Annotated in this window: 206 protein-coding genes, 6 tRNA genes and 1 riboswitch (2 of these 213 only partly in view); of the genes, 87 read left to right on the top strand and 125 right to left on the bottom strand. The window is 54.6% G+C overall.

Annotation, left to right across the window (positions count from 1 at the left end):
• Together UF64_RS12615 and UF64_RS12610 are read left to right on the top strand one after the other, a co-directional pair.
• On the top strand, positions 1-275 hold the 3' end of the coding sequence (locus tag UF64_RS12615) for an amino acid ABC transporter ATP-binding protein (protein WP_200892681.1). It extends 436 nt beyond the left edge of the window; 275 of the gene's 711 nt are visible here — the last part of the coding sequence; the start codon falls outside the window, past its left edge; its stop codon occupies positions 273-275.
• Positions 276-411: 136 nt separating this feature from the next.
• The gene (locus UF64_RS12610) at positions 412-1,230 is read left to right on the top strand and encodes an ABC transporter ATP-binding protein (RefSeq protein ID WP_044828859.1); all 819 of its coding nucleotides are present in this window, start codon (positions 412-414) and stop codon (positions 1,228-1,230) included.
• A gap of 42 nt (positions 1,231-1,272) precedes the next feature.
• Here UF64_RS12610 and UF64_RS12605 read toward each other — a convergent pair whose 3' ends face one another.
• The 8 genes from UF64_RS12605 to UF64_RS12570 form a co-directional block, all read right to left on the bottom strand.
• Positions 1,273-2,037, bottom strand: a complete 765-nt coding sequence (locus UF64_RS12605) for a DeoR/GlpR family DNA-binding transcription regulator (RefSeq protein WP_044828858.1) — start codon at positions 2,035-2,037, stop codon at positions 1,273-1,275.
• Positions 2,038-2,278: 241 nt separating this feature from the next.
• Entirely contained in the window at positions 2,279-3,619 is a 1,341-nt protein-coding gene (deoA, locus tag UF64_RS12600; protein WP_044828857.1) for a thymidine phosphorylase, read from the bottom strand.
• Positions 3,620-3,678: 59 nt separating this feature from the next.
• Positions 3,679-4,485, bottom strand: coding sequence for a purine-nucleoside phosphorylase (locus UF64_RS12595; RefSeq protein ID WP_044828856.1), 807 nt, complete (start codon positions 4,483-4,485; stop codon positions 3,679-3,681).
• Entirely contained in the window at positions 4,482-4,895 is a 414-nt protein-coding gene (locus tag UF64_RS12590; protein ID WP_044828855.1) for a cytidine deaminase, read from the bottom strand. Before UF64_RS12590 ends, UF64_RS12595 begins: the two co-directional genes overlap by 4 nt.
• Before the next feature lie 111 nt (positions 4,896-5,006).
• Positions 5,007-5,978 carry an ABC transporter permease gene (locus UF64_RS12585; protein ID WP_044828854.1) on the bottom strand — a complete coding sequence of 324 codons (972 nt, stop codon included), beginning with the start codon at positions 5,976-5,978 and terminating at the stop codon, positions 5,007-5,009.
• On the bottom strand, positions 5,978-7,096 hold the full coding sequence (locus tag UF64_RS12580) for an ABC transporter permease (RefSeq protein ID WP_044828853.1): 1,119 nt from the start codon (positions 7,094-7,096) through the stop codon (positions 5,978-5,980). The genes UF64_RS12585 and UF64_RS12580 overlap by 1 nt, the downstream gene beginning before the upstream one ends.
• Complete coding sequence (locus tag UF64_RS12575; RefSeq protein ID WP_044828852.1) at positions 7,093-8,667, bottom strand: ABC transporter ATP-binding protein; 1,575 nt, start codon at positions 8,665-8,667, stop codon at positions 7,093-7,095. Before UF64_RS12575 ends, UF64_RS12580 begins: the two co-directional genes overlap by 4 nt.
• A 52-nt stretch (positions 8,668-8,719) precedes the next feature.
• Positions 8,720-9,715: a BMP family protein gene (locus UF64_RS12570; RefSeq protein ID WP_044829026.1), complete on the bottom strand. Its 996-nt coding sequence runs from the start codon at positions 9,713-9,715 to the stop codon at positions 8,720-8,722.
• Between the two features lie 624 nt (positions 9,716-10,339).
• Between UF64_RS12570 and UF64_RS12565 the strand changes: the two genes are divergently transcribed.
• The 3 genes from UF64_RS12565 (at position 10,340) to UF64_RS12555 (ending at position 13,378) form a co-directional block, all read left to right on the top strand.
• The gene (locus UF64_RS12565; protein WP_044828851.1) at positions 10,340-11,932 is read left to right on the top strand and encodes a bifunctional UDP-sugar hydrolase/5'-nucleotidase; all 1,593 of its coding nucleotides are present in this window, start codon (positions 10,340-10,342) and stop codon (positions 11,930-11,932) included.
• Between the two features lie 159 nt (positions 11,933-12,091).
• The gene (locus UF64_RS12560) at positions 12,092-13,039 is read left to right on the top strand and encodes a carbohydrate kinase family protein (protein ID WP_044828850.1); all 948 of its coding nucleotides are present in this window, start codon (positions 12,092-12,094) and stop codon (positions 13,037-13,039) included.
• Positions 13,040-13,135: 96 nt separating this feature from the next.
• Entirely contained in the window at positions 13,136-13,378 is a 243-nt protein-coding gene (locus UF64_RS12555) for an Lrp/AsnC ligand binding domain-containing protein (RefSeq protein ID WP_044828849.1), read from the top strand.
• Between the two features lie 84 nt (positions 13,379-13,462).
• On the opposite strand, the gene UF64_RS12550 is transcribed toward UF64_RS12555, so the two are convergent.
• On the bottom strand, positions 13,463-13,960 hold the full coding sequence (locus UF64_RS12550) for a hypothetical protein (protein ID WP_044828848.1): 498 nt from the start codon (positions 13,958-13,960) through the stop codon (positions 13,463-13,465).
• 249 nt (positions 13,961-14,209) lie between these two features.
• Here UF64_RS12550 and UF64_RS12545 point away from each other — a divergent pair, with 249 nt between their 5' ends.
• Positions 14,210-14,989, top strand: a complete 780-nt coding sequence (locus tag UF64_RS12545; RefSeq protein WP_044828847.1) for a GNAT family N-acetyltransferase — start codon at positions 14,210-14,212, stop codon at positions 14,987-14,989.
• Positions 14,990-15,075: 86 nt separating this feature from the next.
• The gene (locus UF64_RS12540) at positions 15,076-15,903 is read left to right on the top strand and encodes a 1-acyl-sn-glycerol-3-phosphate acyltransferase (RefSeq protein ID WP_044828846.1); all 828 of its coding nucleotides are present in this window, start codon (positions 15,076-15,078) and stop codon (positions 15,901-15,903) included.
• A gap of 6 nt (positions 15,904-15,909) precedes the next feature.
• Here UF64_RS12540 and UF64_RS12535 read toward each other — a convergent pair whose 3' ends face one another.
• Both UF64_RS12535 and UF64_RS12530 read right to left on the bottom strand, forming a co-directional pair.
• Entirely contained in the window at positions 15,910-16,770 is an 861-nt protein-coding gene (locus UF64_RS12535; RefSeq protein ID WP_044828845.1) for a cupin-like domain-containing protein, read from the bottom strand.
• Positions 16,771-17,031: 261 nt separating this feature from the next.
• Positions 17,032-17,124, bottom strand: a tRNA-Ser gene (locus UF64_RS12530).
• Positions 17,125-17,406: 282 nt separating this feature from the next.
• Here UF64_RS12530 and UF64_RS12525 point away from each other — a divergent pair.
• Positions 17,407-17,628 carry a hypothetical protein gene (locus UF64_RS12525; RefSeq protein ID WP_044828844.1) on the top strand — a complete coding sequence of 74 codons (222 nt, stop codon included), beginning with the start codon at positions 17,407-17,409 and terminating at the stop codon, positions 17,626-17,628.
• 156 nt (positions 17,629-17,784) lie between these two features.
• Here the strand turns inward: UF64_RS12525 and UF64_RS12520 are convergent, their stop codons facing one another.
• From UF64_RS12520 to UF64_RS12490, 7 genes are all read right to left on the bottom strand, one after another.
• A complete protein-coding gene (locus UF64_RS12520) occupies positions 17,785-18,963 on the bottom strand; it encodes an MFS transporter (RefSeq protein ID WP_044828843.1) in 1,179 nt (392 codons plus the stop codon).
• 56 nt (positions 18,964-19,019) lie between these two features.
• The gene (locus tag UF64_RS12515; protein WP_044828842.1) at positions 19,020-20,051 is read right to left on the bottom strand and encodes a GlxA family transcriptional regulator; all 1,032 of its coding nucleotides are present in this window, start codon (positions 20,049-20,051) and stop codon (positions 19,020-19,022) included.
• Positions 20,052-20,183: 132 nt separating this feature from the next.
• Positions 20,184-21,872: a hypothetical protein gene (locus tag UF64_RS12510; RefSeq protein ID WP_044828841.1), complete on the bottom strand. Its 1,689-nt coding sequence runs from the start codon at positions 21,870-21,872 to the stop codon at positions 20,184-20,186.
• A 256-nt stretch (positions 21,873-22,128) separates the two neighbouring features.
• Entirely contained in the window at positions 22,129-22,722 is a 594-nt protein-coding gene (locus UF64_RS12505) for a membrane integrity-associated transporter subunit PqiC (RefSeq protein ID WP_082049738.1), read from the bottom strand.
• Complete coding sequence (locus tag UF64_RS12500) at positions 22,719-24,398, bottom strand: intermembrane transport protein PqiB (RefSeq protein WP_044828839.1); 1,680 nt, start codon at positions 24,396-24,398, stop codon at positions 22,719-22,721. Before UF64_RS12500 ends, UF64_RS12505 begins: the two co-directional genes overlap by 4 nt.
• Positions 24,395-25,711 (bottom strand): paraquat-inducible protein A, encoded by a 1,317-nt coding sequence (locus UF64_RS12495; RefSeq protein WP_044828838.1) that lies wholly within the window; start codon positions 25,709-25,711, stop codon positions 24,395-24,397. The genes UF64_RS12500 and UF64_RS12495 overlap by 4 nt, the downstream gene beginning before the upstream one ends.
• A 146-nt stretch (positions 25,712-25,857) precedes the next feature.
• Positions 25,858-26,757 (bottom strand): LysR family transcriptional regulator ArgP, encoded by a 900-nt coding sequence (locus tag UF64_RS12490; protein WP_044828837.1) that lies wholly within the window; start codon positions 26,755-26,757, stop codon positions 25,858-25,860.
• A 102-nt stretch (positions 26,758-26,859) separates the two neighbouring features.
• Between UF64_RS12490 and UF64_RS12485 the strand changes: the two genes are divergently transcribed.
• Complete coding sequence (locus UF64_RS12485) at positions 26,860-27,486, top strand: LysE/ArgO family amino acid transporter (protein ID WP_044828836.1); 627 nt, start codon at positions 26,860-26,862, stop codon at positions 27,484-27,486.
• Between the two features lie 23 nt (positions 27,487-27,509).
• On the opposite strand, the gene UF64_RS12480 is transcribed toward UF64_RS12485, so the two are convergent.
• Together UF64_RS12480 and UF64_RS12475 are read right to left on the bottom strand one after the other, a co-directional pair.
• Positions 27,510-28,088, bottom strand: coding sequence for a thymidine kinase (locus UF64_RS12480; protein WP_044828835.1), 579 nt, complete (start codon positions 28,086-28,088; stop codon positions 27,510-27,512).
• Positions 28,089-28,157: 69 nt separating this feature from the next.
• Positions 28,158-29,069, bottom strand: coding sequence for a LysR family transcriptional regulator (locus tag UF64_RS12475; protein ID WP_044828834.1), 912 nt, complete (start codon positions 29,067-29,069; stop codon positions 28,158-28,160).
• 106 nt (positions 29,070-29,175) lie between these two features.
• Here UF64_RS12475 and UF64_RS12470 point away from each other — a divergent pair, with 106 nt between their 5' ends.
• Both UF64_RS12470 and UF64_RS12465 read left to right on the top strand, forming a co-directional pair.
• Positions 29,176-29,856: a type 1 glutamine amidotransferase domain-containing protein gene (locus UF64_RS12470; protein ID WP_044828833.1), complete on the top strand. Its 681-nt coding sequence runs from the start codon at positions 29,176-29,178 to the stop codon at positions 29,854-29,856.
• A gap of 69 nt (positions 29,857-29,925) precedes the next feature.
• Entirely contained in the window at positions 29,926-30,126 is a 201-nt protein-coding gene (locus UF64_RS12465) for a heavy-metal-associated domain-containing protein (protein WP_044828832.1), read from the top strand.
• A gap of 67 nt (positions 30,127-30,193) precedes the next feature.
• Here UF64_RS12465 and gatB read toward each other — a convergent pair whose 3' ends face one another.
• From gatB to UF64_RS12430, 7 genes are all read right to left on the bottom strand, one after another.
• Positions 30,194-31,648: an Asp-tRNA(Asn)/Glu-tRNA(Gln) amidotransferase subunit GatB gene (gatB, locus tag UF64_RS12460; RefSeq protein WP_044828831.1), complete on the bottom strand. Its 1,455-nt coding sequence runs from the start codon at positions 31,646-31,648 to the stop codon at positions 30,194-30,196.
• A 3-nt stretch (positions 31,649-31,651) separates the two neighbouring features.
• Positions 31,652-33,130: an Asp-tRNA(Asn)/Glu-tRNA(Gln) amidotransferase subunit GatA gene (gene gatA / locus UF64_RS12455; protein ID WP_044828830.1), complete on the bottom strand. Its 1,479-nt coding sequence runs from the start codon at positions 33,128-33,130 to the stop codon at positions 31,652-31,654.
• Positions 33,130-33,420, bottom strand: a complete 291-nt coding sequence (gene gatC, locus UF64_RS12450; protein ID WP_008890773.1) for an Asp-tRNA(Asn)/Glu-tRNA(Gln) amidotransferase subunit GatC — start codon at positions 33,418-33,420, stop codon at positions 33,130-33,132. The genes gatA and gatC overlap by 1 nt, the downstream gene beginning before the upstream one ends.
• Positions 33,421-33,709: 289 nt before the next feature.
• A complete protein-coding gene (locus UF64_RS12445; protein WP_044828829.1) occupies positions 33,710-34,930 on the bottom strand; it encodes an ABC transporter permease in 1,221 nt (406 codons plus the stop codon).
• Positions 34,931-34,934: 4 nt separating this feature from the next.
• On the bottom strand, positions 34,935-36,524 hold the full coding sequence (locus tag UF64_RS12440) for an ABC transporter permease (RefSeq protein ID WP_200892675.1): 1,590 nt from the start codon (positions 36,522-36,524) through the stop codon (positions 34,935-34,937).
• Between the two features lie 188 nt (positions 36,525-36,712).
• Positions 36,713-37,831, bottom strand: a complete 1,119-nt coding sequence (locus UF64_RS12435) for an extracellular solute-binding protein (protein ID WP_044828827.1) — start codon at positions 37,829-37,831, stop codon at positions 36,713-36,715.
• Between the two features lie 88 nt (positions 37,832-37,919).
• Positions 37,920-39,020, bottom strand: a complete 1,101-nt coding sequence (locus UF64_RS12430) for an ABC transporter ATP-binding protein (protein WP_044828826.1) — start codon at positions 39,018-39,020, stop codon at positions 37,920-37,922.
• A 468-nt stretch (positions 39,021-39,488) separates the two neighbouring features.
• Here UF64_RS12430 and ruvX point away from each other — a divergent pair, with 468 nt between their 5' ends.
• Positions 39,489-40,013, top strand: a complete 525-nt coding sequence (ruvX, locus tag UF64_RS12425) for a Holliday junction resolvase RuvX (RefSeq protein WP_044828825.1) — start codon at positions 39,489-39,491, stop codon at positions 40,011-40,013.
• 61 nt (positions 40,014-40,074) lie between these two features.
• On the opposite strand, the gene UF64_RS12420 is transcribed toward ruvX, so the two are convergent.
• Positions 40,075-40,890, bottom strand: coding sequence for a VOC family protein (locus UF64_RS12420; protein ID WP_044828824.1), 816 nt, complete (start codon positions 40,888-40,890; stop codon positions 40,075-40,077).
• A 250-nt stretch (positions 40,891-41,140) separates the two neighbouring features.
• Between UF64_RS12420 and UF64_RS12415 the strand changes: the two genes are divergently transcribed.
• From UF64_RS12415 to rnr, 7 genes are all read left to right on the top strand, one after another.
• Entirely contained in the window at positions 41,141-42,064 is a 924-nt protein-coding gene (locus tag UF64_RS12415; RefSeq protein ID WP_044829025.1) for an AEC family transporter, read from the top strand.
• 175 nt (positions 42,065-42,239) lie between these two features.
• Positions 42,240-43,199 (top strand): aspartate carbamoyltransferase catalytic subunit, encoded by a 960-nt coding sequence (locus UF64_RS12410; protein ID WP_152630690.1) that lies wholly within the window; start codon positions 42,240-42,242, stop codon positions 43,197-43,199.
• Positions 43,196-44,518, top strand: coding sequence for a dihydroorotase family protein (locus tag UF64_RS12405; RefSeq protein ID WP_044828823.1), 1,323 nt, complete (start codon positions 43,196-43,198; stop codon positions 44,516-44,518). The genes UF64_RS12410 and UF64_RS12405 overlap by 4 nt, the downstream gene beginning before the upstream one ends.
• 1 nt (position 44,519) lies before the next feature.
• Positions 44,520-45,170, top strand: a complete 651-nt coding sequence (gene plsY, locus UF64_RS12400) for a glycerol-3-phosphate 1-O-acyltransferase PlsY (RefSeq protein WP_044828822.1) — start codon at positions 44,520-44,522, stop codon at positions 45,168-45,170.
• Positions 45,171-45,290: 120 nt separating this feature from the next.
• Positions 45,291-46,511 carry a DNA-processing protein DprA gene (gene dprA, locus UF64_RS12395; protein ID WP_044828821.1) on the top strand — a complete coding sequence of 407 codons (1,221 nt, stop codon included), beginning with the start codon at positions 45,291-45,293 and terminating at the stop codon, positions 46,509-46,511.
• A 170-nt stretch (positions 46,512-46,681) separates the two neighbouring features.
• Positions 46,682-49,312, top strand: a complete 2,631-nt coding sequence (topA, locus tag UF64_RS12390; protein WP_044828820.1) for a type I DNA topoisomerase — start codon at positions 46,682-46,684, stop codon at positions 49,310-49,312.
• A 48-nt stretch (positions 49,313-49,360) separates the two neighbouring features.
• Positions 49,361-51,793, top strand: coding sequence for a ribonuclease R (gene rnr, locus UF64_RS12385; protein ID WP_044828819.1), 2,433 nt, complete (start codon positions 49,361-49,363; stop codon positions 51,791-51,793).
• 79 nt (positions 51,794-51,872) lie between these two features.
• Here rnr and UF64_RS12380 read toward each other — a convergent pair whose 3' ends face one another.
• The gene (locus UF64_RS12380; RefSeq protein ID WP_044828818.1) at positions 51,873-52,655 is read right to left on the bottom strand and encodes an Hpt domain-containing protein; all 783 of its coding nucleotides are present in this window, start codon (positions 52,653-52,655) and stop codon (positions 51,873-51,875) included.
• Positions 52,656-52,842: 187 nt separating this feature from the next.
• Here UF64_RS12380 and UF64_RS12375 point away from each other — a divergent pair, with 187 nt between their 5' ends.
• The 3 genes from UF64_RS12375 to rpmG all read left to right on the top strand — a co-directional run bounded on the left by UF64_RS12375 (position 52,843) and on the right by rpmG (position 55,212).
• The gene (locus UF64_RS12375) at positions 52,843-53,247 is read left to right on the top strand and encodes a DUF983 domain-containing protein (RefSeq protein ID WP_044828817.1); all 405 of its coding nucleotides are present in this window, start codon (positions 52,843-52,845) and stop codon (positions 53,245-53,247) included.
• A 122-nt stretch (positions 53,248-53,369) separates the two neighbouring features.
• On the top strand, positions 53,370-54,950 hold the full coding sequence (locus UF64_RS12370; RefSeq protein ID WP_235285050.1) for a S41 family peptidase: 1,581 nt from the start codon (positions 53,370-53,372) through the stop codon (positions 54,948-54,950).
• A 94-nt stretch (positions 54,951-55,044) separates the two neighbouring features.
• The gene (rpmG, locus tag UF64_RS12365; RefSeq protein WP_008890790.1) at positions 55,045-55,212 is read left to right on the top strand and encodes a 50S ribosomal protein L33; all 168 of its coding nucleotides are present in this window, start codon (positions 55,045-55,047) and stop codon (positions 55,210-55,212) included.
• A 120-nt stretch (positions 55,213-55,332) separates the two neighbouring features.
• Here rpmG and UF64_RS12360 read toward each other — a convergent pair whose 3' ends face one another.
• A complete protein-coding gene (locus UF64_RS12360; RefSeq protein WP_044828815.1) occupies positions 55,333-55,707 on the bottom strand; it encodes a DUF423 domain-containing protein in 375 nt (124 codons plus the stop codon).
• 236 nt (positions 55,708-55,943) lie between these two features.
• Entirely contained in the window at positions 55,944-56,624 is a 681-nt protein-coding gene (locus UF64_RS12355) for a Crp/Fnr family transcriptional regulator (RefSeq protein ID WP_044829023.1), read from the bottom strand.
• A 245-nt stretch (positions 56,625-56,869) separates the two neighbouring features.
• On the opposite strand from UF64_RS12355, the gene UF64_RS12350 reads away from it, so the two are divergent.
• The gene (locus UF64_RS12350) at positions 56,870-57,706 is read left to right on the top strand and encodes an alpha/beta hydrolase (protein WP_044828814.1); all 837 of its coding nucleotides are present in this window, start codon (positions 56,870-56,872) and stop codon (positions 57,704-57,706) included.
• A 90-nt stretch (positions 57,707-57,796) separates the two neighbouring features.
• Positions 57,797-59,584, top strand: a complete 1,788-nt coding sequence (gene ggt, locus UF64_RS12345; RefSeq protein WP_235285049.1) for a gamma-glutamyltransferase — start codon at positions 57,797-57,799, stop codon at positions 59,582-59,584.
• A 79-nt stretch (positions 59,585-59,663) separates the two neighbouring features.
• Here ggt and UF64_RS12340 read toward each other — a convergent pair whose 3' ends face one another.
• Together UF64_RS12340 and UF64_RS12335 are read right to left on the bottom strand one after the other, a co-directional pair.
• Complete coding sequence (locus UF64_RS12340; RefSeq protein WP_044828812.1) at positions 59,664-60,338, bottom strand: HAD family phosphatase; 675 nt, start codon at positions 60,336-60,338, stop codon at positions 59,664-59,666.
• 14 nt (positions 60,339-60,352) lie between these two features.
• On the bottom strand, positions 60,353-60,703 hold the full coding sequence (locus UF64_RS12335; protein ID WP_044828811.1) for an ArsC/Spx/MgsR family protein: 351 nt from the start codon (positions 60,701-60,703) through the stop codon (positions 60,353-60,355).
• 144 nt (positions 60,704-60,847) lie between these two features.
• Between UF64_RS12335 and dusA the strand changes: the two genes are divergently transcribed.
• The 4 genes from dusA to UF64_RS12315 are packed head-to-tail and all read left to right on the top strand — an operon-like array spanning position 60,848 to position 66,012.
• Complete coding sequence (gene dusA, locus UF64_RS12330) at positions 60,848-61,843, top strand: tRNA dihydrouridine(20/20a) synthase DusA (RefSeq protein ID WP_044828810.1); 996 nt, start codon at positions 60,848-60,850, stop codon at positions 61,841-61,843.
• Entirely contained in the window at positions 61,840-63,885 is a 2,046-nt protein-coding gene (gene mnmC, locus UF64_RS12325; protein ID WP_044828809.1) for a bifunctional tRNA (5-methylaminomethyl-2-thiouridine)(34)-methyltransferase MnmD/FAD-dependent 5-carboxymethylaminomethyl-2-thiouridine(34) oxidoreductase MnmC, read from the top strand. Before dusA ends, mnmC begins: the two co-directional genes overlap by 4 nt.
• Positions 63,882-65,096, top strand: coding sequence for a 3-phenylpropionate MFS transporter (locus UF64_RS12320; protein WP_044828808.1), 1,215 nt, complete (start codon positions 63,882-63,884; stop codon positions 65,094-65,096). The genes mnmC and UF64_RS12320 overlap by 4 nt, the downstream gene beginning before the upstream one ends.
• 58 nt (positions 65,097-65,154) lie before the next feature.
• On the top strand, positions 65,155-66,012 hold the full coding sequence (locus tag UF64_RS12315) for a class I SAM-dependent methyltransferase (protein ID WP_044828807.1): 858 nt from the start codon (positions 65,155-65,157) through the stop codon (positions 66,010-66,012).
• Positions 66,013-66,015: 3 nt separating this feature from the next.
• Here UF64_RS12315 and UF64_RS12310 read toward each other — a convergent pair whose 3' ends face one another.
• The 18 genes from UF64_RS12310 to UF64_RS12225 all read right to left on the bottom strand — a co-directional run bounded on the left by UF64_RS12310 (position 66,016) and on the right by UF64_RS12225 (position 87,715).
• Positions 66,016-66,525 (bottom strand): GNAT family N-acetyltransferase, encoded by a 510-nt coding sequence (locus tag UF64_RS12310; protein WP_044828806.1) that lies wholly within the window; start codon positions 66,523-66,525, stop codon positions 66,016-66,018.
• 7 nt (positions 66,526-66,532) lie between these two features.
• Complete coding sequence (locus tag UF64_RS12305) at positions 66,533-67,702, bottom strand: ABC transporter permease (RefSeq protein ID WP_044828805.1); 1,170 nt, start codon at positions 67,700-67,702, stop codon at positions 66,533-66,535.
• Complete coding sequence (locus tag UF64_RS12300; RefSeq protein WP_044828804.1) at positions 67,699-68,697, bottom strand: ABC transporter permease; 999 nt, start codon at positions 68,695-68,697, stop codon at positions 67,699-67,701. The genes UF64_RS12305 and UF64_RS12300 overlap by 4 nt, the downstream gene beginning before the upstream one ends.
• A gap of 78 nt (positions 68,698-68,775) precedes the next feature.
• A complete protein-coding gene (locus UF64_RS12295; protein WP_082049736.1) occupies positions 68,776-70,707 on the bottom strand; it encodes an ABC transporter substrate-binding protein in 1,932 nt (643 codons plus the stop codon).
• Positions 70,704-72,632 carry an ABC transporter ATP-binding protein gene (locus UF64_RS12290; RefSeq protein ID WP_044828803.1) on the bottom strand — a complete coding sequence of 643 codons (1,929 nt, stop codon included), beginning with the start codon at positions 72,630-72,632 and terminating at the stop codon, positions 70,704-70,706. Before UF64_RS12290 ends, UF64_RS12295 begins: the two co-directional genes overlap by 4 nt.
• Positions 72,633-72,634: 2 nt before the next feature.
• Positions 72,635-73,306: a hypothetical protein gene (locus UF64_RS12285; protein WP_044828802.1), complete on the bottom strand. Its 672-nt coding sequence runs from the start codon at positions 73,304-73,306 to the stop codon at positions 72,635-72,637.
• Positions 73,297-74,055 (bottom strand): polysaccharide deacetylase family protein, encoded by a 759-nt coding sequence (locus UF64_RS12280; RefSeq protein ID WP_044828801.1) that lies wholly within the window; start codon positions 74,053-74,055, stop codon positions 73,297-73,299. Before UF64_RS12280 ends, UF64_RS12285 begins: the two co-directional genes overlap by 10 nt.
• Positions 74,052-75,194, bottom strand: a complete 1,143-nt coding sequence (locus UF64_RS12275; protein WP_044828800.1) for a glycosyltransferase family protein — start codon at positions 75,192-75,194, stop codon at positions 74,052-74,054. Before UF64_RS12275 ends, UF64_RS12280 begins: the two co-directional genes overlap by 4 nt.
• On the bottom strand, positions 75,191-75,796 hold the full coding sequence (locus UF64_RS12270; protein WP_044828799.1) for a histidine phosphatase family protein: 606 nt from the start codon (positions 75,794-75,796) through the stop codon (positions 75,191-75,193). Before UF64_RS12270 ends, UF64_RS12275 begins: the two co-directional genes overlap by 4 nt.
• A complete protein-coding gene (locus UF64_RS12265) occupies positions 75,793-76,935 on the bottom strand; it encodes a glycosyltransferase family 4 protein (protein ID WP_044828798.1) in 1,143 nt (380 codons plus the stop codon). Before UF64_RS12265 ends, UF64_RS12270 begins: the two co-directional genes overlap by 4 nt.
• Positions 76,936-76,946: 11 nt before the next feature.
• Positions 76,947-78,224, bottom strand: a complete 1,278-nt coding sequence (locus tag UF64_RS12260) for a glycosyltransferase family 4 protein (RefSeq protein ID WP_044828797.1) — start codon at positions 78,222-78,224, stop codon at positions 76,947-76,949.
• Between the two features lie 19 nt (positions 78,225-78,243).
• Positions 78,244-79,446, bottom strand: a complete 1,203-nt coding sequence (locus UF64_RS12255; RefSeq protein ID WP_044828796.1) for a glycosyltransferase family protein — start codon at positions 79,444-79,446, stop codon at positions 78,244-78,246.
• Between the two features lie 133 nt (positions 79,447-79,579).
• Positions 79,580-81,154, bottom strand: a complete 1,575-nt coding sequence (locus UF64_RS12250) for an MBL fold metallo-hydrolase (RefSeq protein ID WP_044828795.1) — start codon at positions 81,152-81,154, stop codon at positions 79,580-79,582.
• Between the two features lie 87 nt (positions 81,155-81,241).
• Positions 81,242-82,495 (bottom strand): gephyrin-like molybdotransferase Glp, encoded by a 1,254-nt coding sequence (gene glp, locus UF64_RS12245; protein WP_044828794.1) that lies wholly within the window; start codon positions 82,493-82,495, stop codon positions 81,242-81,244.
• 82 nt (positions 82,496-82,577) lie between these two features.
• Positions 82,578-84,287 (bottom strand): iron ABC transporter permease, encoded by a 1,710-nt coding sequence (locus UF64_RS12240; protein ID WP_044828793.1) that lies wholly within the window; start codon positions 84,285-84,287, stop codon positions 82,578-82,580.
• A gap of 133 nt (positions 84,288-84,420) precedes the next feature.
• The gene (locus UF64_RS12235) at positions 84,421-85,446 is read right to left on the bottom strand and encodes a Fe(3+) ABC transporter substrate-binding protein (RefSeq protein WP_082049734.1); all 1,026 of its coding nucleotides are present in this window, start codon (positions 85,444-85,446) and stop codon (positions 84,421-84,423) included.
• A gap of 236 nt (positions 85,447-85,682) precedes the next feature.
• Complete coding sequence (locus tag UF64_RS12230; RefSeq protein ID WP_044828792.1) at positions 85,683-86,699, bottom strand: Fe(3+) ABC transporter substrate-binding protein; 1,017 nt, start codon at positions 86,697-86,699, stop codon at positions 85,683-85,685.
• A gap of 182 nt (positions 86,700-86,881) precedes the next feature.
• Positions 86,882-87,715, bottom strand: a complete 834-nt coding sequence (locus tag UF64_RS12225; RefSeq protein WP_200892674.1) for a 3'-5' exonuclease — start codon at positions 87,713-87,715, stop codon at positions 86,882-86,884.
• Between the two features lie 366 nt (positions 87,716-88,081).
• On the opposite strand from UF64_RS12225, the gene UF64_RS12220 reads away from it, so the two are divergent.
• From UF64_RS12220 to UF64_RS12200, 5 genes are all read left to right on the top strand, one after another.
• Positions 88,082-89,113, top strand: coding sequence for an ABC transporter substrate-binding protein (locus tag UF64_RS12220; protein ID WP_082049732.1), 1,032 nt, complete (start codon positions 88,082-88,084; stop codon positions 89,111-89,113).
• Between the two features lie 158 nt (positions 89,114-89,271).
• The gene (locus UF64_RS12215) at positions 89,272-90,897 is read left to right on the top strand and encodes a hypothetical protein (RefSeq protein ID WP_152630682.1); all 1,626 of its coding nucleotides are present in this window, start codon (positions 89,272-89,274) and stop codon (positions 90,895-90,897) included.
• 104 nt (positions 90,898-91,001) lie between these two features.
• On the top strand, positions 91,002-91,865 hold the full coding sequence (locus tag UF64_RS12210; RefSeq protein ID WP_044828790.1) for a proline/glycine betaine ABC transporter permease: 864 nt from the start codon (positions 91,002-91,004) through the stop codon (positions 91,863-91,865).
• The gene (locus UF64_RS12205; protein WP_044828789.1) at positions 91,865-92,893 is read left to right on the top strand and encodes a glycine betaine/L-proline ABC transporter ATP-binding protein; all 1,029 of its coding nucleotides are present in this window, start codon (positions 91,865-91,867) and stop codon (positions 92,891-92,893) included. Before UF64_RS12210 ends, UF64_RS12205 begins: the two co-directional genes overlap by 1 nt.
• Positions 92,894-92,920: 27 nt before the next feature.
• Entirely contained in the window at positions 92,921-94,090 is a 1,170-nt protein-coding gene (locus UF64_RS12200) for an HD-GYP domain-containing protein (RefSeq protein ID WP_052657622.1), read from the top strand.
• Here the strand turns inward: UF64_RS12200 and UF64_RS12195 are convergent.
• Both UF64_RS12195 and UF64_RS12190 read right to left on the bottom strand, forming a co-directional pair.
• On the bottom strand, positions 94,087-94,593 hold the full coding sequence (locus tag UF64_RS12195) for a Mov34/MPN/PAD-1 family protein (protein WP_052657621.1): 507 nt from the start codon (positions 94,591-94,593) through the stop codon (positions 94,087-94,089). The two genes, UF64_RS12200 and UF64_RS12195, sit on opposite strands and share 4 nt — an antisense overlap.
• 44 nt (positions 94,594-94,637) lie before the next feature.
• Positions 94,638-95,009 carry a hypothetical protein gene (locus UF64_RS12190; protein ID WP_044828788.1) on the bottom strand — a complete coding sequence of 124 codons (372 nt, stop codon included), beginning with the start codon at positions 95,007-95,009 and terminating at the stop codon, positions 94,638-94,640.
• 219 nt (positions 95,010-95,228) lie between these two features.
• Between UF64_RS12190 and UF64_RS12180 the strand changes: the two genes are divergently transcribed.
• Both UF64_RS12180 and rpoH read left to right on the top strand, forming a co-directional pair.
• A complete protein-coding gene (locus tag UF64_RS12180) occupies positions 95,229-96,200 on the top strand; it encodes an RluA family pseudouridine synthase (RefSeq protein ID WP_044828786.1) in 972 nt (323 codons plus the stop codon).
• Between the two features lie 119 nt (positions 96,201-96,319).
• Entirely contained in the window at positions 96,320-97,186 is an 867-nt protein-coding gene (gene rpoH, locus UF64_RS12175) for an RNA polymerase sigma factor RpoH (protein ID WP_044828785.1), read from the top strand.
• Positions 97,187-97,295: 109 nt separating this feature from the next.
• Here the strand turns inward: rpoH and UF64_RS12170 are convergent, their stop codons facing one another.
• The 10 genes from UF64_RS12170 to UF64_RS12125 form a co-directional block, all read right to left on the bottom strand.
• Positions 97,296-97,790 (bottom strand): hypothetical protein, encoded by a 495-nt coding sequence (locus UF64_RS12170; protein WP_044828784.1) that lies wholly within the window; start codon positions 97,788-97,790, stop codon positions 97,296-97,298.
• 9 nt (positions 97,791-97,799) lie between these two features.
• On the bottom strand, positions 97,800-99,935 hold the full coding sequence (locus UF64_RS12165) for a serine/threonine-protein kinase (protein WP_044828783.1): 2,136 nt from the start codon (positions 99,933-99,935) through the stop codon (positions 97,800-97,802).
• A 249-nt stretch (positions 99,936-100,184) separates the two neighbouring features.
• Positions 100,185-101,480, bottom strand: coding sequence for an adenylosuccinate synthase (locus tag UF64_RS12160; RefSeq protein WP_044828782.1), 1,296 nt, complete (start codon positions 101,478-101,480; stop codon positions 100,185-100,187).
• Between the two features lie 35 nt (positions 101,481-101,515).
• Positions 101,516-102,682: an ATP phosphoribosyltransferase regulatory subunit gene (locus UF64_RS12155; protein ID WP_044828781.1), complete on the bottom strand. Its 1,167-nt coding sequence runs from the start codon at positions 102,680-102,682 to the stop codon at positions 101,516-101,518.
• A 156-nt stretch (positions 102,683-102,838) separates the two neighbouring features.
• Positions 102,839-104,020, bottom strand: coding sequence for a phosphoserine transaminase (locus UF64_RS12150; protein WP_044828780.1), 1,182 nt, complete (start codon positions 104,018-104,020; stop codon positions 102,839-102,841).
• 175 nt (positions 104,021-104,195) lie between these two features.
• Positions 104,196-106,067, bottom strand: coding sequence for an SLC13 family permease (locus tag UF64_RS12145; protein ID WP_052657620.1), 1,872 nt, complete (start codon positions 106,065-106,067; stop codon positions 104,196-104,198).
• Between the two features lie 268 nt (positions 106,068-106,335).
• Positions 106,336-107,160, bottom strand: a complete 825-nt coding sequence (locus UF64_RS12140; RefSeq protein ID WP_044829015.1) for a PhzF family phenazine biosynthesis protein — start codon at positions 107,158-107,160, stop codon at positions 106,336-106,338.
• A 48-nt stretch (positions 107,161-107,208) separates the two neighbouring features.
• Positions 107,209-108,669 carry a pyridoxal-dependent decarboxylase gene (locus UF64_RS12135; protein WP_044828779.1) on the bottom strand — a complete coding sequence of 487 codons (1,461 nt, stop codon included), beginning with the start codon at positions 108,667-108,669 and terminating at the stop codon, positions 107,209-107,211.
• Entirely contained in the window at positions 108,666-109,628 is a 963-nt protein-coding gene (locus UF64_RS12130) for a threonine dehydratase (RefSeq protein WP_044829014.1), read from the bottom strand. Before UF64_RS12130 ends, UF64_RS12135 begins: the two co-directional genes overlap by 4 nt.
• A 109-nt stretch (positions 109,629-109,737) precedes the next feature.
• Positions 109,738-110,022 (bottom strand): DUF1127 domain-containing protein, encoded by a 285-nt coding sequence (locus tag UF64_RS12125; protein WP_044829013.1) that lies wholly within the window; start codon positions 110,020-110,022, stop codon positions 109,738-109,740.
• Between the two features lie 79 nt (positions 110,023-110,101).
• Between UF64_RS12125 and UF64_RS12120 the strand changes: the two genes are divergently transcribed.
• The 3 genes from UF64_RS12120 to UF64_RS12105 all read left to right on the top strand — a co-directional run bounded on the left by UF64_RS12120 (position 110,102) and on the right by UF64_RS12105 (position 115,179).
• Entirely contained in the window at positions 110,102-111,568 is a 1,467-nt protein-coding gene (locus UF64_RS12120) for a PLP-dependent aminotransferase family protein (RefSeq protein WP_044828778.1), read from the top strand.
• A 585-nt stretch (positions 111,569-112,153) separates the two neighbouring features.
• Positions 112,154-114,397, top strand: a complete 2,244-nt coding sequence (locus UF64_RS12110; protein ID WP_235285046.1) for an ATP-binding protein — start codon at positions 112,154-112,156, stop codon at positions 114,395-114,397.
• A gap of 2 nt (positions 114,398-114,399) precedes the next feature.
• A complete protein-coding gene (locus tag UF64_RS12105) occupies positions 114,400-115,179 on the top strand; it encodes an SPOR domain-containing protein (protein WP_082049730.1) in 780 nt (259 codons plus the stop codon).
• An 8-nt stretch (positions 115,180-115,187) separates the two neighbouring features.
• Here UF64_RS12105 and UF64_RS12100 read toward each other — a convergent pair whose 3' ends face one another.
• A complete protein-coding gene (locus tag UF64_RS12100; protein ID WP_044828774.1) occupies positions 115,188-115,496 on the bottom strand; it encodes a DUF5818 domain-containing protein in 309 nt (102 codons plus the stop codon).
• Positions 115,497-115,642: 146 nt separating this feature from the next.
• Here UF64_RS12100 and UF64_RS12095 point away from each other — a divergent pair, with 146 nt between their 5' ends.
• Entirely contained in the window at positions 115,643-116,347 is a 705-nt protein-coding gene (locus UF64_RS12095) for a GGDEF domain-containing protein (protein ID WP_044828773.1), read from the top strand.
• 34 nt (positions 116,348-116,381) lie between these two features.
• Here the strand turns inward: UF64_RS12095 and UF64_RS12090 are convergent, their stop codons facing one another.
• The gene (locus tag UF64_RS12090; protein ID WP_044828772.1) at positions 116,382-117,713 is read right to left on the bottom strand and encodes an FAD-dependent oxidoreductase; all 1,332 of its coding nucleotides are present in this window, start codon (positions 117,711-117,713) and stop codon (positions 116,382-116,384) included.
• A gap of 391 nt (positions 117,714-118,104) precedes the next feature.
• Here UF64_RS12090 and UF64_RS12085 point away from each other — a divergent pair, with 391 nt between their 5' ends.
• From UF64_RS12085 to UF64_RS12075, 3 genes are read left to right on the top strand one after another with little or no spacing between them, the layout of a single operon-like run.
• Positions 118,105-119,973 carry an EAL domain-containing protein gene (locus UF64_RS12085; protein WP_044828771.1) on the top strand — a complete coding sequence of 623 codons (1,869 nt, stop codon included), beginning with the start codon at positions 118,105-118,107 and terminating at the stop codon, positions 119,971-119,973.
• The gene (locus UF64_RS12080) at positions 119,970-121,706 is read left to right on the top strand and encodes a diguanylate cyclase domain-containing protein (RefSeq protein ID WP_044828770.1); all 1,737 of its coding nucleotides are present in this window, start codon (positions 119,970-119,972) and stop codon (positions 121,704-121,706) included. The genes UF64_RS12085 and UF64_RS12080 overlap by 4 nt, the downstream gene beginning before the upstream one ends.
• Positions 121,707-121,718: 12 nt before the next feature.
• On the top strand, positions 121,719-123,110 hold the full coding sequence (locus tag UF64_RS12075) for a DUF2336 domain-containing protein (RefSeq protein ID WP_044828769.1): 1,392 nt from the start codon (positions 121,719-121,721) through the stop codon (positions 123,108-123,110).
• Between the two features lie 31 nt (positions 123,111-123,141).
• Here the strand turns inward: UF64_RS12075 and UF64_RS12070 are convergent, their stop codons facing one another.
• Both UF64_RS12070 and UF64_RS12065 read right to left on the bottom strand, forming a co-directional pair.
• Positions 123,142-123,627 (bottom strand): GNAT family N-acetyltransferase, encoded by a 486-nt coding sequence (locus UF64_RS12070; protein ID WP_044828768.1) that lies wholly within the window; start codon positions 123,625-123,627, stop codon positions 123,142-123,144.
• A 39-nt stretch (positions 123,628-123,666) separates the two neighbouring features.
• Positions 123,667-123,918, bottom strand: coding sequence for a sulfurtransferase TusA family protein (locus UF64_RS12065; protein WP_044828767.1), 252 nt, complete (start codon positions 123,916-123,918; stop codon positions 123,667-123,669).
• Positions 123,919-124,038: 120 nt separating this feature from the next.
• On the opposite strand from UF64_RS12065, the gene UF64_RS12060 reads away from it, so the two are divergent.
• The 3 genes from UF64_RS12060 to UF64_RS12050 all read left to right on the top strand — a co-directional run bounded on the left by UF64_RS12060 (position 124,039) and on the right by UF64_RS12050 (position 126,462).
• Entirely contained in the window at positions 124,039-124,962 is a 924-nt protein-coding gene (locus UF64_RS12060; protein ID WP_044828766.1) for a sulfite exporter TauE/SafE family protein, read from the top strand.
• Positions 124,962-125,729 (top strand): TIGR02186 family protein, encoded by a 768-nt coding sequence (locus UF64_RS12055; protein WP_044828765.1) that lies wholly within the window; start codon positions 124,962-124,964, stop codon positions 125,727-125,729. Before UF64_RS12060 ends, UF64_RS12055 begins: the two co-directional genes overlap by 1 nt.
• Before the next feature lie 229 nt (positions 125,730-125,958).
• Positions 125,959-126,462, top strand: coding sequence for a universal stress protein (locus UF64_RS12050; protein WP_044828764.1), 504 nt, complete (start codon positions 125,959-125,961; stop codon positions 126,460-126,462).
• Positions 126,463-126,487: 25 nt separating this feature from the next.
• Here the strand turns inward: UF64_RS12050 and UF64_RS12045 are convergent, their stop codons facing one another.
• From UF64_RS12045 to UF64_RS12025, 6 genes are all read right to left on the bottom strand, one after another.
• Positions 126,488-128,263, bottom strand: a complete 1,776-nt coding sequence (locus UF64_RS12045; RefSeq protein ID WP_152630681.1) for a glycosyltransferase — start codon at positions 128,261-128,263, stop codon at positions 126,488-126,490.
• A gap of 33 nt (positions 128,264-128,296) precedes the next feature.
• Complete coding sequence (locus tag UF64_RS19740) at positions 128,297-128,482, bottom strand: hypothetical protein (RefSeq protein WP_152630680.1); 186 nt, start codon at positions 128,480-128,482, stop codon at positions 128,297-128,299.
• A gap of 5 nt (positions 128,483-128,487) precedes the next feature.
• Positions 128,488-129,714, bottom strand: coding sequence for an HlyD family secretion protein (locus UF64_RS12040; protein ID WP_044828763.1), 1,227 nt, complete (start codon positions 129,712-129,714; stop codon positions 128,488-128,490).
• A 97-nt stretch (positions 129,715-129,811) separates the two neighbouring features.
• Positions 129,812-132,217: a tetratricopeptide repeat protein gene (locus UF64_RS12035; protein ID WP_235285057.1), complete on the bottom strand. Its 2,406-nt coding sequence runs from the start codon at positions 132,215-132,217 to the stop codon at positions 129,812-129,814.
• A gap of 88 nt (positions 132,218-132,305) precedes the next feature.
• On the bottom strand, positions 132,306-132,521 hold the full coding sequence (locus UF64_RS20915) for a hypothetical protein (RefSeq protein WP_044828762.1): 216 nt from the start codon (positions 132,519-132,521) through the stop codon (positions 132,306-132,308).
• On the bottom strand, positions 132,511-133,593 hold the full coding sequence (locus tag UF64_RS12025; protein WP_044828761.1) for a saccharopine dehydrogenase family protein: 1,083 nt from the start codon (positions 133,591-133,593) through the stop codon (positions 132,511-132,513). Before UF64_RS12025 ends, UF64_RS20915 begins: the two co-directional genes overlap by 11 nt.
• Before the next feature lie 175 nt (positions 133,594-133,768).
• Between UF64_RS12025 and UF64_RS12020 the strand changes: the two genes are divergently transcribed.
• Positions 133,769-134,206 (top strand): Lrp/AsnC family transcriptional regulator, encoded by a 438-nt coding sequence (locus tag UF64_RS12020; RefSeq protein ID WP_044828760.1) that lies wholly within the window; start codon positions 133,769-133,771, stop codon positions 134,204-134,206.
• Positions 134,207-134,252: 46 nt separating this feature from the next.
• Entirely contained in the window at positions 134,253-136,097 is a 1,845-nt protein-coding gene (locus UF64_RS12015; protein WP_235285045.1) for an adenylate/guanylate cyclase domain-containing protein, read from the top strand.
• A gap of 110 nt (positions 136,098-136,207) precedes the next feature.
• Here the strand turns inward: UF64_RS12015 and ykgO are convergent, their stop codons facing one another.
• Together ykgO and UF64_RS12005 are read right to left on the bottom strand one after the other, a co-directional pair.
• Complete coding sequence (ykgO, locus tag UF64_RS12010) at positions 136,208-136,333, bottom strand: type B 50S ribosomal protein L36 (RefSeq protein ID WP_007090004.1); 126 nt, start codon at positions 136,331-136,333, stop codon at positions 136,208-136,210.
• A gap of 147 nt (positions 136,334-136,480) precedes the next feature.
• The gene (locus UF64_RS12005) at positions 136,481-137,539 is read right to left on the bottom strand and encodes a methyltransferase domain-containing protein (protein ID WP_044828758.1); all 1,059 of its coding nucleotides are present in this window, start codon (positions 137,537-137,539) and stop codon (positions 136,481-136,483) included.
• A gap of 183 nt (positions 137,540-137,722) precedes the next feature.
• On the opposite strand from UF64_RS12005, the gene UF64_RS12000 reads away from it, so the two are divergent.
• Entirely contained in the window at positions 137,723-139,084 is a 1,362-nt protein-coding gene (locus UF64_RS12000) for a DnaJ domain-containing protein (RefSeq protein WP_044828757.1), read from the top strand.
• Positions 139,085-139,141: 57 nt separating this feature from the next.
• Here UF64_RS12000 and UF64_RS11995 read toward each other — a convergent pair whose 3' ends face one another.
• The 3 genes from UF64_RS11995 to UF64_RS11985 form a co-directional block, all read right to left on the bottom strand.
• Entirely contained in the window at positions 139,142-140,602 is a 1,461-nt protein-coding gene (locus UF64_RS11995) for an aminoacyl-histidine dipeptidase (RefSeq protein WP_044828756.1), read from the bottom strand.
• Positions 140,603-140,790: 188 nt separating this feature from the next.
• Positions 140,791-141,285: a GNAT family N-acetyltransferase gene (locus UF64_RS11990; RefSeq protein ID WP_235285044.1), complete on the bottom strand. Its 495-nt coding sequence runs from the start codon at positions 141,283-141,285 to the stop codon at positions 140,791-140,793.
• A gap of 97 nt (positions 141,286-141,382) precedes the next feature.
• A complete protein-coding gene (locus UF64_RS11985; protein ID WP_044828755.1) occupies positions 141,383-143,014 on the bottom strand; it encodes a diguanylate cyclase in 1,632 nt (543 codons plus the stop codon).
• 290 nt (positions 143,015-143,304) lie between these two features.
• On the opposite strand from UF64_RS11985, the gene UF64_RS11980 reads away from it, so the two are divergent.
• Together UF64_RS11980 and UF64_RS11975 are read left to right on the top strand one after the other, a co-directional pair.
• Positions 143,305-143,916 (top strand): NUDIX domain-containing protein, encoded by a 612-nt coding sequence (locus UF64_RS11980; protein WP_044828754.1) that lies wholly within the window; start codon positions 143,305-143,307, stop codon positions 143,914-143,916.
• A gap of 138 nt (positions 143,917-144,054) precedes the next feature.
• Entirely contained in the window at positions 144,055-145,053 is a 999-nt protein-coding gene (locus tag UF64_RS11975) for a cysteine synthase A (protein ID WP_044828753.1), read from the top strand.
• 64 nt (positions 145,054-145,117) lie between these two features.
• Here UF64_RS11975 and UF64_RS11970 read toward each other — a convergent pair whose 3' ends face one another.
• Positions 145,118-146,485, bottom strand: coding sequence for an MFS transporter (locus UF64_RS11970; RefSeq protein ID WP_152630679.1), 1,368 nt, complete (start codon positions 146,483-146,485; stop codon positions 145,118-145,120).
• A 111-nt stretch (positions 146,486-146,596) separates the two neighbouring features.
• Between UF64_RS11970 and UF64_RS11965 the strand changes: the two genes are divergently transcribed.
• The 4 genes from UF64_RS11965 to UF64_RS20550 all read left to right on the top strand — a co-directional run bounded on the left by UF64_RS11965 (position 146,597) and on the right by UF64_RS20550 (position 150,552).
• Positions 146,597-147,487: a LysR family transcriptional regulator gene (locus UF64_RS11965; protein ID WP_044828752.1), complete on the top strand. Its 891-nt coding sequence runs from the start codon at positions 146,597-146,599 to the stop codon at positions 147,485-147,487.
• A 128-nt stretch (positions 147,488-147,615) separates the two neighbouring features.
• On the top strand, positions 147,616-148,635 hold the full coding sequence (locus UF64_RS11960; protein WP_044828751.1) for an LLM class flavin-dependent oxidoreductase: 1,020 nt from the start codon (positions 147,616-147,618) through the stop codon (positions 148,633-148,635).
• Between the two features lie 182 nt (positions 148,636-148,817).
• Positions 148,818-150,392 carry an L-lactate permease gene (locus UF64_RS11955; RefSeq protein ID WP_044828750.1) on the top strand — a complete coding sequence of 525 codons (1,575 nt, stop codon included), beginning with the start codon at positions 148,818-148,820 and terminating at the stop codon, positions 150,390-150,392.
• A 1-nt stretch (position 150,393) separates the two neighbouring features.
• A complete protein-coding gene (locus tag UF64_RS20550) occupies positions 150,394-150,552 on the top strand; it encodes a hypothetical protein (RefSeq protein WP_161794619.1) in 159 nt (52 codons plus the stop codon).
• Between the two features lie 54 nt (positions 150,553-150,606).
• On the opposite strand, the gene UF64_RS11950 is transcribed toward UF64_RS20550, so the two are convergent.
• Entirely contained in the window at positions 150,607-151,239 is a 633-nt protein-coding gene (locus UF64_RS11950; protein WP_044828749.1) for a LysE family translocator, read from the bottom strand.
• A 355-nt stretch (positions 151,240-151,594) separates the two neighbouring features.
• Here UF64_RS11950 and UF64_RS11945 point away from each other — a divergent pair, with 355 nt between their 5' ends.
• Positions 151,595-153,256, top strand: a complete 1,662-nt coding sequence (locus UF64_RS11945) for an inverse autotransporter beta-barrel domain-containing protein (protein WP_044828748.1) — start codon at positions 151,595-151,597, stop codon at positions 153,254-153,256.
• A gap of 72 nt (positions 153,257-153,328) precedes the next feature.
• The gene (locus UF64_RS11940; protein WP_052657615.1) at positions 153,329-154,492 is read left to right on the top strand and encodes a PA0069 family radical SAM protein; all 1,164 of its coding nucleotides are present in this window, start codon (positions 153,329-153,331) and stop codon (positions 154,490-154,492) included.
• A 48-nt stretch (positions 154,493-154,540) separates the two neighbouring features.
• Here UF64_RS11940 and UF64_RS11935 read toward each other — a convergent pair whose 3' ends face one another.
• The 3 genes from UF64_RS11935 to UF64_RS11925 form a co-directional block, all read right to left on the bottom strand.
• Complete coding sequence (locus UF64_RS11935; protein ID WP_044828747.1) at positions 154,541-154,819, bottom strand: tyrosyl-tRNA synthetase; 279 nt, start codon at positions 154,817-154,819, stop codon at positions 154,541-154,543.
• 299 nt (positions 154,820-155,118) lie between these two features.
• Positions 155,119-155,646 carry a hypothetical protein gene (locus UF64_RS11930; RefSeq protein ID WP_235285043.1) on the bottom strand — a complete coding sequence of 176 codons (528 nt, stop codon included), beginning with the start codon at positions 155,644-155,646 and terminating at the stop codon, positions 155,119-155,121.
• An 87-nt stretch (positions 155,647-155,733) separates the two neighbouring features.
• Entirely contained in the window at positions 155,734-156,417 is a 684-nt protein-coding gene (locus UF64_RS11925; RefSeq protein ID WP_044828745.1) for a hypothetical protein, read from the bottom strand.
• 255 nt (positions 156,418-156,672) lie between these two features.
• Between UF64_RS11925 and UF64_RS11920 the strand changes: the two genes are divergently transcribed.
• The 5 genes from UF64_RS11920 to rpmF all read left to right on the top strand — a co-directional run bounded on the left by UF64_RS11920 (position 156,673) and on the right by rpmF (position 159,876).
• Positions 156,673-157,383 carry an alanyl-tRNA editing protein gene (locus UF64_RS11920; RefSeq protein WP_044828744.1) on the top strand — a complete coding sequence of 237 codons (711 nt, stop codon included), beginning with the start codon at positions 156,673-156,675 and terminating at the stop codon, positions 157,381-157,383.
• Between the two features lie 171 nt (positions 157,384-157,554).
• Positions 157,555-158,412, top strand: a complete 858-nt coding sequence (gene sseA / locus UF64_RS11915; protein ID WP_044828743.1) for a 3-mercaptopyruvate sulfurtransferase — start codon at positions 157,555-157,557, stop codon at positions 158,410-158,412.
• Between the two features lie 41 nt (positions 158,413-158,453).
• Positions 158,454-158,972 (top strand): GNAT family N-acetyltransferase, encoded by a 519-nt coding sequence (locus tag UF64_RS19735; RefSeq protein WP_052657614.1) that lies wholly within the window; start codon positions 158,454-158,456, stop codon positions 158,970-158,972.
• On the top strand, positions 158,969-159,655 hold the full coding sequence (locus UF64_RS11905) for a GNAT family N-acetyltransferase (RefSeq protein ID WP_044828742.1): 687 nt from the start codon (positions 158,969-158,971) through the stop codon (positions 159,653-159,655). Before UF64_RS19735 ends, UF64_RS11905 begins: the two co-directional genes overlap by 4 nt.
• Before the next feature lie 41 nt (positions 159,656-159,696).
• Positions 159,697-159,876, top strand: a complete 180-nt coding sequence (gene rpmF / locus UF64_RS11900) for a 50S ribosomal protein L32 (protein ID WP_007090029.1) — start codon at positions 159,697-159,699, stop codon at positions 159,874-159,876.
• A gap of 129 nt (positions 159,877-160,005) precedes the next feature.
• On the opposite strand, the gene UF64_RS11895 is transcribed toward rpmF, so the two are convergent.
• Positions 160,006-160,962, bottom strand: a complete 957-nt coding sequence (locus UF64_RS11895) for a threonine/serine dehydratase (protein ID WP_044828741.1) — start codon at positions 160,960-160,962, stop codon at positions 160,006-160,008.
• A gap of 168 nt (positions 160,963-161,130) precedes the next feature.
• On the opposite strand from UF64_RS11895, the gene metC reads away from it, so the two are divergent.
• The gene (metC, locus tag UF64_RS11890) at positions 161,131-162,315 is read left to right on the top strand and encodes a cystathionine beta-lyase (protein WP_044828740.1); all 1,185 of its coding nucleotides are present in this window, start codon (positions 161,131-161,133) and stop codon (positions 162,313-162,315) included.
• Positions 162,316-162,392: 77 nt separating this feature from the next.
• On the opposite strand, the gene UF64_RS11885 is transcribed toward metC, so the two are convergent.
• From UF64_RS11885 to UF64_RS11875, 3 genes are read right to left on the bottom strand one after another with little or no spacing between them, the layout of a single operon-like run.
• Entirely contained in the window at positions 162,393-163,196 is an 804-nt protein-coding gene (locus UF64_RS11885) for a metal ABC transporter permease (protein ID WP_200892673.1), read from the bottom strand.
• Positions 163,193-164,029: a zinc ABC transporter ATP-binding protein ZnuC gene (gene znuC / locus UF64_RS11880; protein ID WP_044828739.1), complete on the bottom strand. Its 837-nt coding sequence runs from the start codon at positions 164,027-164,029 to the stop codon at positions 163,193-163,195. The genes UF64_RS11885 and znuC overlap by 4 nt, the downstream gene beginning before the upstream one ends.
• Positions 164,010-164,486 (bottom strand): Fur family transcriptional regulator, encoded by a 477-nt coding sequence (locus UF64_RS11875; RefSeq protein WP_008890884.1) that lies wholly within the window; start codon positions 164,484-164,486, stop codon positions 164,010-164,012. Before UF64_RS11875 ends, znuC begins: the two co-directional genes overlap by 20 nt.
• 151 nt (positions 164,487-164,637) lie before the next feature.
• On the opposite strand from UF64_RS11875, the gene hisI reads away from it, so the two are divergent.
• The 6 genes from hisI (at position 164,638) to UF64_RS11845 (ending at position 169,985) form a co-directional block, all read left to right on the top strand.
• Positions 164,638-165,036, top strand: a complete 399-nt coding sequence (gene hisI, locus UF64_RS11870) for a phosphoribosyl-AMP cyclohydrolase (RefSeq protein ID WP_044828738.1) — start codon at positions 164,638-164,640, stop codon at positions 165,034-165,036.
• Between the two features lie 53 nt (positions 165,037-165,089).
• Positions 165,090-166,220, top strand: coding sequence for a GTP-binding protein (locus tag UF64_RS11865; protein ID WP_044829006.1), 1,131 nt, complete (start codon positions 165,090-165,092; stop codon positions 166,218-166,220).
• Positions 166,221-166,560: 340 nt separating this feature from the next.
• Complete coding sequence (locus UF64_RS11860; protein ID WP_044828737.1) at positions 166,561-167,391, top strand: aldo/keto reductase; 831 nt, start codon at positions 166,561-166,563, stop codon at positions 167,389-167,391.
• 460 nt (positions 167,392-167,851) lie between these two features.
• A complete protein-coding gene (locus tag UF64_RS11855) occupies positions 167,852-168,505 on the top strand; it encodes a YitT family protein (protein ID WP_044828736.1) in 654 nt (217 codons plus the stop codon).
• A 107-nt stretch (positions 168,506-168,612) separates the two neighbouring features.
• Positions 168,613-169,407, top strand: coding sequence for a DUF3800 domain-containing protein (locus tag UF64_RS11850; RefSeq protein ID WP_044828735.1), 795 nt, complete (start codon positions 168,613-168,615; stop codon positions 169,405-169,407).
• A 56-nt stretch (positions 169,408-169,463) separates the two neighbouring features.
• Positions 169,464-169,985, top strand: coding sequence for a Gfo/Idh/MocA family oxidoreductase (locus UF64_RS11845; protein ID WP_200892672.1), 522 nt, complete (start codon positions 169,464-169,466; stop codon positions 169,983-169,985).
• A gap of 117 nt (positions 169,986-170,102) precedes the next feature.
• Here the strand turns inward: UF64_RS11845 and UF64_RS11840 are convergent.
• From UF64_RS11840 to UF64_RS11820, 5 genes are all read right to left on the bottom strand, one after another.
• Positions 170,103-170,179: transfer RNA gene (locus UF64_RS11840), tRNA-Arg, on the bottom strand.
• A 146-nt stretch (positions 170,180-170,325) separates the two neighbouring features.
• The gene (locus UF64_RS11835; RefSeq protein WP_044828734.1) at positions 170,326-170,619 is read right to left on the bottom strand and encodes an ETC complex I subunit; all 294 of its coding nucleotides are present in this window, start codon (positions 170,617-170,619) and stop codon (positions 170,326-170,328) included.
• Between the two features lie 145 nt (positions 170,620-170,764).
• Positions 170,765-170,841: transfer RNA gene (locus UF64_RS11830), tRNA-Pro, on the bottom strand.
• Between the two features lie 171 nt (positions 170,842-171,012).
• Positions 171,013-171,459, bottom strand: coding sequence for a DUF192 domain-containing protein (locus UF64_RS11825; RefSeq protein ID WP_044828733.1), 447 nt, complete (start codon positions 171,457-171,459; stop codon positions 171,013-171,015).
• Positions 171,456-172,595, bottom strand: a complete 1,140-nt coding sequence (locus UF64_RS11820; RefSeq protein WP_044828732.1) for an acetoin utilization protein AcuC — start codon at positions 172,593-172,595, stop codon at positions 171,456-171,458. The genes UF64_RS11825 and UF64_RS11820 overlap by 4 nt, the downstream gene beginning before the upstream one ends.
• A gap of 264 nt (positions 172,596-172,859) precedes the next feature.
• Between UF64_RS11820 and UF64_RS11815 the strand changes: the two genes are divergently transcribed.
• The 7 genes from UF64_RS11815 (at position 172,860) to UF64_RS11785 (ending at position 182,021) form a co-directional block, all read left to right on the top strand.
• The gene (locus UF64_RS11815; protein ID WP_052657612.1) at positions 172,860-174,029 is read left to right on the top strand and encodes an EAL domain-containing protein; all 1,170 of its coding nucleotides are present in this window, start codon (positions 172,860-172,862) and stop codon (positions 174,027-174,029) included.
• Between the two features lie 33 nt (positions 174,030-174,062).
• The gene (locus tag UF64_RS19730; RefSeq protein ID WP_052657611.1) at positions 174,063-177,029 is read left to right on the top strand and encodes a PAS domain S-box protein; all 2,967 of its coding nucleotides are present in this window, start codon (positions 174,063-174,065) and stop codon (positions 177,027-177,029) included.
• A gap of 83 nt (positions 177,030-177,112) precedes the next feature.
• A riboswitch (TPP riboswitch) is annotated at positions 177,113-177,224 on the top strand.
• Positions 177,215-177,997 carry an ABC transporter ATP-binding protein gene (locus tag UF64_RS11805; RefSeq protein ID WP_044828731.1) on the top strand — a complete coding sequence of 261 codons (783 nt, stop codon included), beginning with the start codon at positions 177,215-177,217 and terminating at the stop codon, positions 177,995-177,997. (Overlaps the previous riboswitch by 10 nt.)
• Positions 177,994-178,806 carry an ABC transporter permease gene (locus UF64_RS11800; RefSeq protein WP_044828730.1) on the top strand — a complete coding sequence of 271 codons (813 nt, stop codon included), beginning with the start codon at positions 177,994-177,996 and terminating at the stop codon, positions 178,804-178,806. Before UF64_RS11805 ends, UF64_RS11800 begins: the two co-directional genes overlap by 4 nt.
• Positions 178,807-178,886: 80 nt before the next feature.
• Complete coding sequence (locus tag UF64_RS11795; RefSeq protein ID WP_044828729.1) at positions 178,887-179,840, top strand: ABC transporter substrate-binding protein; 954 nt, start codon at positions 178,887-178,889, stop codon at positions 179,838-179,840.
• A gap of 185 nt (positions 179,841-180,025) precedes the next feature.
• The gene (locus UF64_RS11790; RefSeq protein WP_235285042.1) at positions 180,026-181,078 is read left to right on the top strand and encodes an MBL fold metallo-hydrolase; all 1,053 of its coding nucleotides are present in this window, start codon (positions 180,026-180,028) and stop codon (positions 181,076-181,078) included.
• A 91-nt stretch (positions 181,079-181,169) separates the two neighbouring features.
• Positions 181,170-182,021 carry a membrane protein gene (locus UF64_RS11785; RefSeq protein WP_044829002.1) on the top strand — a complete coding sequence of 284 codons (852 nt, stop codon included), beginning with the start codon at positions 181,170-181,172 and terminating at the stop codon, positions 182,019-182,021.
• Between the two features lie 34 nt (positions 182,022-182,055).
• Here the strand turns inward: UF64_RS11785 and UF64_RS11780 are convergent, their stop codons facing one another.
• The gene (locus tag UF64_RS11780; RefSeq protein WP_044828727.1) at positions 182,056-183,369 is read right to left on the bottom strand and encodes an FAD-binding oxidoreductase; all 1,314 of its coding nucleotides are present in this window, start codon (positions 183,367-183,369) and stop codon (positions 182,056-182,058) included.
• A 367-nt stretch (positions 183,370-183,736) separates the two neighbouring features.
• On the opposite strand from UF64_RS11780, the gene UF64_RS11775 reads away from it, so the two are divergent.
• On the top strand, positions 183,737-184,891 hold the full coding sequence (locus UF64_RS11775) for a PLP-dependent aspartate aminotransferase family protein (protein ID WP_044829001.1): 1,155 nt from the start codon (positions 183,737-183,739) through the stop codon (positions 184,889-184,891).
• 42 nt (positions 184,892-184,933) lie between these two features.
• The gene (locus UF64_RS11770) at positions 184,934-185,986 is read left to right on the top strand and encodes a ChaN family lipoprotein (protein ID WP_044828726.1); all 1,053 of its coding nucleotides are present in this window, start codon (positions 184,934-184,936) and stop codon (positions 185,984-185,986) included.
• Between the two features lie 39 nt (positions 185,987-186,025).
• On the opposite strand, the gene UF64_RS11765 is transcribed toward UF64_RS11770, so the two are convergent.
• From UF64_RS11765 to UF64_RS11745, 5 genes are all read right to left on the bottom strand, one after another.
• Positions 186,026-186,568: a Panacea domain-containing protein gene (locus UF64_RS11765; protein ID WP_044828725.1), complete on the bottom strand. Its 543-nt coding sequence runs from the start codon at positions 186,566-186,568 to the stop codon at positions 186,026-186,028.
• 145 nt (positions 186,569-186,713) lie between these two features.
• Positions 186,714-187,160, bottom strand: a complete 447-nt coding sequence (locus tag UF64_RS11760; protein ID WP_044828724.1) for a hypothetical protein — start codon at positions 187,158-187,160, stop codon at positions 186,714-186,716.
• Between the two features lie 126 nt (positions 187,161-187,286).
• A complete protein-coding gene (locus UF64_RS11755) occupies positions 187,287-187,814 on the bottom strand; it encodes an adenine phosphoribosyltransferase (RefSeq protein ID WP_044828723.1) in 528 nt (175 codons plus the stop codon).
• A 159-nt stretch (positions 187,815-187,973) separates the two neighbouring features.
• Entirely contained in the window at positions 187,974-188,207 is a 234-nt protein-coding gene (locus tag UF64_RS11750; RefSeq protein WP_044828722.1) for a hypothetical protein, read from the bottom strand.
• A gap of 330 nt (positions 188,208-188,537) precedes the next feature.
• Positions 188,538-188,804 carry a hypothetical protein gene (locus UF64_RS11745; RefSeq protein ID WP_044828721.1) on the bottom strand — a complete coding sequence of 89 codons (267 nt, stop codon included), beginning with the start codon at positions 188,802-188,804 and terminating at the stop codon, positions 188,538-188,540.
• Positions 188,805-189,041: 237 nt separating this feature from the next.
• On the opposite strand from UF64_RS11745, the gene UF64_RS11740 reads away from it, so the two are divergent.
• The 3 genes from UF64_RS11740 to UF64_RS11730 all read left to right on the top strand — a co-directional run bounded on the left by UF64_RS11740 (position 189,042) and on the right by UF64_RS11730 (position 192,548).
• Complete coding sequence (locus UF64_RS11740; protein ID WP_044828720.1) at positions 189,042-190,754, top strand: methyl-accepting chemotaxis protein; 1,713 nt, start codon at positions 189,042-189,044, stop codon at positions 190,752-190,754.
• Between the two features lie 295 nt (positions 190,755-191,049).
• On the top strand, positions 191,050-191,844 hold the full coding sequence (locus tag UF64_RS11735; protein ID WP_044828719.1) for a motility protein A: 795 nt from the start codon (positions 191,050-191,052) through the stop codon (positions 191,842-191,844).
• 11 nt (positions 191,845-191,855) lie between these two features.
• A complete protein-coding gene (locus UF64_RS11730; protein WP_044828718.1) occupies positions 191,856-192,548 on the top strand; it encodes a flagellar motor protein MotB in 693 nt (230 codons plus the stop codon).
• 79 nt (positions 192,549-192,627) lie between these two features.
• Here the strand turns inward: UF64_RS11730 and UF64_RS11725 are convergent, their stop codons facing one another.
• The 3 genes from UF64_RS11725 to UF64_RS11715 all read right to left on the bottom strand — a co-directional run bounded on the left by UF64_RS11725 (position 192,628) and on the right by UF64_RS11715 (position 195,819).
• Positions 192,628-193,452, bottom strand: a complete 825-nt coding sequence (locus tag UF64_RS11725) for an MBL fold metallo-hydrolase (RefSeq protein ID WP_044828717.1) — start codon at positions 193,450-193,452, stop codon at positions 192,628-192,630.
• Between the two features lie 110 nt (positions 193,453-193,562).
• Positions 193,563-194,288, bottom strand: a complete 726-nt coding sequence (locus UF64_RS11720) for an S-adenosyl-l-methionine hydroxide adenosyltransferase family protein (protein WP_044828716.1) — start codon at positions 194,286-194,288, stop codon at positions 193,563-193,565.
• Between the two features lie 121 nt (positions 194,289-194,409).
• On the bottom strand, positions 194,410-195,819 hold the full coding sequence (locus UF64_RS11715; protein ID WP_044828715.1) for an SPOR domain-containing protein: 1,410 nt from the start codon (positions 195,817-195,819) through the stop codon (positions 194,410-194,412).
• A 331-nt stretch (positions 195,820-196,150) separates the two neighbouring features.
• Here UF64_RS11715 and UF64_RS11710 point away from each other — a divergent pair, with 331 nt between their 5' ends.
• The 3 genes from UF64_RS11710 (at position 196,151) to UF64_RS11700 (ending at position 200,453) form a co-directional block, all read left to right on the top strand.
• A complete protein-coding gene (locus UF64_RS11710) occupies positions 196,151-197,449 on the top strand; it encodes an EAL domain-containing protein (protein WP_044828714.1) in 1,299 nt (432 codons plus the stop codon).
• A gap of 109 nt (positions 197,450-197,558) precedes the next feature.
• Positions 197,559-198,926, top strand: a complete 1,368-nt coding sequence (locus tag UF64_RS11705) for a DNA polymerase IV (protein ID WP_044828713.1) — start codon at positions 197,559-197,561, stop codon at positions 198,924-198,926.
• Positions 198,927-199,094: 168 nt separating this feature from the next.
• Entirely contained in the window at positions 199,095-200,453 is a 1,359-nt protein-coding gene (locus UF64_RS11700; protein WP_044828712.1) for a sensor histidine kinase KdpD, read from the top strand.
• A gap of 76 nt (positions 200,454-200,529) precedes the next feature.
• Here the strand turns inward: UF64_RS11700 and UF64_RS11695 are convergent.
• The 6 genes from UF64_RS11695 to UF64_RS11670 form a co-directional block, all read right to left on the bottom strand.
• Positions 200,530-200,605 (bottom strand) — tRNA-Glu (locus UF64_RS11695).
• Between the two features lie 44 nt (positions 200,606-200,649).
• Positions 200,650-200,725: transfer RNA gene (locus UF64_RS11690), tRNA-Glu, on the bottom strand.
• 37 nt (positions 200,726-200,762) lie between these two features.
• Positions 200,763-200,838 (bottom strand) — tRNA-Glu (locus tag UF64_RS11685).
• 230 nt (positions 200,839-201,068) lie between these two features.
• On the bottom strand, positions 201,069-202,331 hold the full coding sequence (locus tag UF64_RS11680) for an MFS transporter (RefSeq protein ID WP_044828711.1): 1,263 nt from the start codon (positions 202,329-202,331) through the stop codon (positions 201,069-201,071).
• Between the two features lie 80 nt (positions 202,332-202,411).
• Complete coding sequence (gene recJ / locus UF64_RS11675; protein WP_044828710.1) at positions 202,412-204,202, bottom strand: single-stranded-DNA-specific exonuclease RecJ; 1,791 nt, start codon at positions 204,200-204,202, stop codon at positions 202,412-202,414.
• 83 nt (positions 204,203-204,285) lie between these two features.
• On the bottom strand, positions 204,286-204,822 hold the full coding sequence (locus UF64_RS11670; protein ID WP_044828709.1) for a peroxiredoxin: 537 nt from the start codon (positions 204,820-204,822) through the stop codon (positions 204,286-204,288).
• A 180-nt stretch (positions 204,823-205,002) separates the two neighbouring features.
• On the opposite strand from UF64_RS11670, the gene UF64_RS11665 reads away from it, so the two are divergent.
• On the top strand, positions 205,003-205,320 hold the full coding sequence (locus UF64_RS11665; protein WP_235285041.1) for a hypothetical protein: 318 nt from the start codon (positions 205,003-205,005) through the stop codon (positions 205,318-205,320).
• Here the strand turns inward: UF64_RS11665 and UF64_RS11660 are convergent, their stop codons facing one another.
• From UF64_RS11660 to UF64_RS11640, 5 genes are all read right to left on the bottom strand, one after another.
• On the bottom strand, positions 205,321-206,613 hold the full coding sequence (locus UF64_RS11660) for an Hsp70 family protein (protein WP_044828708.1): 1,293 nt from the start codon (positions 206,611-206,613) through the stop codon (positions 205,321-205,323).
• 134 nt (positions 206,614-206,747) lie between these two features.
• Positions 206,748-207,707 (bottom strand): class II fructose-bisphosphatase, encoded by a 960-nt coding sequence (gene glpX / locus UF64_RS11655; protein ID WP_044828707.1) that lies wholly within the window; start codon positions 207,705-207,707, stop codon positions 206,748-206,750.
• A gap of 146 nt (positions 207,708-207,853) precedes the next feature.
• On the bottom strand, positions 207,854-209,158 hold the full coding sequence (locus UF64_RS11650) for a homoserine dehydrogenase (protein WP_044828706.1): 1,305 nt from the start codon (positions 209,156-209,158) through the stop codon (positions 207,854-207,856).
• 122 nt (positions 209,159-209,280) lie between these two features.
• Entirely contained in the window at positions 209,281-210,522 is a 1,242-nt protein-coding gene (locus tag UF64_RS11645) for an LL-diaminopimelate aminotransferase (RefSeq protein WP_044828705.1), read from the bottom strand.
• A 330-nt stretch (positions 210,523-210,852) separates the two neighbouring features.
• Positions 210,853-212,166, bottom strand: coding sequence for an OmpA family protein (locus UF64_RS11640; protein ID WP_044828704.1), 1,314 nt, complete (start codon positions 212,164-212,166; stop codon positions 210,853-210,855).
• A gap of 262 nt (positions 212,167-212,428) precedes the next feature.
• Here UF64_RS11640 and UF64_RS11635 point away from each other — a divergent pair, with 262 nt between their 5' ends.
• On the top strand, positions 212,429-214,231 hold the full coding sequence (locus tag UF64_RS11635) for an alpha/beta hydrolase (protein WP_044828703.1): 1,803 nt from the start codon (positions 212,429-212,431) through the stop codon (positions 214,229-214,231).
• Between the two features lie 84 nt (positions 214,232-214,315).
• Here UF64_RS11635 and UF64_RS19725 read toward each other — a convergent pair whose 3' ends face one another.
• Positions 214,316-215,158, bottom strand: coding sequence for a hypothetical protein (locus tag UF64_RS19725; protein ID WP_052657609.1), 843 nt, complete (start codon positions 215,156-215,158; stop codon positions 214,316-214,318).
• Between the two features lie 126 nt (positions 215,159-215,284).
• Here UF64_RS19725 and UF64_RS11625 point away from each other — a divergent pair, with 126 nt between their 5' ends.
• Complete coding sequence (locus UF64_RS11625; protein ID WP_044828702.1) at positions 215,285-216,157, top strand: NAD(P)-dependent oxidoreductase; 873 nt, start codon at positions 215,285-215,287, stop codon at positions 216,155-216,157.
• Positions 216,158-216,160: 3 nt separating this feature from the next.
• On the opposite strand, the gene UF64_RS11620 is transcribed toward UF64_RS11625, so the two are convergent.
• From UF64_RS11620 to UF64_RS11560, 12 genes are all read right to left on the bottom strand, one after another.
• Positions 216,161-217,441, bottom strand: a complete 1,281-nt coding sequence (locus tag UF64_RS11620) for a cytochrome-c peroxidase (RefSeq protein WP_082049719.1) — start codon at positions 217,439-217,441, stop codon at positions 216,161-216,163.
• Between the two features lie 264 nt (positions 217,442-217,705).
• The gene (locus UF64_RS11615) at positions 217,706-218,398 is read right to left on the bottom strand and encodes an ABC transporter substrate-binding protein (RefSeq protein ID WP_082049717.1); all 693 of its coding nucleotides are present in this window, start codon (positions 218,396-218,398) and stop codon (positions 217,706-217,708) included.
• Positions 218,399-218,612: 214 nt separating this feature from the next.
• Positions 218,613-219,140: a gamma carbonic anhydrase family protein gene (locus UF64_RS11610; RefSeq protein ID WP_044828700.1), complete on the bottom strand. Its 528-nt coding sequence runs from the start codon at positions 219,138-219,140 to the stop codon at positions 218,613-218,615.
• A 175-nt stretch (positions 219,141-219,315) separates the two neighbouring features.
• Positions 219,316-220,362, bottom strand: a complete 1,047-nt coding sequence (gene argC / locus UF64_RS11605) for an N-acetyl-gamma-glutamyl-phosphate reductase (RefSeq protein WP_044828699.1) — start codon at positions 220,360-220,362, stop codon at positions 219,316-219,318.
• 162 nt (positions 220,363-220,524) lie between these two features.
• Positions 220,525-221,820 (bottom strand): hypothetical protein, encoded by a 1,296-nt coding sequence (locus UF64_RS11600; protein WP_235285040.1) that lies wholly within the window; start codon positions 221,818-221,820, stop codon positions 220,525-220,527.
• A 62-nt stretch (positions 221,821-221,882) separates the two neighbouring features.
• On the bottom strand, positions 221,883-222,734 hold the full coding sequence (locus tag UF64_RS11595; protein WP_044828697.1) for a hypothetical protein: 852 nt from the start codon (positions 222,732-222,734) through the stop codon (positions 221,883-221,885).
• 51 nt (positions 222,735-222,785) lie between these two features.
• On the bottom strand, positions 222,786-223,439 hold the full coding sequence (locus UF64_RS11590; protein WP_044828696.1) for a sulfotransferase family 2 domain-containing protein: 654 nt from the start codon (positions 223,437-223,439) through the stop codon (positions 222,786-222,788).
• 109 nt (positions 223,440-223,548) lie between these two features.
• Complete coding sequence (locus UF64_RS11585; protein WP_235285039.1) at positions 223,549-224,862, bottom strand: hypothetical protein; 1,314 nt, start codon at positions 224,860-224,862, stop codon at positions 223,549-223,551.
• An 84-nt stretch (positions 224,863-224,946) separates the two neighbouring features.
• Entirely contained in the window at positions 224,947-225,678 is a 732-nt protein-coding gene (locus UF64_RS11580; protein WP_044828694.1) for a WbqC family protein, read from the bottom strand.
• Positions 225,675-226,898 carry a DegT/DnrJ/EryC1/StrS aminotransferase family protein gene (locus tag UF64_RS11575; RefSeq protein ID WP_052657607.1) on the bottom strand — a complete coding sequence of 408 codons (1,224 nt, stop codon included), beginning with the start codon at positions 226,896-226,898 and terminating at the stop codon, positions 225,675-225,677. Before UF64_RS11575 ends, UF64_RS11580 begins: the two co-directional genes overlap by 4 nt.
• On the bottom strand, positions 226,898-229,096 hold the full coding sequence (locus UF64_RS19720; RefSeq protein ID WP_052657605.1) for an aminotransferase class I/II-fold pyridoxal phosphate-dependent enzyme: 2,199 nt from the start codon (positions 229,094-229,096) through the stop codon (positions 226,898-226,900). The genes UF64_RS11575 and UF64_RS19720 overlap by 1 nt, the downstream gene beginning before the upstream one ends.
• On the bottom strand, positions 229,096-229,794 hold the full coding sequence (locus UF64_RS11560) for a trans-aconitate 2-methyltransferase (protein ID WP_044828692.1): 699 nt from the start codon (positions 229,792-229,794) through the stop codon (positions 229,096-229,098). The genes UF64_RS19720 and UF64_RS11560 overlap by 1 nt, the downstream gene beginning before the upstream one ends.
• A gap of 128 nt (positions 229,795-229,922) precedes the next feature.
• On the opposite strand from UF64_RS11560, the gene UF64_RS11555 reads away from it, so the two are divergent.
• Positions 229,923-230,686 carry the 5' portion of a hypothetical protein gene (locus UF64_RS11555; RefSeq protein ID WP_044828691.1) on the top strand. 235 nt of this gene lie beyond the right edge of the window, so only the first 764 of its 999 coding nucleotides appear in the window; the start codon lies at positions 229,923-229,925; its stop codon lies beyond the right edge, outside the window.

Raw genomic sequence — 230,686 nt, 5'->3', positions numbered from 1 at the left:
GCATGCAGCCGAAAATCATGCTGTTTGATGAGCCGACCTCGGCTCTTGACCCGGAAATGGTCAAGGAAGTTCTCGACGTTATGGTCGAGCTCGCCAAGGAAGGTATGACCATGCTTTGCGTGACCCACGAGATGGGCTTCGCCAAAGAGGTCGCTGACCGCGTGATCTTCATGGATGCCGGCCAGATCGTCGAAATGGCAGGTCCGCAGGAGTTCTTTGATAACCCGAAAAGCGATCGTACCAAGCTGTTCCTCAGCCAGATCCTGTCGCACTAACCGGTTATCAAACCATCCGATCTTTGCAAAACGGCCCCAGATACGGGGCCGTTTTCGTTTTTGTGAAAATGATCCTTGCCCCGGCCCGCGCAATTGCCGAAACTCGGCCCCATCATGTTTATCATCCGGAATGCCAATGACCACGCCTGAAACCAGTTCCGCGACCCATTCGGCCTTTATTTCTGTCGATCACCTTAGCAAGCGGTTCGGTAACAAGCTTGCCCTTGATGATGTCAGTCTGCATCTGCCCAAGGGCGAAACGCTGGCAATCATTGGCCCATCGGCGGCAGGAAAAAGTGTCCTGATGAAGTGCCTGGTCGGCATATATGGCGCGGACGGAGGCAAAATCATTCTTGATGGCGATGACGTCAGTCAGACCAACGCACCCAAACGCGCTGAATGGGCTGAACGCATCGGCATGCTGTTTCAGCAAAACGCCCTGTTTGACAGCCTCAAGGTCTGGGAAAATATCTGCTTTCGCCAGATTGAGCTTGGCACGCTAAGCCGCAAGGACGCCAAGGCGCATGCCATTCACCTGCTTGGTCTTGTCGGCCTGGCATCGGAAAGTGCGGACCTGACGCCAAGTGACCTTTCCGGTGGCATGCAAAAGCGCGTTGGTGTGGCACGCGCCATTTCAACCGACCCTTCGATTTTGTTGCTGGATAACCCGACGGCTGGCCTCGACCCGGTTCTATCGAACCATATCGAACGCATGATCGGCAAAATCGCCGAACAACGTGGCACAACCGTGATATCGATCACCAACGACATGCAGATCGCACGCACGCGCTATCAGAACCTGATGATGATGCATGATGGCAAGGTCTATTGGTCCGGGAAAACTGCGGACATCGATGACGCCCACAATGCGCATCTGACCCAGATGCTCAATGGCTCGTCACAGGGCCCGATCACGATGCGAACCGGCAAACGCGAAGACCACGTTTACAGCTAAAGACTGATACACTCAGGCCCCAGAAATCGGGCCTGACCGCACCTAGTTGGCGGTATAAACCGATACGTCTGCTTCGCGGATAACATCCGACCAGATCGGTCCCGGATGACGATCGGTAAACAGGGCATCAATTTCAGAAAGATGCCCAAGACGTACCATCGCACGACGGCCGAATTTTGATGCGTCCGTGCACAGGAAGGTCTGTCGCGCGTTTGAGATAATCGCACGGGCAACGCGCACCTCGCGATAATCAAAATCCATCAGACTGCCGTCTTCATCGACACCCGATATCCCGACGATCGCGTAATCCACCTTGAATTGGTTAATGAAATCAATGGTGGCTTCCCCGATCACCCCAAAATCACGCTGTCGGACAACGCCACCGGCAATGATGACTTCAAAGCCCTGGTTGGCGGCACAGATTTCGGCGACATGCAGGTTGTTTGTGATGATCTTCAGGCTCTTATGGCCTAGAAGCGCGTGGGCTACTTCTTCGTTGGTCGTGCCTATATTGATGAAAAGAGATGCGCCTTCCGGGATGTGTTGCGCGACCAGTTTTGCGATCTCACGCTTGCTGCCGAGGTTCAGAACCTGACGGTCGGTATAGGCGGTGTTTTCCGTGGTTGAAACGCTGGCCGCACCGCCGTGATAACGCGCAATCAGGCCCTCTTCGGCCATTTCATTAATATCGCGGCGGATGGTTTGCGGCGTGACAGAAAAGTGCTCGGCAAGAGTATCAATGGTCATAAAGCTGTTGGAAGCGACCAGTTCCAAAATCTCTCTACGACGACGATCCAGTTTCCCCATGCCTCTCTCCTGCTGTTTCTGTTTTCAATTTTCATCTTTAGCGGAAAATTTTCATTCCTGATCAAAATGCTTTCTCTTGAGCCATTTGGCAAGCCTTGTCCGCCCTGTTCACCAATAGCTGTCGATATCCAAGTCCGCATAACCACCATAAAAATGACTTAAGCGGCAATAACAAGCTAAACGCCCAACGAAAAAAGCCGGGCATCAACCCGGCTTTCATTCGTCTTCTTGGACGTGGATATCAGGCCTTCTTGCGCGCAACGATCCGCTCACGCACCGCCGGTTCATTGCCCGTCGGGGCGACATCACCCTCACCAATCACGATCGCCTCGCGCAGCAAAGCGGTTGCTTCTTCAAGCTGTGCCGCGTCACGCGTATGGGCCATGCAAATCGGTGTTTCAGCCGAAACGGGCTGGCCAACCTTGATGAAATCGGTAAAGCCGACGGCAAAATCGATCTTCTGATCTGCGCGCGTCCGTCCGCCCTTAAGCGATACCAGCGCCAGACCAACCTTGCGGGCATCCATCGACAGCACGCGACCGGTTTTGGCCGCAGTGACTGTATTAATCATCGGGGCGGCTTCAAGGTACTTGCTGGTGTTTTCAACAAAGTCCGCCGGACCACCAAGACTTGATACCATCTTGCCAAACGTTTCGGCGGCCTTACCGCTTTCTAGCGCCTCTGTCGCCATGCGCAGACCATCAGAAACATCAGCAGCCACACCACTCACGGCCAGCATTTCTGCCGCCAGTGCCATCGTTACGTCATAGACGCGCTGCTCCTGATGTTTACCGGTCAGGAAGTAGATAGCTTCCTGCATTTCAAGCGCATTACCAACCGTGTCGCCCAGCACCTGCTCCATATCAGTCAGAAGGGCGACGGTTGGCACACCATTGCGGGTGGCGACTTCGGTAATGCTTTCGGCCAGTTCGCGGGCGCGTTCATATTCGGCCATGAAGGCACCGGAGCCAAACTTCACATCCATCACAAGGCTATCAAGCCCAGCTGCCAGCTTCTTTGACAGGATGGATGCCGTAATCAGCGGAATACTTTCAACCGTCGCCGTAACATCACGAATGCCATAGAACCGCTTGTCGGCGGGAGCCAGATCGGAAGTCTGACCGATAATCGCACAGCCCACTTCGCGGGTGACCTTGGCGAATTCCTCAAGTGTCGGCGTGGTACGATATCCCGGAATGGAATCAAACTTGTCCAGCGTCCCACCAGTATGGCCCAGACCACGACCGGAAATCATCGGCACAAAGGCCCCGCAGGCGCCAACAATCGGCCCCAGCATTAAGCTGACCTTGTCACCGACCCCGCCGGTCGAATGTTTGTCCACCACGGGTCCATCAAGGCCAAGCGCCTTCCAGTCCAGAACCGTTCCGCTGTCGCGCATATTGCGCGTGAGTGCGGCGCGTTCATCCATGGTCATTCCGTTAAAGAAGACTGCCATCGCAAGGGCGGCAACCTGCCCTTCGCTGATGCTGTTATCCGTGATGCCTTTAACGAAAAAGGCAATCTCGGCATCTGTCAGAACTTCGCCTTCGCGTTTGCGGCGAATGATTTCCTGGGGCAGCATATGCTGTCTCCTGCACACGTGTCGTTAAATCAAATCAGCAGCTTTGAAGTCAGCCGACTTCAGGAAGCGCTTGAAAAATACTGCAGCAATATCTTGATAAGATTGGCAGAGCCGGTTTTTGACATTTCCAATGTCTGCTCGTGGCTAAGTGGCGTGGCACTCATGCCCGCGGCCAGATTGGTGATGTTTGAAACCGCTGCAACCTTGAAGCCGAGCCGACGCGCAAGGATGTTTTCGGGCACGGTCGACATGCCAACCGCATCGGCACCAAGCACCTTAAGCGCGCGGATTTCAGCCGGTGTTTCAAAACTTGGACCGGTGCACCAGCAATAGGTCCCCTCAAACAGCTTGATACCAAGCTTTGCCGCAGCATCATGCAGGCCCGATCCGATTTCCGGATCATAGGGCACATCCATGCCGACAAACCGGTCATTGCCGTGATAGCCAATCAACGGGTTCGGGCCAAACAGGCTGATATGATCGGTAATCAGCATCAGGCTGCCCGGTACTGCATCGGGGATCAGGGACCCGGCGGCATTGGTCAGAAGCAACCGCTCTGCGCCCAATTCACGCAGTGTTTCAAGTGGTTCTGCCATCAGATCGGAACGGCCATGCTCGTAGTAATGCGCGCGTCCCTGCATCACCGCAACAGACACCCCGCCGATGCGGCCAAGCACAAGCGTTCCACCATGACCAACCACAGTTGGACGCGGGAAACCCGGCAAGTCTTCATAGGCAATCCTGATCGCGTCACTGACGGCGTCCACAACACCGCCCAATCCGCTACCAAGAACCAATGCGACTTCTGCCTTAAAGCCGGGTGCCTTGCTGGCAATGACGTCAAGAGCTGCTTTTACATTGCTCATTTGAGGTTCTCCGGCCCGAAGGAATGGGGAATAAGTTCTTCACGGCTCAGCGTCAAAAGCGTCTCACCTGCATCATTGATGATGAAGATCGTCGCATCGGGCCCGGTGAATTCGCGGATTTTCTGACGGCAACCGCCACACGGTGTGCAGGCGATATCGCCAAGCCCGACAACGACGATCTCGTCAAACCGGGTTTCACCCGATAGCACCATTGCCGAAATCGCCCCGCCCTCTGCACAGACACCTTCCGGATAAGCTGCATTTTCAACGTTGCAGCCCGAAATGACCTTGCCGTCTACCGTGCGCAAAGCTGCACCGACAAAGAAGTTCGAATAAGGCGCATAGGCCTTGTCACGGGCCGCAAGGGCCGCGTCAATGAGATCGCGCGGAGCCTGTTTCTGAGCAACCATTTGTTTGATCCTGTTTTGATTACCTATCGCGCCTGACCAAAGCGCAAGACGTCGTAAAAATGTGGTTCGGGCCTGCCTGCATCATATGCCCTGCCCCGAACCACGAAAAGCTTAGCGTTCCTTGACATAGGCGCGACCAAGCGCCTTTGGCGGAATGGCCCGGCCAATAAAGCCCGCCAGAAGAATGACCGTCAGGATGTATGGCAATGCCTGTACCAACTGGACAGGCACTTCGCCAATACCTGGCAGGACAACACCTTGAAGGCGAGTTGCCGCAGCATCAAGGAAACCGAACAGAAGGCACGCTGCCAAGGCCGGGAACGGACGCCATTTACCAAACACCATTGCGGCCAGTGCGATATAGCCCTTACCCGCGGTCATGTCCTGAAGGAAGGATGCACCTTGCGCTGTTGAGAGATACGCACCGGACATACCAACAAGCACACCACTACAAATCACCGCCCGATAGCGCATGGCGACAACACCGATACCGGCGGTATCAACCGCCCCCGGATTTTCACCAACCGCACGCAGACGCAAACCAAAGCGCGTGCGATACATTACCCACCAAGCAGCCGGAACCGCTATGAAGGCGACATAGACCAGAATGTTGTGGCCACTCAGCAATTCGGAATAGATCGGCCCTAGAACCGGTACATCCTTAACCGCCTCTGCGCCCGGGAAAGTAATCGGCTGGAAACGGGATCCTTTATCAAGGGCTGGCGTTTTACCACCTTGAGCAAACAGGGCAATCCCGACAAGCGCGGTCAGCCCCGACATCAGGATATTGATCGCCATGCCGGAAACAACCTGATTGCCCTTATGCGTAATGCAGGCAAAACCATGCAAAAGCGAGAGCGCAATCGTCGTTGCAATCGCGGCCAGAAGGCCGACCCACGGGCTACCAACGTAAAAGGCAACAGCAGCAGCCGAAAACGCACCGCCCAGCATCATGCCTTCAAGGGCGAGGTTAATCGTCCCGGATCGTTCAGAAAACATCCCGGCAAGGGCTGCAAGGATAAGCGGGGTCGAGGTCCGAAGTGTTGCGTCCAGCAACAGGATAATCAGCTGAAATGTATCCATTACGCGGCCTCCCCGGCATCCTGGCGCAGGCGCCAGGCCGTATAGATCTTTGTCACGCGCGGACGGAACATATGTTCCATCGCGCCGGTAAACAGGATGACAAGACCCTGAATAACAACAACCATGTCATTGGAGATGGTAGGAATTTCAAACGACAGCTCTGCGCCGCCCTGATACAGCATCCCGAACAGCAGTGCCGCAAGGAAGATACCAAACGGATGGTTGCGCCCCATCAGTGCGACAGCAATACCGACAAAGCCATATCCCGCTGTGAAATCGATCAGCAAGCGATGCTGAACGCCCATGACTTCATTGAGCGCCATAAAGGATGACAGCGCGCCAGAGATCATCATCGCAATAATGATGAACCGGCCGGGCTCAAGCCCGGCATAGGTCGCGGCCACCGCGTTGGCCCCCACTGTGCGGATCGCATAGCCCCAACGGGTGTGCCAGATGAACAGCCAAACCATCACACTGATGACGATGGCATACACAAATGAAAGGTTAAGCGGACTTGATGCCATCTCAATACCGAGTGCACCCGCAATATCATGGATGAACGGCAAACGCAGATGTTCAGCGATTTGTTCGCTTTCCGGCGTCATGGAGCCTTCCGGGCGAAGCACATTCACCAAAAGATACACCATCAACGAAGACGCAATGAAGTTGAACATGATGGTCGTGATCACGACGTGTGATCCGCGACGGGCCTGCAGATAGGCCGGAATATAGGCCCAGGCTGCACCGAAAATCATCGCAGCCAACATCGCCACGACCAGCATAATCGGGAATGGCAGGAAATCGAGATAAAGCGCGGCCAGCGTGACGCCAAGGCCACCAACATAAGCCTGCCCCTCGGCACCGATGTTAAACAGCCCGCAATGGAACGCCACTGCAAAGGCCAGACCGGTAAAGATGAAGTTGGTGGTGTAATACAGCGTATAACCCCAAGCTTCTTCATATCCGAATGCGCCGTAGAGCAGGATTTCAACCACTTCGACCGGGTTTTCACCGATCGCCAGAACCACAAGCCCGGAAACGACAAGAGCGAGCAGCAAATTGAGGAGCGGTAACGCGCCGACATCAATCCAGCGCGGCAGTTCGACAGTTTTGCTCATGCCTGCCCCTCCGCTGCCTTGGCTTCGTTGGGATCAACCCCGGCCATCATCAGGCCAAGCACGCGTTCATTTGCCTCGGATGCGGCGACTTCGCCAACGATGGCACCATCGCACATCACCACAATGCGGTCGGCAAGCGACATGATTTCGTCAAGCTCCACAGACACCAGAAGGACGGCTTTGCCCGCATCCCTCATGGCGACAATACGTTTGTGAATGAATTCAATGGCGCCGATATCAACACCACGGGTCGGCTGGCCAACCAGAAGCAGCTCCGGGTCGCGCATGATTTCACGCGCCAGCACCAGCTTTTGCTGGTTACCGCCCGAGAAATTGGCAGCTTTCAAATCCGGATTATCCGGACGCACATCGAATTCCGACATCATATTGGCTGTGGCTGCCGAAATAGCGTTCCAGTCAAGCAACACGCCCTTCTGATAGGCCGGGTCATCCTCGTAGCCAAGTATGGCGGCCTCTTTGGCGCTAAAGGCCGTAACCATCGCCATGCGATGACGGTCTTCCGGCACATGGGCAACGCCACGACGACGCAGCTCGGCGGCATCCACCCCCTTCCCCGGCGTGACATCCTGACCATTCAGTTCCACTTTACCTTCGCTGGCAGAGCGGATCCCACCAAGCGCTTCAAGCAGTTCGCTTTGTCCATTGCCGGAAACCCCGGCAATACCGACAATCTCACCTGCACGCACATTGAAAGTCGCGTTTTTGACCTTGCGCACACCCTGCGCATTATCAACACACAGGTTCTCGACATTCAGCACGGTCGCCGCTGGATTAGCCTCGTCTTTTTCAAGTCGTAACAACACCTTACGACCAACCATTAATTCAGAAAGTTCTTCCGGGCTGGTTTCAGCTGTCTTGCGATGCGCCACCATTGCGCCCTGGCGCATCACGGAAACATTGTCCGTTGCAGCCATGATTTCGCGCAATTTGTGGGTAATCAGGACGACCGTTTTGCCCTGCTCTTTGAGCGTATCAAGAATTCTGAAAAGGTGATCGGCTTCCTGCGGTGTCAAAACACCGGTCGGCTCATCAAGAATAAGAATTTCTGCCCCACGATAAAGGGCCTTGAGGATCTCTACGCGTTGCTGAAGACCAACCGAAAGGTCCCCAACTTTCGCATCCGGGTCGATATTGAGCGAATATTCGCGCTCAAGACGTTTGAGTTCTTCGCGGGCCTTATCTACACCCTCGCGCAGGACAGCACCGCCTTCGACACCCAGTATAACGTTTTCAAGCACCGAGAACGTCTCTACCAACATGAAATGCTGGTGAACCATCCCGATCCCCACGGCAATCGCGTCTTCTGATCCCTTGATGTCACAAAGCTTGCCATCGACATGGATGGTCCCTGCGTCGGCCTGATAAAAGCCGTACAGGATACTCATCAGGGTCGATTTACCAGCCCCATTCTCCCCCACGATCCCGTGGATTGTTCCCTTGTCGACCTTAAGGTCGATTTCTTTATTGGCATGTACCGCACCGAACCGCTTGTCTATACCGCGCAGTTCAATAGCGGGTTGCACGGCACCGGTTTCCCCGGCGCCGTGCATTTGATGCATCGTATCCGACACGACAAATCCCCAATTTGCTTTGACGACTGCCTTACATCGGGCAGGCGCTATCGCTCATGTAATCGTGTACTTCAAGGCTACCGGAAATGATTGCTTCCTTGGCCTTGGCAACGGCTGCTTTCATATCGTCGGTGATCAGACTTTCGTTGTTTTCATCAAGCGCCCAATCAACACCACCTTCGGCAAGACCAAGAACGGTCAGGCCCGGTGCCCAAGTATCATTGGCAGCGCCATCGAAAGCTTCGTAAACAGCAACGTCAACGCGTTTCAGCATCGAGGTCAGGACTGATCCCGGATGCAGGCCGTTCTGGTTGGAGTCAACACCAATGCCAAGTTTTCCAGCATCTGCTGCAGCCTGCAGCACACCAACGCCAGTACCGCCAGCGGCATGGTAAACAACGTCTGCACCACGGTCGAACTGGGATTTCGCCAGTTCACCACCCTTAACCGGGTCGTTCCACGCAGCACCAGTGGTACCGGTCATGTTCTGGAAGATTTCGGCATCGCCATTGGAATACTTAACGCCCTGTGCGTAACCGCAGGCGAATTTGCGGATCAACGGAATGTCCATACCGCCAACAAAGCCGACCTTACCGGTTTCCGACGCCATTGCAGCCAGAACACCAACAAGGAACGAACCTTCGTGTTCCTTGAAGACAACCGACTGAACGTTCGGCAGGTCTACGACCATGTCAACAATGGTGAACTTGGTTTCAGGGAATTCCTTTGCCACTTTTTCAAGTGCGGATGCCTGAGAAAAACCGATCGCAACAATCGGATCCATACCGCGGCGCGCAAAGTTGCGCATGGCCTGCTCACGCTGGGAATCGTTCTGGATTTCGAAGTCACGATATTCGGTGCCGGTGTCTTCCTTGTATTTCTCCGCACCCGTATATGCCGCTTGGTTGAACGAGCGGTCAAAACGGCCACCAAGGTCGTAAACGACAGCCGGTTTAATTTCTGCAGCCGAAGCAACACCTGCATAGCAAGCGACAGCCGCGACCACCGAGGTCAGAAGCTTTTTCATTCCGATGCCCTTCATTGTTTGAATTCTGATTATGCCTTCCGCCAATTCCCTTGATCGGCGGAACTCCCTCATCGAAAAAACGTGGCTCACAGCACGATGAAACGCGGGCTTCGGTCCCTCAACCAATGTAGCGCGGGTGATCATGCTGCGAACGCTAATGGTAACTACAAAATATAGTGCCCTGTAAATAGCCGAGCACGCAAGACTTCGACAAAACCTGTCCGTTTGGTCAAAATCTGCCTAACGCAGTTATAGCTGAATATCGCCCATCTGCGGGGTTTCCCTTAGTTTTATGCCTATCAGCGCGAAGATAGTGCTTCAATCCTGAGTGCTGAATTTTCTTGAGCGTAATGAACGCAACGGGCACCAAATCGGATCAAACACACCAGCGAAAGTTGAAATTGGTCCACCACCGATTCTGACGAACTCCGTCGGATCGGACAGCCCAGCACCTTCAAGGCAAAGTGTAATTTTCACCACACCTTCAACAACCGGACATACCGTTGTTCGAAAATTGGTGCTAGCATCTCGCGGGGCAAAAATTTTCCGACCCACAGATTAGATTTTTCAAAACATCCCTTCCCGATCGGGTCAGGACGGGCTGATTATTGTTGGAGAACAGGAATGAAAAGAACAATTGCGGGGCTGCTATCGGCTTGCACCATGCTGAGCCTTGGTGCCGGAAGCGCATTGGCCGATTATGATTTGCGTCTGATCCATACCAATGATGTGCATGATCGCGTTGAATCCGTCACGAAATATAACAATACTTGCAGTGCAAAGGACGACGCCGAAGGCAAATGCTTTGGCGGCTATGGTCGTCTTGCCACGGCCATTCGCGATGCCCGTGCTGCGGGTGGTAATGTTCTTGTTGTTGACGCCGGCGATCAGTTCCAGGGATCCCTTTTCTATTCGACCTACAAGGGTTCCTTGACGGCTGAATTGATGAACCTTGTTGATTATGATGCGATGGCAGTCGGCAACCACGAATTTGATGATGGCCCCGACGTTCTGGCAAGTTTCATCAAATCGAGCCTGACACCGATCCTGTCGGCCAATATCGAAGCAACCACCGATGGTCTCAATGAACTGATCAAACCGGAAACCATCATCACGGTGGGTGGTGAACGCATTGGCATCGTTGGCCTGACCACTCCGGAAACCGCTGATATCTCGAGTGCCGGTCCGAACGTCAAGTTCAACGACCTTGCACAATCGCTACAGGCGTCTGTAGACCGCCTGACGGCACAAGGTATCAACAAGATCGTCGTGTTGAGCCATTCGGGTTCCTATGCCGATTTTGACTATGTCAGCGACGTCACTGGTGTTGATGTGATTGTTGGCGGCCATGACCATCTTCTGTTCTCCAACAGCAATGACAAGGCGTCTCATCCCTACCCGGTCGTCAAGAATGGCGCGGATGGCAAGCCGGTGCTGATCGTTCAGGCATATGCCTATAGCCGCTATCTTGGTGATTTGAACGTCACCTTTGATGATGCTGGTGTTGCAACTGCTTGGTCGGGTGACCCGATTGCCCTGGATGCAAGCATCCCCCCGGCTGAAGACGTTCTTGCAGTCATCGAAAAGGCCAGTGGTCAGGTTGATGCGGTTCGAACCCTTGAAGTTGGTAGCTTCACCGCGCCGGCCGACGGCTCACGTGAAACCTGCCGCGCAATGGAATGCTCCATGGGATCACTTGTTGCCGATGCGATGCTGTGGAAAGCCGGTGAAGGTTATCAGATCGCCATCCAGAATGGCGGCGGTGTACGTGCAAGCATTGATGAAGGCACCGTCACGATGGGTGAAGTCCTGACCGTTCTGCCGTTCCAGAATGCGCTGGCAACCTTCAAGCTTTCAGGTGCGGATATCGTTGCATCGCTTGAACATGGTGTCTCGCTTGTTGAAGAAGGCAAAGGCCAGTTCCCGCAGGTTGCTGGTCTGAAGTTTGACCTCGATCTATCAAAGCCTGCCGGATCGCGCGTTTCCAATGTCATGGTCGCCGAGGGCGATGGCTTTGCCCCGATTGATGCAGGCAAAATGTATGGCGTTGTTTCCAACGACTTCATGCGCAATGGCGGTGATGGTTATGCCCTGTTCCGTGACAATGCCACGGATGTCTATGATTTCGGCCCGAACCTTGAACAGGCAGTTGCCGACTATATCGGGCTTAACTCCCCGGTGACGCCAACAACCAAAGGCCGTATCAATCTTCAGTAAGCAAGTTGCGGATTGAACCCGACCAACAGAAGGCAGCCCTTATCCGGGCTGCCTTTTTGTTTTTCTTGCCTTGATACGCGCTTGAGGCTTATGAACGTCGCTTGTCGTAACTGACCCGTCACGCGTGTGACGTCCCACTATAATGAGCACCCGTTCTCTATGACGCCTACTCCCAACATCTTTTGTTTTGGTGCCGCCCATTTCGACCGCACCTTGCAATGTACCGAGACTTTTGTTCCCGCGGCCTCCAATCCGGTTCGGACCTTGCATCGCAAACCCGGCGGTGTCAGTCGCAACATTGCCGTGCATCTGAGACTTCTGGGCAACAATGTCGCCATGTTAGGGGCAGTCGGCGATGATGGTGATGGTGATCAGGTCATGGAGGCCCTGTCGGAAATCGGAATTGATACCCGCCATCTGATGAAAATCGATGGTATGGCCACAGCCGGTTACACAGCGCTCCTAGATGAAACCGGTGAACTTGCGCTTGGCATGATGAATGCCGAGGTCTATGACCTGCTGACCATTGACCGGCTGGAACCAAGCCTTGCGAACCTTCAGGCGCGTCCCTGGTGGTTGATTGATGCCAACCTGCCGACCGAGAGCATTCAGTGGCTGGCAGCGAACAAGGCAAGCAGCAAGTTCTGCGCAGCCACCGTATCGCCGAGCAAAGCCGCACGGTTCAAACCGGTGCTTGATAAACTCGACCTTCTGATTGCCAACCGCGCCGAGACACGGGTTTTGACGGGTATCGAGATCAATGACCTGACGCAAGCCAAAGTGGCGATCGAACTTCTGCGCGGTAAAGGCATCCCGGATGTTGTTATTACCCTGGGTGCGCAAGGCGTTGTATCGTCGACATCGACCGGAACGGCGTTCTGGCACCCCCTGCCGACGAAGGTGAAGGATGTTAATGGCGCTGGCGATGCTTTCTATTCCGGTTTCCTGTCTGCCTACTCAAAGCCACAGACAAGTTTTGAAGACGCCATGGCGTCGGGCCTTGCGATGGCCAGCCTGACGGCAGAAACCGAGGGCACAACTGTCTGGGATCTGTCGCAGGATGCCGTCACAGCACGCGCGGCAAACGCCGAAAGCAAACCTCTTTAAGCCACTGATGGCTTGCAACAGCCTGCTTGATGATTGCATGCATCATTTAACGAAGGTAGCTTGTGATGAATTCAAACTCAAACCGGAGCCGATCCGATGCATCCATTTTTCATCTTTGTGAAATGTGAACTTGGCAAAGCCTATGACGTCGCGGCAGAACTTGTCGAAGAAGTAGAAGGCGTGTCTGAAGTTTATTCGATCTCCGGCCCGTTTGAACTGCTGGTCAAGGTCTATGTCGAAGACGAACAGGATATCGGGCGCTATGTGAACGAACAGATCCACAAGCTGCCCTTTATCAAGGATACCCAGACCATCATTACCTTCAACGCCTTCACCTAATTCAAGAAAGCGTTCAAGAACGGAACACGAAAAAAGCGGTGCCCGTTGGACGCCGCTTTTTCTATTGGCCAGAGGTTGCCGGGCTTAATTCCCTGCGACATCCCGGATCACATCCAGAATGATCTCGGTCCCCTTCTCGATCAGGACAACATCATCGCCAACAATCTGGCGCAATGCACCATCGGCACGTGCTGGAAGCCGGGAGATCAGGTCGTCGGGCAAATCACGCTTTGCAATGCCTGGCGGCAAGGTGCCACCACGTTCAAGCTTCATGGCAATCCCGGGTGGCAAACCTTTATTCCCTTTGCCCTTATTGTCCTTGCCGTTGTTCGCCTTGCTCTTTTTGTTGCCGTCACGGTCTGACTTGTCGTCCGTCTGTCCGGTCGCGACATCAAGCACATCGCGAATGATCCGACGTTCTTCGTCACTGAAAATGCCGCCGCTTCGCGCTACTTCGACCACATTGTGATCGTGGGTCGATTGCGCTGGATGTGACTGCACAGGTGTCGTCAGTACAACAGTGGCACCAGCGAAAACAAAGCCGGTCGTTATGGCTTTGACCCAGTTGGTTATGAACGGCATGGCGACCTCTTCTTCGTGAAAACATCGAATTTAATGTGGGCATGGCGTATGAAATTGCGACACGCCCATTTAAGACAACGTTTTCTGAATCCCATTCATGCCATTCATCTCAAAATATTGCGGGAAACGACATAGAACGGCCACTATCTTATTGTTTTCATAGACTGTTCGTTATGTGGTATAGGCTATCACTTGGTCGTTTAACCCGCGCAATCCACGCTTTATCAGAACAACAGAATATAGTTTTCTATGGCCTCTGGTAGATATTCCGTTCATCTCGCCAATACTGAAAACGATCTGAAGGCAGCACAAAAACTGCGCTTTGAGGTCTTCTTTGGCGAGTTTCATGCCAAAGCCTTGACCGAACAACACACGGCCGGTCTCGACAGCGACAAGTTCGACCCGTTCTGCAAACACCTGCTTGTTGTCGACAACGACAATGACCAGAAAGTCATTGCGACGACGCGCCTGTTACTTTCGGCGCAAAAGCCTGCAGACCTGAACTATATTGCGCAGGAGGAGTTTTCCATTCCCCTGCTTGATGCTGTGCAGGACAACTGCATGGAGGTCGGACGGTCCTGTGTTCACAAGTACTACCGTGACGGCAAGGCGATTCAACTTCTGTGGCGAGGAATTACCAAACTGATCTTCACGCACGACATTCGATATCTGTTCGGCTGTGCAAGCTTCCACGGGACAGATATCGACAAGATTGCCACTGAACTGTCGTACCTGCATCACTATCAGCTGGACGACACGCCGCATGTGGCGCGTGCACTCGATTATCAGTCGATGAATCGCATACCAAAAGCCGAAATCAACCCCGAAGACGCCCTTGGGCAACTACCACCATTAATCAAGGCTTACCTCTCGCTTGGTGGGGTTGTCGGCGATGGGATCGCTCGTGATCCCGATTTCAAGACACTTGACATCCTGATCACCGTCGACGTCGACAAGGTCCCAGACCAATATTATCGGTTCTATAAGAAGCAAGCCGATCGACTTGATCTTGAACCTCTAGATGCATGATTCTCTTTTCATGTTGCACCTAGACCTGCTTTGCAACATGAAAAGAAAAACCTCACCCTGGCATTCATCAAGGACTTCTGAGCGTTTTGGACCAGACTGTTACATCGAACGACATCGCACCGATTACCCCTGCCCAACATGTAAAGGCCGGCATCAAGTTCACGGTGCTTATGATCTGGTTGTTTGTGTTGTTGATACCTTTCCTGATCCTTGAGGGCCTTAAAATCCGCGCCAGCGCGGAGATTGTACGCCTGTGGCATATCGGTGCGCGCAAGATCACTGGCATTCGGGTCGAGCAAAGCGGGTCTCCTTGCGGAACCTTGCCGCTGCTTCTTCTGGGGAACCACACGTCCTATCTTGATATTCCAGTGATCAATTCGTTGTTCACCGTCAATTTCATTGCGAAGTCCGAAGTTCGCAGTTGGCCTGGTATCGGTTTTCTCGCGCGCTGTTGCCAGACGATTTTCGTTGAACGCCGTGCAATCAAATCCCACGAACAGATCAAGATCCTGCGAGAAAAGATTTTGCCGGATCGTCGACTGGTTCTGTTTGCCGAGGGAACCAGCACCGATGGCAGCGTCGTCCTGCCATTCAAATCGTCACTGATGGAATTTGTCTTTGACGAAAAGATCGCCGAAGTCTGCCACGTTCAGCCGATCACGGTGCTTTGTCTGAAAGACGAATCACAGGACGATGAAGCATCCCCGGAACCCGAACGTGTGCTTTACCCATGGTTTGATGACACGTCGCTTGCGTTTCACTTCTGGCGGTTCATGGCAACAAAGGGCTGTACTGTCAAAGTGCATTTCAGTCCAAGCCGCCCGGTTTCCGAATTCGCAAACCGCAAGGAACTAACCCAGTGGGCCCATGCGGGCGTTCAGAAAGGCTATGACATCATCCTGAAAAAGGACTGACGTCTCCTACGCCTTGCGGGCGCGGGCCTGCGCCCAGTCTTCCTTCATCTGATACCACTTCTTCTCGCCAATCATCCTGCCGAGATACTGGTCGATCACCTTGAGCTTGATAATGCTGGCAAGTCCGGCCACACGTGCAGGCCAGGTTTCTGGCAAAGCGCGCAAGGTCAGGCTGATACCCGCCGTGCTGTATTCGATGAAGTGCCACCAGCGGCTCGGGATAAAAATGGTATCACCTGGCTCGAGGATGCATTCGTACCCGGTAATGTCTTTCAGCTTCGGGTAGCGTTCCAGATCCGGGTTGCGGAAATCAACATTGCACGACACTGTTAGCGGATGCCGATAAAGCTGCCGCTCATTTTCACTGCCATACAGAATAACCCGCTTGGTGCCGGTCATTTGCGTCAGGAAAACGTGGCTGTGATCAAGGTCATAATGAATATCGACATAGGCGTCCTGCCCACCGACAAACAGGAACGGATGGTTCTTAAGGAAAGTCACACCGAGATCGGGGTATGAAAAATCTTCGCGCAATTGCGGCATGTATTTGAACACATTGAACAAAAACATTCGAAGCGGCGTCGGGCCGGCCTGAATCAGATCAAGATACTCGCCAAACGGCATGTTCTGGGTCACATCCAGATAATCATTGTCCGAATTGGCAAATGCTTCGCTGTAAAGCGGCACTACCACATCGCCACAGCCCTGCTTGAGATAGTCATAGGTCCATTTTTGCGATGCCGGCCAATTGGCTGCGAAGCTGCGCATGATGACGGGGCGTTTTGGCTTAAGATACCGCTCGATAAAATCTTCACGGCTCAGATCATCTTGTCGGTCAATAGTCAGATAACTTAAGTCATGCTTCATTTTGGGCCCGTCGGTTTTCTTATCTTCCGCCTTATATTCGGATCAATGAACGTGTTTCAGATACATCATAGCCATCAGATGAAATCAAGCTTGTGACACCAACCAGGAAACACGCTAACCGTTTGTAACTTCAAACGTCATGGTACGCGAGAAGGTCTTAACAAGACGTCTTTCGCAACCGCCCTAGCTCAGCCGGCCGATGTTGGTAAAATGTCATGGCCCGAAACGAAAAAAGCACCCCGTCTTGGGGTGCTTTTTCACTGGCGGGCAAGGAGGGATTCGAACCCTCGATAGGGCTTGTCACCCTATACTCCCTTAGCAGGGGAGCGCCTTCAGCCACTCGGCCACTTGCCCTCTATCTCCTTGGTGTTCCCTGCGGAACGACGCCTTTCTTAAACATCGCCATGGCGCATGTCAATGCCCGAAACCGGCGATAAGGACGTTTTCTTTTTAACAGTCCTGACAAATAAAACCAGCAGCTTTTTGCCGGCTTTGTTCAGTGCATTTCCCGGTTGAAGGACAAAAGAGTCTTCAAACCATCACACGGCTGTCATCGGTTGGCAAAAAACAGATGTCATAAAGCGATGGTCGATTGGTTTTTCACCGTCTTATGACGTAAATGCTGGTTGGAGAAAGATGCGTACGATCTATCAAAGCACCGACGATTTCGGTCACACCCTCCGCGCCCTGAAAATGACCAAGGAAGGTCACAACGATCCGGTTTACATGGGTCTTGTCATTCAGGATCGCGAAGTTCTGTTCCGTACCCGTGAAAACAGCTCACGCGATTTCGTTTTGCAGAAGATCAAGGAATTTGTTGCTGGCAACGCGGCAACACTGGCACCCCAACCGGCCTGATGGCCGGTTTTTTATTGCCATAAACATGCGGCCTTTCCCGTTTGGCCCGTCATGCGCAGAAAGGCATTGCGGCCATTTCAGTCGCGCCGGGGCGACACTCCCCGTTCGCCCTGTAACTTCACCGCCGGTCAGAACGACCGGCGGTTTCTTTTATCTTCATACCTGCGCGGTTTCCTGCCGCGCTACATAGGCCCGCCACATCAAAAGCAATGCAACGGCCAGCACCGGTAAAACTCCATAGTTTACCGGAACCCAGCCTGCCCCAGCGATCAATGCGCCACTCGCAATTGATGCCAGTGTGGCGGTAATGCTGTTGCCAAGCTCCATCAAACTCTGCGCATGCCCGCGTTCGGAAATATCATGCCCCTCGCCCAGCAATGTTGTACCGGCCAGCAGCATCATGTTCCAACCAAACCCAAGCAGGAATGAACTGATAAGAAACGCGGCAACCGAAATTCCCGAAACTGCAACCGCTACATTTGCCGCCAGAATAAGCGCCCCCGCCGATGCCACCCGGCGCGGGCCGATCCAGTCAATCAATGGTCCCGCGATAAAAGCCGGCAAGAACATACCGATCATGTGCCAACGAATGACATTGGCGGAGACATCGACATCATAGCCGCAATACTTCATCGCGAGCGGTGTCGCGGTCATGACCAAAACCATAATCCCCTGCCCGGCGGCACTGATGGCGATCGCCCCGCGAATGACCGGACGACGCAGTAGTTTCGCCATCACTGTTCTGCTTGGCCCGCTACGCTCCGGAATACCTCCATCAGGCAACATGGTCATCAGGATGGCACCAATCGCTGCCAAACCGGCCAAGGCGACATAAGCCCCGGAAAATGGTACCGGCAGCATATCGCGGCTGGCCGCTGCAACTTCAGGCGCGATCAGTGCGGCCAACACGCCCCCACCAACGACGAGTGCTGCAGCACGGCCCTTTTGAGCCGGCTCGACGGTTTCCAGTGCAGCGTAGCGGTAATACATGGCGGAAGCCTGATAGGTGCCAATCAGCGCTGGCGCCAATGCGACAATCCAGAACGCCCCGATATAGATCCCGTAGGCCACCAGAAACCCGCCAACAACGCCAAACACCGCCCCGATGGAAAGCCCGACACGCCGACCATGGCGCTGCATCAACATCGCCAGCGGGTGGACAGAAACCAGATTACCAAGCATGAGAACGCCAAGCGGCAAAGTCGCCAGTGCCGGTAGCGGCGCAAGCGAGACACCAACAATCGATGTCAGCGTAATCCCGATCAATGAACAGGACCAATAAAGCGCCTGGGCGATAAAAAGCAGACGCAATGGTCCATTGGCCAGCAACAACATGTTCCCAACTCCCAATTCGTAAACCGTGATGAAGAATGAAGGTCTTTAGGCCTCTGTCAGGTTGTCGCCATCAATGATTTGCGGGCAAAGCGCTCTGCATATTCCTGTGGGCTGACAGACAGATGACGCTGAAACGCGCGCCGCAACGTTTCGGGATGGCGAAACCCGCAGAGTTCCGCCACCTGACCAACTGCCAGCGCCTCGTCCTGCAACAGAGCCCTAGCGGCTTCAACGCGAACACGTTCGACATAGCGCGCCGGGCTCATGCCGAGATCGCGGGTAAAGACACGCGAAAAGGTGCGTGGTGTCATGCCGGCACGCTCGGCAAGCTTTTCAAGCGAGAGATCACTGGCGATATTGCCCGGCAACCATTCAAGCAAGCTGGTCAGACGCGCTGTGGTTCCGGTTTCCGGGATCAGATAGGCACTGAACTGCGCCTGCCCGCCGGGTCGCTTAAGGAACATCACCAGCCTGCGCGCCACAGACAGGGCGAGGCTCCGGCCAAAATCCGCCTCGACGATTGCCAGAGCCAGATCAATTCCCGCCGTTACACCGGCCGATGTAAAAACATGCGGATCGCCATCCAGCCCAGCCGGGTCATAGCTGTGCAGCCGATCACCCATCATCTGAATGGCCGGGTATTCCCGCGCCATCTGATCACAGCGCGACCAATGGGTGGTCGCCATTTTGCCATCAAGTACCCCGGCCTCGGCCAGAATAAGGGCACCTGAACAAATCGAACCCAATCGCGGCACATTGGTGTTTGCCTTGCGCACCCAATCGACAATCTCGGGATTGTCGCGGACCGCCCAGACACCCGTGCCGCCCGGAATGAACAATGTGTCGACCGTGCCAAGATCAAGGTCACGCCACCCAATATCGGCATAGAACCGCACGCCACATGACGTACTTACAGCTCCGATCCCCTCGGCGACGACGATCCCTTCGTAACCCTGCGGTCGCCCCAATGCAGCCAATTCGTCATTTGCCGAGCCAAACACCTGCAGCGGACCAATGACGTCAAGGCTCATGACATCTTCAAAGGCATAGCAGGCGATTTTTCTTGGGGTTTGGGTTGGTTTCGACATCACGGCATCTCCTTGTCACAGATACAGGATGCCGGAGATTGATTTTGGCAACAATGACAAACACCCCACGCCTTTTGCCAGTTGGCTTTCGCGGGGTGTTCAAATCAATCGGTATTACGAAAGGTTTTCGGGTCAGAACCCGCTTCGTTGCAGCAACGCATAGAAGTCACGTATTGTGCCTTCCTTGGTTGTCATATCCTTGATGTCATCGACCAGCTTGTCGGTGAAATTGGGCTGTTTGAGATACCCCACCACCCTTTTTCGGGCCATGGCTGCTGATTTACCTTCGATCAGCACGCCGCTTGAACAGAACTGAACAAGCATATAGGCGCGCTTGCGCAAATGCAGTGACGGATTATCGATCCGTTCGATAACCTTTTCACGGACCAGATACTCCGCCAGCCCATCATCAAGCTTGCTGGCAATTTCCGTTTTCTGCTCGTCCGGTACATTCGATGCGGCAAGCACATCATTCATATGCTTGACGGTTGCCATCTTGTCGCGTGGCTTGGCTTCCGGATCACAGAATGCGCGCAGTGCACGCATATCTTTTACCGAATCCAGCATCATGGTGTAGAGCTCATCGGAAAAGTCTTCGACAATGCCGCTATTCGCAACCGCGATCAGCCAAGTCAGTTTACGGAAGTTCGGGAGCAGACGGCTGTTGATTTCCGCCACACCTTCAATCAGTGCACGCGGACCGCCAACATTGCGCAAACGCGCACCGCGTTCGGCAATCGCGCTTACCATTGGCGTACCATAAACCACGCCCTGCTCGGTAATCAGTCGCTCAAGGATACCATCAAGTGGATCCGGGTCGCTTTCATGACGCTGCAAGCTGTTTGCGCTTTTGAGTTCACGTACGATGTAATCAAACATCGCTTCCTGACTGTTCGCCAGAAGGCCCGACCCAAACAGCGGGTTCAGAAGCTCGAGGATATCATCGGCAGCACCGCGATTGCCCTTGGCGCGACCAAGCGCAAGGTCGATATGCAGGGTCACTGCTTCGCCAAAGCTGCGCGAACTGCCAAGCAGTTCCTTAAGTGCGACGGGAGAGCCAAGAATATCGGCAATCACGTCATCAATCATCTTGCGCGCGGCTTCGTCTTTCTCATCGCCCTTGACCTTGAGCGCCAGGTCAAGCTTGCCAACCCAGTTGCGGGTAGAAGAAAGAACGCGCGTCAGCGCAACCATAGTCAGGAAGTCGGTATCTTCGGCAAGATTCAGGCGACGGATTTCATCGCGCACTTCGGTGATGGTGGCATCTTCGAATGCCGGGAGATCGACTTTTTCCACTTCGCGGGCGCGCGCAGAAAGCTGCTCAATCGCGCCGTGAAGATTGTTCATCGCCTCGATATGATCACCTTCGGTCGCCTTGGCATGAAGCCCGGCAACCTTGTCGACCGCAGTCGGCATCAAGGTGTCATGGAACATCAGCTTGCGCAGGTTCTGGTAATTATACATTACCTCGCAAGGTGTCAGAATTTCCTGTTCGAAATACTTGCGCAGCAACCGGTTGATGGTCGCGCGGCTTTCTTTCTGCAAAAGGTCGTTATCGGTTTCGCATAGTGGCGCTTCTTCGATGGATGAAACGCGAACGTCATCATCCTGATCCTCGCCAGCTCCTTCTTTTTCGAGAAGTACCTTTTCGATATGACGACCGTCGCCGCGTTCCCAGTTACGAATAACGCGCACGGCAGAGATCTTCGTTTTCACAAGCTTTTCAGCTTCTGTAACCGCTTCCTTTTCGACATCAAATGTCGAATGGATTATCCAGCGATCCCCACGCTGGACCATAACTTCAAATGTCGTATCCGACATAACGCGCTCTGGCTCCCTAACTTCCTGTTTGGGCGGCATGTGATTGCCGTATAACTAGTCAGGCGCGTGTCCCAAATTTTTATATTTATTCTTCTTTATAAAGCCAATCGGCATATTAAAACAATAGTTGGATGCAGTAGCTTTATATACTTTCGGTTATTTCTTTAGATTTTTCTGAATTTTTATCCCTTTTGCGGTTGAATCGCAAAAGCCAATCAACTGTGCATAGATGTGACGGACCGCCTTTCCGGCACAATCACGGAATCCGCATCGCAATTTCGCTGGTCAAATCAGCAAGCAGACTGCTCATGCCAATCACTGTGCCCTCAATGCTCGAATCACCGGGCGCACTCACCTTGTTGTATTTTGCTGCTGCGACGATCTCACCAGTTGAGAAATGAACAAGTTTCCAGCGTGCTGTCAGATTGACATTGCCATCCGCCTGACGCTCGAACGCATCAATATCAACAACGACCTGCCATTCGACCATATCCCGGGAATTCCACGGAAACACTTCCAATCGCGATGCGACACCTGCCCTGTCCAGGTTATCCATCAAAACACGATTGATGTTCTCAGCAAGCGGCTCGGCCCAGCGGTAGCCGGACTTGACCTCTGGCCGGTTGGCAGCACTTCGCGTAACAATGGTTGATCGATCCAGATAGCTCGGAATGCTCACTGGCCCGACTCCGATAACCCGCGTTGCACCGCTTGAAGATGCCGGTTGCGCCATCGGCGACAGCAAATAGTACTGATCCGGAACCGAAGGCGATGCACAGGCGACCAACACGGGTGCAATCAGCAGAACCAGGTATCGCGAGATCATTTTTCGAACTGTCTGTCGCATCATTCATCCTCCTCCGGCCCGCTTTTGCCAAGGATCAGGGCACTCGGGTTCTGTTCAAGAAAATCAGTTAGTTCGCGCAAGGAACGCGCCGTTGCGCCAAGCTCTTTCAGCGCCTGCTCCAGATTATAGCGCACGGGTGATGTCGGTGCGGTTACATCACGCACCCCGCCCAATGCCTCACGCGCGGCATCAAGTGCAGTCTGGGTCGCAGGCAGGACACTGGCATCAAGATTGGTGACAAGGGTACTGATCCCCGCAGCGGCCTGTTGCAGGCTGACCATTCCGTTATTGAGTGCGGGGGATGTAACGATATTTTCCATGCCCTCAACAGTGCCCAGCAGCCGAATGCCGATCTCTTCAATCGGGAATGTTTCGACCTTCTCAAGCAGGCTGGTCAGCGAATTGGCAATCTCGTCCAGTTTTTGCGGCAATGTCGGCAATTCCGGCAAATCGCCCTGCCCGTCGCCAAGATAGCGCGCCGGTGACACCGGATGCATCGACAGATCAACAAACAACTGACCTGTGATGAAGCTTCCTGTTTTCAGACGCGCACGCAGGCCATTATCAATCAGGGTTTCGATGGTTTCCTGCGGATCGACATCGCCCAACCGGCCACCAACGATACTGACCCGTTCGGGTTCGAGTTTGACTTCCACCGGCACACGGAAGGCATGTTGTGTCACGACATATTCAAGATCGACACTTTCAACGGTGCCGACACGGATGCCGTTGAATTCCACTGGCGCACCGCGCGACAGACCGCGCACGGAAGAATCGAAATACAGCATGTAACGCTGGCTATAGCCTTCGGCGAGCAGCTCGGCCTTTTCCAGGCTTTCATGCAGACGGAACACGGTATCGGCATCCGCCATTGCGTCATCTTCATGTCCGGGTGGCGTATAGAAATTGATCCCGCCTGCCAGGACCGAGCGTACCGACTGCGCACGTACCGAAAAGCCTTCGGCATTCAGATCAAGTGCAATCCCGCTTGAATCCCAGAAACGGGTTTGCCGTTTGACCAGCGCATCGAACGGTTTGCGCACAAAGACCGGTATCGAGACCTCTTTGGCATTTGCATCAAGTTCAGTATCAAGCACCTCGCCGACTTCGATCCCGCGCAGCAGGACCGGTGTACCCTCGCCCAAAGAGCCAAGCTCCTCAGCGGTCAGGACAAAGCGTGTACCGTCCTCTTCATTCGGAATGAATTGCGGTTCTTCTTCCCCAACAAAGCTCCGGGCCTTTTCGCCGGACTTGTCAGGAACCACTTCGATATAGGCGCCCGAAACGATGGTTTCCAAGCCGGTGATGCCCCGGGCACTTACGCGCGGGCGCACGATCCAGAACTGCGTTTTGTCGGTCAGGTAATCTGCAAGATCGGCGTTCATACGGATCGTCAGGAGAACGTGTTGCAGATCGTCGGCAAGGGTAATGGCGGTCACCTGGCCAACATCGACATCGCGGTATCGCACGGCAGTCTTGCCCGCAGACAATCCCTCGGCGGCCTCAAAGCTCACGGTGATTTCAGGGCCTTTTGACACGATATCGCGCCACAAAAGCCACCCGCCAACTATCAATGCCACCAGAGGCACAAGCCAGATGATCGAAAAACGGCCCCAGCCTTTTTTGACGTCAGGTTTTTCCGGATGCTGTTCCGGTTCAGAACTGTTCACCTCACTCATGACGGGACCCCCTGTTTTTCACCGCGGTCTTGTTTTGAATTTGTGCCACCCAACATCGCTCCCCTGCCAGATTGCATTCCGGCCCGATCCCAAATCAGACGTGGATCGAATGCCATGGCCGATAACATGGTCAGAATGACCACTCCGCAAAATGCCACAGCCCCGAAACCCGGTTGAACCGTTGCGATATCGCCAAGCTTCACCAGTGCGGCAAGGATCGAGACCATAAATACATCGACCATCGACCAGCGCCCGACAAGTTCAGTAACGCGGTAGATCAGGGTACGTTCCCGGAGCGGCCCGGAAAGGCCAAGAGCGGTTGCCAGATACACCCAGCCCAGCAGCACGATTTTCACAATCGGCACCAGAATGCTGGCGGCAAAGACAACAATCGCGATCGGCCATTCCCCGGCATTGATCAGGGCACTGACGCCTGACAGTATTGTATCGGCTTCACCCCGGCCAAGATAGGTCACCGTCATGATCGGAAAGACATTGGCCGGAACATACAAAATGACCGCCGCCAACAATAATGCCCACGCGCGTGACAAGCTTCTTGGTTTACGAAGATGCACCAAATCACCGCAACGTGGACAGCGGACATCTTGGCGCCCATTTCCCAGCACAACCATCGCACAGGTATGACACGTCAGAAGCGGTTCTTTCTGATGGTCCGCGTCGGCAATGTCGTCTGACGTTGGATATCGTAGGGTGCCTGGCGCCAACCGCCGCCAGACATAGCGTGAATCCAGTGTGACATTCATCAGAAGCACGGTCGGGATCAGGCAGCAAATGGCAAAGAACGCCGGTCCGGCGATCACCTCGGCAAAATCGGTGAGTTTGGTCAGCGCCACCAGCAACCCGATCAGGAAGACATCAAGCATCGACCATGGCCGGATCATTGCAAGAATGCGCCAGACCTGCTGCATACCGGGTACTTGTTTGTTGAGCGTAATCGGAGCCAAGACATATATGTGCGCAAGGATTAACCCTAGTGGGGCCAGCATCGAGGTCACAGCAACCATGATGGCCAAGAACGGAAATCCTTCGCGCCAGAAGGTCACAACACCGCTGCCCAGTGTGTTGCTTTCAACCCGCCCTTCCATGGCAAAAGTCAGAACCGGATAACTGTTGGCAATCAGGAACAAAAGAAAGGCCGTAATGGCCAGCGCCAAGGGCTTGTCAAAGCGCGCCTGTGCAGCACTGTAAAGCGGCGAACCACATCGAACGCAATATGCGACACTGCCCGCCGGGATGTCCTCCTCGACGTGGAGATAGTCGCAATGTTCACAGGCGATCAGTCGATGAGACATTGTTTTCCTGTTTTTACAATCCGTTATCCGGACTGGCTCACACATCAAAGTAAGCGACACTTTTACCGACAAGTCAAATTGCGCCGCTATGCGGCTATGAATGTCTTTGCCAATTGCGACGAAACAATGTTCAGAAAACTCTGATTTTACATGCCTATTTCAGGCAGATGGCGTCGCGCTTCCGCGAGGACGATCTCATTGGCCTGATCAAGCAACCGGCTGTTGATGGTCTTGTGATGCCAGTAAAGCGGTCGATCAATCTCAAACGGACAAGGGCGAACAAGCTTTCCGGTGCGCAAACCCGCCTCGGCCTGATGCTGCTCAACCACGGCATAGGCCACACCTTGCTCTGCCAAGGTCACAAACCCTTGCGAACTTGGCACTGTGTGGGCTGGGAATTCGCCAGGGTTCAGTCCGAAATACTGATGCAGAAACTGGTTTTGCAGTTCGTCATGTTCGGAAAAGTTCACTGCCGGACAGGCGCGCAACGCATCCGCCGTGACCCCATCCTTGAAATATCGTTCCTGAAACTCTGGCGAAACCACCATGAAATAGCGCATGAAACCAAGCGGCCGAACCCTGCAGCCCTGAATGGGTGTGTCGCGCAAGCTTACCGCACCAACCACGTTGCCTTCTTGTAAGGACTGATGATTAAGCGATTCATCATCGACCACCAGATGCACGAGAAGGCCAAGCTGTTCAAACAGGCGCTTGGGCACATCAACAAACCAGGTCGCAAGACTGTCGGCATTGACTGCCAAGGTGACCTGACCGAAACCGCTTTCCGGCTGCACATCGGGCAATTCACTACCCAGATCCTGCTCAAGCAGGCGAACGCTTTGATAATGCGCAAGCAATCGCTGCCCGGCCGCAGTGGCAGCAATCGGTTTGGCCCGGACAATAAGTGGCTGCCCCAATCGTTCCTCAAGCAGTTTGACACGCTGAGACACCGCTGATTGCGTCAGTCCCAACGCACGTGCTGCCTTTTCGAAACTGCCGAAATGGATAACCTCGGCACAGGCCTGAACCAGTTTGTAATCGAGCATGATCAATCATTATTTTTTCTAATGATTGATAAGTATAATTCGATTTCCTTAACTCTGAAAGCTGTTATCAACGACGCATCACCATCATGGGAACGTCGAAAAATGCTTTTAACCTATCTCACCGGATTTGGCCTTGGCGGCGGGCTGATCATCGCGATTGGCGCCCAGAATGCCTTTGTTCTTGGTCAGGGCTTGCGGCGAAACCATCCAGTGATGGTGGCCTTCGTCTGTGCATTGTGTGATGCGGTCCTGATTGCGGCCGGAGTTGCAGGGCTTGGAACGCTGATTGCCGCCTACCCGCTGCTGACAAGGATTGCGGCATGGGGTGGCGGCGCGTTTCTGATCTGGTACGGGTTTGGTGCGCTCCGGCGCTTGTTTGAGACCGAAACACTGTCAGAGGAAGCAATCTCAAAGACCGGCTGGAAAGCGGTTCTTGGCACCACACTCGCCGTCACGCTTTTAAACCCGCATGTATACCTCGATACCGTTGTCATGCTGGGCGGCATTGGCGGGCAATACCCGGCGGATGAAAGGCTTGGCTTTGCGCTGGGCGCCATGAGCGCCAGTTTTGTCTGGTTCTTTGCGATTGCGCTGGGGGCGGCGTGGCTTGCGCCCTATGTCGCGCGCCCGATCACGTGGAAGATCATTGATGGGCTGACGTGCGGGGTGATGTGGCTGGTAGCCTACAGCCTGCTGGCGCCAGAGATCGGCGCTCTCATGGCCGGTTAGACGTTACGCGCAGCAATGAGAGCCTATTCGCCCATAGCTTCCTTGAAATGGCGGCGGCAGACCGGGACATAACGGTCATTCCCGCCAATTTCGACCTGTGCGCCTTCGCGGACCGGGTTTCCGTTTTCATCAACGCGCAGCACCATGCCGGCCTTGCGTCCACAATGGCAAATGGTTTTAAGCTCATTGAGCTTATCCGCCCACGCCAGCAACCATTTGGAGCCTTCGAAAAGTTGACCCTGGAAGTCGGTGCGGATGCCATAGCACAGCACCGGAATGCCATGAATGTCAGCGATATCGGAAAGCTGCCAGACCTGATCTTTTGACAGGAACTGCGCCTCGTCAATCAGGACGCAATCGACCTTGCCCTTTTCAATCTGTTCAAGGATCAGGGCGGTCATATCGGTGTTGGCGTCAAACAGAAGTGCCGGGGCTTCCAGCCCAATGCGCGAGGCAATCTTGCCTTCCCCGAAGCGGTCATCAAACGCAACTGTCATCAGCAACGTTTCCATGCCGCGTTCACGGTAATTGAAGCTCGCCTGCAGCAGCGTGGTCGATTTCCCCGCATTCATCGACGAGTAGTAGAAAAACAGATTGGCCATGGGTCCCCCGATCAAGTCAGAACGGAAATACCCGATCATTCACGATTGATCAATACAGCGAAGCGGCACTCAGCCGCCATTGCGCGAAATATCAATATCGCGCATGTCGTTACGCATGAATTCCAGCAGCGACTGGATCTTGGCACTGCGTGTCACACCTGCGGCGAAAACAGCATAAATCTCCAAATCCGGAAGCCTGCAATCCGGCAACACCCAAACCAGCCTGCCATCCCTGATTTCATCCTGAATATCGCAAAGCGGCACCACCGAAAGACCGTGCCCACCGCGCATGAACTGCAAACGGGCAGTCGCGTTGTCGACCCGGACATTGCCTTTGACCCGGACTTTCTGTTCCGCGCCATCACACATCAAGGTCAGGGTTTCCGGTACGCGGCTATACATCACCCAGTCATGGCTCGCCAACTCATCGACGGTTTCGGGGGCACCGACCCGTTCAAGATATGCCGGGCTGGCACAGATAATTCGCCGGGTCTGATAAAGCTTGAAGCTTTTGAGGTCCGAACTTTTAAGCGGACCGGACCGAATGCCGATATCAATGCCCAACTTGATCAGATCAACAACCTCGTCGCTTAAATGCACATCGATTGCGACGTCCGGATATGTCTGCCGAAAGCGATTCAGAATGGGAACGATCCGTAAATTGCCGAGGTGTACCGAAGACGTGATGGAAATTTTACCAACGGGCTCGTCACGCAATTCCTCAACCCGTTTGCGGGCTGCTTCGGCTTCGAGCGTGATGGTCCGGCAACTGTCGTAATACCTTGCGCCGGCGTCGGTCAGGCTGAAGGTGCGTGTGCTTCGGCGGAGCAACGGCACGCCAAGTTTAGCCTCAAGCTGGCGGATTTGATGGGATATGGCAGCACGGCTGAGCCCCATTTTGCGGGCTGCTGCGGAAAACCCGCCTTCATCAACCACGCGGGCAAAGATCATCATCGCCCTGACTTCATCAAGTGCTGACATTTTATACGCTCAAATATTTTGACAATCTGTCCAATTATTCACTCTAACGCAAAATTACTCAGCCAGATACCATCGGGGCAAATGAAATCCACACACGGAGGACCTGATGCGTATTCTGATGATTGTTACCTCGCACGATAAAATGGGTGATACCGGTCACAAGACAGGGATCTGGCTTGAAGAGTTTGCCGCCCCCTATTACCGCTTCCTTGATGCTGGTGCCGAGATCACCCTTGCCTCCCCCAAGGGCGGACAGCCGCCGCTTGATCCCAATAGTCAGGTGCCAGACGCCCTGACCGATGCGACCAAACGTTTTGAAAATGATGCAGATGCTCAGGCGGCATTTGCCAACACGGGCACGCTTGATGACCTAAAGGCCGATGACTTTGACGCCCTGTTCTATCCGGGCGGCCATGGCCCGCTTTGGGATCTTGCAAACGACACCAAATCAATTGCCCTGATCGAAGCCTTCACCGCACAGGACAAACCGGTCGCGGCAGTCTGCCATGGCCCGGCTGCCCTTGTTGGCGCCAAGAGCACAGACGGAAAACCATTGGTCGCAGGCAAGAAAGTCACCAGCTTCACCAATGACGAAGAAAAAGCCGTCGGACTTGAAAACTTCGTTCCGATTTCAATCGAAGACGAGTTCAAAAAGCAGGGCGCAACCTTTGAACGCGCCGAAAACTGGGCGTCCTTCACGGTTGTCGATGGCAAACTGGTTACCGGACAGAACCCGGCATCCAGTGAAGAGACAGCAGACGCTGTACTGAAACTGCTTTCTGCTTAAATCGCTTGACCTTCCAGCCACTGGAAGGCGTATGTTCCTTCCATAAAACGAATCCTACGGAGGTGAAACATGCGCCTGAAAGTCGAAAACATGAGCTGCGGTCACTGCGCAAACGCGGTGACCAAGGCATCCCAAAATGTACCCGGCGTCGTTGACGCCAAGGTTGACCTTGAAGCCGGTGAACTGGCTGTCTCAGGCACGCCCGATGAAGCAGCCCTCATCGCTGCCATCGACAAGGCCGGTTACCCGGCACAGGTGATTGAAGGTTAAACTTCCAATCCTCACACAAAAAAAGCCGCCCAATCGGGCGGCTTTTTCTTTGGTCTGATGAATAGGATCAGCCGAGGATCTTGTCACGCAGCAGTTTGTTGACCATGCCCGGGTTGGCCTTGCCGCCCGTGGATTTCATGACCTGACCGACGAACCAGCCAAGCATTTTGTCCTTACCAGCACGAATCTCTTCAACCTTGTCCGGGTTCGCGGCAATGACTTCGTCAATCGCCGTCTCAATGGCACCGGTATCGGTGATCTGTTTAAGACCTTTTTCCTCAACGATCTTTTCCGGATCACCGCCGGTTTCGATCATGATTTCAAAGACATCCTTGGCGATACGGCCAGAAATGGTGTCGTTCGAGATCAAGTCGATCAGCTTGCCAAGGTTTTCGGCCGTTACCGGGCTTTCGGCGATACCGACTTCCGCCTTGTTCAGCGCACCGAACAGGTTGGTGATCACCCAGTTCGCCGCCAGTTTGCCATCACGGCCCTTGGCAACGACTTCGTAGTAATCAGCCTTTTCCTTTTCTGCGACAAGAACACCGGCATCATATGCCGACAGGCCGTTTTCACGCATGAAACGGGCTTTTTTCTCGTCCGGCAGTTCCGGCAGTTCTTTTTCGATTTCCGAAACGAACGCGTCATCAAAGACCAGCGGCAGCAGGTCCGGATCCGGGAAATAGCGATAGTCATGAGCCATTTCCTTGGAACGCATCGAGCGGGTTTCGCCCAGACGCTGATCATAGAGACGGGTTTCCTGCTGGATTTCGCCGCCACCTTCGATCACTTCGATCTGGCGTTTTGCTTCGATCTCGATCGCCTGCATCACGAAACGGATGGAGTTGACGTTCTTGATCTCGCAACGCGTGCCAAAACCTTCACCCGGACGACGGACAGAAACGTTGGCATCGCAACGCATGGAGCCTTCGTTCATGTTGCCATCGCAGGTGCCAAGATAACGCACAATCGCACGCAGCTTGGTCAGATACGCACCGGCTTCTTCCGGCGAACGGATATCAGGCATGGAAACGATTTCCATCAACGCAACACCCGAACGGTTCAGGTCGATATGCGAATATTTCGGGTCCTGATCATGCATCGATTTACCGGCATCCTGTTCAAGATGCAGACGTTCAATGCCAACCGACTTGGTCGAACCATCCGGCATATCAAGAATGATCGTGCCTTCGCCGACAATCGGTTTGTCGAACTGCGAAATCTGGTAGCCCTGCGGCAGATCAGCATAGAAATAGTTTTTGCGGGCAAAAACGCTTTCCTTATTGATCTTTGCCTTAAGGCCAAGACCGGTTTTAACCGCCTGACGCACGCATTCTGCGTTCACGACAGGAAGCATGCCCGGCATGGCCGCGTCAACGAGGCTAACGTTGCTGTTGGGATCATTACCGAACTTCGTCGATGCACCGGAAAACAGCTTGGACTGCGAAATCACCTGGCAGTGGACTTCCAGACCGACAACGATTTCCCAAGGGCCGGTTGAACCTTCAAGAATATAGCTCATGGATCAGCCCTCCTGCCCGGCAGGTTTTGCGGTAAAGTTGGCCGCACCTTCGAGCACGCCACCAACACGCAGAACGGTTTCTTCATCAAACGGTTTGCCAATCAGCTGCAGGCCAAGCGGCAGCCCCGAGGCCGAAAGACCGGTCGGCACCGAAAGGCCCGGAAGACCCGCAAGGCTTGCCGGAACGGTAAAGACGTCATTGAGATACATCTTGACCGGATCACCTTCGTTTTCGCCAATGGCAAAGGCCGCAGACGGTGCGGTCGGCGTCAGGATCGCATCGACCTGACCAAACGCACCTTCGAAATCCTGATAAATGCGACGACGGACTTTAAGCGCCTTGTTGTAGTAGGCGTCATAGTAACCAGCCGACAGGACATAGGTACCGATCATGATACGGCGCTGGACTTCCTTGCCGAAACCGGCCGCGCGCGACTTCATGTACATGTCATCAAGGCTGTCGCCTTCATCCATGACACGCTGGCCATAACGCAGACCGTCATAACGTGCGAGGTTCGAGGACGCCTCTGCCGGGGCAACGATGTAATAGGTACCCAGCGCATATTTGGTGTGCGGCAGGGTTACATCGACCACTTCGGCACCGGCATCGCACAGCATGGCAACACCATCGTCCCAAAGCTTGCTGATTTCTTCGGGCATGCCATCAACGCGATATTCCTTCGGAATACCGATTTTCATGCCACGAATGTCGCCAGTAAGGGCAGCTTCGAAATCAGGCACAGCAATAGGTGCAGACGTGCTGTCCTTGGCGTCGTGACCGGCCATCGAACCCAGCATAATCGCTGCATCGCGCACGGTTTTGGTCATCGGCCCTGCCTGATCAAGCGAGCTTGCAAAGGCAACAATGCCCCAGCGAGAGCAGCGACCATAAGTCGGCTTCAGGCCAACAATACCGCAATAGGATGCCGGCTGACGGATCGAACCACCGGTATCGGTACCGGTCGCGGCAAGCGCCATGTTGGCAGCAACGGCCGCGGCCGAACCACCAGACGAGCCACCCGGAACCAGATCCTTGCCGGATTTGTCTTTCCAAGGGTTGACCACGTTGCCGTAATAAGACGACGTGTTGGACGAGCCCATGGCGAACTCATCAAGGTTCGCCTTGCCCAGCATCACAGCACCATTACCGAACAGGTTGCTGGTGACGGTGGATTCATATTCCGGTTTGAAACCTTCGAGGATGTGCGATGCCGCCGTGGTCTGGACACCTTCGGTGCAGAACAGGTCTTTGACCGCAATCGGCAGGCCTTCCATCTTGCCAGCACTGCCCTTGGCGCGCTTGGCATCAGATGCCTTGGCCATTTCCATGGCCTTTTCCGGGGTTTCAGTGATGTACGCATTCAGATTGCGATGCGCGTCCATCGATTTCAGGTGTGCTTCGGTCAGTTCGACCGAGGTATAATCACCCTTTGCAAGCCCGTCGCGGGCCTCTGCAAGTGTCAGCTTTGTCAGATCAGTCATTATTCAACCACCTTGGGCACAACAAAACAGCCAGCATCGGTCATCGGTGCGTTTGACAGCACTTTTTGCTGGATATTGCCATCGGTGACTTCGTCCTTGCGCAGCGGCAGGGTCAGATCGGCAACAGATGTCAGCGGCTCACAGCCTTCAACATCGACTTCTTGCAGTTCCTCGACGAAATCGAGGATACGGGTCAGATCTCCCGCCAGTTCGGAAAGGCCTTCTTCGGACACGTTAATACGCGACAGATAGGCGATACGGCGAACTGTTTCCTTATCCAAAGACGACATGGATGAAAGTCTCTCTTAAGGAATGACAAAAACCCGGCAGACAGAACTCTGCCGGAACGTGAATTACAGCGCGGAAACTAGCACCCTGCCGCCCCTGCCGCAAGGGTTGGAAATGATCAAGAACGGCTGTTGTCGGGCTGTCTGGCCGATTAAACGCCCATACGCAAAAATATCGCCTGCCATGATCGGATCGTCGCATATGAAAACAAACAGGCCGACAACGAAAACGTTGCCGGCCTGTTTCGTGTTTTGACCTGCCCCGCATGAGGGGACAGAGAGACTTATCAGCTTAGCCCGGGCTCATACCACGCAGGCGTTCGGAACGACGACGCAGCAGTTCCACGGTCAGCAGCAGCAAGATCGAAACCGACACAAGGATGGTAGCGGCTGCCAGAATAGTCGGTGAAATCTGTTCACGCAGGCCGGTATACATCTGCCATGGCAGGGTCTGCTGACGGGCAGAACCGACGAACAGCACAACAACCACTTCGTCAAACGAAGTGATGAAGGCGAACAGGCCGCCAGAAATCACACCCGGCAGGATCAGAGGCATCTGAACCTTGAAGAAGGTGGTAACCGGGTTTGCACCCATGTTTGCTGCCGCACGGGTCAGTGACTTGTCAAAGCCGACAAGCGTTGCCGTCACCGTGATAATCACGAACGGAATACCCAGAACAGCGTGCGCCAGGATCACCTTCACGTAGCCGACAAAGGCCTGGTTGAGCCCCAGTTGGAGTTCAAGCCAGTTGCCCAGCGGCGCATAGAAGAAGAACATACCCGTCGCCGAGATGATCAGCGGCACGATCATCGGTGAAATCAGAACCGCCATCATCGCCTGACGACCCGGGACGTGCGACTGGCTAAGACCGATCGCAGCGAGCGTACCCAGCGAAACCGAAATCAGCGTCGCAATCGGTGCAATGATCAGCGAGTTCTTGAGCGGCACCATCCATTCGTCGGTACCGAGGAAATCGCGATAATGCTTGAGGCTATAACCCTCTGCCTTGAAGCTCAGCATTTCAGGCGTGAAGGTAAAGAAGTTCTCGGCATTGAAGCTTAGCCAGATCACCGGCAGAAGCGGCGCGATCAGGAAGAAGAACACAAACGCACAGATGAACATGAACGTGTTGTGCCAAAGAACCTGACCCGGCGTGTAATAGATCGGCACACCCGCACGGTATTTACCGCTGCCAACCCAGTTTGCAAACCAGCCCATCGAGATACCGACGAGGAAACCGCCAAACAGGCCACCAAGACCACCAAAAATCAGGCCAACAACACCAAAGACAACGCCGGAACCGAGGGTTTTCGGTTTGCTTTTGATATTGGTGATTTTCGAGAAGAGGAATGCCAGAGCCGCACCAACGATGGCCCCCAGCAGGAACCCGATCCACGGGCTCCCGAAGATGTTGCCGGTCACGAAGCCGAACATCGCACCCAACACAGCCACGATCGGCATGGTGAAGGACATCAATTCAGGCCGTTTCGTATAAGAGATTACTTCATTCATGGCCTTAGCCCCCCAACTTCACGTTATCGATGCCCACAATCTTGTCGTAGCACCAGTACAGGCCAAGAACGACGACAAGAAGAATGGTCCCGAGTGCGGCCGCAAGGCCCCAGTTGAGCGAGCTTGAAATGTGATAGGCAATTCGGTTGGAGATGAAGACACCATCCGTACCACCAACAATTTCCGGCGTGATGTAGTAACCAATCGCAAGAATGAACACGAGGATCGAACCGGCACCAATGCCCGGAACAGACTGCGGGAAATAGACACGCCAGAAGGCAGTCCAGTTCGTCGCACCAAGAGACTTGGCCGCGCGCTGATAGCTTGGCGGGATGGTTTTCATCACAGAATAGAGCGGCAGGATCATGAATGGCAGCAGGATGTGGGTCATGGCGATGACCGTGCCTGTTGCGTTGTTCATCAGGATCAGGCGATCCGCATCATTGACAAATCCAAGCCAGACAAGGATTTCGTTGATCACCCCTTGCTGCTGCAAAAGAACCTTCCAGGCCGATGTACGCACCAGAAGCGACGTCCAGAACGGCAGAAGAACCAAGATCATCAGGATGCTTGCCGTACGCATCGGCAGGTTGGCCAGAAGCCAAGCAACCGGATACCCCAGAAGAATGCAACTGGCGGTAATGATCAGCGCCATCACCAGCGTACGCGTAAACAGCGTCGTGTAGATCTGCTGATTATCAGGCTTGGATTCCACCCCGTCCGGCGTCAAGGTCATATCAACCGCATTCAGGAAGTAGCCGGGCGTCATGTTTGGAGAATAGAGCTTGATCGTGGCCCAGACATCATGAGCGCCCCAGTCCTCGTCTTCTTCCACGAAGGCTTCACGGAAACCAAAGGACGGAAGCTGGTCAATGTTTGCTGCCGCTGCCTGCAAGGCACTTGCACCCGGCCCGCCATAGCTATTGATCGCAGAGATCGTCTCCGGACTGGTCAGATCCATGCCAAGCGCACCATAGACGGATTCCCACGGGTCCTCTTCGGCGACGGTATCCCCGTCACGAATTGCAGCCCACAGTGCAAAGTCGGTATAGGCGCTGGCAGTCCACGGCAGCAAATCAACGATTTCTGCCGACGGCACAAAGCCGACTTCGCCACTCATGTCTTCACCAGACATGGTCGCCATCAGGGCACGGCGCTGTTCAAGGAACCCTTCGCCGCCGGAACCAGACATCATCTCGTACCAGAACGAACCTTCTTCAAAGTTCGGATCGATGTCTTCGAGCGGGTCCTGCCAAAGTTCCCCTATATCATCAAGTGAACGACCAGTGGTCCTAAACAGCGACGAAAGGCCTGTCTTTTCATAGTTCAGGCGGGTACCCAAGCGCGTATGCTGCTTGGCTTCCTCGGCCTTAAACAAATCGATGTAAAGATTACGGTAAACGTCTTCGTGCGGCGGCTCGCTTGTGGAACCGTCCCACTCGGAAAGAGCAACCACGGTTCCCGGAATGGTATTCGCCACGATGTCGTTTTCAACCGAACGGAAAAGCATCGAGAGGATCGGAACGATAAAGGTCACGACCACGAAGATCAAAAGTGGCGCAACCAGCATGAGCGCACGCATCTTCTGGCGCATCAATGCTCGTCTTAAACTCTGTTTTAGCGGTCTGCCATCAGCAGACAGCACTACTTCTTGTGTTGTATCACCCATTACGCCCCCGTAAGCCTGCCCTGATGTTTTCAATCTGTTATGTCGATTGGTAATTTATTTTGTAACGAATTGGTCGGTAAAGGGGGCCGCGAACGGCCCCCTTCCCTTAGCTCTTATTGAGCGAGCCAAGCCTGGAACTTGGCATCGATGTCATCACGGTAGTCAGCCCAGAACTCGTAGTTGTAGAGGAACGTGTTCTTGGCGTTTTCCGGATCGGTCGGCATGTGCGGAGCCATGTCGATACCCAGTTCGGCATGTTTACCAACGAGCGGAGCCGAAGAGAAACGAGCCGGGCCATAAGAGATGTACTTGGCCTGGTCAGCGAGACGCTGGGTGTCGGTTGCGAACTTCACGAAGTCGAGAACGCGGTTCAGACGATCTTCCGGCAGACCGGTCGGGATGATCCAGCCGTCAAGATCGAAGACCTGTGCGTCCCAAAGCATGGCGATCGGCTGATCCTGTTCTTCGATTGCCGAGAACAGACGACCGTTGTAGGTCGAGCCCATGAATACTTCACCGTCAGCCAGAAGCTGCGGGGTATCTGCACCAGCACTCCACCAGATGACGCTGTCTTTGATGGTTGCCAGTTTGTCGAGAGCCTGCTGCTGACCTTCCGGAGTTTCAAGAACGTTATATACTTCGTCCTTGGCAACGCCGTCGCAGAGCAGAGCCCATTCCATGTTGTTGATCGGGCGTTTTTCAAGCGAACGCATGCCCGGATAGGTTTCGGTGTCGAAAAGCGCACAGATATCGGTCGGTGCCGGGGCACCAGCCGGAACCATGTCTTCACGGTAACCGAAGGTGGTCGAATAAACGATCTGCGGGATGAAGCAATCGCTTACGAGGAGATCACCGAAGTCGTCTTCTGCAGAGGTGCCATCCGGCGCTGCTGCAAGAATTTCGTTCGCATCGATTTCCATTGCAAGGCCTTCGTCACAAAGGCGCATTGCGTCAGCAGCAACGACGTCAACCAGATCCCAGGTCACGTTGTTGGCTTCATTCATTGCACGCAGTTTTGCAACGGCTTCGTTCGAGCTTTCGTCCCAAGTGATCGAAACGCCCGGATTGTTTGCCATGTACGGCTCTGCATAGGCTTTGGTCTGGCTGCTCTGATAAGCACCGCCCCAGCTGACCAGCGTCATGTCAGATGCCATGTGGTCATCTGCATAGGCTGCACCAGTCGCGACAACAAGCAAAGCTGTTGATGCTGTAAGGGTTTTAATGAGTTGCATTAATAGACTCCCTGATTGTTTCCCGGACTATTCGCTGAGAACCAGTACCCGGGCGTACCGGTCCTATACCTGCCTGACTACTAGATTGTTACGCGTCGAGCGCGCGGCAATCCTCTGCTAGCCAGCCGATCTCAATTTCCGTACCCGGCGTCAGACGCACTTGGTCAGGTGCGTTCCTGGTTTTGATGATGAACTCATCATTGCCAGCCACACGAAGACGTGTACGGAAGATGTCACCCATATAGATGAATTCCAGGACCTCGGCCTTGAGCGTATGTGCATCTTCATGCAAGCGATCACGGTTATATTCGACACGTTCAGGTCGGATCGAAACGCGCGTGCGTTCACCCACTTCGCTCACATTGACCGGTACAGCATCGATAACTTCGCCTCCATCAAGCTGAACAACACAAGTATTGCCCTTGATTTCCTTTACGACGCCTTCGAGCGTGTTGTTTTCGCCGATGAACTGCGCAACAAAGCTGTTTTCCGGCTCTTCGTAAAGTTTATCCGGCGGTGCAAGCTGCTGAATGCGGCCGTCATCAAACACTGCAACACGGTCAGACATGGTCAATGCCTCGGTCTGGTCATGGGTGACGTAAACCGTGGTAATGCCGAGCTGATGCGCAAGATGTGTAATTTCGAACTGCATCTTTTCGCGAAGCTGCTTGTCAAGTGCGCCAAGCGGTTCATCCATCAGAACCAGTTCCGGCTCGAACACCAGTGCGCGTGCCAATGCAACACGCTGCTGCTGACCACCAGAAAGCTGTGCCGGACGACGTCCACCAAAGCTGCCCATTTCCACCATGTCGAGTGCGCGTTTGACCTTTTCTTCCTGTTCCGCCTTGCCCATTTTGCGGACTTCAAGCGGGAAAGCCAGGTTCTCGGCGATCGTCATGTGCGGGAAGAGTGCGTAGTTCTGGAACACCATGCCGATACCACGCTTATGCGGCGGAATATCGTTGATCGAAACGCCGCCGAGGCGAATATCGCCGTGGGTCGCGGTTTCGAAGCCGGCAAGCATCATAAGGCAAGTGGTCTTGCCCGAACCTGACGGGCCAAGCATCGTCAGGAACTCGCCCTTAGGCATGGTTAGGTTGAGATCTTTAACGACGAGTGATTCGCCGTCATAACTTTTCTGTACACGTTCAAACTCAACGAACGCTTCATTCGATGCACCGTCGGCCAAACCCTATACCCCCTGATATGTCATTGTTTGTTCAGCGTTTTCGCTTTTGGTGATTTTTGTATGCGGAAATCAACTGGAACCTATCCAGAATGAAGGTTCCTACCCCCTATGGATAGAAGCATTGCGACACTACCATGTAACAGGTGCGCTGCTTTTGACTGTTTCGTCTCTCTCAAGATGATCTGCGCATTCGGCCTGCCTGTCTCGCCCTGCATATTTCGATTTCGATCAATTTCTGCAGTGCGACATTAAAACAAACCTCTAGAAGCACTTCAACCCCCCATCATTCATAAAGATTTTTTCGCTAGGAAGCCCGCCACTTTCCACGTTGATTAGTATAAAATGCGCCAACATGCGAAATTCAAGCTCGTTTCTTCCATAAATCGGAAAACGATACAATTTCACGGCCCTGACACGGCGCGCTAAACACACCTAGCAATTTGCCGAAAACACACCTATAAGGTCGCCATGATTTGTAATGATACTCAGGAATTGCTGCGGTTCTTGCCACCGGCAGCACGTGTGTTGGGCCTTGATCTGGGCACCAAGACCATTGGCGTGGCCCTGTCAGATGTCGGGCTGCAGATTGCATCCCCATATGAGCTGATTTCGCGCAAGAAGTTCACGCGCGATATCGCCCAACTTTCTTCGATCATCGATAAACAGAATGTCGGCGGCATTATTATCGGCTTCCCGCGCGAACTTGATGGTTCGATCGGCAAAGCCTGCCATCGCGTTTATGCCTTTGTCGATGAGATGGAGAAATATATCGACCTGCCCGTCCTGATGTGGGACGAGCGCCTGTCAACCAACGCGGTTGAGCGTATTCTGATTGATGAAGTCGACATGACGCGCAAGCGCCGTGCAGAAGTCGTCGACAAAACTGCCGCTGCATACATCCTGCAGGGCGCACTCGATCACTTGAACCGTCACACCGACCCTGGCGAAAACGCCGAGGCCGATGACGACGAAATCGACGGTGATGAAGACTGATTGAATTCAGGACTTCCAGATTGACCTGATCAAAGCTGCCCATGCAAACGGGCAGCTTTTTTTATTTGGTGCGGATCACCATCATCACGCCAAAGAATTTTGATGGCGGCAGGATAAGGGCGCCATTGTTCTCAACCGCGCCCATCTCTGTGGCGGCATCCGATATCTTTGCCATGTCATCGACAATCAGTTCGAACCCGGCGAACCCATCGGTAGGGAACGCTTGATCCTCAACGCCATAGCGCGCAACCAGTTCATTACCATGCAAGGCATCGACAATGCCATCGACTCCAATTTCCTGATAGAAGTCGCGCACGGCTTCTGCCGCCCAATGATCAATATGCACCTTGCCGATCGCAAGCGCCCCATTCTGATGGGTTTGATATGCCGGAAAATAGAAATTCTGAACCGGATGGCGGTGCTGGCAGACGAATGTTACCGCATGGCGAAGCAAGGGATGGTTGGCATACGCAAGCGAGAAAGCAACGCCTACCGTATCCCCCTCGGGCGTTTTGGCATCGCGTTCAAAATGAAATACCGGCGGCACAGCCGCCCCGGCTACCATGAACTTTTCCCGATCTTCCTCGGCATCGTCGGACTGAAGGGCCAGCATAGACATGCCTTCGCGATGACGCAGATAGTCACGATTGTAAATCGGGAAGGAAAATGGCTCGGCAAGATCGGTTTCGGCAATCTTGTCCGGATCAACGACGGAAAGTAGTTCGATATACATGCCATCAAGCTGCACAAGCGCATTACCGGTACCGAAGGGATGAACAGCACGCGGAGTCACAGTGAACCCAAGCCGCGCATAAGCAGAGATGGCGGCATCAAGATCATTCACACACAGAACAATGTGATCAATCGCGCGTGACATGGCGTCCCTTTCCTAGAATATTCAGCGACCCGGACGACTTTGAATTGCAAGCAGTTTATCGACGCCAAAACCCATTGGCTGTGCTGACTATCACATCAGAAATCACCCAGCAAAGGACAAGTCACCACCAAATGAATTTTAGTCATCTGGAATGATTAACGGTCGCGAGTGTGTTTTCCCCTGCGCACAATGGTGGTAACAGTAATCTGGTTTCGCCCATTACTCAGTGCCGTGTGCTGAAAGTCGCCTGATGATCGCCATCCTGTCTGCATTGCTGCCGACCTTTGCCCTGATTGTTGTCGGATATTTGCTGCGTGAACGGAAATTCCTGCCAGACAGCTTTTGGCCGGGCGCGGAAAAGCTGACCTATTTCATTACCTTTCCGGCTCTGCTGTTTTCCAATACCGCCAAGGCGGACCTTGGCAGCCTGCCGCTTCTGGGCATTGCGACCGCCATGCTGGGCACAATTGCCATCTGCACGGTTATGATCCTTGCCGTGCGACCGGTCCTCAAAGTTTCCTCACCAACATTTTCATCCCTGGTACAGGGTGCTATTCGCCCCAATACCTATATCGGGCTTGCGGTTGCTGCCGCCCTGCTTGGCACCCATGGATTGACCGTTACGGTCCTTTGCGTGGCATTGGTCGTACCCACGGTAAATGTCATTTCCGTTCTGGCCTGCGCGCATCTGGGCGACAATGATCGCAATCCCGGCGTGCTGTCACTATTGCGAGATGTGGCGAAAAACCCGCTTTTGATGGCCTGCGTTTTGGGCAGCCTGTTTAACGTTTTTGGCATCGGATTGCCGCCCATCGTTGGCCCATTCCTTGAAGTACTCGGCCGTGCCGCCCTTCCCATTGGTTTGCTTGCGGTTGGTGCGGGGCTTGATCTTTCGGCAGCTAGGCGTGCTGGGTTCCCGGTCGGGGTATCTAGCGTTGGCAAACTGGTCCTGAGCCCGGCGATTGCAGCGGGACTTTGCCTTATGCTGGGATTTCCGGATATCGAGCTAGCGGCTGTGGTGCTGTATGCTGCCCTGCCCTGTTCGGGCAGCGCCTATGTTCTGGCCCGCCTGATGGGTGGCGATGCCCAGATGATGGCCAGTATCATCACGGTTCACACCCTGCTTGCCATCCTGACCATGCCGGTGATTGCCATTCTGACCCAAGCAGTATGAACGCGATCGGCTTATTCTTGCCCCCCGGAAACCTGACCGGTCAGTCAGGAATTTCCATACGAATGCATGGCGGTTACGGGCAATATTTAACTTTTCGTGACAGGGGCAATTCGTTATGCTCCGCCCGAAATTTTTCAAAGACCATCCAAGGGAAATGCGCAACGCCATGAGCGTCATGGGACCAGCGGCGGATCATTATCTGCACCCACACCTCCTCGGGATCGAGGGTCTGACCCCCGGGGAAATCAGCCTTATTCTGGACCGCGCCCAGCACTATGCGGAAAAAAACCGCTCCGCTGACAAGACCAGCAACATTCTGGCCGGCGCGACAGTTGTTAATCTGTTTTATGAAAACTCTACCCGGACGCTGACATCGTTCGAACTTGCCGCCAAACGTTTGGGAGCCGACGTCATCAACATGACGGTCGGCACAAGTTCGGTCAAAAAGGGTGAAACCCTGATTGATACGGCGATGACGCTCAATGCCATGAACCCGGATGCCCTGGTTGTTCGCCATGGTGACAGTGGTGCGGTCAAGCTTCTGAGTGAAAAGGTCAATTGTGCGGTCCTGAACGCCGGCGATGGTCGCCACGAACATCCGACCCAGGCACTTCTTGATGCCCTGACCATCCGCCGCCACAAAGGGCGCCTGCATCGCCTGAATGTTGCGATTTGCGGCGACATTGCCCATTCGCGGGTGGCACGGTCCAACATCCTGCTTTTGAACACCATGGGATCGCGCGTGCGCCTTGTGGCACCACCCACCCTGATCCCGTCGAAAATAGACCGCATGGGTGTTGAAATCTTCCATGACATGGAAGAAGGCCTGAAGGATTGCGACATCGTCATGATGTTGCGCCTGCAGCTGGAACGCATGGAAGGCAGCTTCATCCCCTCGGTGCGTGAATACTTCCATTTCCATGGCCTTGATCGTGCCAAACTGGCCAATGCCAAACCCGACGCGCTGATCATGCATCCCGGCCCGATGAACCGCGGGGTCGAAATCGACAGTGAAGTTGCCGATGACGTTGAACGTTCCGTCATCCGCGAACAGGTCGAAATGGGGGTTGCCGTGCGCATGGCAGCGCTTGAATTGCTCGTGCAGAACCACAGAAAGATGGGAGGTCAGGCATGAGCCCCGCAATCCGCGCCAAGGGCGCAGGTAAAAAGGCCTTCATCAATGCCCGCCTGCTTGATCCGGTCAAACAGACCGAAGAAAAAGGCGGCCTTCTGATCGAAGATGACACTATCCTTAAAAGCGGCCCGGACATCACCGAAAGCACGGTTCCCGATGGTTTTGAGATCATCGACCTTGGTGGCGCGTGTCTGGCACCCGGCCTTGTCGACATGCGCGCACAGCTGCGCGAACCGGGCTTTGAGCATCAGGAAACCATCGAAACGGCTGGCAAGTCGGCTGCAATCGGCGGGGTTACTACCATCATCGCCCTGCCCAATACCGACCCGGTGATTGATGACGTCGCCGGCGTGGAATTCATTGCGCGGCGTGCGCGCAAGGTTGGTCTGGCGAAGGTATTTGTCTATGGCGCAGTGTCCAAGGGCATCGAAGGCCAGGAAATCACCGAAATGGGCCTGCTGCATCAGGCGGGTGCTGTTGCCTTCTGCGATGGCGTCAAAACCATTGCCAGCGCACGTCTGCTACGTCAGGCCTTGGCTTATTCGACATTCTTTGATGGCATGATCATTCAGCACCCCGAAGAGCCAGAGCTTTCCAAGGGTGCGTCGATGAATAGTGGTGAACTCGCAACACGCCTTGGCCTTTCGGGCGTTTCGCCACTGGCTGAAGTTATTCAGATTGAACGCGACCTGCGCCTTGTTGAAATGACGGGCGGGCGTTTACATTTCGCCCATATCTCGACCGGGGAATCGGTTGAGGTCATTCGCAAGGCCAAGAAGCGTGGCCTGAAAGTCACCTGCGATACGGCCCCGCCGTATTTTGCGCTGAATGAAAATGCGGTGTCGGATTACCGAACCTTTGCCAAGCTTTCTCCGCCGCTGCGATCCGAAGATGATCGCCAGGCAATTGTTGCGGGCTTGGCCGATGGCACGATTGATGCCATCGCATCGGATCACAACCCGCAAGATGCCGATTCCAAACGCCTGCCCTTTGCACAGGCCGCTGCGGGTGCTGTCGGGTTTGAAACGCTGCTTCCGATGGCGCTAGAGCTTTATCACAACGGGCATATGTCGCTTCTTGATGTAATCACCAAGCTGACACGCATTCCTGCAGAACTGGTACGCATCAAAGGTGCCGGCACCTTGAGCGAGGGAACAGCAGCCGATCTTGTGATCTTTGATCTGGATCGCCCTTGGAAAGTGGATCCCTACCAGTTCCATTCGAAATCGAAAAACTCACCGTTTGATGGCCGTCTGACGCAGGGCCGCGTCCTGCGCACCTTTATTGACGGTCGCGAAGTCTTCTCGGAAGGTGCCTGAAATGGAACTTGATGCCACCTACAAGGCAATGTTGATGTCGCTTCAGGTCGCAACGGTTTGCGGATACCTGCTGGGTTCCATCCCGTTTGGTCTTGTCCTGACAAGAATGGCCGGACTTGGTGATATTCGTCAGATCGGGTCTGGCAATATCGGTGCGACCAACGTGCTGCGCACCGGCCGCAAGGGGCTCGCCTTTCTGACCCTGATCGGGGATGCGGGCAAAGGTGCCTTTGCTGCCTTGCTGTTCACCCATCTTTATGGCACCGAACAAGGCATCTTTGCCGGTGGTGCCGCAGTACTTGGTCACATGTTCCCGATCTGGCTGCGGTTTAAAGGCGGCAAAGGGGTTGCAACGACCCTTGGCACGCTGGCAGCCGTAAACTGGATTATGGGGCTTTGTGCAGCACTGACCTGGCTCGTCATGGCGCTGATTTTCCGTATTTCATCGCTTTCGGCTTTGATTGCCATGATCGCAGCGCCGTTGGCCGCGTTCTTTATCGCCAATGATCCGGGTGCCGGTTGGCTTGGTGTGTTTCTTGCCGTGATCGTCTGGCTTGCCCATCACGCCAATATCGGTCGCTTGCTGCGCGGTGAAGAACCCAAGATCGGCCAGAAGAAAAAACAGGCTGACGAAGAAACGCCTGCGTCCTAGGCGCTGACCGCCCCTTCGAATAGCTTGACGAAAGAGCGCCCGGACGATCACAATCCGGGCGTTATGCATTTTACCGACCAGCAACCAAAACGATTATCACAATCGGAACGCCTCGCACGGATGCGACTGGCGCGCAGCACCAATGTTGGTCCGGTTACATTCCGCAAAATGCTTGAACGGTTCGGCTCTGGCCGCAATGCGATTGAAGCCCTGCCCGATCTCATCGCCCATACCAAAACAGCCCGACAGATCAAGCTTGCCACACGTGATGAAACAGTTGCAGAAATCGAGACGGCCAAGGCATGCGGTGCAAAACCGATCATATTTGGAGATCCTGAATACCCGGCATTGCTGGCCCGGATTGATGACGCCCCGGCTTATTTTTATGCCATCGGTCGGATCGAGTTGCTGACCAAAACAGCCATTGGGATTGTTGGCGCGCGCAATGCATCGGCAACCGGATGCGGTTTCGCGCGTAAAATCAGCCATGAACTGGTGACTGCTGGCTATGTCGTTGTATCAGGCATGGCACGCGGCATTGATGGCGCGGCGCATAGCGCCGCCCTGCAAACCACAGGCAAAGCGGCTGGCGGGACGATTGCGGTTCAGGGCGGCGGTGTTGATGTGGTGTACCCGCGCGAACATCAGGACCTTTACGAAAAGCTTTGTGATCAGGGCTGCGTGATTTCAGAAATGCCGCCGGGTCTAAAACCGCAGGCACGACATTTTCCAAGGCGCAACCGGATCATTTCCGGGCTGTCTTTCGGCACCGTGGTGATTGAGGCCGGACGCAATTCAGGGTCATTGATCACCGCACGCTTTGCCGCCGAACAGGGTCGTGATGTCTTTGCGGTTCCGGGATCCCCGACCGATCCACGCGCCGCCGGTCCAAACAGTCTGATCCGTGATGGTGCGATCCTGTGCGACTCTGCCGACGTTATTCTTGATGCCGTTCGTGTGGCCGAGCAGAACAGCCATCTGTTTGAACAAATTCACACCTTTAATACAGACGCCCGAACAACAGACCACAAAACGATAGCTGCATCCTATGGCGACATCCTGGCATCGCTCGAACAGGACGCCATCATGCTAGACGGAAAGAAATCAGATCAAACCATTGAATCAAAAGAACTTATAAAAGAAGAAAATGACTGCGGCGACGTCCTCGAAGAGAGCGAAAAACTGTTCGATTTGCTTTCGCCTACCCCCCTGCTGATTGATGAACTCATCCGTACGTCGGACTTGCCCGCCGAGCAGGTTTCGACAATTTTGATTGAACTCGAACTTGCAGGAAGGGTTGAACGTCACCCCGGAAATAGGGTATCGCGTATCGCCAAATGAGAGTCGCGTCGGATATGGATGTGACAAATATTGTTGTGATTTGCCGCAATTTGCGCAATTTGATCTGAAAAACAGCGACACACTATAATATATGTGTGCAGAACTTCAGGTTACTGACCACGCAGCATAATGACCGCCTTCGGGCGCAAGAACCGGACACGAAAAACGTAATGAATCTTGTCATCGTCGAATCCCCGGCCAAAGCCAAGACGATCAACAAATACCTCGGTGACGATTATAAGGTACTGGCCTCATTCGGTCATATCCGCGATCTGCCGTCCAAGGACGGTTCGGTCGATACCGACAACGACTTTTCGATGGTCTGGGAAACAGATGGCCGTTCGGAAAAGCAGATCCGTGAAATTGCCTCTGCGGCGCGTGACTCCGACACCATTTACCTCGCGACTGACCCGGATCGCGAAGGTGAAGCCATTTCCTGGCATATTCTTGAAGTTCTCGAGCAGAAAAAATTGCTCCGCGGTCGTGATGTCCATCGCGTCGTGTTCCACGAGATCACCAAGAAAGCCGTAACCGAAGCAATTGCCAACCCGCGCGAGCTCAATCAGGAACTGGTTGATGCTTACCTCGCCCGTCGTGCGCTCGACTATCTGGTTGGCTTTAACCTGTCACCGGTTCTGTGGCGTAAACTGCCGGGTTCCCGTTCTGCAGGACGTGTACAGTCCGTTGCGCTGCGCCTGATCTGCGAACGTGAAATCGAGATCGAGGCCTTCAAACCTGACGAATACTGGTCGCTTGAGGCCGGATTTGCAGTGCCCGAAGGCCAGTTTTCCGCCCGCCTCACCCATCTGAATGGTGAGAAGCTCGATAAGCTTGCGTTGGGTGACGAAAACGCCGCCAAGGTCGCCAAGGAAAAGGTCGAAAGCCGCAGCTACACCGTTTCCAAGGTCGAGCGCAAAGACGTCAAACGTCGTCCGCAACCGCCTTTCACCACATCGACCCTGCAGCAGGAAGCGTCGCGTAAGCTTGGCTTTGGTGCCAAGCGCACCATGCAACTTGCCCAGCGCCTTTATGAAGGTGTTGATATCGGTGGTGAGACGGTCGGTCTGATCACCTATATGCGTACCGACGCCGTGGTTCTGTCACAGGAAGCACTGGCAGCAGCACGCCGCCTGATTGGCAAGGATTACGGTGACGAATACCTTCCGAGCTCCGCACGCAGCTTTGCCAACAAGGCCAAGAACGCGCAGGAAGCCCACGAGGCTGTCCGCCCGACCGACCTGTTCCGTCGCCCGGAACAGGTTTCGCGTCATCTCGATAAGGACCAGCTGGCCCTTTATACCCTGATCTGGAAACGGACCGTCGCCTGTCAGATGGAAGATGCCCGCTTTGATCAGGTAGCTGTCGATTTGTCATCGAATGACAATCACGTGGTCCTGCGCGCCAATGGTTCGGTTGTTAAGTTTGACGGCTTCCTGAAACTCTATCAGGAAGGCAAGGATGACGAGGCCGAAGACGAGAAGGATCGTCGCCTTCCGCCGCTAAAAGAAGGCCAGAAGCCGGATCTTGGCAAAGTCAGCATCGACCAGCACTTCACCCAGCCCCCGCCCCGCTACACCGAGGCGAGCCTGGTCAAGAAGATGGAAGAGCTCGGAATTGGCCGTCCGTCGACCTATGCATCGATCATTTCGGTCCTTCAGGATCGAAACTATGTCTTGCTCGAACGGCGTCGTTTCGTCGCACAGGATCGTGGTCGTTTGGTCACAGCCTTCCTGTCGAAATTCTTTGAACGCTATGTGCAATACAACTTCACAGCAGATCTGGAAAACCAGCTTGATGAAATCTCGATGGGCAAGCTTGCCTGGAAAGAGGTTCTCAGGGATTTCTGGAAATCGTTCAAAGGAAATGTCGACGAAGCCAAGGAACTCAAGATTACCGATGTCCTTGATGCACTTCAGGTAATGCTGGAAAACTACCTGTTCCCGACGCGCGAAGACGGAACAGACCCGCATAAATGCCCGAAATGCTCGGATGGTCAGCTTAGCCTTAAGCTGGGTAAGTTTGGCGCCTTCCTTGGCTGTTCGAACTATCCGGAATGTAATTATACCCGCCCGCTGGTTGCCAATGAAAACGGCGCAGACTCCGAACTCGACTCTGGACCAAAGGTTCTGGGCATCGACAAGGAGACCGGCAAGGAAATCACCCTTCGCAAAGGTCCGTACGGTGTTTACGTCCAACTTGGCGAAGAAGAGGAAGTCGAAGGCAAAAACGGCAAGCCCAAAAAGGTCAAACCAAAGCGGACCTCCCTGCCCAAGGGGTTGGAGCCGTCTGTTGTTGATTTGACCAAGGCCGAGGAACTCCTGACCTTGCCACGTGTTGTCGGGATATACCCCGAAACCGGCGAGGAAATGAAAGCCAACATTGGCCGTTTTGGCCCCTATGTTCAGGCGGGCAGCATTTTTGCATCGCTCAAGGCCGATGATGATGTTCTGACGATTGGTGAAAACCGCGCGATCACACTGATTGCAGACAAGCGCGAAAAAGCTGGCAAGGAAATCGGCAAGCACCCGGATGACGGTGAACCGATCTTTGTTGCAGTCGGGCGCTGGGGACCGTTCGTCAAACACAAGAAAACCATCGCCAATATCCGCGATGTCGAACGCGATGACATCACTCTTGAAATGGCGATAAAGGCCATCAAGGAAAAAGAAGCCAAATCGGGCAAGACCACGAAGGCTTCTGCGAAAAAGACGGCGACCAAAAAGGCGCCTGCCAAAAAGAAAACCGCTGCCAAGAAACCCGCAGCGAAAAAGACAACCACGAAAAAGGCGGCGGCGAACTAATCGCCGCCTTCCTTTTCTCTGGAATACCGATGAAAGGACGCCGCAAAGTTGGCGAACGACACAGAAGACAAAAAACACTTCCCGACCAAGGAAGAGATTATCGAGTTTATCGATATGAGCCCGACACCTGTCGGCAAGCGTGAGATTGCGCGCGCCTTTAACATCAAGGGCGCAGCCAAGATCGAGCTTAAGAAGATCCTGAAAGACCTGAAAATTGGCGGCGATGTCGTCAAGGGACGCCGGCGCTTTGACAAGCCGGACCGCCTGCCTCCGGTTGAGGTTCTTGAAATCACCGGCATTGATGATGACGGCGAGGTTCTGGCCAAGCCGAATGTCTGGAAGCACGAATATGATCCGCCACTGATCGTGGTGAAATCGATCCGTCGTGGCGGACCGAGTGCACCGGGCATTGGCGACAAGATTTTGGCTAAACTGCGCTATACCGGCAAGCACACCTATGAAGCCAGTATCATGCGGGTCCTTGGAAGCGGGCCACAGCGCGTCTTGGGACTTTATCGCCCCAATGAGCGCGAAGGTCGCGTTGTGCCCACAGACCGCAAGGATAGCGGCGAGATCGCCGTCCCGCTTGATGATCATCCTGATCTTGAAAGCGGTGCGCTGGTTCTGACAGAAATCCTGCCGGGCAAGCATTTCGGATTGCGCAAGGGACGAATCACCGAGGTCCTTGGCAACATCAACGAACCGAAATCGATCAGCCTGGTGTCGATCCATGCACGCGGTATTCCGTTTGAATTCCCGCCGGAAGTCGAACTTCAGGCGCGTGAGTCCAAAGCGACCCCACTGGGTAAACGCACAGATCTGCGCGATATCCCGCTGGTAACCATTGACGGCGCTGATGCGCGCGACTTTGACGATGCCGTCTGGGCCGAAGCCGATCCGGACCCGGCCAACGAAGGCGGTTGGCACATCATGGTCGCGATTGCAGATGTGTCCTGGTATGTGCGTCCGGGCGATGCGCTTGATCGTGAAGCCGTCAAACGCGGCAATAGCTGTTATTTCCCGGATCGCGTCGTACCGATGTTGCCGTTTGAGTTGTCAAACGGTTGGTGCTCGCTGGTTCCGCACGAAGATCGCGGCTGTATGGCGGTCGAGATGTGGCTTGATAAGCATGGCCACAAACTGCGCCACAAATTCTGCCGGGGCATGATGAAATCCGCCGCGCGCCTGACCTATGATCAGGTCCAGCGCGCGATGGATGGCCAGCCCGATGACACCACCGGCCCGTTGGTCGATACGATCATCAAGCCGCTTTACGGCGCCTATAACGCGTTCCTCGAAGCCCGCAAGAAGCGTGGCGTGCTGGAGCTTGATGTTCCTGAACGCAAGATCGAGCTGAATGATCAGGGCCAGATCGTCGCCATTGCACCGCGTGCGCGCTTTGACAGTCATAAACTCATCGAAGAATTCATGATCGCGGCCAACGTCTGTGCGGCCGAGGAACTTGAACGCATCAAGCAACCTTGCATGTATCGTATCCACGATGCACCGAGCGAGGAAAAGCTTGAGGCGCTGCATGAATTCCTTGAAGGCGCAGGTTATAAGCTGAACAAGGCATCGGTTTTGCGTCCGCGTGACTTCAACCGCATTCTTGAGCTTGCCAAGGATACGCCAGAGGCCGAACTGATCAACACCGTGGTGTTGCGCAGTCAGTCACAGGCGATGTACAGCCCCGACAATATCGGGCACTTTGGACTTGCGCTGAAGAAATATGCGCACTTTACCTCCCCGATCCGCCGTTATGCCGACCTTCTGGTCCATCGCGCCCTGATCGCCGGCCTCAAGCTCGGTGAAGGCGGACTGACGCCCGAAGAAGGCGAACGGTTCGAGCAGATTGGCGAGGATATCTCGGGCACCGAACGACGGGCGGCCATGGCCGAACGTGATGCGGTAGACCGCTATGTCGCGGCCTATATGTCCGAAAAGGTCGGTGCAGAGTTCCCCGGCAAGATTTCCGGGGTTACGCATTTCGGTCTGTTCATTTCGCTGAATGAAACCGGTGCGGATGGCTTGGTGCCGATATCCACCCTGCCCGATGACTATTACGTCCATGACGCGGCAAGCCACGCGCTGGTCGGCCAAAACCGGGGCAAGAAGTTCCAGCTGGGTGATTCGGTTGTGGTGCGTATTGCCGATGCTGATGCCGCTACCGGGTCTTTGGCCCTGCGACTGGCTGAGCACGCAGAGATCACCGCACGCGACCTAATCGAACGTCCGCGCGGCCGACGTGGCTCTGGCAAGCGCCGCGGAAGCCCCGGTGATCGCAGTCACCGTCATGGCAGTAAGCCTGGCTTCCGATCCGGTCCGCGCGACGCCAATGGCCCAGGTGGATCATCCGCCACCAAGTCAAAAGGCAAAAAAGCCGGGGCCAAGAAAAAGACCACGCCGAAAAAGCAGCGCAAGCTGGTGGCGTCCAACCGGGCGTCGCGTAACACGACAAAACAAGGGCCAAAGTCGGATTGATCCGGTGGATACCCAAAAACACCAAAGGCGGCCGATCTGGCCGCCTTTTTCATTTCTATACCGAGCTTTCGGCAAATGCTCAGAGCATGGTTTCAATGAACTTCGTAAGATGTTCTGCTGTCTGTTTGCCTCGGTTGCTAATGATCGCAACGTTTTTCGGCAAGCCTTCGAGATCGGGATGAGACGCTTCGAAACTGGTCAAAAGGCCAAGTTTCTTATCTGCCAGCGTTTTCATTGCCGCGAGCGCGCGGATCAACTCGATCCCGCTCAGCCCATCCAGCACGGCTGCGGTGATCACGGCATCGGGGCGAGATTGAACAACCGTTTCGAACGCCTCGACTGCGGATCGGGCCGTAATGGTCCGAAAGCCCTTTTCACGCAGTGCCCGTTGCAAAAAATGCCCCTGCACGGCGGTTGCCGTGACCAGAAGGACTTCCTTATCCTGCGCAACCGCAACTTCGGAAGTATCGTCTTTTTCGTCTGCCTTGGCGCTACGGGTCGGCAGGGATCGCAGGATGCGGGTTTCTTCTTCGGCCTGCGGGTTTGTGCCACTTTCGATGATCTCGCGGATCCAGCTGGTAAAATCGACCAGTGCTGCCGCTTCGAGATCATCAATCTCGCTCAGATCGGCGATATAATCTTCAAGCCGATGGGCAATCGCCCCGACCAACGGGAACCCGAATGATCCTGCAAGACCCTTCACGGTGTGGGCTTCGCGGCGCAACTCAGCAATCCCCGGACCTGCTTCGTCCATGCCGCCAGCGACGCGATCAATCGTTGTTTCAATGCGATCAATGCGTTCGAGCGTGTCCTCAATGAAGTCCTGTTTCAGACCGGCAACGATTGCGTCCGCATTTCCCATTAGGCACTCCCTTGGCAACTGCCCGATCAAGCAAACGTGACCCGAAATGCGCCCCTGAGGTGAATAACAAGGGTCGATTTTACTTGCTTGCGCGATCGAACATCATGATGATGGCTCACCGTCTGAATGCCCGTTTTCGCCACCCGGATCAAGAGGGCCTTGGACGTAACAGGAGTTAATTTTGCCTATGAATGCCCCGCACGATATTTCACCGGAAACAAATGTCACCGCCAGCAAACAAGGCAGCAGCCGACTGATGACCGGCCTGCGCCGCGGATTTCGCCGCAAGTGCCCGAATTGCGGTCATGGCTTTGCCTTTGGCGGTTATCTGAAGCTTCGCTCGGAATGTGATGTGTGCAATCACCCGATCGGGGAATATCGTTGTGATGATGCCCCGCCCTATTTCACGATCTTCCTTGTCGGACATATCGTGGTGCCGGGGGCGCTTGCCATGGAACAGAATTTCAGCCCGTCATTGGCCCTGCAACTTTCGATCTGGCTTCCGGCGACAGTCGCATTATGTCTTGGATTCCTGCCCTTTATCAAAGGGGCCGTTCTTGGCACCCAATGGGCGATGCGGATCAAAGGATAGTCATTGGCAAAACGCCAATTTTTCCAGTAGAATACGCGGGTTATCTAACCTGAATCAAACGGATCCATTAATTGGTCGCACGTCGCGTCTCAGAGACTAAATATCCTAGCACCGACACTGGAATGCGTCGCTTGCAACGCATTTGTGCCGCCGTCGGGTTATGTGTTTCGCTCGCTGCCTGTGCCAGCTCAGACCGGATGGGGGTGACCTCCCCCGACGATCCGCAAACCCGTGAACTGATTTCCCAGACGATCGAACTGGTTGCCACGCGCTATATCGACCCGATCAGCCGCGAACAGATCCTTGTGAACACCCTTGATGGTCTGTCATCGATTGACGAAAACATCCGGGTCGACATCACCCCGATGGATTTGGTTCTGCAATATGATGACCGGACAGTCGACAGGATCGCCCTGCCCGCCACATCTGATGAGACGGTCGACCATGACAACCTTCAGGTCTGGTCGGAAATCACGCTCAATGGTCTTGCCAAATACCGGGCGCATTCTGCCAAACTGCGTATCACCCAAACCAAAGACATCGAGTCTGCCCTGATCAGTGGTGCGATCCGCAATCTGGATCGCTATAGCCGTTATGAAGGCCCGGCACGGGCCGAGAATGCGCGTAACCGTCGCGATGGCTATATCGGAATTGGTGTTCGTGTTGTTGGTGGTTCAGGCTACCCCGTCGTCAAGCTTGTCCATCCGGAAAGCCCGGCCGCACGCGCTGGGCTACATCCCGGTGATCAGATCCTGACGGTCGATGGCGAGGACATGTATGGCAAAGCCAGCCGCTATGCCGCCGACCTGCTGCATGGCGAGGAAGGTACCTCTGTCCTTATTGAGGTCAATGCCGCCAACAGTCCTGCCATCACCCCGATGGAAATCCTGCGCGAACGGGTGATCGACCGGACAGTGTTTGCCGAATACCGTGACAATGTCCTGATCGCGCGGGTCAGCAGCTTCAACTCTGCGACGGCTACTACCCTTGCCGACAGCATCATGAAGGCAAAGCTTTATGATGGCGGCCTTGAGGGCGTCATTCTTGATCTTCGCGGCAATCGTGGCGGTCTTTTGCAACAGGGTGTCGCCGTTGCCGACCTGTTTCTGGCCGATGGTCCGATCGGCAAGACGTTTTCCCGGGTGATGGCCGCGCGTCATATCTTCAAGGCCGAAAGCGGCGATCTGACAAATGGCGTGCCGCTGGTGGTTCTGATTGACGGGCGCACGGCGTCTTCGGCCGAACTGGTCGCAGCAGCCCTTCAGGACCGTCACCGCGCGGTGCTGATCGGCTCTACAAGCTTTGGCAAGGGATCGGTTCAGGCGATCAATGACCTGCCCAACCACGGCACACTGATCTTCACCTGGTCACGCATGACAGCACCATCTGGTTACACCTTTGACAGAATCGGTCTTTTCCCGGCCATCTGCACGCAGTCCGATGCAAACAGCACCGCAATTCATCAGGTCGCACAGGCGCTATCACAGCGAGATCAGATCGCCTCGATGATGATGAAGTGGCGGGCTTTGGACTATCAGGATGAGAAAAGCCATCGCGAACTGCGCAATGTCTGTCCGGCCAGTACCAATGGCGAAACATTTGATGTCGAAGTGGCGCTGGAACTGCTGAAAAATCGCCGTGAATACAAGAATCTGGCCTATGCCGGACAAGAGGAAATCGCCGATACATTTGCCAGCCAATAAATTTGCATTCTTTTTTGCCAAAATGGCTTGACACTCTGCCGATAACCTTTATGTTCCGCCGCCTGAGATACACCTGAACACAGGATGCAGAGACATGGCGAAGCCCGCTTCGATCCTCGTAAAGTTGGTAAGCACCGCAGACACCGGTTACTTCTATGTTGTTAAGAAGAACCCGCGGAATACCACCGAGAAATTCCAGTTTCGCAAGTACGACCCGGTCGTGCGTAAGCACGTCGTGTTCAAAGAAGCGAAAATGAAGTAATCCGGTTCTTCGGAACCTGGTTGCCAAGACTTAAAAAAAGACGTGTCCTTTGGGACACGTCTTTTTTTGTTCTCATCACTGGAAATCGCTCAGCCCCCAGAGATAATCGCTTCGCGGCAGTCAGCCGAACCGCCGATACCCTGCTGCGGCCAGCAACAGCCAGCCACCAATGAACGAAAAGCCACCAATCGGGGCAACGGCACCAAAGCTGGTAATGCCGCTAAAGGCGATGGCATACAAAGACCCACAGAAGAAAAATATCCCGACGAGCATCGCATAGGCGGCAATCCGCAGGAACTTTTCATCAGGCACATAATGTACAAGTCCGGCAATCGCCGCCATGGCGACAGCGTGGATAAGCTGATAATGCGCGCCCTTTTCAACAAGCCCGCGCGCATAGTCCATCTCGCTACCTGCCATGCCATGAGCAGCAAATGCGCCAAGTGCGACGGCCATCGCACCGTTCAGTCCGGCCATAACCACAGAAATACGCATTGAGGGTTCCCTGTTTCAGAAATGCAGTTGTTTCAACCACATTAGACAGGCAACCGCCCCCGCGCCATGCGAAAACGCAAAAAAAATGGCCGTACAAAAATGTACGGCCAGTAACTCTCTTGGGGGAGATGTGCCGGAACATCGAAATGCCCGTCACACGAATATAATTACCCTCTGATTGCCCTATTCTCTGTGACAGCCATCACATGAGGACAAAAAAATCATACAAATACAGTCTAGTGGATAGATTCGCTTAGAAATTCCTCAAGCCTACGCACATCCGGGACCATAAGACCGCCATCCACCTTGGTCACCAACTGACGTCGTCCCAACGTGCTCATGACGCGTGCAACAGTTTCGCGCGATGTGCTTACCCGTCCAGCCACTTCGGAATGAACCGGAACTGGCGACAATAGAGCACACCCACTGCCATCACACACATTGCTGGCCCGACGCAGGATTTCTGCCACGACGCGTTCGTTGGCACCAAGCGTACTTACATCAACAATCCGTCGGGTCGAGTTGCGCACGATGCGGGCCAGTTCCCCGATCACATTCCAGGCGACCGACGGATGGCTTTTGACGACCTTTTCAAAGTTCGCCGGGCTCAGAATGCCGACATTGGTATCATCAACCGCAATCACGCAGGCCGAGCGCGGCTCGCCATCAATGGCGGACAATTGCCCGACGCAACCGCCAGCACCGATTTCTTCGAGCGTGATTTCACGCCCCGAAAGCGAATAATTGACGATCCGAACCCGGCCCGAAAGGATCAGGTAAACGTCGGAGCTGTCAGATTCCGGCTCGATAATTTGCGCCCCGGCCGAAAAAGTCTTTCGGTTAACGTGGCGTTCGACATCTGCTATCGCGCTCTCATCGAGATCCGCGAAAATGCCGACCACTGATAATTTAACCATATCCCCCAAGCTTCTCACTACGGTGTTGTTATTGTCCAGACGCGCTAATTAGCGCGTCCCCTCACGTCTTTTGCTGTCCCGGACGCAATCATAAGCAAACAACTTCAGACTGACAATCATTGCCAAACCAAAGTTGTATTCCCACTTGTGATTGGACAGAATTATGCTGCATGTGCGAACATGAAGAATATCTGATCAGCCAAGGCGTCTATTTGCATTCATCCCGCAACGCGAGGAGACAGGCCATGAGTCCCGAATTGGAGATTTTCCGTCGCAGCCCGACCGGCAAACCCAAAAGCAAACACCCCCTGGTGTTCGTGCATGGGGCCTATACCGGGGCCTGGTGCTGGAACGAGCATTTCCTGAACTGGTTTGCCGATCGCGGCTTTGAAACCGTCGCCTTTTCATTGCGCGGCCATGGCGGAAGCGGCGGTCGCGAGTTGCGCAGCCTCGCCTCAATTGATGATTACGTCGAAGATCTCGAAGAGGTTGTCGAAACCCTTGGCAAAAAGCCGGTGCTGATCGGCCATTCCATGGGAGGCTATATCGTTCAGAAGTATCTTGAACGCCATAGTGCGGAGGCCGCCATCTTGATGGCCTCTGTGCCGCCCGAAGGCCTGCTTGCGAGCAACGCCATGATGGCCATGGCCCAGCCCGATCTCTATTTCCAGATGTTCTGGCTTCAGGCCATCGGCCCGCACACCCTGCTGCGTGAACGGCTGGGCCGGGCAATGCTCTCGCCCGATATCGCCGAAGACGAAGGCATGATCTATTTCGGGCGCCTTGAAACCGAAAGTCAGCGCGCGATCGCCGACATGATGGGCGCAAACCCCATCTTTCTGTCAAAGGACGAAGTCCCGTCCATGCTGGTACTGGGCGCACGCGATGATGAAATCATCCAGAGCGAGCTGATCCACCACACTGCCAAACGCTATGGCGCGGACTATGCCCTGATTGATGACATTCATCACGCCCTGATGCTAGACAAAAACTGGGAAAAGGTGGCTGAAACCATCATGGAATGGTTGCAAGTCAAGCTGGTCAGTCAGCAGCGTAGCAAGGGCAACAAGACGGCTGCCTGAGACACCAACACTAGATTTTTACTGCACATCTGCACCCGCATCTGCCACGATGCGGGTGTTGTCTTTTATGCAAAAAAAGAGGTCTGGAACATGCCCCACAACGCTTCCGTCTCTGCCACCATGATCAAAGCCTTTGTCGCTGCGGGTCTTTTGTCCACCTGCCTGATCCAAGGGGCTATTGCCCAACAAACAACGGACGCCATTGCGCCTGAGACTGGCACAACCGGCGCATCCACCGAGACGCGCAGCTCCATCACGGCCAAGAACTGGATGATCAGTGCTGCCAACCCGCTTGCGGTCAAAGCTGGTGCAAATATCCTGCAGTCTGGAGGCAACGCCATCGATGCCATGGTTGCCATTCAGACCATGCTTGGCCTTGTAGAGCCGCAATCATCGGGCCTTGGCGGCGGTGCGTTTCTTGTTTACTTCGATGCGACGACTGGAAAGCTGACGACCCTTGACGGGCGCGAGACCGCACCACTTAACGCGACACCAACACTGTTTCAGGACGAAAACGGCGAACCGCTGAAGTTCTATGACGCTGTTGTGGGCGGTCGATCAGTCGGCACGCCTGGCACCCCTGCCCTGATGAAAGCCGCACACGAAAATTGGGGCCAGATGCCATGGAACACTCTGTTTGCCCCAGCCATTGAAACCGCCACCAAGGGCTTTGAAGTTTCACCACGCCTTGCCGTACTTATCGCCAATGATCAGGAAAAGCTGTCACGCGATCCTGAAGCCAAGGGATATTTCTTTGACGCGGATGGCGCACCACTTGCCGCTGGAACCGTCCTGCAAAACCCGAAATACGCCAAGACGCTGCAAGATATTGCTGCCAACGGAACGATGAATTTTTATCAGGGACAGATTGCCGAGGACATTGTCGAGAAGGTCAAAGGCGCTGACTGGAATCCCGGCGTACTGTCACTTGCCGATTTCGCCAATTATCAGGTCAAGGAACGCCAACCTGTCTGTGCGGAATATCGTGGTCTTGATGTATGCGGCATGGGGCCACCCTCGTCCGGGGCGCTGACCGTGGGGCAAATACTTGGCCTGTTGGCACCTTACGACATAACCACCATGGGACCCGATTCCGCGCAAAGCTGGCGTTTGATTGGCGATGCATCCCGGTTGGCGTTTGCCGATCGCGGGCGCTACATGGCCGATATCGACTTTGTCCCGATGCCTTTGACCGGCTTACTCGATAAAACCTATCTGGCGGAGCGATCCCGACTTCTTGATCGTGAAACGGCACTCGACACTGTCGCACCAGGCACACCAGGCTTTAGCCACGCCCTGCGCCTGGCGGACGACCAAGCCATTGAACTCCCCAGCACCAGCCATTTCTCGATTGTTGATATCTATGGCAATGCAGTTTCGATGACCACCACCATCGAAAACGGGTTTGGCTCCCGCCTTATGGTCAATGGTTTTATGCTTAATAACGAGCTGACAGATTTCTCGTTCCGCACCCATGTTGATGGCGTACCGATCGCCAATGCCTTGGCTCCGGGCAAACGACCGCGCTCCTCAATGGCGCCGACCATCGTCATGAAAGACGGTAAACCCGTGATCATTACCGGGTCACCGGGTGGATCGCGCATTATCGGCTATGTAGCGCAGTCACTGATCGGCATGATTGATTGGAACATGCCCCCGCAGCAGGCCATTGATATGCCCCATCTGGTCAACCGGTTCGGCACCTTTGACCTTGAGGCCGGAACCGATGCCGAAAAGCTCGCACCGGCCCTTGAGGACATGGGCTTTAAGACCAGCATTCGCGATCTCAACTCCGGCATTCACGCCATCATGGTGACCGAAGACGGCCTGATTGGCGGCGCAGATTCGCGTCGCGAAGGCATCGTTGTTGGTCAGTAACCACGACAGATCGCCAATAGAAACGGGCAGTTCCATCACGGTGCTGCCCGTTCATTTTAGGTGACCTGCTAAGCCGTTATCAGTCGGCCGATACCCAGTCTGCCAACAGGCGATAAAGATCCTTATGATCGGATGCGATATGATGCGCGCCAGCATCGCGTAGATATTCAGCCGGCGTAATATCAACCAGACCAACCGTCGTCGCCCCCGCTGCGACACCGGCTCGCACGCCATTCTGGCTGTCATCCACAACGATACAATCGCTGATATTAAGCCCCAGCTTGTCAGCTGCGAGCAGGAACACATCCGGATAGGGTTTGGCGTTGGCCACATCATGGGCAGAGCATATCCGGCCGTCGAAGCGGTCCTTCAACCCGACTTTGCCCAGAGACACGTCCATTTTAGCATGCGGTCCGTTGCTTCCGATCGCCATGGGAATGCCGTTTACCTCAAGCAGATCAAGAACCGGCTCAAGATGCGGGAACGGTGTCAAGTCATTGCGAAACGCAACGAAGGTCCGCTCATAACATTCGGCCAACCAGTCGTCAGGCAACGTGATCCCAAACATCTTTTCCATCTTGGGCGGCACCATTGCCAGTGTACCACCAATGAAAAGATCATGGGTCTTGTCCATGTTCATGTCGCAGCCATACTCACAAAGCTGCTCTGTCAGCACACGACAGGCCAGCGTTTCCGTATCGACCAACACGCCGTCACAATCAAAAATCACGCCCCGAACAACAGGCTTTTCCATAAACAGATCCCTTATCAAGCAGCCAGTTCGGTCCAGCGCGCTTCGTCATAGGCAACCGTACGGGTCGATCCGAAATCAACCACCGGACGCTTGATCACGGTCGGGTTGGCGGCAAGGACTGCTGCCGCATCAGCGCCACCTTTTTCCAGCGTCGCCTTGTCCTCGTCGCTCAGGTTCCGATAGCTCGGCCCGCGCTTGTTGATCAGAACCTTGCCGCCGACCTCATCAAGCCAACCTTCGATGGTTTTGGCATCAATCCCGTCGACCCGGAAATCATGGAGCTTGTTTTCAATGCCCTTGGCGTCAAACCATTTCAGGGTTTTGCGGACAGTGTCGCAGTTCTTGATGCCGTAAATCGTAACCATATCAAATCCTGTGCTTTAATATCTTCGGGATGCAGCCATGCATCACGCAATCGGTTTTGACCCTAAATCCCGGAACCTATATAAAGACCGCGCTTGGAATACAGCAACCCTCTTCACCCCGCTTTGATGAAAAACGGTAGGCAAATGACTGTTAATCGGTGTATTTCCGTCGCCCCGATGATGGATTGGACGGATCGGCATGATCGCTATTTTCTGCGGCAGATCAGTCGTCATACGTTGCTTTATACCGAAATGGTCACAACCGGCGCCATCCTGCATGGCGGGGTTGACCGGCATCTGCGCTATAACGATGCCGAGCATCCGGTTGCACTTCAGCTTGGCGGCAGTGATCCCGATGATTTGGCGCGTGCGTGCGAGATCGCCAATCAATACGCCTATGATGAAATCAATCTGAATTGCGGTTGCCCGTCTGATCGCGTGCAGAACGGCGCATTTGGCGCCTGCCTGATGGCGACACCCGACATTGTTGCGACGTGCGTCAAATCGATGATTTCGGCCAGTGATGCACCAGTCACGGTCAAGAACCGCATCGGCATCGATGATCAGGAAGATTACCCGTCGCTTAAACGCTTTACCGAAACGGTGGCCGAGGCCGGGTGCAAAACTTTTATCGTTCATGCCCGCAAGGCCTGGCTGAAGGGCCTGTCGCCCAAGGAAAATCGTGAAGTCCCGCCGCTGAAATACGAGCTGGTCTATCAGCTGAAACAAGAATTCCCGGAACTGGAAATCCTGATCAATGGCGGCATCAAGACGCTCGATGAGACGGAAGAACACCTGAAACATGTCGACGGCGTCATGATCGGGCGTGAAGCCTATCAGAACCCTTATATCCTCGCCGATGTCGACCGACGTTTTTATGGTGATGATGCCAAGACGAAAACCCGCCATCAGGTGGTAGAGGCCATGCTGCCCTATATCGAAGAGCACCTGAAAGAGGAACACGGCACCATTGGTCATGTCACCCGCCATATGCTGGGCCTGTTCCAACAGATGCGGGGCGCCAAACAATGGCGTCGTTACCTGAGTGAAAATGCCCATCGCAAAGGTGCAGGCACCGAAGTCGTGCGCGAGGCTTTGGCGCTTGTCCCCGAACAGGATGACGAGGTCCTGTCTGCATGACAGCCACGGATGTCACCAAGACACCAGAAGGTGATGAACCAAGGCCTGCTGGCGAAATAACCTGGCGCGATGGCGACGTGCCTTACTCCCCACATTTTGGAGACATCTATTTCAATCCCAACGACGGGTTGGCCGAAACGCGTTATGTGTTTGTCGAAGGCAACAACTTACCAAACGCCTGGCAGGCCCGCGAAAACTTCGTGATTGGCGAAACCGGCTTTGGCACTGGGCTGAACTTCCTTGCAGCCTGGCAATGCTGGGATGCTGATGCCAATCGCTCCAAACGTCTGCATTTCGTTTCGGTCGAGAAATACCCGCTCGCCCGCGATGACATGATCCGCGCACATCAAAGCTGGCCGGAACTATCGCAATACTCTGAACAGCTTGCCCATATCTGGCCACATGAAACCATGTTACCAGGCGTGCATCGCTTTTCGCTGGCAGACGGCGCGATCAGCCTCACCCTTTTGATCGGGGACGCGATTGAATGCTGGTCGGGATATGATGGCAAGATCGATTGCTGGTTCCTTGATGGATTTGCCCCATCGCGCAATCCCGACATGTGGCATCCCGACCTGTTTGCTGCCCTTGCAAGCGCATCCAACCCTGATGGCGCCACCCTTGCGACTTTTACCGCCGCCCGCATTGCCCGTGACGGATTGGAAAGTGCCGATTTTAAGGTCAGCAAACGCAAGGGATTTGGCTATAAGCGGGACATGATCACAGCCAGTTTTTCTGCGCCCGAAGATGCCACCGGCCTACCGGATACGTTCGAGATTGCCGATGATCCTTGGTTCAACCTTCCCCGCACCCAAAGCGCAAAGTCAGTCGCCATCATTGGCGGCGGCCTTGCCGGTGCGGCCTGTGCCAACGCCCTGAGGGCCCGTGGCTGTGCCATCACACTTTTTGAAAAATCCGATCAACTCGCCAATGCCGCCTCGGGCAATCCGATCGGGATGCTGGAACCCTATCTGACCGTCGATGACGCGATCATGGGACGGTTTTATGAGGCCGGTTATCGCTTCAGCCATCGTATGATCAAAAAGCTTTCTGATCAGGGACGGGTCGATGCCGACTTCTGCGGCGTGATTGATCTTGCGACCAGTGCACGCAAACGCGAACGGCTTGATGGCCTGATCGCGCGCCTTGGTGACAAACCCGACCTTGTCGAGGCGCTTGACGCGGATCAGGCGTCAGAACGGTTTGGTCTGCCCTTGCCTCATGGTGGCGTCTTCTATCCCTCTGCCGGATGGGTCAACCCGCCATCGGTTGTGCGCAGTCTTGCTGATGGCATTGATGTGCACCTGTCGACAACGATCACAAGCATCAATGACGCTGATCAGGGCAAATACCTGACCGACCAGAACGGCTCGGAATACGGCCCGTTTGATGCGGTCATCATCGCAGGTGCATTTGAAACCCGGTTGCTTGATCAGACCCGATGGCTTGAAGATCACCTCAACCCGGTTCGCGGGCAGATCAGCTTTATACCCGAGGACGTCGTATCCGATGTGTCAGAGGACGGCGCGATCAAATGCGTCCTCAGCCACAAGGGCTATGTCACACCGGCACGTGATGGCATGCTTGTCGTTGGTGCGACGTTCGGTCGTGATGATGCCGAAACCGATCTGCGCCCGGACGATCACGCATTTAACATCGCCCAGCTCGGCAAAGTCCTGCCAGAGATCGCGGAAAAGCTCACAACCGATATGCTTGATGGCCGTGCATCATTACGCACGACAACAGCAGATCATTTGCCACTGATCGGTCCAGCACCGGATTTTGGTGCCTACCTTGCGTCCTACAGCGATATCGACAAGGGTAAAAAAGGTGCCAGATATGTCGATGCGCCCTACCACAAAGACGTGTATATCTGTACCGGCTTTGGGGCGCGCGGACTGATTGGCGCCCCACTTGCCGCCGAGATTCTTGCCAGTGAGATTTGCGATATGCCCCTTCCTTTGGAAAAAGCGCTGATGCATGCCATTCATCCGGCGCGGTTCATTATTCGCGGCCTCAAACGGCGGCAAATCACAGCATGAAAACACCAAGCGCCGCCGCGTCATCAGCACCAACACCCGACAGAGACCCCGACCGTATGAAAACGGCGACGATACTCGCGCTGTTCTTTTCCGGGCTGTTCTTGATCCAGGGCGTATTTCTGCCCTACTGGCCGGTATGGCTGAAATCACAAGGGTTATCTGCAGCCGAAATCGGCATCCTGCTGTCGCTGCCCAACTGGGTGCGCGTGTTTGCCGATCCATTGATTGCCCAGCGCGCGGATCGCACCGGTAACCGCAAGACACCGATGATGTGGCTTGCCGGGATCTATGTGGTGTCGATTCTGGCCTTTCCGCTTTCAAGTGACTTCTGGTGGCTAGCAGGCCTTTCCGTGGTCATAGGCTTTACATTCTCGCCACTTCTGCCACTTGGCACCACCATCACGATCCATGAATGCAAGGCGCGTGAACTTGATTACGGGCGGGTGCGACTTTGGGGGTCGCTTGCCTTCATTCTGGCGTCTTATGGCGCGGGTTGGGTTTTGGACGGCACATCCACAGAATGGATCGTCTGGATGCTGTTTGTTGCCGGGATTGTGAATTTTGCCATCACAACCCGCATGCCTGATCCACAGACAGACCGTCCGCTGCGTTCCGGGTCATCTCTAATCTATCTGCTGCGCAAACCGGTTTTCCTGATCTATCTCGCCTGCATCGGCTTTGCTCAAGGGGCGCACGGCACCTATTACGCCTTTGCTTCCGTCCATTGGGAAACAGTCGGATTTTCGCATGAGTTGATCGGCGTTTTCTGGTCGATCGGTGTGATTGCGGAAATCGTTCTGTTTGCCGTGGCCGGGCGGTTTGTACGTGGCCGTCATCCCGGAATTCTGTTTGCGCTTGGCACCGGATGCGGGGTTTTACGATGGATTGTTCTGGGAACAAGCGACAATCTATGGTTGATTATCCTTGTTCAGCCCCTTCACGCCATGACATTCGGGATTACGCATTTGGCCGCCGTCAGTTTCATCGCCCGCGCCATACCGCAACAGCTGGCTACATCGGCGCAAAGTCTGATGGCGACCTTGTCGATGGGTGTCTTCCTGGGCAGCAGTATTTGGGTATCGGGACCGCTTTACGATCGGTTCGGATCTCAGGTCTATTACCTGATGGCTGCGTTTTCGGCGATTGCGTTCTGTTTTGCGATCTGGCTAACCCGGACCTGGCGTGGAGAGGATCAGACTTTTTGCGACTGAATAATAACATCGGCAACAAACGACCGACCGCAAACTTGAACTCAAAGGGGCCTTTAATATGACCTCCATGCCGTTCTCTCGCAGAATGCGCCGTTGGAAACTTGGTTTGAAAACCCTGTTTGGCAGCGAGCCTGCCGGCTATTTCATTCCTTACCGCTATGCCAGCGAAACCGCAAAGGCCGTCGGGCGCCCCACCTATCCGGCGATTGAGACCATGATGGATACGGCCGCCCCGACCATGAAGGCGTGGCTGACCAAGGCCGCACAATATCACGAAGCTTTTGCCAGTTTCGGCAATGCCACCCCGCCCGAACCACGTTGGCAACAAAGCTGGTTTCCGCGCCTTGATGGCATGATGGCCTATGTCTTTACCCGGGAATTTCGCCCGGACCGGATCATTGAAATCGGATCAGGCCATTCAACACGGTTTTATTACCGCGCAATCAAGGATGGCGAACTTGAAACAGCGTTCCATGCGATTGATCCGGCTCCGCGTGCCGACATCGCAAAACTGCCAATCACGATTGAACGCAGCATTGTGCAAAAGGCCGATCCATCAGTTTTCAAAACCATGACCGGTGCCGATTTCCTGTCGATCGATTCCAGCCACATCCTGATGCCGGGTACTGATGTTGATTTGCTGTTTTCATCGGTGATCCCGACCCTGCCAAGCGGTTCGATCATTCATATCCACGATATCAGCTTGCCCGACGACTATCCGGAAATCTGGCAATGGCGCGGATATAACGAACAACAAGGTGTTGCTGCCCTGCTCGCAGGCGGCGGCTTTGAAATCATGTGGTCAAGCGCCTATGCGACGACCCGCATGCGCGATGAAGTTGATCAATCAATTGCCAATGGCATTCACCTGCCCGACGGAGCACATGAGACCAGTCTGTGGTTGCGCAAAAAGTAATCCTTATTTTGGGCGTGCATGCCTGAAAACAAGGTCATTCGGATCAGGCCGCTGCGCGGTCTGGTCCAAAACGGCACCAAGGCGTTCCGCCACAGTAATAGAACGATCATTTTCTGGTGCGATGTAACTGACAAGCGTTGGCAAGCCGCGCCCGTTAAACGCCCAATCACTCAAGGCCGTTGCTGCCTCAAACGCATATCCCTTGCCTTCTGCATCCGGATACACAAGCCAACCTAATTCATATTCAGGGAACGGCGGCCCAAAATTGATGCCCACTTGACCAACGCAATGACCGGTCGATTTCTCATCCATCATCAGCGCACCAACGCCGAACAAATCCCATTGAGCAGCATCGCGACAAAACATAGCCCATGCACCCTCAGCATCATATGGGCCGCCCATGTGTGCTGAGCGCTTTGACGCAAGCATGGACGCGTAATCCGGCCAGTCGTCAAACGACATCCTGCGCAGTATCAGGCGTTCGGTCTCAATCCTAGGGGCCTTAGACGACATAATCCGCTCAGTTCTTGTAGGGGTCGGCTGCATCCCGCAGCCCATCGCCAAGGAAATTAAAGGCCAGAACCACAATCACCACCGGCACCACTGGCAACATCAGCCATGGATACACCGCGACCGCATTGATGTTCTGTGCCTCGTTCAGCAAGACGCCCCAACTTGTCACAGGTGCGCGCAGGCCTAGCCCAAGGAAACTCAGCGCTGTTTCACCCAAGATCATGTTGGGGATGGAAAGCGTCACCGAAGCAATCAGATGACTTGCGAAGTTTGGAAGAAGATGACGCCCGATAATGCGTTTGGGTTTGGCGCCCATTAATCGGGCGGCCAGTGCGTAATCCTCTTCACGCAGCGCAAGCAGCTTTGATCGCACCGCACGGGCAAGCCCGGTCCAGTCGATCAGGCCCAGAATGATCGTAATCCCGAAATAGATCAGGATGGGGCTCCAGGTCACCGGCAAGGCCGCCGAAAGCGCCATCCAAAGCGGAATTTCCGGCAAGGAACGAATAACTTCAATCGTCCGCTGGGCGGTTGCATCCACCCAGCCACCGTAATAACCGGCCGCACCACCAATCAGGATTCCCAAAAGGAAGCTGACCGAAATACCGACAAGACCGATGGTCAATGATACGCGCGCGCCGTAGATCATACGCGACAACATGTCACGCCCCAGACGGTCGGTACCAAACACAAACAGCGTGCCATTCTCGGATGGGCAGACGAAATGGAAGTCCATATCGACCATGCCCCAGAATTCATACTCATCACCCGAACAGAAGAACTGCAGGGGTTCGATCCGATCCGGATTGACCGTATAGGTCGGCTTAAGCGTTTCCATATCGACCGAGAATTCGGTGCCATAGGTAAACGGCCCGACAAACTCGCCATCATGAAAAAGATGAATGCCCTGCGGCGGATGGTGAATGTATTCGGAGCTTCGCGTTTCCTGCGCATAGGGGGCAATGAATTCGACGATAAACACCGACGCATACATGACTGCCAGAATGATCAGCGAGAAATATGCCAGCCGGTGACGTTTCAAACGCCACCACATCAACTGCCATTGCGAGGCAAGGAAATACTTTTCCTGTTCTGGCGTCAGTTCTTCGCGATCCCACGGATTGAACGGGGCGGAATCAACGAAATGCTCGTTACGCTTTTCGGTTTCCTTGCTCATTTGCCGACCCCTCCCTGAAGACGGATACGGGGATCAAGCCACGCCAACAACACATCGGAAACGAACATCCCGACCACAGTCAGAAGTGCCAGGAACATCAGGAACGAACCGGCAAGATACATATCCTGACTTTGCAGCGCTGTAAGTAGCATCGGACCAGTTGTCGGCAAAGACATGACCACGGACACAAGAACCGATCCAGACACGACTTGCGGCAGGATATTACCGATATCGGCAATAAACGGGTTCAGTGCCATCCGCAGCGGATATTTGAACAGGACCTTGGTCGGTGACAGTCCCTTGGCGTGCGCTGTCACGACATATTGCTTGCCCAACTCATCAAGCAGGTTGGCGCGCAGGCGCCGGATCATGGATGCCGTACCCGACGTGCCGATCACAACAACCGGCGCCCAAAGATGTTCGACAACCGACATCATTTTGGCAAACGACCAGCCCTGGTTGATATATTCCGGATCCATCAGGCCACCAATCGATGTCCCAAACACCACGTTTGCGTAATAAAGAAGGATCAGCGCAAACAGGAAGTTCGGCATGGCAAGGCCAAGGAAGCCGAGCAAGGTAAAGCCATAATCCCCCCAGCTATATTGCCGGGTGGCGGAGTAAATCCCGATCGGGAAGCTTACGACATAAATAAAGATGACCGTGCTGAAATTCAGCACCAGCGACAGCCACAGACGATCGCCAACCACGTCTGTAACCGGCAGGTTATATTCAAACGAAAACCCAAGATCGCCCTGCAAAAGGCCCCACGCCCATTCGGCGTATTGGATATAGATCGGCTGATCCAGCCCGTATTGCCGTTTGAGGAATTCGATCTTGGCCGGATCAACGGCCTCGCCCTGTGCCTGAAGCTCGTTCAGGTAGGTGGTCAGAAAGTCGCCAGGGGGAAGCTGAATGATCACGAATACCAGCACACTGATCAGGAACAGTGTCGGTATCATCAAAAAAACCCGTCTTGCCAGATAGGTCAGCATCGGCGCTGTCGCTCCCCCGAGGTCGTTTCAAGCCATTCCCTCAACAGCGAAGAAACGACACGTTTTTGGTTTAAAAGATTATCTGTCCCACCAGAAGGTATCAGGTCGATAAATCCCGAAGAAGGCACCCGGCTCCCAGCTATGGATGCCTTTTTCCGGAACGTTGCGCAAATCCTTGTCGACAACAACCGGCTGCGGCACGTTACCGATCAGACCGATCGAAAACATGTTTTCCGAATTGATATCGAGAATGGCCTGCCAGGCTTCTTTCTGACCGGCTTCGTTGCTGGTTTGCCATTTCTGGTACTGTTCCATCAGTTCCTGGGCAGCGGGCATATCCGGTGCTTCTCCAGCTTCGCCATCGGTCTGATAATACTGGCCCCATTTCGGCCATTGCAGGCTGTCCTGCTGTGCCGGGACAAACTCCGACGGGACGGTGTTGACCGTCGCAAGACCATTATCAACGCCGTTAAAGATCGACATGATGGTTTCACCGCTATAGGCGCGGCTGCGCATCACTTCACGCTGCAAACCCTTGACGAACATCTTGATGCCGACCTGACGCCAGCTATCACCAATCAGCTCCAACATATCGTCATGTTCCGGATTTTCGCCGGATGTCTCGACAATGATTTCCATCGGGCGACCGTCCGGCAACAGACGAATGCCTTCACCATTACGTTCATCCAGCCCCATTTTATCAAGCAGCGTATTGGCCGCCTTGACGTCGAAATCGGTGTAGCTGTCACGATATTCCGGTTTGAACAGCGGGCTCTTCGGCAGAACCGTGTTGTTGGTCGGCTTGGCCAGACCAAAGAACATCACGCGATTGATCTCCGTCCGGTTGATCGCAAGTGACAGAGCGCGACGAAAACGCACATCACGCAGAACAGTACGCCAGACCGGATCACTGCAGGTCAGGTTGGGATAAAGGGCTGCATAGGAACCCGCACCAACATCCCACAAACGGACATCATAATTCTGCTTGGCTTCGGACTGTTTCAGGAAGGTATAGTCCTTAAGCGACAGAATGCGGCTTTGCAGATCGACTTCGCCCGCGCCGACTTTGGCCGGCACAAGTTTGGCGTTCGAGATGTTGAAAATCATTCGGTCGATATAGGGAAGCTGGTTTCCTTCCGGATCGACGCGGTGATAATACGGGTTGCGCACGAACACGAAGCGATCAGATGGCTCTTCGGTCGTGATCAGCCACGGCTCAAGCGACGGTCGATTGATATTGGACAACTTGTAGGGCCGGTCCATATCGGTATGCAAAACCGCCCAGCTGCGAAGTCCACGTTCCTCGACGATGGCTTCAAGTTCGCCCGGATCGCGATAATTCTCATGGAACTGCTTAAGATAATGTGCCGGGCGATAGATAAATGGCGGGCGCGTTCCTGCCAGTTCTGTCAGGAAGAACGGGTTTGGCTGCGACCAGCTATAGCGAACCGTATATTCATCCAGAATTTCAAAGGTGGCCGGCTCATCCCCGACAAACAGGAAACGCGGCGGACCGACCGGGAACAATTCATCATTGTTGACGATGTCTTCCCAGTAATAACGGAAATCCTCGGCGGTAAACGGCTCACCATCAGACCATTTGTGGCCCTTGCGAATGTGCAGGGTAAAGGCGTTGCCTTCTTCACTTACATCAAGCGCCTCAAGGATATCAGCCTTGAGGTTCAGGTCCTGATCATAGCCGACCAGACGGGCATAGCCATAAACGACCGCCATACGGATATCTTTGGAACGGCCCATGATGGTGACGAACTCACCACCATATTTACCAATTTCCTTGCCCTCGGCGCCAAAGTCGATGACGTGGGGGTGTTCCGGCAGTCGATCATTCATCGCGGGCAGCGAACCACTTGCGACGGCGTCTTCGAAATACGGAATTTCCGCATGCGCAGCCGAGGCAAGGACACCTGCCCCCAAAACGCCAGCTGCTACCACCAGACCATTCATGGTGCGATGAAGTCTGGATATCGACGGCTTCGAAACACTGATCATATGGCGATCTCCGTAAAGTCGGCTCGTTCGGCACGAACAAAATGATCTTCTGCGACCTGCATCATTTTTGGTGCACTGGTCCGGTTGATCGTGAAGGGCGCGGGCCATCGGGTCGGATCAGATGCCTTGCCTTCAACGATATTGTCGAAATCAAGCAGGTGGTCCAAATCCGCAAACGGCACAGCATGCAGCAACGCCTGCGTATAAGGATGCACCGGGTTCTTAAACAGCAACTCGCGTGGCGCTGATTCCACGATGCGCCCGGCGCACATCACTGCAATCCGGTCTGCAACGTAATCAACGACTGCCAGATTGTGCGAAATGAACAGATACGTCAAATTAAGGTCACGCTGCAAATCTTTCAAAAGATTAAGTATTTGCGCTTGAACCGACACATCTAGTGCAGATGTCGGCTCATCAAAAATCAACAAATCCGGCTTCAGACCAAGCGCACGCGCGATGCCGATACGCTGACGCTGCCCGCCCGAAAAACTGTGCGGATAGCGATTCAGGAAACGTGGATCGAGCCCGACCAAATCCATCAGTTCCAGCACCATTTTCTGGCGATAGACACTGTCCCCGACACCGTGAATAAGCATCGGTTCGGTAATGATATCCTGAACCGTCATCCGGGGATTAAGCGACCCGAACGGGTCCTGAAAAACAAATTGTATCCGTTTTCGGTACGGATTTAGCTGATCTTCATCAAGACCGGTCAATTCCGCCATCTGGCCGCTTTCCCCGCGGAACATGATGGATCCTTCATCCGGGTTCATGGCGCGCATGATCAGCTTGGAAAGCGTTGTCTTGCCACAGCCACTCTCGCCCACCAACCCGACGCATTCCCCGCGATTAACCGTCAGGGAAACATCGGAAACAGCCGGTATCAAACTTTCTTCGGATTTCAGCCAGTTGCCCTTGCGCGTGGTGAAGCTTTTGCTGAGATGGCGAACAGCAAGAACCGGTTCGCTGGCCATTGCCGGATGCAGCGCCAGAGACGCCGGACGTTCAGGCGTTTCGCGTTCTGCCGGCGTATCGCCGGCACTGGCAAGCAAACTGCCTGTTTTTGGTTTGATTTCACGCAGCGGACGCAGCCGTTCATCCGGTCCCATGTCAAAGTGCGGTACTGCCGCCAGAAGCGAGCGTGTGTAAGCATGCCCGGGATTGATAAAAACATCCTCGGTCTTACCAGATTCAACAACGCGGCCGTCATAAATCACCACCATCCGGTCCGCCATATTGGCAACCACACCAAGGTCATGGGTAATCAACAGAACCGACATTTGCAGTTCCGACTGCACTTCCTTGATCAGACGCAGGATTTGCGCCTGGATCGTGACATCCAGGGCGGTCGTTGGTTCATCGGCAATCAACAGAGCCGGTCGGCAAACCATCGCCATTGCGATCATCGCGCGCTGGCGCAACCCGCCGGAAAGTTCGAACGGATAGGTTTTCAGTGATCTTTTGGGCTGCGGGAAGCCAACCAGTGTGAGCATTTCAACGGCAAGCTCACGGGCCTCTGCCGCGCCGACCTTGCGATGAAGCTGCACAGCCTCACAAATCTGATCACCAATGGTATGAAGCGGCGACAGGGAACTCATCGGTTCCTGAAAAATCATTGAAATCCGGCCACCGCGGATCGCACGTATATCTGAACCTGACCGGTCCAGCATGGCGATATCAACACGAGTACCCGGCTTCTTGGGATCAGCAAAAATGATCGAACCGCTGGTTACCTGGGCTACCTTGGGCAGAAGCCCCATAATCGCCTGCGAGATCGTGCTTTTGCCCGATCCAGACTCACCAACCAAGGCGACGGTTTCCTGCGCACCGATGCGAAAGCTTACATTCTCGACTGCCTTGACGCGCATATGCGGCAGCACGAACTCAACCTTCAGATCCTTGATACGCAGAATATCGGTCATCTCTAGCGCGTCCCACCCCCGAGCCGTTCGGATGCTGCTGCCTTGACCAGTGTGTCGGCCTCATCCATCCGCATCAGATTTGTTCTTGTGACGTCATCAACCAGCAGCTGGTTATCTTTCGCCCAATCGCGAGAAATTTCAAGGAGATCGTCAAATCCGTCCAGTGTTGATTCTGCGACAATTTTTGCTTCACCTGCCTGCAGCGTCAGTTCGAACCATCCCTTGTTGCCGTCGCGCTTGGTACTGAAGTAACGCAAACGGAATTTGGAAAGTTCCGGCCAGGCAAAAGCGGTTCCACCGCGCATGCTTGAAAGACGAATACCGTATTCCGAGACATAGATCTTTGACTGGAACCGGATGATCGTGCGCGCGAAATAGAACACGAACAACAATGCCAACCCGGCCGATGTCCACTGGATGATCTCAAGCATCTCGGGGATCAGGGCAATAACACCGCAAATCAGCAACCCGACAATAGACTTTGCCAAATCCGGCGCCATCAGTTTCGACGGGTAACCCATTGTCTGAACCTGGCTGTCGCCAACCCCGGCCGGTTTGACAGGGTCTATGGTGCTCGGCACGCTGGCGACCTGCTCGGGGGCGGCATCCATAGGCGTCACCGGTTCGGGTGCTACCTGCGACGGCTCACGGCGTCTTCTGCGATTTACTGCCATGGAAATACTCCGGGTATTCTCAACCAGCGCAAAGCTGAATGGTCCATAGAAAACAGGTTATCAAGGAACTTCGTGGTGGCGCCTTCATGGACAAGATGATGGGTCAGAATGCCGGTCGGCTCATCCGCATCCACCTGCCCTGTTCGTCTTGCAGCAAGGTGCTCAATCATCGCGCCAAGGGCTGCGTCTTCACCAACGAAGCCGCGTGTGCCACGCCAATCGATGACATCGACATGGGTGTTGACCTGCATGATTCCCTTATAGGGCTCCGCGGCCTTGCGCGCGTTAAATGTGCTGATCCCGCAAAAACCAAGCGAATGCAGGGCGGCAACAACATCCTCGGCGACCCTGTTCCATGGCGGCACCAGAACCGGCAGGAAGCGATTGCCGAACCGTGATTGTAAAACAGAAAATCCGTTGCGCAAATCGGCAACAACATCGCCCAGATCCCGAACGTCATCAAGTTCCTGCTTCTTGCGGCCTTCCGGCATATGGTTCTGATGCGACCAACCATGTTGAAGCACACGGGTGTCCAATGTCTCGACCAGACGTTCGACAAGATCGTCCTGCAAGGTGGCGGGAATAACAGCAAGGGCGAGCGGCACCTTGTAGTCCTGCTCAAACGCCAGAAGTGTCTCAAGTGCTGGCGTGACAGAAACAGCGTCATCATCACGCCACCATGCCGTAGCGGTCCGTCCCTCGGACTGCCACAGATCAAGCTCTGCGCGTAATTGATCCCAGCTGCTCATGAATTCCCTTTGATCTTATCTGCGATGATTGACGCAGTTTTTTCCGCCCCGTCCAGCGCGATTTTAATCCCGCTTGGCTGTCTGGCGTTATCTATTTGTTTTGCTAATGATTGCGCAGACAGGCCATCAAGATCAAGCAGGGAAATAACCCCTTCTTTTGAAAGGACTTCTGCACGTTCAGTTTGCTCACTTTCCCCGCCTTCTGCAAAGGGCACCATGACTGCTGGCGTCCGCGTCGCCAACACATCCATCAGGGTGTTATATCCAGCTTGTGAAACCGACACAGCTGCACCGGCCATTCTTTCTCGAAAATCAGACAAAAACCGATGCAACACCACGCCATCCGGAAACTGGCTGCGCAGCTCCTCAAACTGATCGGACGGGAAATGTGGCCCGGTAACAATATCCCAGGTCGCATCATTGTATTTTTGCGAGAACAGGCGGGCCGCGATCGCAAGCCTGATCAGTTCCGCCCCGACAGCACCGCCACCGGCGGACACCAGAACACCATGACGATGCGCATCCACCCGCCCTAAAAGCGCCTCGTCAATCGTCGGCGCGACATAGCCCGTATAGGTGATCAGGTCCGATATATCATCCGTGAACTCAAAACTGCGATCAAACCCGAACAGCTGCGGGTCGCCATGCACCAGAACAGCATCGAGATATTCACGCGCTGTATCACGCATCCATTCCGTCTTATGGATGTCCTTTTTGCGCACCAAAAGGTCTCTGACAGAACAAATGACGGGTACGCCGGCTTCTTTCGCTGCGTAAAAAAGCGGGATCAATTCAAATCGAAAAGCCCGACGCCCAAACGGGAACATTTCAATCAACAGCAGCTTTGGTGAGGTTTCCCTAAACGCCTTCAGCAGTTGCGTTTTGCGTGCCTGTTTCCAATCATCACCAAGGGCATTGCCATCCGGATCAACGAGACCGGAAAAGCCGGTATCGGCTGTCTTGCACGGGGAAAGCTGAATAACGTTGCTGGCCGCAAAATCAAGGCTGTCATCGGGAACACCACCGCTTGCGACCGTGACACTGATACCCCGGTCACGAAGCGCCTGATTGATCAGCGCCATCCGGCGTACGTGACCAATGCCAAGCAGGTGCTGCACATAGACCATGACGTCGCTCATCCAGAAATCTCCTGCGCGTCAACGAGTGGAGCATTCAGGGCCTCAATCGATAACCCGGCATCATCCGACCAGTTAAACACCTGCAAACAATGCCAATCGAGCTTATCGGGAATTTTTCCCATCATGTCCCATCCGCGTGCGGCCGCGTAAACAGCCCGTGTCACGCCCTTGTGCGTGACTGCACCAAACTGTGGCAGATCACAGCCTTTCAGAAAGCACTCAACACGCCCAAGGACATCGCGCGGGCTTTCGCCACCTTCCGGGCGGAAGTCCCACCCACGGTCTTCGTTTTCCTGAAGTCTGTCGCCCAAGCTTGCGCGAAGGTCTGGCAGCGTTGCGCCTTCCCACGCGCCCCAGTCCATCTCGATGAAGGCGGGCTCGGAACCGATGGGCGCAATCCCCAAGGCATCCGCTGTCTCACGCGTACGCGACAAGGGTGACGCCATCCACGGCACATCACGCCAAGCAGTCGGCAAACGATGCTGACGATACCAAGCCGCCGTTTCCGGTGTTATCGAAATGTCGGTTCGTCCCTGAATACGTTTTTCCCTATTCCACGTCGTGACACCATGGCGCAGCAATGCAAAACGGATCTGCTTCATACCGCCCCCTGCCCGCCGTAAGCATTTACAACTTTATGGATGGTAGCGGATAACAGACTAGCTGCAGCCTCCACCGTGTGGTGCTGTGCAGCTTTTGATGCGCCGGCCTGTCCCATCCTGCGCAACATCGCAATATCTGCCGTAACACACTCGCCCAAACGGTTGGTAAATGCCCCGACATCACCGACTGGAACCAACCATCCGGTGACGCTTGGTGACACAATGCCCGAAACGCCACCTGCATCGCCGGCCAGAACGGGCAATCCCGCCGATTGCGCCTCAAGCAAGGCCATGCCGAATGCTTCATTGATTGCAGGCCAAACGAACATGTCGGATTTGGCAAGGATATCTGTGGTTTGTTCGGGTGTTTTCAGCCCGACGAGCGAGACTGCGCTTTCACCAAGTTCCTGTTCATCAAACAGGTCCTCGACCTTTTGGCGTGCGGGGCCATCCCCAATCACGGTCAGGTGCCAATTATCCACGCCGTCACGCTGTAACTGCGCAAGTGCCTTTGCCAGAACCCCATATGACTTAAGCTTGTCCCCATCACGCATCATCGCGGTTGTCACCAACCGCACGCAGCCCGGGTCTATGCCCGGGCGTTGCGTAACACTCCAGTCCGAAACGCGGGTAAAGGGCGGTAGGAAATGCAGACGATCTTTGGGGCAGACTTGCGCCAGGCATTCCATATCAACACGGTTAAGCGAAAAGACGGCATCCGCCTGCCTGAGCGCAGTTTCGACTGCCGCATGACTTGGGGCCCATGGGCCACCAGCACGCTTGGGTGCAAAGGATGCTTCGGCCACGACATAGGGAATACCAAGCGCATCAGCGACAATCGGCCCGATCCAGTCAGGTGCCTTGTAATAAAGATGGTAGGTGAACCAGACATCGGGCTTGGGTCGAACACCCGACTGATACTGACGAATCAGCCTTGCCGCCAGTTTGGTGCCGAGCTCCGCCAAGCGTGCCTGTTTCAAAATATTGCCCTCGGCATCCCGACTGCGAAGGCGGGCCGCGATATCGACTTTCATGCCTGCCGTTTGAAGTGCCTCACACAGCATACGGGCAATCAATCGATCCCCGGATGGCACGGGATGATCAATCGGTTTTAACGGGGCGTAAAAGGCAACCTGCAAATGTGTGCCTCCTACTCTGCCGCGGGTTGTTTTACAAGGCTTTCCGCAATTTCGCTGCTCGGCTCTGCAACGCCAAAGCGCTCGGCCAGATCTTTCATCCCGCTATAGAACGAGAAATCACGTCGAACGATTTCATTGCCGTTGCGCCCCATTGCTTCGCGAATCTTGGGATCGACAATCATATCGCTCAGTGCGGTTGCAAGTGCATCCGGATCACGTTCCGGAACAAGCTTGCCATTCACCCCATCCTCGATCAGCTCTGGGATGGCGGAAATCGCGGTCGAGACTGCAGCAAGTCCACAAAGCTGAGCTTCCATCAGGACGTTTGGCAGCCCATCGCGATCACCGTCCTTTTCAATGCGGCTGGCCAGCACGAACAGATCAGACGACTGACAGGCGGCGATTACTTCCTTCTGATCACGCGGTCCCTGCCAATCACAGCGATCCGCAATGCCCAGTTCGGTCGCAAGTTTCTGGTATTTGTCACCATCACCGCCCCCGATATGGGTGAACCGCCAATAAAGGCCGTCGGGCAATTTCGCCAAGGCGCGCAGGAGATCATCATAGCCCTTCTTGCCCACCAGACGGCCGACCGACAGGATCATGACCGGGTTTTCCAGGTCACTGCCGTCCCGAACGGGGCGTTTAGGCAATTCTTCCGGGAAGCGGGAGAAATCAAGACCGTGATAGAGCAGATTAACCTTGGTCGGGTCTTCGGCAAGGTTGCGCAGATAGTCGACATTGGCCTTCGTGCAGGTCACCAGCCAGTCCATATCACGCAGTTTCTCGCGCATATCCCAGTCCTGGCTGGTATAGATATCCTTGGCGTGCGCAGAACAGGACCAGGGCAAACCGCGCATAATCGCGCAATAGCGTGCCACGGATGCCGGCGTATGCAGGAAGTGGGCGTAAATGCGTGTGATATCTTCGGGCAGTTCGGCTGCCATCACCATTGCCTGGGCAAAGCGCCGGGCACGATTGGCGGTGCGATCGCGACGATAATCCTGCCACCAGATATTCACCGCACGGCGATATCCCGGCATTTTGCGGGCCTTAAGCCAGCCGCGTAAAACCCGCATCGGTTCCTGATAGGCATATTCGGGTAAATAATCGACCGCACCCGTGATGCGTTCATTGATGGGATGGCGTTTCTTGTCAGTCGGATGACGCAGCGAGACGATCCGATACGGAATGCCTGCCTGCTGAATGCCAAGAATTTCCTGCGCTATAAAGGTCTCCGACAATCGCGGATATCCCTTTACCACGATTGCCAGATTATCGCGTGCCATCAACTTTGTTCCCGATGATTTATTCTGCGGCCATTTGCGGCGGAAGCCAGCGATCCACAAGCTCCCCAACGCGATCAAGCCCGCCCATAAGGTTCGGAACGGTCACATGCGACGGTTTGGGCTGATGGATCAGCCCCCGAAGCGCATCGGCCATTTCGCGCGGATCACGCCCACCATCCTCGGTCAGCATCTTGATCAGGCCAAGCTTTTCGGCAGCCGATGCACGTACATACTGCTCAAGACGCGGCACCGTGCGCGGCACAATGACAGCAGGCTTGTCAAATGACAGGATTTCACAAAACGTGTTGTAACCGCCCATGCCAATGACGCCAGCCGATTTGTGCATCAGCACCTCGACATTGGCATCAAAGGTGATGACTGAAAGCTTGTCGATCTTTTCCGCACGTTTCATGAATTCGTTTTGCTGGTTCGGGCTCATGAACGGCCCCAACACCACAAGTGACGGCACCGGGATATCCGGATCGGTTTCATAGGCACTGATCACCCAATCAACCAGATTAACCCCGTCACCACCGCCACCGGTCGTCACCAGATAATATGGCTCCTCCAGCCCCAGCGCACCGTGTTCGGGTGCGGGACGGCGCGTCGCGGTGCGTGGCAGATAGCCGGTATAGGACATCTTTTCTTCAACGCCCGGCGGCAAATCAATGCCTTCCAGCGGATTGCAGATGTCCTTCAGACCATAAACCCAGATTTCATCATAAAGCTCAGCCAGTGCCGGAACGCATTGTTTACGATCCCATTCTTCACGCAGATTGACCGGGTCATCCATCACATCGCGCAAACCCATCACAAGGCGCGTACGGCGATGACGGAGCATCTGAAGCGTGGACTCGACTTCGCCCCGCAAACCAAGCGGTTCCTTATCGACGATGAAGATGTCCGGGTTAAAGACATCAGCCGTGTGCTGAATGATGGATTCCCGCATCGCCAAGATCTGGTCGACATCGATATTGAGATTGAGCGAGGTGTATTCACCATTCGACAGCTTGATCACGCCCGGAATGCGGACAAAGTCAACGCGTGAGCGGAACTCGAAACTGCCAATGATCGGCGAGCCGGACAAAATCAGAACGGAAACATCATCACGGCGTGACACCAGCGCATGCGCAATGGTGCGGCAACGGCGCAAATGCCCAAGCCCGAAAGTATCATGGCTATAAATCAGAACCCGATAACCGGAATTCCCTACGATTGACATATACCCGCCCGTCTGCGTAGTGGTCTCACAGGCCTGCACAACCCGTTTTCAGGGTGACAGGTTCTCTCTTCTTGGCAACTGAATCCGTGAATGCGGGTTTTACGCCCTTCTTTCGGCTCCGGGATAATTGCTCTCATACTGACCCGATATCGCGCAAGACTTTTTCGAGCATCTCTTTTCTTTCTTCTGCCGTTTCCAGCGACCGGAGCTTCTCGGACAGTGCCGTGACCGTCCCGGCATAAAGATTGTGCCAATCATCACGCGAAAGCTCTTCACCTGAAAGGCGCGCTTCGGGAATGGACGGTTTGGCTTCACCCTTCTTAAGCGTAACCGTGTCATCAAGCATCGGCATGGATATCAGCTTTTCGGCAATTCCATGCGCCATCAGAACTTCGCGGAAAGCAGCACGCGCGCCCTCTTCGCCGTGAGTCAGGAAGATCCGGCGCGTTACCGGCAAGCGGTTCTTTGTCCATTGCAACAGCATGTCCTGATCAGCATGACCGGAATAGACATCGAGTGTGCGAATACGTGCGCGCACTTCGATTTCATCGCCATGGATCCGAACATGTTTGGCACCGCCCTGCAAAACGCGGCCGAACGAACCGGCAGCCTGGAAGCCGACCAGAAGCACTGTGCTATTCGATCGCCACAGATTGTTCTTCAGATGATATCGAATACGCCCGGCGTCGCACATACCACTCGCCGAAATGATGATCGCGCCGCTTGTGACCTGTGCAAGCTGTTTACTGGCCTGTACATCGGGAACCATGTGGAATTTCGGGTGTGACAAGGCCTGCGCATCGCCGCGCTTTAGGTGTTTGGCAAAAACATCGGTTGCACGTTGCGCCAACGGGCTATCGACAAAGACATTTGCCGGCGGCAGCTCACCACGATTGAAAAGATGGGCCAGATCGACAAGCAGCTCCTGTGTTCTGGCAACCGCAAAGCTCGGAATAACCAGATTACCACCATTGCCAAGCGCTTCACGCACTTCCTCGCGCAGCAACGCACGACGTTCTTCATCCGTGATCACCGGACGCGTACGGTCGCCATAGGTGGTTTCGACAAACAGGTAGTCGATATCCTTTGGGGCTTCGGGGGCTTCGTTAAATACGGCCTCCCCTGTTCCAACGTCGCCAGAAAATAGCAGCCGAGTTAGCTTGCCGTCTTCATCACCATTTTCGATTTCAACCTCGATCGATGCCGATCCCAGAAGATGGCCTGCATCCCAGAAACGGGCACGCACGCCCTCAATCACCGGCAACCATTCGTGATATTCAACCGTTTTAAGCTGCGAAAGCGTGTTCTCGGCATCTTCGCGGGTATAGATCGGGGTTACTTCCGGGCGCCCACGGCGTGCATTGCGGCGGTTAAGGCGCTCAACCTCGCTTTCCTGTATGTAGCCAGAGTCTGGCAGCATATAGGTCAGAAGATCACAGGTTGGTTCGGTTGCGTAAATCGGCCCGCCAAACCCCGCCTTGACCAGTTTCGGCACAAGGCCGGTATGGTCGATATGCGCATGTGTCAGCAAAACAGCCGAAATCCGATCCGCTTCAAACGGGAACTTGCCATAGTTCAGTTCACGAACCGTCTTGCTGCCCTGGAACATGCCGCAATCGACAAGAAAATTACCGTGATCGGTCTGCAGGAAATAACAAGACCCCGTCACACCACCAGCAGCACCACAAAACGTCACCAATATCGTCATTCTATTCACTTTCGCGGATTGGAGCCGATCCAACAGTCTGGCAATCCTTGATCGGTTGCCATGATGTGGATCACATCTCAGATGAATTCACTGCAGGCCGTGCAGCGGCAGATAAAGCACCTGATCACCCTTGGAGACCTGCCCGCAATCTTCGGGCACTTCAATCAGACCTTCGGCCCAGACCATCGATGACAACATCCCCGAACTGGTTGAGGCAAAGGCGATTGCTTCGAATTCACCATCATCATTTTGCACAAGGCGCGCGCGCAGCCATTCACGCCGACCGGTCATACGTTTGAAATCAAACCCGGACCGCACCGGAATGCGGGTGGGTGCCAGTCGGGACCGATCCGCCCCCATGGCATGACGCAACAAAGGCATCACATATAACAAGCCGGAAACCAGCACTGAAACCGGGTTGCCCGGCAGTCCAACCACCAGGCAATCACCAATCTTGCCCCGCATCAAGGGCTTGCCCGGCTTGATTGCCAGTTTCCAAGCGGTGATTTCACCAAGGCTTTCGACCACTGGCTTCAAAAGATCCGCCTTGCCGACCGAAACCCCGCCAGACGTCATGATAACGTCATGAGACTTTGCGGCATCAGCCAATGCGCCTTGCAACACGTCAAAATCATCGGCCAGCAAGCCAAGGTCGGTAACGTCACATCCAATGGAGCGCAGCATCCCGATCATGGCAAAGCGGTTGGAATCATAAATGCCGCCGGGCGGCAGAGGATCACCGGGAATGGCCAGCTCATCACCGGTCGAAAAGACAGCGACCTTCAACGCCCGGGCAACCGACAAGGTGCCACAGCCCTGCCCGGCGGCAATCGCGATATCCTGCGGGCGCAGGATCGCGCCAGCAGACAGGACCGTATCACCGGCCTTGATGTCTTCTCCCTGCCAGCGGATATTCTGATGCAAGCTGGTGCGCGCAATCACGTCTGCAGCAATTTCGATGACGCTTTCATCGGCGTTGGCCGTGACATTTTCCTGGATGATCACGCAATCGGCCCCATCCGGGATCGCAGCCCCGGTCGCAATACGAATGGCAGCCCCCTTGGGCAATGTTCCGTCATAAGGATGCCCGGCCAGCGAAACACCTACAACCGAAACCGGACCATCAATCCCGGCAAGATCTGCATGACGCAGAGCATAGCCATCCATGGCCGAGTTATCGACGGAGGGCACAGAAACCTTCGCCACGACGTCCTGACGCAAGACCGCACCATAACAATCACTGATCGGGCGGTCTTCTGTAGGCGCAATTACCGGCACCTCGGCAAAGGCAATATCGAGCGCGTCGGTAAGTTTGGTCAGTCCCGGTTTGATAAGTTGCATCTGGATGGTTTCCTGCCGGCCCTTGGTCTTGTTTTGGTTTTCAAATCTGCAATCAGGATAACGTGATCGCAGACATGGCGCATCAGGATTGTCCGCTATGCCCCGGGCGGGATTTCGATATTGCACGGCTGAGCATGATCACGGGCACGACACCGACCAGCACAATGGTCAGTGCGCCAAGGGCGGCATGTTCGATCATTTCATCCTTGGCAAACTGGTACACATGGGTGGCCAGCGTATCAAAATTGAACGGCCGCAATATCAGCGTTGCTGGCAATTCCTTCATGCCATCAACAAACACCAGAACTGAGGCCGCCAGAATGCCACCACGCACCATCGGGAAGTGAATACGCTTGAGCGTTCCCCACGGGCTTGCGCCAAGAGTGCGGGCTGCGTCATCCATGCTTGGGCGCACCTTGCCAAGGGCAGCCTCGATCGAGCCATAGGACACCGCCATAAAACGCACCGCATAGGCAAAGACCAGTGCAAACACCGTCCCACTGAGAAGCAAGCCAGTCGACACCCCAAAGGTATCACGCATGAGCGCATCCAGCGCGTTATCGAACCGCGCGAACGGGATCAGAACCCCGATGGCAAGCACAGCACCCGGCACGGCATAACCAACCGATGACAGGCGGACAAAGAATTTCAAAAGCGGTTGCGGGAATAAGCGCAGTGCATAGGCCATAAAGATAGCACAGCCGACCGCGACCAATGTCGCAAGCCCCGACACCAGAAGGCTGTTACCGGCAAACTCAAAGAAGTCCGCCGTCCAGCTTTGATCAAAATAGCCAATGGAATAATAGATCAGCACCAGTGACGGCACGACAAAGCCCAAGACAATCGGCAGGATACAGACCGCAAGCGCCCCGGCCTTGGCAAGCGGGGTCAGTTCATAACCTGGTAGTTCCTGGAAACGGCTGGTGGTATCATGGAAACGCTGACGGCGGCGCGAATAGCGTTCGATCACCATCAGCGCAATCACCACGGCCAGCATGGTCAGTGCAATCTGGGCCGCCCCACCGGCATTGCCCATACCGAGCCAGACATTGAAAATGCCCGCCGTCAGGGTGTGCACAGCAAAGAAATCAATCGTGCCGAAATCATTGAGCGTTTCCATCAACGCAATCACGACGCCGACGACAATGGCCGGTCGTGCCAGTGGCAGGGCCACCGTCAAAAACGAACTCCAGGCACTCCGTCCCAGAATACGGGCGGCTTCAATCGCGCAGATCGACTGCGACAGGAACGCCGCGCGCGCCAGCATGTAAACATAAGGATACAGCGTCAGGCTAAGGACAATGATCGCACCGCCCTTGGTGCGGATATCGGGGAACCAGTAGTCTGCCGCCGACTGCCAGCCAAAGATATCGCGCAGCATCCCCTGTAGCGGACCGGCATATTCCAAAAGATCGGTATAAACATAAGCCACGATATAGGCCGGAACCGCCATGGGCAGCAGCATCGCCCATTCAAAGAACCGCTTGCCCGGAAGACGACACATGGTGACAACCCATGCCGACGAAACCCCGATCAAGGTCACCCCGATACCGACACCCAGCATCAGAATACCGGTATTCTTGAGGTAGCGTGGCAACATGGTCGATGCCAGATGCGGCCAGATATTCTCGGTCGGGAAAAAGGCAATCCATGCGACGGCGACAATTGGCGCTGCCACCATCGCCGCAACAATAAACGCCCCGATCAGCCAGACAGCCGATTGACCACGCGGCAACCAACGCATCGCCGTGCGCCCGGATGGCGAACGCATCGGATCAAAGGTTTCCGTCATGGCGGCGGGCCGGATATCCTCTTCCTTTGGCGTCTGGCAAGCGTTGTTCAAGGCTGTTTCCGTTTCCTGCGTCGCGGATCATGCCACCCTGAGCGGGTTGGCCGGTCTTGATACCTTGGGATGGGCGTATGGTCTACTCGTTAAAGCCGACTTCATCAATCAGGCGGATCGCCGCCCCGCGATTGGCCGCAACCGTATTTAGCGGCAAGTCGTCATGCACAAAGGTTCCCCATGCCCGAACCTGTTCGGACCAGGCAACCCCAGGTTTGACCGGATATTCGAAATTAATATCGGCATACATGTGCTGGGCCTCGGCACTCGAAAGGAATTCCACCAGCTTGATGGCGTTTTCCTTGTTCGGTGCATGCTTCATCAGCGCCACACCGGAAATATTCACATGCGTGCCGCGATCTCCCTGATTGGGAAAGACGATGCGGACCTGCTTGGCGGCATCGGCCTTATTCGGATCATCAAGCATCTTGCCATAGTAATATGAATTGCCGATCGCGACATCACAGACGCCCTGTGCCACAGCTTCGATCTGATCGGTATCAGCCCCTTGCGGCTTGCGCGCGAGATTATCTTTGACTGCGGTCAGCCAGGTTTTGGTTTCTTCTTCCCCATGATGGGCAATCATCGAGGCGATCAGGGCAATGTTATAAACATGCATGGCCGAACGCACACAAATGCGGCCCTTCCATTTCGGATCAGCGAGCTCCTCATAGGTCGTGATGGCATCGGGTTCGACGCGATCAAGCGAGGTATAAAGTACGCGCGCACGCGTCGTCATCCCCACCCAAAGCTTGTTCTCATCGCGGAACTGATCGGGGATGTTGGCGTCCAGAACAGGACTTTCGATCGGCTGGGCGATATCGGCATCGACCGCGTCCTGGATACGTCCGATATCGACGGTCAGAAGCAGATCGGCCGGGGTATTGCGCCCTTCATGCTTGATGCGCTCCACCAGACCACTCTGTGAGAACAGCGTATTGACGCGAATACCGGTTTCCTCGGTAAAGCGCTTGAACATCGGTTCGATCAGAAACGGCTGTCTGAGCGAGTAGACATTAACTTCCTCTGCAGCATGGGCGGCGGATAGCGTCGAAAGCCCCATCGCGGAAACAACAAGACCAAAAACGGTTTTGCGCAGAGAAATCATAAAAGCCTCATCTGGATCAGCTGCGGGTGGCGCAGCAATTAGGAATGATTTGTATTTGCTGGTGGCGAAATTAAAGGGCCAGCATGCTTTTTTGCAAGCACGAAAACCACATAAGAGCCATACGGCAGGTCACAAAACCGCGACGGTGATGCACATGCAGCCCACCCTCGGAAACAGAAAAAGGGGTGGCATTGCACCACCCCTTTCAAAAAGACATTCTAGCTCAGTCGGTTTGACTATTCGTTATAACCGATCTCATCGACCATCCTGATCGCATCCGGGCTGAGACGTGCAATTTCAGCCAGCGACAATTCATCCGCTTTGAACGTGCCCCACGACTTTACGTTGTCGGCCCACTCAACGCCCGGCTTGACCGGGTATTCGTAGTTCACTTCAGCATAGATCTGCTGGGCAACGTCGCCTGCTAGGAATTCCATCAGTTTGACGGCATTGTCCTTGTTCGGCGCGCTCTTGATCAGGCTCATGCCCGAAATGTTCATCGACATGCCGCGACCATCCTGGTTCGGGAAGACGATATTTACCGACTCTGCCCACGGACGCTGCTCTTCATTGTCCATCATCTTGCCGAAGTAATAGGTGTTGCCAATTGCGATATCGCACTCACCTTCCTTGATCGCCTTGACCTGACCACGGTCATTACCCTGCGGCTTGCGCGCCAGGTTGTTCTTCAAACCTTCAAGCCACTCTTTGGCTTTTTCTTCGCCATGAACCGCGATCATGGATGCGAACAGTGCAACGTTATAAACGTGCGTGCCGGAACGGGTGCAAACCTTGCCTTCCCATTTCGGATCGGCCAGATCTTCGTAGGAGGTGATTTCACCTTCTGCCACGCGCTCCTTGGAAGCATAAATCGCACGACCACGCTGGGTCAGGGCAAACCAGTGACCTTCCGGGTCGCGCAGATGCGCCGGGATGTTGGAAGCCAGGGTATCGTTTGAAACGGCGTCAGTCACGCCAGCATCAACCGCCTGCTGAATGCGGCTGATATCGACCGTCATCAGGATATCGGCCGGGCTGTTTGCGCCTTCCTGTTTGATCCGTTCGACCAGACCTTTTTCGGCAAAGATCACATTAACGTCGATGCCGGTTTCGGCGGTGAATTTCTCAAACAGCGGCTCGACCAGAAACGCCTGACGCAGGGAATAAACATTAACTTCCTGTGCCGTTGCGGTTGTCGCTGCGATTGCGGTAGCGCCAAACACGGCCCCGCCAATGAGCTTTTTGATATCCATGTGAACGATCCCTGTTGAATTTGCTTTGGGCGTTAAGTGCCCTGACGTTGCAACTTACTTGCATCTGCAATGCAATTAAGATCAACTCGCATTCAATTCAACAGCGTTTCACCCTTTTCAACCGGGCAGTGTGACTCACTTCACTTATGCCAATGTGCGCATAAAACGGAATGATGTGGCATTCAAAGCACGTTAAACGACCCACCACTGGATTGCTTCCAGGCATCAAGGAATTCCTGATAGGCGGGAATGTCCCCTGCCCGTTCTTCAAGCCAGCCCACAGTCAGATTGATCGCATGGTTATAACCATCATGATCAGTCAACCCGGTATGAAGCGCATGACGTAGATATAGCAGATAGGTATTCAGAACATCCGTCTCGCAATAGCGGCGAATGCCATCAATCTCGCCATTGTCAAACATGTCGGACACCTTGCTGCCATCCACCCCGGTTTTACCGGGCAAATCAAGGGCGGCACACACCTCGTTCATCTTGGTACGCGCCGATGCACCGTAATCCGAAAGAACCTCGGCCAGATCGCAATGCCAGTGCGGCGCATAGCGTGCCGTATAGTTTTCCCACTTGTTTGACGCCTGATGCAACCAGCGGGCCGTGACCCCATGCTTCATCGCACGGTATTTCAGAACCGGCAGATCAAACCCGCGACCATTGAAACTGACCAAGCGCGGATAGAGCTTGCCGCAATAGGCAAAGAACCCGTTCACAAGGTCCTTTTCCTCGGATGCGAGCTCCCCGCCCGATCGCAATTCTTCGATCTCATACATTTCAAGGTCGCCGTCGCGCTGAATGGTCGCACGCAGAAAACTGATCGCCACCACCTTGTGGAACGGCTGACGCGGGAAGCCATTGCGGCCACTGGTGATTTCAAGATGATAATCTTCAAGCATCTTGCGCCCGGTTTCCGGATCGGGTGCGGTTTCACCAGTCAATTGCGGCAAGACATCAATATCGGGCACGGTTTCGATATCAAAGACAAACAGGCTGGAATGCATCATGGCGGCCCTCAATTCAAAATGCCCGGAAATGTATTTTGCCCAACATAACGACAAAGCCAGACAAATTCACGGGCGGAATTAAACAAGGCGGCGCGACAACCGTAAATCACACCACCTGACATCTCCTGCCATCCCTGTCAGGAGCATTGTGCAATGATATCAATATTAAAACACCATCACGTCAGCGTGACATTTCATACCGGGGGTTGCGCGCATTTGACAGCCAAGTCTAGAATTGCCGCACCTGTATCAGGGGCACGGTCATATGAAAGTGCCGGATCACGCCAAATCCGGACCTTTGCGGGCTTCTCGCACCGACCATGCATTTGATGCGATTCCGGACCGCAACAACGAAGGGACAGAAGGATGAAAACCCTGCCTACCGGAGCCGCAATGCTGTTGGCCGCTGGCCTCGCATTTATTTCCCATTCAAGCGCAAACGCGCAAGACGCAACCTGCGAAATTGACCGTCCGGTGATGTTTGCCGGGCTCAATTATGACAGCGCGCTTTTCCATAACGCTGTTGCCCGCTTCATCATTGAAAAGGGCTATGGCTGTCAGACCGATGCCCTGCCGGGCGATGTCATTCCGCTTCTGACCGGCGCTGGCAAGGGGGACGTTGACGTCGTCATGGAAATCTGGCGCGACAACGTTGCCGAAGCCTGGACCAAGGCCGAGGACGCCGGCAATGTCAGCCAGATCGGGGTGAATTTCGATGACGCCGTCGAAGGCTGGTTCGTGCCAAGCTACGTGATCCAAGGCGATGCTGATCGCGGGATTGAACCGATGGCGCCTGATCTGAAATCGGTCAATGATCTGGCGAAATATACCGAGCTGTTCGAAGACCCGGAAGAACCCGGCAAGGGTCGCTTCTATAACTGCCCGTCAGGCTGGGTCTGTGAAAAGGTCAATTCGGCAAAACTTGGCGCCTATGGCCTTGATGACGATTTCACCAACTTCCGCCCGGGCACGGGGGCTGCGCTTTCGGCCGCCATCGCGTCGGCCCATAAACGCGGCAAACCGGCCCTTTATTACTATTGGGGCCCGACCTGGGTGATGGGTCTTTATGACAGCACCCGTCTTGAAGAACCCGCCTATGACAAGGCGATCTTTGACGCGCTGAAAACCGAAGAAAACCCGACCAAGGCAACCGCCTATCCGCAAAGCACGATCACGATTGGTGTCAATAACGACTTCAAAGCCGCCGCACCGACCCTGATCAGCTTCTTGACCAACTATGAAACCAGCAACGCGCTGGTCTCGGAAATGCTGGCCTATATGCAGGAAAACAACGAAAAGCCCGACGGGGCTGCGATGTATTTCCTGAAATCCAAGCCGGATGTCTGGAAAGCCTGGGTGCCGGAGGATGTTGCCGAGCGCGTTGAAAGTGCGATGTAACCTTTAAGGTGCACCTATTCAAACACCCCGCCAGAGAAATCTCGCGGGGTGTTTTGCGTTTGGGAACAACGCCCACCACAATTCCCGATTGCAAAGCATCGCCAAGGCACGTTTAATCAGATAAACAGCATAAACTGCCGATGGCATTGAGGAGCCAGATGAATCAGGAAGAAACACTCGCGCTTTGGAAACAGGGCAAAGAGGCTTGGAATGCCTGGGCAGAAGAAATGCTGCGCCGTCGAGATGATTTACAAAAAAGAAGTGAACTCACTCTAGATGCATTCTCACTTGAAATTATTGGTGAAAACGAGTCTACCAAACAATGGATCCAGGCAGCACAAGCTGTTTTTTCGTCAGAAGAAAATCCCACCACTTTCTCGTCTGACATAGATTTAGACGGAGTAATTTTTCCATTCTCAGTCTCATTTTACTGCGCACAAATCCATGGGAGCATCAATTTTTCTCATTGCGTATTCGAACACACATTTAAACTCAAGAAATGCCTTATAAATGGTTCTATTAATTTTAGAGAATCTCATTTCAAGGGTTTATTCTCAATAGATGAGACCGAAATCAAAAGTGAATGCCTTTTTTTCGAAACGCTGTTCAATGATTCATGCCAAATCTACAGATCGAGCTTATGTGGATATGTGAACTTCAATTCAGCAGAATTTTCAGATGAGTTTCGTATAAGCGATTGCGCATTTTTATCAGACAGCTCTTTCTGCGGGGCAAATTTTGCCGAAACAGCAGATTTTCGCGATTGCAGCTTTTGGGGGGCGATTGAACTCAATTGGAGCACCTTTAAAAGCTCAACATCATTCATCAACTGCATGTTTTCAGCAGATTTCGAATTAAATGAAGTCCATTTTCAGAAAGATTTTTTCCTTCGCACCATAGAAGTTGGAGGTGTCTTCTCATCCCAAAAAAATGAATTTGACGATGAGGTTGTCATAGAAGACACCACTTTTAGTTCTGACTGCTCTCTCTCATACTGCACGTTTAAACGTTCGTGCTTACTACTGAACGTCAATTTTGGCGGGCACTCTGACTTTAAAGCGTCTAACTTTTCGCAAGGATTGTCATTTCACAGTTCAGAATTTCAATTCGTTCCAGATTTTTCTCAAACACACTTTCTCGAATCTCCTGCTCTAGATGGCGTTATTATTAAGTTCTCACCAACCCAAACCGTTAAATCTGATGAGAGCCAAAACAACACTTCGCTTGTCTGGAGGTATAGATCATTAAAAAGAATAGCAATCCAAGCTCATGATCATGGAAAAGAGCAGGAATACTTTGCTGCTGAACTTAAATCTCGGCGTTTATTCATTGATCGCCCTTGGAGTTTCCGCTGGTGGTTAAACTTAAGTTTCGAGGTTTTTTCTGACTACGGTCGGTCGATTTTGAGACCTCTTTTTTCTTGGCTGATATCTATTATTTTGTTTTCGTATCTATATTTTCTGCTGCATTTACCAAAAGGCAACTTCTGGGCGTTTGATGAGGGGAAATGTGTTGACGGAAACGGTTCAGCACTCAAATCTGCCGTACTTTTATCGACTAGCAAAGCACTCGTGTTCTCAGCAGCAAGTGGAAAAGAGGCCCAAGAGCTAGCAAAATTATGCCTCTATGGAGGAAATGCTAATGAAAGCTCTCCATATTCCTCCCCGTTGCCAAACCATTTATTTCACTCGTTGTTTTACTTAGAAGTCACACAGGTTATCTGGTCGAGCATACTGGTTTTCTTGATACTCTTAGGAATACGCAACCACTTTAAACTGAAATAGTCAGCAGATGTCAGGCAGGGTCCGATTAACGGTCGCGCCTGCGGGTTGATCTTGTTAGGCTCCTACGCTCATTGATTTTTTGAGCAGATCGGGCCGGTTGCGCCATGTTTCCAGAACAGTTGAATGTGCCGTTGGGCAAGTGGGTCAATCAGTTTGTTGATTGGCTGGTGATCAATTATGGCGCAGCGTTTGAGGCCTTTGCCGACAGTTTGCTGACCGTTCTGGTCGCACTCGAGCAGGTCTTGCGTGGTGCCCCCTGGTGGGTGGTTTTGATCACCATTGCCGTGATCACATGGCATGCCAGCAAAAACTGGAAGCTGGTTATCGGGCTGGTTGTCGCGATGTTTGCCATTGGCATGCTGGGTCTGTGGGACAAGGCGATGCAGACGCTGGCGCTGATGATTGTCGCGACGTCGCTTTCGGTGTTGATCGGTATTCCGGTCGGGATTGCCATGGCGATGTCCAATCGCCTGCGGGCTGTCATGTTGCCGATCCTTGATACCATGCAGACCATGCCGAGTTTTGTTTATCTGATCCCGGCCCTGATGCTGTTTGGCTTGGGAAAGGTCCCAGCCATTTTAGCCACGGTGATTTATGCCGCCCCGCCCGTCATGCGACTGACCGATCTTGGTATTCGTCTGGTTGATCAGGAAGTTCTTGAAGCATCCCGATCATTCGGGGCCAGCCGCAAGCAAATCCTGTTTGGTGTGCAGCTCCCACTTGCCCTTCCCAACATCATGGCCGGGATTAACCAGACGACGATGATGTCGATTTCGATGGTGGTGATCGCATCCATGATTGGCGCGCGCGGATTGGGCGAACAGGTCCTGATGGGCATTCAGCGTCTGGACGTAGGTGCTGGTATGGAGGCCGGTATTGCGATTGTTCTTCTGGCCGTGGTGTTTGACCGGATCGGCCAGGCCTATGGCAAGCGATCGCAGCGCAGTCCGAATGCGGAGGACGCGTGATGAGCTATATCGAAATCCGCAATATTTTCAAAATCTTCGGGCCCGACCCGAAATCGGCACTTGAACTGGCCAAGGGCGGTGCGGACAAGGATGAAATCCTTGCCAAAACCGGTCATACGGTTGGATTGCATGATGTGTCGCTGTCGATTGAACAGGGTGAAACCTTTGTCGTCATGGGCCTGTCGGGATCGGGGAAATCAACGCTTATTCGCCATCTTAATCGCCTGATTGATCCAACGGCGGGCAGCATTTCCTTTGGCGGGGAAGACATCCTTGCCATGGATATTCCGGCACTCAATGCGTTTCGCCGCCAGCGGCTTGGCATGGTGTTTCAACGGTTTGGGTTGCTGCCCCATCGCAATGTGATGGATAACGTCGCCTATGGGCTAGAAATCCAGGGCACTGCACGTAAGGACCGCGAAGCTGCGGCATCGAAATGGATCGCGCGGGTTGGTCTGGCCGGGTATGAGACCAAGTTCCCCGACCAGCTGTCAGGGGGCATGCAGCAGCGTGTCGGACTTGCCCGAGCGCTTGCGACCGATCCGGAAGTTCTGCTGATGGATGAGGCGTTTTCGGCCCTTGATCCGCTGATCCGGTCCGACATGCAGGATGAACTGATGAAGCTTCAGGCGGAGCTTCACAAGACCATCGTCTTTATCACCCATGACCTCGACGAGGCGCTTAAGATCGGCGATCGGATTGCGATTCTGAAGGACGGCAAGCTGGTGCAGGTCGGCCGGCCAGAGGAAATCGTGCTCAAGCCCGCAGATGACTATGTCCAGGCCTTTACCCGCGATGTAAACCGGTCAAAAGTCTTGCGTGCCCAATCGATCATGACGCCAAGCAGATCGGAAGCGAAACCTTTAGATAACGTCAGCTTCACTGTTGACGTCGATACTCGCCTAGAGGCGATTCTTCCCCAACTCATAACAACCGGTGATAGATCAATAATAGCCGTAATCGACCGAAACGAATGTATAGTTGGGCATATTCATAGGAATCATATTTTACAAGCACTATCAAATTAATGCAGATCGCCTGAGCACAAGTTCTTGATGTTCAATGAAAACGTGTATAGCAAACATGTCGTCGACTTTTACGATACTTGTCGGGGCAGCCAGATGTCGCAAAAATTGCGCACGACTTTGCACGTTTTCACAGAAGACGATCTGTTTGGGTATCTACCGACGACGGTAATGGGCGTTGAAGTGCAATTTTTAAACACGGAAGCACCAATTCCCGCCGAAGTTGAAGTGCTGCTTGTCGATATAGATCTTAAAGATCCTGCATTGATCGATAAGGTTAGGGCATTCCGTAATATCGCGAAACCAGAGACGCAGATTTTCATCACTGTTTCAAAAGGCGACAGGCAACATCAGAGGCAAGCAAGCGCCCTGGGTGCAAGAAAGACGGTATTGAAACCGCTCAGTGAAATCGGCCTCGCGATCGTGATCGAAGAACTTCGCACGCCTCATCGCTTCGCGACCAGTACAACCAAGTCCATCATTGCTGACTCCGCACGCGCAATGCGTGAAATTTTCGATCAAGCTGCTCAAAAAGAACCTATTGATACAGCTTTGATCGGAGAGACAGGACGCCAACTTGCTGAATCCGTTGCAGACCTTGGTGTTCTTGATTGGCTTGATACCGTTCGCATTTATCACAACTCGACATTCCAACATGTCCTGCTCGTGACCGGAATTGCCTGTGCATTTGCACAAGGCGTCGGCATGAACAGTCAAGATATCGCCAAACTGACGCAAGCAGGACTGCTGCATGACATTGGCAAAATATGGACACCGCCAGCCATTCTGGACAAAACCGGTAAGCTAAGTCCGGAAGAGTTCGCAATTATTCAAAGACACCCCAAAGATGGCTATCAGCGTCTTGCCAGCCAGAAAGATTTTCATCCTGATATCCTAGATGCCGTTTTGCACCATCACGAATACCTTGATGGCAGTGGCTACCCAGATGGATTACAAGCACATGAAATCCGCGATTTAACACGTATTCTCACCATCTGTGACATTGCCGGCGCCTTGTTAGAAAAGCGCCCCTATAAGAGTGCATTCACCATTGAGGAAACCCTCGGGGTACTTTTTGAGATGGCGTCACAGGGAAAGGTTGAGCGTGCTCTTGTCGTAGCACTGGCGAGGGTGTTTGACTGCGCTATTACAGCAGCAAAGCGTCCCAAAAGCGATCTCTACGAGAGCAAACAGAACTAAGCGTCTTCTCCACTGGAAGTGCTCCCAAGTATGATGCAGCGGCGGAAATAGCGGAGTTCGGGATGATCTGCATTGTCGCCTGCATCCGGATGAATGATGCGATACATGCCGCTTTCGGCTGCGCGGTTATGCTCTGTCGCGATCACCAGCCACAGAAAACCATTTTCATCGGCTCGCGCCCGGTCCGTTGGCGATGGCAGCGCCTTGCCATTGGGGTGGGAATGAAAACATCCCACAACCCGCTCCCCCTTCTGGCGCGCGTTGCGATGACAATCAATCAGGGATTGCGGATCAATCTCGAAATTGACAAGCGGGTCTTCGGCGACGTTTTTGGCAAAGACCACGCGTTCGATGCGGTTGGGGCTATCAATGGCAGCGATCAGAAGGCCGCAGGCTTCCTGGGGCCATTGCAGCGCACAGAAGTCGCGGATTTCCTCGTGCAGGGCATTGGCGAGCGCGATGTGGGTTTCGTCTTCCACCTCTGCTGGTCTATTGCCTGTCATGCCCTGCCCGTCCCCATCGCCACACACAACGCTTTGTAATCAGATTACTGCGCACCCTGATCAAGGATGATGCGGCCAAGCACCTTTTTCTCGGCGAGTGACACGATAACAAGACGCGTACCCTCGCCATGGCGGCCTTCGATATGAAGGGTCGCCTGCGTGCCATCAATGGAATAGCCGACAAGGCGCTCGTCATCACCTAGGTCGATGGTGATATCACCGAATACGCCGAGGGATTCTTGCTGAGCGACACTTGTGGTTCCGGCAACCGGAACAGATGGCGTCGCGGTTGGTTCACCGGTTTCGGTGACGGCGTCCGGGTTGTTCTTGTCCAGTGACAGGCCATAGACGACAAGTCCGATGCCCACCACAATCAGAATGCCCATGAACGCAACCAAAGCCTTAACTACACGCATCGTATTTCCAACTGACAAAGCTTGATGAAACCTGCATGCTCGCCAAAAGCGCGATCATACCAACCCTTATTCAAGGCCATAGCGACAAGCAGGCCCAATTGCAAGGCAACAAACACCCCGCAATGTCGCAATTCGTTGCAATCGCCGGACAAAACGCTACAAGCTGCCAGCACAGGCGCATGACCGCCCCCATTGATCAATATAGCCCGATAGCAAGCGATGTCTGAAAACCTGACCTATAAAGCGACCGACGAGGATGAAGGTGCGCGCCTTGACAAGGTGTTGGCAACTGCATGGCCCGATCAGTCGCGCTCGCGCATCAAGGCATTGATCGAGGATGGTCAGCTTAGCGTCAATGGCGCGCCTGCAACCAAGATGTCGGCCAAGGTCAAAACAGGCGATATTTTTGATCTGATCGTGCCCGAACCGGAAATGGCCGAGCCGGTGCCCGAAGACATCAAGCTTGATGTGCTTTATGAAGATGACGACCTTCTGGTGATCAACAAGCCCGCAGGTATGGTGGTCCATCCCGCGGCGGGCAATGAAAGCGGCACGCTTGTAAATGCGCTTCTGGCCCATTGTGGCGATAGCCTATCGGGGATTGGCGGCGTCAAACGCCCGGGGATCGTCCATCGCCTGGACAAGGATACCAGCGGGGCAATGGTGGTTGCCAAGAACGACGCCGCCCATCGCGCTCTTTCAAATCTGTTTGCCGAGGACAAGGACAATATCGATCGCGCCTACATTGCAGTTGTCTGGGGCGTGCCCAAGCCGCTCAATGGCGATATTGAGGGAAATATTGGCCGTAGCCCGCGCAATCGAAAGAAGATGGCGGTGGTCAAAAATGCGGGAAAACACGCACTCACCCACTATAAAACTCTGCAATTCCGTAACGACTCGTTGGCATCGCTTGTTGAGTGCCGTCTTGCGACCGGCCGCACGCATCAAATCCGCGTTCATATGAACCATATTGGACATTCACTTGTGTGTGATCCAGTTTACGGTCGAAATCGAACTCTTCAAAAGTTCAACCTAGAGACGCAAGAGATTTTGAACGCGTTCAACAAACAGGCGTTGCATGCCCGAACTCTAGGCTTTCTGCACCCTCGCACCGGAAAGTACATCTCGACCGAGGCCCCCATTCCGGAAGACCTACTGGCCCTGATGAAGGCGCTGGAGCTATACCTTTGAATAGTTAATACTAGCCTTACCGCCTAAATTTCTATTGACGGTATATAATACTCCCGTATACCTTTTTAAAAAGTGCAAGGGGATAACAGCACTTTTTGAAAGCAATACGGGAGGCTTCGATGAAACAAGGCAACGCTCTTCCAACCATTTCCCAAGATGGTCTGACGGTATACCTTCAACGTATACGCCGATACCCGATGCTTACCCCGGAACAGGAAACCACCTATGCCTGCAACTTCCGGGACAAGGATTGTGATAAATCCGCCGAAAAACTGATCACCAGCCATTTGCGCCTGGTCGCCAAGATCGCGATGAGCTACCGCGGCTATGGCCTGCCGATCAACGAACTGATCTCCGAAGGAAATGTCGGCCTGCTCCAGTCGGTCAAACGCTTTGACCCGGACAAGGGCTTCCGCCTCGCGACTTACGCCATGTGGTGGATCCGTGCCGCCATTCAGGAATACATCCTGCATTCCTGGTCGCTTGTGAAAATGGGCACGACGGCTGCACAGAAAAAGCTGTTCTTTAACCTGCGCAAGCTCAAAAGCCAGATGCAGGCAATTGACGAAGGCGATCTTCAGCCTGAACAGGTCGAATTGATCGCAACCAAGCTTAATGTCTCCGAAGACGATGTCATCATGATGAACCGCCGTCTGGCTGGCCCTGACCACTCTCTCAACGCGCCGGTCCGCATTGAAGGCGATGGTGAATGGGTCGACTGGATCGAAAGCGAAGATGATGATCAGGAAACCCTGTATGGCAAGCGTGAAGAATTCCTTCAGCGCATGAACATGCTTAAAAGTGCAATGTCGCACCTTAATGATCGCGAACGCGACATCCTGACGCAGCGCCGCCTGCTTGAAAGCCCGGTAACGCTTGAAAACCTTAGTCTGGCCTATGGTATCTCGCGCGAGCGCATCCGCCAGATCGAAGTGCGCGCCTTTGAAAAGGTCCGGAAATCAATCCATACGGACCTGCCCCATTAACAACGGCTAATACCCCATTTTTATACCCCCCCTCTGGAAACGACTTACGGCGGACAATTGTCCGCCGTTTTTCTTTGGGTCGCATATCACGGGGAAGACGGCGCTTCGATCAGTTGCCCGAACGATCCACTTCCTTGATCAGGCTATCGCCCCAGGTCTTGATCAGACCGCGCTGTTTCTTGCGCAACTCACTTACCCGGCGCTGTGCCGAGAGGTTCAGCACATTGGCAACAATCGGCGGCATCGCAAGATAGAGCAACCAGCCAAGCCCCGCCGCGCCATACATGATCGACAGGGCAAGCGGCTGGAACACCGCTTGTGTCGCGCCACTGACGGTTTGTGCCGGCTGCATCCAGATTTCGAGGATATAGGGCGCAACACCTGAGAAATTCAAACCAAACACACAGCGCGCCATAGTCCGCCCCGGACTGCGATCAAAGATGAAGGCAACAAGCGACGGCAACAGCCCGACGGTCAACGTAATAAAGGTCGGCAACGCCACCATGAACAGCAGCACGGCAGATGCAATCACCGACAAGCCGGAAAACGCGCTACGTCCGCCCTTACCCTTGCCCTTTGAGGCTGAACTTTTACCTTTTGCCATCTCAGCCCCTTAAAAGATATGCATCAAGAACAGCGCGGATACGGTCAGCAGCGCGATCATGGTGGATGCGAATGCTGCGGCCTGTTGGCCGACTTTTTCGGCCAATTCCATACGTGCCGGCCCCGACGATTCCAGATCGAACACTTCACTTTCGGCTTCGGAATATTCCGCGACCGCCTCGACAAACTCGGACTGGTCCTTACGACGTTCCTGCTCGTCATTGATGAGGTTGTAAAGCTCGACCAGATTGCCACGCTTGGCCAGTTTTGGAATTTCGGTTTCCACACGTTCGCGGCGTGCCTTGCTGTGGAACACCTTGATCGCCGGCTCCATCAAACGCGCCACCCAATGCGACAGGTTTTGCAGATTATCCGGGCCATGGCGCCACTGGACAATCGCCAGCATGCTGATGATCGCGCGGCTGTATTCAACCTCGTCAGACGGGTTTTGCATCGCCATCAACTGGCCTTCGACATCGTCTTCAAGACGCGTCGCGATGAAGGCTGCAATGTGACGATCCACCGGCCAGCTTTCTTCAGATGCTGTTTCGGCAGCCTTTTCAAGGGCCGGCAACAGATCGGCGATTTCGACGACATATTCTTCTTCGACCATCGGGCTCAGGCAATGCTGATTGCGCACGGTCGCATAAAGGCAGCGCTCATAGCCATAGCCAGCACTTTGCTGCTGAATGTAATAGCGCAGGTTTTTATAAAGCTGCTGTTGTCTCTGGACTTCCGGGCTGTAGCCTTCCTGACGGCTAAACCAGAAGGACGGGATATCGCGGACGATAACGTCGGCAAAACGTTGCGGTCCGCGCCCGTGCTGCACATCATAGGACAGCATGAAGCCAAGCCCGTCGACCATGGATGCGAACCCCTTGAACCGCACCGGCCCGGTCGGATCCAGGATCAGGATGGAACGTGCGACCAGTACATCCTCGGCAGATCGTTTGTCGGCACCCGCCCATTGCAATTGACGCATGGCCTCGGAAAGTGCCTTTGCCCGATCATTGTCGCCCAAACCGCGCCGCAACCAGATTTCCACGGTGCTGTCGCGCAAAGGCGCAAGTGCGGTGCTCCAGTTCTTGGCAATGCCCTGCGCAAGCGATCGACAGGTATAGTAATCTCGCCCCGCAAGGTTTTGCGAACGCGCGGCACGCTTTTCCGTATTTGATTGCACCGGCTTGGTCCGGCGGCCATCGAGCCAGGCATTCAACTCCGCAAGGCCCCAGCGTTCTTCGGGATCATCGCACAGAAGCCCGCGCACGGGTTCAATCAGCACCAGCGGCAGCTTTTCCAGCGATGCGATGGCCTGGAATGACCCCTTTGAAAGTTTGAGCTCGAGGATTTCCTGATCATTGAGCTTCTTGAGCGGCTGACGCCCGATGCCAAGCTCGGCCAGTGTCATGCCAAGTGCATAGAAATCATCTGCGATGCTGCCCGAACCGCGTCCTGCGGGATCGGCACCCATGCGTGACGCGGTCTCATAGACTGCGGGTTGGTCATAGCCAGGCGGTGCACTTGCACAATCACCAAGCACGACTTTCTCGTGCATGGGGTCGGCAAAGAAAAGGTTGTCGGCACGAATATTACGATGTGCCAAGCCCTTTTCACCGAAGGCCTGCATGGCATTCATCAGCGGCTCGACAACGACCGTCGCAATGTCGTGTTCGTCGATGGGGAGCTTTTTGGTTTGTTTGGCTAAAACCCTACCCCCCGCCGGCTTCTCATAGAAAAGCACCATGGTCTTGCGACCAAAGGGCGGCCAATAGGCGGTTTCATAGTCAATCAGATCAATCTGACCAGCCATATGCATCCCGGTCAGGAAAGTCATGTGATCGTGGCGGGTCGGAAGAACCGGGTCAGTGACAAGCGCAAAGGCGCTTCCTTCATCACGGCGCAGATTGTCCGCGGAATAGGCCTTGCAATGACCCATATCGAATTCCGGCATTCGCAGATCCAGAAAGACGCGGAAATTGCCGATTTCGACACTTTTGCCACCCGCACTGATGGTGGCTTCATCATTTTCTGATGTTTCTTCGGGTTCCGCAGGCGCAGGTGCGCCGCCGCCCGGTGCATCCATCACCGGCTCTGTCGCAGCACCGTTCGAAACGTCCTGTTCCTGATCTTCTGCTTGCTCTGCCATGATCCCGATATTCTTTTACAGGTTATCATTCCCTGAGTGACGCGCGATCTCCTGATCGACAGTCCTCCTGACCTATCTACCAGAACGCTATCCTCAAAAGGTTGATAAAACGATACTGGTGATCCTCCATGCGGGCAAGCTGTTATGCGGCAGGCTCAGCATTAAGGGACAATCAAGCCCTTAAACCACAAACAAAAAAGCCACCAGCTTGATACTGGTGGCTTTTAACAATCAGGTATTTTTCAGCAATCAGGCGCTGAACGGATCATGTACCAGAATGGTGTCATCGCGTTCCGGGCTGGTTGACAGAAGCGCAACCGGTGCTTCGATCAGCTCTTCGACGCGGCGAACATATTTGATCGCGGCCGCCGGAAGGTCCGCCCAGCTACGTGCACCCATGGTCGTTTCCGACCAGCCTTCGATGGTTTCATAAACCGGCTTGGCTTTGGCCTGAAGACGCTGGTTGGCCGGCAGATGGTCATAAATTTTCCCATCAATGTCATAGCCGGTGCAGATATTGATCTCGTCAAAGCCATCAAGCACGTCAAGCTTGGTCAAGGCGATACCGGTGATGCCGTTGACCTTGACCGACTGACGAACAAGGGCGGCATCAAACCAGCCACAGCGGCGCTTACGACCGGTGACCACACCGAATTCGTGGCCACGCTCACCAAGACGTTCACCGTCTGCGTCAAACAGTTCGGACGGGAACGGACCTTCGCCAACGCGGGTGGTGTAGGCCTTGGTGATACCAAGAACATAACCAACACCCGACGGGCCCATGCCGGAACCGGCTGCTGCCTGACCGGAAACGGTGTTTGACGAGGTCACGAACGGATACGTGCCATGGTCAACGTCAAGCATCGTGCCCTGCGCACCTTCGAACAGGATGCGCTTGCCAGCTTCCTTGAACTGGTTCAGCGACTTCCAGACCGTGTCAGAGAACGGCAGAATTTTCGGTGCAATTTCCTTGAGCTGTTCAAGCAGTTCCGCGCCATCAATTTCCGGCTGACCAAGGCCGCGCAGAAGCGCATTGTGATGCGTCAGCAGGTTCTCGATCTTGGCTTTGAGCAGGTCAACATCAGCCAGATCACCAACACGGATTGCACGGCGACCAGCACGGTCTTCGTATGCCGGGCCGATACCACGACCGGTGGTGCCGATCTTGTTATCACCGGAAGCAGCCGCTTCGCGTGCACGGTCAAGGTTGCCATGCAGCGGCAGGATCAGGCAGGCATTTTCCGCCAGACGCAGGTTTTCCGGGGTGATGTCCACGCCCTGCTCTTTCAGGCGACCGATCTCGGCCAGAAGCGCCCACGGATCGACAACAACGCCGTTACCGATTACCGAGAGCTTTTTCTCACGCACGATGCCCGACGGCAGCAGGCTGAGTTTGTAAGTCGTTCCGTCGATCACCAGAGTATGACCGGCGTTATGACCACCCTGGAAACGCACAACAACGTCTGCCCGTTCGGACAGCCAGTCGACGATCTTGCCTTTACCTTCGTCCCCCCACTGGGAACCGATCACGGCAACATTGGTCATCGCAAAACTCCTTGCGCGATAAAAAGTTCGTTGAATTAGGCGCTCAGCGGCACAACCTGGCCGCCAAGATAAATGTGATTACAACCCATGCCCTGCGCTTCGATGCGCGCAGCAGCCTCGGTTTTGGCCTCGGCCGCACCTTCAAGGGCGGCAACCGTGTAATGACCTTCGGCGCGCAATTTGCGCGCTTCCCGCTGCGGCGTGCCCAGCGGCAGGTAGACCCGATCCACCGGTTCAGCATCCGGAAGACCGCGCAGAATACTATCCATATAAAGCGACATACCCGTTGCCGCCTCGCCAGAGGCACCGCCGGCACGATAACGCCCGCCACGACCAATCTCGCCGCGGACATTACGGGCAAACAGGGTAAAGCTGACACCGGTCTGATAGCGGAAACCGGCCATCTCGACCGGATCAATGGTAAGGGCTGCTTCAAGCCCGGACGCCAGAACACGTTCTGCGACGTCAATCAGACGATAAAGCTCTTCGGATGCGCCGAGCGGCAATTCAAGTTTCTTGAGTTTCGGCAAGGCCGTCTGTGCCGGACCTGCGGCCTCCAGCAAGGCAACCAGAACGCCTGTGACTTTGCCATCAGCGGCGCGAAGGGCCGCGACGTCGCGACGTTCAAGTGCCTCCGTCAAAGCTTCTCGTTCATCGCGCGATACGCCAAAGGCGTCAAACAGACGCACCGGCAAGGTCGGCAGATTAAGATCGACCGAAACATCGGCAAGACCGATGCTATCAAGGGCTTCAAGCGCAAGCAGAACAATCTCCGTATCGGCCGCGGCACTCGAAACACCAATCAGTTCCGCACCAACCTGTGCGAACTGGCGTTCCGGCCGCAGATGCGAACCCTTGATCCGCAGCACATCACCGGAATAGGAAAGACGCAGCGGACGCGGCGCATCAACCAAACGGGTCGCTGCAATACGGCCAACCTGCGGCGTCATATCGGACCGAAGCCCCATCATGCGACGCGATTCCGGGTCCATCAGACGAAATGTCTGGGTCGCCAGTTCCGGTGCCACACCTTCAAGCAGGCTTTCTTCAAATTCGACGAGCGGGGTTTTCACGCGGTCGTATCCCGCATGCGCCAGACTGGCCATCAGCTTTTCACGGATTTCAGCTTCCCGTGCGGCGGTTCCTGGCAGGACATCCTGCAGGCCGGCGGGCAAAAGAGCTTTCCTGGCGAGTTCGGTCATTATGTGTGCTTTCCCGGACGAGGCGCGCAAATTCAAATTGATGATATCCCGAGCAACGCTCAGGGCTCACTATCCGGTAGCGGTTACTACCGCGTTGTGCCGGACAGAGCAACGGGGAAAACCCCTCTAACGCAAATAATACGTACGAATTATTTCCTAGCTGGCCTGAAATTCGGCCTTAACCACCGCATATGCCCAGTCAAGCCACGGCAGCAACGCCTTGATATCGCTGGGCTCAACCGTTGCCCCGCCCCAGATACGCAGGCCAGCAGGCGCATCACGGTATCCGTTGATATCAAATGCGACATTTTCCAATTCAAGAAGCTGGGAAATCTTTTTCGGCAGCATCGCCTGCTGATCAGCAGACAAATCCAATGCCCACGGATCGACAATCTTGATACACATCGAGGTATTCGACGCCGTTGTCGGGTCTTCGGCAAGGTCTGCCGCCCAGTCACTGGTCACAAGCCACGCATCAAGATGCGCGCGGCTTTCGCGTGTGCGCTTCAGAAGACCTTCAAGGCCACCAATGTTTTCGGCCCATTTAAGGGCATCGATGGCGTCCTCGACCACAAGCATGGATGGCGTGTTGATGGTTTCGCCACGGAAAATACCATCAATCAGCTTGCCGCCCTTGGTCATGCGGAAGATTTTTGGCATCGGCCAGGCCGGTGTGTGGCTTTCAAGGCGTTCAACTGCGCGCGGGCTCAGGATAATGATCCCATGGCCACCCTCGCCGCCCAGAACTTTCTGCCAGCTATAGGTCACGACATCGAGCTTGTCCCACGGCAGTTCCATGGCAAAAATCGCCGAGGTCGCGTCGCAAATGGTAAGCCCCTTGCGGTCATCGGCGATCCAGTCACCATTGGGGACCCGCACACCCGCCGTCGTGCCATTCCAGGTAAATACAACATCGCGGTTGAAATCAACCGACGCCAGATCAGGCAGCTTGCCATAATCGGCTTCAAGGGTACGCACATCATCAAGCTTGAGCTGCTTGATCACATCCGCAACCCAGGTCGCACCAAAGCTTTCCCATGCCAGCATATCAACGCCGCGCGCGCCCAGCATCGACCACAGGGCCATTTCGACGGCACCGGTATCGGATGCCGGAACCACCCCAAGAAGATAATCATCGGGCAGGTTCAGGACAGCACGCGAACGGTCAATCACCTCTTCAAGGCGCTGTTTGCCCAGTTTCGCACGGTGCGAGCGGCCAAGGACTTCCGTCTGCAATGCATCAGCGGACCAACCCGGGCGTTTCTTGCACGGGCCCGACGAAAAATTCGGGCTGTTTGGACGCGTTGTCGGCTTTGCAATTGCGGCAGTCTGGGCCATCTGTAAGTTCCTGAGAAAGAAGAATAACCAATGATGGTTCATGTAGAACAATCAAGCGGCCTGATCCTATTGCGCAGAAGGCAAAAGTCAAACGCCTTCCACACAAACAAGACAGCCATTTTTGCATGGCTTAACTGAACGGATGCAATCCGTTACCGGACCAGCTTCACCGGCCTTAGAACGGGATATCGTAATACCACGGCGCAAACAGGCTGAACGCGATCCAAAGAAGGATAATCAGCGGTGTGCCAGCCTTGAGGAAGTCGATGAACCGGTAATGCCCCGGCCCCATGACAAGAAGGTTGGTCTGATACCCCACCGGCGATGCAAATGAACAGTTTGCCGCCATCACCACCGCAATCGCAAACACATGCGGCGGCACACCCAATTGCTGCGCCATGCCAATCCCGATCGGGGTGAACAACACGGCACAGGCATTGTTCGAAAGCACATTGGTAAACCCGGCCACAATCAGGAAGAAGAGCGACAAGATAACCGGTGCTGGTGCCCCGCGGGTTGCTGCCAATAGCTGATCGGCCACGAACTCAGCCCCGCCGGTTAATTGCAAGGCATTGCCAAGCGCGAGGGCAGCAGCCACCAGCAGCACAATCTTGCGGTCAATCGCGCGCGACGCCTGTCGCAAATTAAGCGCACCAGATGCGATCATCAGACCGGCACCGATAAAGCTTGAAACCATGATCGGCACAATTCCGGTCGCGGCCAATGCAATCACCCCAAGGAAGATCGCAGCAGCACGACGGGCATGGAACGGGCGCGGCAAGGTGCGCGTCGACCATTCCAGCAAGACAACGTCACGAATGGTACGAAGCGCCTCGACATCCTCTGAGCGTCCCTGCACCAGAAGAACGTCACCGGCTTCAAGCCGGATTTCGGTCATCTGGGTCCGGATCATGCGCGACCGGCGCTGAATACCCAGCACAAGGCATTTGTACTGATAGCGGAAACCGATCTGCTCAAGGTTAAACCCGATCAGGCGCGAGCCCGGCGGCAACATGACTTCGGCCAGAAGCTGGGTTGATTTTTGCGGGGTATCGTCACCATCCGCACCCACTGCAACCGCGTCGGAATGCAGCAAACCGGGGTCTTTTTGCAGGGCCTCGGTCAGGGCCTTGCGTGTCGCTGCGACGACCAGAACATCACCGGCCTGAATTTCCATATCATCTTCGAACGGCGGCAATTCGGCGTGTTCGCGGCGCACGATCATCTGGATCGTGATATTGGGCAGGTTCTTGAAGAAACCGGCAACCGGTTTGGTCCCGATCATGTTGGCTGATGGGCCAACCGTGATCTGGGCAATGAACTGCTTGCCGCTGCTATCGGGGTTGGCAAGTTTGCTGCGCATTGAGGCCAATGCCGGCAACAGACGCGGCGCAATCAGAAGGACATAGACAAAACCGACAAGTGCGAGAACACCGCCAATCGTCGTGAATTCAAAGAACTCAAGCCCAGGCATCCCCAATTCGATCAGGGAACTCGACACCAGAAGGTTGGTCGAAGACCCGATCAGGGTCGTCATGCCACCCAAGATCGCGGCATAGGAAAGCGGGATCATCAGGGCCGATGGCGAACGTTCAATACGCTCGGCAAGTGCCTGAATAATCGGAATAAAGATGACCACGACCGGCGTATTGTTCAGGAAGGCCGACATCACCATCACGACGAAAAGGCCGATGAAAATCGCGATCGAGGCATTCTTGCCGCCATGCTCGGTAATCAGCCCGGCGATGTAACTAACCCCGCCGGTCAGAACCATCCCCTGCCCGACGACAAGCAGCGACAACACCGTCAGCAATGCCGGGTTGGCAAAGCCCGACATGATGGTTGCAGGCCCAAGCAGATTGTCACCATCACCGTCAAGCAGCGGGAAAAACTCGAAGAAAAGCAAAAGGGTTGCGATCAGCGCCATGCTGGTCAGCTCGAGCGAGATACGCTCCAACCCATACAGAACAAGCGATCCGGCAACGAGTGCAAGAACCACCCACATCTGCATCGGCGTTGCAGAACTGGCAACAACACTTTCGAGCACGATAAACTTTCCCCTGTAAAGCCTGCTTTCTTGCGGTTGGCGCGCGCTTTTATGGTCGCGCGGTCGGTCCACAAGTCTCCTATTTTGCCTTTTACTTAGACGAAAGCCCCATGGCACGGTCAATAAAAAAACAAAGCCATCGGGCTTCAATGCGGATTAATGGGTAGAAACATTCCCTTACGGATGCATGGCATTACGCACAAAAAATGGCGGACAATCGCGATACTGCCCGCCATTTTGAATGTGACCTTATCCGCGATCGGATGATCTATGCCGGAAGCCTGATTTCACCTTTGAGGAATAGCACCGCCTCCCCCTTCAGATGAACACGGTCACCGTCGACTTTACAGGCAACCACGCCGCCACGCGCAGATGCCTGATAGCCAACAACATCAACCTGACCAAGTTTTTCGGCCCAATAGGGCGCAACCACGCAATGCATGTAACCCGTCACCGGATCTTCGTCGATGCCTAGCGCTGGCAGGAAATAGCGCGAAACCATATCAAGCCCGGTCTTATCACCCGGTGCTGTCACGATCACACCGCGGTCGGCCAGTTTCGCCAAGGTCGACATATCCGGGCGCATGTTGCGAACAATGGATGCATCATCAAAGACCGCCACGATATCGGTATCGCGGCTAACCACGCCAAATGTCTCAACCGGCATCACCCCGCCAAGTGCGTCAATCACGTCGCTTGATACAGTTTCTGCCTTGATCGGTTGTTTCGGGAAATTCAGGACAATCGCCTCGCCATCACGATGGGCCGTCAAAACCCCGCTTTGGCTTTGCAGTTTGATCAGATCACCCTCAAAGCCAAGCTGATTGAAGATCACGGACGCACTTGCAAGGGTCGCATGCCCGCAAAGCGGCACCTCGACGGTTGGTGTGAACCAGCGAATGTGAAAATCGGTTTCTTCCCCTTCACACGGCACGAAGAATGCCGTTTCCGACAGATTGTTTTCCATCGCGATCTTTTGCATCGCGTCATCAGACAACCAGCGTGATAGCGGCACAACTGCGGCCGGATTGCCGGCAAACGGAACATCGGTGAAGGCATCGATCTGATAGATCGGCAAGGTCTGGGTCGTCATCATATTATCCTGAACTCGGCACATGTTTGATGCGCAAGGCTTTAATTTTCATCGCTTATCGGTGATTTCAGCAGTCGATGACAAGACCGTTTCAATCGCCTGCTTGACGACCATCAGGTCCTCATCGCGGGTTCGCCAGTTGCTAAAGGCTGCACGGAAACCAAACCGTCCACCATACACAGTTGGCGTCAAGAACAATTTTCCGGTCGCATTGATGCGCTCAAGCAAGGCGCGATTGTCATCATCGCTGCCATGCGACGTAAACATCGTCACATTGAGCTTCGGCTCACTCAGCAGTTCAAGCTTTTCGTGGGTGCGAACCCATGCAGCAAGGTTTGCCGCCTGATCACAATTGGCACGAATGATCGATGCAATCCCGTCACGGCCATAGGCCATCATCATCACCCAGAGCGGCAAGGCGCGGAACCGTCTGGAATTCTCAACACCGCGATTGATATAGCTATTGCCATCCGCCTTGGTATCAAGATACGGCGCGAAGGCACGACAGCAGGTTTCCAGCACAGAAATATGCCGGGTCAGGAATATCCCGCAATCATAAGGGACATTAAGCCACTTGTGCCCGTCCGAGGTGATGGAATCCGCCCGTTCAATCCCCTGGGTAAAGTGTGCCCGACGATCATCAAGGGCAGCAAAGAAACCAAACGCGGCATCCACATGCAGCCAGGCACCATAGGCCGCACATAAATCGGCAATCGCATTCAGATCATCGAAATCCGTCGCGTTAACCGTCCCGGCAGATGCAATAACAATCTTGGCGCGCGACGAACTGGCAGCAAGCTTGGCCTTCAAATCTCCGATATCGGTTTCTTCCGATCCGGGCTTTGTCGCGACCTTGGTAAAGTTGTTGCGGCCAATGCCGGTGATCGACAGATCTTTAACCATGCTGGCGTGCGGGCTGGCGGCAAAAATCTCAAGATTGGGCAAAACGCTGGCGCCATCTGCATCAACATTCACACCGATCTGCTCACCGCACCATTGCCGGGCGGCGACCAATCCCAACAGGTTTGAAACCGTCGCACCGGTTGTCAGCACACCATCAAACCGATCCGATGGCACCCCACCCAACTCACAGAGCCAGTTGATGACCTGTTCTTCAACAGCGGCATTAACCGATCCTTCCGGCCCAGTGGCATTCTGATCAATTGCACTGGCCAACCAATCACCCACAAGGGCGGCTGGCGTTGTGCCGCCAGTTACAAATCCAAGATATCTCGGACCAATTGATGCGGCGAGCAGCGGCAGAATTTCTTCATTCGCTGCCCGCAACGCATCAAGTGCACCGCGTCCCTGCCCCGGCATGGGGCGCGAGGGGTCAAAGGCAGAGAAATCGCGGCTGGTGACATCCATGTCTTCTGCACCCTGAATGAAGCTGTGCGCGATATCGCCTGTCTCGACAAGGATACGGCCAAGCTTTTCAAGGTCATCAAACATGAGATGACGTTCATCGACAGTGGGGCTGTCATATGAACGATTTGAAATGCGGTTCATTTGTTTTCTCCCGAAAGAATGCGGGCATAATCGGCACGATCAATATTCGCGCCGGTCAACACAAGTGCGACTTTCTTGCCGATATTGCTTTCACGCTGTGCAATGGCGGCTGCCAGTGGCACGGCACCAGCACCCTCGGCAATTGTGTGGCACGAACTGAAATAAAGGCGCATGGCATCGGCAATCTGCTCATCACTGACGGCAACGATATCCGCCGCACCGTTCTTGATGATTTCAAACGCATTTGGGTCAGGGCTTCGGCAGGCAACACCATCGGCAAAGGTTTTGGCTGTCGGTGTCGGAATGATTTCGCCGGCAAGGAATGACTGGCGAATGGCATCAGCCCCGGTTGCGACCACGCCGATAATCTCGGTTTTCAGTCCCAAGGCATCGCGCACCGTAATCAGTGACGAAATTCCTGACCCCATGCCAACCGGCACATAAACCCGATCCAGCCCCGCAATCGCATCAAACAGCTCCAGCCCATAGGACGCAACACCACGGACAAGTTCCCGATGAAACGCCGGCACCATCACAAGGTCTTCGCTGGCAGCAAGCGTCTTGGCGTATTCGGCGGCCTCTTGGAAATCGTGACCATGTTCGATCACCTCCGCACCCCAGGCGCGCATGGCGGCATTCTTTTCAACGGAATTACGATGCGGGACAATAATCGTCGCGGGCATACCAAACCGGCTGGCGGCATGGGCAAGACTTTGGCCATGGTTTCCCCGGGTCGCCGAGATAATCCCGCGGTTCACATCGACCGATTTGGCAAGATAGCGACAAAAGGTCAGCCCACCGCGGATCTTGAACGCCCCCAGCCGGGTATGGTTTTCGTGTTTGACATACAGGGACAATCCGGTCGCGCGATCAAGCAGCGGCCACTGAATTGTCGGGGTCGGCGCAACATATTGATGCACAAAATCCGCCGCCTCACGCAATTCACTTGTATTGAACATGCTATTGTATCCCTGATCGATCAACATCGTGACAATTTGAATTTTTGGCGGCTTCCCGCCGAACGGAGGCACAATGGGAGCAAAGTGCCTCCGTCAAACGCGGCGGTGGCTAGCCGCGCCGGGGGAAGTCGGACAGGAACGGCTTTGCCAGTTCCTGTTCAATGTCTGCGCGTGTCACACCAATATCCTTAAGCATCTGGTCATCAAGCTTTTGCAAAGCATGACGGTCGCGTGCACGGGCCTGAAGCAACGCAAGATATTCGACCATGGAGATCACCATACCAGTGATCGCTGCACGCCAGGTCGCCGGCTTTACGCCCGGCTTGCCATCGGCATTTGCGCGATCATTGACATGAATGCCGGGAATCTGGATTGTATCGTTACAATTTACCATTTCCATCTCCTTTCGGTGAATTGTCTCGATATTGTTTTGTCATTGACATTGTGATTGTGTCAATTTAAACATTGTCACCATGACAATATGGTTCCCGAAACTTGATGAGGCTGGTGGTCCTGTTTATCGACAGATCGCGCAAGCCATCCGCACCGCAGTCAAAGACGGCTCCCTCAAACCGGGAGACCGACTGCCCACCCACCGCGAGCTCGCCTATCAGCTTGGCGTGACGGTCGGGACAATCACCCGATCTTATCGTGAGGCAGAGCGCCTTGGACTTGTTGCGGGCGAAGTTGGCCGCGGAACCTATGTCCTTGATAACATCCAGTCGGAACTTGATATGGCGGCCAGCGCCCCTATTCCGATGGCATTTACCAACAATATTGGCCAACTGGCCAAATCCACCGGCACCGCCCCATCAGAATCTCCATCAGCCAATGACACTGAAGAAACCGGACCAATCAATTTCCGGATGAATTGCCCCCTGCCACCGCAGGAAGGCCGTATTCGCGAGAACCTGCTGGATGTCGCCACCACCATGACGACAGACGACATGGTGTCCTACAAATCGGAATATGGCGTCGCCCATCAGCGCGAAGCACTGGCCTTTGCCGCAGGTCGGCTCGGCCTTGATGACAATCCTGATCGCGTGTTGCCGACGGCCGGCGTTCAGCACGGCATGACGGTTTCATTGCTGGCGACCGTCCGCCCGGGTGATCTTGTTCTGTGTGAAGAGCTCACCTACCCCAATCTGCGCAGCCTTGCCAATTTGCTGCAATTCCGCCTGCGCGGTGTCGCCATGGATGACGAGGGCATCATCCCCGATGCACTGGAAAACATGTGCCGCACCCAAAGCCCGCGCGCCATTTATCTGATGCCGACCCTGCACAATCCGTTATGCAGCACCATGAGCCAGCAGCGCCGCATCGAAATAGCTGAAATCCTGCGCAAATATGATCTGACCCTGATCGAAGATGGCATTTATCACTTCCTCGATCCGGACGCCCCGCCGCCCCTGTCCTGCTTTGCGCCAGAACGCAGCATCTACCTTGATGGTGTTTCCAAAAGTATCGGCGGCGGTTTGCGCGTGGGTTACATCCATGCCCCGGGTGAAATGATTGGCAAGCTGGCGAGTGCGATCCGTTCGACCTGCTGGATGGTTTCGACCATCAATCTTGAACTTGTTACCCGCATGATTATGGATGGTGGCCTTGCGCAGTTCGAAGCCTGGCACCGCGAAGCAGCCGCCCAGCGCCTTGCCATCATTCTTGGCACGCTTAAGGGTTATGACATCCGCTTCCATCCGACGAATTATCACATCTGGCTGGAGCTCCCCGAACATATCGATACCGGCGAACTGGTAATGAATGCCGCCAATAACGGTGTGCTTCTGACAGCGGCACAGCAATTCTCGGTCGGGCCGGTTCCACGTGGCTTGCGACTGGCCTTTGGCGCCGAAAGATCTCCCGAACGTTTGCGCCTCGGCGTTCAGACAATTGACCGGTTGCTTCAAAGCAGTGATTTCGGCAACGCTGCCGTTATCTAAAGCGCCTTTCCAACATATCCTGAAACCACTTGAGATTTTCTGCCAAGATACGGTTCTTGTTGTCATTTCAATTATTTCCGCACGCAACGCTTGACCCCGCGAATGCGTTGCTTCCAAGATATGACAGGGTCAGGGCCTACTAATTTGATTTGAATGGCAGAGCTTATATTTGTGAAATCCAAGGAAAGTCCCGCTGGGCGGGTCGGCATCCCGCACAAGGGATTTACGCGGGAGTTCGCAAATATAAGCTCTGTCCTTCGGATCGCTCAGATTTGCACGGGCTGCTTTGTCGCAAAACCTTGAAAGATATCCATCTTCCTGCGGTTTCGCTTCGCGCATCCGCACAAATCTGAAAGACCATTCGAACCAAATTAGTAGGCCCTGACCCTAGAGGGGCAAAATTCCCCTGCTTGATTCGTATCTTGGGCAGCAGAAAGTCAGCAGATGCCAGTTTCCCGCCTTGACGCAGAAGATTGCGGATTCCCGCATTTCCGTATTCGCAGCCCACACAAAGACCAACAGCCGAAAATTTTTGATTTTTCATCGCACTATCGCGCGGCAGAGGCTCTTAAATTCGGACTTTCGATGTCCGAACCCGGTTTCAACATTTTTGTTCTTGGTTTGGATCGCGCCGGTCGCATGACGGCGACACTCGATTACCTCAACAAGGCCATGGAAGAACGCGAGGCCCCGGATGACTGGGTCTATCTGAACAATTTCTCGCGCACCAATCGTCCGCGCCCCTATGCCCTTCCGGCTGGTCAGGGCCAAAAGCTGCTTTCGGCGATGGAAACGCTGATCACGCATCTGCGTGAAGCCTTTGCGTCCGCCTTCAATGCACCGGCACATCTAACCGAAACCCAGACCCAGACCGAAGAAGCACGCGCGCAGCTGCGTGAAAAGTTCGATGCACTGCGTGAATATGCGCGTGAACGCGGCCTCGATGTTCAGGAAAACGAAAAAGGCGTGATGATCGTTGCGTTGAACGAGGACGGCGAACCGGTTTCACTTGATGAAATCCCCAAGGATCGCCGCCACGAAGCCGAAGACGCCTTTGAAGATGTCGCCGAGGAAGCCCGCAAGACGCTGCTTTCGACCCGCGACCTTGAAGAGCAGATTGCCGATACGCTTGATAGCCTGCGCCGCGGTGCGGCCAAGGTGGTTTTGAAGCCACGTATCAAGAAACTTCGCGACAAATTCACAAGCCCCGGCCTCAAGGCGTGGTTCGAGGCGCTTGAAAAAGACATTCTCGATAACATCGACGCGTTTGAGGAAGCCAGTGACCAACCCGCCATTGAAAGCGGCGATGGCAAAATCCCTGAAACCGTCGATGATCGCTATGCGGTCAATCTGCTGATTGACCATTCGCGGGACAATCACCCGGACGTCGTTCTGGAACCAAGTCCGAGTTACGACAACCTGTTTGGACAAATCCAGTACCGCCCGATGGGTGGTGGCATGCACCCGCATTTCAGTCTGATCAAGCCGGGCGCGCTTCATCGTGCCAATGGCGGTGTTCTGGTGTTGCGTGCGGAAAGCCTGCTTGAGCATGAAGAATGCTGGGGCTTCTTGAAGGCGGCACTGCGTGACCGTGAAATCCGTATCGAGGAAACCCACAAGGGTGGCCCACCGACCGCAGGTGCACCAGAACCGCGCCCGATCCCGCTTGACCTCAAGGTCGTGATCGTTGGCGCACCGAAGTTCTATTACACCTTTTTCTCGCTTGATGTGGATTTCCGAAACCACTTCCGCGTGAAGGCCGATATTGATGCCGATATGCCCGCAGCGGGGCGCAACATTTCGGTCTATACCGGTTTGTTACGTGCATCCGCACTTTCGCGTTCGGGGATTCCGGTCGACAATGGCGCGATCCGGCAATTGCTTGGCCAGGCTGCCCGTTGGGCTGGCGAGCGTGATAAACTGACCGCCCAAATCGAACGGGTCGAAGATGTCGCGATCGAGGCCGCTGCGCTTAGCAAGGCCGAAGGCCGCGAAAACATCCGGGCCGCGGATGTCCGGCGTGCGATCGAAGAACGACGCCATCGCAATTCCCGCCTTGAAGACCGATCACATGAACGGGTTCAACGGCGTGAAATCCTGATCGACAGCTTTGGCAGCATCGTTGGTCAGGTCAATGCGCTAACAGTGCTTGATTACGGCGATCATGCCTTTGGCCTTCCGGCCCGTGTTTCTGCGCGCTCCTACGTCGGAAGCCTTGGCGTGCTGAATATTGAACGCATGGTCGATATGTCGGGCCCGCTGCAGCAAAAGTCAGTCATGATCATCGAAGGTTTTCTCAAGTCACGCTTTGCGCAGGACTTCCCGCTTTCCTTTGCCTGTAACGTCACGTTCGAACAGAACTATGGCGGGATCGAGGGAGATTCGGCCTCTATGGCGGAACTGTGCGCGATCATCTCCGCTGTTTCAAACATCCCGATGCGCCAGAATGTAGGCGTTACAGGATCGATGAACCAGTTTGGTCAGGCCCAACCGGTTGGGGGCATTTCGCACAAGATCGAAGGGTTCTATCGCATTTGTGCCGACCAGGGTTTTACAGGCGATCAGGGCGTGATCATCCCGTCTGCGAACGCGGAAAACGTTGTCCTGCGCGAAGAAGTTGTTCAGGCCATTCGCCAAGGCAAGTTCAACATCTGGACGGTTGAGCACATCAATGATGCGATTGAATTGCTGACCGGGATGGCATCTGGCGATCGTTCTGATGGTCAATATGCGCCAGACACCGTCTTTGGCAAAGCCATGGAACGCCTGCGCAATAATGACCAGATCCTGCGGGACCGCCACGCCTATGGCCCGCGCACGGAGATGTAGGAATGCATCCCCCACCCCGCACATATCCAAGCCGTGTGACCTGCGCGTCACTGGTATTTGGCTATGACAAAATGCGGGGTGGTCTGCATACTGCAGGCATCTTGGGGGCTGCGCTGGTTGCAATCTCACTATCGGGTGTCAGCGCCGTGGCGCAAACTGCGACGCCGGATACCGGACCAACGGGAATCGACATTATCCCGACGGATCTGCCAGCCCACGCTTCAAGCGTGCAACAGGGCAATGGCCCGGTAAGCCTCCTGCCTGGCACGATCCCGACGGAAACTCGGATCGAGGAGCAAACTGAAATCCCCTCTTTGGCCGATCAGTACCAACGCGTCATCACCGGTCAAACGCCGCTTCGCCCGGTTCACCGACAGGCTCCAAAGACTGTTGCGACACCTGTTCGTGCGCCTTCTGTTCAAGCAGCACCTATACCTGCGCCAAACCGGCCTGTAGCAGCCGTACAAAGCACACCGCCATCAACACCGGTTGAGACAGCGGCACCGACGCCTGCAAGCGCACCGGCAGGCAATGGCCACTTCCTGATCCAGCTTGGTGCATTTCGCGATACCTTTACCGCAGAAACCTATTGGGCGAGCTTCAGCATCCGCTACCCGGAGCTCAGCAAATCCCACGAAAAGCAGATCGTGTCAGCCGATCTTGGCAGTCAGGGGATTTATCACCGACTGCAACTGGTCGGGTTTGACAACTCCGAGTCTGCGCAAAAACAATGCCGCCAGCTGAAAGCTGACGGCACGGATTGTTTTGCAACGGGTCACTAGATCGGAGATCAATCAGCCGGAGCAAGCAGAACAATCTTGTCGACGATAAGGGTTGTGGCCTCAGTACAGGTTGTCATCAGGGCCAGATGGCCTGTTACACGCACCTTGTCACCCGGGCGGAAACGGCTTGCCTTGTTGGCTAGTGCATAAAGCGTTCCGTCCTCGGCACGGAACGTCACGCATTCCTGACCCTGATCAGTAATTTCACCACCGACCGTAAAGTTTTCTTTCTGCAGGAACGAGCATCCTGCCAACGCCAGAGCTACACCAGCAACAGCGATTTTCCGCGTTAATCCGGCCCCAAAAAGGTTTTTCATCCGTCGTGCTCCTTTACGTGATCGACAGTGCTTCGTCACAAATACGCCTCATGCGCGTTAATGTTCTTGTAACGCCATGAAAGATAGAATGGTTCCACCCCTTGTAAGGGTTTCGTCATTCAATGTCATTGATAACAAGACAGCCAATGGAAAAGTCGCAAATAGATTTGTTGATCGAGCTTGCTGCTGATTTTCAGCATCAGACAGCAATCAACAACCGTGCGACCGAAGAAACGGACGAAAGCAAACAACGCAGTGCGCTTTCAACCCTGGTTGATCTTGCCCGTGACATGCAGACCCGCCTTGATCAGCAACAAAACCGTATCCGTCAGCTTGAACTCATGGTCGAAACCGACGAGTTGACCGGGCTGTATAATCGGCGCGGTTTCATGCGCCGCACACGCGAGGCGATATCGCGCGCGGCACGTACCGATGAATGCGGTCTTCTGGTGATTGCCGATCTTGACGGCTTCAAGCAAGTCAATGATGTGCATGGCCATGCTGCCGGGGATGCGGTTCTTCGCCACTTCGGTCAGAACCTGCGCACCCATACGCGATCTGATGATTTTGTCGCCCGTTTTGGCGGTGATGAATTCGCCATCCTGATGACGGGCAGCAACCCGGCCGCAGCCGAAAAACGCATTGCCCAGCTTCAAAAGGCAACGGCGCGTTTCCCACTGATCTGGCAGGGCAAGGCACTGTCGATCAAGGCAAGCTTCGGTCATGCCGCCTATCGCGCGAAATGCGATATCGCCGACCTTATCCGCCAAGCCGACGACGCGATGTATGATCAAAAGCACAGCCGTCGTGACGTGACGGAGTCCCGCAAGACAGATCACAATGCAGCCTGATCAGATACGCATCTGATCGGCCACGCCCAATCCCCTAGCCTTCCTCATCAATAATGTATTCCGCTGCGCGCAGGCCAGTCATATAGGCCCCATGCGTCGTCCCGGCATAATCAAAGATCGTGTGTTCACCTGCGAAAATCAGCCGATCAGCAATCGGTTCTCCCAAGCCGTCAAAATCGGACTTTCTATTGCCCGGCTGCGGGAAGGCATAAGCCCCCAGCGTATAGGGATCCGTCGCCCAATGAGTTGCCAGAACTTCAACGGGCTCGGTAACATCATCTTCCCAGACTGTGCGCAGCACTTCGAGTGCGTCCTCAACCATTTCCGCGTCCGACATGCGATCTGCAACAAGGGCGTAATCGCCAACACTCAGGCCAAGCAAAATGTTCTCATCGGAGAAAGTCCGGTAACTCAGCCAATAATTCCAGCGGCCTTTCGGCTCTGTCGTGATGCCGAAATATTGGGTTTCAATATCCCAGAACGGTTCTTCGAATTTGAGCGCAAGCTTTGTCACGCTGCCAAAACCAAGTTTTGCAATGGGCTCGCGATAGTCGCCGGGAAGCTCTGGAGTAAAGGTGATGTTGCCCGCTTTCAGCACACCAAGCGGCACCGTACAGATGCAATAATCGGCTTCAAAAGCACCCTTGTCGGTTCTGATCACAACACCGTCTTCCGCACTGTATTTGATGTCAGACACCGCGTGAGAAAGCCTGATATCAAGCCCCTCTTTCAGGGGTTTCAGGATTTCATCATAACCGGATGTCACGACAACATCCGCGCCGTCAAACGCTTCATCCCAGTTAAACAAGGGTGCTGAAAGCTTTTCGATCGCCCCGCCCTTTGAAAACTCGGTAAAGGCGGAAAAGACCCACATGATCCCCGGATCATCAAGATACGCCGGGCGGTAATCCTTGATCGCCTGCAACAGACTGCGTGGATCATTCACCTCATAGGTGTTGTCGATATGCTCAAGCACGCCTTCCCACGCATCGACAATGCGTTCGACTTCATCCTCGTCATACTCATAACCATTGAGATCATAGAAAACCGCGTTTTCGTCGTCGGTCACGACATACTGCGCGTTAACCGCATCCGCTAGCTGCTTTGTCGGGTTATCCGAAGATGGTCCGTGGATCCAGCCTGCCCCAACCTCAAACGGAGGGCCCATCGACCAATCAGTCAAAAGACGACCGCCAGTATGGTCCTTGGCTTCCAGCACTGTCACGGTCGCACCGTGTTTGCGCAGCATGCTTGCCGCACCAAGGCCTGCAATACCGGCACCAACAACAACCACCGAAACATTTTCCAATGCGCGCGCATTCTTGATCCCGAATTTGGATACCAAGGCGACAGCGCTACTTGCCATCAGAACAGATTTGATAAACCGGCGGCGATTGATGTTTCGGCTCGACACAGCGACCTCACTAGGCTGTTGATACGTTTTTCTGGACAGGAAATGGAAAGCGCAAGGAATCGCCCCCACTCAGAGTTGATAGAACAATCCAAAAAACATCAAGCCATAATGTCGCAAAACCCCATTCGATGGTGGTATTTAGGTCCATACCAACGGCTAATAACGAGCAATGGTTTGATGGTTGCGTTTTGTTGAAAAAATGATCTTCTGTCAGGGAGATGTTTTTTTTGCCATATCGAGTGCAAATCCTTCATATCCTTTGTAAGATCGCTATTTATTAGAGATAGGCAAAGCTGCGGCTTAGAAGAAAAATAATCGGGCGGCTTACGATGACGGTTCGCAAATGACAGACAATACCGGCTATTCGGCGGAAACGAATGACCAAGATCTTTTGGCAGCCATGGCTTTCTGCTGGGCCGACATGCTTCTTGAGGTCGACGAGAACGGCTATATCCTGTTTGTCGCTGGCGCGACCGAAAGCCTTCTGGGCTGCACGCCGGACCGCCTGATTGGCGAAGCATTCGAGAAGATCGTTGTCAAATCCGAACGCCCGCTCCTGCGTGCCTATCTTCACGGCGGCAGCGGCCTGAAACGCCTCGAAGAACTCGATCTTGATTTTCAGCTTTGCGAATCCGACGGCAAACCTGTGCAGGAAGCCGTTCCCCTATCGCTTAGCGGTTATATGATCGCCGATCCTTCCAGCCGCTATTACATCGCTGCCCGCCATCGTGCCATTCGCCCACGCGCACGATCGGGCATTGATCGCATCATTTTACAAAATGCCGTCATTCGCCAAAACATGAATGCCGAGACCAACCAGACCGGTTCGGTCGGCGATATTTCCACCATGAGCTATCATAGCGAAGCACTGGTCGTGCTTGAAAACCTGGCGGCATCGCGGTCACAGGCCGAAACAGCGGCCACCAACGAGCTTGCCCGCCTGATTGGGATTGGCGCCAAGCAGTTCAGCTCATCTGCCGTCAAGGAACCCAAACCTTCGGAAAAGCACGCCAAAATACACCCGGTCGATGAACCGATGATCGAGCTTGAACGCCGTATTGTGGCCTATGCCAGTGCGCTGCGTGCTGATCTTGAAGACATTGCCGAACCTGCCCCGGTTGATAACATTGACGGTTTGATGTCGCTGACCAATGGTCCGGGCACAAAAGACAAAACGGGCAAGAAAGCCAAGACAAACGATCTGTTTGGCACGGATTATGAAAGTGCCCGCAACATCCATCATTTTGACACCGACAATGATGAAAACGACCGCGAAACCAACCTGACGCGCGCGGTTGCCTATGCGCTGAACCGCATGCAGCGCAAGGCGCAGAATGATGTCACCGCTGCCCGCCTGTCGGCAAGTCTGCCGCACCTGATCAATGAAACGCTGAAATCCGTGCGCGCCTTCCGTGAAATTGTTGAAAACGGCTCCTTTGCTGTCGCCCTGCAACCGATTGTCCATCTCGGCAGTCGGGAAATGCACCATTTCGAGGCACTGGCACGCTTTAACATCGGCGAAAGCCCGCTTGCGGTTGATCAGATCATTCACTTTGCCGAGGGCACCGGCCTGATCACGGAATTCGATCTGGCAATGTGCAGCAAGGTTCTGGATCATTTGCACAACAATCCCGACAGCATCCCCTACCCGGTTGCGGTGAACCTTTCGGGCCATTCTCTTGAGCAGGCTGGCTTCATGCCAGCCCTGATCGAGTTGCTTGATTCTTATGACATTGCCCCAAAACATGTGTTGTTCGAGGTCACCGAAACTTCGCGCATTCGCGGGCTGACTGATGTGAATAACGGCCTTCAGATGCTGCGCGAACGTGGCCATGAAATCTGTCTTGATGACTTTGGCGCCGGGGCGGCCAACTTTGAATATCTGAGTGCCCTTGATGTCGACATCATCAAGTTTGACGGTGGTGCAATGCGTACCGCCCTTGCCAACCCCAAGGGTCGTGCGTTTCTTAAGGCAACTGCCCTGCTTTGCCGGGATCTGGGCATTTGCACCATCGCCGAGATGATCCACGATCAGGCCAGCTACGAGCTGGTGCGTGATCTGGGTATTGATTACGGTCAGGGCTATCACCTTGGCCCGCCGATCACGATCGGCAGTGATGATGACTATCACAAAACCAATATCGTAAACCCGACCAGCAGTGCCGACACAAACGAGCAGACCGCGTCGACCACAACAGGAGGACGCGCATGACTTCCCGTCATCCCGTGGACCCCCAGAACAAGAAAACAGACGTGACAGAAGACCTGACCCACTACGATGCGGATGTCTTTACCCTTGACCCGAAAGTCATGGCAGAGGCCGAAGCCCCCGTCATCGTCATGGACGCTCATGGCGTACCGCTTTTTGCCAACAAGAACGCCATCGGCTTTGCCAACGGCATTCGCGATGGCCTGTTCCCCGAAATTTATCAGCTGATCCGCCGGACCCTAACCACACCGGGTGGTGTGGTTGAAATGATGACCTTTGAGGTCCAGCGCGGGACGGCAACGCTTGAACTGACGGCCCTGCCGACCACGAAAAACCAGGTCATGATCCTGCCACGCGATGTCAGCATGGATCGCAACCTGCGCGAGGCGCTGATTGATTCGCGCCAGCGCTACCGCGACATTGTTGAAGTCTCATCCGCCTTTGCCTGGGAAACCGATGAAACCGGCAAGTTCATCTTTGTCTCCCCGCGCGGCGCTCTTGGATATCGCGCTGATGACATTGTCGGCCGTTTTCCGGGACACTTCCTGCTTGATACTGCGGACAAGGACAGCGAACACGTGTTTCGCAGCCAGAAGGCCGTGCGTGACGTGCCGATCTGGTTCCGGCGCTCCAACGGTCGCGACGCATGCCTTTCAGTTTCCTCGACACCGGTCTATTCCCGCGAGGGCGTCTGGATCGGAACCCGTGGCCTTGCTCATGACATTACCGAGCAGCGCCGCCGCGAAAGCGAAGTCGCAACAGCACGTAACCGTGACCGGCTGATGACCTATATCGTGCGTACCATGCGTGACGAGATTGATCCTCTTCTTGTCCTGAAAGGCGCATCAGAGGCCAGTACGCGCGCGCTTGCCTGTTCATATTGCATCATCTTCAAGCGCAATGATGAAACCGGCGAGATGGAACTGGCCGCAGGCGACGAAGACAAAGGTGCCAACGAAATTGCCCAGCAGGCGCTTGCAAAGCTGCAAGGTGCCAACGAAACATTCGAAGCCCAGATCGGCAAATACCGGATTCTGGCCCTGCTTTGCCATTATCATCAGCGTAACAATGGCGCAGTCATCTTCATGTTTGATGCCGACCATCCCGAACCGACCGATGGCGAACGCGCGATCATGACAGAGGTCTCCGATCAGGTCGGCATCGCCATTGAACAGGCCATTCAACACGAACGCATTCTGACCCTGTCGCGTACCGATGGCATGACCGGTCTTTTGAACCGCCGTGCCTTCTTTGAAGAACTCAAACGGCGCCACAGCCGCCTGCGCCGCGAAAATGCGCCAGCAGCGCTGATGTATGTCGACATGGATAACTTCAAGCTGGTCAATGACATCCATGGCCATCAGGCCGGTGATGACGCCATTCTCGCGCTGACAAAGGTCCTGCTTGATAATGTCCGCCCGGCCGATCTGGTGGCCCGCCTTGGCGGCGACGAGTTTGTTCTGTGGCTGGAAGGTGCCGATATTAACGCGGCATCGGGTCGCGCAAAGACGCTGATGAAGGAAAGTGCTGTTCTTGGCCAATATTCCGGTGACGCCCAACATCCTCTGGGCATATCCGTTGGGATTGCCGTTCATGATCCGGATTCAAGAGAAACACTTGAACAACTTGTGCAACGCGCAGATCAGACCATGTATCAGGTCAAGAAAGTTGGCAAAGGCCGTTTTGGCATCGCTGCCGCACCCGGATCAAAAGATCCGGCAAAAATCGAAGATTAGGAGGAATGCCCGATGAAAGGGTTTTTGCAGCGGGTATTTAACAAGCGAAGCGAAACGCCAATTACCTATGACGAGGCCAAGGAAATGGCAGCAAGCCCGGACGCAGACGTCCGTGGCAAGCTGGCACAGCGCCATGATACGCGTCCGGAAATCCTTTATTTCCTCGCAACCGATCAGGACTCCTCAGTTCGTCGCCACATCGCTGCCAACGAAGCAACTCCGGTACAGGCCGACGTTCTTCTGACCGATGATACGGATGACAGTGTCCGTGGCAGCCTGGCTGAAAAAATTGCCAAGCTGTCGGCGGGGCTCAGCCCGAACGAAAGCGACAAACTGCGCCGCCTGACCTATGAGGCGCTCGATAAACTTGTCCGTGACCAGGCCGTCCATGTCCGTCAGGTCATTTCAGAAACCCTCAAGGACATTGCCGACGCACCGCAGCCGATTATTCAACAGCTGGCCCGTGATGCCGAAAGTGTTGTTTGTGGTCCTGTCCTGCAATATTCCCCGGTTCTGACCGAGGACGACCTTCTTGAAATCATCGAAGGCAGTTCTGGCCGTGGCGCGCTTAGCTTTGTCTCGCGCCGCCGAAATGTTGGCGAAAAGCTTGCCGATGCGATTGCAGCCAGCAGTGACAAGGATGCAATTTCGCATTTGTTGGGCAACAAGTCTGCCCAAATCCGCGAAGAAACACTTGATCAGCTGATCGACCGTGCACCGGATTATCCGGAATGGCATGAACCCCTTGTTGAACGTCCAAGCCTGACGCCGACCGCGGCCGGTAAACTGGCGCGCTTTGTTGCTGAAAACCTGATCAGTGTGCTCGAACGTCGCAAGGATCTTAAAAAGGACCAGCTTGAGGCAGTCCGCGAAGTCGTGCAGCGCCGGATTGCATCCGGGGAGTTCGAAAAGCGCGACGATGTCGCGACTGACGCGAAAAAGATCAAGGCCGAAAAGGAAAAAGGCAAAGCGGCCAATAAGCCAGATCCGAAATCCGACAAGAAAGGTGTTGTCGCAGACGACGATGAGGAAGAAGGCGAACCGGCCTTTGAAAAGGCGCTGGCCATGCATGCCAAGAAAAAGCTCACCGATCAGGAAGTCGCAAAGGCGTTGGCTGCCAATGACGTCAAATTCGCCCGTGCATCCCTTGCGGTTCTTGCTGGCATCTCTCCAGATGCGGTGACCAAGGTGCTTAACACCCATTCGGCCAAGGGCGTTGTGTCACTGGCGTGGAAAGCGGGCCTTCCGGCCGACCTGGCGGTTAAAATTCAGATTAAGCTGGGCCATGTCCCGCCCAGCCAAACCCTTAACCCACGCAGCGGCAATCAATATCCGTTGAGTGAAGATGACATGAACTGGCAGCTTGAATTCTTTACTGGCATGGCAACCAGCGGCGTGCGCTAGTTGCCGCTGGTCAGTTCTTTCTTGTTGTGACCTAACCCGCCGGGCGTTCCATGCTGATATGGGGAATACCGTCTTCGTCATATTCGGCACCGAATTGCACAAAGCCAAGGCTTTCATAAAAATCACGAAGATATAGCTGGCCGTTAAGGTAAATCGGCTTTCCTGCGAATTGCTGTTCGCAAGCCGCAATCGCGCGCCGCATCACTTCGCGTCCAATCCCCTGCCCGCGCAAACGTTCGCTGGTGACTACACGCCCGATCGCCGGACGGTCGCCTTGTGCAGTGTGGTCGGGGTCAATTCCTGGCGCAACAATCCGGGCCGCTGCCAAAACATCATCCCCCTCATAGGCGATCACATGCCGGCACACAGGATCAAGCCCGTCGATATCGGGAAAGATACAAGTCTGCTCGATGATAAAAATCTGCTGACGGAGCTTTAGAAGGCTGTGCACGTGACGTGCCGACAGATCGTCAAAGTCACAATCCAACCAGGTCAAATCAGGTGTTGCTGGTGCCATTCGGGAGTCTTTCATTGTGGGGCGTTTTATAATCGGGTCTCAGGCACCGACTTTTTCAATGTGATAGACAAACACATCGCCATCCTGTTCGGATGATATCAGGAGGTTTCCCGTCATCTCGCAAAAGGATTTCATATCGGCCACAGAGCCGGGATCCGTCGCAAGAACTTTCAAAACCCCACCTTCAGTGACGTCGCGCAGCGCTTTTTTCGCCTTGAGCACCGGCATCGGGCACATCAGGCCACGCGCGTCGAGAATTGCATCATGGGGACCACTTGAAGATGACGACATGAGAAACCTTATAAAAAATACGAAACCGGTCCGATATAGCGCCAATTGGCGATTGTTGCATTTGCACAATATGTTAGACTGAACAATAACAATCAATCAAACGCTGTTAGCCTGCCCGCGATGCAAATCTATCTCCCGATTGCCGAGATATCGGTAAATATATTTCTGATCCTTGGGCTGGGCGGCGGGGTCGGCTTTTTGTCTGGCCTTTTTGGCGTTGGCGGCGGTTTTCTGATCACCCCGCTTTTGATCTTTTATGGTATTCCCCCGGCTGTCTCGGTGGCAACTGCGGCCAACCAGATTGTTGCATCTTCCGTGTCTGGCGTTTTCGCCCATTGGAAGCGCGGCAATGTCGACCTCAAGATGGGGCTGGTTCTGCTTGCAGGCGGTATCGTCGGATCGACTGTCGGTGTCTGGGTTTTTGCCTGGCTGCGGTCGCTTGGGCAGATCGATCTTGTGATTTCGCTCTGCTACGTGATCTTCCTTGGCATCATCGGCGGCATGATGCTGTTTGAGGCGACCCGTGCGATCTTCCGCACCCGGCGCCGTAGCGGTCAAATCCGCCGATCCAAAAAGCACCAGCACAGCTTTATCCATGGCCTGCCCTTCAAGATGCGTTTTTATCGCTCGGGGCTTTATATCAGCGCGCTCTTGCCGCTTGCCGTTGGCTTCTTTGTCGGCATGCTGACGGCCCTGATGGGGGTCGGTGGCGGTTTCGTCATGGTGCCGGCGATGATTTACCTGCTTGGGATGCCGACCGGGGTTGTGATCGGCACATCTCTGTTTCAGATTATTTTTGTCACCGCCAACGTGACCTTCCTGCAATCGGTGCAAACGCAGACCGTCGATGTCGCCCTTGCCATTCTACTTTTGATTGGCGGCGTCATTGGTGCGCAATTTGGCGCGCAGTTTGGTGCACGGCTTAAGGCCGAACATCTGCGCGCCCTGCTCGGCCTTCTGGTGTTATCAGTTTGTCTGAAGCTTCTGTTTGATCTGGTGATCGCGCCAAGTGATCTTTATTCCGTCATGCCGGGGGATCTGTGATGACAGTGTCCTCACGCGCTCTTCTGGCGATTGTCGCACTTGGCATCGCGCCTATTCTCGGTCTTGGCGGACTGAGCAAAAAGGCCGCTGCCGATCCGCTGGTTGTGGACCTGTCGAACCATCTGGTCGCCATCACAACAGGCTTTACCGGGACCAATGTTTTGCTGTTTGGGGCGGTCGAGGATGAAGGCGATGTGATCGTCACCGTGCGTGGCCCGGACCAGGACATGGTGGTGCGCAAGAAGGAACGTAAAGTCGGCATCTGGGTCAATAGTGAGAGCGCACGCTATAAAAACGTGCCCGCCTACTATACCAGCGCAGCCAACCGCCCGATGGATATCATCGCGCCGGCCGATGTATTGCTGGATTACCGTATTGGTTTGAAAAATCTGCGCTTTGTGCCGGAGAGCAAGCTGAACGACAGCGATCAGAAAGTCTATCGCGAGGCACTGGTGCGCAACATGCAAAGTGCCGGCCTGTTTGGCGAACGCCCGGCCAAGATCAGCTTCCTGTCCAATCAGCTGTTTCGTACCGACATTCATTTCCCGGCCAATACCCCGACCGGCACTTATACCATCAATGTCTACCTGATCCGGGATGGCGGCGTTGCCAGCGTGAAAACAACGCCATTGGTGGTATCCAAAACCGGGGTCAGCGCCGAGGTCTATGAGTTTGCGCATCGCTATTCGGCACTTTACGGCATTATTGCCGTGATCATTGCCGTGGTTGCCGGCTGGATTGCCAGTGTCGCGTTCCGCAAACGCTAACACCGGGTTGGCGCGATCAGCGCATGGTAGCAGCGCTTCGCACCTTGCGACTTCGCAGATGCAGCATTATTTCCCCGGGTAACGCAACGCATAAATCTTTGTCGCGATTACCAAAAATCACTTGGAAACCGGCATTGAGTTGCGGCACAATTTGACTGTCCGCTCGTAACAACAGTCCCACATCTGTTCAGTGCCGCAGCGGTTGAGTGCAACTGTTCAGAGAACCCATATGCCTTCTTTTGACGCCGATCAGGAACTCCGCGCGACCTCAAACAGGACATTTCTTGTTGTCGTGGATGACAGCGATGAAATGACCAAGGCACTGCGTTATGCCTGCCGTCGTGCGCAACATACCGGCGGCCGCGTCGCGCTTCTCAGCGTCATCGAACCTGCCGAATTCCAGCACTGGATGGCGGTTGGCGACCTGATGAAGGAAGAAGCCCGGGATGAGGCAGAATCACGCGTGAACGAACTTGCCGCCTATGTTCATGAACAAACCGGCAGTATGCCGCTTCTGTTTATTCGTGAGGGCCGTCTCAAGGACGAATTGCTGAACCTTCTTGATGAAGAAGAACAGATTTCCATTCTGGTTCTGGCTGCCGGCACGACAAGTGACGGCCCCGGCCCGCTGATTACGGCACTCACCAAAAGCGACACGGTCGGTCAGCTCCGCCTGCCGCTTACCATCGTGCCCGCAGCCCTTTCCGAAGCCGACATCGACGCATTGAGCTAAGCACCTATCAGGGGCCGTTGTGCCCCTAACTCTTCACTGGCCCCCGACCAAATATTCGGCGCAACAACGCGCCCCAAAGCGCGACACTGCCAGCAGGCTTTGACACGTTATCAATCCCGCTTGTGTACAGCACACGGATCAGGGCATCACGCACCTCACCCTCTGGCTCAGGCGTGAAATCAAGGGTTAGAACCAGCTGTTGCTGATCATTGACAAAGGCACGCGCCAGTCGCGCATCAAGAGGTGGCAGTTCATCGGCAACAAGCTGAATCGATGCGCCTTTCTGGAACTTCTCGCGGTCAACACCGTCAGCCGGGCACATCATCCGCGCACCGCCGAGCGACATGTCGATAATCGTCATATCAAGCGGTTGTTCATACTTATTAGCCCTGACCCGTGCTTTCAGGGTGATCGGGAAACGTTCCTGTTGGCGTTGCACCGGGCTTTCAAAGCAGATCAGGATCGCGACAAGCAGCGTCAGCGAATTGACCGCGGCCCAAAGACCGCCAACCGCCAGGAAGTCGGCATTATCAATGATCCGGACATCGGTATTGATGTTGTAGAAGAACCCGCCAATCGTCAGAACGAACAGCACACCAAGAATGATTGCCTCATTCATCGAATTCCCCACCCCGGACTGCGATCCTTTGGGGGTGACCTTGAACGGGCGGCCAAATGGCCGGATCAGCGAGGATACGACGATTGGAAACAGCCGGAGCGACACCAGCACCGCTGGCCCCTCATTGACAATGGGATAGGCCTGCCGGCCATTGTGCCAAAGTGCTGTTCCCCAACCACCGATCAGCACCGGCAATTGCCAATAGAAAATCTCCCAACTTCGGGCGTTTTCAAGCGGTTGCAATCCGAACCAGAAATAGAATATCGGAATCATGATCACCAGCAAGCGGGCCGGGATATGAAACACCCAATAGATCGGAAACAACAAGATGCGCTGCCAAAGTGAAAGGCCCGGGCCCAGCGGACCGGCTTTGAGAAACAGCGTTTGAATACCCCCCTGGCACCAACGTTCGCGCTGGGTATGAAAGGCAAGAAGGCTTTCGGCAGCGAGCCCGATCGACAGCTTCTCATTGAGGTAACGCGTGCGATAACCTTTGCGCAGCATCTCAAGCGAGGTCAGGATATCCTCGGTAATCGATGCGGTTGCCCCCCCTCCAATGTCATTGAGGGCCTTGCGCCGCATGACCATGCAGGACCCGCAACAAAACATCGAATCCCAGGCATCAACCGACGGCGCGATGTGATCAAAGAACAGCCTTTGTTCATCGGGCCAACGATCAGCAATCCAAAGATTGCGCTGCATCGGATCCTTGTTAAAGAAATGCTGTGGCGTCTGGACAATGCCAATTGTCGGGTCTTCGAAAAACCCGACAACCCGTTTCAGGAAGTGGCGATAGGCAACGAAATCTGCATCAAATATGCAGACAAGATCACCATCAGAATGCGCAAGACCATTATTCACATTACCCGCCTTGGCGTGACTGCCATCCTTGCGCGTCAGGTATTTTGCACCCTTTTCCTCACAAAAATCGCGAAGCCAGTCGCGCTTGCCGTCATCAAGCACCCAGACCGTCTTGTTTGGGTAATCAATTGCAAGCGCGCCAACAATGCTGCGCTCAAGCACATCAAGCGGTTCGTTATAACTGGGGATAAAGACATCCACACTTGGCCAGCTTTCATGCGGGCGGGCCGATAGTCTGGCATAGGCCTGATCGGCCTCGGCACTGCGATCAACGATTTTGCAGTGAACAAGCGACTGGCGCAGCATGTCACACAGAAACACGATCTCGATCGCAAACAGGAAAACAATCCACCATCACTGAAAGGTGGTGAGATCGGCTGGTATGACCGTTTCCGTAATCCGCCAGGGCAAATAGCGCGCAATCAGCGCAATCAGGAAAAACACGACCAGCCAACGTGCCCATAACTGATCACGTCGCAAGAATGGCGATGCCAGCATCATGACACCGATGACAAGTGCCATGGGTGCAAATTGCGCCATCCAGTTCATTCTGCCGTGTCACTTTCACCAAACCAGGTGTGGAACCGGCTGGGAATGCTGACTTCTGCGCGGCGACCGACATTGCAAAAGGTTTCCGGGCGATCTTCAAAACCGGCATCGGGTACCTGAACCACCAGAAGCACTTCATCCTTTTTCAAAAGCGGCGGCAAGGCGGCATATTCAAGTTCTGGCGTCACAGCACGCGTGCCAATCACCCCGCTGACCGTCCCGTCATAAACTTCTGGCGATCCTTGCAGGCGCACCGTAACCGTTGTGCCAATCGCGACCCGATCCGACAGGCTCTCATCCACCGGGACTTCAACACGAATATCCGAGCAATCAAGAATCTTGGCCAAGTCGTTATTCTTGGTCACCGTTGCCAGTTCGGCCGCGATCCGGCGCCAAATCAGTCCGTCAATCGGGCTTCGAACCAGCATGGATTCACGACGACCGGCACGCGCGGTTTCATCGCGCAACTGGTTTTCGATGGATGCCATACGACCATTGGTCTCGGTCAGTTGCACATTCAGATCGGCAATCGCCAAAACAACCTCATCAAGGCGTTGCTGCGAGTATGGCACATCGTTCTGACCATCGCCGATAAAGATCCCCTTCTCAAGCGATCCGGATTCCTTACGATAGCGTTCCTCGTCTGCACGCGCGCGTTCGACCTCTTGCACTGCCTGTTCAAGAAGGCTTTCGGCCTCATCGACGCGCGCCTGTGCAACATGCCCGTCTGCAAGCAGCGTATTTTGGCGGCTCAGGCTTAATTCACGTTCCTTGACGACCGACAGCCAGCCTTTCTGACGTGCCTGCGCTTCAAGAACCTTGTAATGCAGGCTTTCGAGTGAACCCGACACCATTTCACGCACCCGCTCGCCCAGTTCACGGCGCAGGCCATTCAGCGTCGACAGCTTTTCAATCAAGGCGGTTTTGCGCGACCGAAGCAGCTGATACTCGCCATCAAGCTGGGCGAGCAGCGCCTGGGGTTCGGTATCGTCGGTAATGCGCGTGACAATTGATCCGGCAGAAACCGGTTCGCCAACATCGGGGATGGCACGAACAAGCTGCCCGCTGATCGGGGCCTGAATGGTCACCAGCTTGGCATTGACCACACCGTTCGGACGGATGTCGGAAACCGTCAGCGGTGCGAGTTGCCAGATCGCAATAACCACAATCACCAAGGCGACGACCAGACGAACGATTTGCCCCTTGGAAAAACGCAAGACCATAAAACCACCTCAACCGGAACTGGCATGACTGCCGTGCACAAACATCCACATAGAATGTGTGGGTCGGCTGGGTAGTTTCAAGGATATCTATCAGAAATTAAATCACTTTATCCGCTGGCAGCGCGATCGACCGATCGAGGAACTGCATATAGGCATCAAAGGATGACTTCTGACCAAACAGGATATGTGAACGGCTCTTGATCGCGTGCGAAACCACCGACCGGCGACGTTTGTCGGTTGCCAGTGTCAGGGCCGTATCAACGAAATCGGCAGAATGATAGGCAACACAATCAAACACCGATATCTGGCGATAGCATGTGTGGCTTCGGCGTGAGCGCGCTGCATTACCAGGCAAGGTCACAAGCGGCACACCAAGCCCCAAACAATCAAAGGCCAGCATCGCATCATTCCATGCCGGGCTTTCCAGCACGACATCAACCGCACACAGAAGTGACAGCAAATCGGCGCGGTTGCGCACATCCACAAACCGCATCCGCCCGGCGACGTCCGCGTGATTAACCGCGAAACGACGTCCCCACGCGGCATCCCAGCTGTCACGTTCGGGCGCAATCAACAGAAGTTCTGCCGTTTCATCAAGACGCAGGATTTCCGCAATCAACGGATCAAACTCGGCCGTCAGGACATCAAGCGGCTGCGGACACAGATAAGTATTCCGATCCTGCGCCAATCGCCAACGACGCTGCAATTCGGTCGTCGACATTTCAACCGGTTCTGGCGGGCTGGCATTCACAAACAGCCCCGGAAGGCGCACCAGTTTCTCGCTAAAGCGTTTTTCGCCGCCAGCTGTTTCCCAATCCTCGGCAATCAGGTGATAGTCGATATTGGAAAGACCGCTGGTCGCGGCAATCCCGCCACCGGAAATCTGAAGCGGCGCCAGACGCCAGCTTGCCAACAACATGGTATAGGCATCCGCCTGCGGGTCGACATAATGCAGAACATCAAGCCCAAGCCCTGAAATCACCCGTGCCGAATGCAAGGGATCAAGCGGCAATGGCACGACAAGATCGGCATGCTCATCAATGCGCGCAGTAATGTCATCTTCACCGGTTGGCGGACGGATGATGGTGACATCAAAGCGGTCGCGATCAATCGCCTCGGCAAGGCCTGCGATCCAGCGCCCGATACCGTTGTCACACATATTGGCTGAAACGATGCCAATCCGGATTTTGCCGCCAATGCGCGCGGTTGCTGCCGTGACTTCCGGCACGTCATATCCCGATACCAACCGTTCCCAATAATGACCAACTGCACGCAGCTGCTTGTCGCCTTCCGGTCGCAATGCCGCGCGCCAGACCGGCGGGAACCGGGTCAATACAATGGGGTCAATCGGATCGGTGCCGACAAATTCAAGATCAGGCTCAAGCGCATCTTCATCCAGCGTGTCATCAAGAAGATCACGCACGACTTCGTCATTTTGCGCGGCAAGGTCGGTTGGCACCGGCGCAAACAACAACCGGCGCGCAGTACGGAACAAGGCGGTGTTTTCACCCGCCGCAATCTTGCGATCAATGCCGTTCTGCAAAACCGATTGCGCCGATCCGGTATCGCCTTCTTCGGCAAGTTCGACAGCAAGGCGGAATACCGCATCATCGCCGCCACCGGCACCGATGGCAGCCCCGAACCGTTCAACCGCCTCGCTATGACGGCCAACAAGGCTAAGCGCCTCGCCCATCATCAAAAGCAATTGCGGATCTTCGGGATTGCGCGCCAAAAGCGGTTCAAGGGCGCCTATGGCCTCAATCCCCTGCCCGACCCGCAGGTTAAGCAGCGCTAGGGTTCTGCGCGCCTTGGCATCATCGGGATCAAGGGCAAGAACCTGTCGCAGGCAATGCTGGGCACCGGCAAACTGGCCAAGCCGGAAAAGCGCATCGCCATAGGCCGTCAAGGCGCGCGGGTTCCCGGGCTCCAGCGAGAGAGCCCTGCGCAGCGGTTCGCTAGCCGAAACGGTGCGTCCTTGATCCAGCCGGATTTGACCGATCAGGACCAGCGCATTGACGATGTCATCGCGCATCTTAAGCGCGGTCAGACAGGACTTTTCAGCGCCTTCAATATCGCCCATTGCATATTGGCAGGCGGCATAGTTTGCATGGATTTCGGCAATGTCCGGTGCGAGCTCAAGCGCGCGTTCATAGTTCTCACGCGCCACATCAAGTTCATCAAGCTGGCGATAGGTATTAGCGACATTGCAATAAAGCGCTGGCGCATCCGGACACAAGCGAATGGCGCGTTTAAACGCGCCAACGGCATCACGAAGCTTGCCAATCGCCTTTAAGGCCTGTGCATGGTCATGCTGGATTTCGGCACTATTGGCATCTGCGATCGCGGCTCTGCCCATACGTTCTGCGGCCAAAGTCTGGTTCCCGTGACGCATGGCGACGAGGCCTGCCAGATGCATTGCTTCTGCGGCCTGCGGGAATGAACGGATCATTCGCTGACAGGATTCTTCTGCCTCTGCATAGCGACCTGCCTCATACAGGTTCAAAGCAGAACGGTAGATGTCGGCAAAATCAGACAAGGAATACCTATTACCCAAGAGAAACCGTATTTCGCCCCACCATAAGGTCGAAGCGTTAACAAACCACGTCTTTGCCATAAATTTTCCAACCATTCCATGCTTGGAAAAACAGTGCAGATATGCCGCTTTGACCGCCGAACCTCATCCAACGATTCAGGTCAACAATCGCCACATAAAACATTGAAAACAAAAAGAACCCCTCGGAAACGTTTCCGAAGGGTTCTTTGTATAGTGGCTTATCAATGCGCCACTTGTCGCGATTAGTCGGCACGTCCGAAATATCGCCCGAACCGGTTGGCCAGAAAATCTTCGAGTGTGACCTCTTCCTGACGCACATAACCGGATGCTGGCAATTTACCGGTCAGAACCATATCCATCACGGCACACAAACCGGCGGATGTCGTAATCTGGATCGCCGACCAATCCTTGCCACCGACATGCGTACCATGCACCTTGCGAATAAAGCTTTCTTCGCGCAGTTCACCGCGCTGGGTTCCAACCGCATCGGCGAAGATCACGATCACGTCCTGCTTGGTAATTGGCAGGGCATTTTCAAAGATTTCCTTCATCATATCCGGGCGTTCGCCCAGACGAAGGTCCTCAATCAGGATTTTCAGGATTTCCTGATGCCCCGGATACCGCACGGTCTTGTAATCAAGATTATCGACCTTGCCCTCAAGCATGTCGCACAAGGCCCCAACCCCACCCGACGTATTGAAAGCCTCATACTCGGTGCCATCGATGGTAAAGCGTTCATAGCCTTCAAGCGGCAGCACTTCGACACGCTTGCCATTCAGGATCGCTTCGCACGGGTTGAGATACTCGTTGATCAGGCCATCCGTCGACCAGGTCAGGTTATATTTCAAACGGTTGGTCGGGTTTTGCGGCAAGGCCCCGACACGCAAGCGAAGCTTGTTCACACGATCAAAGCGCTTAAACAGGTCGTGCGCCGCAATCGAAATAAACCCAGGCGCCAACCCACATTGCGGAACAAAGGCACATTCCGCACCCTTTGAAATTTCGCGAATGGCGCGCGTGGTTTCAACGTCTTCGGTGACGTCAAAATAGGATGCCCCGACCGCACGTGCGACGCGGGCAATCGCCACATTCAGAAAGAACGGACAGGTCGATAGAATCGCATCATGCCCCTTGGCGACCTCGACCAACGCGGCCTCATCGGTGACATCGACCTTTACAAGCGTCGCGGCATCATCCTGCGCACAGATCTCAAGCATATCACCACTGGCATCGGCCAGCGTGACCGCATAATCGCCACTTTCATTAAGCATCACCGCTGCAATACGACCGATTTTCCCGGCCCCGAGGATCAAAATCTTTTTCATTTTCTCTAACTCCCGAACGAACAGACATCATCAGCACTGTTTCACCTGTGATGCTGCGCCTGCCCTGATCATGTTTTGTTTTTGCCTAATAATGTTCCGCCGCTGGACGAACGCTTTCAACCCGGCAATACTGTTAAAACAAAACAAAAACCCGTCATTTTAATGGGCGTTACCGATGAAACGTCAGATAGATGAAACTGATCGCCGACTGATCACCCGCCTGCAGGAAAATGCCCGCATTCCGACTGCGGCCCTTGCGCGAGAAGTCGGCCTGTCACGCAGCGCGGTTCAGGAACGTCTCGAGCGCCTTGAAAAGGCCGAGATCATAAAGGGTTACACCGTTCAGCTTGGCGACCACGCAAAGCCCGTGTTGCTTGCCGAAGTCATGATCCAGCTTGAACAAAAGCAGTCGGCCGGCGTGGTTGGCGCGCTTCAGAAAATCCCGCATTGCATTCGCTGTCTTGCGGTTTCTGGCGAGTATGACCTGATCGCCGAAGTCGCTGCCGACACGCCAGAGGAGCTTGATGGCGTTCTTGACCGGATCGGCGGCATGGCCGGAATAAAACGCACATCAAGTTCGATCATCCTTTCAACCAAGTTCGATCGCCGCTAAGATCAGCGCGGGGTTGGGGAAAACCTCTTTTCGGGAAGAAAACCGAGTGAAATCAAAACGCAGATACTCTGTCCTGTCTGTACTGCTTGCCGGTTTTATCGCCACCAGTGTCTTCGGCGTCGGACTATCCCTTTATGTCGGTCTTGGAACGGCCTATGAAAACACCCGCAACTTGTGGGTGATGCTGGCCGATATTGACCTGACATCAGTTCAACGCACCATGCATGAACGCATGAGCGAGGTTGACCAACGTTCCGACTGGGTTGCCGAACAGGTGGAAAGTGGCGCCCTTGATCCAAGTTTCCAATATGGCTGGACCAATGCCATGCGCGCCCTTGCGGCAGCCGATATGGATGTCATGGCCTATGGGTTGGTGACCGGTGACCGTCAATTCATCGGCTTTAACCCGGAAGATATGAGCGAAATCAGGCGCACCCTGCCCGAAGACGACATTCTTTTTTCCGAACTTGCGCACATCCGCGGGCCGGTGACCAACCGGACCGGCTATCCGCGCTGGGACCCGTTCTTTAACCGCACGGTTCTGACAAGCTGGGTGCCGCTTTTCTATGACGGACATTATCTGGGCACCTTCATCCAGTACCTGTCGCTGTCCAATCTGTCGGAAAGCCTGATCCGCGGTCGCGAAGATTTGCCCGGCACGCCGTTTATTCTGATTGGCGGTAATCGCGTCATGGCACACCCACAATTGCGCAACTGGAGCCAAAAAACGGTTAATGAACAAACGGTGAGCGCCGATATTGTACGTAGCCCGATCCCCTTGCCCACGATCCATGATATTGGCGACCCGGTTCTGGCAAACATTGGCAAATCTGAAAACATTCCTCTGGACCCTGACGATGCCCGTCACCACACAGGTATCCGTTTGGCAGGGCTTGATCACAATGACCGCTATCACCTGATCGTCACGCGTCAGGTTCTGACCGCGCCAATATCGCCCGTCATCATTGGCATGTATTTTGACGAGGAACTGTTTGACGACGAATGGGATCGATTGGTTCTGGCATCCGTCCTTGGCGGCGGCGTGTTTGTTTTGTCGGTCATCGTTGCGATTATCCTGTCGCGCCACTTCACCAAACCGATCCGCCGGTTTGCCAGTGCAGCGCGCGCCTTTGAAGACGAAGACATTGCGACCTCAGACATCCCGCAGCTTAAGGGCAGCCGCATTCGCGAATATGACGACGCAGCCAGGTCATTCAATCACATGATGATGGCCGTTCACGACCGCGAACGCATCACAAGCCTGTTTGGTAAGTTCGTGCCGAAATCAATTGCCAAAAAACTTCTGGCATCGGGCAATGATTCCGGCGTGCTGCCGCCGCAAACCTCTGAAGCCACAGTGCTGTTCGTTGATATTGTCGGTTTTACATCTATGTGCGAAAGCCTTGATCCGAAACAGATCATTGCAATGCTCAATGACTACTTCGATTGCGCGACCCAGATCATCGAGCGCAATGGCGGCATTATTACCCAGTTCCAGGGGGATGCCATCCTTGCGGTCTACAACGTGTTTGATGATCTTGAAAACCATGCGGACGCAGCCGTCGACAGCGCTATTGCACTTCAAACCGAAGTCGAAAAACGCACCTTCGAAGGTCTTGCGCTCAAGGTGCGCTGTGGGGTTAATACCGGCTCGATGGTGGCCGGGAATGTCGGCGCGAAAGCCCGCCTGTCCTTTACGGTGCATGGTGACGCTGTCAACACGGCCTCACGGCTGGAACAGGAAAACAAGGTGCTGGGCACCAACATCCTGATTTCGGAAACGACCCGTAATCTGATGGCCAACCCGGACCGGGTCAGCAAGGCCGGTGATGTTCTGCTGCGCGGGCGCCACACCCGAACCGAGCTTTTCACAACCAATCCGAAAAACTAGGCCAATTTCCTGCGGCAGGCGTCGCAGGAAAAGCAGCCAGACAAAACAAAACGCCGCATTGGATAAACCGATGCGGCGTTTTGTAAAACCTTAGAACAAGGTACCGGGAATTAACCCTGGCGCGCCTTGAAACGCGGGTTCTTTTTATTGATCACGTATACGCGGCCACGGCGGCGCACGATACGGCAGCCTTTTTCCCGCAGCTTCGCGGATTTCAATGAGTTCCGGATCTTCATAATCTTAAACCTTAGAAACTTGGCCCCTTCGAGGAAGCCGGAAAATAGAAGTACGACATGCCCCTGTCAACACCTAAAACAGGTTGCGGCGACAGAAAGTGGAACAAATCCCCTTCAAGTCGCCAGCAGCACATAAATTCCGAGCGATCAGTTGATCGTTGCGTAGAACCGATAAAAGGCCAGGCTGCCATTTTCAAGCATTTTTACGCGATTCATCCACATTTCCATCTCTGGCTCGAGATAATCCATGATATCGGGGTCAAGACCAGCGTTCTGAATGTCAGAAAGCATCGTCATCCAGGCGAGTTTGATATGCTTAAGGTGCGTTTCCGACTCATCCTTGGCAATGCGGATGTCAAACTTCAGCTGCCCCAGACGCGATTTGTATTCCTGTGCGGTCCAAGGGAACAGTTCTTCGTCTTCAAGCTTTGCCCAGTTTGCCAGCTCATTCTCATCAAGATCGCGCGTCAGAACATAATCGGTAATCAAAAGCTGCCCGTGTTCGCGCAGGGTTTCGGCCAAAGCGGCCAGAAACGTTTCCTTCCCCGGGATCTTGTACAGCTCGCCATAGGAATAAACGACGTTGAAATAGCCCTTGCGAAGGTCTGGCTGCAGCGGGTCAAACGTCTGGACCGGGACTTTCTTCTGAACACCGGCATGAACCGATCGATCCATTCCCAAAAGTGCTAGTTCCCGATCCGGCTCAAGGGCGGTTACCCAGACACCAAGGCGATCGGCAAGCACACGCGCAACGCCACCCAGCTTCGCACCGATTTCAAGACAACTCAGCGTCTCATCGAGTGCAAGCGGTTTGGCAAGTTCAAGCGCATATTCATGCCCGCCAGGCATCATGATGCCATGGTCGAACAACTTGTCGTAAAGGCGGATACGATCCGGCGGCCAGCGACCGATTTCTTCATCCAAATCAAGCTCGCTTAGCTCCGGCTCGACCGGGCGCGCCAGCCAGACACGCATCTTGCGCAACCAGTCGGCATAGGCATCGATTTCAAGCTGCAGCAGGTAATACTCGACCGGGTCGTCATAGCCTTCCCACTTGGCACGCAACCGTGTTCCGAGACCAAGATGATGTCCCGGCGGCATTTCGAACTCCGGCGCCTCTCCTTCGGCGACGCCAGCGGACATGCCATCCGCATCGGACATATCGTCATCCGCTTTGGACTTGCGTTGCCAGAATTTCAGTTTCAAGGCGACTACCTGTTCGTTCTCATTTGGTGCTCATGTGATTCTTGAAAATATGGCAATTAGTCAAAAGTGACAACGTGTTAAGATTTCAACCTTATGATTGTATGGTGAAATGCCATCTTTAAAATTATTATCGGCTGATTTCGCGCGCCGGAAAGCATGTCTTGACAGGAATTTTCATCAATCATGAGCACTGATCGCCTCGGCATCTATTATCGCATGCTGAACATTGCGCCCGGCGCGAGCGCGAAGGAAATCAAGCTGGCCTATCGCAAACTGGCCTTTGAATTTCACCCTGACCGCAACACCGATCCGGACTCGGAAGACAAGTTCAAGGACATCACCGAGGCCTATGAAATCCTGATTGGCGAACGCAAACCGCCAAAGCAGGCTGGCAATGGCACGTCTAGTGCTCAGAAGCCGGGGAATACTGGCAACGGGCAATCAACATCGACTGGATATGGCCCGAATGCTGCGGGTGCGCAGAATGCCAACCGCCAGAAGCAGGGCTTCGCCGGTGCGGGCCGCAAACAGGAAAAGCCAAAGGAAAGCACCGAGGAAAAAGTTGCGCGTGCTAATCAAGCCTATCGCGAACAGCAGGCCAAAACCAATGCGCGCAAAAGCAACATTCATCCCGGTGCAAGACGCCATAAAACCAAGAAAACCGAACCCAACGCACAGGGCTTCATTCAGTGCGCGGTCACGGGCGTCGTATCGGCCCAACCGCGGCAGGTCGAATTCAAGGTCGTGCGTGGTTTTCTGAATTCCTACAATATCGAAACCATAACGGCCAACCTTGCCCCCAAGGGCGCAAAGCGCATGGCGCTTAAGGCCAGCTTCAAAACCTGGCTGCGCGGTTTCTGGGGCTGGAAAAGCTTCCTGCCCGCCTGGAAAGCCATTCTTGGCAATATGCGCGGCGGAACTTTCCCGCCCGAAGGCAACGCCAAGATGTTGTTTACCCAAGCCAATGCCTTTGAGCAGTCGGGCAACAAGCCACTTGCCCGTGCGGTATTGCTGCAAGCCCTTGATTTCATTGGCAGCAATCGCTCTGTCCTTGCCGAACAGGTGCGCGCGACCCAGCGCCGCCTTGATGACGGACAACCGGCACGCCGTGTCCGCGATGAATGGAAACGTGCGGGCATGTTTGATGCCCTTTTGCATCTGAGCCCGCTCTTTTTCCTGATTTTTGCAGCCCTGATCGCCTTTGGCCCGGGTCAGGGCTTTGTCACCCGTGACATTCCGGAAATCGTCGCCCGTCAGGGCACGGAAATCACCAAACAGGTCAAGGACCTCATCGGGGATGACCGCGAACCTTATTATGTTGATCGCGAACTTCTGAACCTGCGCGACGGACCAAGTGTCAATGACACCATCATTCGTCGCCTCACCCGGTTTGAAACCGTCTATGTCGCTGGCGACAGTCAGGGTTTCTGGATTGAAATCGAAACCAGCATTGGCGAAAGCGGTTTTGTGAATTTGGATGCCCTGGTGCCAGGCAACGGTTCTAAAGCCCGTGATGCATGGTGTGCCGAAAACAAATGCGACTGACCGGTCACCCGATCAGTCGCATCAAATTCCCCAAGCCCTAAAATGGACTTATCCGTTTTATCCTTTGGCCGGAATCGCCTTCAGCGCTGCCAGAAGGTAATCCCAGAAGCGCGCAACGCTTGGGACATGCACGCATTCATCCGGGCTATGAGCACGTTTGATGGTCGGACCGAACGAAACCATATCCCAATGCGGATACTTTGATCCCAGTACCCCGCATTCAAGGCCGGCATGGATAACGCGAATTTCCGGCTCCTTGCCAAACATGTCCTTGTGAACAGACTTCATCAGGCTGACCACTTCGCTGTTGGCATCCGGCTTCCAGCCCGGATAGGCATCGCCCCAGGCAACCGACGCACCGATATTTTCAAACACCGCCGTTGCCACTTCGCGCATGGCATCGCGGGCGGAGTTGATCGAGCTGCGTGCGGATAAGGTGACGTCGGCCTTACCATCAGCAAGCTTGACGATGGCCAAGTTGATCGAGGTTTCCACAACCCCTTCGACCGAGGTGCTCATGGCCTGAACACCGTTCGGCGCACCAACGCAGGCGTTATTGAATGCCTTGGAGTCTTTAGCGCTCATCGCTTTGGCAGGAAGATCTGCCTCGGTCACGCGAATGGCGAAGTTCGGCTCAATCGCGCCGATTTCGTCTTTGACGTCATCTGCAAATGCGCTTAGCGCTGCTTCGAAATCGGAAACCTTGCCTTCGGGCAGGACGATGGTGGCAAAGGATTCACGCGGGATGGCGTTGCGTGCCGTGCCGGCATTGATCGCAACGATGCGCGCACCAAAATCACGGATCGCAGTGCGCAGGAAACGCGCCATCAGCTTGTTTGCATTGCCAAGACCCAGAATAATGTCGATACCTGAATGGCCACCTTTCAAACCGGTCAGCGCAATCTCGCGCGCGACCTGTCCGGCACCAACGGCTTCTTCTGCGTATTCATAGCTTGCGACCAGATCACCACCGCCAGCACAGCCAACACAAAGCTCATACTCGTCTTCGGTATCAAGGTTAAGCAGGATCTCACCCTTCAGCCGGCCCGGCTCAAGGTTCATCGCACCGGTCAGACCACGTTCTTCATCAACCGTGAACAGAAGTTCCAGCGGGCCATGCTCAAGATCGTCTTCGGTCATGAAGCCCATCATGGCCGCAGCACCAATGCCATTATCAGCACCAAGAGTGGTGTTGTCGGCCGTGATCCATTCGCCGTCCATTACCATGCGGATCGGGTCGGTATCAAAATTGTGGGTCGAGCCGGAGTTGGCCTGGGTCACCATATCGACATGGGCCTGCAGAATAACGATTTTACGGTCTTCAAATCCCGCAGTCGCCGGAACGGATACAACAAGGTTACTGCCGCTATCACGGAAATGCGCAAGGCCCTTGTCATCGGCCATCTTTTCGAGAAGCTGCAAAACAGCTTCTTCCTTGTTGGACGGACGCGGGGTATCGCAAAGTTTCTGGAAATTGTCCCAGATTGCGACAGGCGCAATTTTACGGATCTCGTTCACGGGGGCGCTCCTGGCAAATTTTCGTCTACGGGTTCTCACTTACCCAGACCTGTTGATTACCCTATTGCCGCGCGAATTTAAAGCATGCCCAAGGCGTTTTTGATCAAGCCACATACAAATTCGAAAAAACACGGTGTTAATCGCAATTAACGCGATCTAGCCACCAATCTGCGCAACAAGATTTTACGTTAATCGACGCCAACCACCTGACTGCGGCGCTGCAACAGCATGACATCACGCCAAAGCCCCGCCATCGGGCCATAGCCCATACGACCAAGCCCGCGTTTACGGCCAACCGTTTCAAAACCAAGGGATCGGTGCAGGGCAATGCTGGCTTCATTTTCCGGGAAAATGCCAGCCTCAAGCGACCAGATGCCGTGCTCTTCGCTGGATTTGATCAGGGCCGCCAAAAGGGATTTGCCAACACCCTGCCCCTGACAATCCGGATCGACATAGACCGATATCTCGGCAATGCCACGATAAACACATCGGTTTGAAACGCCCGACACCCCGGCCCAGCCGATTACCTTGTCGTTATCATCACAGGCAACCAGTCGGCATTCAGTCAAATGTCCCTGATCCCAGCCTTCCCAAGTCCCCGGGTCTTCCTGAAAAGTGGCATGGCCGGATTTGATCGCCTGGCCATAGATTTCAACAACGCGATCCCCATCGGAAGGGGTCATGGGACGAATATGCATCAACGCCTCGCTAAGCACATCGCCAAAGGATTTTGGCAACGGATTGGAACTTTGGTGGGAATATTAATCGAAGAACAGCCGATCAGCTATCGGCTTCTTCCCCGGGAAAGCGAAAGATCAGTTGATCCCGCCCTGCATCCTTGGCGGCATACATCGCCGCGTCAGCAACCTTCATGGCCTCTGCCAGCTCGATGAAGTTCTGGCGTCCCTCGCCGCCGACCGTTGCGCCAAAGCTTGCCGTCACATGAACGAACTGCTTGCCGGACTTGTCGATCGGCACCTTGATCTCGCGGATCATGTTCGACAGCCGCTCGCCAATGCGCTTGGTCACTGCCGCCGTTGCCGATGGCAAAAGCACCGCAAACTCTTCCCCGCCCAGACGCACCACAAGGTCATCGTCACGCAATGCCTGGCGCAGGGTATCGGCAACCTTTTCAAGAACCCGGTCACCGATTGCATGACCATAGGTGTCATTGACCTTCTTGAAATAATCCAGATCAAGGATGATCAGACCAAATATCCAGCTTTTATCCTTAAGGTGGCGAATCTCACGTAACCGGCTGACCGCACTTTCAAAGCCGCGCCGATTAAGTGCGCGGGTAAGTGCATCAGTCGATGCCAAAGTATCCAGCATCTGTTCCTTGCGCTTGTGATCAGTGATGTCAGTGGCCGAAACCATCACACCACCATCATCCATCATGTTCATGCGGATATCGGCCAACCGCCCTGATGGTGTTTCCATCTCATCAAGCGTCGCATGACCATGGCCGTTTCGCTTCATCTCGGCACAACATTCATGCAACGCCGAAATATCAAAACCGGGACTGTCATCATCGGTTTTCTCGCCACCGAACAGCCGGGAAAATTCGTGATTGAAATGAACAACTTCAAGATTGTCATCAAGCATCGCCACCGCCGATGGCACCATCCGGATGACTTCGGTGACCGCCTGCTCAAGACTTGCCTTGGCGCGGACAAGCTGCTGATGCATCTCGACTTCATCGCGGACATCATGCGCGGTCGTCAAAATGGCGGGCTTCCCGTCATGCCAAAGAATGCGCTCATCAGTCAGATCCCGCCAAACCGAACTGCCATCATCCAAAAGATCACGCACCCGATGCCGGTCGCCACGCCGCTCGCCATTGAGGATGGCGGCAACATGTTTGATCGCACGCGGTCGGTTTTCTTCGGGGATAAAGCGCAGGATATTGGGGTTTTCCATGAACGAACTGGCACTTTTCGCCCCCATCAAACGGGCGAAGCTTTCATTCACGTAAAGGGCTGTCATGTTGCGATGGACCATGACACCGATAAAGGACCGGCCCAGCATATGGTCGACCTGCATCGCAGTCGTGCCATTGTCGATCATCTGGGCTGTGGTCAGAACCGCGTTACCATCTTCCCACTCGACGGTTTCGTCGCTGATTTCCATCCAGACCGGGGTACCGTCCGTCCGGATGTTATAGACCTTCTTCCAGCCGTGGAAGCCGCTGCTGTTCTGGAAATTCTCCGAAAGCTTGTCCGCCTCGTGATGGAAGCTTGGCGGAATATACTGGTGCATATCGGGTTCGCTCATGAAGTCGCGAACATCTCGACGGCCCAGCATTTTCGCATAGGCATCATTGACATACACAGCTTCAAGATCCTTGTGTACAACAACACCTACACGTGATCGCCCATACAGACGTGCGATTTCCGTTGGCTCGAACCGCATCAACGTCCTGTATCCCCCAAGACACTAAACCCTGAATTAAAGCACAGTTATTTGCGACTTGTTTCCGTGCCCGACATATCCAAAAGGTTACACCAGTTCTGATACAATTGAAACCAGCGGATGGCGCCCCTACCCCGACGAAGGGCATCCCGCCATGGAAACGGTCTGGTATCAACCATCAATAGATAAATCCGAATGTACATAAGCATACTAGAATATTAAGAACAATGACAAATCAGCACGCTGCCGCCATAAAGACCGCAGATATCGGGAGAAACTCTGTGAAACCCATGCAATTTAAAATAATTGACCAGAAACGCACCTGGGACGGCTATTGCAAGATCGATGTCTATCGCCTGCAACATGACCGATTTGACGGCAGCCAAAGCAATATTCTCGAGCGCGAAATTCTCGAACGCGGCCATGCTGTTGCCGTCCTACCCTATGACCCGGTGCGCGATGAAGTCGTCCTGATTGAACAGTTCCGCCCCGGCACCATATCAGTACAGGCTGGCAATCCGGACATGCCCGTGTGGCTGACCGAAATCGTCGCTGGCATCATCGAAGACGGCGAAACGGCCGAAGACGTTGCACGTCGCGAAACGAATGAAGAAGCCGGATGCACCATCATCGGGACGCCGGAACTGATATCGCACTATTACGTAACACCGGGTTGCTCGAGTGAAACCGTCACCCTGTATTATGGACAGGTCGACACCACCAATGTCGGCGGATTGCACGGTGTTGCCGATGAAGGCGAAGACATTCGGGTCTTCACCGTATCGGCGGAAGAATGCTTTGCCATGTTGCAGAATGGACAACTCTGCAATGCAATGACGACCATCGCGGTCCAGTGGTTGATGCTCAACCGTGATCGACTTCGGCAGAATTCAGGGGCTTGAACAGCTCACCGCAATTGACGGGAAAAACAATAATCACACAAACTTTCCGTGCTATTTTTTAAACTGCCTTGACTTTTGTGTGCAAAAAGACCAATCAACTATCAAACACATTTGAAACTACCATGTTTGGAGTCTGTCATGGACATTCGCAATGGCACCATCGAAGCCATTGGCCGCACCCCGCTTGTGAAGCTTAAAAAGGTTTCCGAGCTGACGGGCTGCACCATTCTTGGCAAGGCGGAATACGCAAACCCGGGCGGGTCGGTCAAGGACCGTGCTGCACTTGCCATCATTCGCGATGCCGAGGCGCGCGGCCTTCTGAAACCAGGCGGCGTTATTGTCGAAGGTACCGCTGGCAATACAGGCATTGGCCTTGCCACCGTTGGCAACGCGCTTGGCTATCGCACCGTGATCGTCATCCCCGAAACCCAAAGTCAGGAAAAGAAAGACCTGCTGCGTCTTCTGGGCGCTGATCTGCGCGAAGTACCTGCCGTCCCCTATCGTGATCAGAACAACTATGTGCATGTATCCCGCCGTCTGGCCGAAGAACTTGCACAGTCCGAACCCAATGGTGCGATCTGGGCCAACCAGTTCGACAACGTTGCCAACCGTCAGGGTCACATCGACACCACCGCCCCGGAAATCTGGGAGCAGACCGACGGCAAGGTTGATGGCTTTATCTGTGCGGTCGGCACCGGCGGCACACTGGCCGGTGTTTCCATGGGCCTTAAGGAGCGGAACAAAAACATCCAGATCGGTCTTGCCGATCCGATGGGGGCCGCGCTTTACAGCCACTACAAGTTCGGTGAACTGAAATCCGAAGGCAGCTCGATCTCCGAGGGCATTGGTCAGGGTCGCATTACCGCCAACCTCGAAGGCATCGAAATCGACCACCCGTTCCAGATCTCGGACGAAGAAATGCTGCCGATCGTCTTTGACCTGCTCAAGGAAGAAGGCCTGTGCATGGGTGGCTCGACGGGTATTAACGTTGCCGGTGCGGTGCGTCTTGCCCGTGAACTGGGTCCGGGCAAAACCATCGTCACCATTCTCTGTGATCTTGGCACCCGCTATCAGAGCAAGCTCTGGAACCCGACGTTCCTTAAGGAAAAAGGCCTGCCGAGCCCTGATTGGCTCTAAGCCCGGTCCAAAGCCGTTCCAAAAGATAAAACCCCCGTCCAATGTGGCGGGGGTTTTGTTTTGATCAGGCCGTTCGAGCGACTTGCATTTCTGATTGGCGGGCCGCCTGTGCCGCGCGCGCCCAAAGGTAAAGCCCGCACAAAAGCCCGCAAAGCAACAGCACCCCGGCAAAGCCCGCCACCGCATTCCAGCCGCCTTGATCCCAGAACCAGCCACCGACCGATCCCATGATGCTTGAACCCAGATAATAAGCCAGAAGATAAAGCGACGATGCGTGCCCCTTGGCCGTTTCGGCGAGCCGCCCGACCCAGCCACTGGCAATCGAATGGGCAACAAAGAACCCGCTGGTCAGGATCACGATCCCGCCAATAATCACTGAAAGACTATCTGCCACCGTCAAGCCGACACCAACAGCGGCCAGAATCAAGCCCGCAACCAGCACCGGACCACGGCCGATCTTGTCTGACATCGCACCGGCAACGGATGAGGTTACTGAGCCACACAGATAGACAACAAAGATCAGACCGATCTGGCTCTGACTAAGGCTATAGGGCGCATCCGAAAGCCTGAAGCCGACATAGTTAAACACGGTGACAAAACAGCCCATGGCAAAGGCACCGATCAGGAACACGAACGGCAAACCGACATGTTTCAAATGCCCACCCCAGGCACGCACGTGATAGCCCACCTGAAAACCCGGTCGGCGCACAAAGTTCCGTGATGCCGGCAACAGGATGGCAAATCCAAGGGCCGCGATAAGACCAAGCGCCCCCATCGCACCAAGCGCAACATGCCAGCCAAACAGATCAGTCAGGAAACCGATCACAACACGGCCACTCAGGCCACCGATTGCCGTGCCGCTGATATAAATCCCCATCGCCATGCCAAGGCCTTTGGGATCTATTTCCTCAGCCAGATAAGCCATGGCAACCGCCGGAACCCCGCCCAACATCAAGCCTTCAAGCGCGCGCACCACAAGGAACGCATGCCAGTCAGACAGAAACGGTGCAATCAGGTTCAGAACCGACGCGACACAAATGGAAATCAGCATCAATTGCTTGCGCCCGACGGCCTCGGATACTGCACCGGCCAGCAAAATGGCAAAGGCAAGAAATCCGGTCGTCAGAGACAGCGCAAGCGAGCTTTCCGCAGGCCCGACCATGAAATGCCCGGAGAGCTCCGGCAAAAGCGGCTGCACGCAGTAAATCAGCGAAAAGGTCGCGTAGCCTGCCAGAAACAGTGCAATGCTGATACGGCGAAACGCACCCGATCCCGGCATAATCCCCACGGGATCATCGGTTTCGGCGACGTTGGTGGACGCGAGCGGGCTGAGCGAACGAATATCATGCGACGCATCAGATATCGCCGTATCAGCAGCACTTTCAGAAACTGCGGAATGTGCTTCCGGGGCATTTTCCCGAGAAACAGCCATTTGCGACCTCATTTGGAGCAAATCAAAAGGTGACGCTTATGATTGCACTCTCCTCCCCATCCGTCCAATATATGGAAGTGTCTTTTGTGATATGTTTTGGATATATCAAAAATGGAACTGCGCCATATCCGCTACTTTCTGGCCGTCGCCCGTGAGGGCAACTTTACCCGCGCGGCTGCGCGCATTGGCATCGGGCAACCGCCGCTTAGTCAGCAAATCCGCGATCTCGAACATGAAATCGGCACCGCCCTTTTCCACCGAGTGCCGCATGGGGCCGAACTGACCGAGGCCGGAACGGCATTTCTTGAGGTCGTCGCCCAATTCCCTGATCTCGCAGAGCGCGCCATTCGCGCCGCCCAACGGGCCGGGCGCGGCGAAGTTGGATCCATACGGGTCGGGTTTACCGCATCTGCTGCTTTCAGCCCCTCTGTCCCGCGCGTCTTTCGCGATTTCAGACGAAGCTATCCCGGCGTTGAGATGACCCTTGAAGAAGCCAACTCTGCCCAGTTGGTCGCTGGCCTTAATGATGAACGCCTTGATGCGGTCTTTCTGCGTCAGGACGCGATTGCCGGTGATGGCATTCGCCTGCATGTGATTTCAAGCGAACCTATGGTGCTTGTCCTGCCGTCCGGACATCCGGCTGCGCAGCGAGAAAAGGTCGCCCTTTCCGAGCTTTGTGACGAGGCCCTTATCCTGACCCCGCGCGCTGTCGGCCCGACCCATTACGACAAGGTCGTCACTGCCTGTCGTGACGCCGGATTTGAACCCCAAATGGGTCAGATCGCCCCGCAGCTGGGATCAGTGATCAATTTCGTTGCCGCCGAACTTGGCTTTTCACTCGTTCCCAAACCGATGACGCAGTTGCAGGCCAAGGGCGTTGCCTATCGCGAGATCGAGGGCGACGTGCCAATCGCGCAGCTCTCGCTTGCCTATCGCAGCAATGATATTTCGACCGCACTGCGTAATTTCGTCAGCCGCACTCTGAGCGCCCACCAAGGCTGACCCGGCAAAGCAATCTGCCTTCGGGGCTGGCATGGGGGAAAATTCGCGCTAGATTAATGCCAACCGTGAAATCAGGCGCGCCGCAAAAACCATATCTGCGATGACCGTGCCAAACAGAAAGTCTGGCTATGCTAAGATATTCCCTTCTTGATCTTTGCCCGGTGAATGCGGGCGAACATCCCTCTGATGCGCTTCGCAATACACTTGCCCTCGCCCAACACGCCGAAAAGCTTGGCTATCATCGCTACTGGCTGGCCGAACATCACAATATGCCTGGCATCGCGAGTGCTGCGACCTCTGTCGTCATGGCCCACGTGGCAGCCGGCACCAAAACCATCCGGGTCGGTTCGGGTGGTGTGATGCTGCCCAACCATGCGCCGCTTGTGATCGCCGAACAGTTCGGCACCCTTGATGCTCTTCATCCTGGCCGTATTGATCTGGGCATCGGCCGCGCGCCGGGCACGGATCAACGCACCGCTGCCGCCCTGCGTCGCGACATGCATGGCTCGGAAGAACGCTTTATTCAGGATGTCTTGCAGGTTCAGGCATTCCTTGCCCCGCTGGAAGGCAACCCACCGATCCGGGCCGTGCCGGGTTATGGATCACAGGTTCCGATGTGGCTTCTTGGCAGCAGCCTGTTTTCTGCGGAACTGGCGGCACGCCTTGGCCTGCCCTTTGCCTTTGCCTCGCACTTTGCGCCTGACATGCTGATGGATGCGCTGACCCTTTATCGCAACCGGTTTGAGCCAAGCCAACAGATTGATAAACCCTATGCGATTGCCGCCATGGGCTTCTTTGCAGCAGATACCGACGAGGAAGGCGAATATCTCGCAACCTCGATGCAGCAGCAATTCCTTAATCTGCGGCGCGGAACACCCGGACAGTTGCCCAAACCGGTCAAGGACATGAACGAGATCTGGAACCGCGTTGAAAAGGCCGGCGTCGATCACGCCATGCGCTATGCCGCAATCGGGGGCCGTGACACGGTGCGCAAGAAGCTGCGTGAGTTTGCCTATATGACCAGCGCTGATGAAATCATGGTGACTGCCAACATCTATGATCAGACCGCACGTCTGAAATCTTTTGAAATTGCCGCAGACCTGTTTGCAGAGATGAACGAAAAGTCTGACAATAAAGACTGCGCCTAAAGGCCGACAGACCATACGTTTTCCGCAAATGCCGGACTCACATGGAGCCCGGCATTTGCATTTCATCATACGAAATACCAGAACACACCACTTGCGCTTGCATCATTGGTCGGACAATATGCGCCTCCCGTTGAATCCTTCAACGATAGCCCCACGTTTCAAAAGGTTATGGTGCGCCCTTCATGACCGACTTCCTGCTGGCAGCCCTGCCAATCGCGACCATTCTGTTTCTGATGATAAAGGCCAACTGGGGTGCTGCGCGCGCCGGTGCCGCCGCATGGTTCGTCACGGTCATCCTTGCTGTCTTCTTCTTTGGCGCACCGACCGACATGCTGATCATCGCCCAGGCCAAGGGCGTGATGCTGGCCCTTTATATCCTGTATATCGTCTGGGCCGCCCTGATCCTTTATTTCGCGGCCGAAGAAGCCGGCGCAATCAAAACCATCGGGCGCGCCATTCGATCGCTGACCGATGATCGCCCGCTACAACTTCTGATATTGGGCTACGTCTTTGCCAGCTTCCTGCAAGGCGTTGCGGGCTTTGGCGTTCCGATTGCCGTGGTCGCGCCGCTTCTGCTGGGCATGGGGTTCTCGCCAGTTCTGGCCGTTGCCGCCCCGATGATCGGTCATAGCTGGTCGGTACTGTTTGGCAATATGGCGACCTCGTTCGAAGCGCTGATTGGTGTGACCGGCATTCCGGGCACGGAACTGACCCATTATTCCGCGATCCTTCTGGGCCTGTCGGGCTTTATGTGTGGGGCGGCTGTGCTTTGGCTGGATGGCGGGTTCCGCACCATTCGCCGCCGCATTGTGCCGCTGGTCCTGATTTCCGGCGTTATGGGTGTCGTGCAGTATTTCATGGCCAATTACGGTGTGTGGACGCTGGGCGGCCTGACCGCCGGAATTGCCGGGCTGGTTACCTCGATCATCGTGACACGGTTCTGGAAACCCCATCCTGATGATGTCGCCGAACAGGTTGCCGATGATCATCACCATATGCCGTTGATCGAGGCGCTAACGCCCTATCTGGTCTTCATCGTTCTGGTCACACTTGCGACCTTTGTCCCGGCTGTCGAAATGCTTCTGGGCAAGATCCGCTTCACGCTTGATTTCCCGGAAACCGCCACCGCAACCGGTTGGGTGATCGAAGCCGAAAGTGCCAAGGCCATCGCGATCTTTGGCCATCCGGGTGCGCTGTTGCTTTATACCGCTGCCATCAGCTTTACCTTCTTCAAGCTCCGCCGGCATTACGACAACGGGATTGGTAAACGCATCTGGCAACGCACGCTTAAAAGCGGCCTTCCAACCAGTATCGGCATGGTGCCAGTCATCGGGCTTGCCATCATCATGGATCATGCGGGCATGACCTATGCCCTGGCCGAAGGCGGTGCTGCGATCTTTTCCGGCGCCTTTGCCGTCGCCTATCCGGTGATTTCACCGGCCATCGGCGCGCTTGGTGCCTTCATGACCGGCAGCACGAACAATTCCAACGTCGTTTTTGGCATGTTCCAGCGCCACACCGCCGAGCTTTCCGGTCTTTCAACCGCCCTTGTTCTGGCCGCACAGGCAACGGGGGCTTCGCTTGGCAGTATGCTGGCCCCGTCAAAAATCCTGGTGGGTTGTTCGACAGTTGGTCTGTCTGGCAAGGAAGGACCAGTCTTGTCGGTTGTTCTTAAAACCGGCGTTATCCTGACCGCGCTTTGCGGCTTTATGGCGCTGGGCATTCTTCTGATCACGACGATGAACGGGAGCGCATAAAATGAAACAGAAACTGTTCAATCCGGTCTTTCTCGTCCTGACCTCGATCATCCTGCCGATCGCGGCCTTTGAAGCACTGGTGACAGACAACATCGCCGCAAGCGATATTCTGTTCGCCCTGTTCTGTGCCATCATGGCGCTGATCGTCGCGCGCAAATAAAAGGCCCGCCGACCAAATGGACGACGGGCACTTTATACAACGTATCAAAAAGTGTTACGGGCGAAGCGCTGCCAGCTTGACGCCAAAGGCAATGAACACCGCCCCTGTAGTTGCCTTGAGCGCGCGCTGAAAACGGTTACTGCCGGCAAAACGCGTGAGACGCGCCAGCAACATGATCATGGCGGCAAACCACACCGCATTAATCGCCGCGTGCAGGCAGACCAGCATAAAGGCCGATGTCACCGCCCCCTCACCCACGGGAATGAATTGCGGGAAAGCTGCCAGATAAAAAATCGAAACCTTCGGGTTCAGGGCGTTGGTCAAGAACCCCTCGCCATAGGCCTTGGTGAGCGTGCGCTTGCGCTTTGCCGGTGAGACCTCGGCAACGTTTTTTACCCCGCGCCAGGCATCACGCAGTGCCTTGAACCCGACCCAGCAGAGATAGGCCGCACCAAGGAACTTCACGATCATGAAAGCCTGTGCCGACTGCACCAGAATCACCGAAATACCTAGGATCGACAAGGTTCCGTGTAGGTAAAAGGCACTGACAAACCCGGCAACATTGGCCATCCCGGCCGCGCGCCCGGATGTCGGGACGGTTTTCGCGACCAGCACGCCATTGGGTCCCGGCGACATCACAAGCAGCGACGCAACCAGCGCAAAACTCAAAACCTGCGACCAATCCATGGGGCCATCCTTTGCAAATGATCAAACGGTGCGCATTGACTGATGACGTCTCGCACCTTGCCTTGACTATATCCCGGCTCGATCAACCAGCAAGAAAATCATTGTGACCATACATTTTCCCTGCCCGGTCCGGTCAGCCTGCCGGGATCAGGAAAATGATAACTTCTGGGAAAATGATAAAGAATAGAAGTGGCTGCCAGGAGCAGGCGGCACTACGGTCGGTGCAATAAAAATCAACATGGCAAAAGCCATGCAACGGCGGGGCACGAAACTCCCCACGAGCAAAAATCTTCTGATGTCTTGGCAATGTGCCTGCCCCGCAGGCGCAATGTGAGCCCTGCTGACTAGGTTAAACATGCACATTACCCGATCCATCCGCTCCTTCGCCCTTTGCGCCCCCTTCCTGCTTGCCTCCACGCTTGGTAACGCCGAAACGGCGCCTATGGGACCGAAATGGGGTTCCCATATTGATCTGGAAGGCAAAGGTGGCACGGATCGTAACCTTGGCGAGACGGACCTGTTCATTCCGCTTTGGCAGGATGACGACACACTGACCTTCACCAGCCTTCGCGCCCGGATGGATGACAATAACAGCCACGAAGGGAACTTCGGTCTTGGCATCCGGCAGATGCTTGGTTCGGGATGGAACATTGGTGGCTATGGTTACTTTGACCGCCGCCACAGCCCATATGGCAACAAATTCAACCAATTGACCTTCAGCGCAGAGGCCCTGTCGCTTGATTGGGATTTTCGCGCCAATGCCTATGTCCCGATTGGCACCACACAATACATGGAAGACAGTCTGAGTACTGTCGATGTGAGTGGCACCACCTTGATGTACAATCAAGGTGAAGAACGCGCATTACGTGGCTTTGACGGGGAAATTGGCTGGCGCATTCCGTTATTTGAGGCTGACGCCGGACAGCAACTCCGGGCCTATGCCGGTGGTTATCGCTTTACGGAAGACGGTGTTGATACGGTGCAGGGTCCGCGTGGGCGACTGGACCTGACCTTTGATGAAGTTCCCTTTTTGTGGGAAGGGTCACGCTTCTCGCTCGGGGCAGAAATTCAACATGACAGTCCACGGGGCACGCAGGGCTTTGCCAGCTTCCGCCTTCGTATCCCGTTGCAGGGCTTCGGCGACACCCCGAAACCCCGCCTGACCGCGATGGAACGACGCATGACCGACCCCATCATTCGCGACATTGATGTGGTCAGTCAGGCCGGACAGTTTTCAGAAGCAAGTGAAATCACCCAGACTGCGGACGGGGAAACGATCACAGTTCTGAACAGCAACTCGACATCGGCGGCGAACTTTGCGACTGACATTGCCAATGCAGGTGCCAATTCCACCGTGATCCTGAGCGGCAATTACACCGCAATCAATTCCGTCACGACGGTTCAGAGCGGACAAACAATTGTCGGGGGTGGCGCACTTGACATCAAAACCCCGACAGGACGGTCGGTTACGGTCACCATTCCGGATGCATCAATCTCAGGCAGCGGCAGCAATGGCGGCGCCGGTGGTGGCAATCGTTTCTTTAACATGGCCGACAACAGCAGCCTGGTTGGTGTGACCGCGAACGTTAACACAACCGGGTCAGCATACATCGTCCACATCGAAGGAAAGCAGAATGTTACCATTCGGAACAACAACCTGACAACGCAGAACGACAACTCAACCGCAGGCGCTATCATAATCAGAGACAGCCAGGATGTGACCATAAAGAATAATGTTTCATCCGTTACCTCTGATGGAAATGGTGCCCGGTTCGTGGCGATTATCGGCAACAATTCCAACATCAGCATTGATGACAACGAGCTTTCCGTAAGCGGATCAGGCTTCAACAAGCGATTTGTGTTCTTCGCCAATTCATCAACCATAAACAACCTGTCAGGGACAGGTAACACCACCAATAACCTCAACCCATGTGGTGACGGCGGCGGAACCCTTCCCACCGTTACTGGCTCAGTCACGGTAGACGGCACCGCGGTAGACGGCAGCGCCTGTCCATAACTTGATACTGCACAAATCTGGACATATCGGCTTTGGCTTGAATGTTCTTCTTTTGTTCTTTATTGTGAGCATATGAAGAACAACATCAGCCAGCCCCATGCCCACACCGCCGCCGCCATTTTTGATGATGGATGGTCAAACGCGGAATGTGATCTGAACGTCTTGCCCGCACGCGGACAAAAGGGACGCGGTGCGGTGTCCAATATTGACGGGCGATTTGAACGTCACATCCATCAGGCGGTTGATGATGGCTGGCTGGGCACATTGATGGAAGATCAGGACGCACCACGCACCAAAACCACCCTTGGCATCGACGGGGCGCGTTCCGTCATCACCCGCAATCAAAGCCCCGATGTGCCGTTTGATCGGTCAATCAACCCCTATCGCGGGTGTGAGCATGGCTGTGTCTATTGCTTTGCCCGCCCAACCCATGCCTATCTGGGCCTGTCCCCCGGTCTTGATTTTGAAACCAGATTGTTCTGGAAGCCGGAAGCCGCCCAGCTTTTGCGTAAGCAACTGTCATCCAAGACCTACCAACCCGCCCCGATCGTGATTGGTACAAGTACGGATCCCTATCAGCCAGTTGACCGTGACAAGAAACTGACGCGCTCCATCATCGAAGTCCTGTCAGACTGCCAGCATCCCTTTTCGCTGATCACCAAAAGCGCGCTGGTCACCCGCGACATTGACCTGATCGCACCAATGGCCGCCAAAAACAGGGCATCGGTCGCCGTTTCGGTCACAAGCCTTGATCATCGGCTGTCAAACCTTCTTGAACCGCGTGCGTCTGCCCCGCATCGAAGGCTTGAGGCGATCCGAAAGCTTTCAGATGCCGGCATCCCAGTCACCGTGCTGTGTGCGCCAATCATCCCGGGCCTCAATGACATGGAAATCGAAAAGCTTGTGGCTGCCTGCAAGGAAGCCGGAGCGCAATCGATTGCCCATATCGTCCTGCGTCTGCCGCTTGAAATAGCGGACCTGTTCGAAGAATGGCTTGAGGCCCATTACCCGGACCGCAAGACCAAGGTGATGTCACTGATCCGCCAGATGCGCGATGGCCAGACCTATCAATCGGAATTTGGTACCCGCATGCGCGGCACCGGCCCGATTGCCGATATGATCGCCAAACGTTTTGAGGCTGCACGCAAAAAGCACGGCCTGATCAACAGGTCGCTCAACCTTGATTGCAGCGGCTTCAAACGCCCCAGTGCGAACGGGCAAATGTCGCTGTTCTGATAACAACCGCAACATCGCCCCTCGCCTGCACTCGATATAGCATGCCGATCAATCCGCGCGCCGGATTAGCATTGTGCTTTTACCACCAACCGTCAGGCGCAGCACTTCGCCATCATCAAAGGCGTAGCTCAGGATATGGTGGTCTGGATCGGTGATCGGCCTTCCTTCGATCCTGACAGCACCGCTTGCAACAAGCTCGCCTGCGGCCATACTAGTATCAGCAAAGCCTGCCATCAGAATAAGCGGCACCACCCCGATCCCGTCTTTCAGGGCATTGGGCGTGAAATCAAGTGTCGGCATGCGATCGGCAAAAGAGATATGGGTCATTTTCCGGTTTCCTTGTTGGTGGAGCCACCTCGGGCAAACCGGTTCATGGAAAAAACAAAGGCCGCCCTGGGGCAGCCGGTCTTGGTTTATTTTACAAACATCAACAGGCGCCGCGCTATGTGCACGACGTAAAATAGGCGTTCTGATGTGTAACAATGTTTTCCATGCTTTTATGCATATGGCGCTTTTTTGGTTTGGTCAAGCCGCTTGTTCGGCACACGTTCAGGCAAAGAAAACACCCGCCAGTAAAACGGACGGGTGCGACGAAAGCTTGATTGATAGGCTGGTTAGCGGAACTTTTAGCTCACCACGCGATACCGTGCATGGGCAGCCGGTTCGCTGATAATGGCTGGATCGATCATGGCATTGATTGCTTCCTGCGCCTCGCTGGCAGCAACACCTTCACGGTCCTTGGCGGTCACATTGCCATCTTCCGAAAGGGCCCTTGCGCGTGCGTTTTCAAAGAAGCGCAGGCCGCGTTTTTCCATGACATACAGGGTTTCACCACCCCATTCCCCGGTCCAGACAAGCCCCGAAAGGCCTTCCATTTCGCGTTCAATCCGGGTCGGTGAGATCGGCATACCAAGGCAGGTGGTCAAAAGGAAGGAAAGCTCGGCCGCGGTAACACCATCTTCGCAGCATTCCTCGGCCAGAACCGACATCACGGCCATGGTCACAACCCGAAGCGAAACCTTGTTGGTCTCAAGCCCCGGGAAACGATTCTGCTGAAGTTCAACAATGTCATTGGCGATACGATCAACATCCCCGCGGATGACATAACGCCCGCGCCATACCCGACAGCTGCTTCTGACTTCCCACTCGCTCATGATTTTGGTCCCACCCGTTTTTGTTTGTCCCTGCAAAAAAGATACAACAATCATACATTTCGTCAATATCTTTTTCGACTTTTTGTATTATTTTCTACACTCTTCGCGAAACCACTGGAAGCCATCGCTTGCGACGGTATATCCGTCCTCGTTTTCGACCTCTTCCAGGTAGCCCCGCGCCACCGCCGCATGAAAATCGCGACTGAAATTTCGCGGCATCCGCAGATGATCCTGACGGCGCAGCAATCGACGGACATCCCCACGCGTGACAAAACTTCTGCCATCGCGATATTGCAGCCAGATCGCCGCGAGCAAAATCGTCTCGGCAAAGCCACGCGGCTGCAACCGCGCCACCAAATCGCCAAAGCTGCCAACAAATCCGGTAATAAACATACCGGGATCAACGGCACCCGAAAGGGCCAGGCCACCACCATATCCCGATACCGGCTGTCCCGCCCCTGCTGCGGATCCCCCACCCGCAACATCGCGGGCATAATCATCACTCAAATGCCCCACACTGTCAGATACAGTCGCGCCAGACTCTGCACGTTGCACGCCACGCCTGTCATCAGAAGCGCCATGCGCATTCCCCTGCGCCCGCACTGCTGGTCCCGCCGATACGGGTCCCGCCATCATGCCCGCCCCAGACGACGCCTGCCCGAAAAGCGCTGCCATCACGACAGGCAAACGCGCCGGCGGGATCGCACATTCGAGATCCACCGGTCCGAAGTCCCCTTCACCGGAAAGTTTGACATGAATAACGGCTGACACGGCTGCTGTACTCCTGAATTACACGGCACCGATACCATACACTTCGTATATATTTCAACATAAATCTAATATTTATGTATAATTTTATACATTCCACGTTTGAGCACCCCAGCAACTTTGTACTCGACAACGCCTTTGCACCCACCGCACCATGACCTCAACAAACCGGCCCTGCACGCCTGCCTGCCCCACCAAGGACCTGCGCGCTGGCCGGAGAAATCAAGAACGCCACCACACGGGAAGGAAGAGAGAAACATGACACGTCTTTTGTTTCGCGAAGACGCCTATGCACAGAATTGCACCGCCACCGTCACCAGCATTTCAGATCGCGGCATCGAGCTTGATCAAACCGTGTTTTACGCCACAGCAGGCGGACAGTCGGGCGATATCGGAACCCTGACCCTTGCCGATGGCACAAAGTTGCCCGTCGCGACCACAGTCAAGGATCGCGAAACCGGACGTATCCTGCATTTCATTGCCGATGATCATCCCTTGCCTGCCGTTGGTGATGCCATCACGGCCGAGCTTGACTGGGACAATCGCCACAAGCTGATGCGTTTTCACACCTGCCTGCATCTTCTATGTGCCGTGATCGAGGGCGATGTGACTGGCGGCAATATTGCCGCCCATAAGGCACGCCTTGATTTCAACCTACCGGAAGCAGCTCTTGATAAGGACGAAATCACCGAAAAGCTCAATGAGCTGATCGCACGCGATGCCGATGTGTATGATGGTGAAATCACGGTAGCCGAACTTAAGGCCAACCCGGAACTGGTGCGCACAATGTCCGTGCAGCCACCGATGGATGGCAACGCGATCCGCACTGTCACCATCGAAGGCATTGATTTCCAACCGTGTGGCGGCACCCACGTCCGCAAAACCGGTGAAATCGGCAAGGTCACGGTATCGAAGATCGAAAAGAAAGGCCGGCAGAACCGCCGCATCAATGTCGTCTTTGCGGACTGACGTGCATTATATCTGACAACCGGCAGATGGTGCGCAAACCCAACAGCGCGCTGTGACTGCCGGTTGCCAGCGGACGGCAGGAACGTTACAAATTTAGACTGAAACTCAGGACCAATTTAAAATGATCCCGGACCCAACCGGAATCACACCATTGCCAATCGGAGCTTGTCCATGACCAACCCACTTTCCGACGCCCTTGTTTCCACCCAATGGCTTGCGGATCACCTTGATGCACCGGACGTGCGCGTCGTCGATGCCAGCTGGTACATGCCCGCCGAAAACAAGAATGCCCGCGACTTCTATGACGCAGAACATATTCCGGGCGCGGTTTTCTTTGATATCGATGATATCGCCGCCGATGATAGCGCCCCGCTGCCGCACATGATGCCTGACGCGATCAAGTTTTCCGCCAAGGTCCGCAAGCTCGGCCTTGGCGATGGTGTCCGTGTCGTGGTCTATGGCCAACAGGGTTCTGCCCTTGCTGCGTGCCGCGCATGGTGGATGCTGCGTCACTTTGGTCATCATGATGTTGTTGTTCTTGATGGCGGCTTGCCTAAATGGCTGGCCGAGGGACGCCCGGCGACCGATGCCCCAACCCCGCCGCGCGAACGTCACTTCACCGCACGCGCCAACAGCTTCCTGCTGCGTGAATTTGATCAGGTTCTCTCGAACGTCAAAACCAAACGCGAACAGCTGGTCGATGCCCGTGCGGGCGAACGTTTCCGCGGCGAAGTCGACGATCCCTGGGGTAAATCGGGTCACGTTCCGGGCTCTTATAACCTGCCCTTCACCGAACTTATCAACGCTGATGGCACCTTCAAATCCGCAAGCGAGATCAAGGCCGCATTTGATAAGGCTGGCGTAGACCTCGGCAAACCGGTGGTCGCAAGTTGCGGTTCTGGCGTTACTGCCTGCGTGCTGGCAATGGGCGCATATATCTCGGGCTATAAACAGGTCGCTGTTTACGACGGCTCCTGGGCCGAGTGGGCCACAACCGAAGACAGCCCGGTCGATACTGGCCCGGCATAAGGCCGACGAAATAGCGTCAGACATTTAAGATGAGAAATCCGATGCCCGCCCCATCCCCCTTTGGTCTGGAAATGGCCAATAATACCGCCGACGCGGCGGGCATCGAACTCGAACAACTCAAAGCCCCCACAGCCGAAGACATCACCGCCATCACCCGGCTTTGGATCGCAACCGGCCTGATCCCGGCCATCCGCGATGCCCGTCAGGATATCGAAAACTGCATTTCGGCCGATAATGGCAGCCTGATCGTGGCCCGCATACCTGGCGACCAGCAAATCTTCGCCACAATGATGACCGGCCATGACACTGTTTTTGGCTGGATTCATTATCTCGCCATTGCCGAACACGCCCAAGGATCGGGCATTGGCAGTGAACTGGTGGCATTGGCCGAGGATATCCTGCGCCTTTCAGGGCTGAGTGATATCCGGGTTACCATTGAAAATGCCGCAGCGGGTGATTTTTACGCCAAACTCGGCTATGACTTTATCGGAAGCGTCACAGATCAGGACCAACCTGATTCGCCCCAAAACAAAATAATGCGCAAGAGTTTAGTCCAATGACCCCATCCAATCCGCGCAAGCTGGAAGTTGTTGTCAGCTTCCTTGAAATGCAAAGCCCGCCTGATCGCGTTCCGGCCATCGTCCCGCCGGGCAAGGTCGCGATCATCCGTGCTGAGAACCCGACCCTGTCATTTTATCGCTACCTTTATAATACGGTTGGCGAACCGTGGCTGTGGTGGCTGCGCCGCCTGATGAGCGACGAGGAACTGGCACCGATCCTGGCCAAGCCTGAAACACATGTTTATGTGCTGTATGTCGCAGGTGTGCCGGCCGGCTTTGCCGAGCTTGATCTGACGGATTTTGAATCTGATAACGTCATTGATCTGCATTATATGGGCCTGATGCCGGAATTCATCGGCAAGGGCTTTGGCAAATACCTGCTTGATTGGGCGATTGATACCGCCTGGAGCTTCAAGCCCGCCCGCCTGACGGTCAATACCTGCACACTTGATCATCCGAGTGCACTTGGGGCTTATCAAAAGGCAGGTTTTGCGATATACGACCAGCGAACCGATATTGTTGACGATCCGCGTGATACCGGGCTGATCCCGCACATTGATCATCATGTTGATCATGATGGCCATCCTGCTGGTGATGCGCCCAAACGTGAAAGTGACAATGAAAATGCAAATAATGCAGATTCCGACACTTTGATCGTTGACTTTCCCGACCGCGCACGGTAACAAGCGCGCCTGAGTTTACCCAAGCCAGAGGATGATGACCCATGGCAGTGCCAAAGAAAAAAGTGACCAAGTCCCGTCAGGGCATGCGTCGCTCGCATGACAAGCTCGCCAAGGGCTCGTACCGCGAAGACAAAGAGACCGGCGAACTGCATCGCCCGCACCACATTGACCCGAACACCGGTATGTACCGTGGTCGTCAGGTGGTCGAGCCGAAGATGTAATTCCGTACCGGAGAGATTTTTGCTCTTTGGCGGTTTGCGACGCTATATATTTCCACGCCAGTCCAATCGGGCTGGCGTCTGGTTTAAAAAGGGATGAAACCGTTTGGTTTCATCCCTTTTTATTTATCCCTACTCAAAACCATCCGTTCCGGTCCCACAGACAATCACCCCGACCCGTCCCGGGGCAGCATCGCCCAGACGGTCATTCATTACCGCTGCAATACCGGCCGCCGCAGAAAGCTCGACAGAAAGACCAAACTCTTTCCAAAGCCACCTTGCGGCCTTTTGCATTTCCTCGTCACTGACAAGGGCGATGCGATCAACGTTTCGGGAAATCAGATCAACATTAAGCGCGGATGACTGACGTGGCGCCAAACTGGTCGCCGCCGTATTAACACTGGGCAGGGTCACGACCTCATTGGCCTTAAGGCTTTCAAACAGGGTTGCTGCCCCGGTCGGCTCAACACCGATCACCCGGATCGACGGACGGAGCAGCCGGGCGGCTGTCGCCACACCGGAAATCAATCCGCCACCACCAATTGCCACCACCAGCGTATCAAGGTCGGGTTGCTGCTCCAGCAGTTCCAGCGCAATCGTGCCCTGCCCTGCGATCACCTTGGGATCGGCGAAGGGATGGATATAGGCCATACCGCTTTCACGTGCGTGCTCCATCGCTGCACGGTTGGCGTCATCCCAGACAGCCCCGATCAGGGCGACATCAACACCCTGATCACGCAGCTTCTTGACCTTGGGTTTTGGCGTATTGGTCGGCAGGAAGATCTTCACCGGCACAGCAAGGGTTCGCGCAGCATGGATCACGCCCATGCCATGATTGCCGCCCGATGCGGTGCAAAGCCCGGCTGCTCGTTGCTCGGGATCAAGCGCCAATGCGGCATTCATCGCCCCACGTGCCTTGAAGGATCCGCTGACCTGCATGTTTTCAAGTTTAAGAAACATCTCGGGGATGCGATCGCGCGCGACAAAGCCGGTTGTGTCACCAAAATTGCTGGCTTCAAACACCGGCGTCAGGCGCACATGGTCCGATATCACCTTGCGCGCGGCACGAAAATCCTGAAGTTCAATCACGAGGCCCCCTTTAAAATTCTTTTGTCATTCTTTGCGGTTATTGCCCGTAAGAAATAACCCGATAACCGGGTTTAACAATGGCTTTGTCGCAAAAAGCCTTGAATGCCCGCCGCCAAGGTGGTTTGTCTTTGAAGCACAAGACGTCGCGCCCAAGGAGAACCGCCAGACATGTCATCGCAAAGCCCCAAACACACCGAAACCAAACTGGTCCATGCTGGTCGCCGTTCCAGCCAGTATCACGGTGTGGTCAATCCGCCGGTCCTGCATGCCTCGACCATCCTGTTTGACAGCCTGGCAGAACTTGAAAAGGCCGGTGCATCGGCACCCGGCAAGGTTACCTATGGCCGCCACGGCACACCCACGCGCTTTCTGCTTGAAGAAGCTGTTGCCGAACTTGAAGGCGGTTATGGCACGCTTTGCGTATCGTCTGGCGTTTCGGCCATCACCAATGCCATCCTCGCCTTTGTGAAGCCGGGCGATCATATTCTGATTACCGATAGCACCTATTTCCCGACTCGCAACCTGTGCAATACCTTCCTCAAGAAGTTCGGGGTCGAGACGGAATACTACGATCCGGCAATTGGCAGCGACATCGCTGGCCTTATTCGCGACAACACTGCCCTTGTCTGGTGCGAAAGCCCCGGATCTCTGACCTTTGAAATGCAGGATATCCCGGCAATCGCCAAGGCGGCGCATGCGCGCGATGTTAAGGTTCTGCTGGATAACACCTGGGCATCACCGATCCTGTGCCGCCCGTTTGAACTGGGTGTTGATGTCTCGGTTCAGGCCGGCACCAAATACATTGTCGGTCATTCCGACGTCATGCTGGGCACCATCACCACCGCGACCGAGGAAGACCTTCTGACCATCAAAAAGCAGGTCCTGATTTCCGGCGATGCGGTTGGACCAGATGACTGCTACCTCGCCCAGCGTGGCCTGCGAACCCTTGCCGTGCGCCTTAAACAGCATCACGAAAGCGGCCTTAAGGTCGCGAAATGGCTGCAAACCCGCCCGGAAGTCAAACGCGTCCTTCACCCGGGCCTCCCCGATGATCCGGGCCATGCCATCTGGAAACGCGATTTCTCGGGCGCATGCGGCCTGTTTTCCTTTGTCATGGAACCGGTCGAAAAAGCCCAACTCGCCAATATGGTCGATCATATGGAACTGTTTGGCATGGGCTTTAGCTGGGGTGGCTTTGAAAGCCTGATCCTGCCGTCCGATCCGACCAAAATCCGTACTGCCACCAAATGGGACGAAGACGGCCAATTGATCCGCCTGCATATCGGCCTTGAAGATGCAGATGACCTGATCGCCGACCTTGAAGCCGGATTTGAGCGACTTAAAACCGCCTGAATACAGCCCTTGGTAAAATGAAAAACGGCGCGGAATTTCCGCGCCGTTTTCTTTTGTCACGACCGATACGACCCGCTTTACGAAACAAACTTGCGCATCACCGGCGCAAAGCCTGCAGACAGGATAAAGATCGCAGCTGCAGAAATCACGATGCTCGGCCCGGCAGGCGTATCGACATGCCATGACAGGGCAATGCCTGCCAGAACGGCAGCAGCCCCGAACATCCCTGCTCCAATCGCCATTTGCTCAGGTGTCCGGGCAAAGAAGCGTGCGCTGGCGGCTGGCACTATCAGAAGGGCTGTGATCAGAAGAACACCAACAATCTTGATCGCCATGCCGATCACAAGCGCCATCAGCAGCATGAAGATCAAACGCAACCGTTCGACCGGGATGCTTTCAGCCGCTGCAATTTCGGGGCTGACGGTGAGTGCCAGCAACGGGCGCCACATCCATGTCAGGATCCCTAGCGCAAACGCACCACCAACACCCAGAAGCCAGATATCGGCCGCGTTGACCGCCAGAATATCACCAAACAGGTACGCCATCAGATCAATGGCAACGCCTTGGACAAAGGCAAGCGCGACCATACCCAGTGCCAGCGTGGAATGGGCCAGCATGCCCAGCACGGTGTCATTGCCAATCCGTGATTGCCGCTGACCAAAGGCCAAAATAAGCGCCGCTGCCAGACAGGTCGCAATCATGCCAATCCGCACATCCACCCCAATCAGAAGACCAAGGGCGACCCCCAAAAGGGCCGTGTGGGCGAGCATATCGCCAAAGAACGCCATGCGCCGCCAGACGATAAACGCCCCGAACGGACCGCAAACGACAGCCAGCAAAACACCGCCCAGAACGGCACGAAACAGAAAATCATCCATCATTGGTGTGTGCCCGCCCCTTCTTTGACGGTTGTGCCGTGATCATGTGCGTGATGGTGATGGTCATGAGAATGGTCGTGTGAATGATCATGGCCGCATCCGCCAACAACATGCCCCGACAGATCATGTTCATGATCGTGCTCATGGTGGTAGATGCCGATTGCATCGGCCTCACGCACACCAAACAGCGACCGGTATTCCGGATGCTGGCGCACGGTTTCAGGCTGCCCGTGGCAGCAGACGTGGCGGTTGAAACATACCACCTGATCGGTCTTGGCCATCACCAGATGCAAATCATGTGAAATCATCAGAACCGCGCAACCAAGGTCACGGCGGATATCCTCAATCAGGCGATACAGTTCCGCCTGCCCGGACACATCGACACCTTGCGTTGGTTCATCTAGCACCAGAAGGTTCGGGCGCAGCAAAAGTGTGCGCGCCAGCATCACACGCTGCGTCTCGCCGCCCGAAAGCTGGCTCATCTGCGCATCAATCACATGCCCCGCCCCGACCTGGCCCAGAACGCCTTCGCATTCAGCCCGGCTGGCAGACCGGGTCAAGGTCAGAAACCGCTTCACGGTCATCGGCAGGACCTGATCAATGGCAAGCTTTTGCGGCACATAGCCGATTGTAAGCCCGCGTTTGCGCACGACCTCGCCATGATCTGGTTTCTGCAAGCCCAGAAGCGTTTTGACCAGTGTAGATTTACCAGCCCCGTTTGGCCCGATCAGGGTAATGATCTCGCCCGGATGAATGGCAAGCGATACCTGATCAAGCACGCGCTCATTGCCAAAGGACAGGACCAAGTCGCGGCCTTCAATGAGTGGCGCAGTCATGGCACAGCCCCTTGATCTCGACCGTGGTCGCCTGAATGGTAAAGCCGACACTGCGCGCGGCCTTGCGCACCGCGTTGCTCATATCCTCGTTCACTGCCTCGGCCACGCGGCCGCAATCGGTACAGATGAAATACTGGCCGAGATGTTCGCAGTCGGGCCGGTCACAGCCGAAATAGGCGTTCAGCGACTCAATACGGTGTACCAGCCCAAGCTCGGTCAAAAATTCCAGCGCGCGATAAACTGTCGGCGGCTGCACGCGTTGCCCTTCGGCGGTCAGCGCATCGAGCAGCTCATAGGCCGTCACCGCCTTGTGCGATTGCCAGATCAGGGTAAAGACCTTGCGGCGCATGTCGGTAAAGCGGGCATTTTCGCTGTCACAGACTTTCTCTGCCTGCGCAAGTGCGCTATGCACACATCTGTCGTGATCGTGGCCCTTTTTTGGGAAAAGATCGCTCATAGCTGAATATCTCGTAACGACGGCCATCTGATTTCGGCAGTTAAGGCTTCACCGATTTCAAAAAGCCGTGGCATCTGATGAAATGTTATAATATATCATTTTCTGACGCGCCGAACGTCAAAAGTCAACCACCATCGACCGGAGCACCCCCATGACGGGCTCAAATGCACTGATTGCCGACAAACTGAAATTCAACGAAAACGGCCTGATCCCGGCAATCGCCCAGCAACATGACAGCGGTGAAGTGCTGATGATGGCCTGGATGAACCGCGATGCGGTTCTTGAGACGCTTGAGACCGGCCGGGTCTGCTATTTCTCACGCTCGCGCGGAAAACTGTGGCGCAAGGGTGAAAGCAGCGGCCAAGTGCAGAAACTTGTCGATTTTCGCTATGACTGCGACATGGACACCATTCTGGTCGAGGTCGATCAGATCGGGGTGGCGTGTCACACCGGGCGGCGCAACTGTTTCTATTTCGCAGCACGCGACGGCGAAGAAGTCGTGATTTCCAAACCGGAAGTCTCGGTCGAAGAGCTTTACGGCAAGAAGTAATCCCCACTGTCATTGTCACTTTCACTGCCCCAAACCACGAAACCTGATTGATCATGGCCCTATCCAACGAACAGTTTGACCGTATCGCCACCACCGTCATTACCGGCTTTCTCGGCAGCGGCAAGACCACGCTTCTCAATGCCCTGCTGACACAGGATGGCATGGACAAGACCGCGGTCCTGATCAACGAGTTTGGCGAAATCGGGCTTGATCACCTTCTGGTGCGCGAAGTCTCCGAAGATGTGGTGTTGCTGAATTCGGGCTGCATTTGCTGTTCGGTGCGTGGCGATTTGATTTCGGGTTTGCGCGATCTGTTTGTCAAACGCACGCGCGGTGAAATCCCGGAATTTGATCGGGTGATCATTGAAACCACCGGCCTTGCCGATCCGGCCCCGATCCTGCACACCCTGATGACCGACCCGCTTCTGACCACCAAGTTCCGCCTTGATAGTGTGGTCACCACGGTCGATGCGCTCCATGGTGCCGGGCAACTTGATAACCATCCGGAAAGCGTCAAGCAGGCCGCTGTTGCCGATCGCATCCTGATGACCAAGGCCGATCTGGCCGATGACGCCACCCGGGCGGAACTTGAAACCCGCCTGCGCGCCCTTAATCCGGCAGCACCCATCTATCCGGTGATCAATGGCGATATTGCGGTCAAGAAGCTTTTCAATGCCGGGCTCTATGATCCGACAACCAAAAGCATGGATGTGCAGAAATGGCTGCGTGATGAAGCCTATGAGCAACATGGCGACGTCCATCATCATGATGGGCATGAGCACGATCATTCTCACGACCATGATCACGGGCACCACCACCATGATCACAGCCATGACGTGAACCGTCATGATGATCACATCCGGTCCTTCTGCATCATCTTCGATGAACCGATCCATTGGGATGCGTTTGTCACCTGGGCTGAAATCTTTACCCAGATGCGCGGCGAAAGCCTTTTACGGGTAAAGGGCATCCTTAATCTGGTGGGCGAAGATGCGCCGGTCGCCATCCATGCCGTGCAGCACGTTTTCCACCCGCCGGCATCCCTGCCGGCCTGGCCCAGTGACGACCATCGATCAAAGATTGTCTTCATCACCAAGGATCTCGGCCCGCAGGTAATTCGTGACTCACTCTATCATCTCAATGCCGCAGTCAGCGAAACCAGCGAAAACAACGCAGCCAAATAATAATCCGCGGCGTTTGAGCCACATCAAGGATTGCCCCCAGCGATTGGGGCAATCTCGTTCTTGGCTTGATACAGCCTCACTCTAAGTCCTGAACTTCGGGCGACTCATTACCCATGGTCGCCCTTTTTCTTTGCCTGAATTCAGGCCCCGAATATCAGGCATTCCCGCATAACACCCCGAATGCACAGCCTTTCTCATCCTGATGTACAGGTTGCGCCCTTGCGTCCTTGGACTAAATCTGGCGCACATATCGGGCAAACTGACACCTGATCGTCATTTGCACATGACCTCGGGAACAGCCAAAATCACAACAATCAAACTTCACAGGGGGTAAACCAGCATGATTTACCGGAACTGGCAGGGCGTTGAAATTCCCGCCCTTGGCTTTGGGACGTATGAGCTCAATACCGACGATGCCGCGACCATGATCGCGGAAGCCGCCAAGATCGGCTATCGCCATTTCGATACCGCCCAGATGTATCACAACGAAGAAGGTGTCGGTCGCGGCCTGAAGGCATCCGGCCTTGCGCGCGACGACTATTTCGTCACCACCAAAATCTGGTACGACAAATTCCAGAGCGGCGATCTGCAAACCTCGGTCATGGAAAGCCTACGCAAGCTTGATCTTGAACATGTCGATCTGTTGCTTCTGCACTGGCCGACCGATGACGTACCGCTTGAAGAAACCATCGCGGCATTGAACGAGGTCAAAAACCTTGGCATGACACGCCTGATCGGGATTTCAAACTTCCCGACCGCCCTGATCGAAAAGGCCGTGTCGCTGAGCAACATTCCACTCACCGTCAATCAGGTCGAATATCACCCCTATCTCGATCAGACCAAGGTGCTCGAAAGCCTGCGCGCACGCGACATGCTGCTGACCGCCTATTGCCCGATTGCGCGTGGCACGGTCCTGAAGGACCCGACGCTCAAGGCCATTGGCGAGAAATATGGCAAATCGGCCGTCCAGGTAACGCTGCGCTGGTTGATGCAACAAGACAGCGTCATGGCCATCCCGAAATCGGGATCACCGAAAAATGCCGCCGCCAATTTCGACATCTTTGACTTCGAGCTGTCTGAAAGCGATATGACCGCGATCCATGATCTGGCCAAACCGGATGGTCGCCTGATTGATCCGTCCTTTGCCCCGAAATGGGATCAGGCCGCCTGACCCCGGCAACGCTGACCTTCGCAAACACGCATAAAATTGCCAAGACCGGCCCCGTTTGGGTCGGTCTTTTGCGTTTGGGGATACGACCACGTCAAAAACGCGCGATTTTTACCCCCTTCTTGCGCACAGCTTGTTTCGCACCTGCGAAAGGCGTATTTTTAATGAGGGTCAGGGCCTATCAATTTGATTGGAATGGCAGACGTTATATTTGTGAAATCCAAGGAAAAGCGCGCCGGGCGGGCTGGTGCCCCGGACAAGGGGTTTGACGCAGGAGTTTGCAAATATAACGTCTGTCCTTCGGATTGAACGGATTTGCACGGGCTACTTTGTCGCAAAACCTTGAAAGATAGACATCTTCCCGCGGTTTTGCTTCGCGTATCCGCACAAATCCGATCAACCATTCGAACCAAATTAATAGGTCCTGACCCTAATTAATCAACCAACTGGCAGCATTTCGCTTATGAGCACCAAAAACACGACCGATACTGTAACCACCACCAGCACGCCGAAAAAAGACGATATCGCCCATCGCCCGTATGAGGACGTTCTGGCCCTATTGCTCGGCACAATGGTGGTGTCACTCGGTGTGACGCTTTATAGTGAAAGCATCCTTGTCACCGGCAGTACTGCGGGTGCAGCCCTTCTGATCGAACATGCTACGGGGCTGTCCTTTGGCGTGATCTTCTTTGTGATCAACCTGCCGTTCTACTGGCTGGCCTTCAAGCGCATGGGCAAGGCGTTCACCATCAAGACGTTCATCGCCGTTGGTCTGGTCTCGGCCTTCTCGAAACTGACCCCGATGCTGGTGACGTTCAACACGCTCAACCCGATCTATGCTGCGGTCGCAGGTGGTGCACTGATGGGCATTGGTCTGCTGATGCTGTTTCGCCATCGCGCCGGCCTTGGCGGGGTCAATATCCTCGCCCTGTATCTGCAGGAAAACTTCAACATCCGCGCTGGCTATTTCCAGCTCGCCGTTGATATGGTGATCCTCATCTGCGCCTTCCTGACCCTGCCGTTTGACAAGGTCCTGCTCTCCATCCTCGGCGCAGTGGTCCTCAACCTGATCATCGCGCTGAACCACCGTCCGGGCCGGTATCTGGCGGCGCGATAAGACCACGCAACATCGAGACAACACGTATCAATCCATGGTTGATTTTCAGTAAGAATTAATGAATATTAGTAATACAAGTACAAAATAAATCTTTGTTGTATTGAAGCATGTATATTGCAATTGATGACACGTATGGACCCGTTGATTCTGCGCCAAGCAAGTATGTTACTGGCGCCAGGAGAACTCATGTAGCAGTTATATTTCCAAATGATCAAGTTGATGACATACGGCAACAAGTTACAAACTGCTTAGATTTCTTTGGAGAGAAACTTTCGGCCCGACCTGAAGAACTTCATTTTGTTGATATATACAACAGAAATGGTGTTTGGAACGATATGACAAATGGAGAAAATTTAGCCATCATTTCTGCGTTCGCAAACATTTACAATCTGTACAACTGGCGCGTAAACATTCAAACAATCGACGACAGAACATTACTCGATCAGCCAGCACTACAGAATTTCCCAAAGATTGACAACCTCGACCCCAAAAATCGCGATGATTTGTCCCTTTATCTTCTATGTCTAAAACTAAGGCGCGAAATTCAGAAGCTAGATGAAGACACGTGGATTTTTATCGATGAGGGAAAAAAGAGACCCAACACTCAGTTTGGCGAAGTTTTTTTTTCCGACTTAAATGTCAACGTTTCCGGAACCTACTCTTCCTCCTCAAGTGAGCCGCTTCTTCAAATAGCTGATTTCTTGGCATTTTCCGTCAATAGAATGACACATCTCAGTCTCAAGCCTACACGCACTGATACTGACCAGTGGTTTATGAGCACTATTGGTAAAATGAACATCAATTGCGCAGATATTCCGACGACTTCGCTCAAACCAAATTTCACTATAAAAGATTTTGACGAACTTCATCGTGTAGACAGGGTATCAAAAGGCCTTGAATAAAACGACCGATCACAATCCGCATAGCAAAAACTTATGCAACCATGCAGGACATCCCGATGGGTCATACCCTGGCAGCGGTCAAGGATGTTCTGGGCGATTTCGGCACCCTTGATGCCACGGTCCTGAGTAATTTTGACACCGTCAAGATCGCAGAAACCGGCGAGGAAAAGCCGAAAAATGCCGCCGATCAGGTTCTTGTACAGGGCACCATGGCAAGTGGTGCGGCCCTTTCGGGGCATTACCGTGGTGGCGTAACTCGTGGCACCAATCTTCTGTGGGAAATCAACGGCACCGAAGGTGACATTCAGGTCACCGCCGGCCTTGGTCATGCCCAGATGGTTCAGCTGACCATCAAGGGCGCCAAGGGCGAGGAAAAGGAACTGAGCGATCTGATGCCAGATGCATCCGTCTATGACGGCATGCCGGAATTCCCGGGTGCGCGTAACGTGGCGGGCATCTATGCCCGTATCGCCGATGACATCAAAAACGGCACCAAAACAGCACCGACCTTTGCTGACGGCGTTGAACTGCACAAGGTTCTTGATGCCATCGAAAAATCGGCAGAAGCCAAGAACTGATCACACCTGATCCAGCGGGATCAACATCCCGCTGCCTGATCATCAGAGATCACCTGAAATCCGGGGCCTGATTTGCGGGCTTCGGATTTTTTGTTTTGCACTATTGGAAGATAAAAATGGCGATCCCTGCAGGACTCGAACCTGCAACCTACAGATTAGAAGTCTGTTGCTCTATCCAGTTGAGCTAAGGGACCGCTGGGTGGGGGCTGGTTTGCTTATCCCCCGGGGCATGGCCTTGGACGCCTGCCCGACTGAGTGCAGGGTTTAACGTCCCCTGTCAGACGAAACGGGGCGGAAATCCGCCCCGAAAATTGGTCAATCGCCGCTGGCAGTTGCCAGATCAGACAACGCGCTTGAACGCGAAGTTATCGGCATAGGATTTGATCTGAACCTTGCGCGGTTTCGGCATTTCGATATCCGCGATCAGCTTGTGCTTGGCCGCAAAGGCCTGCGCTTCTTCGAGGGTTTCGAAATACATGCGGACCTGACCACGGGTATCGGTCGATCCGATCCAGCCCATCAGCTGATCGGCAACCTTTTTCGCACCCGGTTCAAATTCCATGACCCAGTGCTTGGTTGCAGCCTGACCGGACTGCATGGCGTTCTTGGCAGGTTTGTAAACACGGACCTTCATCGGGACCCTCGTCTTGACCGTCGGGATAAGATGGTGATGGCAGTTAAGCGGGCCTCTCTAACCCCTGCTATCCCTTCATCTTTTACACCTTTTATCGCCAATTGGAAATCCCGATGGGCATCCGAAAAACGATAAAAGGGGAAAATGGTCGGGAAGGCGAGATTCGAACTCGCGACCCCCTGCTCCCAAAGCAGGTACGCTACCAGACTGCGCTACTCCCCGACGCGGATGTGGATTTAGCACCATCTTGCTGGGTGGGCAAGACCGCATTACGCGTTTTTATGTAAAAAATGGCACAACAAGTTTCGCAAAAACCAAAGGCCGCAGATATCACCTGCGGCCTTGCTATTGCTGATTGATCGCCCGGCTGTCTGTTGGCCGGGGCTTTGTTGGTTAGCGCGGCAGTCCTTCGACCTTCTCACCAACTTCAAAGCCCATCCGGTCGGCTGAACCGCCATTCAGTTCCAGCACAAAGCGCACGGGCCTTGGCGACGGAATGATGGTTTCAGATTGCGGGACAGTCCGCTTTTCTATGCCGACAATCGTGCCATCGGCTGCGATGAACAGCATATCAAGCGAGATAAAGGTGTTTTTCATCCACATCGAAATGTCACGGGCACCGCCGAAATCAAACAGCATGCCGGCATCATTGGCCATTTCGGTACGGAACATCAGGCCGCGTGACCTTTCTTCGGGTGTCACGGCCATTTCAACATTGAACACTTCGCCATCAACAAGAAGACGCGACCGTTCAAATCCGGTTGCCTTTGCATTCAGCCCGGCAACAACCGCCGCGCTGACAAAGCACACAACCAAAGCCATCTGAAAGAACGACTTCATACCCCATACCCTCTTAGTCTTCTGACGCGCTCCCGGACCTCGTCCCGGATGGCGCCACCCCGCCATGGATCTGCAAGTGTGGTAAACAACTCACTTGCGGGCTGTCTGCCACGGCTATGCGACCATTTTATGACACGCAGGATATTTTCCGCTGTGATGGGTAACACATCAGGTATTTCTATCCCGTTAATGGTTGCCCACACCCCGGACCAACAGCGTGCAACGCCATATGGACTATATCCTCCGCCGCCAAGAACCAGACTTCGGGGTGCCAATCGGGTCATCGTCCCCACGACTTCCCAGATCGACTGATTGCCCAAAAGCTGTCTGGACAGTGGATCTTCTGCAAGAGTATCACATCCACATTGCAAAACAATAGCTTGCGCCGCAAAACTTAATCCAAGAGGAATCAAATATTCAAAAAGGACGTAGCGCATCTCGTCATCATGCATGCCGCCCGGCATCGGTAGATTGCGCGCCATGCCGCCCGCAATGTCATCAATTGCGCCGGTTTTGGGCCACAGGTCTTCCTGATGCATCGATACGGTCAGAACGCGCTCATCCTCGGCAAATGCGTATTGCACCCCGTCCCCGTGATGGGCGTCGATATCGACATAAAGGACCCGGTCCAACCCGCTATCAAGCAAGGCATAAATTCCCAGAACCGGGTCATTGAAATAACAGAACCCCGATGCCCGATCGCGCAGGCCATGATGCGTGCCTCCTGCCGGATGATGGATGATCCCGCCATCGGCAATCAGCTTGGCTGCCATCACCGATGATCCGGCTGCGGTCGCCGGACGCCGGAAAATTTCCGGGTAAATCGGATTGCCGTTTTTACCGAGGCCAAACTTTTTCATCAACGCATCGGGCAAGGCCTGATCACGTTCGGCCTGCATGACGGCGGCGATATAATCCGGGTCATGAAAGCGCGCCAATTGATCGGGCGTTGCCACCGGCCCGGTCAGATAGGTTTCTTCATCCACCCAACCCAGCGCATGAACCATATCAACCACCAGCGACACCCGCGGGATCGCGAGCGGATGTTTCGGGCCATAGCTTGACCCGCGATAGATCTCGGCCGCGATCATGCGGGTTGGAACGTCTGGGGTTCTGTGGTCGGGCAGGTTCACCATTTCAAACCGGATAATGATGCAGATATATCGTCAGAAGTGACGGGTTTCTTGGGCCGGTGCAAGACTGGATTTAATCAAAAGCCCCGGATAACCCGCCCTGCCAGAACGGGGTTGCATCCCTGATCGCGCCGAGGTTGCAAAAATATATCCTCAAATGAGGATATCGCCCCTTATACATCCCGATAGTCTCCCCATATCGTTCTTAATGGACAGTTTTTCCCGGGCCTTTTGGCGTATTCTTTTTGACATCTGGTGAGACCATCCTTGCATATTTCGAAGACGGATCAGATCAACATTCTGATCATCGATGATGAAACGGATATGAGCGAATTCGTTGCCGACGCGGTCACCGCCATCGGTCACAATGCGGTTGCCGTATCCGATGCGGATGATTTTGTCCGGGCCTATTCGACGGCGTTTGACATCATCATCCTTGATCTTTTCATGCCGAAACTTGACGGCATTGAAATCATCCGCTTTCTGCATGAAAACCGTTCACGTGCATCGCTTATCCTCATGAGCGGCAAGGACAAATCGATCCTGCATTCCGCATCAGAACTGGCCTCCGAACGCAAGATGGAAGTGCTGGGCGTGCTTGAAAAGCCGTTCACGATTGATCAGCTCGAAGCGGTCATTGGAAAATTCATCCCCCAAAAACACCGCCCGCAAGACCCGCCCTCTGCCCTGCCAACCGAACAAGGGCTGCGCCGCGGCATTGAACAACGCGAATTCTTTCTGGCTTATCAGCCGCAATTCGATTTCAAGACCGGCAAGATCGCCGGTGTCGAGGCATTGCTGCGCTGGCAACACGCGACACGCGGCTTGATCCATCCCGGGCTTTTCATCCCGCTGGCCGAGCAATCGGGGCTTATCAATCCTCTGACGGAATATGTGCTTGAAGAAGCCATGGCGCAGATGGCGAAATGGCGTGATTACGACATCACCATGTCGATCAACGTATCACCAACCACCGTTGTTGATCTGGATATGCCCGAAAAGCTTGATGACATGATCAAGGCCCGTGATATCGCGCCGGAAAAGATCATCATCGAGCTGACCGAAACCGCCATCATGGAAAATGTCAGCTCCTATATGGATATCCTGACGCGGCTTCGGATGAAAAATTTCAATCTGTCGATTGATGATTTTGGCACCGGTTATTCATCCATGCAGCAACTGGTACGCGTGCCGTTCAATGAATTGAAGATCGATCAGTCCTTTATTCGCCAAGCCATCACCGACCGTGAATGTCAGGCGGTTGCCCAGATGTCGCTGTCACTCGCCCACGGTCTTAACATGCACGTCGTCGCCGAAGGGATCGAGGATCAGTCAACCTATGACTGGCTCAAGGAATTGGGCTGTGAAATCGGTCAAGGCTTTTTGATGTCGCGCCCCATTTCGCCCGAAGAAATCGAAGAACGCTTCTTGTCCTGAATTCGGGTACAACTTCAGAGTGACGGCACGCAGATGAAAAAGCCCCTGCTCCTTGCGAAAATCCTGACCCCGATAATCCTGGTTGCCCTGGTCATTGGGATCGGTGCGCTTCAGGTTCTCTACAAGGACATGCTCAAGGAACGCAGCGCATCAATGCTCAGTCTGGCAAAAACCAATGCCGAACTGATCAACGCGGTAGCCGCCTACGACTATCGTGCAGCACCGACCGAAAACAAACAAAGCGCCTTTGGTGCGACCCTGTCGCAGGTCACGGACGCATTCAACGCTCTTTCGGCACTTGAGGGCACCGAAGAACTTCTGATCGTGCATCAGGAAGGCGACGCGATTGAAATTCTGGTTCATCAGGAAACCAAGATCAAGGAACGCGATCATAACGCCCCGGTCCCGCTTGAGTCCAACTACGCCAAACCCATGATTGAAGGGCTCAATGGCAAGTCCGGACTGATGTGGGTGGATGATGACCACGGCAATGAACTTCTTATCGCCTATGCCCCGGTGCCCAAGATGTCCGTCGCCGTACTGGTCAAAATCACCCGTGACGAGTTGATCGCGCCTTTCAAGGCTACCGCCATCATGCTGATCACGCTGGGGATCGCTGCCATTGGTGTCGCCACCGCCTATACATATTCCCAGATCATGCATGTGATTAAGCGCGTATTCAGCGCGCAGGAGGATGCCCACAAGGCCCTTGATGAGGCCCAAGCCGCCAAAAAAGTGCTTGAGCATGCCCTGAAATCCTCAAGCGAGGGCTTTGCTCTGTTTGATGCCGACGACCGGTTGGTGATCTGCAACGATGTGTATCGTGAAATATACAAGACCCTCGCGGATGCAATAAAAACCGGAAACCGCCTTGAAGATATCCTACGCATCGGCCTTTCACGCGGTGCCTTCCCCGATGCCGTCGGGGTTGAGGACATCTGGCTTGCTGATCGTATGGAACAACATCGCAAACCCAGAAGTCGCGTTGAACAGCAGGTTGGCGACCGCTGGCTTCTGATCTCAGAACAGCGAACCGAAGACGGCGGCACTGTCGGTGTCCGCACCGATATCACAGAGCTCAAAACCAAAGAACGAGAATTACGCGACAGCGAAAAGCGTTTCCGCGATTTCACTCAGACCGCATCGGACTGGGTCTGGGAAAGCGATACGGAACATCGCGTCAAGGATACCAGTATCCGTGCTGCCGATGTACCAAACTTTGACATTGATAATGTTAAGGGTAAGCGGCGCGACGAGTATGCGGCCGAACCGACCGACACCCCCAAATGGCGCAAGCATTACGAACTTCTCGAAGCCCGTCAGCCGTTTCGCGATTTCCAGTATCAGGTCCAACTCAATGACCATACTGTGCTGACGATTTCGATTTCTGGCGTGCCGGTATTTGATGATCTTGGTACCTTCCTTGGCTATCGCGGCACCGGACGTGACATCACCGCCCTGATTGAAACCCGCGAGCGGTTCCGGGTGGCGTTCGAAAGTGTCACGGTCGGAATTGTCTTTGCCGATGAAACCGGCGTGATCGAGGGCTTCAATCCCGAGGCCGAGAACATCTTTGGCTATAGTGCCGAGGAAGTTATTGGTCAGAATGTCTCGACCCTGATGCCCAACCCGGACAGTTCACGCCATCACACCTATATTAAAAACTATCTCACCACAGGCGATGCCCAGATCATCGGCAAGGGCCGCGAGGTCACGGGCAAGACAAAGGATGGCACCCTATTTCCGATGAACCTTGGTATTGCCGAGATGAACGTGCAGGGCCGCCGCCATTTCATTGCCTCGATCACCGATCTGACTGTCGAACATGCCCTTGAACAGCAATTGCGCCGCTCGCAAAAGATGGAAGCCATCGGTCAGTTGACCGGCGGGGTCGCCCATGACTTCAACAACCTTCTGGGTATCATTGTCGGCAACCTCGACCTTGCCCGGCGCAAGCTTGAAGAAGACTCACCCATTACGAAATTTGTCAGCAAGGCCATGACTGCGGCGGAACGGGGGGCCACTCTTACACGGCGCTTGTTGAACTTCTCACGCCAGGCGCCAGAGGAAAACGAAGCCCTGGTGATTAACGATATTCTAGTCGAACTGCGTGAACTGATTGGCAAGTCAATCACGTCAAAAATCTCGTTTGATCTGAAACTGTCGGCAGACCTGCCGCCGGTGCGCCTCAATGGCGGCGATTTCGAGGACGCGATCATCAATCTTGCCGTCAATGCGCGCGACGCCATGCCCGAAGGCGGCCAGCTCACCATCGAGACCCGCGTTTCGCATATTGATGCCGTCACGGTGCCCTCCGTGCAAAAAGTCCCGGAAGGTGATTATGTCGAACTGATCGTCAGCGACGATGGCAAGGGCATGACGTCTGAGGTCGCCGAACAAATCTTCCAGCCTTTCTTCACCACCAAGGAACGCGGCAAGGGAACCGGTCTTGGCCTTGCCATGGTGTATGGCTTTGTCAAACGATCGGGGGGCTATATATCGCTTTATTCCGAGGTCGGACTGGGCACGACGTTCAGAATTTACCTGCCATTTGCCGATGATGACGGTCAAAAGGCCCCCTATTCTGCCTTTGACAGCGAAGCCGAGCCCGAACATGGCACCGAGACTGTGCTAATTGTTGATGACGAACAGCAACTGGCCGAAATCGCGGCCTCGGTCCTCGGCGAATATGGCTACAAGACCATCACCGCCCATAGCGGCAAGGAAGGTCTTGCCATCGTTGAAGAACGCGATGACATCGACATGGTCCTTACCGACATCGTCATGCCCGGCGGCATGAACGGGTTGGAGTTGGCCGACAAGGCACGTGAACGCCGCCCCCATCTTGCGGTTCTGACCTGTTCGGGATTTACCGCCGATGTCCTGCACCAACGTGCGGCGGACAAGCCGGTCTATCCGCTGATCAACAAGCCCTATAACAACCGCGAACTGGCCAATGCGGTGCGCAAGACGCTTGATCAGGTTCATGAGGAAACCTGAGGGAGCCTCGCATTTCATTTGGCCGATCTCATTTACTTTTCTGTCACAAACCTTGACGTCTGCGTTTTGTCTGCGCATAGTCCCGTGATCTCCGGGGGGGCCGATCGTAAATCGGCTGAGAGGTTCGGTGTTGCCGAACGACCCTTTGAACCTGAACCGGTTAAGACCGGCGTAGGAAGGATCGAATGCGCAGCACAGAACAAGCGCCCCCGACGGCGCAAAATCCCACCAAATTTGATATCGCCCTGCGTGGCGGACGCGTTGCGTTTAACGCGACCGACATCTTCCATGACCTTGACCTGACGTTACAGGCAGGCAGCTTCACCTGCCTTCTGGGGCCAAGCGGGGTTGGGAAAAGCACGCTTTTGCGTTACTTCGCGGGCCTTGTTGAAGGCGATGTTAGCGGTACCATCACCTGTTCCGATAATATCCCGCTTGCCGGTCGCGTGGCCTATATGGCGCAGCAGGACCTGCTTTTACCCTGGCGCACCGTGCATGAAAATGTGGTGCTGGGCGCGGTCCTGCGCGGTGAAAAACCCAAACATGACAAAGCCTCACATTTGTTAAGTGAGGTCGGCTTGGCTGATGCCGCCCATTTGCGCCCCGCCGAACTGTCTGGCGGCATGAAGCAGCGCGCAGCCCTTGCCAGAACGCTGATGGAAGATCGCCCCGTCGTTCTGATGGATGAACCATTCTCGGCCCTTGATCCGCTCAACCGCCTGCGTCTGCAGGAACTCGCCGCACGAGTTCTGCGCGGCAAGACGGTATTGCTGGTAACCCATGACCCGCTTGAGGCGCTGCGTCTAGGTGATCGTGTCCATGTCTTGTCTGGTAGCCCGGCACGTTTGCAGGATGCCATCACACCCAAGGGCCAAAGCCCGCGCAACATTGCCGTCCCCGATATTCTGGCCCAACAGGCCGAATTGCTTGGCCAGCTTGGGGCCGAGCCATCGGAGGGCGCGGCATGACCCATCAAATCAATCATCAGACCAAATCAAAACCGCTTTCCGAGCGTCGCTGGCTGATGCTGGCCCGCCCGCTGATAATCGTCGTCGCTTTGATTGCCACGTGGCAGGTGCTGGTGATCGTCACCGGTGCGCCAAAATACATGCTACCAACCCCGGCCGATGTCTGGACGACCCTGATCGCGAGGCATGATGTGCTGTTCGATCACGCGCAATATACCATTGCGGAAACCGTGATCGGTCTGTTTGCCGGGGCGGCGCTTGGCACGCTGGCGGCCATTCCGATGGCGCTGTTTTCACCGGTGCGTTTCTGGTTGATGCCGATCCTGCTTGTTTCGCAGGCCATTCCGTTCTTTGCCCTGGCCCCGCTTCTGGTGCTGTGGCTGGGCTTTGGTCTGGCTTCCAAGATCGCCATGGCCGCCCTGATCATTTTCTTCCCGGTGACGGTGGCCTTTTTCGATGGCCTGTCACGGACTGAAACCGGCTGGCTTGATCTGGGACGCACCATGGGGGCCAGTCGCTGGCGACTTTTGACCCATATCCGTTTGCCTGCTGCCCTGCCCGCCTTTGCATCGGGATTTCGGGTGGCCACCGCAGTCGCCCCGATTGGGGCGGTGATTGGCGAATGGGTCGGGTCCAGTCATGGGCTGGGCTATCTGATGCTGCATGCCAATGCACGGGTTCAGATCGATATGGTTTTTGCCTGTCTTCTGATCCTGTGTGCATTTTCGATCACGCAATATTTCATTGTTGATCGCGTGCTGCGCGCAGCCCTGCCATGGCAACCCGACAGTCTGAAACCGGCACAATAAAAAGAATTTCGCAGCCCGATGGGCAGCGACACCATCCCTTACACAATGAATGCACGGCGCATAAATACGGAGGTTCTTCCATGTCACGCCTGAAATCCATGCTTACCGCGGCAAGCCTTGGGGCTGCTGTTCTGGCAACGTCCAGCACGGCCTTTGCCGCAGACAAGCTGACCATCCTTCTGGACTGGTTCGTTAACCCCGATCACGCGCCGCTGATCGTTGCCAAGGAAAAGGGTTTTTTTGCCAATCATGATCTTGATGTCGAACTGATCGAACCATCCGATCCGTCCGCGCCGCCGCGCTTGGTTGCGGCTGGTCAGGGCGATGTGGCAGTGAACTATCAGCCGCAGCTTCATGTTCAGGCTGCCGAAGGCCTGCCACTGACCCGCATCGGGACTCTTGTTGCGACCCCGCTTAACAGCCTGATTGTGCTCGAAGATGGCCCGATCAAGGAAATCGCCGACCTTAAAGGCAAGAAGATCGGTTATTCGCTGGCCGGGTTTGAGGATGCATTGCTTGGCACCATGCTGGCCAGTCACGGGGTATCGATTGACGATGTCGAGCTGATCAATGTGAACTTCTCGCTGTCGCCATCGCTTTATTCCGGTCAGGTCGATGCGATCATTGGCGGCTATCGCAATTTCGAACTCAATCAGATGGAAATCGAAGGCAAGCCCGGCAAGGCATTCTTTGTCGAGGAAGAAGGCGTTCCGCCCTATGACGAGCTGATCCTGACAGTGCGCAATGATCAGACCAATGATCCGCGCTACGCCCGCATGCTGGCAGCCCTTGAAGAAGGTGTGCAGTACCTGATCAACCATCCCGATGACAGCTGGAAGGCCTTCATTGCTGCCTATCCGAACCTTGATGACGAACTCAATATCAAGGCATGGGCCGATACCATTCCGCGCTTTGCCCTGCGCCCGGCAGCCCTTGATAAGGCCCGCTATGCCCGCTTTGCCGACTACATGGTCAAACAGGGATTGATTGATAAAACCCCGGCGCTGGAAACCTACGCAACCGTGATCGAGTAACCAACCAGTCCCCCCCCTGCTTTCGCGGGTTGCGTCCCAGCACCTGCGAAAGCACCCCGAAAGGCCGGAAAGCATGCCCCGCATTCCGGCCTTTCCCTTGCGCAGGTGAAATTGCCCGTTACCTTATAAAGGCCCGTATAAAGCGCAGCATGGCGATCACGCCCAAACCGGATCAGGACAAAAACGTGCAGCAAAAAGCAAAACGCGACCATCACACCGATACCGGTTTTGAAAACCGCCATCCCCTGCCCGACACGGTCAAACGGTCCTTCTGGCATTTCTTGCGGCGGCGCTATTTTGGCGATGACAACTGGCCCAAGGCCAAACATCAGATCGGCAAGATCGCGACCGAGACACCCGATCATGAGGCCATCCGCAATCCGGACCCGGCCCGGCTGCAGGTCACATGGGTCGGCCATGCCACGGTTCTGGTGCAATATGGCGGGCTTAATATCCTGACCGACCCGGTCTTTTCCGACCGCGCATCCCCGTTCAGGCGCCTTGGTCCGAAACGCTATACCCAGCCGGGCCTTGCCATTGATCAGCTGCCCGAGCTTGATCTGGTGTTGCTGTCACACAATCACTACGACCATTTCGATCTTGCCAGCCTGACGGAACTTGGCAACGCGCCGCGCTACGTCCTGCCGCTCAAGAACGGCGCGCTTCTGGAGAAGGCCGGCATTACGGCTGATCGCTATGTCGAGCTCGATTGGGATGAAAGCCATCATCATGATGATCTGAAAATCACCCACGTGCCGTCCAACCATTGGTCAAGCCGCACTACCAAGGACCGCAAGGAAATGCTGTGGGGTGGCTATGTTCTCGAATTCGCAGATGGTTACCGGTTCTATTTTGTCGGTGATACGGGTTGGAACGAGGCGCTGTTTACTGAAATGGGCACCATCCATGGCGGGATTGATTTTGGTCTGATCCCCATCGGGGCCTATGACCCCCGCGATTTCATGCGCAACTCCCACTGCAATCCCGAAGAAGCCATTCAGATCATGCAGAAAATGGGCGTCAAACAAGCACTTGCCATTCACTGGGGCACCTTTGTGCTTACAGCCGAACCGGTGGATGAGCCGCCCCAGCGACTGGCCACCGCACGCAAGGATGCCGGAATTGCCGATGGCGATTTCATTGCGCCACCAATTGGCGCGACACGGTTCTTTGATGGCAAACCGAAATCCGCATCGACAACCCGCGAAAATGTCGAGCCTACGGCGTCCACCACATAGCAGCCCAGTCAAGTTCGGTTTGGTGGTTTTTCAAACTGCATGCTAAGCATCAATGATTGCGTCACAAAATCGTAACATTGATTGCCCCGCCATGACTTTGACTGTGTTTCTTGCCGTAATGGGTGCTGCCCTGATGCATGCCGTGTGGAATGCATTGGTCAAGGGTGGCGCTGACAAACTGATGAACATGACGGCGATTGTGCTTGGTCATACGCCGATTGTTCTGATCCTTTTGCCGTTGGTTGATCTTCCGGCCCCGGAAAGCTGGCCCTATCTGATTGGCTCCATCGGGCTCCATATCGGCTATCAGCTGTTTTTGATCCTGGCCTATCGCCTTGGTGATCTAAGCCAGGTCTATCCGATTGCACGCGGATCTTCGCCGCTGATTGTTGCCGCCGTTTCGGTGCTGATCATGGGGGTTACCCTGCATGTCAGTGAGTGGCTGGCGATTGTCGTGATCGGGGTTGGCATCATCAGTATGTGCATCACCCGTCAGGCCGATGGTCTGCGCAACCGCAATGCTGCCGTTGCCGCCATCGTCACCGGTTGCTTTATCAGCAGCTATTCACTGGTCGATGGTACGGGCGCACGGCTGGCTGGAACGGCACTTGGCTATTACAGCTATCAGACGATTGGCAACGTTGTGATCTTTGCCGTGATCGTAACCTTCATGCGCCCGCGCATGCTGGCCGATATTGCAAGATCCGGCAAAAAGGTCTTTGTGGTTGGGGGCACCGCGTCCTTTGCGGCCTATGCCACGGTCATGTGGGCCTTTACGCAGGCACCGATCCCGCTTGTGGTCGCACTACGCGAAACCGGTATCGTCTTTGCCCTTCTGATTGGCGTGTTCTTCATGGGTGAGAAGCTTAACCTTGTGAAGTTGTCCTCAACCATGATGACGCTGGGCGGGGCGATTATCCTGCGTCTGGCGCGCAGCCTATAACCGCCCCTGCCCGATATCGAATTTCTTTAGGGGATCAGACCCGTGTACGCGGGGTGCGGCGGGTGCCGTCTTCAAACCGGCCAAGCTCCATACCCTTGACCGAGATTGAGGGTTGCCCGGTGGTAATCCAGTCTGCCAGCACCTTGCCCACCACAGGCCCCATGGCAAAGCCATGGCCCGAGAAGCCCGACGCGACAAAGAAGTGCTTGGGGTTTTCGAACTGATCAATCACCGGCACGGCATCCGGGGTGACGTCGATGTCGCCCGCCCAGGTATCGACAATGCCGACTTTCTTGATCTGTGGCAGGACCTTTTGCAGGTTGCGCATCGCGTTTTTAACGCGCACTTCATAGGGTTCGGCCTGATTAGTGCGCCGACCGATCATCGGCTGTTTGGCGGCATCAGATCCCGGCATGCGATCTACCAGATCATCAAAGAACCGCTTGTTGAAGTGGAACTTGAAGGTCGCCCAGTTATCCAAAAGCCCCGGCATGAAGTCGCGGGCATATTTCAAACGCCCCATCGTCAGGTCAATGTCGGTCATGAACTCATCAGCGATGTTCATCGAACCATCGGCGCGCTGACGAAATGCAAGACCGGCCGCCAGTGTGCCAGCAGCGGAGATATCTGGCACCGGGGTGGTGCGAATCACGGTGCCGCGCGTGGTTTGTTGCGGCAAACGTCGCCCGAACTTGGCAACGAATTTATGCGTCGCCGCCCCGGCAGCACAAATGACGTATTTGCATTTGATCTCGCCCTGCTCAGAGACAACAGAACTGATTGCGCCTGCTTCGGTTTCAATCGAAAGTGCGCCGCAGCCTTCGGCAATCACGGCACCCAATTCACTGGCGCGTTTGGCAATGGCCGGTGCGGCCTTTTTCGGTTCGGCCTGACCGTCTGATGGCGTGTAGATGCCGCCGACACCGGGTGCTGTGATGCCGGGGACGAGCTTTTCAACACCCTTGGGATCAAGAACCTGCGTTTCGATCCCGAAGCCCTTGGAATCATCGATCCACTGTTCGAACTCGCTCATTTCCTTGTCATCGCGCGCAACGAACAGGACCCCACCCTGACGCCATTCCAGATCGGCATTCAGTTCCTTTTCAAGGCCTTGCCAGATCTTGTTGCCTTCCATCATCAGCGGCAACTCAATCGGATCACGCCCCTGCTGGCGCACAAAGCCCCAAGCACGCCCGGACTGATGCGACGCGATGGTGTCCTTTTCCAGAAGCACAACTTTCATGCCGGCCTTGGTCAGGTAATAGGCAGAAGATGAGCCGTGAATACCGCCGCCGATAACAACAACGTCGCATTCCTTGGGCAGGGTGGTCTTGGGATAATTCGTCATGTGGGGGCCTAGGGTCAGGAGCGGTTAATTTGGTTCGAATGGTCGCTCAGATTTGTGCGGATACGCGGAACGAAACCGCAGGAAGATATCTATCTTTCAAGGTTTTGCAACAAAGTAGCCCGTGCAAATCTGAGCGATCCGGAGGACAGAGTTTATAGTTGCAAACTCCGACGTCAAACCCCTTGCGCGGGATACCACCCCGCCCAGCGGGATTTTCCTTGGATTTCACAACTATAAACTCTGCCATTCCAATCAAATTAACCACTCCTGACCCTAAAGATCAGTTTTGGTGGCAATTCAGTTTGGTGTGTGGCGGGAACCACGTTATGTTGCGCGCCAACAAATCTCAACCAAATCAGGTGCCACCATGTCTGATAATGCAAAAAAACAGTCCCCCGCCACCATCAGCGCACAAGCGCTTGGCTGGGTTGATGAAGCCACCAAATCCGTTACACCGCCGCTTTATCCGTCGACCACGTTCGAACGCAACACGGATCTCAGCTACCATGACGGGCGCTGCTACACACGTGCGGACAACCCGACCTATGATCAGGCTTGTGCTGTATTGAACGAGCTTGAAGGCGGTTCTGAAACGCGTCTGTTTGCATCGGGCATGGCGGCTGCCGTTGCGGTTTTGCATGCGCTGAACCCCGGTGATCATGTTGTCGCGCCCAAGGTAATGTATTGGGCGCTGCGCAGCTTCATGCTCGATAGCGGTGTGCGCGCCGGGCTGAGCTTTGATTTCGTCGATAACGCCGATATCGCCGACTGGGACAAGCACATCGTTGCTGGCAAGACCAAGTTGGTCTGGCTTGAAACCCCGGCCAACCCGGATTGGCAGATCACTGATATTGCTGCGGTTGCCAATCTTGCCAAGGCGGCCGGTGCCGTTGTTGCGGTTGATAACACCGTCGCCACCCCGCTTCTGACCCGCCCGATTGAATTTGATGCTGATATCGTCATGCATTCAGCGACCAAGTACCTCAATGGTCATAGTGACGTTCTGGCCGGATCATTGACCACCGCAGCAGACAGCGAGTTCTGGCAGCGTGTTTGCAAACAGCACGCATCCGGTGGTGCTGTTCTTGGTGTGTTTGAAACCTGGCTTTTGCTGCGCGGCATGCGCACCCTTTCGGTACGTGTCGAACGTGCCAGTGCCAATGCCATGGCAATTGCCAAGCATTTCGAAAACCATCCGGAGATCGAACAGGTCCAGTATCCCGGCCTTGAAAGCCATATCGGCCATGACATTGCCAAAAAGCAGATGCAGGGTGGCTTTGGCGGCATGCTGTCGCTTCGGGTCAAGGGCGGTGAAAAACGCGCGGTTGATTTCCATAACCAGTGCAAGCTTTTCAAACGCGCAACTTCCCTTGGCGGGGTTGAAAGCCTGATCGAACATCGATCCTCCGTCGAAGGCCCGACAAGCCCGGTTCCGGCAGACCTTTTGCGCCTGTCCGTCGGGATCGAAGATTGTGATGATCTTGTTAACGACCTGGAAACGGCTTTGAATATAAGTAAATAAACATATACTGCGTTTTTTCTTTGAGCCGGAACGACATCGCCCATGCAGCAACCGACGCCTTCACAACATTCAATCAGATCCTGGACACGTGTTTTTACCCGTGGCGTTTCTGCAGTTGTGCTGGCATCGGCCGTTCTGCTTGCCGTCTTGGTCAGCCCGGCAGCAGCGCAGGATAATAGCAGCGCACAGGGCACCCTTCCGGATGTCAATTCCCTCCCCCCGGCACCGGGTTTGATCTTTGATGTGAAAGCGGGCGAATACATCATGTTTGATGTGCTTGTCCAACGCCTGTCGGATCGCAAATATGTTCTGATCGGCGAAAAGCACGACAACCCGATCCATCATCATCATCAGGCCCAACTGGTCGACGCACTGAGCAAGGCTGATGAGCAGGAACGCGCGATTGTCTGGGAAATGTTTACCCGCGATCAGCAAGTCACCCTTGATGACAGTTGGCAGGAAATTCCGATTGCCGAACTTGGCCCGGCTCTAGCGTGGGAAGATCGCGGTTGGCCGTCATGGCATGACTATGCCCCGATCGCACAGGCTGCGCGTGACAACGGCTTGATGATGGTGGCGGGTAACCTGCCCGATGATCTGCTTAAGCCCATGATCAGCGACGGCAATGATGCCCTGCCCGATGATCTGGCCGCCAAGCTTGATCTGCCGGATATGCCGACCGACATGCTGGATCGCTTTAACGTCGAAATTGCCGAGGGCCACTGCAACATGCTGCCCGAGAGCATGCTGGGCAGTTTCTCGGCCGTTCAGTTCGCGCGTGATGCATCGCTTGCCCGCGCGATGACCGATGCAGCCAAGATTGACGGCATTGATGGTGCGTTCCTGATTGCCGGTGCCATGCATGTGCGTAACAGCATTGCCGCCCCCTGGCACATCAAGCGCTTTGAGCCGGATATCGAGATGCGCGACATTGCTGTCGTCAGCCTGATTGAGGCCGACGACCCCGGCCCCGACGCATCACTGGTCGAAGATTACGCCATGCGGTTTGGTGCGCCGGACGATATCGACTTCATGTGGTTTACCAACGATATCGCACGTGGTGATCCCTGCCAGAACCTTGGCATGGGCCAGTAACCTGGGCAGCCTTGCGGCCCGACCACATCCAGATTCTGATTACTTGATCTTGCGCGGCAACCAGTCGGTGGTTGCGACCGGCTTGCCCTTGTGCGAGCGCATGACGCGCGGGCGCACGACTTCCTTGGCCTCTGGCGTGGTCGCACTTTTGCGGACAGAGGCATAGAAATCGACCAGTTCCTCAAACGGGATGATCGTGCCAATGCCTTCCTTATAGGCCTTGGTAAAGGGCGGATGGTTGCGCACGGTCATGCTGAGATGTTCGACCGTGTGATGGCCAAATTGCGACCAGATGCTTTCAAGGAAATGGATGGTTTTCGGATCAACCGATTTAAGACGTACATCCGGGCGGGATTCTTCCATCACCGCATAAAGGTTCGGCTCCACCGGGCCAAATTCCTCTGCCACGAAAATCGCCGGCATCAGCATATTGCCGTGATAGTTCGCCCCGTAATAGGCCTGCGCCAGATACAAAAGACGATGCAGTTTTTGCGGCTGCAGGTATTCGTTGTCATTCAGTGCCAGGTCAATGAACCTGAAGGCGGCGTCGAATACCGTATTGAGAACCGGCTTGTTCTTCATGCTGGGCCCGATGGTCTGGGAAAACAATTACGCGTTACCAAGGATCATAAAGTCTATGGCAGACGCCAACAAGCATCACCAATCAGCTTTTTCAAATTTAAGGGAATGACAGTGGGGCGCAGAGTGCGTAGTGACTTGATCAAACCTAGACGGTCGCATCCAGATGCGTACCACGCACACCAACACCATGTGTCACGGCATTGACCACTGCATAGAATGACGTCCCACTATTGACCGACAGATCAAACGGGATCGAAGGATCCAGCAGGCTTGCGAAATCAACCTCGCTTGGCAATTCGACTGCGCCTTCACGGTCGCTTGCCCGGCGGGCCGCAGAGAGGTTGCGCTGTTCGGTGCGCTGGTCTTGTTGTTCGCCGGAATTGCCCTGCCCGGATTGACGTTTGTCTTTGCCATCGACATAGGCATTAAACAGAATGCCATCATCATCCGGGTCATAGGTGTAATGCTGCGAAGAAGCTTCGACCTGACTATCGCGGTCGACCGTTGCCGCACCGCGCGCACCAGCAGGCGCAAGTCGGCCATACTGGCCAACCTGTGAGACTGTCTGTGCGTTTTGGACCGGTGCGATCATCTTCCTCTGCCTTGGTGAAAGCCCAAAATGAGCTAAAACCTAATTCAACCTGTGCACTATACATGAATATATAGGTATATGGCAGCAATTTCGCAATTCCTGCCACCACATCAGGCCCTTGGCGGCTTAGTCGCCTTCAAATTCGACAAGATGGAATTCTTCGATCCCGCGATCACGGATTTTCTGTGCGCCGCCAAGATCGGGCAAATCAATGATAAAGGCGCAACCTGCGACCTCTGCCCCGATCTTTTCAACCAGATCAATCGCAGCCAATGCGGTGCCACCGGTGGCGATCAGATCATCCATAACCAGAACGCGACTGCCCGGTTTGACGGCATCCTTGTGGATTTCAATAACGTCGGTGCCGTATTCAAGTTCGTATTCGACGCCAACCGTTTCCGCCGGCAACTTGCCCTGCTTGCGGATGGTAACAAAGCCCACCCCAAGTGCGACCGCAACCGCCGGGCCGATGACAAAGCCACGGGCTTCGATGCCGGCGATCATGTCGATCTTCTTGTCCTGGAATTCGGCAGCGAAACTGTCGATCACTTCGCTTAGCCCATAAGGGTCTTCAAACAGCGTCGTGATATCCCGAAACATGATGCCCTTTTTCGGGTAATCGGGAATGGTACGGATCAACGACTTGATCGACATGGGATACTCCGGCCAGATATCAGGAAAAGTGATTGCGTAAGGCTCGGGCCATGAATTTCACAGCCAGATCACATACGGCGACACTTGATGCCTGAAACGGAGCGAATTGGCAAGGTACAACCCGCTTGGGATACCTTGCCTGGCCAAGCTTGGAACTTCTCAGGCCGCGTGTGACGCAGCCAGACGCGGGTTAGTGTGCGCGACGGGCGGCGTCCCGGCGACAAAGTCATTTGCAAGCTTCTTACTGATCTCCGCACGGGTGCCGCGCGGCAAGCCGGTCTGGGCGGCCTGACGGTTGCCCCACACCGCCCGATAAAGGCGGTAATCGTGGTCATTGATCTGACCGAAAACTTTTTCGACTTCCATCAGAGTCTGGACGTAACTCTTTTTCATGTCAGTCTTCCTGTTGCTCGTTGGGGTTTCGACGGCTTACCCGCCGAAATGCTGCGCATCCTTTTTGGTGATGCGTCGTTCACAGCAGCCATATAGTCCGAACTTCATGGCCTCTCAACTGCAGGACGGTGACAAGATCAGGAAGAATTTGTGACAGTTTGCCCAATTCTTCATACCGCCCAAAACCCGTCTTTCCCGGCAATAGAAGATTTGTGCCAGTTTACGCGCTATCCGGCCTCCTACCCGGCACATGAAAACGGCCTGCCTTCTGAACGAAGACAGGCCGTAAAAGTATTCCGGTCGCAGTGCTAGTGATGCGCCGCCAGGATGTCAGTTCAGCTTTTTTGCCGCTTCAGCCTGTTTGGCTTCTTCGTCGATCTGCTTTTGCAGCGCGTCGCCATACTCGCCGTAAATCCGCCCTTCAAGGGACAGTTCGAGAAAGCGGATATAGTCGTCCTGGTCGGTGATCTTGGCGCGCGCCACTTCGAGCACGTCAAACGGGCTTGCAGCATCAAGATCATATTTGCGGATCAGCCCCAGCATTTCTGCGGTGATCTGGTCGAGCTTCTTGCGGGTGTCGCTATAGGAAAGCGCCATCAGATTATCCTGTCATTGGAATTTTGTTTTCTGGCCTGCTTATGCCTGTTTGGCGCCAACCTGACAAGCCCCACGCCACCCTCTGGCCTAGGTGGCAACCTATACATTTGCACCCTGTGCAGCTTGAGGCATATCAAAGCACCCTCTGGGCCTGCATGCATGTATTAGAGACTTATATTTTTAACCGAAATCCTACTTTGTTGGAATTTTTGAAGTCGTCGCCACCGGGGAATTACCATGAGTATCCTGTCTGCCTTCAACGCCATGAGCATCCGCAAACGCTTTATGTGGGCGTCCGCATTTGGCGTTTCGACCACCGTGATTATTGCTCTTTTGATGATGACCGTGGTCGAAGAAAAAGCAATGGATGAAAAGCTCCATCAACTCAGCGAGAACGAGCTTACATCCCTGCATGCGCTGATCGTCAATGTGATGGCCGCCCGCCCTGATGATGTCGATGACATCGGCATTCAGGTCTTCAACAACTGGTTTGACAGCCGCAATGGCGACTACCCTGGTGAGCTCTGGTCCGCATGGGGACCAACCACCATGGCCTATATGGAAGAATTCGGTGATAAACCGCTCAAGACACCACGTGACGAAATTGATGCCGAAGCGATCGAAACCGGCCAGATGATCGGCCGCTATACCGAAAACGGCACCTATCGCCTGTCGATGCCGATTGTTCTGGGTGAAACCAAGGGCGCTGATCGCGAAGTCTGCTTTAGCTGCCACGGTGCGATGGAAGCCGAAAACGGTGACGTAATCGCAGTTCTGTCATCAAGCCTTTCGGTCGCCCCGGAACAGGCAAAAACCAACCGCATTCTGATCGGTATAGTTCTGGGTGGCCTTGCGATTGCGATCGCCACCATCATCGGCATGCGTGTTTTGCTTTCACGCATTGTCACCGGCCCGCTGTCTGATCTGGGCCGCGATATGAATGCCCTTGCTGATGGCAATACCAACTTTGAAATCAACGCCCTGTCGCGCCGTGATGAAATCGGCGAAATGGCGAAATCGGTGGATGTGTTCCGCACCAATGCCATCGCTAAAAAGCAGATGGAAGCCGAACAGGAAATTGAATCCAAACGCCGCGAAGAACGCATGCAAAGCCTTGAACGACATATCGGCAGCTTCGAAGGCGTTATTGCGCAGATCGTCGGTGCTGTTTCGACCTCGGCCGATAAAATGCAGACCACCGCGCGCGGCCTTGTAGATTCCGCTGACCGCGCAAGCAAAAGCGCAACCACGGTTGCCGCCGCGTCCGAAGAAGCCACGGTCAACGTTCGAACCGTCGCCGATGCCGCCGACCATCTGTCAGAATCCATTTCCCAGATCGGCCAACAGGCACAGCAATCGACCCAGATTGCCGCTGAAGCATCGCGTGAAGCCGCCCAGTCGTCCGAGACTGTTCAGGGCCTGTCTGAAGTTGCCAACCGCATTGGTGAAATCGTTGAGCTGATCAGTGACATCGCCGGTCAGACCAACCTTCTGGCGCTGAATGCAACGATTGAGGCTGCCCGTGCTGGTGAAGCCGGCAAAGGTTTCGCCGTTGTCGCGGCAGAAGTTAAAAACCTTGCCAACCAGACCGCCCGCGCGACCAGCGAGATTGCCGAACAGATCACCGCCATTCAGGAAGAAACCGGTAAAACGGTTACCTCGATCGGAGATATTTCAGACGTCATCAGCCGCATCACCGAAATGGTCAACACCATCTCAGCAGCCGTTGGTGAGCAGTCTGATGCGACCGATGAAATTGCGCAAAACGTTGAACAGGCAGCCATCGGCACCCAGGAAGTCAGCAGCAATATCGAACGCGTCAGCAACACCGTTGCCGACACTGATCAGGCAGCCCATCTGGTTCTCGATGTCGCCGAGGAGCTCGGCACCCTGTCAAACGATCTTCGTGCGCAGGTCGATCAGTTCCTGACCGATATTCGCAGCAGCTAACAGAAATAACGTCCCGACATTTCAATCCATCAACCGGCGGCAAAACAGGTGTTTTGCCGCCGGTCTTGTATTTGGCCCAATGCTGCCAAAATGAAAACGATGCCCCATGTTGCCGCCAAGGCGTTGCAACAGCCTTAGGCTCAAAATGCACAATCCACCTGCAATTGATAAAATTAACTTCAAAGCAACGTTTTACGTGCCTATTCTTACGTAAAAAATAATACGCGTTTTGCTAATATCTGGCGGCCATGCCGCAAGAAGCGCTATGTCGACGACCCGGGGGATTGTGGGGACAATGTCGTTTACGACGATTTTAGGCATCATGGTCGGTATCGGCCTGTTTATCGGATCGATCCTTATTTCGACCGATAACTATCTGGTATTCCTTAGCCTTTCGAGTGCGCTGATGGTGGTTGGTGGCACTCTGGCCGCGACCTTTATCGCCTATGAGGCACGCTATGTGCTGCTTGCGCTCAAGCTGATTTTCAAGATCTTTCGCGCCCCGCAAATGGGCCGCGGGCAACTGACTGGCGAAGTCGGTCGCGTCGTTAAATGGGGCTATCTGCTGCAGAAAAAGGGCATCAACGCCCTGGAACAGGAAGCAGAACGGGTCGGTAAGGACGAACCGTTTCTTGGCTGGGCGATGGAAGTCATCATTACCGGCTATGACGGCGAAGAAACGGCTGAAATGCTTCATAACGCCATCGACAATGCCTTTAGCCGCAACCTGGTCCCGGTTGCTATCCTTAAGAGCATGGCTGCAGCCGCCCCGGCCTTTGGCATGATCGGCACACTGGTTGGCCTTGTCATCATGCTTGATAAGATGGCCGATGATCCGACCTCGCTTGGGGCTGGTCTTGCCATTGCCTTGATCACGACGCTTTATGGCATTGTTGCCGCGCGCTTCTTCTTCCTGCCCGCTGCCAGCAAGATCCAGCAGCGCGAGGAAATCATGCGGTTTCGCAATTACCTGATCGCCGAAGGATTGATCATGCTGGCTGATCGCAAGGGCCCGCGCGCCATTCAGGACAGGATGAATTCCTTCCTTGATCCGGCCATTCATTTCAATATCGACAAGTCTTCGAACTAAGGGGACCGATCATGGCCCGCCGCAAAAGACGCCTGCAATATCAGGAAGAAGAACCGATCAACGAGGATTGGCTGGCCACCTATGCCGATGCCATCACCCTGCTGATGGCGTTCTTTGTGATGCTGGTAAGCTTTTCCAAGGTCGAAATCCCGATGTTTGAAAAGGTCCAGGCCGGCATTGCCGAACAGATCGGTAAACGCGAAGTCGTGCGCCCGACACAGGTGCTTGAAACCGATCTGCGCGACGCTGTGTTTAATATGGGCATGGACAGTGCGGTCAATGTATCGACCGATGATGAAGGCATCCTGATGGAAATGGGCAGCGGGTCGTTCTTCCAACCTGGATCGGCAAACCTGACCAATGATGCGGTGCTGTTCCTCAAGGATGTTGGGGATCTTTTAAAAGAACCCCGCTATCTCGGTTTCCAGATCGAGGTTACCGGCCATACCGATGACAGCCCGATCAACTCATCACGCTTCCCAACCAATTGGGATCTGGCCGCGGGCCGTGCGATTGCAGTTGTGCGTTTCTTTAGCGCATTGGGGGTTGATCCTGACAGTAAACGCATGCGCGCGATATCATATGGCGAAACCAAGCCGAAATTGCCAAACCGCGATGATTCCGGAAATCCGATCGAGGAAAACCGCGAAGCCAACCGGCGGATCGAAATCCGTGTCTTCCCGAAATATTCCCGTGTGTTCTGATAGAACGTTCCAAACGAACATAATCTGAAACGATAAAAGGGGCCGATGGCCCCTTTTGCATGTGCAGTTACCGGTTCGATCACTCGATGTGCAAAACCATCTCATCGCGTGCCGCAAAGGCGCCTGACCAGGTCGCACGTGCCTGCTGTTCGATCGCGGTCATCGCCGCGTCATCATGATCGGGATCATGGTGGAACAACGCAAGACGCTTGGCATTTGCCATGCGGCACAGACGAATGCCTTCCTGCCAGGTCGAATGCCCCCACCCGACCTTTTTGGGGAATTCTTCGTCGGTGTAGGTGCTATCATAGATCACCAGATCGGCATCTTCGATGAAATCGAGAATGATCTGGTCGGGATTGTCCGGGTTGTGCTCGGTATCGGTGACGTAGCACACTGCATTTCCGCCATGCTCGACACGAAATGCCGTCGCCCCGTTGGGATGACGCAAGGGGGCCGTCTTGATCACAATACCCTCTGCCGGGTGCAGTTCGTCACCAACATTGAAATCATCAAATGTCAGTTTTGACTGCATGGTGGACAATGGCACCGGGAACGTCGGATCTGCCATCTGAGCGGAAAATACGCGTTCCACCCCGCCCTGATGGGTCAGATGGCCCGCCATCACGCGGAAGGACGCGTTGGGATTATAGGCCGGCACAAAGAACGGAAAGCCGTTGATATGGTCCCAGTGGGTATGGGTCAGGAAGATACTGGCATGGGTCACGTTGCGCCGGATCAGGTCCTTGCCAAGGTTGCGAATGCCGGTCCCGGCATCAAATATCAGCACCTCGTCACCAATCCGCATTTCAATGCAGCTGGTGTTACCGCCATACACAACATGATCTGGTGACGGGCATGCAATGCTGCCACGTACGCCCCAGAATTTAACCTCAATCGCCATTCATCAAATCCTGTCCAAGGATTGTCTGTTTATCGCTGACACCGGTCTTTACACCTGCAAACGATACCATCAAACAACAACAAACCAATCGTTGATTGCACCTAGCACATTCACTTCACGCCAACAGTGCTTCCGATCACAGCATTCATCATTTCATCGGCCCGCCCGCAATTTACTGCGACCTCACACAGCCCGATCGAATTGCGGTAATGAAACGCCGATCCCTCCGCCACGTCAGAAAATGTACGTGCGCCCGATACAACATGTTCATTGATCGTGACTTTTTCATCCTCTGAACGCGCCAGAAGCCCGGTCATCAGGTTGCCATAGGGATCGATATAGATCACTTCGGCCAATTCGTCGGGCCAGTCTTGCGCATCACCAAACCGATCACCCGGCGTAATGTCATGCGATGCAAAGGCCTGATCATTTGCCACCCGCGCCGCCACCGGACCAAACACATCGCGACCATGGAAACTGGCCGAGGCATCCGCGGGCATCCAGTCAATCACCTTGATTGCGACTTGCTTTGCGCGACGGATCACCATTTCAAACAGCCCATTGTCAGGACCGACAAACGAAACACCATCTGCCTCGACGACAAGGCCCTTGCGCGCACTCCCGACCCCGGGATCAACCACCGCCAGAACCACATCTCCTTTATGAAACTCGCGATTTAAGGCCGCCAGCAGATAACTTGCCGCCTTGGGATTTCGATCCGGCGCATCACGCATCAGATCACAGATCGGCACATCCGGGGCATGGCGCATCACGACCGAACGCATCGTCCCGCTATAGGGGCCGTTCACACCAAAATCGCTAAAGACAAAGATCATGGCTGGTACCGGAAAGTCGGTTGAATAACTGTCTTATGAAGACAACAACGCCGGTGGCAACGTTTTGATCCCACCGGCGTTGTCGCAATAGTTCAGATATATTGCTGAAAGGCCCGAAGTGCTACTTCACCTCGCAGAACTGGCCGCGTCGCTTCAGCTCCGCACACAGCGAATTTGCCGCACTGTCGCTAAGCCCGGTCGCCATCAGGCGGTAATAGGTGCCCTTGCCCGGAATGTTGGCGCGCGTGACACCATGCTGCAGCGAAGACAGCTGACCATAACGGCCGCTCAGGATTTGCCAGCCACGTTCGGCCTGTGCCTCGTTACGATAGGATGCCAGATGCACTGATTTTGAACCGGTTGCGGCCGGTGCCGGTGCATTTGCCATTTCCTCGGCTGCCTGTACCGGGCGGCTTTCACCGGTTGCGACCCGACGGACCGGTTCCCCGGAATTCAGGGTCATTGCCGTGCCCTGTGCTGGCTCGACAATTGCCGCTTCAATCGCATCGCGTTCACGCTTGAACTCGTCAGGTGTTACCAGCTTCATCTGCTGCAGGTCTTCGATGCGTGCGATCTGGCGTGCGGCATCCATCAGGCCCTGCGGTGCGGGTGGCGGGGTTGCGCGCTGGCGCGGTTGGGCGGGCAGTAACGCATCAAGAATGGCGGTACGTTCCGCAACATGTTCCTGCACCGTGATCGCCCCGATCTGAAGCGCACGGTTCAGCTGATTAAGGCGCTGTTCGACTTGTTCACCTTCTGGCGGCGGGTTATTGAGAAACGCGGATGGAACCGGCTGGCTCATTGGCAGAAGCGCGCCAAGGTTGGCCGAACGCCGTGCTGAATATTCCTCGGGCGTGACAAGGCCGGTCGCCTGCAGATTGCGCAAGATAGCAAAACGTTTGGCAATTGCCTCGTCCCCGGCCGAAAGGGCCGCACCCGCCGGAATATCCATCGGCTTGGTGGAGCCACTGCTCATCGAACTCATCGGTGCCGAAGTCATGGGTGCAGCACCCGTGCGACCAGACGCAACCGCAGCCGCCCCGTTACCAAGCCCGGACGGCCCGCTAATGATCTGATCATTGATGCTGAGCGATCCCGGAAGACCGCGTTCAAGCCGCGACAGGTTAAATTCAGCCGCATCACGCAGCGGACGCGGCTGTGTTCCTGTCGCCGAAGACATCAGAACCGTGCCGGGCGGGTTCATCGCAATCAGGGTTTCATAGCCATCCTGTGCGCGATCCGGGCGATTGGTGTTTTGATAAAGGACCGAACGCCACAACATTGCATGTCCATCCTGGGGATTTTTGCGCAGTGCCTCGTCAAAATACTTTTCGGCCGAGGCGTAATCACCGCTGGCAAGCTGCTGCAGGCCAAGGGCGGTGTAGTTGTCATCGGCAAAGGACGTTGCTTCGTCCCAGAAATCCTGATCCAGCAGCGGCGCACAGGCCGACACCCATGAAACCATACCGATCACAGCAATGCCCTTGCCGATCTTCAGCCAGTTCCCGGTCCGCTTTGCGGATACCTGCATGGCGCCAATCCCCTATTCCTTAAAACCCGTTATCGGAAACCATGCTGTATTGCCCCGTGATATTCCAGCAAAACCATGCATGGACTTCCCCCATACAGCATTGATTTTGCACCCTGCTTGCCAACAATTCGTTAAAGCAATTTCATCACTCTTTTTGACGCAAGACTTGTCCTGCCATACGTATAGTTTCTATAAATAGAATAGTGCTAGGATCATGAACCAAGCCATTAACCAGACTTTCAGAACATTATGATTTGATCAAACTTCGGTCTTCGGTGTATTCAACCGGCCTATAACGAGTAAAAAACATCTTCTCTTTCAGGGGTTTCGCGTGATTGAACCGCAGCAATACGGCCAACAGGCCCTTCAGGAATACCTGTTGCTGGATTATGTGCAACGACTGGAGACCCGCAAATACGGGCACCGGGCGGTACATATTCACCTGTCACGCATGAAGCCGTTCCATCGCCGCGATTACCATATCCGCGTTGCGACCAACACCTTTGAAAGCTATGTGAAACTCTATGTCGGCCGTATCTTTGTTCTGACCAACAGCGACCTGATCTTTGTGTGGAAAGACAAATCGATCGCCGATGTTGAACCGGCTGTTGATACCCTGCGCTACCTGTTCCGCGATGATCCGCTGTCTCAGGATGAAAGCGAAGAAACCGGTTTCTGCACCTGGTACAACCTCAATACCGAGTTTCAGGAATTCCTGCTGCTGTGTCAGCACCTTGATGAGCGTGCCAAGAAGCTGCAGAAAAGCAGCAACATGCGCACCGCTATCCAGCGTGAAAAAGACAACAATGTACTAAACCCGATCACGGCAGAAAACCTGGCCGAGCTCGAAGAAACCATTCACACCGCTGATCTGTCCGAGCATATCCGCCAGCAACCGGTCTGTGTCTTTGCCCATGGCGGCTCCAAGGAACTGCACCCGGTCTTTGATGAATTCTTTGTCTCGATTGCCGATCTGCGCAATGCGCTCATGCCCAATATCGATCTGGCATCAAACCGCTGGCTGTTCCAGCACATGACCGAGACACTTGATAAACGCATGCTCAATTACCTGTGCAAGCGGACCTTCAAGACGCATGCAAGTTCGTTCTCGATCAACCTCAACCTTGGCACCCTGACCTCCAGGGATTTTGACAAGTTCGATGAAACCGTCCGCCGCAACTGGAAGGGCAACGTGATCATCGAGCTTAATCAGGTTGATCTGTTTTCGAACCTTGAGACTTATCTTTCCGTGCGTGACGATTTCCATGAGCGCGGCTACCGCATTCTGGTTGACAACCTGACCGTGGAAGCCCTGTCCTTTGTCGATCGTAAACGCCTGAAAGCCGACTTCATCAAGGTCGCCTGGCGTGAAGAGATGACCGATAACGTCATCCGCAAAAAATACTCCGAAATGGACAGTCTGGTGAAAAACTCCGGCCGTGAACGCGTCATCCTGTGCCGCTGTGATTCACCGACCGCGATCAAGTTCGGCCAGTCGCTTGGCATTACCCTGTTCCAAGGGCGCTATATCGACAACATGATCGCCCGTCAGCGCCGCGCCAAACGCGACGCAAAAAAACCCGTCAAACCGGCACCGAATAAACCGACTGACGGCAAACCAACCAGATAGGTGGCATTTACCGCCACCTCCTGACAAATCGGTCAGGAGCTACACCTGACAGGCAATCGGCTTCATTTCACCCCTTGGCAAAACCGGAACAAAAGCAGTACACATAAGCATGTTGTACGCGCTGTGTCCGGACTGCCATCACAAATGGCGACTGCATCTTGATCGCCCGCTTCCCAAAAGCGGCAGCGGATCATACGTGCCCTGTCCGGTTTGTTCCTGCAAGCGCGCGATTGCCCATCCGGAACTTCCAGACCTTGCCATTGGCCATCTTGATTGCGATGCGTTTTATGCCTCGATCGAAAAGCGCGACCGACCGGAACTGATTGATCAGCCGGTTATCATTGGCGGCGGGCATCGCGGCGTTGTCGCAACCTGTTGCTATGTTGCGCGCAAATACGGCGTGCGATCCGCCATGCCAGCCTTCAAGGCGCGCGAACTCTGCCCGGATGCGGTGTTTCTGAAATCCGACATGAAGAAATATCAGCGCGAAGGCTATCGCATTCGCGATATGATGCGCGCACTCACCCCCGATATCGAACCGCTGTCAATTGACGAGGCCTTCATGGACCTGTCCAACGCGTTTGAAACCCATGGCAAGTCCGCAGCAGAATGCCTGATTGACCTTCAAGCCACGATCAAACGCGACGTCGGCATCACAGTTTCCATCGGTCTTTCCTATAACAAGTTCCTTGCCAAGATCTCATCGGACCTCAACAAGCCGTTTGGCTTTTCCATGATCGGACGCATTGAGGCCGTCGATTTCCTGGCCGATAAGCCCGTGCGCATGATGTGGGGCGTTGGCCCGGCCATGGAACGCAAACTCCATGCAGATGGTATCACCACCATCGGACAGCTTCAGGAAATGGATATCCATGCGCTGCAGGGCCGATATGGCAGCATCGGCAAGCGGTTCTTTTACTTTTCACGCGGCGAAGACAACCGGCGGGTCGAACAAAGCACGGAACGCAAAAGCCTGTCTTCGGAAACCACCTTTAACGAAGATATCGCAAGCCTGTCAGAACTCACCGAAATCGCCACCCGCCTGACATCGCGGGTCGCAAGCGATCTGGCGCGCAAGGAAATTGCAGGTCACACGGTGGTCTTGAAGCTCAAATCATCGGATTTCAAAGTCCGCACGCGCAATATGCGCCTTACCTACCCGACCTTACGCGAAGATGTCATCCTTGATGCCGCACTCACGCTGCTAAAAAAGGAAATTGACGGCACGCGCTATCGCCTGCTGGGTGTCGGGGTTGCTGATCTTTATGCCGCCGATATGGCCGACCCGGTGGATTTGTTTGCGGGTGACGGCCTTGCCAGCACCGATGGCGATGCCAACACAACGGCACTCGCCTCAGATAGCCCGCGCACGGTCATCGACCTGCCCCGCCCGACGGCAGAACAATTGCGTGAAAGCCTGACACGGCGCTATCGGCAGCACAAAGGCAAACCGAAACAGCGACGCTTTCCATTTTAGTTTAATGGCTTCCCAAAACGTGCTTGCCTAAGATCAGCATGATCGGATGACACTTTAACGCGATATTCCGTTGCGTTACCTTACGGAATAGGTAAAAGCACCCCGAAAGTATAGCTGCCGTGCGCAAGAACCCTTCTGCGCCCAAAAGATCGACGAATGGGAGAGCCAATGTTTGGCGTAGAACTTGATATCCGGACACTGGCATTTGTCGCGACCCTGTCGGCCATTATCACATTCTCGTCGCTCTGGATGGTGTCGCGCCGCGACAACGCGACCATGCTGTGGGCCATTGGTGGCATTGCCAATGCACTCGGGTTTGTTCTTTTGGGGTTCCGGGGCTATATCCCCGATCTGGCGTCAGTCGTGGTTGGCAACACGTTGATTGCGGCCGGCCATGCGTTTTATCTGCTTGGCCTTCAGGCCTACACCGCCAAAAAGCCAAGCTACCGGATTGTCAGCATCGCCATCGCGGCCTATGCAGCACTATTTGTCTATTACCTTGAATTTGTGCCGAACTTCTCCATGCGGGTCGTCGTCATTTCCGTGACGATCTCGGCCGTGTCGCTGGCAGGCTGTCTTGTTCTGGCGCAATCAAGGTGCCGGAAACTGACCCCACCGGAAATCCTGATGGCAATCACCTTTGCCGCACACTGTCTTTTCCATCTGGCGCGCGGGGTCGTTGCCCTAATTGATGATGAGGCCATGACCCAACTGATGTCGGCATCAACCATTCACATGCTGGCATTCCTTGATGTGATTATCTTCCTGCTGCTGACCGCGGTTGGCTTTACCGCGATGATCATTATATCGCTCAACCTGTCGCTGATGGCTGAGGCGCGTGCGAAAAACCGCCTGTTCACCGTTCTTGCCCATGACCTCAGAACGCCGTTTCACGGGCTTGCAGGGCTATCACTGATGGCGCAACAGGACCTGGTAGCAGGCAACCCGGCACAGGCGCTTGGCAATATCCGCAAGCTGCATTCATCGACTGCGGAAACCTTGCGTTTTCTCGATGATCTTCTGGTCTGGGGGCGTACCCTGTTTGATCAACGCAAACCCGAACGGAGCACCATCGCCCTTGATGAACAGGTCGACAACACGATCAAGGTTTCCCGACCGCTTCTGGAAACCAAATCGGTCCGTGTGATCAGCGAGGTCGATGAACCCACCGCCTATGGCATCGCACCGCATGCGGAAATGATCCTGCGCAACCTTCTGGTCAATGCGATCAAGTTTTCCAACCCGCATGGTTCGATCACGGTTTCAACGCAAAAGTTCGGCGACAAAATCCAGATCAAGGTGATTGATCGCGGTGTCGGCGCATCCGATGACATGATCGCGGCCTTCGCTGCAAGCATGACCAGCTATGGCTCCAAGGACGGCACGGGGGGTGAAATCGGCTCTGGCGTCGGACTGTCGCTGTGTCGTGACCTGTGCCGTGAAGACGGCGAGGATATCTGGCTTGAACACAATCCCGAAGGCGGGCTGATTGCGACCTTTACCCTGTCTGTACCACCAGCAGAATAAACAGCCGGAATCAAAAACGCCCGCCGAACCATCGGGCGAGCATTTCAACGCAACATATTGATCTTTTTGGAAAATATGGCGTCCCCTAGGGGATTCGAACCCCTGTTGCCGCCGTGAAAGGGCGGTGTCCTAGGCCTCTAGACGAAGGGGACACAGGCACAAGCATTTATGTGCGAATGTCGTGACGTTCGGTTGATGGCGTCCCCTAGGGGATTCGAACCCCTGTTGCCGCCGTGAAAGGGCGGTGTCCTAGGCCTCTAGACGAAGGGGACACATACGCACCAAACGAAGTCAGTCTATGTCAACGAGTGGCGTCCCCTAGGGGATTCGAACCCCTGTTGCCGCCGTGAAAGGGCGGTGTCCTAGGCCTCTAGACGAAGGGGACGCAGCGCGTTAACGAGGCCGGTTTTTAGCGATTGGGTGGGGTCAGGTCAAGCGGCTTTTTCGCCCCTGTGACGTTTTTTTTAATCCCCTGCCGGAAATGATGCCATTCCCGACCAAATACTGAAAAACCATGCCGGACTGTTTAACCACACGGTTTATCCGCTTTGCTTACGGCCCTGGACCGACAGATGAGGTCTATCGGTCCATTCAACAAGGGCCACGCTCGCTTCTTTATTGGCTACGGCGTCGCGTTCCAAACCAGAAACAGACACCCGCCAAGGCAAGCCCGCACGCCAGAAAGACAAACATCGCCTTGTAACCGGCATCCGGATCGGCCTCATAGTGGCCGACAATCAACCCGGCGATGCCTTGCAGGACAAAAAGCCCGCCAAAAGTCGCAAGGTTGATCGTGGTCAGCGCGCGGCCAATCTGGTGTTCGGCCACGGCCTTGCGCGATGCGGCATAGTTCAAAGTCGCACTACTGCCAAGGAAGCCATGCAACAGCATCAATCCCATGGCGATCCCGGTGCCCAGCGGCCCGACAAACGCCTGCAACATGCAGGCAAGCGCGCCCACCAGAACCGCAAAGACGATAAGCCCGCGGGTTTTATCGGGCATCATACGCGAAAGCTGGCCATAGGTTGGCGGGCCAATGATCATGCCAATCGTCATCACCAGCAGGATATTACCGACCTCAACCGCGCCAAGATCAAACACGTCATGCAAATACGGCCCACCCCAAAGCCCGCGCACGGTCAGGATCGTCGGATAGCTGAAAAAGGCCACGCCAGACAGCAACCAGACCTGCCGGTTCGACCAGACCGACACCATGCCGCGCAAGACGTCCATGACGCTTTCGCCGCGCTGGGCGTGGGCGGCATGGCCCGGCGGATTGTCGCGCACCAGAACGAAATCAAGCACGACTGCAATCAGCGCAATACCGGCAAGGCCATAATAAACAGCGCGCCAGCCATACGCCTCGACCAAGGTCGCAAGCGGCGTTGCCGATGCCAGAACCCCCATCAGGCTGAACGAAACGATCAGGCCAGATGCCGCAGCAAACTTTTCCGGTGCCGTCCAGCGCGCGGCAAGGACCAGTGCGGACATAAAGGCCGCCGAACAGCCAACACCAATCACCGCCTGGCCCGCCATCAGACCCAGCACACTTTGCGCATTGGCAAAGATGATGACACCGGCGACGGTGACCATGGTCAGAAACCCGTTGGTCAGGCGCGGACCATAACGATCCAGCAACACACCGACCGGGATCTGCATCAGGGCAAAGGCGAAATGGAAGCTACCCGATATCAGGCCAAGCTGTTCGGGTGTCACGGCAAGCTGATCACGCAGCGGCCCGGCAAGCAGCGCCTGGGCAGAACGGAAAAACTGACTAAGCGAAAAGGCCAGCATGATCGGCATCAGAACGATCAGAAACGTTCCGAGGCCATGCTTGGGCGTCGCAATGGGGGGTGTGGGGCGCGAATTTTGTGTCATGGTGCCTTCAGGATTAGTCTGATCGCACCATAACGGCAAGCATTTGCAGCATCACGGCTGCCCTGCCCGGGTTCACGTCGCTAGACCGGCAAGGCGACATCATCAATGATCAACTGCACACCGTCACGCCCCTGCCAGCTATCGCGGCGCAAATGCCCAAGAACATGCAACGGGCGCCCACCATGTTTGATCAGCGTCTGCCCCATATCATTATCAAGGCATCTGAACGCAATCGCCTTAAGCCGTCCCTGCCCGTTGGCCCCGGTCAGGATGCAGCGCACATGGTCCTGCCCGACCACATCGGCCTTCACCGCCCGGCAATCAACAAAGACAAAGCGCGGTTCGGCATTGCCCGCGCCAAACGGCCCCAGCTTTTCAAGTGCATCAATCAACTCAATCGTTGCGCCCTTGGCATGCAATGCGCCATCGACTGTAATCGTCGGACGAATGTCATTTTCAGCGATGATCTTGGCAAAACGCTCTTCAAGGAAGTCTTCAAACGCCTCAAGCTTTTCGGGATCAAGGGTAAAGCCCGCCGCCATATGGTGGCCACCACCATTGATCAGAAGCCCGGCCTGACGCGCGGCAATAATCGCATCACCCAGATCAATCCCAGGGACAGAGCGCGCAGACCCCTTATAAACGCCGTCAACCATACCCATCACAAGCGATGGAACGTGATAACGATCCTTAAGTCTGCTTGCGACAATGCCGATCACACCGGGATGCCAGTCTTCGCCACCAACCAGCACCATGGAGCCGACTTTTGATTTGCCCTCGACCGCGCTGATCGCCTGATCAAGGACGATATCCTCGATCGCCTTGCGCTCCCGGTTATATTCATCAAGCTTGCGGGCGATATCCTGCGCCTCTGCCGGGTTCTCGCCCGAAAGAAGGGTCGTGCCCAGAAAACTCTCGCCAACGCGCCCACCGGCATTCACACGCGGACCCAGGACATATCCCAGATGGTAGGCACTGGGCACCTCGCTAACGCCGGCAATATCGGCAAGTGCTGTCATGCCGATATTGCTGCGATGCTTCATGACCTTAAGGCCCTGGGTGACAAAGGCGCGGTTCAACCCACGCAGCGGCACCACATCGCACACCGTGCCAAGCGCCACCAGATCAAGCCAGCCACGCAAATCCGGTGCGCGAACACCTTTCTTTTCAAGCCAGCCGCGATTACGCAATTCGCGCAGCAACGCCACACAGACCAGAAACGCAACACCCGCCGCACAGAGATGCCCAAGCCCGCTTTCATCATCAAGCCGGTTGGGGTTGACCACCGCGACTGCGGGTGGCAATTCCGGCTCTGCCGCGTGGTGGTCCACGACAATGATATCAATCCCGGCATCACGCGCTTCTTGCAGCGGCGCATAGGCTGTCACCCCGCAATCGACCGTCAGGATAAGCTCGGCACCCTTGCGCTGCAGCTCCATAAGGGCTGGCGCATTCGGGCCATAGCCCTCAGACATGCGATCAGGAATATGAACCGGCACCTCAAGACCAAGGGCACGGAAGAAGCGTTTCAAAAGGGCCGTACTGGTCGCGCCATCAACGTCATAATCGCCAAAAACCGCAATCCCCTCGCCCGCCTCAATCGCATCGGCAATCCGCGCGGCCGCCTTATCCATATCCTGCAAGGTCGAAGGATCGGGCATCAGATCGCGGAGTGTCGGGGACAGGAAACTTTCCGCGTCATCAAGATCAATGCCGCGCGCGGCCATCACCCGGCCAACAATCTCCGGCACGCCAAAACGCTGGGCAATCGTGGTTGCCAGTCGCTCGTCATTTGCGCGTTCACGCCACCATTTTCCGGTGACGGATCGCTCGATGCCCATAAAGGTCGTTTCTTGTTGATGCTCTGTCATGCCCTATGAAATAGCGCAATCTCGGGCGGTCTGAAACCGGATATTTTGTCAAACGCTCAAACCGGCGCGACAGGATGCAATCCCTAACCGTTCCGGTTCTCGCCGCACCATTTCAAAACGTTCTCGGCATCAGCGGCCGGATCATCGACGGGATAGAAAACCTTGGTGATCTTGCCATCGTCAATGACCATGGTCAGGCGCTTGAACAGGCGCATGCCACTGGCTTCGAAATCGGGCATCGCCATGGCTTCCTTGAAGCGATGATCTGCATCAGAAAGCAAAGGAAACGGCAGATGAAGACGCTCGGCCGCTTCTTTCTGATACTCGGTGGTCTGGCTTGAAAGCCCGAAGAGGCTCATAACACCAACCGTGCGCAGCTCGGCAGCATGATCACGGAACGAACAGGATTGCGGCGTGCAGCCCTTCGCCCCGGGAATTTCATCCCAGCCTTCCGGTGACGGCACACCAGGCTCTGCGGTGCGTGGATAGGCATAGACGACTGAACGTCCCGACAGGCTTGATAAATCAACCGTGCTGTCATCGGTCGCCGATAACGGCAGCGCTGGTAAAATCTGCCCGGTTAACCGCGCAATCACATGCGCATCACTCTCGCTATTCATCTGAATTCCTCCCGAATAGTGCCGGACTTTTCACGTCCTTTGACCTTCAGGATAATTGGGATTTAAAACGCGGAAAAGAAGTGACGTTTGCGCATTGTGGAAAACAATGTGGGCACCCAATCATTTGCACCAGCACGAAAGCTGTGCAAACTGACGAAATAACAAAAATGGATACGAGCAATGCCCCATAAAAAAGGTCTGCGGATCGGATTAACAATCCTGTCCGTTATCGGTGCTGTCATGTCGATGCCATTGGTGATGTTCTCGCCAATGATGTTTGACGCCCCCGGATCGGATGAAAATCCCTTCACCCAGTTCCTGTTTTTCAGCGTGCTGGCATTCCCGGCGCTTTGCCTGATGGGTGGCATTCTGCCATGGATATTCAAACGCCACCCGAAATCAATCTGGCTTTATGGGCTTAGCGGTCTTGCCATCGCGCTTCTGGTTGTCGCAATCGCACTGCTCTCGGTTCAGTGCGGCGGCGACTTCGCCTGCTGATCAGACGATGCCTTCGTCCGCCGCAATCAGGGCCAAGCCATGGGCGACCGACAGGAACGGCTGGCCGATTTCGATGCGGTCCTTGCCAAAGCGGTCTTCGAATAGTTTGCGCACCGCCGGGACATAGGATGTGCCGCCGGTCATGAAGACGCGTGAGACATCGCTTGCCTCAACGCCCGCCTGATCAAGGCAGTTTTTGGCGGCAAGATCGATTTCGGCCATGTCGGGTGCAATCGCGGCTTCGAAATCGGCACGGGTCAGTTTTTCTTCGATCTCAACCCCGCCGTGGGAGAATTGCAAGATGGTGCTGTCTTTTTCAGAAAGCTCTGCCTTGGCCTTGGACACCGTTTGATAAAGGTGGAAGCCCATTTCATCTTCGATGATGGTGACCAGATCCTCGATATCATCGGGGTTGGTGGCGGATCTGATCAGACTTTTGATTTCGTTGATAGTTTTGGGCTGGTTCATCATGGCAAGTTCGTGCCAGCGCGAAAACGCCGTGTAATATTGCCGCGGCACCGGCAGGGTCGCACCCATGGATTTGTATTCGGAGCCAAAGCCCAGACGCGGCCAGACGGCCTTTTGAATGATGCGATAATCAAACCGGTCACCGGCAACACCAAGACCGGTATGCGATAGCGGCTGCACCCCGCGAATGCCCAGACCCGGCGTAAAGCGGATCAGCGAAAAGTCACTGGTACCCCCGCCAAAGTCGGCAACCAGAACGGTTTCGGGTTTATCGAGTTCACGGCCGTAATAGTAAGATGCTGCGAGCGGCTCAAACACCATGGCCTCGACATCAAAACCGGCCTGCTCATAAGCCGCGCGCAGGCGCATTTCGGCAAACTCATTGTCCGGGTTGTTGCCAGCGAAGGCCACGGGACGGCCCGAAATCACCCGATGACCCAGCCAACCCAGGCTATGCTGCGCGAAGTGATGGATCTGTGTCAGGAACGTCCCAACCAGGTCTTCGATCGAATAGCTGGTCCCGAAGATTTCGGTGCCTTCGAAATCCTTGGCCGCGAGATAGGATTTCATCGACTGGATCAGACGGCAGTCGTGGCTTTCCTTGAGGTATTCCTCAATCGCGAACGGGCCGGAGCAGCTTTTGGTATGGATCGGCGCACCCGGTGAGGTCAGGTCCTGATCTTCCCAGAAATACAGGATGGTGCGATAGGTATCAAAACTGTTGGCACCAACTTCGAACTTTGCTGATTGCACATTGCCTGCGCTGTCTGCCACCGCAAGGACAGAGTTCGTCGTTCCAAAATCAAGGGCGATAATTTCCGACATCAGGCAGGCTCCGGCATTTGCTGTTCGTCATAGGGGGCGGAGGATGTACCCCAGTCCTTAGTCCCCTGCAAGCGATTAAACGAAAAAAGGGAGTGCTGTGCACTCCCTTCTTCCAATCCTGCGACAAGCAGAACTTATTTGTACCAAATCTTGCGGCTGAAATCGTGCACAGCGCGGACATAGCGCACGGTGCCCGACTGGGAGCGCATGACGATGCTTTCGGTCTCTGCACCGTTGGCGAAACGGCGCACACCGCGCAGCATCGCGCCATCGGTGACACCGGTTGCCGCAAACATGACGTTGCCCTTGGCAAGTTCGGTCAGTTTGTATTTACGGGTCAGATCTTCGATGCCCCATTTTTTCGCGCGTGCGATTTCATCATCGTTGCGGAAAACAAGGCGGCCCTGGAACTGACCACCGATGCAACGAAGGGCCGCTGCGGCCAGAACACCTTCCGGTGCGCCGCCAGTACCCATGTAAAGATCAATGCCCGAGGTTTTCTGCGAGGTCGCGATCACGCCAGCCACATCGCCATCACCGATCAGCATGATGCGTGCACCTGCTTCGCGGGTCTTGGCAATGATTTCCTGATGGCGCGGGCGATCAAGGATGCAAACAACCAGATCCGCCACATCGCAGCCCTTGGCTTTCGCAAGGCTTTTAAGATTTTCCGCCGGGCTGGCATCAAGGTCAACCACATCATCGGGAAGACCACCACCAACGGCGATTTTGTCCATATAGGTGTCAGGCGCATTCAGGAAGCCGCCCTTTTCTGCCATGGCAACCACGGCCAAAGAGTTCGGACCACCGGTCGCGCAGATGGTCGTGCCTTCAAGCGGATCAAGCGCGATATCGATTTCCGGGCCTTCGCCGGAGCCGACTTCTTCGCCAATAAACAGCATCGGGGCTTCGTCGCGTTCGCCTTCGCCGATCACGACCGTACCACGGATATCCATGCTGTTGAGCGCATTGCGCATCGCATCCACTGCGGCCTGGTCGGCTGCCTTTTCGTCACCACGTCCCATCAGGCCAGAGCACGCAAGTGCCGCCGCCTCGGTTACGCGAACCGTTTCAAGCGCAAGATTTCGATCCATATCTTCTTCCTCGTATTGCTGATGTGGGGTCTGGGGGCCCCATCTCATTGTTGTCTTTTTATTTTTATGCCCGGCTGTGTGCCCGAGCTATGCAACATCGCCCCGCATCATGGCAGATACGGGGCGAGTTTGTGTTGTTCATTTTATTAAGATGCGAAGCTTTCAATCCGCATCAGAACCGGCGGCTGTGAATTGCTTTCAAAAGCCGCAATATCATTGACTGCAGCCGACATGGCAGCTTCGGTCGTTTCGTGTGCCACGATCACAACCGGTACAACACCACCTTCGGTCTCGGCCCGGCCATGCTGGATCATGGAGGCCATCGAAACGCCATGCTTGGCGAGGGTCGCGGTGACCTCTGCCATGACACCCGGGCGGTCCCACACCATCAGGCGCAGGTAATAGGCACCGCTGTGCTTTTCGAGCGAGGCGCGCACATTTTTCTTAAGCCGATCTGCCGGCAGACCAAAGACCGGGGCTGCGCGACCGGCTGCGATATCAACGATATCGGCAACCACCGCCGATGCGGTCGGACGTTCGCCAGCCCCGCGGCCCTGAAGCACCACTGGCCCGACATAGTCACCTTCAAGCGCGACTGCGTTAAACACGCCTTCGACCTTGGAAATCTGGGTCGCACGATCCACCATGACCGGGGAAACCCGCTGCTCAATGCCCTCGGACGTCTGCTTGGCAATGCCCAGCAGTTTGATGCGATAGCCAAGCTCTTCGGCAAGCTGGATATCAAGGGCCGAAACGCTGCGGATGCCCTCAACGGCAACTGCGTCAAAGTCGACCTCGACCCCGAAGGCAAGGCTTGCCAGAATCGCAAGCTTGTGCGCGGCATCGATGCCATCGACGTCAAAGGTCGGATCGGCTTCGGCATAGCCAAGTTTCTGTGCCTCTGCCAGTACGTCGGCAAAGTCGCGGCCCTGCTCACGCATCGTGGTCAGGATGTAGTTACAGGTGCCGTTCAGAATGCCGGTCACACACGAAATCACGTTACCCGCCAGACCTTCGCGCAGCGCCTTGATCACCGGGATACCGCCAGCAACTGCTGCCTCATAGGCGATGGTGACATTGTTGGCATCGGCAATCTGGGCCAGTTCCGCCCCCTTAAGCGCAATCAGCGCCTTGTTGGCGGTAACGACATGCTTGCCGTTTTCAAGCGCTGCCTTGCAGGTGTCATAGGCAATGCCATCCGATCCGCCGATTAGCTCGATCAGGATGTCGATATCCTTGTCAGCCGCAAGATCACGGGCATCTTCGTACCAGGTTAGGCCATCTGTTGAAAAACCACGGTCCCGAGTTCGATCACGCGCCGATACCGCTGTAACGACGATCTGGCGACCCGAACGGTCGGTCAGAATGTCGCGATGTTCACTCAGCAGTTTAACGGTTCCGGCACCGACCGTACCAAGGCCTGCCACACCGATTTTGACGACGTCTTTCACGATAACTCCTTGTCGCGTGGTTACATCTTACGCTTCGCCCGTGGTCAAAAAAGACCACAGCGTCCTGATAACAGAACGCCCGGGACATGTCCCGGGCGAAACACAGAATGCTTTATGAGATATCAGACGGATTTCTTCAACAGTTCACGTGCAGATTCTGCATCAGGGCACTTGGCAAAGAACTGTTTGATGTTGCGGTTGGCCTGACGGATGCGGTGTTTGTTTTCCACCAGTGCAATACGCACATGGCGATCACCATACTCGCCAAAGCCAAGACCCGGTGCGACGGCAACGCCAGCTTCCTGCAAAAGAAGTTTGGAGAAATCAAGCGATCCCAGCTCGGCAAAGGCATCGGGGATCGGTGCCCAAGCAAACATGGTTGCCGCCGGGCTCGGGATTTCCCAACCAGCACTTTGCGCGCCTTCGATAAAGATATCTCGGCGTTCGCGGTACAGATTGCGGAATTCCTCCACACAATCCTGCGGGCCATTAAGGGCTGCAGTTGCGGCCACCTGAACCGGGGTAAAGGCCCCGTAATCAAGGTATGACTTGATCCGGGTCAGAGCATTGATCAGCTTCTTGTTGCCCGTGGCAAAGCCGATACGCCAGCCCGCCATCGAATAGGTTTTCGACAGTGAATAGAACTCAACGGCAATATCCTTTGCCCCCTTGCACTGCAGGATCGAAGGCGGCGGATTGCCATCAAAATAGATCTCGGAATAGGCGATATCAGACAGCACATAAATCTCATGCTTGCGGCAGAAATCGACAACTTCCTGATAAAACGCCAGATCGACCACAAGGGCAGTCGGGTTGGCCGGGAAGTTCAGCACCACGGCACTTGGCTTCGGGACCGAATGTTTCACCGCGCGATGGAGCTGCTCCATAAAGCTTTCGGTATTAAACGTGCCCTGATCATCATGGCCAATCGGGATATGGCGCAGTGCTGCGCCTGCAATGATGAAACCAAAAGCATGGATCGGATAGGACGGGTTTGGCACCAAAAAGATATCGCCGGGACTGGTGATGGCAGCTGCAAGGTTTGCAAGCCCTTCTTTGGAGCCAAGCGTGACCACAGTTTCGGTTTCCGGATCGATATCCACGCCAAAACGACGGTCGTAATAAGCCGCCAGCGCTTTGCGCAGGCCCGGAATGCCGCGCGACATCGAATAACCATGGGTGCGCGGGTTCTGCACCGTCTCAACCAGTTTGTCGACGATATGCTGTGGGGTCGCCGGGTCCGGGTTGCCCATGCCGAAGTCGATAATGTCCTCCCCCGCTCGACGCGCTGCCGCCTTCATCGCATTTACTTCTGCGAATACATAAGGCGGAAGACGTTTTATGCGGTGGAAGTCCTGAGACATTATCCTGTTTCCTCGTCAAATTGCCGAAATTCGAATTTTATGCGAAAAGCATATCCTTGAATTTCCAAAAATTGCGTTATGGCCCGATATTCAGGCCATTAATAGCGTACAATTCGAATGATCTACCGTTTCTTGAAATCGGACACAACGAATTAATGCGCGGAAACTACGCATAAACGCGATTTGCGGCATGCTCAGGACCGAGTGACGACAGATCGAGGGCACAAAGCAGGTCTTTTCCGGACGCGCTTGACCCCAAACGCAAAAACGCGGAAGGAGAAATCCTTCCGCGTTTTTCTGTAAGGCTCTGAATCCTTCTGATCGAACTGATCAATAATCCAGATAAATCTCGACACGGCGGTTGCCGGCTTCACCGGCCGGAACGCCTTCATAGTAGCGCGGATCGGCCGAGCCATCGGCACCGACAAAGATCGCATCCGGGCTGACACCCAGCGACAACAGGCGCGATACCACAGCCGCAGCACGGCCTTCGGAGACGCGACGGTTAACCGCCAGATGCTGCTCAAGCGACATATTGCCAGTACGCATCGACGCATGACCAATCACGCGGATAAAGCCGCTGGTCTGCTGCCAGGTCGCGGCAACCTGCTCAAGAACACTGTAATCCGCACCGCCAAGGTTGGTCGAACCGTGACCAAACTGGATCTGTGCGATCTGCACTTCACTGACAGCCGGGCCTGCCTGATCGATCGAGCGCACACCAAGGCGCGATGCCAGTGCATCGTTGGTCACCGTCATGTCATAGGATGCGGAGTCGCCATACATCGGCTCTGCGCCGCCAAACTGGCTTTCATCGACAATCACGGCACCATTGTCGGAATACATGGAATAATCAAATTCCTGGGCCGATGGAGCTGCCGGTTCGTTGGCAAACACACCCTGACCTTCGGCCAAACGGCGCTGATACTGATCCATAACCGGATCACCAGACGAGGTTACATTGGAACCTTGGGCCGCTTCATAAGCGGCAAGCTGCTGTGCGCGAGCATCACCCTGTGCTGCACTCGGCGCGGCAGGCGGGGCTTCCGGTGTCGGAACCGGGCCGCTTGCAGCTGACTTGGCATTCCATTCATCGGCAATCGAAGAACCGCTTGGTGCCGAGGTTACGGCACTGGTGGTTGCTGTCGCGGCCGCAGCCGTTCCGGCATCAGCCATAGCACTGCTGGTGACCGGGGTGGTCGGTGCCGGATTGATCACGGGCTGCGACGCCGGTGCGGCAGGTGCGGTCTGAAGCGCATTGACAGGCGGGCTGCTTTGACGGCGGCCACCCTGTTCATACTGGGCATTCTGGCGGTCGGCTGCCAGACCAGCAACCAGTGCATCACGTTCGGCATCGCCGGTGACAACCGGTTTGGCTGGCGTGTCTGAAAGGCTCGGGTATTCCCCGTCTTCCCCCGGGATCGCCTCGTCAGACTTAACGGCGGCTTCTTCGTCTTCGCCATCAAACATGTCACCGACGGACTTGCCCCACTCGACCGGGTTGATCGCATCAGGAACAGAAGAACAGGCGCCAAGTGTCAGCACCACAGCCAGGGCAGAGCCCGTCTGCAGCAATGCCCGCAGCTTTCCCCTTGCAGTCTCCTGCCACGACCCCTGCCCGGTCGTCGATTTCAGAACGCCCATTTGTTTTCGCTGCTCCAAATTCAGTTGGACGACGCCTGCATCAAAATATTCCGCAAAAACGTCACCTTATAATTCTTGTACTACCCCTAAACGACGCGCTAGGCTAAGGCCATGATAAGCTTGGGATCAAGCAAAGTTTCAACCCGGAACGTCAATCGGATACCCGGAACATAAAACGTCAAAAGTCTTGCGATATTGCAAAGACGCCAAAACGTTCTGAAGTTACGAAGTATCCTGCGGCGGTATCATAAGGGAATGCCCCATGAGCGATCAACAGGCCATCGAAACTGAAAACAAACATCCGGATCCCGAAAAGCTCTCTGCAGCAATGGCAGAAATTGCCGAAAGAAGTCAACGACTTGTCTCTGACTTCCTTGCAAAACAGGCAGAAGACCCGGAAATCTCGGACCCGGACCCGCTAAATATCGGCTCCGCCTTCGCCGAATTGACCACGCATATGATGCAAAATCCGGTCAAGCTCGTCGAAGCGCAGATAGAACTCTGGCAGCAATATTATACGCTTTGGCACAACACGACGCTGCGTATGCTGGGCGAAGAAGCCGAACCGGTTGTCTCCCCGCAAAAGGGCGATCGCCGATTCCGTGACGAGGCATGGGAAAACAACGAGCTGTTTGATTTCATCAAGCAGTCATATTTGCTGTCCTCGCAATGGATGCAAAACGTTGTCCATGACGTCGACGGGCTTGATGACAAAACCGCCCAGAAGGTCGAATTTTACACCCGCCAGTTTGTCGATGCGATTTCGCCGACCAACTTCCTGATGACCAACCCGGAAGTGCTGCGCACCACGATTGAAACCGGCGGTGAGAACCTGCTGAAGGGTTTGCAGAACCTGCTGGGTGATCTTGAACGCGGCAAGGGCAAACTGCAAATCCGCATGACCGATCTTGATGCCTTCAAGGTTGGCGAAAACGTCGCCACCACCGAAGGATCGGTGATCGGCAAGACGGCCTTGATGGAGCTTCTGCAATACAAGCCCAGCACCGACAAGGTCGCCAAGCGCCCGCTTGTGATCGTTCCGCCATGGATCAACAAATATTACATTCTTGATCTGCGCCCGGAAAACTCCTTCATCAAATGGGCCGTGGATCAGGGCCACACGGTGTTTGTTCTCTCCTGGGTCAACCCGGACAGCAAACTCGCCGAGAAATCATTCGAAGACTACGCCAAGGAAGGCATCCTTGCCGCCTTGGATATGATCGAAAAGGCAACCGGCGAGAAGGAAGTCAATGCAATCGGCTATTGCCTTGGCGGTACGTTGCTGAGCTCGACCCTCGCCTATATGGCCAAAGTCGGGGATGAGCGGATCAAGTCCGCAACCTTCCTGACCACGCTGACCGATTTCGAAAAACCGGGCGAGCTTTCTGTCTTTGTTGATGATGAACAGATCGAAAGCCTTGAACGCAACATGTCGAAGGAAGGCTATCTGGATGGCCGCGACATGGCGATGTCGTTTAACATGCTGCGCGCCAATGACCTGATCTGGTCGTTTGTCGTGTCCAACTACATGCTGGGCAAGGATCCGTTCCCGTTTGATCTGCTGTATTGGAACTCCGATTCCACCCGCATGCCCAAGGCCATGCACAGCTTCTATCTGCGCAACATGTATAACAAGAACCTGCTGCGCGAGCCGGGCGGTATCAAGATGTTCGGCGAACCGATTGATCTGCGCGACATCAAGGTCCCGGTCTATTTCCTGTCCACCCGCGAAGACCATATCGCACCGTGGCAGGCGACCTATGCCGGTACCCAGCTGATGTCAGGCCAGGTCAAATTCGTCCTGTCGGCATCGGGCCATATCGCCGGTGTCGTCAATCCGCCGGCCGCCAAGAAATATTGCTACTGGACCTATAACCGCAATCCGGCCAACCCCGAAGACTGGATGGCCAAGGCAGCCCAGCATGACGGTTCCTGGTGGACCGACTGGCAAAACTGGGTCGGCCGCCGAGCGGGCGGCAAGGTCGATGCCCGCAAACCGGGCGACGGCAAGCTCAAGGTCCTTGGCCCGGCACCGGGTGAATATGTCAAGGTGACCCTGTCGTAACGACAATCGCCCACCGCACCAGACAAACAAAAAGACGCGCAGTTTCATTACTGCGCGTCTTTGTTTTGTGGCGGGCTTTTCGCCCTAAGGCACCCAATAGGTGCTGCATGCGTCAACCGGGATATCGATCTGATAGGTCCGCGCGTCGCTATCAAAGCCCAACACCTGATCAAGGCTGCAGTCCGGATCCGGGGCTGCGAGCAAATCCTGCACCTCAAGTGGCGGCATGGTCGTTGAGTCTTTCGTCAGATCAGCCCATGGCGGGAATTTCGATGCGCGCGCCTGATATTGCAGGGCGGGCAAGTCATCCATTCCTTCCCCATCACCCAGCCGGATCGGCGCAATATCGGCATCAAACTCATAGACATCATGACAGTGTTCTTGTCGATCCAGCATGTCCTGTTCGCTAAAGCAGGCCCGGATCATTTTCGATGACTGGATCGGCAGCATCCCGACCACGTCAAAGCTCGGCGCGCGTTGCGTTTTCGCGTCCATGGCACCAGGATCAACCCGGATCAGCGACAGCATCGAAACAGATGCCCCGCCACCGGAATATCCAACCGAGGTGGTCCGCGTGATGCCAATCAGAAAAGGCGCGTTCTGCGTGGGATCGGAAATCCATGCAGGCCAGATGGCGGTTTTCTGCCAACCGAAAACCTCATCATCACTGTCATCAGCAAGAACGACTTTCTGTCGGGCGATTTCATTGCCGTCACGGATAACGACCAGAACCGGCGCGCTTTTGCCCTCTGCATCCTCTTGCACGGACGCCAGACCGAAACACCAGTTCTTCGCAGCCTCGCAATAGAACTGGCCACTGTCATCGGCGGTCAGTGCGCCGCGTAGATATTCAGCAGAAGCCGCGAACGACCAGAACGATGCGGTTGCGACCATGATTGCGGCATAAACGACCTTGCTTCTCTTCACGTGCTTTCCCTGTTTTGAAACGCGGCACCATAATCCCTTTAATTCAGGACAGGACAATGGTGTATTGATGGCAAAGTGCTGCTTTAATCAAACAAGACACCCTCAGACATCGGAAACGAATTCGGCATGCAACAGACAATCGGCTTTCTCGGCGCGGGGCGCATGGCATCGGCAATGATCAAGCGCCTCCTTTCTAAGGGCTTCACAGTCAAAGTCTGGAACAGAAACCCGGCCAAGATTGATCCGCTTGTTACACTGGGCGCCACCACCTGCGAAAGCCCGGCCGAGGTCGCCAAAAACTGCGATACCGTGATTTCCTTTATGGCCGATGACGCAGCCGCCGAAGCTGTCTGGCTGGGGAATCAGGGTGCGTTGGCAGCAATGGATAAAGGCGCGCTTGCCATTGAATGCTCCACCCTTTCGCATGCGTTTGTTCTTGAGCTCGCCAAACAGATCGACGCCGCCGGTTGCCGATATATCGACGCGCCCGTGATCGGTGTACCCACCGACGTCGAGGCGGGTAACACCATCTTCCTGATCGGTGCGGCCAATGATGATCTCGAACGTGCCCGCCCTCTTATGGAAGCAACCGGCAGGAAGATCGTTCATTTCGGCCCGGTTGGTGCGGGAACGGTCTATAAACTGATGCACAACCTTTTGGGCGCTGTTCACATCGCCGCTGCCGCCGAACTGGTCGCCGTCGCGCAAAAGGCCGGCCTTGATGGCGACAAGGTCGCAGAAACCTTTGAAATTGGTGCGAATGCAAGCCCCACGGGCCTTATGGTCATGCCCGGCCTGCTAAGTGGCAACCACAACGAAGGCATTCACTTCACCACGGGCCTGCGCAGCAAGGATACCAGCTACGCCATGAAACTGGTCAAGGAATACGGCCTTTTGCTTCCGGTCGGACAGGCCGCCAATGGCGTGTTTGAAACAGCCACCAAGGAAGGCTTGGGCGATCTGGCACAAAGTGCGGTGATCGAAACCCTGAAACGCTAGGACCTAGTTGCTGCTTGCGGCTTCCTGCTGGTCCAGCAGTGGTTCGTAGCGCGCGTCGGTCAGCGTTTTCAGGAAGGCAACAATCGCGTCAATTCGCTGGCTATCAAGGGCATCGCCCTGCTCAAGCTCGGTCAGCGATATGGTTTCCGAAACTTCCGGCTCACCCCACGGTGCACCCGTTTCCGGGTTGGTCTGATTGATCTCGGCCTTGCTGTTATATTTGTTATAGAACCTGACAACGGTCTCAAGATCAGAAAAGACGCCGTTATGCATATAAGGCCCGGTCACCGCCACATTGCGCAGTGACGGGGTCTTGTATTTACCGCGATAGGCCGGGTCTTCGATGGCAGCATTGTCAAGCAAACCGTTATCGGTAAATGCGACGTCCTTCTTCAAAACATCACGCGTCGCAACGTTGCGCGGCACCCCGATATTGTGAAACTCGTAATTGGTGAAGGTTTCGCCTTCTGCCGTCGGGCTGGTTTTCAGCATGTGGCAGGTATTGCAGTTGGTAAATTGCTGCGAGAAGAACAGGACACGGCCGAGTTCTTCCTGCGGCGTCATCTTGTATTCGCCGCGCAGGAACCGGTCATACTTGCTATCGAACGGTGCGAATTGTTCGTCTTCCTCGAAGGCGGCAATGGCCTTGGTCATTGCGGCATAGGCCTGATCGCTATCCGACCAGACATCGTCGCCAAACAGCGCCTTGAAGCCCGAAATATAATCGTCGTCTTCGCGCAAGCGTTCCACCACACTTGCCTTGTCCGGCATGCCCATTTCAATCGGGTTGAGCGGCGGCCCACCGGCCTGCTCGGCCAAATCCATCGCCCGCCCGTCCCAGAACTGCCCGCCTACGGCAACGCCATCTTCACGGACATGGAATGGCGGGGAAAACTTGGCATAGGCTGCCGTTGGTGCATTCCGGTCCCCAAGGCTTTTGCCATCATCACCCAATGAAAACGCGCCGCTTGCGACATCAATCCGCGGATCACGAAACGCCAGTGACGGATCGTGGCAGGTCGCACATGACATGGTGCGATTGGCCGACAGGTTGGTATCGAAATAAAGTGCCTCGCCAAGCTGTGCCTTGGTCGCAAACGGTGACTCGGCATCCGATGCGGCGGCGATTTCCGATACTCGCGCTTTTGCCGTCTTATCCACATGCGCAAGACGCTGCAGCATTGCCGGTGCATCTTCGGCCAGGGCAGGACTGCCAATGCCCGCCCCCAAAAGGACGGTCACAACGGCAAAACGAATTCGGGTACGGCTCAGTTGGTAAGGCATCGGAAAAACTTTGATCTGGTCATGCGCACGGTAACGGTGACGGCAACATTCACGACAGCACTGCAATCGCGAACGCTATGCATTTACACCCACACAGTTGCGCTTCGCCTTGATAAAAGTCAATGCCAAGCTGCCCGCCCGCGTACCGTACTAATCCAGGTCGACACCCTGATTGCCATAAATCTTCTTGTATTCGGCGGTTTTGGTTTCCTTCCGGATCGCCTCACTGATCTTGCGCGCCAGTTCCGGGGCAATGGTCTTTGCCTAAAACATCAGGCGCACCGGCTCGCGCGCCAGAATAAAGGGATGCTCTTCGACCGCGCTGCCAAGGCCCTGCTGTTCGGCCTGCGCGACATAGGCTGCCGGAATGCCGAGCAGCAAATCCACCCGGTTGGCCAACAGCAGTTGCAAGCCATGCGGGCCGACCGAAACGTCGCTGACATGCTTGGAGCCTTCCGGGCTGTTCTTGAATTTCTCAAACGCCTCGCCGCGAAAGGCACTGCGCACATGCCCGATCACAAGGTCCTGGGCAATCACATCATCCAGACTGGAAAGGCCGATCCGCCCAGCATCACCATTGCGCACGACAAAACCGATAACGTCATTGCGGTAAGGCACCGAAAACAAACCGTATTTCGCGCGTTCCTCGGTGTAGGAAGCGGATGGCAGGATATCGATATCACCATGCTTGACGGCATAAAGGGAGCGTTTCCATGGCATGAACATAAAACGAATGTCACAGCCGAGGGATTTCAAAACCTTAGAAATAAAGACATTGTCGATGCCAACCGCAAAGCCATTCTCGTCCTTCATGCTAAACGGACTATAGGTTTCCGAAGCACGAACAAGCAGCGGTCGCGAACAATCGCTAATCGGCTCTGCCTGCCCTGTTTGCATACCCCCGGCAAACAGAACGAGCATCACGACCATGCGTGGCAATAATCGCCAGGCCGTCATATGTCATTCCAAGTCTGGATCAGCACACCTATTTTTGTCGCGTTTTGCCGCGCTTATCGGTGGTGTGTCTGATGATCTTCATACGTCAGAAACGACGTTTCATACCCTCATATCATAAGATGATGCGTAAAATCGTCCCGCTGTCAAAGAGTTCTGCGAGCACCACTCTGTTCATTTCGCCATGGCGATGGTCGTTTGAAAGCGCTTTCGCGCCTTAGGCCAGATCCTCGGGGATGGATTTGACATATTCCTGTGCCAGATCGGCATAGCGATCTGCGGAGACCTTGAAGAACTCGATTTCTTCCTGGGTCAGGTCGCGCACCTTACGCGCCGGCACACCGGCCCAAAGCTCTCCCGCCGGAATGCGTTTGCCCGGTGCGAGAAGCGCATTGGCGCCCAGCATACCGCCCTGCTCGATCACGCAGCCATCCATTACAGTCGCGCCCATGCCGACAAAGCTTCGATCTTCAAGCGTGCAGGCATGAATGATGGCGGAATGGCCAATGGTGACATCATCGCCGATATAGGTGCCAAACTTGCCCTTGGCGACATGCACCATGGTCATATCCTGAATATTGGTGCGCGATCCAATGCGGATTTCATGCACATCGCCACGAATGACGCAGCCAAACCAGATACCGGTCTCCGCCCCGATTTCAACATCACCAATGATGGTCGCATTGGGGGCAATGAAGGCAGTTTCATCGATGGTGGGCTTCACCCCGCGATAGGACAGGCGCATGGTTTGGAACCTTTCTCAAACTGGCATTCAAACATTGGCGATGAGTTTACGGGTGATGCCCACGACATGAAAGCCTGCTGTGGCGAAATTCGACCGATGCCCAACGGACACGGCACCGCAAACGAAAAAGGCGGAACCAGATGGCTCCGCCTTTATTGCTTTATTGCTGGTCCGCTTACGGGAACAGCGGCTCGATCTCAAGGCCCATGGTTTCGGGCAAGCCTAGCATGACGTTCATGTTCTGAACCGCCTGACCGGAAGCGCCTTTAACAAGGTTGTCTTCGACCGCAACGATGATCACACGGCCCGGCACACGGTCCTTGACCACCCCCATCAGAACATAGTTCGATCCACGCACGTGGCGGGTCTGCGGGGTTACACCAAATGGCAGAACGCGCACAAACGGCTCATCCGCGAAACGTTTTTCAAGGGCTGCCTGAATGTCTTCGGCCATGGTGCCATCGGTCATTTTGACATAGATGGATTCAAGGATACCGCGGCTCATCGGCATCAGATGCGGGGAGAAGTTCACCACAACATCGCTGCCGCAGGCCCAGGCAAGGCCCTGCTCGATCTCGGGCGCATGGCGGTGCCCGCCGGTGCCATAGGCGTGAATGCCTTCTGTCACTTCGGCATAAAGCGTGCCTTCCTTGGGCGCACGACCAGCGCCAGTCACACCGGATTTGGCATCAATAATGATGTCTTCTGCATGCACCATGTTGCCCTCAAGAAGCGGGGTCAGCGCCAATTGCACCGGGGTCGGATAGCAGCCCGGATTGGCAACCACGCGCGCAGTTTTGATCTTTTCACGATGCAGCTCGGTCAGGCCATAGACGACCTCTTTCTGAAGGTCCTGGGCGGCATGCTCCGCGCCATACCATTCCTTATAGGTCGCAGCATCAAACAGGCGGAAGTCAGCCGACAGGTCGACTACCTTCACATGTTCCGGCAGTCCGGCAATGACCTCCTGGGTCGTGCCATGCGGTAGCGCGCAGAAAATCAGATCGACGGTCGACCAGTCTGCGTCTTCGATCTTGATCATGGTCGGCAGATCAATATGGGCAAGATGCGGGAAAACTTCCCCGAACGGACGTCCGGCGCGTCGGTCTGCGGTCAACAGGGTAATTTCCGCGGCGGCGTGATGCGCAAGAATGCGAACCAGTTCCGCCCCGGTATAGCCACTGGCACCGAGAATTCCGACTTTGACCTTAACGTCGCTCATTTCAATTCCTACTCCATATTAGGTACCTGCTGGTAAGCAGGCAGTGATAACGCGCGGATGTTGGCAAACAAGCCCCGGAGATGCAAGTAATTAGGCGGCAAATATCCCTGATAATCTGCAACTTCCCCATGCGCTTTGCTCATGGGTTCGGATCATCATAGCCTATTTCTTGCGTGCGCGGCGCACTGTGTCGGGACAGGCGCGCTTGTCCTCGGGCAAAACGGTATAGAATTTCTCGATCTTCTCATATCCCGTGGGGGCGGCTACCGGATAGCTCGCGACATAGCGGCTGTCAGAAAGCCCGAAGTCGCTCGCTTTAAGCCCTGATCGTTGCAGCCACATGCGCCGATGGGCGTCCGACACGACCACATCTGGATCATCAACCAGAAAAATCGCATCGCGCGCCAGCCGGTCATTGTATTTGTGGTGGGTCGGCAGCCATGCGGCCAGTTGTTTGCGAAGTTCACCCGGGCTTGGTACATCGCGCGTTCGCGTCGCGAATTTCGTCATGCGATCAATAAGGTCGCTGATATCGCCCGGCGGTACCGATCCGTGGGTTGCACGGTCGATGAAAAACGCCAGATCAATCTCGGTCGGATTACGGTTTATTACTGATTTTAAAGCGTTATATAATTTGAAAAATCGCGCAATCTTGCCACCATCGGCATTGGCCGCATCATAGACCCGGTGATAGGCCGCCTGCACTTCCGGCCGCGCGCCGTAGGCAGCAAAGCGCTTTTCAAAGGCGTTACGTTTCGCATCATCAACCCAGATCGCACAGAGCACATCAAAGGCCGCATCGTTATTACCAAGCGCCAGACGGTGCATGTCTTCGGTAAAGGGTCCAAATGCATTTTGCAGCAAGCCGGGATTGGCGCGCTCGGCCGCAAACAGGATCTGCTGAATCTCCGCCCCTGCCCCGGCCGTCGCCCCGCGCGGCCCCCAGGTCAGATAGGCGCGCGGATCATTGGTATGGCAATAGGGATCGCCTTCCAGAAAGGTCTTTCCACTCCGTGGATTTTTCGACTGACAGAAATTGAACTGGATGACGTCATAGTCCGTGCCTTCCAGTGCAAAGGTCAGGTGGTTGGCACGTGTGATCGCATCAGGCAGCGGGAGTTGGGCAGGCATCAACAACCGCCAAAGCCCGATAGTGATTGCCCCATAGCTCTCAGCCCCGACAGCGGCGCGCACGGACGCGTTCAAACATGGCTGAAGATCAACAATCGCCTGCCGCGTCTTCGCCCCGACAATCCCGTCAGGCGCGCCATAGCTGCTTGCAGATTTCCCCGCACAATTCGCGGCCTGCGCAAACAGCCGCTCCTGAAACACCGCCACCGCGCCATAGCGCCCCAGTGTCAGCGCCCGGTTTTCAAAGCGATAGAGGACTTGCGAAAGATCCTGCGCAAATGCGGGACGTGCGGACGCAAAGACGATGGCACACACGAGTACAGCCATGGCACCGGCACGGCACGCAGCAAATTTCAAACGCGTGTGTGCTCGGGCCATGTCGGTCAGCCTTAATGCGTGTATTCCAGAAGCGGTCTGGTGAAGTCGACCTGCGGGTATTTGATGATGCTGTTAAGCGCGCGACGCTGCTGTGCCTTGCGTTTGGTGGTATCTTCCACCAGATCACATACCGCATCAACCAACCCGGCATAGGGCACATCAACCACCCCTTTGCGGAAGCGGTCATCGATCACCGTTTCCGGATTAACCTCGGCCACCACCGCCTTGGCATTGGTCAAAAGGTAGGAAACGCGCACGATCTCGAAAATCTGGCTTTCATAGTAATGGTGGTTCAGCACGACTTTCGATCGCGCAATCCACTGATCACGATCCTTGCCATAAACGCCCATCAGAACCTTAAGGTTCAAGCCTTTGGCTTCGATCGCGTTGAAAATCTCGCGCCGGCGTTCATTGACCGAACCGTAAAACAGAACATCAATATCCTGCTCGACCGTAATGTCGATCCGCTGAAGCTCTTTCTGATAGCCGATCGGAAGATAGCGCACATTTTCCACGCCAAGCGCCTTGATCACCTCGATATTGGCCGGGCTGTAATCCCAGACTTCAAGACCGGACTGGAACCACCCCGTCAACTTTTCACGCCAGTTCTCACCAACGCCGGTCAACTGCTCGGTATTCAGGATAACAGTCCCTTCCGGGACCGCTCGCAGTGCCGAAACATCAAGCAAATGCGCCCCGACAATAACGTTCACGCCACCTTGCACAAACTGATTGGTCTGGATCTGCGCCGGATGCCCAGCTTCCCGGATCGAATACATCAAAAGCTCAGCCAACTCTGCAAACGCCAGAGAATGAATATAACCCGGAGGTTGGACGATGCAGATGTTGTAAGGCGTATTCATAAAACTTATGGTCCTGTTCAATTGATATACGGATCAACCAAGGTTGAATGATTAGAGCCCCGTCTCATAGCCGAACAACTCGAAGTCCAGTTTATATAGCTTAGAGACAACTTCACGCATCTCAGGATCCCAAGACAGATCCTCATCAACTTTGATGCCTCGCTTGGAAAAGTCATTAACAACCCCAATTTCATGCGGTTGTTCTTCACCGAACAGGTGGAGATCCAGCCACTTTTTTACAGGTTCCAGACCTTCTTCCAATTTGAACACCATGTAAGGTGCCTTCGGGTAGAATAACCTATATTGCGGCAAGAAATGGTTATCATTCAGACCGATGGTATTAATCGCCCCTTCATCAAGTGACAAAACGAACTTTTTGAAGTCCACGTCCGCGCTAATTTTACGCTCGACATATTTTTGAAACTTATATGCGCTTTTCAGACGATCATATGGATTGCGTATTACCGCAAAAAACAAATCAAAGAATGATGCCGACGGAAACAGCCGCGCCAAAGACACCCCGTCCACATGCTGCGGAGAAGACTTCGTCCATAGAGTTTGAGGCTGATGAGACAAAAAACGGTTATCCAAAAAAGAAAGCTGAGCTTTGCCAGATTTATGGATGTAGGCCTCAATTGCCGATCCAGCACATTTGGGAATGTGTGAAAAATAAGCGACTTTATTTCCCGAACGAATGATTGGCATTCATAGTATCCTCAATTAACAGACCTGAATCGACTTTTCCTAAAATCAACTGTGCTCCAACTTGCCTTAACAAATAACAGTATAACCGTAAATTCAATCGATCCCGGTATTAATCAAGCACAGCGGCCGGATCGAATTTTTGAAGCACATCTGCGTGACCGAGCGCTTTGTAGTAGGCGCCAAGCCCACAATTTCGAACGATTGATTCTGCATATATTTTAAGCCACGGCATCGGTCCCTGACGGTCCAGAACCCAGATGTTCAATGCCTGCCCCATATCCATGAAGGTCACTTCAGGAAACTGACGCTGTAAACGTGTGAGCAACCAAAATGCAAAAGAGCCACCCGCCTGAGAAATAACCACAGGCGAACTGTCGAAACGCTGCTTCATGCCCTCGATTGCCCGACAAAGGTGGTTGAACACCTCGTATCTGTGACTGTGGATATTGCTTGGCGGAATTTTGTAGTGCCCCATCTGCGGCATATTCAAGCGTTGGGGCAAAACATCAAGCTTTTGTGACGCGATAAGGATTGAAGGCCGTTTTCTGACCGCGTCCATAATCGCCGGAAGACTGCCACTGATTGCGTAACGCTTGAAAAGCGTCCCGTCCCAAAAACGGTATCCGTCCTCAAAGTATTGACTGATTGAAGAAAATCTCGCCGCGAGTTTATCGTGATGGTCTCCTGGAATGTGCCACAAACGGCCATCGTGGGTTGGAAACCCTTTTAGAGCCAAGCCGATATAAGCATTTTCAGGTCGATTTTTTTCAGAAAGAACAGAGAACAGATCGTCAATAAACCCTTCGACCAGGCAGCCGTTGTTCGGCGTCAACTTTCTTGCCCAACGCCGGCCAAGGTAGCGAATTTGAGTATCGCTAAGGCACTCGAAATCCTTACTGTTCCGCAGTGCTCCCCCAAGACGCTCTGAGAATGCAACTGCGTCCCAAAGGCCATGCGGCAATTTGACACTGGAAAATGGTTCTCCACTTTCCAGTTTCTGCAAGAGCACACTGACATCGGGGCAGATCAGCTGGTAACCAGCGTCTCCGATTTCAACACTTTGCGTCTGGGCCTTGCCAAACTGATTGGCGGCAGCGCGATTTTTACGAACTTCTTCGGCAGAGAACATGTCAACGGCGCCACCACCACCAAAGTCCACGGGACCTGTTTCAGAATGCGATGGTAAAAGCCCGGCCAACTGATTAACTGTATAGGCACTGCCAATGGTGTTTTCATCAAGGCTATCAAGCCCTTCGGCGACGTCACCCGTGCTCTTTAATACCGCAAGCGCACAAGGATCAACGTTGGCCCTTGGCATCCACCCCCGTTTAGCACCGAACCTCGAAAAGTGCTCATCTGCAGGTAATGCTGTTTGGTCCAATGCAAACTGATAGCAAGAGGCGTAGAATGCCGGATCAACCAAGTTAGAATAATTAATGGATTTCTTTCCTTAGTTCACTGAACAATAGACCCTGCAAGTTCTTAAAAAAACTGCCAATTTGACGACTTACTGCAGCGCATCAGGGTGACGAGACGTTGGTAGGTTTTGCAAGTACCCGACAACCGTTTCTGGCGTATTCCACATTAAGGTATCAATAATCGAAAGATTAGGCTTAAACTTGAACGGATGCGGAACATCGAACGTCAGGCTGGGTAAACGGGTAAATTCAATTCCAATATTGGCAGACTGCCACTCTTGATAATCAAACAAATCGACACCTCCCGACGGGTTTATATAGGTCGATGCTCCCAGTTGCTTGGAAATCTCAAGAGCCCATTGTCCGGCATGCGTGACGGCGGAAAAGTCTAAATCCAGCTCTGAACAGACATCATACGAAAATGGTATGTCCAGAAACCGGCATACATTTCGCAATCCAGAGATATTCAAACTGCACAACTTATCATCTGCACACTCAGAAAATACGTTGGCGACCATCTCCCGAACCGCATCAAAATATGGTGCCTTATTGCAATAAACGTTGAGCTGTCTCAGCAACTTTTCTGCAGTTCGATTGAAATCAAGAACCTGCATTTCAGAAATAATGTGCCCTGACTTCTTTATGATCGGGGCGCTGATGTATTGCTCACCATTATTGGCTTCCTGAATGCGATTTCGGTTCATCCATGATTTCGATTGATATTTGACAACATCAAACACCACCCAATGATCCGTTTTCATGATCAGGTCGAAATAGCCCATATACGGGAAGAAATAAGGCTGCATAACTCCGAGCTTCATTGAGACCCAGCCTCACATACAGGGATGTCTTTTATGCGCTCCGCAATCTGTCCGGCATTGTTAAGAGTTAACCTGAGAATCTCAATAATCGCTTTGGTGTCTTCAAGGGAAACTTGTGCACCAGATGGCAACTGGAACACCTTTTCCGCCAATGCTTCGGAGTTTGGCAAAACCCTACTCGTGGCATTATGCGCATCACGGTACGGGTCAAGTCGATGCACACAGGGGTAAAAATAGCGTCGGGCGTAAACACCTTCTGCACGCAGGATCGTTACAAGTTGATCGCGTGAGAGTGGGCAATCTTCGGAAAGTTCAAACACCGAATACTGGAAATTGTTTTTTCCGTTCTTGTCCAGATATGCAGGTTTCAAATAAGCTAAGCTCGCAAGACCATTGATGTAGGAATAGTACAGAGTTTTGTTTCTCTCTACATTCTGCTCCAGCTTTCCCAGCGCCATCAAGGCCATTGCTGCCTGCAGTTCGCTCATCTTCCCATTCATCCTCATCTCCACCTCGACATCCGCGGGTGTTCGATGAAAATTGCGAACAGTGTTAATTCGGGCAGCCAACGCATCGTCACGGGTGACAACGACCCCGCCCTCGGCGGCATTAACGACCTTTGTTGCATGCATGGAATAGACAGAAACATCGCCAAATCTCGCAAGACTTGTCGAGTTGTAGTCGCATGCAAAGCCATGACAGGCGTCGTAAATCAGCTTGAGTCCTTTTTCCTTACACAAGGACTGCAAGCCTTCCGGATCACATGCCCTGCCCCACACATGCACACCGAGTACTGCTGAGGTTTCCACGTTGATATGCTCCTCAACGGTCTTGCGTGATATCATGTGTGTTCGCGGATCAACGTCCACAAAACGGGGCGTTAGCTTTGCCCATTTCAAAGCTTCGACCGTGGCAGGAAAAGTGAAGGATGGAACGAGAACTTCGCCTTTGATGTCCAACGCCACCAACGCAACCATCAACCCCACCGTGCCATTCGTCACTGTGTAGGCATGCTCGACATCGAGGCGCTCTCGCAGCACTTCTTCGAGCTTCCCGACCAATGGACCGTGGTTGGTGAAGTACCGTCGTTGCATAACCGACTTCATCCAGACATCGAATTCACTTCGATCCGGGATATGGATTTGCCCAACCGGTTTTTCTTGCTCAAACTGTTTTTGGCCATCAAGAATCTTCAAATCGTCAATTGTTCGCTTCAGCATTATGCTGAGACCTCCAGCTGACCAAGACCTTGTCGTATTGCGTTTCCAAGTGTGGATACTGATTCAAACCACTCACCTATTATCTGGCAATCATCGACAGATACCAGATCACCAACAGGCAACTGGATCATGCTCCGGGCCAAACGATCAGTAACCGTCAAATTCTCCGGGACCTGAAGCCCCCTCGGGGTATTTGGCTGATCCGAAGGGCTGGATGGAGGGTAATCTGACAACCGGTACAAAACTTCATTGTAGTAAGGCACGGCGAGTGCATTTTCTGCTCTTAACAGAAATACAGTTTCCTCCCGTGACAGAGGCCACAGTTCACTATCAAGCAAAATCACAGCAAACTCATAATTGTGCTGAGAGTAATGATCAGCATAAGGGATCAGTTTGATGCCCGGAACATTCGCCAGTGCCGCCTCATAGGCCTCAAAGCGTGCTTTGTTTCCCTTGGAAACGTCATCAAGCGTATCAAGTGATGCAAGGGCCATGGCAGAATGAAGTTCGTTAAGCTTGCCATTCAGCCCGATACAAGAAATACGGCTGGCCTCGACATAACCAAAATTTCGAAATTCGCTTAGATACTCAACCAGCCTGTCATTATTTGTCGTAATGTAGCCGCCCTCTGTCCCATTCAGCATCTTGGTCGCATGAAGGCTGAATATCTCCATCTCGCCCCGGCCACCGGACGGCATGCCATTTGGCATTTTGCAACCAAGAGCATGAACCGCATCATAGAACACGGGAACGCCTGTGACTTCGCTCAGCTTTGCCAGCTCATCGCAATCACAGGGGGCGTTCACTTGATGGACCCCCATGATCGCCAACGTATCCTCATCAATGAGTGCTTTGGCAGCAGAAGGATCAATCGTATGGCGCACAGGATCGACATCACAATAAACCGGTTCAAACCCCGCCCATCGGATCAAATGCGGTAAACCGACATAGGTAAAACCAGGAAAGAGCACTTTCAGCCGACGTGATTTGAGCGCGGGGTCATCCGCAACACGCTGCTCATATAAGACCTGCATCGCAGCGATCAGCGCAACGCAGGCGTTGGAATATATCACAACGTGCTTAACTTGATGATACGAAGCCAACGCCTCCGCTAGTGCACGCGTATTCGGGCCGTCATTGGTAAATCTTTTGGCTTCAAATGCCGCATCAATACAGGCTTCGAAACGCGCCCAATCCGGCACAGCGAGCTGCCCTTTTGGTCGTGGTTGATTTTTAGGAAACAAGGGTTCCCCGCCAAAAGCAGCCAGCTCATTCAGACTACTCTTGATTCCACGGTCTGCGAGCGGCAAACGCTCTGTGTAGCCAATTATCTGACCCGGCTTCCAGGCAGCCCCAAGCGCAAGCGTCTCATGGTCGACAAAACCCGACAATCGCCTCCCAACCAATTCAGAACCGATCGCAAATCTGATATCGTCAACGGCCTCTGTTTTCCAGCGCACGACATCTTCAGGCTTTTTATAAACAGCCCGCACGTTATCGATTGTCTTGGATTGAGAGCTCTTGAAAAATTCGAGTGTCGCCTCCGTGAGGGACAGTCCTAACCAGTCAAAAAGGTCCTCAAGAACAGGCTGGCCTTGTTCGACAAGATCTTCGTAACGGAGAATTCTCACCCGATCCGGATATTCTTCGGCCAACTGAAGCTGCTCTGTTGTGACCTGCTTCCAGTCATCAAACCCCCAGAACTCTCCTGTGATCGGATTGCCATCCTCAAATTTCCTGCATGCGCCAGTCCGCCATTCTTGCATCGGGTCTGCCGTCGCTGGAAATTCTTTGGGGTTCTGTATCCAGGAATGGATGGTTGCAACAGGGTTACGAACGAGGGCGACAAACTTTACGTTATCACACTTCTCAACAATCGACCGCGTAAGGTCATGATACCGTGTTGATTTGATACACAAAAGAGACGGCGCATCCGCTTTATTCTTAAAAGATGGCAGTAGCCCTTCATCTCTGAGGTAGTGCTGATCAAGATATGCGCCTTCGCGCTCATACACCGCCTCAAACAATTTTTGCCAATCATCACCCGTGGAATTTATCCCGCAAGCGTTCTTGAATTCATAGGAAAACAGCGGACAGAACTTTAACCGGATATCTGAATGCGAAGCCAAAATCTGAGAGACCCAGTTACTTCCAGATCTCGGCATACTGCTAAGCCAAATCACTGCTCGCTTTGACATCAAACACTTCCCCGCACCAAAACAGCATCATAACGGTAGTGGTGGGCATGATGCCCATCGGGCATCTGATGAAATTCAACATCCCAGCCACACTGGCTCGCAATTTCAAACAATTCCGCCTTTGAATACCAAACCCCTATTGGCGATGCGGGGTCATTTCCAGCATCAGGGCTCAGTGATTTCGAGTTGTAAAAGGCATCTTTTTTCTGACGGTCGGGTACATTCCCCACCATAAACCGGGTCAACTCTGGAAAACGGTCAAACAGAAATTTAAAGAGTTCCACCACTTTCCCCTGCGGTAGATATTGCAGAGAACCATACATATACGCCTTTGATGGGGCACGATCAGGGGCCAAAGCTTTAACCCCGTGCAAAACATCGTCGACCACGTATTCAATACGCTTGTCTGAACCGAAGAATTTCTGCGCCGTTGCAATCAGACTGGGTGAAACATCAATCCCGATGACATCTTCGACGTCTTCAAACACGCGATGCGTCAAAGCACCATTTCCGCAGCACAAATCAAGCACATGATCGCTTCTCTGCAGCTGCAGAAGATTGCGCGATTGCTCCACAATCAAAGCTATATTTTCTTCGGATATCGGCTTGCCATTGACAGTGCGTTTTACCTGTCCCCAGAAGTCATCTTCATTACAAGAAGCTGCATGAAGCTCGTAAATTTCTTCTGGTTTCGGCATTGTCGCTCCACGAAAGGCAACGGAACCTATCTGCGATACTTGTTCAGGACCTTGCCCTTAGATAGCAGGGTGACGTTTATTTATCGTTAGAGTATCGTCAGTCCTTTGCAATTAAAAGCACAAATCCAATGCAGAACAAATGCCTTTACATACATCTCGGTGCTCCAAAGACAGGCACAACTTATATTCAAAAGTATTTTTGCGACTATCAAAAAGAGTTTGCAAACAATGGCCTGCTGTATCCAGATGCAACGATACGGGGTTATGGGCACCATGATGTTGCGTTACTTTTAAATGGCGCATATCCGGACTGGTCGACGAGACAACCCAAAACGCTTGATGAGCTTGCTGGTAAAATCGGCGACGAGATAGCCTCGGTTAACTCAGACGTCTTGATTTCCAGTGAGAACTTTTTCTTGTTCCCTCAGCCCACCAAGCTCAAAGAGCTGATGGATAGACACGCATGGCTAACCCAACGAAAACTGAAACTGATTGTCTACCTGCGGCGCCAAGACGATTTCATGGAGTCCTGGTACAACCAGATGGTTAAAGCCCAAGGGTTTGCCGGTGACATGTCTGACGCCATCGACACCATGCGAGATCAGTGCGATTACGAAAAACAGCTTCGTAACTGGCTGAACGTATTCAGCGCAGACGAACTTGTCGTCAAAACGTACGAAGACGCTAAAAAACATCAATCTGGAATCCTTGGTGATTTGGTCGAAGAAATTCGCCCCGAACTATTATCTTTGATCTCAAATAACAAAGATCAGAGAGAGAACATCAGCCTTTCACGCGACCTTCTCGAAGTTCAAAAGATACTTAATCGATTACCCGTATCGATCGAAGAAAAGCGCATACTCCACAAAGATCTGATGACGCTAACGCGACA

This window comes from Thalassospira sp. HJ (assembly GCF_000948415.1).
Classification (GTDB): Bacteria; Pseudomonadota; Alphaproteobacteria; order Rhodospirillales; family Thalassospiraceae; genus Thalassospira.
This window is presented reverse-complemented; position numbering and strand designations above follow the sequence as displayed.

Coding starts and splice junctions, on each gene's coding strand:
- UF64_RS12150 (WP_044828780.1), bottom strand. CDS start 104,020: ATGGCCCAGACTGCCGCAATTGCAAAGCCGACAACGCGTCCAAACAGC.
- UF64_RS11615 (WP_082049717.1), bottom strand. CDS start 218,398: ATGACGGCCTGGCGATTATTGCCACGCATGGTCGTGATGCTCGTTCTG.
- UF64_RS11780 (WP_044828727.1), bottom strand. CDS start 183,369: ATGACGAATTATCCCAAGACCACCCTGCCCAAGGAATGCGACGTTGTT.
- UF64_RS12180 (WP_044828786.1), top strand. CDS start 95,229: ATGTCTGAAAACCTGACCTATAAAGCGACCGACGAGGATGAAGGTGCG.
- ruvX (WP_044828825.1), top strand. CDS start 39,489: ATGATTTGTAATGATACTCAGGAATTGCTGCGGTTCTTGCCACCGGCA.
- UF64_RS12515 (WP_044828842.1), bottom strand. CDS start 20,051: ATGTCGAAACCAACCCAAACCCCAAGAAAAATCGCCTGCTATGCCTTT.
- glp (WP_044828794.1), bottom strand. CDS start 82,495: ATGCAACTTATCAAACCGGGACTGACCAAACTTACCGACGCGCTCGAT.
- UF64_RS12590 (WP_044828855.1), bottom strand. CDS start 4,895: ATGGTTGCTCAGAAACAGGCTCCGCGCGATCTCATTGACGCGGCCCTT.
- znuC (WP_044828739.1), bottom strand. CDS start 164,029: ATGACTGCGCCACTCATTGAAGGCCGCGACTTGGTCCTGTCCTTTGGC.
- UF64_RS12190 (WP_044828788.1), bottom strand. CDS start 95,009: ATGCGTGTAGTTAAGGCTTTGGTTGCGTTCATGGGCATTCTGATTGTG.
- UF64_RS11885 (WP_200892673.1), bottom strand. CDS start 163,196: ATGATGGATGATTTTCTGTTTCGTGCCGTTCTGGGCGGTGTTTTGCTG.
- UF64_RS11755 (WP_044828723.1), bottom strand. CDS start 187,814: ATGTCGATCAAGTCGTTGATCCGTACCATTCCCGATTACCCGAAAAAG.
- UF64_RS11680 (WP_044828711.1), bottom strand. CDS start 202,331: ATGACACAAAATTCGCGCCCCACACCCCCCATTGCGACGCCCAAGCAT.
- UF64_RS11860 (WP_044828737.1), top strand. CDS start 166,561: ATGATTTACCGGAACTGGCAGGGCGTTGAAATTCCCGCCCTTGGCTTT.
- UF64_RS12110 (WP_235285046.1), top strand. CDS start 112,154: ATGTCCGAACCCGGTTTCAACATTTTTGTTCTTGGTTTGGATCGCGCC.
- UF64_RS11640 (WP_044828704.1), bottom strand. CDS start 212,166: ATGGGCGTTCTGAAATCGACGACCGGGCAGGGGTCGTGGCAGGAGACT.
- recJ (WP_044828710.1), bottom strand. CDS start 204,202: ATGACAGAGCATCAACAAGAAACGACCTTTATGGGCATCGAGCGATCC.
- UF64_RS12440 (WP_200892675.1), bottom strand. CDS start 36,524: ATGCGCCAGAAGATGCGTGCGCTCATGCTGGTTGCGCCACTTTTGATC.
- UF64_RS12200 (WP_052657622.1), top strand. CDS start 92,921: ATGTTCAATGAAAACGTGTATAGCAAACATGTCGTCGACTTTTACGAT.
- UF64_RS12480 (WP_044828835.1), bottom strand. CDS start 28,088: ATGGCCAATCTGTTTTTCTACTACTCGTCGATGAATGCGGGGAAATCG.
- UF64_RS11740 (WP_044828720.1), top strand. CDS start 189,042: ATGAGTATCCTGTCTGCCTTCAACGCCATGAGCATCCGCAAACGCTTT.
- UF64_RS11645 (WP_044828705.1), bottom strand. CDS start 210,522: ATGTCTCAGGACTTCCACCGCATAAAACGTCTTCCGCCTTATGTATTC.
- dusA (WP_044828810.1), top strand. CDS start 60,848: ATGACTGTTAATCGGTGTATTTCCGTCGCCCCGATGATGGATTGGACG.
- UF64_RS12495 (WP_044828838.1), bottom strand. CDS start 25,711: ATGTCTCATCGACTGATCGCCTGTGAACATTGCGACTATCTCCACGTC.
- topA (WP_044828820.1), top strand. CDS start 46,682: ATGAATCTTGTCATCGTCGAATCCCCGGCCAAAGCCAAGACGATCAAC.
- UF64_RS11980 (WP_044828754.1), top strand. CDS start 143,305: ATGCAATTTAAAATAATTGACCAGAAACGCACCTGGGACGGCTATTGC.
- UF64_RS11590 (WP_044828696.1), bottom strand. CDS start 223,439: ATGCCAATCATTCGTTCGGGAAATAAAGTCGCTTATTTTTCACACATT.
- UF64_RS11625 (WP_044828702.1), top strand. CDS start 215,285: ATGCAACAGACAATCGGCTTTCTCGGCGCGGGGCGCATGGCATCGGCA.
- UF64_RS12605 (WP_044828858.1), bottom strand. CDS start 2,037: ATGGGGAAACTGGATCGTCGTCGTAGAGAGATTTTGGAACTGGTCGCT.
- UF64_RS19735 (WP_052657614.1), top strand. CDS start 158,454: ATGCCCGCCCCATCCCCCTTTGGTCTGGAAATGGCCAATAATACCGCC.
- UF64_RS12120 (WP_044828778.1), top strand. CDS start 110,102: ATGACAATATGGTTCCCGAAACTTGATGAGGCTGGTGGTCCTGTTTAT.
- UF64_RS12485 (WP_044828836.1), top strand. CDS start 26,860: ATGCTTTTAACCTATCTCACCGGATTTGGCCTTGGCGGCGGGCTGATC.
- UF64_RS11930 (WP_235285043.1), bottom strand. CDS start 155,646: ATGAGCGAGTGGGAAGTCAGAAGCAGCTGTCGGGTATGGCGCGGGCGT.
- UF64_RS11595 (WP_044828697.1), bottom strand. CDS start 222,734: ATGAATACGCCTTACAACATCTGCATCGTCCAACCTCCGGGTTATATT.
- UF64_RS12285 (WP_044828802.1), bottom strand. CDS start 73,306: ATGGCAGTAAATCGCAGAAGACGCCGTGAGCCGTCGCAGGTAGCACCC.
- UF64_RS12075 (WP_044828769.1), top strand. CDS start 121,719: ATGAAAGGGTTTTTGCAGCGGGTATTTAACAAGCGAAGCGAAACGCCA.
- UF64_RS12595 (WP_044828856.1), bottom strand. CDS start 4,485: ATGAGCAATGTAAAAGCAGCTCTTGACGTCATTGCCAGCAAGGCACCC.
- UF64_RS12370 (WP_235285050.1), top strand. CDS start 53,370: ATGCGTCGCTTGCAACGCATTTGTGCCGCCGTCGGGTTATGTGTTTCG.
- plsY (WP_044828822.1), top strand. CDS start 44,520: ATGGAACTTGATGCCACCTACAAGGCAATGTTGATGTCGCTTCAGGTC.
- UF64_RS12155 (WP_044828781.1), bottom strand. CDS start 102,682: ATGACCGAACTCGCCAGGAAAGCTCTTTTGCCCGCCGGCCTGCAGGAT.
- UF64_RS12065 (WP_044828767.1), bottom strand. CDS start 123,918: ATGTCGTCATCTTCAAGTGGTCCCCATGATGCAATTCTCGACGCGCGT.
- UF64_RS11805 (WP_044828731.1), top strand. CDS start 177,215: ATGCGCAGCACAGAACAAGCGCCCCCGACGGCGCAAAATCCCACCAAA.
- UF64_RS12230 (WP_044828792.1), bottom strand. CDS start 86,699: ATGGATATCAAAAAGCTCATTGGCGGGGCCGTGTTTGGCGCTACCGCA.
- UF64_RS12565 (WP_044828851.1), top strand. CDS start 10,340: ATGAAAAGAACAATTGCGGGGCTGCTATCGGCTTGCACCATGCTGAGC.
- UF64_RS11875 (WP_008890884.1), bottom strand. CDS start 164,486: ATGAGCGATCTTTTCCCAAAAAAGGGCCACGATCACGACAGATGTGTG.
- UF64_RS11990 (WP_235285044.1), bottom strand. CDS start 141,285: ATGACCCCTTCCGATGGGGATCGCGTTGTTGAAATCTATGGCCAGGCG.
- UF64_RS11730 (WP_044828718.1), top strand. CDS start 191,856: ATGGCCCGCCGCAAAAGACGCCTGCAATATCAGGAAGAAGAACCGATC.
- UF64_RS12520 (WP_044828843.1), bottom strand. CDS start 18,963: ATGTTGTTGCTGGCCAATGGACCATTGCGTCTGCTTTTTATCGCCCAG.
- UF64_RS11905 (WP_044828742.1), top strand. CDS start 158,969: ATGACCCCATCCAATCCGCGCAAGCTGGAAGTTGTTGTCAGCTTCCTT.
- UF64_RS12490 (WP_044828837.1), bottom strand. CDS start 26,757: ATGCTCGATTACAAACTGGTTCAGGCCTGTGCCGAGGTTATCCATTTC.
- UF64_RS11785 (WP_044829002.1), top strand. CDS start 181,170: ATGACTTTGACTGTGTTTCTTGCCGTAATGGGTGCTGCCCTGATGCAT.
- rpoH (WP_044828785.1), top strand. CDS start 96,320: ATGAAACAAGGCAACGCTCTTCCAACCATTTCCCAAGATGGTCTGACG.
- UF64_RS12550 (WP_044828848.1), bottom strand. CDS start 13,960: ATGCCGTTCATAACCAACTGGGTCAAAGCCATAACGACCGGCTTTGTT.
- UF64_RS11705 (WP_044828713.1), top strand. CDS start 197,559: ATGTTGTACGCGCTGTGTCCGGACTGCCATCACAAATGGCGACTGCAT.
- UF64_RS11935 (WP_044828747.1), bottom strand. CDS start 154,819: ATGACCCATATCTCTTTTGCCGATCGCATGCCGACACTTGATTTCACG.
- UF64_RS12570 (WP_044829026.1), bottom strand. CDS start 9,715: ATGAAAAAGCTTCTGACCTCGGTGGTCGCGGCTGTCGCTTGCTATGCA.
- UF64_RS11715 (WP_044828715.1), bottom strand. CDS start 195,819: ATGCAGGTATCCGCAAAGCGGACCGGGAACTGGCTGAAGATCGGCAAG.
- UF64_RS19730 (WP_052657611.1), top strand. CDS start 174,063: ATGAAAAAGCCCCTGCTCCTTGCGAAAATCCTGACCCCGATAATCCTG.
- UF64_RS11940 (WP_052657615.1), top strand. CDS start 153,329: ATGAAGAACAACATCAGCCAGCCCCATGCCCACACCGCCGCCGCCATT.
- UF64_RS12435 (WP_044828827.1), bottom strand. CDS start 37,831: ATGCAACTCATTAAAACCCTTACAGCATCAACAGCTTTGCTTGTTGTC.
- UF64_RS12000 (WP_044828757.1), top strand. CDS start 137,723: ATGAGCACTGATCGCCTCGGCATCTATTATCGCATGCTGAACATTGCG.
- UF64_RS20550 (WP_161794619.1), top strand. CDS start 150,394: ATGAAACAGAAACTGTTCAATCCGGTCTTTCTCGTCCTGACCTCGATC.
- deoA (WP_044828857.1), bottom strand. CDS start 3,619: ATGCTGCCCCAGGAAATCATTCGCCGCAAACGCGAAGGCGAAGTTCTG.
- UF64_RS12085 (WP_044828771.1), top strand. CDS start 118,105: ATGACAGACAATACCGGCTATTCGGCGGAAACGAATGACCAAGATCTT.
- UF64_RS12295 (WP_082049736.1), bottom strand. CDS start 70,707: ATGATCAGTGTTTCGAAGCCGTCGATATCCAGACTTCATCGCACCATG.
- UF64_RS12555 (WP_044828849.1), top strand. CDS start 13,136: ATGCATCCATTTTTCATCTTTGTGAAATGTGAACTTGGCAAAGCCTAT.
- UF64_RS11635 (WP_044828703.1), top strand. CDS start 212,429: ATGAGCGATCAACAGGCCATCGAAACTGAAAACAAACATCCGGATCCC.
- UF64_RS12415 (WP_044829025.1), top strand. CDS start 41,141: ATGATCGCCATCCTGTCTGCATTGCTGCCGACCTTTGCCCTGATTGTT.
- UF64_RS11850 (WP_044828735.1), top strand. CDS start 168,613: ATGTATATTGCAATTGATGACACGTATGGACCCGTTGATTCTGCGCCA.
- UF64_RS12270 (WP_044828799.1), bottom strand. CDS start 75,796: ATGAAGCAGATCCGTTTTGCATTGCTGCGCCATGGTGTCACGACGTGG.
- dprA (WP_044828821.1), top strand. CDS start 45,291: ATGCGACTGGCGCGCAGCACCAATGTTGGTCCGGTTACATTCCGCAAA.
- UF64_RS11760 (WP_044828724.1), bottom strand. CDS start 187,160: ATGATCGCACCGGTCCAAAACGCACAGACAGTCTCACAGGTTGGCCAG.
- UF64_RS12275 (WP_044828800.1), bottom strand. CDS start 75,194: ATGAGCGACGTCATGGTCTATGTGCAGCACCTGCTTGGCATTGGTCAC.
- UF64_RS11965 (WP_044828752.1), top strand. CDS start 146,597: ATGGAACTGCGCCATATCCGCTACTTTCTGGCCGTCGCCCGTGAGGGC.
- UF64_RS12405 (WP_044828823.1), top strand. CDS start 43,196: ATGAGCCCCGCAATCCGCGCCAAGGGCGCAGGTAAAAAGGCCTTCATC.
- UF64_RS12070 (WP_044828768.1), bottom strand. CDS start 123,627: ATGGCACCAGCAACACCTGATTTGACCTGGTTGGATTGTGACTTTGAC.
- gatA (WP_044828830.1), bottom strand. CDS start 33,130: ATGACTGATCTGACAAAGCTGACACTTGCAGAGGCCCGCGACGGGCTT.
- UF64_RS12055 (WP_044828765.1), top strand. CDS start 124,962: ATGACAGTGTCCTCACGCGCTCTTCTGGCGATTGTCGCACTTGGCATC.
- UF64_RS12535 (WP_044828845.1), bottom strand. CDS start 16,770: ATGAAGCATGACTTAAGTTATCTGACTATTGACCGACAAGATGATCTG.
- UF64_RS12100 (WP_044828774.1), bottom strand. CDS start 115,496: ATGAAAAACCTTTTTGGGGCCGGATTAACGCGGAAAATCGCTGTTGCT.
- UF64_RS12160 (WP_044828782.1), bottom strand. CDS start 101,480: ATGACCAATGTTGCCGTGATCGGTTCCCAGTGGGGGGACGAAGGTAAA.
- UF64_RS12575 (WP_044828852.1), bottom strand. CDS start 8,667: ATGCACGGCGCCGGGGAAACCGGTGCCGTGCAACCCGCTATTGAACTG.
- UF64_RS12340 (WP_044828812.1), bottom strand. CDS start 60,338: ATGGAAAAGCCTGTTGTTCGGGGCGTGATTTTTGATTGTGACGGCGTG.
- UF64_RS11865 (WP_044829006.1), top strand. CDS start 165,090: ATGGCCCTATCCAACGAACAGTTTGACCGTATCGCCACCACCGTCATT.
- UF64_RS11945 (WP_044828748.1), top strand. CDS start 151,595: ATGCACATTACCCGATCCATCCGCTCCTTCGCCCTTTGCGCCCCCTTC.
- UF64_RS12195 (WP_052657621.1), bottom strand. CDS start 94,593: ATGACAGGCAATAGACCAGCAGAGGTGGAAGACGAAACCCACATCGCG.
- UF64_RS11660 (WP_044828708.1), bottom strand. CDS start 206,613: ATGTCGGAAATTATCGCCCTTGATTTTGGAACGACGAACTCTGTCCTT.
- UF64_RS11960 (WP_044828751.1), top strand. CDS start 147,616: ATGCTAAGATATTCCCTTCTTGATCTTTGCCCGGTGAATGCGGGCGAA.
- UF64_RS11820 (WP_044828732.1), bottom strand. CDS start 172,595: ATGGTGAACCTGCCCGACCACAGAACCCCAGACGTTCCAACCCGCATG.
- UF64_RS12510 (WP_044828841.1), bottom strand. CDS start 21,872: ATGTCGGATACGACATTTGAAGTTATGGTCCAGCGTGGGGATCGCTGG.
- gatB (WP_044828831.1), bottom strand. CDS start 31,648: ATGAGCTATATTCTTGAAGGTTCAACCGGCCCTTGGGAAATCGTTGTC.
- UF64_RS12095 (WP_044828773.1), top strand. CDS start 115,643: ATGGAAAAGTCGCAAATAGATTTGTTGATCGAGCTTGCTGCTGATTTT.
- UF64_RS11770 (WP_044828726.1), top strand. CDS start 184,934: ATGCAGCAACCGACGCCTTCACAACATTCAATCAGATCCTGGACACGT.
- argC (WP_044828699.1), bottom strand. CDS start 220,362: ATGAGCGACGTTAAGGTCAAAGTCGGAATTCTCGGTGCCAGTGGCTAT.
- UF64_RS12335 (WP_044828811.1), bottom strand. CDS start 60,703: ATGGTTACGATTTACGGCATCAAGAACTGCGACACTGTCCGCAAAACC.
- UF64_RS12135 (WP_044828779.1), bottom strand. CDS start 108,669: ATGAACCGCATTTCAAATCGTTCATATGACAGCCCCACTGTCGATGAA.
- UF64_RS12290 (WP_044828803.1), bottom strand. CDS start 72,632: ATGACCGATATTCTGCGTATCAAGGATCTGAAGGTTGAGTTCGTGCTG.
- UF64_RS11835 (WP_044828734.1), bottom strand. CDS start 170,619: ATGAAGGTCCGTGTTTACAAACCTGCCAAGAACGCCATGCAGTCCGGT.
- UF64_RS12300 (WP_044828804.1), bottom strand. CDS start 68,697: ATGCTGACCTATCTGGCAAGACGGGTTTTTTTGATGATACCGACACTG.
- UF64_RS11800 (WP_044828730.1), top strand. CDS start 177,994: ATGACCCATCAAATCAATCATCAGACCAAATCAAAACCGCTTTCCGAG.
- UF64_RS11670 (WP_044828709.1), bottom strand. CDS start 204,822: ATGAATAGCGAGAGTGATGCGCATGTGATTGCGCGGTTAACCGGGCAG.
- UF64_RS11560 (WP_044828692.1), bottom strand. CDS start 229,794: ATGCCGAAACCAGAAGAAATTTACGAGCTTCATGCAGCTTCTTGTAAT.
- UF64_RS12060 (WP_044828766.1), top strand. CDS start 124,039: ATGCAAATCTATCTCCCGATTGCCGAGATATCGGTAAATATATTTCTG.
- UF64_RS12505 (WP_082049738.1), bottom strand. CDS start 22,722: ATGATGCGACAGACAGTTCGAAAAATGATCTCGCGATACCTGGTTCTG.
- UF64_RS11580 (WP_044828694.1), bottom strand. CDS start 225,678: ATGAAGCTCGGAGTTATGCAGCCTTATTTCTTCCCGTATATGGGCTAT.
- UF64_RS11970 (WP_152630679.1), bottom strand. CDS start 146,485: ATGGCTGTTTCTCGGGAAAATGCCCCGGAAGCACATTCCGCAGTTTCT.
- UF64_RS11600 (WP_235285040.1), bottom strand. CDS start 221,820: ATGGCTGTACTCGTGTGTGCCATCGTCTTTGCGTCCGCACGTCCCGCA.
- UF64_RS12040 (WP_044828763.1), bottom strand. CDS start 129,714: ATGGTCTTGCGTTTTTCCAAGGGGCAAATCGTTCGTCTGGTCGTCGCC.
- gatC (WP_008890773.1), bottom strand. CDS start 33,420: ATGTCGTCTTTGGATAAGGAAACAGTTCGCCGTATCGCCTATCTGTCG.
- UF64_RS12420 (WP_044828824.1), bottom strand. CDS start 40,890: ATGTCACGCGCGATTGATCACATTGTTCTGTGTGTGAATGATCTTGAT.
- UF64_RS12125 (WP_044829013.1), bottom strand. CDS start 110,022: ATGGTAAATTGTAACGATACAATCCAGATTCCCGGCATTCATGTCAAT.
- UF64_RS12020 (WP_044828760.1), top strand. CDS start 133,769: ATGAAACGTCAGATAGATGAAACTGATCGCCGACTGATCACCCGCCTG.
- UF64_RS12165 (WP_044828783.1), bottom strand. CDS start 99,935: ATGGCAGAGCAAGCAGAAGATCAGGAACAGGACGTTTCGAACGGTGCT.
- UF64_RS12140 (WP_044829015.1), bottom strand. CDS start 107,160: ATGACGACCCAGACCTTGCCGATCTATCAGATCGATGCCTTCACCGAT.
- UF64_RS12280 (WP_044828801.1), bottom strand. CDS start 74,055: ATGAGCAGCTGGGATCAATTACGCGCAGAGCTTGATCTGTGGCAGTCC.
- sseA (WP_044828743.1), top strand. CDS start 157,555: ATGACCAACCCACTTTCCGACGCCCTTGTTTCCACCCAATGGCTTGCG.
- UF64_RS19720 (WP_052657605.1), bottom strand. CDS start 229,096: ATGTCAAAGCGAGCAGTGATTTGGCTTAGCAGTATGCCGAGATCTGGA.
- UF64_RS12235 (WP_082049734.1), bottom strand. CDS start 85,446: ATGATTTCTCTGCGCAAAACCGTTTTTGGTCTTGTTGTTTCCGCGATG.
- UF64_RS12585 (WP_044828854.1), bottom strand. CDS start 5,978: ATGGATACATTTCAGCTGATTATCCTGTTGCTGGACGCAACACTTCGG.
- UF64_RS12375 (WP_044828817.1), top strand. CDS start 52,843: ATGAATGCCCCGCACGATATTTCACCGGAAACAAATGTCACCGCCAGC.
- UF64_RS12310 (WP_044828806.1), bottom strand. CDS start 66,525: ATGTCGTCTAAGGCCCCTAGGATTGAGACCGAACGCCTGATACTGCGC.
- UF64_RS12305 (WP_044828805.1), bottom strand. CDS start 67,702: ATGAGCAAGGAAACCGAAAAGCGTAACGAGCATTTCGTTGATTCCGCC.
- UF64_RS12220 (WP_082049732.1), top strand. CDS start 88,082: ATGAAAACCCTGCCTACCGGAGCCGCAATGCTGTTGGCCGCTGGCCTC.
- UF64_RS12465 (WP_044828832.1), top strand. CDS start 29,926: ATGCGCCTGAAAGTCGAAAACATGAGCTGCGGTCACTGCGCAAACGCG.
- rpmG (WP_008890790.1), top strand. CDS start 55,045: ATGGCGAAGCCCGCTTCGATCCTCGTAAAGTTGGTAAGCACCGCAGAC.
- ggt (WP_235285049.1), top strand. CDS start 57,797: ATGCCCCACAACGCTTCCGTCTCTGCCACCATGATCAAAGCCTTTGTC.
- hisI (WP_044828738.1), top strand. CDS start 164,638: ATGACGGGCTCAAATGCACTGATTGCCGACAAACTGAAATTCAACGAA.
- UF64_RS12580 (WP_044828853.1), bottom strand. CDS start 7,096: ATGAGCAAAACTGTCGAACTGCCGCGCTGGATTGATGTCGGCGCGTTA.
- glpX (WP_044828707.1), bottom strand. CDS start 207,707: ATGGATCGAAATCTTGCGCTTGAAACGGTTCGCGTAACCGAGGCGGCG.
- UF64_RS11825 (WP_044828733.1), bottom strand. CDS start 171,459: ATGAAGTCGTTCTTTCAGATGGCTTTGGTTGTGTGCTTTGTCAGCGCG.
- UF64_RS12050 (WP_044828764.1), top strand. CDS start 125,959: ATGCCTTCTTTTGACGCCGATCAGGAACTCCGCGCGACCTCAAACAGG.
- UF64_RS11725 (WP_044828717.1), bottom strand. CDS start 193,452: ATGGCGATTGAGGTTAAATTCTGGGGCGTACGTGGCAGCATTGCATGC.
- UF64_RS11955 (WP_044828750.1), top strand. CDS start 148,818: ATGACCGACTTCCTGCTGGCAGCCCTGCCAATCGCGACCATTCTGTTT.
- UF64_RS12255 (WP_044828796.1), bottom strand. CDS start 79,446: ATGTCAATCGTAGGGAATTCCGGTTATCGGGTTCTGATTTATAGCCAT.
- UF64_RS12315 (WP_044828807.1), top strand. CDS start 65,155: ATGACCTCCATGCCGTTCTCTCGCAGAATGCGCCGTTGGAAACTTGGT.
- UF64_RS12500 (WP_044828839.1), bottom strand. CDS start 24,398: ATGAGTGAGGTGAACAGTTCTGAACCGGAACAGCATCCGGAAAAACCT.
- UF64_RS11700 (WP_044828712.1), top strand. CDS start 199,095: ATGTTTGGCGTAGAACTTGATATCCGGACACTGGCATTTGTCGCGACC.
- UF64_RS19740 (WP_152630680.1), bottom strand. CDS start 128,482: ATGGCGCAATTTGCACCCATGGCACTTGTCATCGGTGTCATGATGCTG.
- UF64_RS12350 (WP_044828814.1), top strand. CDS start 56,870: ATGAGTCCCGAATTGGAGATTTTCCGTCGCAGCCCGACCGGCAAACCC.
- UF64_RS12410 (WP_152630690.1), top strand. CDS start 42,240: ATGGGACCAGCGGCGGATCATTATCTGCACCCACACCTCCTCGGGATC.
- UF64_RS11575 (WP_052657607.1), bottom strand. CDS start 226,898: ATGCTGAAGCGAACAATTGACGATTTGAAGATTCTTGATGGCCAAAAA.
- UF64_RS11745 (WP_044828721.1), bottom strand. CDS start 188,804: ATGGCGCTTTCCTATAGCGACACCCGCAAGAAGCTCGACCAGATCACC.
- UF64_RS12610 (WP_044828859.1), top strand. CDS start 412: ATGACCACGCCTGAAACCAGTTCCGCGACCCATTCGGCCTTTATTTCT.
- UF64_RS12130 (WP_044829014.1), bottom strand. CDS start 109,628: ATGTTCAATACAAGTGAATTGCGTGAGGCGGCGGATTTTGTGCATCAA.
- UF64_RS12445 (WP_044828829.1), bottom strand. CDS start 34,930: ATGAATGAAGTAATCTCTTATACGAAACGGCCTGAATTGATGTCCTTC.
- ykgO (WP_007090004.1), bottom strand. CDS start 136,333: ATGAAGATCCGGAACTCATTGAAATCCGCGAAGCTGCGGGAAAAAGGC.
- UF64_RS11845 (WP_200892672.1), top strand. CDS start 169,464: ATGGGTCATACCCTGGCAGCGGTCAAGGATGTTCTGGGCGATTTCGGC.
- UF64_RS12105 (WP_082049730.1), top strand. CDS start 114,400: ATGCATCCCCCACCCCGCACATATCCAAGCCGTGTGACCTGCGCGTCA.
- UF64_RS12025 (WP_044828761.1), bottom strand. CDS start 133,593: ATGAAAAAGATTTTGATCCTCGGGGCCGGGAAAATCGGTCGTATTGCA.
- UF64_RS11975 (WP_044828753.1), top strand. CDS start 144,055: ATGGACATTCGCAATGGCACCATCGAAGCCATTGGCCGCACCCCGCTT.
- UF64_RS11920 (WP_044828744.1), top strand. CDS start 156,673: ATGACACGTCTTTTGTTTCGCGAAGACGCCTATGCACAGAATTGCACC.
- UF64_RS12170 (WP_044828784.1), bottom strand. CDS start 97,790: ATGGCAAAAGGTAAAAGTTCAGCCTCAAAGGGCAAGGGTAAGGGCGGA.
- UF64_RS11985 (WP_044828755.1), bottom strand. CDS start 143,014: ATGCGGTTCGAGCCAACGGAAATCGCACGTCTGTATGGGCGATCACGT.
- UF64_RS12470 (WP_044828833.1), top strand. CDS start 29,176: ATGCGTATTCTGATGATTGTTACCTCGCACGATAAAATGGGTGATACC.
- UF64_RS12560 (WP_044828850.1), top strand. CDS start 12,092: ATGACGCCTACTCCCAACATCTTTTGTTTTGGTGCCGCCCATTTCGAC.
- UF64_RS11855 (WP_044828736.1), top strand. CDS start 167,852: ATGAGCACCAAAAACACGACCGATACTGTAACCACCACCAGCACGCCG.
- UF64_RS12210 (WP_044828790.1), top strand. CDS start 91,002: ATGTTTCCAGAACAGTTGAATGTGCCGTTGGGCAAGTGGGTCAATCAG.
- UF64_RS12475 (WP_044828834.1), bottom strand. CDS start 29,069: ATGTCAGCACTTGATGAAGTCAGGGCGATGATGATCTTTGCCCGCGTG.
- UF64_RS12090 (WP_044828772.1), bottom strand. CDS start 117,713: ATGGCAAGTAGCGCTGTCGCCTTGGTATCCAAATTCGGGATCAAGAAT.
- rpmF (WP_007090029.1), top strand. CDS start 159,697: ATGGCAGTGCCAAAGAAAAAAGTGACCAAGTCCCGTCAGGGCATGCGT.
- UF64_RS11795 (WP_044828729.1), top strand. CDS start 178,887: ATGTCACGCCTGAAATCCATGCTTACCGCGGCAAGCCTTGGGGCTGCT.
- UF64_RS12080 (WP_044828770.1), top strand. CDS start 119,970: ATGACTTCCCGTCATCCCGTGGACCCCCAGAACAAGAAAACAGACGTG.
- mnmC (WP_044828809.1), top strand. CDS start 61,840: ATGACAGCCACGGATGTCACCAAGACACCAGAAGGTGATGAACCAAGG.
- UF64_RS12320 (WP_044828808.1), top strand. CDS start 63,882: ATGAAAACACCAAGCGCCGCCGCGTCATCAGCACCAACACCCGACAGA.
- UF64_RS12525 (WP_044828844.1), top strand. CDS start 17,407: ATGCGTACGATCTATCAAAGCACCGACGATTTCGGTCACACCCTCCGC.
- UF64_RS12545 (WP_044828847.1), top strand. CDS start 14,210: ATGGCCTCTGGTAGATATTCCGTTCATCTCGCCAATACTGAAAACGAT.
- UF64_RS12260 (WP_044828797.1), bottom strand. CDS start 78,224: ATGGCACGCGATAATCTGGCAATCGTGGTAAAGGGATATCCGCGATTG.
- metC (WP_044828740.1), top strand. CDS start 161,131: ATGTCATCGCAAAGCCCCAAACACACCGAAACCAAACTGGTCCATGCT.
- UF64_RS11720 (WP_044828716.1), bottom strand. CDS start 194,288: ATGATCTTTGTCTTTAGCGATTTTGGTGTGAACGGCCCCTATAGCGGG.
- UF64_RS11750 (WP_044828722.1), bottom strand. CDS start 188,207: ATGAAAAAGAGTTACGTCCAGACTCTGATGGAAGTCGAAAAAGTTTTC.
- UF64_RS12225 (WP_200892674.1), bottom strand. CDS start 87,715: ATGATGCATTCCAGCCTGTTTGTCTTTGATATCGAAACCGTGCCCGAT.
- UF64_RS11665 (WP_235285041.1), top strand. CDS start 205,003: ATGCCCCATAAAAAAGGTCTGCGGATCGGATTAACAATCCTGTCCGTT.
- UF64_RS12215 (WP_152630682.1), top strand. CDS start 89,272: ATGAATCAGGAAGAAACACTCGCGCTTTGGAAACAGGGCAAAGAGGCT.
- UF64_RS12250 (WP_044828795.1), bottom strand. CDS start 81,154: ATGACGATATTGGTGACGTTTTGTGGTGCTGCTGGTGGTGTGACGGGG.
- UF64_RS11610 (WP_044828700.1), bottom strand. CDS start 219,140: ATGCGCCTGTCCTATCGCGGGGTGAAGCCCACCATCGATGAAACTGCC.
- UF64_RS12240 (WP_044828793.1), bottom strand. CDS start 84,287: ATGACGGAAACCTTTGATCCGATGCGTTCGCCATCCGGGCGCACGGCG.
- UF64_RS12360 (WP_044828815.1), bottom strand. CDS start 55,707: ATGCGTATTTCTGTGGTTATGGCCGGACTGAACGGTGCGATGGCCGTC.
- UF64_RS11620 (WP_082049719.1), bottom strand. CDS start 217,441: ATGCCTTACCAACTGAGCCGTACCCGAATTCGTTTTGCCGTTGTGACC.
- UF64_RS12380 (WP_044828818.1), bottom strand. CDS start 52,655: ATGGGAAATGCGGACGCAATCGTTGCCGGTCTGAAACAGGACTTCATT.
- UF64_RS12205 (WP_044828789.1), top strand. CDS start 91,865: ATGAGCTATATCGAAATCCGCAATATTTTCAAAATCTTCGGGCCCGAC.
- UF64_RS11775 (WP_044829001.1), top strand. CDS start 183,737: ATGTCTGATAATGCAAAAAAACAGTCCCCCGCCACCATCAGCGCACAA.
- UF64_RS11735 (WP_044828719.1), top strand. CDS start 191,050: ATGTCGTTTACGACGATTTTAGGCATCATGGTCGGTATCGGCCTGTTT.
- UF64_RS12355 (WP_044829023.1), bottom strand. CDS start 56,624: ATGGTTAAATTATCAGTGGTCGGCATTTTCGCGGATCTCGATGAGAGC.
- UF64_RS11950 (WP_044828749.1), bottom strand. CDS start 151,239: ATGGATTGGTCGCAGGTTTTGAGTTTTGCGCTGGTTGCGTCGCTGCTT.
- UF64_RS11765 (WP_044828725.1), bottom strand. CDS start 186,568: ATGAAGAACAAGCCGGTTCTCAATACGGTATTCGACGCCGCCTTCAGG.